The sequence below is a fragment of the Streptomyces sp. Tu6071 genome (genome assembly GCF_000213055.1).
GTDB lineage: Bacteria > Actinomycetota > Actinomycetes > Streptomycetales > Streptomycetaceae > Streptomyces > Streptomyces evansiae.
In genome coordinates this window covers 4,865,190-5,093,549 of sequence record NZ_CM001165.1, presented here as the reverse complement: position 1 = coordinate 5,093,549, position 228,360 = coordinate 4,865,190, and the positions used below count along the sequence as shown (strand labels likewise).

Below are 228,360 nucleotides of genomic sequence, written 5' to 3'. Positions count from 1 at the left end.
GCACCGCGCGGCGCTCGCGCGCGGGCAGTCGCGCGCTCGGCCCCGGGCGGCGGTCCCCGCCGGGCCGCAGGCGGCGCAGGACGTGGCGGGCGTGGGCGAGCCCGTCCCCGTAGAGGTTCCGGCAGCCGGTCAGGTCCTGGAGGACGAAGTACACGTCCGTGCGTGTGAAGACCATGAGCTGGAACGGGAGCGGCAGCAGCGCGAGGAGCAGCGCCGCCGCCAGGAAGCGGTGCGGCGCCGAGCCGGGCGCGGTCGTCGCGCGTGCGAGGAGCAGCGCCGAGGCGCAGGAGAGGTTGAGGGCGATGCCCGCGAGGTAGGCGGTCAGGCGGTGGCGGCGCGGGGCGAGTTCGATGCCGCTGATGTCGGTCTGCATGACGAGGAACTGAAGTCGCGTACCGAGCCGTACGTGGCCGGGCACCCCGGCCGCGCGGGCCGTGACGAGGTGGGCCAGCTCGTGCGCGAACAGCAGCGCCCACCCGGCGGCGGCCCCGGTGAGCAGGACCACGCTGCCGTGCGGGCTCCACAGCAGGTCGCGGTAGCCGGGCAGCAGTTCGGGCCGCCGGACGAGGACGACGAGCGCCGCCGCGAGCAGCACGCCGACCAGGACGGGGAGCGCCGGGTGGAGCGCGAGGCGGACGTGCGCGGGGCGCAGCCACGGCAGGCTCGCGCGCGGCGCCCCGGCGTCCGGCAGCTCGCGCTCGCCGACGCGCGCGACGAACCCGAGCGCGGCGAGGTCCGTGACGAAGTCGGCGACGTCGAAGTCCTCGCCGGTCTCCTCGCGCAGGATGCGCGCGGCCTCGTCCACGGGCGCGCCCGCGCGCAGCAGCGCGAGAGCGCGGACGCCCTCGCCCGGCATCGCGACGAAGGTACGGGTCGCCATGCGGCCCACGATCCACTCGCCCTCGCGGTCCTCCCGCACGGCGAGGTCGCGCAGGCCCACCCGGGTACCGGGAGGGGGCACCGGCACCTCGTCCCGCAGCGCCTCCGTCACCGGCCCGGCTCCCGTAACGCCGCCGCCCCCGCCTCTCCCTCCGGCTCCTCCGCCCCGTCCCCCGCCGTCTTTCCGCACGCGGGGCAGTCCGGGCGGCGGGAGGCGCGGTCGAGGAGGTTGTCTCCCGGGCGCATGAGGTTGAAGCCGAAGCGGGAGCCGGGGTCGAGGTGCGGGACGCCGCTGAGCAGGGCGAGTCCCGCGTGCGCGAGGAGGCTCCCGGAGAGCTGGGCGGTCACGGCGTTGACCGGGTTCCACGCCATGCGCGGGGAGGCGGTCTCCTCGTCCGCGCCCGGGGGCAGGCGCAGTTCGCGCCGCTCGGCCTCGGCGTCCCGCAGGCACACCCAGCACGCCCCCGTACCGGGCCGGAAGACCCCGACGCTCACGAGCGGCCCCCGGTAACCCGCCTCCGCCCACGGCGTGCCCGTCGCGAGGCACACCTCGTTGGCCCAGCGGCGGACGACCGGGGGCCGGTCGGCGGCGAGGAGGAGGGCGTCGTACGGGGCGGCGGCGAGCAGGTCCGCGAGGTCGCCGGGGCCGCGCACCTCTCGGCGCTCGCCGCTCAGCCCCACGTGCCGGTTGAGGGCGCGCAGTGCGCGCAGCGCGGTGTCGAGCTTGGGCGCGCCGATGTCGGCCTCGCCGTAGAGGGTCTGCCGGTTGAGGTTGGACAGCTCGACGGTGTCCGGCTCCACGCAGTGCAGGTGGCCCACGCCCGAGGCCACGAGGTCGCGGGCGGCGGCACCCCCCGTACCGCCGACCCCGACGAGCAGGACGCGGCCCGCGCGCAGGGCGAGTTGTGGCTCCCAGGGGCTGGAGCGGGGGGTGAGGTCCATCCAGCGCTGGAGCGTCATGCCGCGCCCGTAGCGCTCGCGTTCGGGGGCGGAGAGCGCGGCGGGCTCGGGGGCGCCCGCGTCCTCCACGAAGCCCGCTTCCGTGAGGTCGTCCACGGCCGCCGCGAGGTCCGCGGCGGTCAGTCCCGCCCCGGGGTGCCCGCGCAGCACCTCGGCCACGAGCCGCGCGGGGTCCCGGGTGCCGTCCATCGCCTCGACGAGGGTCCACACCCAGCCCTCCGGGTCGGCGATCTCGGAGCCGATGCCGTGCACGACGCTGCCGATCCTGACGTTCCCGTCCACCGTCCGGTAGGCCCGGTGCTCCGGTTTCACCCGCGGCCGTCGCATCACCCGCACCACACTCCCCTTCCGCCCCAACTGCCCTATGCGCAAGCGCCGTTGACAACGATGCCGGGCGTGCCGAAACATGACAAGGGCACCTTGCCCCACGACCGGGACAAGGGCAGCTTGCCCCACGACCGGCCGGAAGGAGACGACATGGCGAAGAAGATCGCGATCCGCCCGCTCGACAAGAAAGAGACGACGGGCGAGTCCGGCGGCAACGGCGGCGCCTGAGCCCCGATGCCGAACCGCTTGCTCACCGTCGCCGAGGTCTCGGTGGCGGCGCGGCGGCTGGTCTCCGCGCACGCGGGAACCAGCCGCCTGCGGCGGGCCGGTACCTCGCGCGAAGGCCGGCCCCTGCTCCTGCTCTCGGTGGGCCGCGGCGCCCGGCACGTACTCGTCGTGGCAGGGGCGCACGCGGACGAACCCACGGGACCGACGACGGCGCTCACACTCGCGCGCCGTCTCCTCCGCGGCGGCATCACCTCCCCCGCCGCCGATCTCACCCGCGTGACCTGGGACTTCCTCCTCTGCCTCGACCCCGACGCGGCGGCTCTCAGCCGCACGGCCGAGGCATGCGGCGGCGCCGTCCCCGCGCCTCCCGCGCACGCCCTCGCGGCGTACTACCGCGCCTCCTACCGCCCGCTCGCCGCCGAGCAGCCGGAGTGGGCGCCGATCGAGGGGCGGCATCTGCCCGAGACGGACGTGCTCCTCGGCCTGGTCGACACCCTGCGCCCCGTCGTGCAGTGCTCCCTGCACAACGTCGACGCGGGCGGCACCTTCCTCCAGCTCACGTCCGGACTCCCGGGCGTCGAGAAGCCGTTCGCGCGCGCGGCGGCGCACCACGGCATCCCGCTCCAGTACGGCACCTTCGACGCGCTGCACTGGGAGACCCCGGCCCCCGCCGTCCACGTCCTGCCCCCGCCCGCGTTCCGCCACCGCCTCGCCGCGGGCTCGTCGGGGATCGGCCGCGCGACGTGGTGCGCCCCGGAGGCGTACGGGGGGACGACGGCGATCATCGAGGTCCCGCTGTGGGCGAGCCGCGCCGCCGACGACGCCACGCCGCACCCCGATCCCCGCGCCGCCCTGCGCGCGCTCACCGGGCTGACCCTGAACGGAGGCCGCGCGATCACGGCCCTCGTCGCCGAAGCGCGGCCCCTGCTGCCCGCCGACGACCCGCGCCTCCGCGTCCTGACGTGGATGGGCGAGGGGCTCTACGAACTGGTGGCCTCCTCCTGGCAGTCCCTCGCCGCGAGCACGCGGCTCTCGGCGGCCGACATCGACGCCCTCGGCATCGCCGCCCGCCGCCAGCCCCTCCGCGCCGCCGGACTCCTGCACGACCTCCTCACCCGCACCACCGCACCCGGGGCGCCCGCCCTGCGCGCCCACGTGGACACGCTCCTGACCACGTGGTGCGGGGACTTCGCCCGGGAACTGGCCCTGCGGGCGATCCCGCCGCGCGACCAGGTCGGACACCAGGCGGCCACGGTGGTGGCGGCGGCGGAAGCGGCGCTGGGGGAAGGGGGTGGGGGCTGAGGGGGGCTGAACGCCGGGGGGCATTCGTCCCTCGCGCCCTCAGACCTCCTCCAGCACCTCCTCGGCGCGCTCCGGGCTCCCCTCCGCCAGGCCCTCGTCGATCGCCGCGCGCGATCCGAGCCACATCGCGAAGCCGATGAAGAGAACGATCACCTCCGTCGCCGTGAGCGACCAGATGACGCCGTCCAGGCCGAACCAGTGGTTGCCCAGGATCACGATCGGGATGAACAGCACGCCCGGCGCCGAGGCCATGACCAGGGCGGGGCGGGCGCGGCCCGTCGCCTGGAAGAGCGTGGTGAGCAGGCCCGTGAAGCCGTTGCCGACCATGCCGACCAACTGCGCGAGCAGCACCGTCGTACCGAAGGCGAGGACCGAGTCGTCCGAGGAGAAGATCTCGATGACCTGCTCACGGAAGCCGATGATCGCCGCGAAGAAGAACAGCCCGACGACGCCGACCGCCGCGGCGGAGGCCCGCAGCGAGGCGTTCAGGCGCGTGCGGTCGCCCTTCCCGTACGCGTAGGCGAGCAGCGGCAGCACCCCGATCGTCACGCCCATGAGCAGGAACTCCGGCACCTGCGCGATACGGACGGCGACCCCCATGGCCGCGAGCGGGCTGTCGCCGTAGTGCGCGGCGTAGTTGTTGAGCAGCAGGCTCGTGACGATCATGAAACCGGCCTGGAGGAGCTGCCCGCCGCCGACGCCGAAGACCGGCTTGAGCACCGAGGCGCGCAGAGTGAACCAGCGCGGCGCGAGGCTCATGTGCTCGCTGTTCCTGTGGAGCCAGAAGGCCCAGTAGGCGAGGCTGACGGCGTTCCCGAGCCCGACGGCCGCCGCGGCACCCGCCACGTTCCAGTCGAGCACGAGGATGAAGAGGACGTCGAAGACCAGGTTCGCGACGGTCGAGAGGATCAGCCCCGTCATCGCCTGGCGCGCGGCGCCCTCGGCCCGTACGAGGTTTTCGAGGCAGAGCGAGGCGGCGAGCACCGGCACGAAGGCCAGCATGACGGCGACGTAGTGCCGCGTCGGCCCCGCCGCCGCACCGTCCGCGCCGAGCGCCGACACGATCGGGTCCAGGAGCAGGAGCCCGACGCCCCCGATCACGGCCCCCGCGATCACCGAGCCCCACACGGCGAACGAGGACACGTGCCGGATCTCGCCCGCCTTCGCGGGCTCCCGCTCGGCCGCCCCGAGCAGGCGCGACACGAGCGCGCCGCCGCCGACGCCGAAGACCCCGCCGAAGGCGAGCACCAGCGCGAGCATCGGGGTGCCGAAGGTGATCGCGGCGAGCATCGCCGTGCTGTGCAGCGAGCCGACGAAACCGGAGTTGATCACGTTGTAGACGGCGCTGACAGCCGTCCCCGCCGCCATCGGCACACACAGGTGGACGAGGGCACGCAGGAGCGGCGCGCTGGAGAGGTACCAACGGTCGGTGTGGTCGGTGTGGTTGGTGCGGTTGGTGTGGTCCGCATCCGTGGGCGTCGCGGTCGTTTCCGGGGGTGGGGTGGTCATGGCGGTGCTCCTTTCGGGCAGCTTCGAGCGCGCGGCGGCGAACGCCGGGGCTGCTCGGGAGGGCGGGGCGCGGGAAACCGCCGCACGGGTACGGCGCGGACGGCACCGCACGGCGCACACGGCAGGTGGATGTCGAGCGCCCCACGTAGAAAGCTAACTGTTAGAGCCCTAACAGTCAAAGCTCAAACCGAACGCTCGCGATTAGGGTTCTCGTCATGGCGACACCGGACATCGGCCCCACGGGCAGCCTCGACCTCATGCGCTGGATCGTCTGGGCCCTGCGCAAGGGCGGCGAGGACTGGATGCGGGAGCGCGAACTGAGCCACGAGCAGGCGTTCACCCTCGGCTACCTGGTCCAGAACCCGGGCGCGATGCAACGCGACATCGCCGAGGTGAGCCGCACGAGCGCCGCAAGCGTCTCCAGCCTCCTCAAGGGCCTCGAACGCCGCGGCCTCGTCGAACGCCGCACCCAACCGGGCGACGACCGCAGCAAACGCGTCTACGCGACCCCGGAGGCAACCGAACACATCGCGGGCTTCGACACCACGATGCGCGCGGTGGCGGAAGACGTCCTGGCCCCCCTCGACAAACAGGAGCGCGCGACTCTCCACACCCTGCTCACAAAGATCACGGAACACCTCCCACCGCCGTCGCACTGAGCGGGGGGCGGGAGGCGTGGCGAGTTAGGGGGCGGCGGGACTGGGAGTGGCGACTCGGAGGGGCGCACCCGGCGGAGGCGCGGCAACCCAGCGGAGCGCGGCGCCCCGGCGAGAGAACGATGACCGCGCGAGAGGCCCGGAGAGGGGCGCGGCAACCCCAGCGGGCGGCACAGCGATTCATCGAGGGAGCGGAAGTTCGACGGAGGGCGCGACGATTCGTCGGGACAAGGAGACGAAGGCAGCAAAGCAGCTCCCGAGGGACACCCAGGCGGTCCCCCCAGGGCGAACCGTCACAGACCGCCTTGCAGAATCCCCTCGACCGCGCCAAGGAACGTCTCCGTGACCGCCTCCGGATCACCGAGACACCCGGCCGCCATGGCTCCGTCGCGCAACATCACCAGGTGCCGCCCCGCCCTATCAGCCGGCAGACACCCCGCTTCGGCCAGCAACTCCGTGACCGTCTCCAGGAACCACCGCCGGTGGGCCAGCACCGCCTGATGAATGGGATGAGCGGGGTCCGGATACTCGGCAACCGCGTTGAGAAACGCACACCCCCGGAAATTCGGCGACCGAATCCCCTCCGCAATCGACCCGGCAACGGCCCGCACCCGCTCGACCGCCGTATCCGCCCCGGCCCGCGCCCCCGCCACCTGCGCCCTGATCCCACTGTCCGCCCCGGCGAGATAAGCGAGAACAAGCTCGTCCTTGCCGGAAAAGTGCCGGTAGAGCGTCGCACGGGTCACCTGCGCCTCAGCAACGATCCGATCGACCCCTACGGAGTGAATGCCCTCCGCGTAGAAGATCTCCGTCGCCGTGCCGAGCAGCCGCGCTCGCGCATCCGACGCACCACCCGAGGCGCCGCCGCCTCCCGTACCGCCTGTGACCCGACTCATGCGGGCGATCGTACCAAAAGGGTGAGGGAGAACGTTCGGTCTTGACAGGTGGGTGCTCGAGGCCCTGAAATACGAAAGAGACCGAACGTTCTCCCTCGCGGCAGCGGCGGGAGCTCGCGTGTTCTCATGGCTGCGGGAGAGCGAAAGTCTCGTAGCGACGACGGGAGACCGCGCACCCTTGCCGCGCTGGCGCAAGAACGAACGTTCTTCCTCACCACCACCTCCGACAGCCGAACGCCTCCACGCTGACCGACGTCCACCGGTAGGCCGAACGTTCTCCCTCAAGCACCCACGAGCCGACCTCCCGCCCTTCTCGCCAGCGCGGTCCGCAGCCCCACGGAAGGTAGACCGAACGTTCTCCCCCGCACCACAGAGAGGCCAACGCCCCGCCTCAGCGCCGCACCCCATGCCCACGCCCTCGCCTCGCCCTCGCCCTCGCCTCCAAGGAGACCGAACGTTCTTCACCGCACGCCCCGCCGGAAGGCCGAAGGCCTCTCCCCGACCCCCAAACAACGAGACCGAACGCTCTCCCTCACCTCCACCCCACCGAGACGCCGCCTCCCGCACCCCACTCATCCCGCACCCACACAGCCCACACTCACCGACCCCCCACCCACCTGCCGACCGCCACCAGCCCCACCCAAACCCCACCCCCCAACCAACCCACCACCCCGAAAGGCAAACCCATGAACACCCCCGCCACCACTCCCACCACCCACACCGCCCCTCACACCCCCACCGCCCCCGCCTCCCTCCGCAAGCTCTACTTCACCCGCTTCGCCTTCGCCGCCGTATGGGCCGCCCTCCTCTTCGCGACGGCGGACAGCACGCTCGGCCCGCTGAGCGCGACACTGCTCGTCATCTATCCGCTCTTCGACGTGGCGTGCGCCGTCGTCGATGTCCGCTCGGCGCGGGCGGGTGAGGGGCCGGTGCGGGGGCTGTACGCGAACATCGCGCTGAGCACGCTCACCGCGATCGGTCTCGCGGTCGCCGCCGCGTCCGGTATTCCGGCGGTCCTGCGGGTGTGGGGCGCGTGGGCCGTGACGGCGGGACTGGTGCAGCTCGTCGTCGGGGTGCTCCGGCGCCGTATCGGCGGGCAGTGGGCCATGATCGCGAGCGGCGCGATCTCCACGCTCGCGGGCGCGTCCTTCTTCGCCATGGCCGGCCAGGACGGGGCGGAGCTCGGCAGTCTGGCCGGTTACGCCTTCCTCGGCGGCGTCTTCTTCCTCGTCTCGGCTCTCCGCATCAAGCGGCCTGCCGTACGCGCCTGACATAGGCGCGGCGGGCACCCTCGGTCAGCGGCCTCGCGGGCGCGGGTCCGCAGGCACCCCGGGCCCGGCGCACGCCACCCGCCTCCGACCCGGCACCGCGCCTGACACCGGCCCCCGCTCCCTCAGTACTTGTCCACCCACACCACGATCCCCGTCAGCCCGTGCAGCACCGCCGCGACTCCCGCCCGCACAGCCGCCGCGCTCCGTGCGGGCGTGAAGGAGGACGCGTCGTACGTCGAGGACATCCCGAGCCCCTCGCCCCGGAAGGAGGCCCCGCTCCAGTCGACCGCCGTCACGTTCTCGGTGGGCTCGGCCAACTCGGCGCCGACGACGAGGAAGTGGCGGTCGAGGTGGTGGGGCGTCACGGTGGCGAGTGGGTCGACGAGTGTGTTGCCGACCGCGAGGACGAGATCGGGGCCGAGGTCCATCGCGCGGTCGATCGCGGGGAGCAGGTCGGGCTCCCCCTCGGCGCGTACGGTGCGCAGCGCGACGTCCTCCGCGTCCGCCCACTCCCGGACCGCGCGCACGAGCGTCTTCGTGGGCCTGTCGTCCCCGGCCGTGAGCAGTACGACGCGGTAGCCGCGCGGCGGGTGGACGTTCTTCCACGAGCCCGGCTGCGGTGTGATGGTCGCCTCGGGTGTCGGCGTCGACGAGGGCCCGGCGAAGCCGGCGCCGAGGGCGCCGAGGGGCGTGGGCGCGGCGCGCGGGCCCGCCCAGTCGTCACCGGAGCCGCAACCCGTGGCGAGGAAGGCCAGTACGGCGAGCAGGGCGAACCCGGCGGCAGCCCGGGGTACGCGAAGTGGCGTGCGGCGCACGGCGATCGTCCTCCTGAGATACGTACGGGACGGGGCGGGACGGGGCGGGACGGGGCGAAACGGGGCGGGCCGCCGAGCGGAGCCAGGCAGGCCGGGGCAGGGCGAGAGCCACACCGGGCTCCTCCCGGCAACCCGGCACCAACAGGCCCGCACCAGCGCCCGGCACCAGCACCCAGGTCCCGGACCGGCCCCGGCCCCGGCCCCGGCCCCGGCGGCCAACCCCAACCCAACGGGCTCCCCCGGCCCCGCAGACTCCCCCCGCGCCACGCGGACTTCCCCCGTCCACCCCCGCAAGCACCCCCGGGGCCGCCCTCATCCTCGTACGCCCCCCGCACCTCGCGGGAGTCCCGAGGGCCCCGCTCGCATGCTTGTTCTTCCAAGGTTCTCCGTCGCGGCGGCACACGTTCACGCTTGGCCTGAAACGTGCGGTGACGACCCCGAAGGAGACCCATGTCCCCGCACATCCGCCGCGCCCTCACCGCACTCGCGGTCCTGGTGCTCGCCCTCCTCGCCACCGCGCGGCCCGCCCTCGCGCACGGCTTCAGCTCCACCGTCTTCCTGCATGTGAGCGGCGAGGCGGAGGGCCGGATACGTACCGATCTCGCCCTCGAATACGACCTGTTCGTCGTTTCCGCCGCCGACGCGGCCCACGACGACGCGCTCTTCCGCGCGGGCACCGCCGCCTTCGAGGACGGCGACGCGAAGGCGCAGGCCGAGGCGCTCGACGCGCACGCGAAGTCGGCGCTCGCGTACGTCGAGGACCGCTTCGCCGTCACCTCCGGCGGCAGCGCGTGCAGGCCCGCGCACGTGGGCGGCTTCACGATGGACCGCCGGGAGGGCGTCCCGTACACCCACCTCCTGCTCGACTGGGACTGCGCGGACCGCGAGAGCACGCTCGCGGTGCGCGGCACGCTCTTCCCCGACGCCGAGGGCTATGTGAAGGGCACGAAGACGATCGCGACCTACGACGTCGCGGGCCGCTCCGGCAGCGCGGCGCTCGACGCCGCGCACCCCTCGTTCTCCGTCGAACAGACCTGGTACGAGAGGTTCTGGGAGTTCTTCCGGCTCGGCGCGGAGCACCTGCTCGGCGGGATCGACCACATCCTCTTCCTGCTCGCCCTCATCGTGGGCTCCCGCCGCCCGCGCGAGATCGTCCTCGCGGCGACGAGCTTCACGATCGCCCACTCCGTGACCTTCCTCCTCGCGGCGCTCGGAGCGGTCGACGTGCCCGCGCGCGTGGTGGAACCGGTCATCGCGCTGTCCATCGCGGTCGTCGCGGGCGGCTGGCTGTGGCGGCTCGCGCGCGGGCGGGCGGAGGGCGAGGCGGCGTACGGGGACGGACCGCTCGGCCTCGACCGCACCGGCTGGACCCGGCTCGGCGTCGTCTTCTGTTTCGGCCTCGTCCACGGCCTCGGCTTCGCGGGCGCGCTCGGCATCGACGAGGCGTGGTCGTGGACGCTCCTGTGGTCGCTGCTCGTCTTCAACATCGGCATTGAGGCGGTCCAACTCGGCCTCATCGCCCTCGTCTTCCCGCTCCTCCTCCTGCTCCGCCGCCGCGCCCCGCGCACGGCGCTGTGGGTGACGGGCGCGATCTCGGCGGGCGTCGCGGCGATGGGCCTGGTCTGGTGCGTGCAGCGAGTGCTGGAGGGCTGAACGGCCCCGTACGAGACCGACCGTTCTCCCTCACCGCCTCGCGTACGAGACCGACCGTTCTCCCCCACCGCCTCGCGTACGAGACCGACCGTTCTCCCCCACCGCCCCGCACGCGACACCGAACGTTCCCCTCCGCCACCGCCCCCTCACGCCCGAGGCCGAACGTGCCCCTCCGCCCCAGCACGCGCGAGACCGAACGTTCCCCCTCGCCCCCGTCACGCACCAGACCGACCGTTCTCCCTCACGCCTCCGCCTGCCGGCCCCAGCCCACCACCTGTCCGAAAACCACCCCCATACAGCTGTACGGGGTTCAACCACCTCCGCCCCTCCGTTTGCACCTCATTTACCCGCCCCCGAGACGCTGTTGACCTTCACTCGTCCCACACGAGAAACGGACACCATGAACACCAGACCCTCCTCGCGGGCCGCCCGGCCCGCGCGGCGCCGCGTGGCCACCGGGACCGCCGCGGCGATCCTGGGCATGACGATGGCGCTCGGCGGCGCGCTCGCCTCGCCCGCCACCGCGGCCGATGCCGCGTCCGCCACCGGGATCATCCTCGGCGTCGGCGCCAACGAGACCCAGCGCACGGTCTCCTGGTACACCGCCGAGGACAGCGCCCAGCAGGTGCAGCTCGTCCCGACCGCGCGGCTCGCGAACGGCGAGTTCCCCGCCGACGCCGCCGTCTTCGACGCGAGCGGTTCCGCGAACATCGCGACGAGCGGCGGCTTCAACCGGCACGCGACGCTCACCGGGCTCCAGGAGCACACGGCGTACTCGTACCGGGTCGGCACCGCGGGCTCGTGGTCGCCCACGTACTCCTTCAAGACGCAGGACTTCGAGGGCGATTACGACTTCCTCTTCTACGGGGACCCCCAGATCGGCTCCTCGGGCGACACCGCCAAGGACCAGGCAGGCTGGGAGGACACCGTCAACGTGTCCCTCGCCGCCAACCCCGACGCGGAGCTGCTCGTCTCCGGCGGCGACCAGGTCGAGAGCGCGAACAACGAGTCGCAGTGGAACGCCTTCCTCGCCCCCGGCAAGCTGAAGCAGTACCCGTGGGCGGCGACGATCGGCAACCACGACGTCGGCGGCAAGGCGTACGAGCAGCACCTGTACACGCCGAACACCGACCGCTCGGCCCCGTACTACTCCAACGGGAACCCGTCCTCGAACACCTCGGGCGGCGACTACTGGTACATCTACAAGGACACGCTGTTCATCGACCTGAACAGCAACAGCTACGCCACCTCGCAGGGCGGCGGCGGTGACGCGGCGCACCTCTCGTACGTCAACGACATCATCAACAAGCACGGCTCCGAGGCGAAGTGGAAGGTGCTCGTCTACCACCACGCCATCTACTCCCCCGCCTCGCACGCCAAGGACAGCGACAACAAGGTCCGCAGGACCGACTTCCCGACGGCCTTCTCGAAACTCGGCGTGGACCTGGTCCTCCAGGGTCACGACCACAGCTACTCCCGCAGCTACCTGATCAAGAACGGTCAGAAGGCGGACCCGGAGGAGCAGCCGGGGCAGAACGAGGTCTACCCGGGTCCCGGCGGCGTCCTCTACGTGACCGCCAACTCGGCCTCGGGCTCGAAGTACTACGACATCACCGCGCCGGACAACAGCGGCACGAGCGGTGCGGGAAACGGCGCCGACCCGCTCAATCCCGGTAGCTACTGGTACAACTCCGTGCAGAACCAGGAGCACGTGCGCAGCTACGTCAAGGTCGGCGTGCGCAAGGACAAGCTCGTCGTCGAGAACCTGCGCAGCGGTACGTGCGCGGCGCCCAACGCGGCCGTCGAGCTGAAGCAGGACGACTGCGCGAACACGCCCGAGGGGCAGCCCGTCGGCTCGATCGTCGACAAGGTCACCGTGCACCCGCACCACGGCGGCGGCCAGGACCTCCAGGTCGACGTGCCCGAGGCGGCGCCCGGTGAGTTCGGCTGGACGATCGACGGCTACAACGGCCTCGTCGACCTCGGTACGGCCAAGGACAAGGACGGCGACCACTTCGAGGCGGCCGGGACGATCAACCCGATAGCCGTGACGGACAGCCGCCGCACCCTCGCGCCCTGGTCGGTCTCCGCGAGCGTCGGGGACTTCAAGGACGCGGACAAGACCTTCTCGGGCTCCAACCTCGGCTGGACGCCGAAGGTGCTCCAGGAGGGCGCGGGCGCGAAGGCCGGGGCGCCGATCGGCTCCGGCTTCGACACGCAGGGCAAGGGCCTGTCCGTCTCGCGCGGCCTCGGCTCCGCGGCGCAGGGCCACGCCAAGGGCAAGGCCAAGCTCGGCGCGGACCTGGACCTGAAGATCCCGGGTTCGGCCGCGAAGGGCTCGTACCGGGCCACCCTGACGATCACCGCGCTGAGCAGCTGAGCCGTACAGACCGCAGTCGTACCTGAGTCGCAGGTACCCGATGCGTACGTACCTCAGCGGTACGTACCTCAGCGATACGTACCTCAGCCGTACGTACCTGGGGCGGGCGCCCACCCGGCGCCCGCCCCTCCACCCGCTCCCGGTCTCCGCCCTCCACCCGCTCCCTCGCCCCTCCCCCGCTCCCCTCCCCTTCCAGGACCCGAGATGCCCACCGCCACCCGTGCCACCACCCGAACCCCCCTCCGCCTCCTCCTGCTCCTCCTCGCCGCGCTCCTCCTCACCGGCGGGTTCGCGTCGGCGCCCGCGCACGCGGCGGACGAGGACGTCACGTGGACGGTCCGTACGGCCCCGAACTCGTACGGCGCGGACCGCTCCAGCTACAGCTACGGCGTGAACCCCGGCGGCCACGTCGAGGACGCGATGGTCGTCGCCAACCGCGGCAGGAAGCCGCTGACGCTCACGGTGTACGCGGCCGACGGCTTCACGACGGACACGGGATCGCTCGACCTGCTCCCGGCGGACAAGAAGTCGGTGGGCGTCGGCGCCTGGCTCCGTACGGATGCCACGAAGATCACCGTCCGCCCGGGGAAGACGGCCGAGATCCCCTTCACCGTCGCGGTCCCGCGCAAGGCGACGCCGGGTGACTACGTGGGCGGGCTGCTCACCTCGCTCAAGCAGTCCGACGACGCCGAGGGCATCAACGTGGACCGGCGCCTGGGCATCAAGGTGAAGCTGCGCGTGAGCGGCACCCTGAAGCCGGCGCTCGCGGTCGAGGACGCGCACGTCTCGTACGACGGCACGGCCGACCCCTTCGCGAAGGGGAGCGCGACGCTGACGTACACGGTCCACAACACGGGCAACGCGGCCGTCGCCGCCCGCCAGGCGGCCGAACTGACCGGCCCCTTCGGCTGGTTCACCGCTCACGTGGCGCCCCCGAAGGACACCCCCGAACTCCTCCCCGGCGAACGCTGGAAGGTCACGGTCCCGGCGACGGGAGTGGCCCCGTCCTTCGCGCTGACGGCGAAGATCACCCTGACCCCGCTCCTCACCGACGCCTCGGGCTCGACGTCCCCGCTCTCCCCGGTGGAGGCGACGGCCCACGGCACGGCGATCCCCTGGACCCTGCTCGTCCTCGTCCTGGCACTCCTCGCCTGCGCGGTGGCAGCGCTCCGCCTCCGCCGCCGTCGCAAGCAGGGCGAGGAGGAGCGCGTACGGGAGGCGGTGGCGAGGGAGCTGCGGGAGCGGGAGGCGAAGGTGGGGTGATGGGCGGGCCCCGGCCCGTACCCGCGACCGGGCGACTGTACGACCGGGTGACCGTGAGGCCGAGCGCCCCCACAACCGAGTGACCGTGGGGCGGGCGACCGGCCCGCGGCTACGGGCGCTTGCGCGGCTTCCCGCGCTTGGCGGCACCCCTGGGCGCGCCCTTCGCGGCGCCCTTCGAAGACCCCTTCGGCGCCCCCTTGGACGTCCCCTTCGCGGCACCCTTCGCCGCCCCGGACCGCCCGCCCCCCGGCTTCCCGCCGCTCCGCCCGCCCGCGCCGGCGGCCCGCTTCCGGTCCCCGCCCGCTCCGCGCCCGCCGCCCTCGTTCCGCTCGGCGGTGGCCGGCTGCCGGCTGCGGCTGCTGTTGACCGTACGGCCGCGGACGATGCCGATGAACTGCTCGACCAGGTCCGTGGTCGCGTCCTCGGGCCAGGCGAGCGCGACGCGCGAGACGGGGGCGTCCGTGACCGTGCGGTAGGTGAGGTCGCGCCGGTGGTGGAGCCGGGCGAGGGACTGGGGTACGACGACTACACCGACCCCGGCGGCGACCAGCTCGACGGCGTCCGCGGTCGTGGCGGGCCGCTCGTTCGCGGGGCGGCCGGGCAGTTCCTCCCACTCCAGTACGTCGTCGAGCGGGTGCAGCAGGATCTCGTCGGCGAGGTCGGCGGTGGTGATCTCCTCGGCCACGGCGACGAGGTGGTCCTTCGGGATCACGACGACCGTGGCCTCGGTGTAGAGGGGGATGGCGCTCATGTCCGTACGGTCCACGGGCAGCCGCAGGAACCCCGCGTCGGCGCCCCGCGCGCGCAGCAGCCCCTCGGCCTCGTCCGTGGGGACGGCGGTGAGGGTCAGCGGGACACCGGGAAGCCGCTCGTTCCAGATCCGCACCCACTTCGTGGGGGTCACGCCGGGAACGTAGGCGAGCGTGAACGAAGGGGAAGCGTCCGAGCCAGTCACCGCTCCAGGCTACCGGCGACCGTGGCGTCACGAGCCCCGGGCACTCGTTACGCTGGACGCATGACGTCGCACAAGACCACCCAGACCATGAAGCCCGCGACCGCGGCGAAGAAGCTGGGTGTGTACCTGGAAGCCACCCCCGCCGAGTTCCGGGAGGGCCCCGTCTCACGCGACGAGCTGAACGCGCTCCAGGCCGACCCGCCCGAGTGGCTCCGCGAGCTGCGCCGCGACGGCCCCCACCCCCGCCCGGTGATCGCGGCCCGCCTGGAGATCTCCATCGCGGGCCTGGCACGCGGCGGCATCACGGACCCCCTCACCACGGCGCAGATCGAGGCCCTCAAGCAGGAGTGCCCCGACTGGCTCCGCCAGGAACGCGCCACCCAGGCCGAGACCCGCAAGGAAGCCGCCCGCATCAAGGCCCGCAACGAGGAACGCGCGGCGCGCACAGCCTGACACCCTCCCCGGCCGCGAAGCCGGGAAGGACACGCACACACGACACAGCGAAGGGCCCGGCTCCAGAAGCCGGGCCCTTCGTCCGTTCAGCGCCGCCGGACCACCAGGACGTCACACGTTGAACCTGAACTCCACCACGTCCCCGTCCCGCATCACGTAGTCCTTGCCCTCCATGCGGGCCTTGCCCGCCGCGCGGGCGTCGGCGATGGAGCCGGTGGTGACGAGGTCGTCGAAGGAGATGATCTCGGCCTTGATGAAGCCGCGTTCGAAGTCGGTGTGGATGACTCCGGCCGCCTGGGGGGCCGTAGCGCCCTTGTCGATGGTCCAGGCGCGGGTTTCCTTGGGGCCGGCGGTCAGGTAGGTCTGGAGGCCCAGGGTCTCGAAGCCGACGCGGGCCAGGGTCGCGAGGCCGGGTTCGTCCTGGCCGACGGACTGGAGGAGTTCGAGGGCCTCCTCGTCGTCCAGTTCGGCGAGGTCCGCCTCCAGCTTCGCGTTGAGGAAGATCGCCTCGGCCGGGGCGACGAGCGCGCGCTGCTCGGCCTTGAAGGTGTCGTCCGTCAGCTCGTCCTCGTCCACGTTGAAGACGTAGAGGAAGGGCTTGGTCGTGAGCAGGTGCAGGTCGTGGAGGGGGGCGGCCTTCTCCGTGCCCTGCGCGATGCCCTTGGAGAAGAGGGTGTCGCCCGCCTCCAGGATCGCCTTCGCCTCCTCGACCGCCGCCAGCTTGGGGGCCACGTCCTTCTTGATCCTGGCCTCCTTCGCGAGGCGCGGGAGGACCTTCTCGACCGTCTGGAGGTCGGCGAGGATCAACTCGGTGTTGATCGTCTCGATGTCGTCCTTCGGGGAGACCTTGCCGTCGACGTGCACGACGTTGTCGTCCTTGAAGGCGCGGATCACCTGGCAGATCGCGTCCGTCTCGCGGATGTTCGCGAGGAACTTGTTGCCCAGTCCCTCGCCCTCGCTCGCGCCGCGCACGATGCCGGCGATGTCGACGAAGTCCACCGTCGCGGGGAGGATACGGGCCGAACCGAACAACTCGGCGAGCTTCGGCAGCCGGGGGTCCGGCACGCCCACGACGCCCACGTTCGGCTCGATCGTCGCGAAGGGGTAGTTCGCGGCCAGCACGTCGTTCTTCGTGAGGGCGTTGAAGAGGGTGGACTTGCCGACATTGGGCAGGCCGACGATACCGATGCTTGTGCTCATGGCTCTCTAACTAAGTCCGCTCGCGAATCCGAAGGTGGCCCTTCACGGTACAGGGAGGCGGTACGGGGCCGACCCGGCACCGTACGGCAGCAGGGGCGCCGTGGGCAAAAGCGCGTGTCCCGGACCGCGGGGCACGGGGCGCGGCGCCTACGTTGGTGCGGTGGAGCAACCCAGTACGCGCCGACCGCCCGACAGGCCGTCCCCCCGTCCCCCCGCCGCCCGGCCCGCCCGCCGCCCGCTGCCGCCGCAGGGCGCGCAGGGGCGAGGGGGCCCTCCGCGTCCGCCGCGCCGCCCCCGTACCGCCTCGGGTGCGACCCGTACCCCCTCCCGCGTGCCCGGTCCCCGGCTCACCGGGCTCGGCACCGGGCTCTTCGCCGCGGCGGCGATGCTGCTCGCCTCCGGCCTCGCGCTCGCGGCGGGGTCCTCGGTGCTCGTGTACGGGCTGCTCTTCCTGCCCGTGAGCGTGCTCACCGCGCTGTGGGTGCGGCCCGCCGACCTCTTCGCGGCCCCCGTCGCCGTGCCCATCGCCTTCGCCGTGGGCCTCGCGCCGCTCGCCGAGAGCGAGGGCGGGCTCGCGGGGCACGCGGTGGGGGTGGTGACGGCGCTCGCGGTGCACGCGGGGTGGCTGTACGCCGGGACGGCCGTGGCGGTGGCGCTGGTGATGGCGCGCAAGGTGCGGATGGTGCGGAGGCGGGCCGCGGCCTCCGCACGGGGCAAGGGCCGGCCGCCGGGGTGAGGGGCGGCCGGTCCCGGCCGGCTCAGCCGCGTTCCGCCGCCCGCATCGCCGCGCCCACGATCCCCGCGTTGTTCTGGAGCTGCGCCGGGACGAGGTCGGCGCGGATGCCCTCGATGTGGGGGAGGAACTTCTCGGACTTGCGGCTCACTCCGCCGCCGATGACGAGGAGTTCCGGCGAGAAGAGCATCTCGACGTGGGCGAGGTACTTCTCGACCCGCTTCGCCCAGTGCGAGTAGCTCATGTCGTGGTCCTCCTTGACCTTCGACGAGGCACGCTTCTCGGCGTCGTGCCCGTCGAGTTCCAGGTGGCCCAGCTCGGTGTTCGGCACGAGCACGCCGTTCGTGAAGAGCCCGGAGCCGATGCCGGTGCCGAAGGTCAGGACGATCACCGTGCCGGTACGGCCCTTGCCCGCGCCGAAGCGCATCTCGGCGAGGCCCGCCGCGTCCGCGTCGTTGAGCGCGGTGACCGGGCAGGAGGCGCCGAGGCTCTCTTCGAGGAGGCCCTCGATGTGCGTACCGACCCAGCTCTTGTCCACGTTCGCGGCGGTACGTACCGTGCCGTCCGTGATGACGCCGGGGAAGGTGACCCCGACCGGGCCCTGCCAGCCGAAGTGGTCCACGACCTCCTTCACCTTCTCCGCGACGCCCTCGGGGGTCGCCGGGTGCGGGGTGAGGACCTTGTGGCGCGGCTGCGCCAGGTCGCCGAGGTCCAGGTCCACGGGCGCGCCCTTGATGCCCGAGCCGCCGATGTCCACGCCGAAGATCTGCATGGGGACCACCGTACGACGGACCCCCCGCGCCTGACCCGCGTTACGCGGCGGCCGGGGGGTCTCGTTGGCGGGACGCCTCCTTGACGGGACGCCTCGTTGACAGGGCGTCTCGGTGACGGGACGCCTCGGTGACGGGGCGTCAGTCCGGACGCGTGCGGAGGGTTCAGCCCGCGGCGCGCGTCCCGGCCGCGAGTGCCGCCGCCTCCGCGCGCAGGTCGCGGCGCAGTTCCTTCGGGAGCGAGAAGGTGATCGACTCCTCCGCCGCCTTGACGATCTCGACGTCCTCGTACCCGCGCGTCGCGAGGTCCGCGAGGACGCCGTCGACGAGGACCTCGGGGACCGAGGCGCCGGAGGTCACGCCGACCGTCTCGACGCCGTCGAACCAGGCCGGGTCGATCTCGGCGGCCTCGTCCACGAGGTGCGCGTCGCGTGCGCCCGCGCCCTTGGCGACCTCGACGAGGCGGACCGAGTTCGAGGAGTTCTTCGAGCCGACGACGATGACGAGGTCGGCGTCGGCGCCCATCTGCTTGACGGCGGTCTGGCGGTTCTGCGTGGCGTAGCAGATGTCGTCGCTGGGCGGCGAGACGAGGCCGGGGAACTTGGTCTTGAGCGCGTCGACCGTCTCCATCGTCTCGTCCACGGAGAGGGTCGTCTGCGAGAGCCACACGACCTTCTTCTCGTCGCGGACCTCGACGTTCGCGACGTCGTCGGGGCCGTCGACGAGCGTGATGTGGTCGGGGGCCTCGCCGGAGGTGCCGATGACCTCCTCGTGCCCCTCGTGGCCGATGAGGAGGATGTCGTAGTCCTCGTTCGCGTACCGCACGGCCTCGCGGTGCACCTTGGTGACGAGCGGGCAGGTCGCGTCGATCGTCGCGAGCCCGCGCGCGGCGGCCTCCTCGTGCACGGTCGGCGCGACGCCGTGGGCGGAGAACATGACGATGGAGCCCTCGGGGACCTCGTCGGTCTGCTCGACGAAGATCGCGCCCTTCTTCTCCAGGGTCTTCACGACGTACTTGTTGTGGACGATCTCGTGGCGGACGTAGACCGGGGCGCCGTACTGCTCCAGGGCCTTCTCCACGGCGATCACGGCACGGTCCACGCCGGCGCAGTAGCCGCGCGGCGCGGCGAGCAGCACGCGTTTGCCTGCGCGCGGCGCCGCCTGCGTTCCGGGGGTCCGGTCGGGCGTCGGGCTGGGCGTAGCAGTCATGCCGCCCATCGTACGGCCGTGTCGGGCAGGACCCGGGGGCGCACCTCGCCCAGACTGGCGGGTACGCGGCAGGAGCGTGCGCTCCGCGGCGTATGCAGGTGACGAGACGGCCGGGCGAGGCAGGAGGAGCACGGGTGAGCGACGAGCGCGCGAGGCACGAGGGTCCGGAGCCGGGCGAGGGGGCGAGTCCCGCCGTCGACCCGGGGGCGCCGCCGCCGGTGGCGGGTTCGGGGCGCCTCCACCGTGAGCTGGGTTTCCGCGACCTGGTCGTGTACGGACTCCTGTTCATCGCCCCCATGGCCCCGGTCGGGATCTTCGGGACGCTCGACGCGAAGTCGCACGGCGCGGTCGCGCTCGTCTACGTCGTCGCGACGATCGCGATGGCCTTCACGGCGTACAGCTACTCGCTCATGGTGCGGGTCGTGCCGCACGCGGGCTCGGTCTTCGCGTACGCGCGGGCGGGTCTCGGGCGGCACGTGGGCTTCATCGCGGGGTGGATGGTGATGCTCGACTACCTCCTGATCCCGGCCGTGGCGTACCTCTTCTCGGGCATCGCGATGAACTCGCTCGTGCCGGACGTGTCGCGCTGGGTGTGGACGGCGGCGGCGGTCGTCATCACGACGGCGCTCAACCTGTGGGGGGTGCGGGCCGCCGCGCGCGTGGGCTTCGCGGTGCTCGCGATGGAGATCGTGGTGCTGCTCGTCTTCTGCGTGTCGGCGATCGTGATCCTGGCACGGGACGGGGCGGTGCGGGACTGGTGGTCGCCGTTCACGGGCGACACGAGCACGTTCACGGTCTCGGCGGTCGTCGGCGCCGTGTCGGTCGCGGTGCTCTCGTACCTCGGCTTCGACGCGATCGCGACGTTCGCCGAGGAGACGACGGGCGGCTCGGCGAAGGTGGCGCGGGCGCTGCTGTTCTGCCTCGCGCTCGCGGGCGTGCTCTTCATCCTCCAGACGTACCTGGTGGCGCTCCTCGAACCGGTCTCGTCCGCGCACCTCGCCTCGCACCCCGAGGAGCAGGGCTCGGCCTTCTACGACGCGGTGGACACCTCGGTGGGGGGCTGGCTGCACGACCTCGTCGCGGTGAGCAAGGCGATCGGCGCCGCGTTCGCCGCGCTCGCGGGGCAGGCGGCGGCGGGGCGGCTGCTCTTCGCGATGGGCCGCGACCGGCGCCTGCCGCGCGTCCTGGCCCGTACGTGGGACGGCGTCCCGCGCGTGGCGCTGCTCCTCTCGGCGGTCGTCACGTGCGCGGCGGCCCTGTGGGCGGCGAACCGCGCGACGGGGCTGGACGACCTCAGCTCGGTCGTGAACGTGGGCGCCCTGAGCGCCTTCACGCTCCTCCACGCGAGCGTCGTCGGCTGGTTCGCCGTCCAGCGGGGGGGCGGACGGCCGAGCTGGTGGCGGCACGTGCTGATTCCGGTGGTGGGGGCCGCGATCACGGTGGCGGTCATCGTGGAGGCGACGCACTCGGCGCAGGTGGTGGGGGCGATCTGGCTGGCCGCCGGGCTGGTGGTGCTGGTGACGCAGTGGCGGGTGCTGCGTTAGGGGGTTTCCGCGGCGCGGGTGTTCTGGGGCTCCGCCCCGGACCCCGCTCCTCGAACCCCCCCGGCCTCCGGCCGGGAGGTGCCCCCAGAGGGGCTGGATCGATCGCTCGGCGTGTCAGTGAGGGCCGTTAGGCTCGTGGCATGCCTGTTCAGACCACCCCTGAAGCCGCCCTGCCCGTCCGGGAGGTCTCGCGGCTCATCGGGGACTGGGTCGCGCGGCTCGGCGAGGTGTGGGTCGAGGGACAGCTCACGCAGATCTCGCGGCGCCCCGGCGCCCGCGTCGTCTTCCTCACCTTCCGCGACTCCTCGCACGACGTCTCGATCTCGCTGACGTGCTTCCGGCCCGTCTTCGACGCGGTCGCCGATGTCGTCACGGAGGGCTCGCGGATCGTCGTCCGGGCGAAGCCGGAGTGGTACCAGGGCCGCGGCTCGCTCTCCCTGCGCGCCTCCGAGATCCGCCCGGTCGGCATCGGTGAGCTGCTCGTCAAGCTGGAGCGGCTCAAGAGGGAGCTGACGGCCGAGGGGCTCTTCGCCGCGGACCGCAAGCGCCCGCTGCCCTTCCTGCCGCGCCGCATCGGCCTCGTCACGGGCCGCGCCTCGGCGGCCGAGCGGGACGTCATCAAGAACGCCGAGGCGCGCTGGCCCGCCGTCCGCTTCGAGACCCGGGAGGTGGCCGTCCAGGGCGTCCACGCGGTCTCCCAGGTCGTCGGCGCCGTCAAGGAACTCGACGCGCACCCGGACGTGGACGTGATCGTCGTCGCGCGCGGCGGCGGCAGCGTGGAGGACCTGCTGCCCTTCTCGGACGCCGAGCTGATCCGTACGGTCGCGGCCTGCCGCACCCCGGTCGTCTCGGCCATCGGCCACGAGCCGGACACGCCGCTCCTCGACCTCGTCGCGGACCTGCGCGCCTCGACCCCGACCGACGCGGCCAAGCGCGTCGTCCCGGACGTCGGCGAGGAGCTGGAGCGGGTGCGCCAGACCCGCGACCGGGCGCGGCACGCGATCCGCGCGCTCGTCGACCGCGAGGCGCACGGCCTGGAGCAGGCGCTCGCGCACTCGGTGCTGCGCGATCCGTACCGGCTCGTGGCCGGGCGGGACGAGGAGATCGGTGCCGAGATCGACCGGGCCCGCCGCACGGTCGGCCACCTGCTCGACCGCGCCGACTCCGACCTGGCCCACACGCTCGCGCGCGTCGTCGCCCTCTCCCCTGCCGCGACCCTGCGGCGCGGGTACGCGGTGCTCCAGCGCGCGGACGGCGCCGTGGTGCGCGCCCCCGAGGAGATCGCGGCGGACGAGGAGCTGCGGGCGCGGGTCGCGGAGGGCGAGTTCACGGTACGGCGCACGGAGCGCCGCAAGGACGACGAAGGGTGAAGGACATGGGAGCGACGAAGGCCGCCGAGAGCCCCGCGCTCGGTTACGAGGAGGCGCGGGCCGAGCTGGTCGACGTCGTGCGCCGGCTCGAATCGGGCGGCGCGACGCTGGAGGAGTCGCTCGCGCTGTGGGAGCGCGGCGAGGAGCTGGCCGGTATCTGCCGTACGTGGCTGGAGGGCGCGAGGGCCCGGCTCGACGCGGCACTCGCGGAGCGCGAGGACGAGGCGGAGGGGGCCGGGGCGGGCGAGGAGGACTGAGAGCGGGCGGGAGCGGGCCGCGCGAGGTCCGGGGCGCGGGCAGGGAGTACGGGGCGCGGGCGTGTGGCCGTGCGGCACGTACGGGGCGTACGGGTCGTGCCGCGCGCGACGGCCCGCTCGCGCGGACTGCGAGAATCCGCCGGTGACCCCCGCACCCCCGCGTCCCGCGACGTCCTCCGACATCGCCGCCTTCCTCGCGCTCGCCGCCGAGGTCGAGCACTGGTTCGGCCCGATGGTCGCCGAACCCGGGTTCCACGCGGCTCTGCGCTCCCACATCGCCGAGGGGGCCGCACTGCTCGTGGAGGACGCCGACGGGCCGCTCGGCGGCATCCTGCTGGGGCCCGGCGGCGAGGGCACGCCGCACCACGTGCACTGGCTCGTCGTGGCCGCCCGCGCGCGGGGCACGGGGGTGGGCCGGGAACTCATGGCGGAGGCGCTGCGGCGGTTCGGGCCCGGGAGCGTCGAGGTCGTGACCTTCGGCGCGGACCACCCGGGGGCCGGGGAGAGCGGCGCGCGCGCCTTCTACCGGCGGCTCGGCTTCGTACCGGCCGAGGCGGCGGAACCCGGGCCCGAGGGCGGCTCGCGGCAGGTCTTCCGCAGGGAGTGAGCGCGCGCGGGCTGTTAGGCGGATCACGTCGTTCCCCTTTTTGTTGAAACTTCAACGTCGGGCGACGTAGCGTGGGGGCTGTCCAGGCCCCACCAGGGCTCCTTCCCCTTTACGAGGTACCACCGCATGTCGCTCGTTCTCGACGCAGCCACCCAGGACCTCCTCTTCCGCGAGGCCCGCACGGCGAACACCTTCACCGATGAGCCGGTGACCGACGAGCAGATCCAGGCCGTCTACGACCTGATCAAGTTCGGCCCCACCGCGTTCAACCAGTCGCCGCTGCGCATCACCCTGGTCCGCTCCCCCGAGGCCCGCGAGCGCCTCGTGCCGCTCATGGCCGAGGGCAACCAGGCGAAGACCGCCTCGGCGCCGCTCGTCGCGATCCTGTCGACGGACAACGAGTTCCACGCGGAGCTGCCCAAGCTCGTCCCGCACGCCCCCGGCATCGCCGAGGCGTACTTCTCGGCCCGCGCCGTCCGTGAGCAGGTCGCCTCGATCAACGCGACCCTCCAGGCCGGTTACTTCATCATCGGCATCCGCGCCGCCGGGCTCGCCGCGGGCCCGATGACCGGCTTCGACTTCCCGGGCGTCCAGAAGGAGTTCCTGGACGACGACCACACCCCGCTGATGATCATCAACATCGGCAAGCCGGGCACCGACGCCGCGCCCTTCCCGCGCCTGCCGCGCCTGGCCTTCGACGAGGTCGTCACCACCGTCTGAGCGGTGCGCCCGGCAACGGGCGCGAAACAGCGAGCCCCGGGAACAACGGCGTTCCCGGGGCTTTGTGCCGCGCGGACGGTTGCGTACGGGGTGGGACGGGCTCGCGGGGCCGGGCGGGCTCGCGGGCCGGTACCGGTCTCACGGCCCGGAACAGCCTCGCTGACCGGTACAGCTCTCGCGGCACGGGACGGCCCCGCCTAGGCGGCACAGGGCCCCGCGGGGCCGTCCCGGGCGGTGTCCCGTACCGGCGCGGCTCAGGCGCTCAGGCGCTGCGGGGGCTCGGGTCCGCCGACGCGGAGGCCGCGGCGGGGTCGGGGGTGCGCAGGGCCTCGGCGAACGCCTTGAGCTGCGCGAGGCCCGCCGAGCCGGTCACGACGGTCGTCGACCTGCCTTCGCGCAGCACGAGCGCGTCGTAGCGGTCGCCCTTGTACGGCTGCCAGTCGCGGCCGTTGATGCGCGTCGCGGCGCCCGAGCTGCGGGCCTCCTGCGTCACGTTCTCGATGAACTCGGCCGGGTCCTTCGTGGACTGCTCGACCGCGACGTACTTCTCGTGCGGGTCGAGGTACCCGAGGTGCCAGGAGTCGCCGTCCTGGGCGCGGTACCTGACCGAGGTCGCCTTCCACGTCTTCGGCAGGCCCTCGGGGGCCGCCACCGGATAGGCCGCCGCGCGCTGCGCGGTCGCCAGCTCGACGCGGTAGTCCACCCGCGCGACCGGGTCCTTGGAATCGTCGTGGGGGACGAGGATCCAGATGCCGGCCGCGATCGCGACGATCACGCCGAGCGACAGGATCATGTCCCGAACCGTCTGCTTGCCCCTCTTGCCTGCCACGCGCCCATCGTCCCAGACCGCCGCCGCGCCTCGTGCGCGGGCCCCGCACACGCGCCGCGCACGGACCCCGCGCGTGCCGCACACGCGCCCCGCAGGCGCCTCGCGCGCGCCACCGCCCTCGTCCAGGCCCCTCCGTGCGCTCATCCGTGGGGCCCGCTGCTCATTTTGTCGTACTGGCGGATAAAATCGATAACAACCCTCGATTCCGGCCCCGACCCGCGCCCCGCCTCCTCGGGCGCTCGCGCGGGGCCGCCGCTCGCATCAGGAAGGTGCAGCCCCGATGAGTTCTGAGCACCCCGAACACCACCTGCCTGCCCCCCTCGACGTCTCACCGGAGGCCCCGGACCGCAACCTCGCCCTCGAACTCGTCCGGGTCACCGAGGCCGCCGCGATGTCCGCCGGGCGCTGGGTCGGGCGCGGCGAGAAGAACGGGGCGGACGGTGCCGCCGTGCGGGCGATGCGTTCGCTCGTCTCGACCGTCTCCATGAGCGGTGTCGTCGTGATCGGCGAGGGCGAGAAGGACGAGGCGCCGATGCTCTTCAACGGGGAGCGGATCGGCGACGGGACCGGGCCCGAGTGCGATATCGCGGTCGACCCGATCGACGGCACGACCCTCTGTGCGAAGGGCATGCCGAACGCCATCGCGGTGCTCGCGGCGGCCGACCGGGGCACGATGTTCGACCCGTCCGCCGTCTTCTACATGGACAAGCTCGTGACGGGCCCCGAGGCCGCCGACTTCGTCGACATCAACGCGCCCGTCGCGGTGAACATCCGCCGGGTCGCCAAGGCGAAGAACTCGACGCCCGAGGACGTCACCGTCGTCGTGCTCGACCGGCCGCGGCACGAGGGCATCGTCCGTGAGATCCGCGAGACGGGCGCCCGGATCAAGTTCATCTCGGACGGGGACGTGGCCGGTTCGGTCATGGCGGTGCGCGAGGGCACGGGCGTGGACCTGCTCATGGGCATCGGCGGCACGCCCGAGGGCATCATCAGCGCCTGCGCGATCAAGTGCCTCGGCGGCGTGATCCAGGGCAAGCTGTGGCCGAAGGACGAGGCCGAGCGGCAGCGCGCGGTCGACGCGGGCCACGACCTCGACCGCGTCCTGTCCACGGACGACCTCGTCTCGGGCGAGAACGTCTTCTTCGTCGCGACCGGCATCACGGACGGCGAACTCCTGCGCGGCGTGCGCTACCGCGCCGCGACGGCGACGACGCAGTCCCTCGTGATGCGCTCGAAGTCGGGCACGATCCGCCAGATCGACTCGACGCACCGGCTCTCGAAGCTGCGCGCCTACGCGAGCGTGGACTTCGACCGGGCCAACTGAGGGCGCGGCAGCGGTAGTCGACACGGCGGGGGGACGGGGAACCAGGGCACCCCGTACCCCCGCCGCGCCTGCGGCAGGAGGCTCCGCGCGCCTCACCCCGTCCGGAAGCGGAAGGCGCCGTCCGGGCCGCCGAGGGAGAGCCAGGTGAAGGGGCCCTCGGTGGTGATGCGGAGGGCGATCGCCTCGCAGCCGGGGCAGCGCGCGGTGAGGCCCGGCTCGGGCCCGTAGACGCGCAGCCCCGCGAGGGGGCCCCGGACGCCGCAGTCCGGGCAGTGGCGCCAGGCGGTGGTGGGGTCGACCGCGAGGATCGGGGCGAGGGGGCCCGCGAGGGCGTTGCCGTCGAGGTATGCGTCGGTCATGGGGTCAACTCCTGCCGTTGGTCGGCGCGTTCAGCCGAAGCGTTCGGTGCGGATGCGCTCCGCGGGGTGGCCCGCGAGGAGGAGCAGGTCGGCCGCGTACTCGACGAAGCCGGTCGGGCCGCAGACGAAGACGTCGGGGACGCCGGGGGCGAAGGGGCCGTCGGCGTCGGGGAGGTCGGTGCTCGCGATCCGGCCCGGCGGGCGCGGGTCGCCGGGCGGCGCGGCCCTGGTGTGCAGGAGCCGTACGGACACGGGCGGGGCGAAGGCCGCCAGTTCGCTCCCGTACCAGAGCTGCGCCGGGTCGCGCACGGAGTAGACGAGGCGGGCCGGGACGCGGGCCCCCGAGGTGCGGTGGCCGCGCAGCATCGCCATCAGCGGGACGACGCCGGAGCCGCCCGCGAGGAGGAGGAGCGGGGCCGTGGCGCGCTCGGGGCGCCACACGAACCAGCCGCCGAGCGGTCCCCGTACCTCCACGTCGGCGCCGACCGGCAGGTCCTCGGCGAGGTAGGGCGAGACCTCGCCGTCGTCGACCGGCTGGACGCCCACCTCCAGGTGCTCGCCCCTGCCGGGCGCGGCGAGCGAGTAGCTGCGGGCGGCCCGGTAGCCGTCCTCGGCGGTGAGGCGGATGTCGATGTGCTGGCCGGGCAGGTGGCCCGGCCAGCCGGGGGCGCGGAGTACGAGGGTGCGCGCGGTGCCGGTCTCGGGGGTGCGGGCGAGCAGCGTCGCGCGGGCCCAGCGCTGGTACGGGGTACTGCCGCGGGCGGCGGGGGCGGCCATGTCAGTCGCTCCAGGTGCGCTCTTCGCGCCAGGGGTCGCCGTGGTTGTGGTAGCCCGCGTTCTCCCAGAAGCCGGGCTCGTCCTCGACCGTGAGGCGGATGCCCTTGAGCCACTTCGCGGACTTCCAGAAGTACAGACGCGGGACGAGCAGCCGCAGCGGGCCGCCGTGCTCGGGCGAGACGGGGAAGCCGTCGTACTCGTGGACGATCCAGGCGCGCCCGCCGGTGATCTCGGCGAGCGGGAGGTTCGTCGTGTAGCCGCCGTGGGACTCGGCGACGACGTACCGGGCGCGCGGGCCCGCGCCGCCCGCCGCTTCGAGCAGGGTGTCGAGGGCGACGCCCTTCCACCGCGTGCCGAACTTCGACCACCGCGTCACGCAGTGGATGTCGGTGGTGACCTCCTCCTGCGGCAGCGCGAGGAGACCGTCCCAGTCCCACGTGTGCCGCTCGCCCGTCTCGGAGGTGAGCGTGAAGGTGTACGCCTCGGTGCGCAGGCGGGGGGTGGGCCCGGCGGAGAGGACGGGGAACATCTCCGTCGGGTACTGGCCCGGGGGCAGCCGGTCGGTGAGCCGCCGGGGCTTTCCGTGGAAGCCGGGGGTGAGTGCGTTCACCCTTCCAGGCTCTTACGGGGTGCGGGGGGCGCAACTCGGGGCGGGGACGGGGGTGCGGAGACCGGGGTGCGAGGGGCGGTCCGGGCCGTGCGGCGGGTGGCTCCGCGTCAGCGGGCCGAAGTGACCGCGCGGCGTCGGCGGCGGGCGAGGAGGACGCGGCGCTCGGCCGCCGTGAGGCCGCCCCAGACCCCGTACGGCTCCGGCTGGACCAGCGCGTGCTCGCGGCACTCGACCCGTACCGGACAGTCGGCGCAGACGCGTTTGGCGGCGTCCTCGCGGGACAGACGCGCGGCGGTGGGCTCCTTGGAGGGGGCGAAGAAGAGGCCGGCCTCGTCGCGGCGGCAGACGGCCTCGGCGTGCCACGGGGTGTCCTTGTCGCGGGGTGGGGTGCTCGTACCGCGCTTGCGCTCCGGCTCGGGGGACCGCTGCTGGGGGATGGCGCTGATCGGGAGGGACTGACGCGGCGAGTACAGCACGGTCTACTCCTGACGACGGCTAACGGCTTCGCGAGCGACGAGCGACGTGTGACGAGCGATGGAGCAAGCTCTACCCGCTGTGCGCGCGCCTATGCACTGCGTGGGGACACGGCGTCGGGAGGGAGCGGCGCGCGGGGCAGGAGGGGAGGGATTCCCCGCGAGGTGGGTGAGCACTCACTCACCTACGGACAGGGTTTCTCGCCCCGCCCGTTCGGTGCGGGGCGTGGTGGCGCGTTGTCCTCGCTTCGGCCGTCCTCAGCCCAGGCGCTTCCGCAGGTGCCGGGACAGTTCCCGGATCAGGCGCCCCCGCTTCGGCTCCGCCTCCACGCTGCCGAGGACCGCGAAGCCCTCGACACGGACGGACGGGGCCTCGGGGTCGGCGGCCTGGAGGCCCTCGACCTGGAACTCGCCGAGGACTCCGCTGCCGCCGCCGTGCAGCGTCACGTTCTCCGGGACGCGGATCTCGACGCTGCCGAGGACCGAGAAGGCGCGGATGGTCACCTGGCGGTGCTCGAAGATCGCCTGGCTCAGGTCGATCTCGACGCTCCCGAGGATCGCGTACGCGTTGATGCGGGCCGCCGGGCGCCAGTGGCCCCGGCGCACCGCCTGCGAGAAGACCGCGTACAGGCTCTCCTCGGGGCCGGCCTGCGCGGGCGCGACCGGGGCGCTCCTCGCGCCGGGGCGCGGGAGGTCGGCGACGAGGGGTTCGAGGGCCGCGTGCGTACGGGCGGTGTAGACCGCCTCCACCCGCTCCGCGTGCTCCTCGGCGGTCAGGCGGCCCTCCGCGAGCGCCTCGCGCAGGATCGCCGCGTAGTGGTCGCGATCGGCGTCCGAGGCGCGCAGGGCGGGGCTGCCGCCCGCACCGTCCCCCGCGGTCGTCGTGGGGCGCTGGGCGGTCTGGGGGCGCTTGTCGAGGTCCACCGCCGCAGGGTACCGAAACGCGATAGATCGCGACACCCCACGCGACAGTCTCTTTCCGGCTTTCCCCGCGAGGCGGGTACGTGCGGTCGCCGGGGCCGCCCGCCCGTGCGCCCCTGCCCACTGAGCCCTACCTCACCACCGCCGTCCGCCCCCGAGGTTCTAACCTGAAGGGCGCCGCCCAGGAGCCAGGAAGCCGGGTCGCGGGCGGCCCGGGGCGACCCACACCGTCCGCCCCGCGCCACCCACACGAGGAAGCGTCACGATGCCGGAGTTCGCGTACACCGATCTGCTGCCCACCGGAGAGGACACCACGCCGTACCGGCTGGTGACCTCGGAGGGGGTCTCCACCTTCGAGGCGGACGGGCGGACCTTCCTCAAGGTCGATCCGGAGGCGCTGCGGACGCTCGCGGCCGAGGCGGTCCACGACATCCAGCACTACCTGCGCCCGGCCCACCTCGCGCAGCTCCGCCGCATCATCGACGACCCCGAGGCCAGCTCGAACGACAAGTTCGTCGCCCTCGACCTGCTGAAGAACGCGAACATCGCCGCCGCGGGCGTCCTGCCCATGTGCCAGGACACCGGCACCGCGATCGTCATGGGCAAGCGCGGCCAGCAGGTGCTCACCTCGGGCGAGGACGAGAAGGCGCTCGCGCACGGCATCTACGACGCGTACACGAAGCTCAACCTGCGCTACTCGCAGATGGCCCCGCTGACCATGTGGGAGGAGAAGAACACCGGCTCGAACCTGCCCGCCCAGATCGAGCTGTACGCGACCGACGGCGGCGCCTACAAGTTCCTTTTCATGGCCAAGGGCGGCGGCAGCGCCAACAAGTCTTTCCTCTACCAGGAGACGAAGGCCGTCCTCAACGAGTCCTCCATGATGAAGTTCCTGGAGCAGAAGATCCGTTCGCTCGGCACGGCCGCCTGCCCGCCGTACCACCTCGCGATCGTCGTCGGCGGCACGAGCGCCGAGTTCGCGCTCAAGACGGCGAAGTACGCCTCGGCGCACTACCTCGACGAGCTGCCCGAGGAGGGCTCCCCGCTCGGGCACGGCTTCCGGGACAAGGAGCTGGAGGAGAAGGTCTTCGAGCTGACGCAGAGGATCGGTATCGGCGCGCAGTTCGGCGGCAAGTACTTCTGCCACGACGTGCGGGTCGTGCGCCTGCCCCGGCACGGCGCCTCCTGCCCGGTCGCCATCGCCGTCTCGTGCTCCGCCGACCGCCAGGCCGTCGCGAAGATCACCGCCGAGGGCGTCTTCCTGGAGCAGCTGGAGACCGACCCGGCCCGCTTCCTGCCGGACACGACCGACGAGCACCTCTCCGAGGACGGCGCGGACGAGGTCGTGCGCATCGACCTCAACCAGCCCATGGACGACATCCTCGCCGAGCTGACGAAGTACCCCGTCAAGACCCGCCTCTCGCTCAGCGGCCCGCTCGTCGTCGCGCGCGACATCGCGCACGCCAAGCTCAAGGAGCGGCTGGACGCGGGCGAGGGCCTGCCGCAGTACCTCAAGGACCACCCGGTCTACTACGCGGGCCCCGCGAAGACCCCGGAGGGCTACGCCTCCGGTTCCTTCGGCCCGACGACGGCCGGGCGCATGGACTCCTACGTCGAGCAGTTCCAGGCCGCGGGCGGCTCCAAGGTCATGCTCGCCAAGGGCAACCGTTCGCAGCAGGTCACCGACGCCTGCGCCTCGCACGGCGGCTTCTACCTCGGCTCCATCGGCGGCCCGGCCGCGCGCCTCGCGCAGGACTGCATCAAGAAGGTCGAGGTCGTCGAGTACGAGGAGCTGGGCATGGAGGCCGTCTGGCGCATCGAGGTCGAGGACTTCCCGGCCTTCATCGTCGTCGACGACAAGGGCAACGACTTCTTCACCGAGCCCGCCCCGGCCCCGACCTTCACGAGCATCCCGGTACGGGGCCCGGGACTCGGCTGACCGGAGGTCCGGGCGGTACGGGGACACCACGCCCCGTGCCCGTACCGCCCGGCCCCGTACCGCCCGGCCGCGCGCCGCCTCGCGCGGAATATCCGCCCCCGCCCCGCCGCTGCCTCCATAGAGCCCCCGCGCCGTCCCGCGCGGGTCCCCGATGGAGAGGAGCGCCGTTCCATGTCCGCGACCCCCGAGTCCGCCGCCGCGCCCGAGTTCCGCACCGAGCACGACTCGATGGGCGAGGTGCGGGTGCCCGCGCACGCGAAGTACCGCGCCCAGACCCAGCGCGCCGTCGAGAACTTCCCGATCTCGGGCCAGCACCTGGAGCGCGCGCACATCCGCGCCCTCGCGCAGATCAAGGCGGCGGCGGCCAAGGTCAACGCCGAACTCGGGGTGCTCGACGCGGAGCGCGCCGGGGCCATCCGGGCGGCGGCCGACGAGGTCGCGGAGGGCCGCTGGGATGCGCACTTCCCCGTGGACGTCTTCCAGACCGGCTCGGGGACCTCCTCGAACATGAACACGAACGAGGTCCTGGCCACGCTCGCCACGGAGCGGCTCGGTGCCGACGTGCACCCGAACGACCACGTCAACGCCTCGCAGTCGTCCAACGACGTGTTCCCCTCCTCCCTTCACATCGCCGCGACCTCCGCCGTCACGCACGACCTGATCCCCGCGCTCGACCACCTCGCCGCCGCGCTCGCGCGCAAGAGCGAGGAGTTCGCCGACGTCGTGAAGTCGGGCCGCACCCACCTCATGGACGCCACACCCGTCACGCTCGGCCAGGAGTTCGGCGGCTACGCGGCGCAGGTGCGGTACGGGATCGAGCGGCTGCGCGCCTCGCTGCCCCGGCTCGCGGAGCTGCCCCTCGGCGGCACGGCGGTCGGTACGGGGATCAACACGCCGCCCGGCTTCTCCGCCGCCGTCATCGCCGAGGTCGCCCGCGTGACCGGGCTGCCGCTCACCGAGGCCCGCGACCACTTCGAGGCACAGGGGGCGCGCGACGGGCTCGTGGAGACCTCCGGGCAGCTCCGGACGATCGCGGGCTCGCTCACGAAGATCGCCAACGACCTGCGCTGGATGTCCTCCGGGCCGCGCACGGGCCTCGCGGAGATCAATCTGCCCGACCTCCAGCCGGGCTCCTCGATCATGCCGGGCAAGGTCAACCCCGTGCTGCCCGAGGCGGTGCTCCAGGTCGCCGTGCAGGTCGTCGGCAACGACGCGACCGTGGGCGCGGCGGGGGCGGCGGGGAACTTCGAGCTGAACGTCATGCTGCCGGTCATCGCGAAGAACGTGCTGGAGTCGGTGCGGCTGCTCGCGAACGTCTCGCGGCTCCTCGCGGACCGCACGATCGACGGGATCACGGCGAACGTGGAGCGGGCCCGCGAGTACGCGGAGTCCTCGCCGTCCGTCGTGACGCCGCTCAACAAGTACATCGGGTACGAGGAGGCGGCGAAGGTCGCGAAGAAGTCGCTCGCCGAGCGGAAGACGATCCGCGAGGTCGTGATCGAGTCCGGGTACGTGGAGCGCGGGGACCTGACGGAGGAGCAGCTCGACGCCGCGCTCGACGTGCTGCGGATGACCAGGCCGTAGGGCGGGGGCGGCCGGGGGCGGCGGGGGCGGGCGTAAAATCCGCGCATGCCTCACGAAACCGCCGTCCCCCGCTGGTCCCCAGGGACCCCCATCCTGTGGCGCTATCGCGCCAACGGGACCCGTGGCGACGAGGGCATCCACATCTGTCGCCCCATGACGGTCGTGGAGGACACCGGGGACCGCCTCGTGGCCTGGCTCGCGCCCGGTACGGAGTGCGTGCGGCCGGTCTTCGCGGACGGGACCCCGGTGCACGCCGAGCCGCTCGCGAGCCGGTACACGCGCCCCCGTACCACCGGGCGTGAGCCCTGGTGGGGGAACGGGGTCCTCAAGCTCGCCCGTGCCGGTGAACCGTGGTCGGTGTGGCTGTGGTGGGACGAGGACTGGACCTTCAGGAACTGGTACGTGAACCTGGAGCAGCCGCTGCGCCGGCACCCGGCGGGCGTCGACTCCGTCGACCACTTCCTCGACATCGACGTCCAGCGGGACCGCTCCTGGTCCTGGCGGGACGAGGACGAGTTCGCGCAGGCGTGCGCGGACGGGCTGATGAGCGCGGAGACGGCGGCCGGGGTGCGCGAGGCGGGCCGCGCGGCCGTCGCGCTCATCGCGGCCTGGGGCGCCCCGTTCAGCGAGCCGTGGGCCGAGTGGCGACCCGAGCCCTCCTGGCCCGTACCGTCGCTCCCCGCCGACTGGGACCGGCTACCGGCCGGGGTGACGGCATGAGACCGCGAGGCCGGGCTCATGAGACTCTTGCCGCCCCCCGGAGGGGCAAACGTAGGATCTAGCTCCGCGAGACGGCCCGAAGTGGGGGCGCAACCGCCGTGGCGTGCACGGAGGTTGACGGAGAGTCAACGAGGGGCGGACAGTACGTGAGCGTGGGGTACGAGGGATACGGGGCCGGTACACCGGACCGCGCCGGGCAGGCGGCGGCCTTCGACGCGATCGGGCAGCGCTACGACGAGGCGTTCCCGCACAAGGAGGGCCAGCTCGCGGCCGGCGAGTGGCTCGCGAAGGAACTGCCCGCCGGGGCGCGGGTCCTGGACGTGGGCAGCGGTACGGGGCTGCCGACCGCCAAGGGCCTCGTCGAGGCCGGGTTCGACGTCACCGGGGTGGATCTGTCGCCCGGCATGGTGGAACTGGCCACGACGCACGTGCCCGGGGCCCGGTTCCTCCGGCGCGACCTCGCCTCGCTGCGCGCCGAAGGCCCCGAGGGGCTCGGCCGCTTCGACGGCATCACGTGCTTCTTCACGCTGCTCATGCTGCCGCGCCCGGAGATCCCGCACGCCCTGCGCTCCCTGCGCTCCCTCCTCAACCCCGGTGGGCTGCTCGCGCTGTCGATGGTCGAGGCCGACCTGGACGACGCGGCGATTCCGTTCCTGGGGCACGAGATCCGGGTATCGGGCTACCTCCGCGAGGAGTTGCGCCGTACCGTGCGGGATGCCGGGTTCGAGATCGCCGGCGAGGACTCGTACTCGTACGCCCCCGCCAGCACCGACACCCCTCCCGAGTTCCAGCTCTTCCTGAACTGCCGGCGCGTCTGAGCGCGGGCCGCTCAGCCGGACGGACGGATTCGACACGCGTGACCGAGCAACCCACCCCCCACCCGCAGGCGCCGGGCGGCCTGCTGCACGCCGCGCACGGCGCGGCGGGGCAGCCCCTGCCCGCGCCGCAGGTCCCCGCCGCGCACGCGGCGCCGGCCGGCCAGGAGCGCGAGCGCGCCGAGGGCGGTGGCCACGCCCGGGACTCCAGGGACGGGGGCGCCCCCACCGCCGCCGAGCCGGTCCGGCCGCGCGCGGACGCCGCGCCCGCGGGCGGCACTTCGGCGCCGCGCGCCTTCAACGAGGAGACCTCAGCGCACCCGAGCGAACAGGAGCGCGAGCGCGCGGAAGGCGAGCGGCTGCGTTTCGTCGGCGCGGCGACGCGCCGGATCGCGCGCGGCATCGACCTCGACGAGATCGTCATGGGCCTGTGCCGGGCGAGCGTGCCGGTCTTCGCCGACGCGATCCTCGTCTACCTCCGCGACCCGCTGCCCGTCGGCGACGAACGCCCCACCGGGCCGCTCGTGCTGCGGCTGCGCCGCACCGACCGCATCCCCGATCCGGGGATGCTCACCGGGCAGTACACGCTCTCGGGAGCGCTCCTCCCGGCGACGCCCCTCCCGGACGGCTCGGTGCGCGGGGCGCAGACGTGCGAGGTCGAGCCGGGCGGTGCGCTCGCCGAGGTGCTGCGCGGCGTCAGGCCGCTCTTCGGCGGCTCGAAGGCGGCGCGGGCCGCGCTCCCCGAACTGCTCGGGGCCGACGCCGTACCGCCGCTCGCCGGGGTCGACGGGCGGCGCGCGATCCTCGCGCCGCTGCGCGGGCGCCGCCGCGTGATCGGCGCGGCCGTCTTCCTGCGCGCCCCCGAGCGCGTGCCCTTCGCGCCCGACGACCTCCTCGTCGCCGCGCAGCTCGCGACCCACTCCGCACTCGGCGTCGACAAGGCGGTGCTGTACGGGCGCGAGGCGTACATCGCCGACGAGTTGCAGCGCATGATGCTCCCCGAGACGCTGCCGAACGCGACCGGGGTGCGGCTCGCGAGCCGGTACCTCCCGGCCGCCGAGACGGCACGCGTGGGCGGCGACTGGTACGACGCGATCCCGCTGCCGGGCTCACGCGTCGCGCTCGTCGTGGGCGACGTGATGGGCCACTCGATGACCTCGGCGGCGATCATGGGCCAGTTGCGGACCACCGCGCAGACCCTCGCGGGGCTCGACCTGCCGCCGACCGAGGTCCTGCACCACCTCGACGAGCAGGCGCAGCGGCTCGGCAGCGACCGCATGGCGACGTGCGTGTACGTCGTCTACGACCCCGTCTCGCACCGCATCACGGTCGCCAACGCGGGCCACCCGCCGCCCCTGCTGCTCCACATGGACGGCCGCGCCGAGGTGCTCGACGTGCCGCCGGGGGCGCCGATCGGGGTGGGCGGGGTGGACTTCGAGGCCGTCGAGCTGGACGCGCCCTCGGGGGCGACGCTGCTGCTCTACACGGACGGGCTCGTCGAGTCGCGGCTGCGGGACGTGTGGACGGGGATCGAGCAGCTCACCGAGAAGCTCGCCGAGACCGCGCGGCTCACGGGCGCCGACCACGCGCCGCCGCTGGAGGCGCTGTGCGACTCGGTGCTCGACGTGCTCGGGCCGAGCGACCGCGACGACGACATCGCGCTGCTCGCCGCGCGCTTCGAGGGGATCGCGCCGCAGGACGTCGCCTTCTGGTTCCTCGACGCGGAGCCGCGCGCCGTCTCGCGGGCCCGGCGGCTGGCGCGCGAGGCGCTGGAGCGCTGGGGCCTGGAGCGGCACATCGACACGGTGCAGCTCCTGGTGAGCGAGGTCGTGACGAACGCGATCCGCTACGCGACGCGCCCCGTCACGCTGCGGCTGCTGCGGACGGACGTGCTCCGGGTGGAGGTCGGCGACGACGTGCCGCAGCTCCCCCGGGTGCGGAACGCGCGGACGACGGACGAGGGCGGGCGCGGGCTGTACCTGGTGAAGCGGCTCGCGCGCAGGTGGGACGCGACGCGGCTGGGCAACGGGAAGGTCGTGTGGTTCGAGCTGGACGCGTAGGCCGTACGTACGGGGCGTGCCGGGCTGTCGGGCCGGACGCGCGGGCCGTACGGACGAGGTGCCCCCGGCCGCGGACGCGCTCCGCGGCCGGGGGCACCTCGCTGTCAGAAGCCGTTGCCGTCCTGCCCCTGCCCCTGCCCCTGGTCCCCGTCGCCGGGGAGGGGCGGGAACGAGGGCCGGCCCTCGCCCGGGTCGCCGGGGTCCGGGGTGTTCGTGGGGAGGTCGCCGCCGCCTGTGTCCGTGGGGTCGGGGCTCGGCGGGGTCGGGTCCGTGCTCGGGGATTCCGTGCTCGGGTCCGGGGTCGGTTCCTCGGGGGCCGATGTGGACGGGGACGGGGTGTCCGAGGGGGTCGGCGTGTCCGAGGGGGTGGGGTCGGGGGTCGGGGTCGTGGCCGCGCCCATGTCCGTGTCGAGGTCGAACTTCTCGGGGGCGCCCGCGACCTCGAAGGTGTAGTCGGCCCAGATCTGCGCGGGGAAGCCGCCGCCGTTGACCCGGCCGCCGCCCGCGGCGCCGCTCAGCGAGACCTGCGCGCCCTTCTTGTACTTCGTGCCGTCGGCCGTCGTCCCGGGCTTGTCGGCCTCGCCGAAGACGCCGACCGAGGTGACGAGGTCCGGGGTGAAGCCGGTGAACCAGGCCGACTTGTTGTCGTCGGAGGTACCGGTCTTGCCCGCGACCGGCTGGAGGTTGTTGCGGACCGCGCTGCCCGTGCCGTCGTCGACGACGCCGGTGAGGACCGAGGTGACGGAGTCGGCGCTCTGGCGGCTGACGACCTGGTCGCCGATCGCGCTCGGCAGCTTGACGTCCGCGCCGCCGTACGTGACGGACTTGAGGATCTGCGGGGTGACCTTGCGGCCGTGGTGGTCGAGCGTGGCGTACACGCCGGCCATCTGGAGCGGGCTCGCGCCCATCGAGCCGAGGGTCTGCGCGGGCACGGCCTGCTCGTTCTCGACGTCCATGCCCAGCTTGCCGGCGGTCTTCATGACCTCGTCCATGCCGACGTCCACGCCCATCTGGGCGAAGACGGAGTTCACGGACTTGTTCATCGCGGTCTGGACGCTGATCCGCCCGTAGTCGACGCCGTCCTCGTTGGGCGGGGCGAAGGCGACGTCGCTGCCCTTGACGGGGCGCCTGCTCGTGCCGTCGTAGACCGTGGAGGCGGTGATGGGCTTGCCGTCCTGCGTCGTCGCCTTGTTCTCCAGGGCGGCGGTCAGGATGAGCGGCTTGAACGTGGAGGCGACCTGGTAGTCGGTGCGGGTCGCGTTGTCGGTGTAGTGCTCGGGCCAGCCCTGGCCGCCGTAGAGGGCGAGGACCTTGCCGTTCTTCGGGTCGACGGAGGCGGCGCCCGCCTGCACGTTCGCGTCGACGGTGCGGTTCTCGCGGTCGAGCTTCGAGGTCAGCCGGTTCTTGACCGACTTCTCCAGCTGGGTCTGCTTCTTCGGGTCGATGTTGAGCGTGACGGTGTAGCCGCCCGCGTCCACCTTGGCCTTCGCGTCGTCGGGCGAGAGGCCGTCGTTCTTGGCGACGGTGCGTATCAGCTCGCTCTCGGCCGCCTGCTGGAGGTAGCCCTTCTGCCCGGTGAGCCCGGCGTCCCGCTGTTCCTTGTGCGGGACGGGGAACTCCTGCTTCGCGCGTTCCCCGGCGCCGAGCCAGTGCTGGCCGACCATGTTGTCGAGCACGTAGTTCCAGCGCTTCTTGACGAGGGTCTTGCCGTGGGGCGTCGCGACGGCCCAGTCGTACTGGCTCGGGGCCTGGAGGAGGGCGGCGAGGTAGGCGCCCTGGGCGACGTCGAGCTGGTCGGCGTCGATGCCGTAGTACGCCTGCGCGGCGGCCTGGATGCCGTAGGCGCCGCGGCCGTAGTAGCTCGTGTTGATGTACCCGGCGAGGATGTCGTCCTTGGAGTACTTCTGATCGACCTTGAGCGAGATGACCAGTTCCTTGAGCTTGCGGCTCACGGTCTGGTCGGCGGTGAGGTAGTAGTTCTTCACGTACTGCTGGGTGATCGTCGAGCCGCCCTGCTTGCCCTTGCCGGTGACGGTGTTGAGCAGGCCGCGCGCGGTGCCCTTGAGGTCGACGCCCTTGTCCTTGTAGAAGCTCTTGTTCTCGGCGGCGACGAAGGTGTGCTGGACGTCCTTCGGGACGCGGTCGAGGCCGACGATCTCGCGGTTGCGCTGGCCGGTGCGGGCGAGGACGGTGCCGTCCTTGAGCTTGTAGACGTTGGCCTGCTGGGTCGCGTCGGGGTTGCCCTGGGGGACGTCGACGTACAGGTAGAGGCCGACGAACCCGGCTATCCCGAGCAGGCACAGGCCGAAGAAGGTGCCGAGCAGCTTCTTCCACGTGAACAGGCGGCGCACACGCCCGCGCGGGTCGCCGCCGCCGCGACGTGCCCGCCTCTCGTCCGCTCGCCCCATGTCGACGGCCGCTCCTTCTCAGTGGTGTGCACCGCGGTCCACGGTGGCTCGCGCCGTCGCGCGCTCCGTGGCTCGATCAGCTTTGAAAGCTAACATCGCGCTCTTGGACAAACAGCTCCCGATCCTGTCTTTTCCGGACGTGACAATCAGCACCGTCCCGCACTGAAACCGACTCCGCGGAGGTGTGGATGGTTGCCATCCCGGGTAATCTGATATCACTTTGAGAGCGCGGCAACGGCGGTACGGGAGCCTTCCGGTCCCCCGTGCGCGAGCGCGCCGCCCCAGGTCAGGGGCGATGCGCCCCAGCGGTCACGGCCGTCGCCGCCGCCTCAACCGCTACAGAACGGGGGAACCACCCATGTCCACCCACCCCACGCCCGAGACCCCGCACGGGGACGAACTCGCGCCCGGCCAGCTCGCCGAGATGCCGAAGCCGCGCGTGACGGAGTTCACCGCGAAGAGCATCGGCGGCGGGCTCGCCCTGCTCCTCGGACTGCTCGGCCTCGTCATCGGCATCGCGCTCGCGGTGCTCGCGAGCGCCGTCGACTCGAACGGCGCCAAGGCGGTGCTCATCGTCGTCGGCATCCTGCTCGCGATCGCCTCGATCTTCGCGATGTCCGGGCTCAACATGGTGGCGCCCGGCGAGGCCCGCGTGGTCCAGCTCTTCGGCCGCTACCGGGGCACGATCCGCGTCGACGGACTGCGCTGGGTCAACCCGCTCACGAGCCGTACGAAGATCTCCACCCGGGTGCGCAACCACGAGACGGCCGTCCTCAAGGTCAACGACGCCTACGGGAACCCGATCGAGCTGGCGGCCGTGGTCGTGTGGCGTGTCGAGGACACCGCGCAGGCGAGCTTCGAGGTCGACGACTTCCTGGAGTTCGTCGCGACGCAGACCGAGGCCGCCGTGCGGCACATCGCCATCGAGTACCCCTACGACGCCCACGAGGGCGAGGGCCTCTCGCTGCGCGGGAACGCCGAGGAGATCACCGAGAAGCTCGCGCTCGAACTGCACGCGCGCGTCGAGGCGGCGGGCGTCGAGATCGTCGAGTCCCGCTTCACGCACCTCGCGTATGCCCCCGAGATCGCCTCCGCGATGCTCCAGCGCCAGCAGGCGGGCGCGGTCGTGGACGCGCGCCGCCTCATCGTCGAGGGCGCGGTCGGCATGGTCGAGCAGGCGCTCGCCCGCATCCAGCAGCAGGACATCGTGGAGCTGGACGAGGAGCGCAAGGCGGCCATGGTGAGCAATCTGCTCGTCGTGCTGTGCGGGGACCGGGCGACCCAGCCGGTCGTGAACGCGGGCACCCTCTACTGACCGACACGGCCTGACAAGACAGCCTGATCCACACAGCCTGATCAACACAGCCGGACGGGCGCAGCCGGACGGCACGGTCGAGGGGCGAGGCGGCGATGAACGACAGCGCGGCGGACGAGGGGTCCGCCTCCGGAGAGCGGCCGGGTCCGCGGCGGGCGGGGCGTCCGGCCCGTAAACAGGTCCTCCTGCGGCTCGACCCGAAGGTGCACGACGCCCTCGCCCGCTGGGCGGCCGACGAGCTGCGCAGCAGCAACGCGCAGATCGAGTACCTGCTCCGCCGCGCCCTCGCCGAGGCGGGCCGGCTGCCTTCCTCGGCGGCCCCGATCCCGCGCAGGGGAAGGCCGCCGGGGCGGGCGGACGGTGCGCCGGAAGAGCGCGACTGAGGCAGAACCGCAGGTCACGGGCCGGGCCCCCGGGGTCCGGCCCTTCTTCCGGACGGCTATACACCCCGCGTATACCCCCCGTGTATAGTCCTCGCCATGTCCATCGGTCACACACTCCTCGGCCTCCTCGAAACGGGGCCACGCCACGGGTACGACCTCAAGCGCGCCTTCGACGAGAAGTTCGGGCACGACAAGCCGCTGCACTACGGTCAGGTCTACTCGACCATGTCCCGTCTCCTGAAGAACGGCCTCGTCGAGGTCGACGGGATAGAGGCGGGCGAAGGCCCCGAGCGCAAGCGGTACGCGATCACGGACGCCGGGATCACCGACGTCGCCCAGTGGCTCGCGACACCCGAGAAGCCCGAGCCGTACCTCCAGTCGACGCTGTACACGAAGGTCGTCCTCGCGCTGCTCACCCGGCGCGACGCGCACGACGTCATGGACGTGCAGCGCGCCGAGCACCTGCGCCTGATGCGCTCGCTCACCGAACGCAAACGGAAGGGCGACTTCGCCGACCAGCTCATCTGCGACCACGCCCTTTTCCACCTCGAAGCCGATCTGCGCTGGCTGGAGCTGGCGACCGCCAGGCTCGGCAAGCTCGCCAAGGAAGTGAACGGATGATCCCCTCGGGCTCCCTGCTCTCCGCCGAGGGACTGCGCAAGTCCTACGGCGCCACGAACGCGCTCGACGGAGCCGAGTTCTCCATCCACGCGGGCGAGGTCGTCGCCATCATGGGCCCCTCCGGCTCCGGCAAGTCCACGCTCCTGCACTGCCTCGCGGGAATCGTCCCGCCCGACGAGGGCGCGATCCACTACAACGGCACCGAGCTGAGCGCGCTCCCCGAGAGCCGCCGCAGCGCCCTGCGCCGCAGCGACTTCGGCTTCGTCTTCCAGTTCGGCCAGCTCGTGCCCGAGCTGAGCTGCGTCGAGAACGTGGCGCTGCCGCTGCGCCTCAACGGCGTCAAGCGCAAGGAGGCCGAGAAGGCCGCGTACGCCTGGATGGAGCGCCTGGAGGTCGAGGACCTCGCCGCGAAGCGGCCCGGGGAGGTCTCCGGCGGCCAGGGGCAGCGCGTCGCGGTGGCCCGCGCGCTCGTCACCGCGCCGCGCGTCGTCTTCGCCGACGAGCCGACGGGGGCGCTCGACTCGCTCAACGGCGAGCGCGTCATGGAACTGCTCACCGAGGCCGCGCGGGGGACCAACGCCGCCGTCGTCCTCGTCACGCACGAGGCCCGCGTCGCGGCGTACTCGGACCGCGAGGTCGTCGTACGGGACGGCCGCTCCCGGGACATGGAGCGTCTCGTATGAGCAGCTCCCTCGCGCTCGACAAGCACACGGGCGCCGCTCCCCCGCCCCCGCCCGCGCCCACCTCCACGGGCCGCCTCGCCACCTGGGCGCGCGACCTGCTGCTCGGCGTGCGCTTCGCCCTCTCGGGGGGCCGTGAGGGCTGGACGCGCACGACGCTCACGGCGGTCGGCATCGGCCTCGGCGTGCTGCTCCTCCTCGTCGCCGCCTCGGTGCCGACCTTCCTCGCCAACAAGGACCAGCGCCTCGACGACCGCCGCCCGACGAAGCTCTCGGCCGCCGCGGCGAAGAAGTCGCCGCGCGCCTTCCTGATCTCGGACGGCTCCAGCGAGTACCAGGACGTCACGATCGGCGGCTTCCTGGTCGCCGCGCAGGGCAAGGAGGCGAGCCTGCCGCCCGGACTCGACCGCTTCCCGAAGGCCGGCGAGATGTTCGTCTCGCCCGCGCTGCACGACCGGCTCCACGGCTCGGGGGACGCCGTCCTGAAGGCCCGCTTCGCCCCGTACAAGGAAGCCGGGACGATCGGCGGGAGCGGCCTCGACGAGCCGAGCGAGCTGTACTTCTACGGGAACCCGGGCGACCTCGCGACGAAGCCGCACAGCGACCTGGGGTACGGGAACGGCTGGGGCAAGCGGCTCAATCTGCACGACGAGGTGGACCCGCTGCTCGTCGCCCTGATCGTCATGATCTGCGTCGTGCTGCTCATCCCCGTCGTGCTCTTCATCGGGACCGCCGTGCGCTTCGGCGGCGAGCGGCGCGACCGCAGGCTCGCCGCGCTGCGCCTGGTCGGCTCGGACGCGGCCGGTACGCGCAGGATCGCGGCGGGCGAGGCGCTCGCCGCCGCGGTGCTCGGGCTCGTGCTGGGGGTGGTGTTCCTCCTCGTGGGGCGGCAGTTCGCCCCGTACGTGAGCATCACGCGCACCAGCGCCTTCCCCCACGACATCACGCCCGTGCCCGGGATCGCCGCGCTCGTCGCGCTCGCCGTGCCCGTGTGCGCGGTCGCCGTGACGCTCTTCTCGCTGCGCGCGGTGAGCATCGAACCGCTGGGCGTCTTCCGGGAGTCCGCGCCCCGCAGGCGCCGGGTGTGGTGGCGGCTGCTCCTCACGCTCGTGGGGCTCGCGCTGCTCCTGTCCGACGAGCGGCTGCGCGCGACGCCCGCCGAGCGCGAGGCGCAGAGCATCGACCCCTACCGTCTCGCGGGCGGTGCCTCGCTCACGCTCATCGGGCTCGCGACGCTGCTGCCCTGGCTCGTCGAGTTCGTCGTACGGCGGCTGCACGGCGGCTCGGTGCCCTGGCAGCTCGCCGTGCGCAGGCTCCAGCTCAGCGGCGGTACGGCGGCCCGCGCGGTCGGCGGGATCACGGTGGCCGTGGCGGGGGCGATCGCGCTCCAGATGATGGTCAGCTCGGTCGGCGACGACTTCGACAAGATGACCGGCCAGGACCCGACCCGTGCGACCCTCGGGGTGTCCAGCGACATCACCGACTGGAAGCTCGCCGAGCGCTTGCGCGCGGCGGCCGTGAAGGCGCCCGGCGTGAGCCGCGTCACGGCGGAGATCACCGGGTACGCACAGACCCCGCGTCCCGGGCGGAAGCTCGACAAGGACGGCGAGCCGCTCACGGTGTGGATCACGGTCGGCGACTGCGCGACGCTGCGCGAGAAGGCGAAGCTCCCCTCCTGCGAGGACGGCGACGTCTTCCGGGCCCGTCAGACGGTCCGCGAGGAGTGGGACAAGGACATCAACACCCAGACGTGGCAGGTGGCCCGCGACGGGCACGAGATCGACGTCGCCCCGGACACGAAGCGGGGCAGGCTGTGGCGGGTCCCGCAGGGCGTCAGGGACGTGAAGGGCATCCGCACCCCCGAGGGCGACGACGGCTCCGGCCTCCTCATCACCCCGGGCGCCATCGACGCGAACATCCTCGGCAAGGGCGGCGGTTCGACCAACCTGCGCGTCAAGACCGCCGCGGACGACCCGCTGGCGATCGACCAGGCGCGCAACGCGGTCATGGCCGTCGATCCGAGCCTGCGGATGTGGGCGTACACCAGCTCGCACCGCGACTCGACGTACACGAGCGTGCGGCACGGTCTCGCGGCCGGCGCGATCATGACGACGCTCCTCATCGGCGCCTCGCTCCTCGTCTCGCTGCTGGAACAACTGCGGGAGCGCAAGCGGCTGCTCGCGGCGCTCGCGGCCTTCGGCACGAGGCGCTCCTCGCTCGCCTGGTCCCTGCTGTGGCAGACGGCGATCCCGGTCGTGCTGGGGCTGTGCGTCGCGACGGCGGGCGGGCTCGCGCTCGGCTGGACGCTGGTGCGGCTCATCAACAAGCACGTCGTCGACTGGTTCGTCTTCCTGCCGCTCGTCGCGGCGGGCGCGGGCACGATGCTCCTCGTGACGCTCCTGACGCTCCCGGCGCTGCACCGCACGATGCGGGCGACGGGGCTGCGCACGGAGTAGCCGGAAGCCCCCTGGGGGGCGATTCCCGCCCGGACTGTTCCGGTACGCGGCCGTTCGCGCCCGTACCGGAACAGTCCTACCGTGGGACGTGCGGGCACACCCATGTCTCGTGCCCTGGGGTTGGTACTCATGACCGGACTCGTCATCGCCATCGTCCTGGTGGCGCTCCTCGTGGTGATCCTGCTGGGGCTGAGCGTGCGCAACGTGCAGCAGTACCAGCGCGGGGTCGTCTTCCGTTTCGGCCGCCTGCTGCCGCACATCAGACAGCCGGGGCTGCGCCTCATCCGGCCCGTCGGCGACCACATGGAACGGGTCTCCATCCAGACCGAGGTGCTCGGCGTCTCGCCGCAGGGCGCCATCACCAACGACAACGTGACCGTCACGGTCGACGCCGTGGTCTACTTCCGCGTCATCGACCCGGTCAAGGCGCTCGTCAACGTGAGCGACTATCCCTCCGCGGTCTCACAGATCGCGCAGACCTCCTTGCGCTCCGTCATCGGGCGTGCCGACCTCGACACGCTGCTCTCGGACCGCGACCGCATCAACGCCGAACTGCGCACCGTGATGGACGCGCCGACCGAGGACCCCTGGGGGGTACGGGTCGAGCGCGTCGAGATCAAGGACATCGCGCTGCCGCAGGACATGATGCGATCCATGTCGAAGCAGGCCGAGGCTGAGCGCGAGCGGCGTGCGCGGGTCATCGCGGCGGACGGCGAGGCCCAGGCGGCGCGCAAGCTCACCTCGGCGGCGCACACGATGGCCGACACACCGGGCGCGCTCCAGCTCAGGCTGTTGCAGACGGTGGTGGACGTGGCGGCGGAGAAGAACAGCACGCTCGTCATGCCGTTCCCCGTGGAGCTGCTGCGCTTCTTCCAGCAGGCCGCGGACAAGACGGGCGTCCCGGCGTCGGGCGGCGAGTCCGTCCCGGTGGACGCGGGGCCCTCGCGCGAGGCGTCCTCCTCGCGGACGGAACGTGCCCGTGCCCGTACCCGTACGGCCCGCGCCGTCCACGCGGCCCCGGCCCTGGACGGCAGCATGGCCGACCAGCAGGCGGCGACCCGCACCCGGGCGGAGCGCAGGCGCCTGGAGCGCGAGGTGTGGCCGGACATCCCGGTGACGAGCGGCTCGGTCGGGGCGTAGGGACCGGCCGGGGGGCGGTCGGGGCGCAGAGGCGGTCGGTATGCGGGCCGGTCGGGACGCAGGGCTGGTCAGGGCCTCAGCCCACCGCCCGTCCTGGCGACCGCCCTGGACCTCAGCCCGCCGCCCGTACCGGCAGTCCCTCGAAGGCGCGCCGCAGTTCCTCGCCCAGCTCCGCCATCTGACCGGCCCGCGCGGAGCCGTCCCGCAGGACGAGCCCGATGCGGCGGCAGGGCGCCGGTCCGGCGAAGTACCCCGTGTCGAGGCGGGGGTTGCGTCCGGTCTCCAGCGGCACGGCGGTCCTCGGCAGGAGCGTCACCCCGAGCCCTCCGGCCACGAGCTGGACGAGCGTCGACAGCCCCGCGGCCGTCGTCGTCACGGCCTTCGCGTCGCCGCGGCCCGCGTCCCTGCACACGTCGAGCGCCTGGTCGCGCAGGCAGTGCCCCTCCGCGAGCAGCAGGAGCGGCAGCTCGGTGAGCACCTCGCGCGGCAGCCCCTCCCGGCCGCCGAGCCAGTGCCCGAGCGGGGTGACGAGCACGAAGTCCTCGTCGAAGAGGGGGATCTCGGTGAAGCCGGGCGTCGAGAGCGGCAGCGCGAGGAGCAGCAGGTCGAGCCGCCCGGCGGCGAGTCCGTCGCTGAGCGCGGCGGTCTGCTCCTCGTGCACTTCGAGCGCGAGGTCCGGGTAGCGGCGCGCGCACACGTCGAGGACGGTGGGGAGCAGGTACGGGGCGACGGTCGGGATCACTCCGAGCCGCAGCGTGCCCGTGAAGGGCGCCCGCAGCGTCTCGGCCTCCTCCAGGAGCCCCGCGACCTCGGCGAGCACGCCTCTGGCCCGTACCGCGAGCCGTTCCCCGGCAGGCGAGAGCAGCACCTTGCGCGTGGTCCGCTCGACGAGCGTGACCCCGAGGACCTCCTCCAGGGCGGAGACCGCGCCGGAGAGGGCGGGCTGGCTCATGCCGAGGACGGCGGCGGCCTGCCGGAAGTGCAGGTGCTCGGCGACGGCGGCGAAGGCCCGCAACTGGGCGAGGGTGGGCTGGCGCGCGCGGCTGTCGGCGGCGAGGACATGTTCCGTACTCACGAAAGACTCACGTGGAAGAAGACCCGTACTGGCGGCTGTGGTGATTGATCGGCTCCCCCGATCACTGTCCCCCGATCCTAACGAGTCGGTGCGATCAACCGGAAAGCGTGACGAGAGACCCGTATCACCCCGAAGGGCCCCGCCCGCTCCCTCGCGCGGAGGGAGCGGGCGGGGCCCGGGTCGTGCCGGCCCGTGGGGGTCAGCGCTTGGCCGCCGCCTTCGTCGGGGCGCCGGTGATCGTGAACTGCGAGCCCGGCTCGACGAGTACGTCGCCGTCACGCGAGTTGGAGATCGTGACGTTCGAGAGGGTCGCGTCGCCGCGGGCGCCGCTCATCGCGAGGATGCCGGAGCCGTTGTTCGACTTGTCGATGCGGACGTTGGAGATCTTCACCCCGCTGTACGTGCCGCCACCCGTCTTGAACTGGATGCCGTCGTACGTCGAGTCGAGGATGTCCGTGTCCCTGATGGTGACGCCGGGGATGCTCGCGCCCTGGGCGAAGAGCGTGATGGCGCCGAACTCCTGGTCCTCGTTCCAGAAGGCCCCGCCCGTGCGGTGCAGCGTGTTGCCCGCGATGAGCGTCTGGCCGCTGAAGGGGATCGGGTCGTGGTCGGTGGCGAGCATGATGCCCGGGTAGTTCATCGTGTCGGAGACGACGTTGTTCTCGATGGTGTTCCCGTAACCGCCGTACACCGCGATGCCGTTGGCCCGCCAGGGGAGCTGGATCGTGTTGTTGCGGAAGTGGTTGTTCGCGCCGACGTCGGTCGCGGGGTCCTTGACGTACTTGCTCGACCAGACGGCGAGCGAGTCGTCGCCCGTGTTGCGGAAGGACGAGTTGTAGACGGTCGAGTTGTGCGTGCCGTTGGTGAAGTTGATGCCGTCCGCGTAGGTGTCGCGGATGCGCATCCCGCTGAACTCCAGGCCGTCGCCCGGGTTCCACAGCTCCGGGATGTTGGAGTAGTCGCGGCCGACCCAGACGCCGACGTTGGCGTGCTCGATCCACACGTTGGAGATCTTCGTGTTCTTGCCGAGGCGGCCGTTGATGCCGACGCCGCCCTCGTCGTTGCCGTCGCCGCCCCGGATGCGTCCCGAGCCGAAGATGGCGAGGTCGGAGATCTGCGTGTTGTCGTCGATGTCGAAGCCGAAGTTGCCCTCGTGCGGGTGGTTGATGCCGCCCGCGTCCTGCGGCTCGGTGAGCGTGTAGAGCTGCGAGTGCCACATCCCGGCGCCCACGATCTTCACGTTCTTGATGCCGACCTGGTTGTACTGGCCCCGGTGCTGCGGGTCGGGGGTGAGGATCTTCTGCTCCTGGCGCCACTGGCCCGCCGGAATCCAGACGCAGGGGATCTGCCCGTTCTGGTCGGCCATGACGGCGCGCTGGATGGCGTCGGTGTCGTCGATGCCGTCGTTGGGCACGGCACCGTACTCGGTGATGGAGGCGCACTCGGCGGGCTTGGACTTCGCCGGGGCGACCTGCTCCAGGTCGACGAGGTCGACGATGTAGAAGCTCGCGTTGTCGCCCGCGTCGCGCTGGAGGCGGAACGTGGTGCCCACCGGGTACGTCTGCGTGAGCAGCGCGTTCGCCTCGTCGAAGAGCCGGCGCGCGTCGCCGCCCGGGGTGTTGGTCAGGCCCTCGGGGTCGTCCGTGGAGCCGTAGAGCCAGGAGTGCTTCGAGCTGAGGTCGAGCTTGCGGACGAACTGGCCGTTCGCGTAGAGGCTCAGGGTCGCGTTCTGCCCGCCGCCGTTCGCGGCGTCCGGGATGGAGTTGCGCACGACGATCGAGTTGGTGGGCGTCGTGGAGGTGAACTCCACGTACTGGCCCGTGCTGTTGAGGCGGACCGACTTGCGGCCGCTGGACTCCGTCGCGAAGTTGGTGTGGCCGAAGGTGCGCTTCGCGTCGGCGGTCAGGAGCGTGCCGGTGTACTTGCCGTCCTCGGCCTCGTACTCGGTGTACGGGACGGCGGCGCCGCGCCCGACGACGATCGAGCGGGCGAAGGTGTTGTTGTTCTCGTCGGTCTCGGTGACGGTGTTGGTCGCGTCGGCGGTCGCGGTGAGCGTCGCGCCGCCGTCGGTGGCCTTCCACGTACCGGAGATCGCGACCTGCACGGTCTCGCCCGCGGGGACCGCGGGAGTCGTGCCGTTGAGGGTCGTCGTGCCCGCGGTGAGGCGGGTGACGGTCCCGGCGGCGACGGCGCTCGTGCCGCGGTTCTTGACGGCGACGGTGAAGCTGACGTTCGCACCGGCCGCGGGGCTGTCCGGGTTGGTCGCGATGCCGGTGACCTGGAGGTCGGGGCCGGGGCTCTGCGAGACGACGAGCTTGCTCGCGCCGGAGCGGCTGTTGTTGCTGTTGTCCTGCTCGACGACGGTGTCCTTCGGGTCGACGACGGCCGAGACCGTGTACGAGCCCTGCGGGCGCTTGCCGACGTCGACCGAGACGGTCTGCGAGGCACCGGCGGCGAGCGCGCCGACCGGGGCGCTGCCCGCGACGGTGCCGTCGAGGCTGACGTCCACGGTGGTGGCGGGCGAGGCCGCCGTACCGGCGTTGCGGACGGTGGCCCTGACGGTCACCGCGTCCTTCTCGGACGGCGTGGTGGGCGTCCAGGTCAGGTCGGTGAGGGTGAGGTCGGGGTTGGGCGCGGCGGTGCCGACGACCTCGATCTCGGCGATCTGGCCGCCGGGGGCACCGGAGTTGGCGGCGATGTTGAGCCGTACGTCGGCGGCGCGGCCGGTCACCGGGATGGTCACCGTGTTCTTGTTGCCCGCCGGGTTGAAGGCGTAGTCGGCGCGGGCCTTGAGGGTGGAGAAGCCGCTCGCGTTCTGGCCCCGGCCCTGCACCTCGATCGCCTGCGTGCGGGCGCCCCAGTCCGTCCCGGGGTTGAGCTTGACGACGATGCCGGAGATGTCCGCGTCGGCGCCGAGCTTCACGGTGAGCTGGCCCGGGAGCCCGGCGGACTCCCAGTAGGTGTTCGTGTCACCGTCGTTGGCGTTCGCGGGGAGGAAGGTGTGGACGTAGCCGTTGGCCTCGACGGGCTTGCCCTTGGCGAGGTTGGTCCCGGTGACGGGCGGGGTGCCGGGGTCGCCCGGGTCGGTGCCGCCGTCGTCGCCCTCGCCGCGGATCTCCAGCTCGCTGAGCTGGGCGGCCTGCCAGCCGGTGTTCGCGCTCACCTGCACGCGCACGTACCGGACGTCGGCGGCGCCGAAGCCGACCGTGACGGCGTTCGCGGAGTTCGGCGTGAAGGTGCGCTTCGCGGAGGCGGAGAGCGTGCTCCATGTACTGCCGTCCGTGCTGCCCTGGACGGTCAGCGTCTCGTCGCGCGCCTCCCACGTGGTCGGAAGCTTCAGCGTCACTTCGTCGACCGAGGTCGTGGCGCCGAGGTCGACGCGGACCCACTGCGGGAACGAGGCGCTGGGCCCCTCCCAGTACGAACTCTGGTTGCCGTCGGTCACGTTGCCCGCGCCGTACTGGCCGTTGGCGCCGCTCGCGGTCGCGGGGCGGCCGAGTGCGAGGTTGGGTCCCGGCGCGGCCTGCGCTGCGGCGTGCGCGGTCGCGGGGAGCAGTCCGAGGGGGATCAGGCAGGCCGCGAGGAGCCCGGTGATCGCCCGCCGGACGGATGGCTTCCGTCTCATGCTGTCCTCTGTTCGGTTTTCGGTGCGGGGAGAAGAGGGGGTGGGACGGCGCCGGTCCGGGCGGACCCGGGCAGGCGTGGGGGGCCTCTCGAACAGGGCCCGAGAGGAGTGCGGTTGGTGATTTTTTGAGCGAACTCGTCAATCTTTTGCGGCCACTTGGAAACAGATTTCTGACAAGTTAAAGATTTGTCAACGGCCGGGACAGAACTGCCACGGAGTGTGAGCGAGAGTGACGATGCGTCAGCGTGGGGCCCGGGGGGTGGGGTGGTCCCGGCGGGGTGCCCGGGAGCGGCCGGGGGGCGTGGGGCGGCCGGGAGGCGTGGGGCAGAGGGGCGGCACGGGGCGGCCGGGCGGCTTGGGACGGCCGGGAGTGTTGTGCGGCGGGCGAGCGCGCAGGTGGACCGGATGCCGGACGGGGCGGCGACCGGTCGTCAGGTCAGGCGTACGGGGCGGGGACTGAGCCTCGGGAGCGGGACGCCACGAGGGCCGGGTCAGGGAGTGGGAAGCCGGGGACGGGCGAACGGCGTGGGGCTGGGGGCCGGGAGACGGCGGGGGCGTCCGTCAGCCGCGCCACCAGTCCGCGAGGAGCCCGTACAGCACGTCGTCCGTCCATTCGCCCTTGAGCCAGGTGAAGGCCGGGCGGAGGCCCTCGCGGCGGAAGCCGACCCGTTCGAGGAGGCGGGCCGAGGCCGTGTTGCGGGCGTCGCACACCGCCGAGACGCGGTGCAGCCCGCGCCGCTCGAAGAGGTCGCCGAGCACGGCCCGCACCGCCTCGGTGGCGAATCCGCGTCCTTGGGCGGCCGGGGCGAGCGTGAACCCCAGGTCCGCCTGCATGCCGTTCTCGTCGAGCCGCACCCCGACGTCCCCGACGAGCGCCCCCGTCGCCCGCTCCTCGACCGCGTACTGGAACCAGCCGGGCGCCTCGGGGTCGACGGCCGCGAACTCACGTACGAGCAGGCGGGCTTCCTCCTCCCCCACCGGGGCACTCCACCCCTGGTACCGCGCCACCTCGGGCACGGAGCGGTACGCGGCGAGCACGGCGGCGTCCTCGGGGCGGAAGCGGCGCAGGTGGAGGCGGGGCGTGGCGAGGAGGGGCATGGGTCCAGTGTGGCGGACGGCGGGGGCGCGCCCCGGGGGCCGGGGTCGGCTGTGGCGGAGGGCGGCCGTGCGCGCCGGGAGGCCGGGACGGCTGTGGAGGCGGCGGTGCGACCCGAGGAGCCCTGGGCGGCCGTGACGGGCGGCTGCGGCGCGCCCCCGAGAGGCCCGGTCGGCTGCGGCGGTCGGCGGGTGCGCCCCCGGGTCAGGCCGCCGGTCCCGTGCGGCGGGCGTAGGCGCGGGCGGCGCGGGCGCGGAGGCCCGGGTCGGCTCCGGTGGTCGGCGGGTGCGCCCCCGGGTCAGGCCGCCGGTCCCGTGCGGCGGGCGTAGGCGCGGGCGGCGCGGGCGCGGAGGCCCGGGTCGGCTCCGGCGGTCGGCGGGTGCGCCCCCGAGTCAGGCCGCCGGTCCCGTGCGGCGGGCGTAGGCGCGGGCGGCGCGGGCGCGGAGGCCCGGGTCGGCTCCGGCGGTCGGCGGGTGCGCCCCCGAGTCAGGCCGCCGGTCCCGTGCGGCGGGCGTAGGCGCGGGCCGCGCGGGCGCGGAGGCCCGGGTCGGCTGCGGCGGTCGGCGGGTGCGCCCCGGGTCAGGCCGCCGGTCCCGTGCGGCGGGCGTAGGCGCGGGCCGCGCGGGCGCGGTCGCCGCAGCGTGTCGAGCACCAGTGGCGGCGGCGGCCGTGCTGGAGCAGGAAGCGGTTGCACGGCGGTGAGGCGCAGGCGGCCAAGCGGTCGGCGTCGGGGCCCGCGAGGAGGTCTGCGGCGTCCGTCGCGAGCGCGGCGAGGGCATGGTCGAGGGCCGCGTCCACGGGGTGCGGGGCCGCGCGGTGGAGGCCGCGCACGGGGTCCCAGTACAGGAGCGGCACGGCGGGCGCGCGGGTCATCGCGTCGTTAACGGCGGCGAGCGCGGAGCGGTGCGGGGGGAGCCCGTCGACGCGGGCGGCGAGGAGCGAGCGTACGTGCTCGCGCAGGGCGCGGAGCTGGGTCGCGCACTGCTCGCGCACGCCGATGCCCGCCGGGGCGAGGCCGTGCGCGGCGAGCCAGTCCTCGGCCTCGGCCGGGACGGCGAGGAGGTCGAGCGCACGGCCGCCGGGGAGGGTGATCGCGGTGTTGGCGAGGGCGAGGGCGGGGTGCGCGGACTCGCCGGGGGCGGGCGGGGGCGACTCACTCCGGGCGTGCTCCCGCCGCTCCTCGCCGTACCCCTCGTCCGCGCTCACGCCGGACAGTCTACGGCGGCAAACTCACGGATGTCATTGCGCGCATCCATGAGAAGGGTCTACCTTTCAGCTCGACACCACCTCACGGATGCGATGGTCCTTATCCGTGAGAACTCATTCCGAAAGGCGTCCCATGACCGCGTCCACTTCTGCCGGGCCCGTTGCCGAAGCCGGTTTTCCCGTCCGCGTCTTCGGCGGCCCCACCGCCTTCTTCACCTACGGCGGCATCCGCTTCCTCGTCGATCCGGCCTTCGACGAGCCGGGCGACTTCCCCGGCGAGGGCCCGCTGCTCACCAAGACCGCCCCGTCCCCCACGGCCCCCGGGGACCTCGGCCCGGTGGACGTCGTCCTGCTCTCGCACGACGAGCACGGCGACAACCTGGACGTCTCGGGCCGCGCGCTCCTGCCCTCCGCCGGTCTCGTCCTCACCACCCCCTCGGGGGCCGGGCGCCTCGGCGGCAACGCGCGCGGGCTCGCGGACTGGGAGTCGTACGACCTCGCCGGGGGCCGGGTCCGCGTCACGGGCGTGCCCGCGGTGCACGGCCCCGGGAGCCGCGAGGAGGTCGAGCCGCTGACGGGCCAGGTCGTCGGCTTCGTCCTCACGGGCGAGGGGCTGCCGACGGTCTACGTGAGCGGCGACAACGCCTCGCTCGACGCGGTCGCCGAGATCGCGGAGCGCGTCGGCCCGGTGGACACGGCCCTCCTCTTCGCGGGCGCCCCCTCCATCCCGGTGCGCTTCGACGGCGCCCCGCTGGTCCTGGACAGCGCGGGCGCGGCCGAGGCCACCCGCCTCCTGGACGCCCGCCGCGTCGTCCCCGTCCACTACGAGGGCTGGTCCCACTTCACGGAGGGCCGCCCGCACCTGGAGGCGGCTTTCACGAAGGCCGGTCTGGCGGACCGCCTGGACTGGGGCGTACGGGGCTGAGGCCCGGCCCCCACCGCGAGGCACCCGCCGCGTCCGGGGGGACGGCGGGTGCCTCGCGGGCCGGGAGGGCGGGTGCCTCGCGGGCCGGGGGGACGGCGGGTGCCTCGCGGGCCGGGAGGACGGGTGCCTCGCGGGCCGGGGACGGCGGCTGCCTCGCGCGCCAGGGGCGCCCCCCGGCGCTCTGCGCTACGCGGCGTGGATTCCGGACCAAGCGGCGGTCCGGCACTGCCCGTTCGCGTCGTTCCCGGCCGCCAGCACCGTGCCGTCGGCACGCAGGCCGAGGGTGTGCGTCGCACCTGCCGCCACGGCGACGACGTCCCGCCAGCCCCCGACGTCGCACTGCCCGTGGGTGTTGTCGCCCGCCGCGAGGACCCGTCCGCAGGCGGTGACCGCGACGGTGTGGTGACTGCCCGCGTCGAGCGCTGCCACGTCCTCCCACCCGCCGACCGCGCACGCCCCGGAACCGGGGTCCCCGGTCGCGACCGCGCGCCCGTCGGACCTCAGGCCGACGGTGTGGAGCGTCCCGGCGGAGACGGCGCGCAGGTCGCGCCACTCCCCGACGGCGCACTGCCCTCGCCGGTCGTTCCCCACCGCGAGCGCGGAACCGTCCGAGCGGACGCCGACCGAGTGCCAGTCACCGCACGCGAGAGCGACCACCTCGCGCCAGGACCGCACGTCGCACTGCCCCTCCGCGTCCCGGCCCACCGCGAGCACCCGGCCGTCGGCCAGCAGGCCGAGCGTGCGACGCCAGCCGGCGGCCACGACCGTGACGCCCTCCCACCCGGAGACCTCGCACTGCCCGTCCCCGTTCCAGCCGGTCGCGAGCACGGTGCCGTCCGCGCGGAGCCCCACGGTGTGGGACCGGCCCGTGTTCCGCGCGGCATGGACGTTCCCGGCCGCGACGGCGACGATCCCGCGCCACCGCCCGACACGGCATTCGCCGGTGGCGGAGGCGCCGACGGCGACCACGGTCCCGTCCCGGCGCCGCGCCACCGAATGACGCCTCCCGGCCGCCAGCGGCGACGCGTCGGCAGGCATTCCGCCTCCTCCTACGCGGCGAGCCGGGTGCTCTTCGCCATCGCGACGAGCCCGGCGAAGGCCGGGACACCGACCCGGAGTACGGGACCGGCGGGCCGCTTCGCGTCGCGCACGGGAACGACGCCGTGGGAGGCGACGAGACCGGGAGCGACCTCGACGCACTCGCCGCCCTGACCGCTGTAGGAGGACCTGAACCACTGGAGGGGATCTGACGTCATACCGCTCTCCTTCGCCTCGTGGAGCCCGAACGCCCGGCCGGTATCCGCCGGTGCGGCAGCAGCCCGCACCAGCGGGGAACCAGCCACGGCCCCGCATCCGTAAGAGCCCGTCGCTCCCCGCGAGGGAGACGACGGGCCCTCGTGGATGCGGAACTCCGGGGGATCAGCCCTGCCGAACGGCGCCGAGGAACGCGGTGAAGGCACCGCGACCGAAGGCGATCACGTCACCTTCGGGGCGCTTGCTGTCGCGGACGGGAACCGTGCCGGTGACGGAGACCAGATTGGTCGCCACCGCGACACACGAGCCGCCCTGCCCGCTGTAGGAGGACGTGAACCAGTGAGGGAGTCGTGCCGCCATGAGGTTTCTCCTCGCCTCGCGCATCGTGAACGCCACCGGCCTCGGCTGCGGGGAACGTGCCCCGCGCTCCTGACCGATGACTCCACGGCCATACCCGTCAGGCGGGACGACGAAGCCCGCCGCCGCCGACAGACCGCGACGGACCCCGAAGAACCGGCCAGCCCCTACGGCAGCAGGTCGGCCTGCCCCGCGCGCACGCTCGCCGTGAACAGCTCGTAGTCCTTGCGCGAGACGATCAGAACCTGAGCGGCCGGATCGCCCACGTCCACGGAATCCCGCGCTGCCTACCTGGCCGGGACAGGCCACGGCCCCTACAAGCAGAGCCCGTCGCTCCCCCCTGCCGGGGGGGGGACGACGGGCTCTCGCGACGGCGAACTCCAGGGGATCACCCTTGGCGAACCGCCCCGAGGAACGAGGTGAAGGCACCGCGGCCGAAGGCGATCACGTCACCTTCGGGGCGCTTGCTGTCACGGACGGGGACCGTGCCGGACAGGGGCGCCAAGTTGGCCGCGACCTCGACACAATCGCCGCCTTGCCCGCTGTAGGAGGACGTGAACCAGCGTGGGAGTCGTACCGCCATGAGGTTTCTCCTCGCCTCGCGCATCACTGAACGCGCCACCGGCATCCGCTGTGGGGGACGTGCCCCGCTCCCGACCGATGACTACACGGGAATACCCGTCACGCGAGACGACGAAGCCCGCCGCTGCCAGCAGACTGCGACGGACCCCGAAGAAGCGGCCGAACCCTACGGAAGCAGGTCGGCCTGCCCCGCGCGCACGCTTGCCGTGAACAGCTCGTAGTCCTTGCGCGAGACGATCAGAACCTGAGCAGCCGGGTCGCCCACGTCCACGGAATCCCGCAACGCGACGACGCCATCGACAAACGCGACCTCCAGACAGTTGTCACTGCCATTGGACAGTTCGCTCTTCGCCCACGCGGCGTTCGTGAGGTCGACCTTCTTGTTCATGTGTCGCTGTCCTTGATCAACTGGTGAATGAAACGGCGCGACGCCTTTTCATCGAGAGCCTGTGCCCGCAGGAGGTCCAAGGCTTCGATGTACCGGCTCACGTCCACGTCCTCTTCCAGGTAGACGGACGTCGCCAGCGTCTCCACGATGCAGACGGGCGCCCCCACTTCGAAGTGTAGGAGCTGGAAGGCTCCGTCGATCCCCGCGTGAGAGCCCGCACCGAACGGAAGTACCTGTATCGAGATCTTCGAGTTCTCCTTGGTGACGTCCAGGAGTCGCTGCCACTGCCCTCTCAGCACCTCAAGGCCACCGACTTGCCGGTGCAGTGCCGACTCGTCCAGGACGCACCAGAGGCTGAGCGCGTTTTCGCCCGAGAGGACCGCCTGCCGCGCCATGCGCAGGTCGACGAAGCGCCGCACTTCTGCCCTGGATGCGAACTTGTGGCCGCCCTCGACCACGGCCGTCGCGTACTCACGGGTCTGGAGCAGTCCCGGCACGACGTGCAGGTACGACTCCGCACGCGAGGCCAGCTCCTCCAAGTGGAGGTAGTCCTCGAACCCTGGACTGCGAATCGCCTCGCGGTACTCGTCAAGGAGATTCGTGCGCTTGCCCGATGCCGCCTGCGTCGCCATCGCCCTGACCTTGGTTCGCACGTCCTCCGAGTCCACCCCGTAGACGCTGAAGAAGGCCGTCAGGCCGAGGCCGGTGACGCGTTGCTTACCGTTCTCGATCTTGCTCAGCGCGGGCTTGCCCGGCAAGCCGAGCTGGTTGGCCGCCGCTTCCATCGTCAAACCGGCCTGCTGACGAAGCGATCGCATCATCGAGCCGAAACGGCGTCTGTGCACGTTCGGTCGTGCTTCCACTCGATCACCCTCCCTGGGCACGCAGAGTACCCGGAAGGCCACTTTTGGCATATGCCAGTTCCCTGATCGGCATCTGTTCTATTCGCTTTCGGTTGCGAGCAACGTTTCTCATAGGCCATGGTTGTGCGTGTAGTCGGACGGTCACGCACTGTCCAACTACGCCTTGCTGCGCGCCCGCTGACTTGCCTTCGGTTCCGTCCGGGCGGGCTCACCGGCAAACCCACATCCCCTTGAGCGAGGAGTGCCCCCCATGGCCGCCCCGACGCCGCATCCGATCGACCCTTCCGGCGATTGCCGCACCTGCGCGGAACTCAGCCGTGACGAACGCGAGGCCGTCGCGCGGGGGGATCACTCCCGTGCCACCGACTGCCGCGTGCTCATCGCCCGCCACCCGCACGAGGGAGCGGCGAGGTGAGCGGCGCGTTCCCCGGCACCGTCGCGGCGGCAGTCTCCGTCCACGACACCCCCTACACCGTGGTGTCGCGAGGTGGGGACGTGCGGAAGGCCGTGCTGCTCGGACGGGTGCCTGTGCTCGCGCACCACGAGGCGGCGGGGTGGTTGCGGAGTGAGGCGTTGCGGCTCGCGGTGCGGCTCGATCCCGGGCCTGTCGCGCGGTGGCTCGTGCCGGGGCTCGTACGGCCCGTCGCGGCCCGGTGGCCCGACGCCCCGGCCGCGCTGCGCGCGTGGGCCGAGGACGCGGAACGGCAGACACGCGTACGAGAACTGCTCGCCCTGGGCTGTCCGTTCACGTTGCGGTGCCCCGACGTCGGTGGCACCTGGTACGAGCTGGGCGCCCGTCCGATTCCCCCGGACGGGACCCACCCCGTACGGGCGAGCGACGCCCCCGCGCCGCTCCCTCCCGTCCGCTGCGACGCCGAGACCGACATCCCCGAGATCATGGGGATCTTCGCGAAGCGCGCGAGTTCCGGGGTCCCCGGCGGGGAGGTCGTGGCCCGTACCCGGTGCGGTCTCGCCGCGCATGACGGGGTCGAACACGTCGGTGTGGTACGGCCCTTGTGCGACGGGGCCGTCTGGGTCACGTTCACGCGCGAAGTGCCCCCGTACCAGGCCCGCCGCCTCCCGTTCTGCCCTCGCCCACAGCCCGGCCCCCACCCGTGCTGCCTCTACCCCGGCCACCCCGGCGGCTGTCTGCCGGGCGCGACGTACGCGTCCGCTTGAGGGGGCCCTTCGCTCAACAGCCGCAGACAGGATGCCGGTTCGCTGGTGTACGACCCCCCGTCAGGCCGGGACCGTACGCGCCGCCGTCCCGCCGTACGCCCCGGCCCGGCCGTTACCTCGTGCTCATGAACTCGGCCGCTCGTTCACCGATCATGACCGAGGGGGCGTGGATATGGGCGCGGGGCAGGGCGGGCATGACCGAGGCGTCGGCGACACGCAGGCCCTCGATGCCGTGGACGCGGAGCAGCGGGTCGACCACCGAGGCGTCGTCCGTGCCCGAACGGCAGGTACCGGCCGGGTGGTTGAACGAGACGGCGGACGTGCGCGCGGACTCCAGGAGCGCCGCGTCGTCGGTGGCCGCGGGGAAGGAGGCGGGGCCGACGAGGGCGCGCATGACGGGGCTGTCGCCGATGGCCAGCGTCCTGCGCAGACCTTCGACGACCAGTTCCCGGTCCTTCGCGTCCTCGTAGTAGCGGGGATCGATCAGCGGGGCGTCGGCCGGGCGCGCGGAGGCGAGGCGGACCGTGCCCCGGCTTCGCGGCTTCAGCACCGTGACGAGGCACGAGAGCCCGGGGGTGCTGTTGTCCAGGAAGTCGATCAGCATGGGCGTGATCTCGACGTCCGGGGCCGGGGCGTCGGCGCCGACGCGCAGGAAGGCGGCGGCCTGGCCGACCGAGGCCAGGGGGCCCCGGCGGCCCTCGGCGTAAAGGGCCTGGTTGCGCTCGCTCATCGCGTCCAGCCAGGTTTCGCCCCGGACGACCGGCCAGCTCACGACGGCGGCGGGGTGATCCTGCAGACCGCTGCCGACACCGGGAAGGTCCTGGACCACCTCGACACCCCGCTCCGCCAGGTGCCCGGCGGGCCCGATGCCGGAGAGCATCAGCAACTGCGGGGAGCGCACCGCTCCGGCGCAGAGCACCACGGAATCGGCGTGCGCACGCCGCACGGAGCCGTCCGTGACGTACTCGACTCCGGCCGCCCGCGTGCCGTCCAGCAGTACCCGGGTGACCTGCGCCCCCGTCCTGATGTCCAGGTTGAGCCGGCCGAGGGCCGGGGTCAGGTAGGCCCGGGACGCGCTGTGCCGTTCCCCGTCGCGCACATTGCCGTAGAGCAGCCCCGCGCCGTCCTGCTCGCCGCCGTCGAAGTCGCGGTTGAGGGGCAGACCGCTCTCCACCGCCGCCGTGACGAAGGCCAGGGACAGCGGGCTCACGTCCTTCGGCGTGGTGACCGGGACCGGGCCGCCCGTTCCGTGCCACGCCGAGGTTCCCCGCTCGTGGTCCTCGATGCGCCGGAACGCGGGCAGGACGTCGTCCCAGGCCCAGCCGGTCATGCCGCCCGCCGCCCACTCGTCGTAGTCGAGAGGGTTTCCCCGGGACCAGACCTGGTAGTTGATGGCGCCGCCCCCGCCCAGCACCCTGCCCGCGGAGACGGGGACCGTCCGGCCGCCGAGCTGTTCCTGCGGGACGGTGTCGTAGCTCCAGTCCAGGTCGCCCCGCAAGAGACCGGCGAACAGCCCGTGCGGCTGCGGAATCCGGGGATCGGTGTCCTCGGGCCCCGCTTCGAGCAGCAGTACGCGGCAGGCGGGGTCCTCGCTCAGGCGGGCGGCGAGCACGCTGCCCGCCGCTCCCCCGCCGACCACGATGTGGTCGAACGGACCCCCGGCCGTCCGGTCCGCCCCGGCTCCGGCAGCGTGTTGAGACATCGGCGCGCCCCTCTGTGTCGTCGGAGCCGGACACCCACGCGCCCCTGCGCAACGGCAGGTGGCGGTGCGGCCGGCCTCGCGGTTCACCCGCCGTGTGCCCTCCGCCACCCCGCCGAAACGATCCACCGCCACTACCCGCACCACGGCGAAGCGGCGGGCAACAGCGCAGGTGAGCAGTGGAGTTGACGCTTCGACTTCACGGGCGGGACGTGCCACGCGCGCTGTTGACGCGCCCGTGTCCCCGGACTACGCCCGCCCGGTCAGCAGCCGGAACGCGTTGCCGTCCGGGTCCGCGAGGACCGCGTGTCCGGCCTCCCGCGTGAGGACGCGGGCGCCGAGCGACGTGAGGCGGGCCGCCTCGGCCTCGTACGCGGCCGGGGCCTCCGGGACGAGGTCCGGGGCGAAGCGGTCAGCTTCGGTGCGGGGCATCAGCGGCGGGCCGCCCCACGTGAACTTCGTTCCGCCGTCCGGGGATTGGACCGCCGTCTCCTCGCCCTCGTCCCACACCAGGGGCCAGCCGAGCGCAGCGCTCCAGAAGACGCCCACGGCGTGGCTGCCGTCGCACGCCAGCGCGCCGATCCTGCCGCAGCCCGCGAGGAACCTGTTGCCCGGCTCGATCACGCAGAACTCGTTGCCCTCGGGGTCCGCGAGCACGCGATGGCCCTCCTCGGGGCGCTGCCCGACGTCCGTGTGCCGCGCGCCGAGCGCCAAGGCGCGGGCCACCGTGGCTTCCTGGTCCGCGGGCGACTCGCTCGTCAGGTCGAAGTGCTGACGGTTCCGGGACGTCTTGGGCGCGGCTCCCGGGCGGAAGCGGAGCGGGAGGCCGGGGTTCGTGGCCGGGGTGAACTCGTATTCCTCGTCCGCCCGTTCGCGTACGGCGTCGCCGCCCAGCAGGTCGTGCCAGAAGCGGGCGAGGCGTGCCGGGTCCTGTGCCCGGAGGCCGAGCGCGTCGAGTCGTACGGGCATGAGGGTTCCGATCTGTTCGGGGAGCGGGCAGGGGCGTGTGTGAGGGTCACAGGCGTGCGAGGAGCGCCGTCAGCGGGGGCGGGACGCGGTCCGCCGCGAGGGCTTCGGTCAGGAGGGTGCCGTAACGGATCTTGCGACCGCTCGCCGTGCCGAGGAAACGGCGGAGCTGGTCGTGGCGGGAACGGCCGAGTTGCGCGGGCTGTCGGCGGAAGGTCTGCCAGCGGCGCTCCTCACCGGCCGCCGCGACCACCTCCTCGGCGCGATCCGTGCCGAGCGCGCGCAGGAGTTCGTCCTCCAGGTCGGCCACACAGACGTGCAGGGAGGGGTGGCGGACCTCCGCCCGCGCGAATCCCCTGACGTAGAAGGGCTCTTCGTTCGCGTCGCACAGTCCGGTCAGGCGCAGGCCGAGTCCGTGCGGGCCGAGCGCCTCCGCGTATGCGGCGATGCTCATGGCGCCGCCCATCGGCACGACGGCGATCCCCTCGGCGGAAAGGTCGCGGCCCTCGCGCGCCGCGAGGGCTTCGACGGCGGCGAGATCACTGAGCCCCTCGACGAGGACGGCGCCGCGGAAACCGTGGCCCGCCGCGAGGGGAGCGCCACCGGCCACCCGGGCGGCCAGCGCGGCACGGAACGCCTCGATGCCGGACGGCACTCCGGAACCGGGCGGCCGGGAGGGACCTCTCACTTCGCCAGCACCGCCCGCACCGCCTCCTCCAAGGAGGTCGGAGGACGGCCGAGGAGGTCGGCGAGGTCGTCCGTCCAGTGTTCCAGCGCACCCGCGCGGATCTGCCCGTCGAGCCACCCCGCCGGTCCCGGCACGGGGCTGGTCCGCTCGGTGTACGCGACGGGCGCGCCGCTCACCCGCGTCAGGGTCTCGGCGAGCTGCCGGTACGTCCACGGGGCGCCCGTCAAGTCGTAGGCCGGGAGGGCGCGTTCACCGGTCAGGACGCGTACCGCCGCCTCCGCGAGGTCGGCGCGCGAGGCGGTGTTGAGGCCGCGCCCGCCCGTACCGTCCTCCAGGACCCCCGCCGCGACGGCCTCGCGCAGGCCCGTGTGGAGGAAGGCGTCGCTGTAGAACGGGTGCCGCAACAGCGTGTACGGGAGCCCGCTCGCCTCGATGTGCCGCTCGGTCGCGTGGTGCGCCGCCGTCATGCCCTCGGCCAGCGCCTCCGCGCCGAGGAAGCTCGTGTACGCGAGCAGCCCGACACCCGCCGCGCGCGCCGCGTCCACCGCCGTGGCGTGCTGCGCCACGCGCCGCCCGGTCTCCAGCTCGGGCGAGGAGACGAGCAGCAGCCGCTCGGCGCCGGTGAAGGCCGTGCGCAGCGAATCCGCGTCGTCGTAGTCCCCGTACCGCACCTCCGCGCCCGAGGCGGCGAGCCCGGCGGCCCGCTCGGGACGGCGCACGACAGCGGCGACGGGCACGCCGCGCGCGAGCAGCCCCTCGACGACGAGGCGCCCGTACTGCCCTGCGGCGGCGGTCACAACGATCACGGTGGCTCCCGAGGATGAGACGGCCCCCATCGTCGGCACCGCACGCCCGCCCCGCAAAGGGATTTCCGCGCGGACGCGGGGGCGGAGGGGAGTGCGAGGTCAGTCCGAGGTGTCGCGCGACGCGGCACGGCGGGCGACCGTTTCGGCCATGCCGGGGAGGAAATCCTTGAAGAGGTCGTGCACTTCGTTGACGAGGGGGCGCAGGAGGCGGAAGCGGGAGAGGCGGACACCGTGGGCGGTGAGGCGGGCGCCGCGCTCGGCGAGGCGGTACGTCTTCTCGTTGCCCTCGGAGCGGTCGAAGACCCAGTACAGGACCAGGCCCATCTGCGCGAGCCACATCAACTCGGGCACGGCGTCCGCGAGTTCCGGGGACACCTTCGCCCTGGAACCGGCAAGCACCTCGCGGTGGATGCCGAGCGAGACGCCCCGCGCCGACTCGGACTCGGGCGAGAAGGGGCTCAGCGGACTCTCCGGGTCCGCCGCGTTCTTGAAGAACTGGCTCGCGAACTCGTGGTACGGGGCCGCGACTTCGAGCCACGCCCGCAGAACGCCGAGGAAGCGCTTCTCGAAGTCCCGCTCCCCGTCGAGCACCGGGCGCACGGCCACCGCGTGCTCGGCGACGATGCGGTCGTAGAACCCCTGGATGAGGTGTTCCTTGCCGCCGAAGTAGTAGTACGCGTTCCCGACCGAGACCCCGGCCTCCTGCGCGATGGCCCGCATGGTCGTCTTGTCGTACCCGCGCTCACGGAAGAGGCGGAGGGCGGTCTCGATGATCAGGGCCCGGGTCTGCTCGCCCTTGGGAGGGTTCTTCGGCCGGGCGGGGCTCCCGTTCTTGCCGGGGGCGGGGGGCTTGTCCGGGGCGAGGGCCTTGTCCGGGGCGGGCGCCTTTCCGGAGGCGTCGCCCTTGCCGGACGCTTCGGCCTCCGCGGCCTCCGCGGCCTCCGCGGCCTTCCCGGCCACCCCCTCGGCCTTCCCGGCCGCCGCGTCGCCCTTCCCGGACCCCTCGCCCTTCCCCGTCTTCCCCGCCCTCCCGGTACGCGGCCCGGGGCCCGCGCCCTCCGGCTCCGGACCCCGCGCCTCTTCGCTGTTCATCTCGACCACGACACCCGACCCTAGGCCACCTCGCACCCTCCCCCGCAGTCCGGCCCCGCCCCCCTGTGCACCCAGCCCCGGTCCGGCAGGTACTCCCAGCCGTCCGCGCGGCGGTAGACCCCCGCGCCCCAGCCCTCGCGCTGCCGCCGCGACTCGCGCCACTTCGCCGCGCGCAGCACGGCGGACCGGGCGAGCCGCGCGCCCGCCGGGGTGCTCAGCCGGTGGGCCAGGGGCCTGTACTCGCCGAGCGCCCACAGGCACACGACCCAGGCGGCGGACCCCCGGTAGACCTGCCCGCCGTCCCCGACCACCGTGATCTCGGTGAGTGTCGCGGCCTGGTCGAGGCCGGGGAAGCGGGTCGCGGCCTCGGCGGAGCCCGCGGGGACGAAGGCGAGCGGGACGAGCTGCGGCTGGCGGCCGAGCCACTTCCGTACGTACGTGCACAGGGGGCACTCGGCGTCGTAGAGGACCGTGAGGCCCCGCACCTCGCCGCCCTCGCCCCCGGGGCGGGCCGGCCCCCCGACCGGCCCGCCCCCGGGGCCCGGGACCCCCGGGGCGTCCCCGGCCCCGGCGCCCCGCCCCCGCTCCCCCGTCACGCCCCGGCGCCCGGGGCGAGCCACTGCTGCGGGGGTACCGGCGGGCGCTGGTCGCGCTCCATGACGCCCCTGCGGCGGATCTTGTTGAGCACGTACACGTTGCCCAGATGCAGGACACCGAGCACGAGCAGGACGACACCGAGCTTGACGGAAAGCGCCTCGAAGACGCCCGACGCGTCCCGTACCGCCCTGTCCGAGCGCAGGTAGAGCGCCACGAACCCGAGGTTGACGAGGTAGAAGCCGACGACGAGCAGGCGGTTCACCGCGTCGGCGAGCGGCTCGTTCCCCTTGAGGACGTCCGCGAGGAAGACCCGCCCGTTGCTGCTGAGGGTCCGCGCGACCCAGACCGTGAGCCCGACGCTGATGGCCAGGTACACGACGTACGTGACAACCGTGAGGTCCATTGCCCCACCCTTCTTTCCCGAACCGGCTGAACACTTGAACGCGTTCAAAAGTGCCGTCGTCGATGACGGTAGACCCCTTCTTGAACATGTTCAAGTCGAAGTCGGCTTGGGTCGAAGGCCGCATTCGCAGGGGTTTGACGGTGCTTCGGGGGCTGTGTCCGCGCTCGCCGCGGGAGTCTCGCGCAGGCGTCCCGGCGCGAGGTCGCGCCGGGACGGCCCGGGGGACGGGGACAGGGGCATACGAGGCGGTGGTCCCGGTGTTCAGTCAAGGCGGGCGGTACGCGGCGGACCACGTCGCGGACGCTCGGGCACCCGCGCGTACGGCTCGGCGGGGCAGGGCCCCGGCGGTCCCTGGTGTGCGCGCTCGCGCGCGGGACGGCAAGGTAGGAGCCGCGGACGGTGTGCCGTGCGCGGACGGCAGGCTACGACTGAAGAGGGATGACGGCATGGCGCAGACGGAGAAGGCGGTCCTCGCGGGCGGCTGCTTCTGGGGGATGCAGGACCTGGTCCGCAAGCAGCCCGGGGTCGTCTCGACCCGGGTCGGCTACACGGGCGGCAAGGTCGCGAACGCGACGTACCGCAACCACGAGGGGCACGCCGAGGCGATCGAGATCCTCTACGACCCCGAGCGCACCAGCTACCGGAACCTCCTGGAGTTCTTCTTCCAGATCCACGACCCGTCCACGAAGGACCGGCAGGGCAACGACATCGGTTCGAGCTACCGCTCCGCGATCTTCTACACGGACGAGGAGCAGCGCGAGACCGCCGAGCGCACCATCAGGGACGTCGACGCGAGCGGACTGTGGCCGGGCAAGGTCGTGACCGAGGTCGAGCCCGAGGGCGACTTCTGGGAGGCCGAGCCGGAGCACCAGGACTACCTGGTGCGCTACCCGGACGGCTACACGTGCCACTTCCCGAGGCCGAACTGGAAGCTGCCGTCCGCCGACGCGTGACGCGCGGCCGGGGGCGGCGACGGGGCGGGGCGGGCGTTCACCGGGCGGTGGGCGCCCGCCCCTTTCCCGTACGGGACCGCCCCCTCCCGGACCCGTCGTCCCTCCCCCGTCCCGCCGTAGGCCCCTCGCCCCCACCCGGAAGGCCCGCGATGCACGACGACGACCCGCACGACGGCGACCCGCACAGCGGCGACCCGCAGGCCGACGCCCCCCGCGAGAGCGACCCGGGCGCCGCGGGCCCCCGCGAGGCCCCCCGTCCGGCCTCCGCCTCGCCCGCCCCGCCCTCCCACGACGGCGAGCGGCTGCTCCCCACCGACATGGACGTGGCCGCCCGGGACCGGCGGGCGAGCGTCCTCTCGCTCCTCCCGACCGTCGCCGTCGTCGCGCTCGGCGGCGCGCTCGGCGCGGCGGCCCGGTATGCCGTCGAGCGCGCCTGGGCCGCGCCGCCCGACGGCTTCCCGTGGGCCACCTTCACCGTGAACGTCGCCGGCTGCGCGGCCATGGGGGTCGTGGTCGTGCTCTTCATGGAGGTGTGGCAGGCGCCGCCGCTCGTGCGGCCCTTCCTCGCCACCGGCTTCCTCGGCGGCTTCACGACGCTCAGCACGTACGCGGCCGACACCGAACGGCTCGCGCGCCTCGACCGCGCGGGCATCGCGCTCGCCTACTACGCGGGCACGCTGTGCGCGGCGCTCGCGGCCGTGGCCCTCACCTCGGCCCTCACGCGGCGGTTCGCCCTCGCACGGCGAGGCGCCCCCACCCGGCGGGCGGTCCGGTGAACTGGCTGCTCGTCGTGCTCGGCGGCGCGCTCGGCGCGCCCACCCGCTTCCTCGTCGACCGCGCGGTGCAGCGCCGCCAGTCCACCGAGTTCCCGTGGGGCACCTTCACCGCGAACACCCTCGGCTGCCTCTTCCTCGGCGTGCTGACCGGCGCGCTCATGACGGGCGAGGGCGGGGCGCGGTACGAGGACTTCGTCGCCACGGGCCTGTGCGGGGCGCTCACCACGTACTCGACCTTCTCCTGGGAGACCGTCCACCTCGCCCGTACGGGGCAGATGGTCCGGGCGGCGGGCAGCGCGGCCTCCACGGTGCTCTCGGGGCTCGGCGCGGTGGCCGTGGGGCTGATGGTGGCGCGGGCGGTGTGGGGCTGAGCCGGGCCTGGCCCAGCCCCCGGTACCGCCTTCTCACTCCCCCGGCACGATCCCGTCGATCAGCAGGTCGAGGCGCGCGTCGCCGTGCTCCGCCGGGACCCTTCCCGTCGCGGACAGCACCGAGATGCCGTGCAGCGCCGCCCACAGCAGCTCCGCACGTCCCTCGCGCGTCTCCGTCTCCTCGGGCAGCGCCTCCACGAAGGCGTTGAAGGTGCTGCGCAGCACCTCCGGCGTCTCCTCGCTGGCGAACTTCAGCCCGGTCGGCATGACGAACATCGCCTGGTAGAGCGCCTCGTGCTCGACGGCGAAGTCCAGGTAGGCGCGGCTCACCGCCCGTACCCCGCTCCGCCGCCCCGGCCCCGCCTCCGCGCGCGCCCGCCGCAGCAGGTCGCCCAGCTCGGCGAAACCCTCTTCGGCGACCGCCTCGACGATCGCGTCCTTCCCCTTGAAATGGCTGTAGAGCACGGGCTGGCTGTACTCCACCCGTTCCGCGAGGCGGCGCGTGGTGACCGCCTCCCAGCCCTCGGTCTCGGCCAACTCCCTTGCCACGGCCAGGATCAGCCGGTGGCGCTCGGCTCGTTCACGTTCGCGACGGTTCGCTGTGATGGACATGCTCCGAAGTCTAGCGCCGCTAGACAAGCAGGCAATGCTATGTCTAGCATTGCTAGCGAATAGAGCGGCGCTCGACACGGGGTCGGCGCCGACCGAAGGGGGAACGTCCGCCATGCCCACCGCCCTCACCACCACCGCCACCGTCATCGTCTGGGTCATCGCCGTCGGGATCATGCTCATCGGGGCGCGCTTCCAGTTCACCCCGCGGGCCGCGACGGACTTCGGCATCCCCGGCACCCCCGCCGAGCTGCCCGCCTTCCGCGCCTGGGCCTCCGTCAAGGGGAACCGCGACATCACCCTCGGGCTCATGCTGCTGATCGCGCTGCTCGGCGCGAGCGACCACCTGACGGGCTGGATGACGCTGGCGGGCGCGCTCGCCGCCGGGGCCGACGCGCTCGCGGTCCGGTTCAGCGGCGGCCCCGCCGCGGCGTACCTCGGCGTGCACGGCGCCACGTCGGCCGTCTCGGTCGCGGCCGGAGTCGTCCTCCTGCTCTCCTGACCCCACGGTCCGCCCCGGGGGTCCGCGCGCGACGGGGGTGCGCGAGGGCACCGGGGTACGTGGCAGGGGCGCCCCGAGCCGGTTCCGTACGGCTCGGGGCGCCCCTGTTCCACGCGTGGCCGCGGTCGGCGGACGGGCTCAGCCCTCCGCGACCGCCTCGCGGCTCTCCACCCGCACGGCCCCGCTCGCGCGCGGCCCCTCCGCCTCCCGCCGGTACGGGATGGCCGCCGCGACGAGCCCCGCGAGCAGCGCGACCCCGCAGCCGACGAGCAGCCCGGTCCTGAACCCGTTCTCCGAGGTCAGCACATGGCCCCCGAAGTCCGTCGTGAGCTGCGCGAGGACGACCCCCACGACGGCCGCGCCGATCGACGTCCCGAGCGAGCGCATCAGCGCGTTGAAGCCGTTGGCCGCCGCCGACTCGGAGAGCGGCACGGCGCCCATGATGAGCGCCGGCATCGCGCCGTACGCGAGCCCGACGCCGCTGTTGATCACCATGAGCGCGACCATGACGCCCCACGCCGAGCCCATGAGCAGGAGCGAGAGCCCGTACCCGGCCGCGATCACGAGCACCCCGCTGACCAGCGTGAACTTCGGGCCGCGCGCGTTGGAGAGCTTCCCGCCGAGCGGCGAGACGAACATCATCATGATGCCGCCGGGCGCCATCCACAGCCCCGCCGCGAGCATCGACTGCCCGAGCCCGTACCCCGTCGCCTCCGGGAACTGGAGCAACTGCGGCAGCACGAGCATCGAGGCGTACATGCCGAAGCCGGTGAAGATCGAGGCGGCGTTGGTGAGCAGGACGCGGGGTCGCGCGGTCGTGCGCAGGTCGACGACGGGGTCCTTCGTGCGGGTCTCCCACACGCCCCACAGCAGGAGCACGACGACCGCGGCGCCGAGCAGCCCGAGCGTCGTGGCCGAGCCCCAGCCCCAGTCGGCGCCCTTGGAGATGCCGAGCAGCAGGCACACGAGCCCCGCGCCGAGACCGAGCGCTCCGGGCAGGTCGAAGCGCTGACCGCGCGCACCGGCCGGGACGTTCGGCACCAGGGCCCACAGGAGCGCGGTGACGGCGGCGGCGAGGACCGCCGAGCCCCAGAACAGGACGCGCCAGTTCGCGTACTGCGCGACGGCCGCGGCGATCGGCAGGCCGAGGCCGCCGCCGATCCCCATCGAGGCGCTGACCATCGCGATCGACGAGGACAGCCGCTCGGCCGGTACGACGTCCCGGAGCAGCGCGATGCCGAGCGGCACGACGCCCATGCCCATCCCCTGGAGCGCGCGCCCGACGATCATCGGCAGCACGGAGGAGGAGAGCGCGCAGACGACGGAACCTGCGATGAGCGGCGCACAGCAGATGAGCAGCATCGGCCGCTTGCCGACGAGGTCGCCGAGGCGCCCCACCACCGGGACGCAGACGGCGCCGGTGAGCAGGGTCACGGTGATGACCCACGCGGTGTTGCCGGGGGTGCTGTGCAGGATCTGCGGCAGGTCCGCGAGGAGCGGCGTGACGAGCGTCTGCATGATCGCGGCGACGATCCCGGCGAAGGCCAGAGTGGCGACGACGCCCTTGCTGTGGGGCGGGGGCTGGGCGGTGTCCACGGGGTCCACGGTGCTCATGGGAGAAGTCCTCGGGCTGGTGTTCGGAGTACGCAGGCTGTGCATCGTACATGCCGTATGTAACGTGCACATGCCGAAGCCGCGCGGACCCCCGCGTGGGAGGATGAAGGCCCAGTGACGTGCGGAGGTGACACGTGCGGCCGACGGCCGAGGTCGAGTACGAACAACTGCTGCTGAGCAGACACGGGTACCTGGGCCGGGGCGGAGGCCGCCGCCAGGACGGCCTCATGGACCGCAGTGCCTACGTCCTGCTGAGCCGCATCCACATCCAGGGCGCCCCGATGTCGATCGGCGAGCTGAGCGAGGCGTTCGGCCTCGACGCCTCGACCCTCAACCGCCAGACCGCCGCCGCGACGCGCGCGGGCCTGATCGAGCGCATCCCGGACCCGGCCGGCGGCATGGCCCGCAAGTTCCGCCTCACGGCGGAGGGCGAGCGCCAACTCTCCGAGGAACGCGAGGGCCTGATCACCTCGCTCGACCGCATCATGCGGGACTGGCCGGAGGAGGACATCGCCGCCTTCGCGTCCTACCTGCGCCGCTTCAACACGGACATCGAGAGGCTGAGCGGCAGATCCTGGCCGAGGCCGTAGCCGTTCGCGGGGCTCCCACCGGGCGTCCACCGCTTCCCACCGGGCCTCCACCCGCTTCCCGCGGGGCCTCTTCCCCGTCCGGAGGCGGGTCCGCGCCCGGCGCGTCATGCTGGGAGGACGGGGGGCACACCGGGGGACCGGACCGCCGCCACCGCCGGAAAGGGCCCGCTCCATGGAACCGCTCGGCACCTACCGTCACAAGCGGGACTTCACCCGCACCCGGGAACCGTCCGGCACGGGCTCGCTCGCGGCGGACGCCAAGGCGCACCCGCTCTTCGTCGTCCAGATCCACGACGCGCGCCGGATGCACTTCGACTTCCGCCTGGAGGTCGACGGGGTCCTGAAGTCGTGGGCGGTGCCGAAGGGCCCTTCGGACGACCCGAGCGACAAGCGCCTCGCGGTCCCCACGGAGGACCACCCCATGGAGTACCGCACCTTCGAGGGCGTGATCCCGAAGGGCGAGTACGGGGGCGGGACCGTCCTCGTCTGGGACCAGGGCACGTACGAGCCCCTGAGCCACGACAAGCGCGGGCACCCCCTCCCCTTCGACGAGGCGCTCGCCTCCGGCCACGCGACCTTCCGCCTGGAGGGCGACAAGCTCCGCGGGGAGTACGCGCTCACGCGCTTCCGCACGGGCGGCAAGGGCGAGGAGGCGTGGCTCCTGATCAAGGCCCGCGAGAAGGGCGTACGCCCCGGCGAGGGCCACGGCACCCCCGACCCGCACCGCGCCCGCTCGGCCCGTACGGGCCGCACGCTGGGGCAGGTGGCGGAAGAGGACTGAACGGAGAGGACTGAGACAAGTGACGCAAGCCGGCACCGCCGCGACCCTTCTCGACCGCCACGGCACGACCTACGCGGTCGAGGCGGACATCACCCTGCGCGACACCCCCCAACCGCTCTACCAACTCCTCGTCCTGAGCCTGTTGTTGTCCGCCCGCATCCGCGCGGACGTGGCGACGGCGGCGGCCCGCGCACTCTTCGCGCACGGCCTGCGCTCACCGAAGGCGATGGAGGGGGCGAGCTGGCAGGAGCGCGTGGACGCGCTGGGCGAGGGCCACTACCGCCGCTACGACGAACGCACCGCGACCCAACTGGGCGAGGGCGCGGGCCTGATCCGCGAGGAGTGGTCGGGAGACCTGCGCAAGGCCCGCGAGAAGGCGGACGGCGACGAGAAGGCGCTCGCCTCGGAACTCCGCGAGGTCCCGGGCATCGGCCCCACGGGCGTGGACATCTTCCTCCGTGAGGCCCAGTCCGTCTGGCCCGAATACGCCCCCCGCTTCGACCCGAAGGCCCTCCAGGGAGCCGCCCGCCTGGGCCTCCCCGAAGACCCCCACCGCCTCGCCCGCCTCACCGACGACCCGGCCACCTTCGCGGCGGCACTGGTCCGCGCGGCCCTGGACAAGAAGGTCGTGGAGGACGTGACGGAGCACGCGTCCTGACGTCCCGGGAGTGACCTCGCCCCCACCGATCCCTCTTTACCGCGACCGGCCCGGCTCACCCCGGGCCGAATTCGTCCGGGGCCGGGGGGAACGGCGCCCCCGGGAGCCCCCGGGCCGAAGCGTCGACGACCCGTACGGGCACACTCCCGAAACGCGGTCGCGCGCGGCAACTCCCCCGACGCGCCGTGTCGATGACGTCCCTACACGTGCACGTCCCTCTCGCGCCGCACCCGCGCCCGCGCCCCGGCGCAGGCCGTGCTTCGCGACCGCCCGAGCGGTTCAGCTCGACTCCCGGACCACCAGCCGCGTCGCCAGCACCGTCTGGCGGCCCGCTGTTCCCGCCGGGGTGCCGGCTCCGGCGGCTCGGGCGGCGATCTCGTCGAGGAGCATGCGGGTCATCACGCGGCCCATCTCCGCCGTCGGCTGGCTCACGCTGGTCAGGGGCGGGTCGAGGTGGCGGGCGATCGCGCTGTCGTCGAAGCCGATCAGGGCGACGTCCTCGGGGATGCGACGGCCCGCGGCGCGCAAGGTGTGGCGGGCGCCGGAGGCGAGGAGGTCGGAGGCGGCGAAGACGGCGTCCAGGCCCGGGGCGCGGTCGAGGAGTTCGGCCATCGCCCGACGGCCGCCCTCCTCCGTGAAGTCCGACTCGGCGACCAGGGGTTCGCCCTCGATCGAGGCGCGGTAGCCGGCGAGGCGGCGCTCGGCGCCGTAGACCTCCAGGCGCCCCGTGATGTGGGCGATGCGGCGGCGGCCCCGGCTCTGGAGGTGGCGGACGGCGGCGACGGCGCCGCCGTAGTTGTCGGAGTCGACCGAGGGGAGCGTCTCGGCGGCGGAGCGGGGGCCGCTGATGACGGCGGGCATGCCGAGTTCGGCGAGGCGGTCGGGGAGCGGGTCGTCGGCGTGGACCGCGACGAGGAGGACGCCGTCGACGCGGTGCGCGTCGAGGTAACCGGCGAGCCTGCCGCGCTCGCGCTCGCCGCCCGCGAAGGTGAGCAGGAGCTGAAGCGGCGTGTCGGCGAGCGCGCTGCCGATGCCGAGGACGATGTCGGAGAAGTACGGCTCGGCGAAGAAGCGGGTCTGCGGCTCGGGGACGACGAGCGCGATCGCGTCCGCGCGGTTCGCGGCGAGCGCGCGGGCGGCGGTGTTCGGCACGTAGCCGAGTTCGAGCACGGCGGCCTCGACGGCGGCGCGTGTGCGGGGGCTGACCTTCGGCGAGCCGTTGATGACCCGCGAGACCGTGCCGCGCCCCACGCCCGCGCGGCTCGCGACCTCCTCGAGGGTCGGCCGTCCCGCGCCCCGCTTCACCCGCGTCATCGCACTCTCCCACCACTCGCCCTGCCGTACGGGACGTCCCGACTCCGGTACCCGCGCGCGCCCATTGTGCGCATGGGGCGCGCCCGGCGGGAGGGGGGTCCGCCCGGTGAGCTGCGCCCACGCGGTGCGAACCGGGCCGACCACGGGCCCGCGCATCCGGTGGCCGCCGCCCCGGCGACCCCGTCGCCACCGCCCCCGCGCCCCGGCCGCTCCGCCCGCGTAAGACCCCGCACCCCCCACCCGTAGGCGCCCGAGGCCGCCCCGTGCCCGTACATCCTTCCGCCCCGCACGCCCCCCGCGCGCCCCCCGTCTCCCCCGAGCCGCGCTGCTAATTTCTCCCCTATGTCCGAATTCTCCTTCACCACCCCCGGCTGAGCGTATGGGGATCATCCGCGACCATCCCGAACTCGCCCTCTTCCTGTGCCTCGCCGTCGGCTACCTCGTCGGCAAGCTGCACGTCGGGCCGATCACGCTCGGCGGCATCTGCGGGACGCTCATCGTCTCGCTGCTGCTCGGCACGCGGCACGTCTCGGTCGGGGACGACGTGAAGACCATCTTCTTCGCGATCTTCATCTTCGCGCTCGGCTACATGGCGGGCCCGCAGTTCTTCGCCAACCTCAACCGGCGCGGGCTGCGCTACGGCGTGCTCTCGCTCATCGAGCTGGTCACGGTGCTCGTCATCGCGTACGTGCTGGCGAAGGCTTTCGACCTCGACATCGGGACCGCCTCCGGCATCCTCGCCGGGGCCGCGACCGAATCGGCCGTCGTCGGCACCGCGACCGAGGCGATCGGCAAGCTCTCGGGCCTGAGTGCGCACCAGATCAGCGAGTACCAGGGGCACGTGGCCACCGCGTACACCGTCTGCTACCTCTTCGGCCTCATCACGATCGTGCTCTTCACGAGCCAGATCCTGCCGCTCCTGATGCACATCAACCTCGCCGACGCCTCGCGCGAACTGTGGGCGAAGATGCGCGGCGACGCACCGGCCCTGGAGTCGGACGAGCGCGAGGCGCTGCCCTCCACGGTGGGCCGTACGTACCTCGTCACGCACGCGGACGGGAGGACGGTCGGCGAGATCGAGGCGGCGAGCGGGCAGCGGGTCACCGTGGAGCGGATCAAGCGCGGCGGCAAGATCCTCACGCCCGCCCCCGAACTGCGGCTCACCCTCTCCGACCTCCTCCTCGTCGTGGGCCGCCGCGGGGCGACCATCGAGGCGGGGCGGCACATCGGGCCCGAGACCGGTTCCGTGCCGGGGCTCGACTCGCCGCTCGCGACGCGGCAGATCTCGCTCACGGACAAGGCGACGACCGGCAGGACGGTCGACCAGCTCCAGCACGACCACCCGGAGTTCCTGCGAGACGGGGTGTACGTCACCGATGTCGTACGGGGTGATCAGGACCTGCCCGCCGCCCCGGAGACCGTGCTCAGACGCGGGGACGTGCTGACCCTCGTCGGGGCGCGCTCCGGGCTCGACAGGCTGACGAAGAAGCTCGGTTCGGTCGTCAAGAACTCGAGCGCCGACTTCATCTACATCGGCTTCGGCATCGCGCTCGGCTCGCTGCTCGGGCAGGTCGTGGTGCGGATCGGGGACATCCCGCTCTCCCTCGGCACCGGCGGCGGCTGCCTCGTCTCGGGGCTCGTCTTCGGCTGGTTCCGCAACCGCAGCCAGACCTTCGGCGCCTTCCCGCCGCAGGCCGCGAGCACGCTCAAGGACCTCGGCCTCGCGGTCTTCATCGCCTGCACGGGGCTCGACTCGGGCCCGCAGGCGTGGCCGCTCATCAAGCAGTACGGAGCGCTGCTGCCCTTCGCGGGGATCGGCATGGTCCTGATCCCGGCCTGCATCTCGCTCTTCGTCGGGCTCAAGCTGCTCAAGCTCGACAAGCCGCTGCTCATCGGGGCCATCGCGGGCCAGCAGTGCTCGACCCCGGCGATCACCGCGATCACACAGGTCTCGAAGAGTTCCGTACCGCTCATCGGCTACACGATCACCTACACCCTCTCGAACTTCCTCCTGCCCCTCACCGGGCCGATCCTCGTGGGAGTCCTGGGGTCCTGATGATCGACTTCCTCAACCGCGACATCTTCCGGCCCTACCCGGAACTGCTCGTCTTCCTCACGGTCGCCCTCGGCTTCCTCGTGGGCAAGCTGCGGTACAAGGCGATCGCGCTCGGCAGCGTCACCGGCTGCCTGATCGTCGGGCTGTTCCTCGGCGCCCAGTTCAAGGTGGGCATCGACCAGACGGTGAAGAACCTGTTCTTCACGATGTTCCTCTTCGCGCTCGGCTACCGCGTCGGGCCGCAGTTCTTCCGCGGCCTGAAGAAGGACGGGCTGCCGCAGGTGCTCAACGCGCTCGTCGTGTGCCTGACGGGGCTCGGCATCACGTGGGCCTTCGCGAAGATGCTCGGGTACGGGCCCGGTCTCGGCGCGGGCCTGCTCGGCGGGGCGCTCACGCAGTCCGCCGTCATCGGGGTCGCGCAGGACGCCATCTCGCACCTGCCCGGCCTCTCGCCGGGTCAGCTCAAGGAGCAGTCCAACCTCGTCCCGATCGCCTACGCGGTGACGTACCCGCTCGGCACGATCCTGTGCGCCGTCCTCCTCGCGAACGTCCTCCCCAGGATCTACCGCGTCGACATGCCGAAGGAGGCCGCCGCCCTCGCCCGCGCACTGGACGCGCCCGACGAGAACCCGGATCTCGGCGAGGGCTACCAGGAGATCGTCCTGCGCGCCTACCGCCTGGAGCGGCCCGATCTCGTCGGCCGCACGATCGAGGAGTTCGAGCGGCAGCAGGACCACCTCGGCCACCGGATCTACCTCACGAGGGTGAGACGCGAGGGGAAGGTCCTCCCGCACGACCAGGGACTCCGGCTCCGGCAGGGCGACACGCTCGCGGTGAGCGCGCTGCGCGGCTCGCTCGTCGCGTTCGACGCGCGCACGCACATCGGTCCCGAGACGGACGACTCCGACCTCCTCACGTACCAGACCGAATCGCTGCACGTCGTCGTCTCGGAGAAGACGCGGATCGGCGAGACGATCGGCGACCTGCGCGAGGAGCCGTTCATGGTCGGCGTGTACATCGACGAGATGTACCGCTCGGGCGCGCTGTACCCGTACCGCCTCGCGACGAAGCTGAGCCGGGGCGACACGCTGATCCTCAAGGGGCCCGAGCGGCTCGTGCCGGCCGCCGGGAGGGCGATCGGCAAGCCGGTCCCCACGAGCTTCGCGACGGACATGATCTGGGTCGGGCTCGGCATCGTGCTGGGCGGCTGCATCGGGATTCCCGCGCTGACCCTCGGCGGGGTGCCGATCTCGCTGTCGACCTCGGGCGGGGCGCTGATCATGGGGCTCGTCTTCGGCTGGATCAGGGGCCGTTACCCGACCTTCGGAAACGTGCCGCCCGGCGCGCAGTGGTTCATGGACACGCTCGGACTGTGTCTCTTCATCGCCGTCGTCGGCCTCAACGCGGGGCCGAGCTTCACGAGCGGTCTGGCGAAGGCCGGGTGGGGGCTCCTGCTCTTCGGCGCGATCGCGACGCTCGTGCCGCTGCTCGTCGGCTTCTTCTTCGGCCACTACGTGCAGCACCTGCGCTTCCCGCTCCTCATGGGCGTGCTCGCGGGCGGCCAGACCACGACGGCCGCGATCGGCGCCGTCAACGAGGCGGCGAAGAACCAGGTGCCGACGCTCGGTTACACCGTGCCGTACGCCTTCAGCAACGTGCTGCTGACGATCTGGGGCGCGGTCATCGTCCTGCTCAACCACTGAGATTCCGTACGGGTCCCTCTCAAGGAGTACGCCATGAACCAGCCCGCATCCCGCGCCGTCGACCACTCCTCCGGCTACAGCCGCGAGCAGATCAGGCGGTACGGGCAGCTCAGCCCGTTCGAGCTGAAGAACGTCTTCATCGACCTCGCCCAGCACAAGCAGGAGGACGAGCCGGGCCAGAAGGGCACCTCGCAGACGCAGATGCTCAACGCGGGCCGCGGCAACCCGAACTGGATCGCGACCGGGCCGCGCGAAGCCTTCCACGCACTCGGCTACTTCGCGCTGGAGGAGTCGAAGCGCGTGTGGACGGCCGACCACCTCGGCGGGATGCCGGAGGCGCGCGGCGCGGGCGGGCGCTTCGACTCCTTCCTGCGCCGCCACCCCGAACTCCCGGGCACGGAACTGCTCGAACGGTGCGTCGAGGAGGCGCGGCGGCGCTTCGGGCTCGACAAGGACACGCTCGTCCACGAACTCGCCGACGGCATCACGGGCGACAACTACCCCGTCCCGGACCGCATCCTGCCGTGCGCCGAGCAGATCATCCGCGGGTACCTCGGCGAGGAGATGTACGGGGGCACGCTGCCCGAAGGGAACGTGAGCCTCTTCGCGACCGAGGGCGGCACGGCCGCGATGTGCTACATCTTCGACTCGCTCCTGAAGAACGACGTCGTCAAGAAGGGCGACCGCATCGCGCTCATGGTGCCGGTCTTCACCCCGTACATCGAGATCCCCGCACTCGACACCTTCGACTTCGACGTCGTCCTCGTCCGCGCGAGCATGTTCGCGGAGGAGGGCGTCAGGGAGTGGCGCTACCCGGAGGAGGAGGTCGCGAAGCTCGCCGATCCCTCGATCAGGCTCGTGTGCCTCGTCAACCCGAGCAACCCGCCCTCGCTCGCGCTGAGCGAGCGGGTCAGGAACCAGCTCAAGGACATCGTCGCGGGGCCCAACCCGGACCTCGTCGTCGTGACGGACGACGTCTACGGGACCTTCGTCGAGGGCTTCACCTCGCTCGCCGCCGACCTCCCGCACAACACGCTGCTCGTGTACTCGTACTCGAAGCACTACGGGGCGACGGGCTGGCGGCTCGGTGTCATCGCGCTCCACGACGACAACGTGATCGACCGGCGGATCGCCGCGCTGCCCGAGGAGGCGAAGGACCGGCTCGCGAAGCGGTACGGGACGCTCACGCTCGAACCGGGGAAGATGCGCTTCATCGACCGCATGGTCGCCGACTCGCGGGACGTCGCGCTCAACCACACGGCGGGGCTCTCGACGCCGCAGCAGGTCCTCATGACGCTCTTCTCGCTCTTCGACCTGCTCGACGAGGGCCAGGCGTACAAGCACCGCATCCGCGGGATCGTCGCCGACCGGCTGCGGCTCCTCCTGGAGGGCGCCGAGATGAAGATCGCCGAGGACCCGCTGCGGGCCGGGTACTACATCGAGCTGGACCTGCTCGCCGAGGCCGAGCGCACGCGCGGCCCCGAGTTCGCGCGCTACCTCCAGGACACGTACGAGCCCATCGACCCGCTCTTCCGCCTCGCCGAGCAGACCGGCGTGGTCCTCCTCAACGGCGGGGGCTTCGACGGCCCGGAGTGGTCGGTACGGGTCTCGCTCGCGAACCTCGACGACCTCGACTACCTGCGGATCGGGCACTACGTGCGGGCCGTCTTCGACGAGTACGCCGAGGAGTGGCGGCGGGCGACCTCGGGCTGACCCGCGGGCGGGCGCACGAGAAGCGGGTGGTGGCCCCGGAAGAGTCTTCCGGGGCCACCACCCGCGATCACGGCACACCGAGGGCTCCGCGCTCCTTCCCCGGACGGGCCGGGGAGGGCGGATGCCCGGAGGGGCGTCAGTCCTTGGCGATGTCCTTCATCTTCTCCTTGGCCTGGCGGGTGTCGCCCTTGACCTGGTCGGCGCGGCCCTCGGCGGTGAGGCGCTCGTTGCCGACCGCGCGACCGGCCGTCTCCTTGACCTTGCCCTTGGCCTGCTCGGTCTTCGCCTGGGTCTTCTCGTCCGCGGCCATGTCGCGCTCCGTCCGTTTGGTCCAGTAAGTTCCGTCACGAACCGGGTGCCCCCCGCTCACCGGAGGAAACCTCCGACTCCACGAGAAGTGAGCGACCGGTCCGCGCCGCCGGGTGCGACCACCCGCCGCGCCGGGGCTCAGGCGCGGGGCGGGAGGGGCAGGACCGGGGGCGGCGCCGGGTCCCGCGGGGGCGGATCGAGTTCCCGCACGGAGGGGTCGAGACCGGGGGCGGCGTGGTCGGGTTCCGGGACGGCGAGGTCGAGTTCCCCGGCGGCGAGGTCGAGTTCCCGCACGGAGGGGTCGAGTTCCCGCAGGGGCGGGTCGAGCTTCACGCCGACCCCCCGCAGCGTGTGCAGGTAGCGCGGGGTCGCCGCCGTCTCGCCGAGCTTGCGCCGCAGCCAGGACAGGTGCACGTCGATGGTCTGGTTGTCGCCGTAGGACTGCTGCCACACTTCGGCGAGCAGTTCGCGGCGCGGGACGACCACCCCCGGACGGCCCGCGAGGAAGGCGAGGAGGTCGAACTCGCGGCGCGTCAGCTCCAGTACCGCGCCGTCGAGTTCGGCGCGGCGGCGTAAGGGGTCGATGCGCAGCCCTCCCACCGTGAGGACCCCGGCGGGCTCCTCGCGGCCCGGCCGGGAGCGGCGCAGCACCGCGGTCATCCGGGCCAGGAGGTGGGTGGTGGAGAAGGGCTTGACGAGGTAGTCGTCGGCGCCCTCGTTGAGGAGGCGGACGATCTCGGCCTCGTCCTCGCAGGCGGTCGCGACGATGACGGGCACGTTGGTGAGGCCGCGCAGCATCCGCAGCGCCTCGGCCCCGCCGAGGTCGGGCAGGCCCAGATCGAGTACGACGAGATCCACCTCGTGCTGGGCGACCTCCCGCAGCGCCTCCAGGGCCGTGCCCACGCTGCGCACCGCGTGCGCGGCCTCCGACAGGTGCCGGATCAGGGCCGAACGCACGAACGGGTCGTCCTCCACCACGAGCACACGCGCCATAGGCAGGGACGGTAGCCCATCCGGCGGGCAGGGGTCCCCCGGAAGGGCCCAAACGGCCCTGGCGGGCACGTGGTTGGCGCGATAGGGACGGGTGGGACCGCTGGTACGGGGCGGGCGTGACCCGGGGGCTTCGCGCGGCCCCCGTAAAATGTTCGGATGGCACGGAAGAGGAACGAGGCCGGGCGGCTCACTGCCGAGGTGGCCGGCGGGCGCGCGGAGCTGGTCCCCGAGCGCGGGCGTGCGCGGGCCTTCACGCTCACGCTGGACGGGGCCCCGCAGTCGTACGTGGACCTCGACGCGCCCCGGCACCTCGACTTCGCCTACCAGCGCCGCATCGGTCACCTCGCCGACCTCGTCGCCCCGGCCGGGCGCCCGCTGCGGGTGCTGCACCTCGGCGGCGGCGCGCTGTCGCTCGCGCGGTACGTCGCCGCGAGCCGCCCGCGCTCGACGCAGCAGGTCGCCGAGGTCGACGCGGCGCTGACCGCCTTCGTGCGCGAGCACCTCCCCCTCGATCCGCAGGCGCGGGTACGGGTACGGGCCGCCGACGCGCGCGACGTGCTCGCCAAGCTCCCCGAGGACTGGGCGGACCTCGTCATCGGGGACGTCTTCGCGGGCGCCCGCACGCCCGCGCACCTCACGAGCACCGAATACCTCGGCGAGATCCGCCGCGTGCTGGCCCCGGCGGGCACGTACGTCGCGAACCTGACCGACGGCCCGCCGCTCGCTTTCCTGCGCGGCCAGATCGCGACGGCTGCGGAGGTCTTCCCCGAGCTGGCCCTCGCCGCCGACCCCGCCGTCCTGCGCGGCAAGCACTTCGGCAACGCGGTCCTCGGCGCCTCGGCCGTCCCGCTCCCCCTCGCCCCCTACACCCGCGCGGTCGCCTCCGACCCCCACCCGGGCCGCGTCGAACACGGCCGCGCGCTGCGGGACTTCACGGGCGGGGCGACGGCGGTGCGGGACGACACGGCGAAACGGTCACCGGCGCCGCCGGAGGGCGTCTTCGCGCAGTAAGGGGGCTGGTCGGCGGGGACTTCGCGGGGCCGGGCACAAGGTGTGCTCCGGGCACAAGGGCGCGTCGGACGTAGGTGCGTGGGGCCTGCCGGGGTGCCGCGAGGGCGTGGACCGGGGCGGGACCGCGCCTCGGCCCGGGGCCCTCCGGGGGGTCAGCGCCTGCCGTCCGCCGCCTCGATCGTGCGGGCCGCCTCGCCCAGCGCGTGGCGCAGGATCGCCGGGTCCGTCGACTCGCCGCTCTCCTCGGGCGGCAGCAGCCACGTGCCCGTCGCGTTGCCCGTGTGCCCGCAGGCGTCCGGCGGGGTCGTGAGGCGCAGTCCGCGCCCGGCCGTCTCCGTACACGCGCTGCCCGGCACGTCCCAGCCGCGCGCGGTCCCCTCGGGGACGACGAACCCGAGCGTCTCGCACGGCCCGTCGTGCACGACGGGCCCGAGCAGCGGTGTGCTGCGGCGCAGGATGTCGACCGCTTCGAGGCCCTGGCGCACGGGGACCGTGACGAGGTCCCAGGCGGGCGGGGGGCCCACCGGCGGCTGGGCGGACATCGGATCGGTGGACGCAGTGGACTCCGGCACGGGAACCCCTCCTTGGTCGCTGCGAAGCCGGGGGGCACCTCCCGGCCGCCAGGCCGGGGGCGCGGCTCCTCGTTCCCCGCACCGTCCAACGCGCACACCCCGTCGGGGGCTACGGCACGACACCACCGGGAAGCATGGCATTTCATGGCGGATCATGGCCCGCTCCTCCCGCGTCAGCGAACTGCCTGTGTCGATCCGGTCACAGCGGGTATCTTTCTGCTCCGTCGGCACACGAGTGGCCCCGGCTCGACGGGCGCCACGTCCCGACCCCGTACCGCACGAAAGGCCGGTCATGACCTCGTCGGCACCGCAGCCGCTTTCGTCCCAGGAGCCCACCGGACAACGGGGCGCCGCCTCGCCCCCACAGCACCCGGACTCCCCGGGGCAGCGCGTTCCACGGCCCAACGCCGCCTTCCGCGCCCTGCGCGGGCGGCTCTCGCCGGGGGAGTTCGCGGCACGGGTGCGGCGGGCGGGACGGGAGATCGGCGAGGCGGTCTCGTGCGACGCGCGGTACATCGGGCGGGTCGAGGCCGGCGAGATCCGCTGCCCGAATTACGCCTACGAACGAGTGTTCCTGCACCTCTTTCCCGGGCACACACTCAGTGACCTCGGTTTCGCTCCGCGCGAGACGGTACGGGGACGCGGAGCGGCACGCCCCGCGCCCCCCGAGCAGCAACCGCCGTACGCGCCGCCGCGACCGGGCGCGCCGCGACCGGCCGGGCACCGGTACGCGCCCGACGACGGCGAGCCGTACCGACACGACGAGGAGAGCGACGTGCACCGTCGCGCGTTCATCGGTTCAGGGGCGGCAGCGGCCGGCGCACTCGCGACCGGTTTCCTCGGGACGGGCGGGACGGCGGCGGCCGCGCCGCGGACCCCGGTGATCCCGGGGCAGCGGGCGGGCGAGCGGGAGGTCGCCGCCGTCGAGGACGCGGTACGCGAGATCAGGCGCCTCGACGACAGGCACGGCGCGGGCCGGATCTTCGAGCAGGCGGCCGGAGTGCTGCGCAGCGCCCACGCGTTCCTCGACGCGGGCACCGCGCGGCAGTCCACGAGCGACAGGCTGCACGCGGCGGCGGGCGAGCTGTCCATCTCGGTGGGCTGGCTCGCCCACGACTCGGGCCGCCACGCCGAGGCCCGCTCGCACTACGGCGAAGCGCTCGCGGCGGCCCGCCTCGCGGACGACGCGGGCCTGGAGGCGCACGCCTTCTGCAACTCCGCCTTCCTCGCGCGCGACGCGGGACACCCGCGCGAGGCGGTGCGCGCGGCGCAGGCGGGGGCGCGGGCCGCGCGGCGGATCTCCGCGCCGCGCCTCCTCTCGCTGCTCGCGCTGCGCGAGGCGAGTGGACGCGCCGGACTCGCGGACCGGGCGGCCTGCGAGGAGGCGCTCGCGCGTGCCCACCGGCTGTACGCGAAGGGGCCGGGGCCCGACGACCCCGAGTGGCTGCTGTGCTTCTACAGCGAGGCGGAGCTGGACTGGCTCGAAGCGCAGTGCTGGAGCACGCTCGGCGACTGGCCCCGCGCCGTCACCCACGCCCGCCGCGCCGCGTCCCACGCCGCGAGCCGCACCCCGCACCTGACGCGCAACCAGGCCCTCTACACCGCCGAACTCGCCCAGAACCTCAGCGCGGCCGACCACCCGGAGGAAGCGGCGACGACAGGCCGCGCCGTCCTCCGCCTCCTCCACCGCGAGGTCCGCTCCTCCCGCGTCGACGCCATGCTCCGGGCAACGCGCGGACGCCTGGCCCGGTACGGGGCGAAGGGAGAGGTGGCGAGCTTCCTGGCGGCGGCCTGAGCTGCCCGAGGCCCGCAGGGCCGAGCAGCGTCGGCCGAGCCGAAGGGAGCGCGACGGTGTCGAGGCGCCCGTCGTGCGCAGGTCGCGAGGAACGAGCGACCGAGCACGTCGGGTGACTCGACACCGGCACCGGCGCTCCCGGAGGCGAAGCCGACGCCATCAAAAGAGGTGGGCGGAATCGTTCCAGACGTCGATCGCCGGGCGCCCGTACGCCCAGTCCAGCACCGACAGCGACGCGGGTGCCAGCCGGATGCGGGCTCCGAAGTCCAGCGGCTCGTCCAGCCACCGCGCGCACACCGCCCGCAGCACGTGCCCGTGCGCGAAGAGCACCACCGTGCCGCCCACCGCCCGCGCCCACTCCACGACCGAGTCCACGCGCTCCGTCATCTCCGCGACCGACTCGCCGCCGGGCGCGCCGTCACGCCACAGGAACCAGCCGGGCTCGCGCTCCTGGATCTCGGCCGGGGTCAGTCCCTCGTACTCCCCGTAGTCCCACTCCATGAGCGCGTTCCACGGCTCGGCGCGCCCGCCGAACCCGGCGACCTCGCACGTCTCGGCGGCCCGCGCGAGCGGTGAGGTCCGCACCACCGCGTCCGTGAGCCCGGCGAAGGGCTCCTCGCGCAGCCGCTTGCCGAGCAGCGCCGCGTCCCGCCGGCCGTCGTCGAGCAGCGGGATGTCGGTGCGCCCCGTGTGCTGCCCGGAGCGGGACCAGGCGGTCTGCCCGTGACGGACGAGCAGGACGCGGGCGGCGGGCGACGATGACATGGCGGGGTCTCTCCTGTACGGGTGCGGGACGGGGCGCGGGACGTACGGGTCGACGGCGCGCCGCCCCATCATCGCGCAGTCCCCGGCGCCCGCTCCGCGCGGGTTCGTCCCGCTTGGGCGGTGTGGCCGTGTTCTTCGCGGACGGCGTGACCTTTCCGGGGAAACCCCGGGAGAACCGCCCCGAAAGCCCACGTGACACGCGAGGATCGCACGAGGCGGGGGCCACCCCCGCCACAAGGCCGCATCCGTACGTAAAGTGGGCCGCCGCGCCGGAGCGAGGTCTGGGTGCGGCGGGCGCGGGCACCCGGCCTGGAAGCGGCGGAGCGAGGAGAACGTGCGGATGCAGCAGACCGAGGCCCAGGCCCCTCGCGGGCCCGGCCCTGTACGCAGGAAACCGGAAGGAGCGCCCGCCCCCACGGACCCCGCGATACCCACGGACCCCGCGATACCCGCCGTCCCGGCGGACCCCGCGGCACCCCCGGGCTCCCGCACCCCCGCCGGGCCCCCGCCGTCCGCCCCCGCGCGGCCCGTGCGGCTGCGCTGGTGGAGCGAGATATGCCTGCTCGCGCTTCTGTACGGGGTCTACTCGGCGGGCCGCCTCTTCGCCCGCGGCGACGTGCGGGACGCGATAGGCCACGGCCTCGCGATACTCCGCCTGGAGAAGTTCCTCCACATCAACCTCGAACACCCGCTCAACCGCCTCTTCACCCGCGAGCCCTGGCTCGGCATCCCGGCCGACTTCTGGTACGCCTCGCTGCACTACCTCGTCACCCCGCTCGTGCTGATCTGGCTCTTCCGCGCCCGGCACACCGTCTACCGCGCGGCCCGCACCTGGCTCATGACCTCGACGCTCATCGGCCTCATCGGCTTCACGTTCCTGCCCACCTGCCCGCCCCGGCTGCTCGCGGCGGGGCACGGCTTCGTCGACACCATGGCGCAGTTCAGCGACTGGGGCTGGTGGGGTGGCGAGGCGAGCGCGCCGCGCGGCCTCGGGGGCATGACGAACCAGTACGCGGCGATGCCGAGCCTGCACGTCGGCTGGGCCCTGTGGTGCGGATTCCTGCTGTGGCGCCACGCGCGCACGCGCTGGATGCGGGCCGCGGGGATCGCCTACCCGACGATCACGGCGCTCGTCGTGATGGGCACGGCGAACCACTACCTGCTCGACGCGCTCGCGGGCGCCGCCGTGATGGGCGCGGGCGCGCTCCTGACCCGCCCGGTGCTGCGCGGCGCGGCGCGGGTACGGGAGTGGCTGCGGCCCCGGCTGCCGCGGCGGCTGCGTCCCGTGCTGCTCGCGGGCGGGACCGCGTACACGGTGGCCGTGGGCGGCGGCGCGACCGGCGAAGGTGTCGGCGGTGAGGGTGTTGTCAGTGGGGGATGCGAGACTTCGCCGGGTGAGCGAATACCCCAGCAACGACCCCCGCGACAGCTCGCTGCCGAGCGCCCCGGCGGGGCTCCGGCGGCGGCTCGCTGAGCTGCGCGGGCCCGGGACGGCGCCACGCCCGCTCGACGCCCGCGCGCTCGCCGCGCTCGCCGCCAACCCGGGCTGCGACCGCCGCGCGCTGCTCGACGGCGCGGGCATCGACAAGAACGCCCTCGCCACCGCGCTCGGCGCGCCCTCCGACGCCGGGCAGTCCCAGTTCGCGTTCATGCGCGGCAACGCCTTCGAGGCGCGCGTCAAGGCGGACGGCGGTGCCGAACTCCTGCGCCTCACGCACGCGCTGCTCGGCGGCGGTCCCGCACCGGCCCCCGCTTCCCGACACGTACCGGATCTCGCCGCGCGGGGCCCCGAGGCGCGTACGCGGCGGACGGCCGAGGCGCTGCGCGAGGCGGCGGGGCGCGAGGCGTGGACGCTGCTCGACCACCCGATGCTCGCGCTCGACGTGGCCGGTTCGCCCGCGTACCTGGAGCCGGACGCGGTCGTCGTGGCCCCCGACGGCACGTGGACGGTCGTCGAGATCAAGTCCTTCCCGATGATCGACGGCGCGGCCGATCCGGCGAAGGTGGGCGCGGCGGCCCGGCAGTCGGCGGTGTACGTGCTGGCCCTCGAAGGGCTCGCGGAGGCGGTTCCCACGGCCCGCGTGCGGGACCGGGTGCTGCTCGTCTGCCCGCGCGACTTCTCCAACCTCCCCACCGCCGCCCCCGTCGACGTCCGCAAACAGCTCTCCGTCACGCGCCGCCAGCTCACGCGGCTCACGCGCGTCCCCGACCTGCTCGCCGCGCTCCCCGAGGGCACGGTCCTGGACCCGGCGCTGCCCGCCGAGGAGTTGCGTTCGGCGGTCGCCGCCGTGCCCGCCGCGTACGCCCCGGAGTGCCTCTCCGCGTGCGAACTCGCCTTCCACTGCCGCGCCTCGGCCCGCTCGGGCGACGAGGTGACGGCGCTCGGGCGGGCGGTACGGGGCGAGCTGGGCGGGCTCGCGACGGTCGGCGCGGTCCTCGCGGCGGCGCACGGCGAGACGGGCGACCCGGCGGACCCGGCGGTCGCCGCGCTGCGGCGGGCGCACCGGCTGCGCGGCGAGGCGCTGGGCGGTACGCGGACGGGCGGCGCGCTCCCGTGGGCGGCGCCCCGGGCCCGTACCGCGCCGGACGACGCCCGTGCCGGGGAGGCCGCCTGATGTCGCTCATCGCCACCCTGGCCCGGCTCGAAGCGGTGCGCGCGGGCCGCGCGCAGCCGCTCGCCACCCGGCTGCACCGGCATCTGTCGGAGCGTCCGCTCGTCCTCGTCCCGCTCACCACGGCGGGGGAGACCGGCGCCCCGCTCGGCGCGCTCGTCGGGACCGAGCGCGAGCGCCCCCGGCTGCTGTACGTGCCGCAGCCGCGCGACCGCGAGCTGCGCTTCGGCTTCCTCGCGGCGCTCGCGGCCGAAGTGCTCCCGTACGTCGAGTCGTTCGCGTCCGACGTCGAGACGGTCGAGCGCAAGGAGACCGATCCGGAGAGCGGCAAGAAGGTCACGGTCGAGGCCGAACTGTGCCGGGACGCACCGCAGTTGCTCGTACCGAGTGCGGCGGGCGTCGAGTTCGTGCGGCTGCTCGGGCGCTCGATGCGCTTCCGGCGGACTGCCGAGCAGGACCCGGACGAGCCGTACCCGGCGCCCGCGCGGGTCCCGCTGCTCGGGCGGTGGCTCACGCACTTCGGGGAGCGGGCGCGGGTGCCGGGCTCGGCGCTGCTGCTGCCGATGACGGGGCTGCTCGGGCGGCACTGGGCGACGGGGCAGAGCAGGATGGAGGAGCAGCACCTCGGCGCGCTCCTCGGCTGGCTCGACCCGCCGGAGGGCGGCGACGGGGCCGCCGCCGCGCTCGCCGCCGAGCTGGAGCGCGACGAACAGGGGCAGTTGCGGCACCCCCCGGCGGGCCCCGCGACCGACCCCGCCTTCGACAACAGGCTCCTCGCCCCCGCGATCGAGCGCTACGACGCGGCCCGGCTCCGCTTCGCCGCCGCCGAGGACCCCGAGCGCGCCGACGCGCTCCTCGCCGCCCTGCACGAGGCCGAGCACGCGGTCGGGCAGCTCGTCGTGCGCGCGACCCGGCCCACGTGGGACGCCGTGTGGCACGGTCTCGACCTGCTCCGCACGCTGCCCGAGGCCCCGTACGCGCGGGAGCGCTGGACGCGCGACCGGCTCTCGTACACGAGCCACCGCGACCGCCTCGCCGCGGGCGAGCCGCCGCAGCCGCGCCGCGACGACGCGGTGACGGCCGCGCGCAAACTCGCCGCGCGCGAGCGCGAGCAGGCGCGGCTCGACGCGCAGGAGGCGCTCGACGACCCGCTCGTCATGGCCGAACGGCGCCTCGCGGGCGAGGCGTTCCACGGGACCGTCGAGTCCGTCGAGCTGACGTACACCGAGGGCCGCAGGCCCCGCCCCCGCCCCGTGCTCACCGTCCGCACCGAGGACCTGCCGCAACTCGCCGAGCGGACACCGGTGTTCCGGGTGCTCGACGGCAAACCGCAGACCGCCGACTTCACCGGCCGCACGGAGGACGGGGCGCTGCTGCTCACCGTGCGGGACCGGATGGGGCGCGGCGCGGAGCCGGACGCGGGCTCGGTGCCGGAAGCCGGGGAGACGCTGTGCTTCACGCTCTTCCCGCACGATCAGCGGCCGGGGCCCGGCGTCCCGGACGCGGAGGCGACGCCGTGGACGCACGGGGGGCCGCCGGGCGAGGTGTCCGTGCCCGAGGCGCCGGACGCGGTGACCGAGGAGGACGTGCTGTGAGGGACGACGTGGCCTTCGACCCCGGGGCCGAGGCGGCGCGCGCGACGGAGGCGATCCTCGCGGACACGCTGCACGGGACGCACCGGGGTGTCGTCGTGGACTCGCCCCCGGGCGCGGGCAAGTCGACGCTCGTCGTGCGCGCCGCGCGCGAACTCGTCGCGGCCGGGCGGCGGCTGATGATCGTGGCGCAGACGAACGCCCAGGTCGACGACCTCGTGCTGCGGCTCGTCGCGAAGGACCCCGAACTGCCGGTGGGGCGCCTGCACAGCAGCGACCAGGACGCGTACGACGCCGCGCTCGACGCGTACCCGCAGGTCGTGAAGTCGAGCCGGGCCGGGGACCTCGCGGAGCTGCCCGTCGTCGTGTCGACGGCGGCGAAGTGGGCGCACGTGCGGGATGTGGAGCCCTGGCCGCACGCGATCGTCGACGAGGCGTACCAGATGCGCTCGGACGCGCTGCTCGCCGTCGCGGGCCTCTTCGAGCGCGCCCTCTTCGTCGGCGACCCGGGGCAGCTCGACCCCTTCGCGCTCGTCGGCGCGGACCAGTGGGCGGGACTCGCCCACGACCCCTCGGCCTCCGCCGTCGCGGCCCTCCTCGCCCACAACCCGGACCTCCCGCAGCACCGCCTCCCGGTCTCCTGGCGGCTGCCCGCCTCCGCCGCCCCGCTGGTCAGTGCCGCCTTCTACCCGTACACCCCCTTCCGCAGCGGTACGGGTCCGGGCGACCGGAGCCTCGGCTTCGCCGCGCCCGGCGACGGCTCCTCGTACGACGCCGTGATCGACGAGGCGGCGCGCGGCGGCTGGGGGCTGCTCGAACTGCCCGCGAAGCTGACGCCCCGTACCGACCCGGAGGCCGTGGGCGCGATCGCGCGCCTCGTGCGGCGGCTCCTGGACCGCGAGGGGACCTCGGTCTCGCCCGGTGAGGACGCGGTGCCGCTCACGGCGGCCCGCATCGCGGTCGGCACGGCGCACCGCAACCAGGCGGCGGCGGTGCGGGAGGCGCTCGCGGCGCTCGACGTCACGGACGTCACCGTGGACACGGCGAACCGGCTCCAGGGCCGCGAGTACGACGTGACCGTCGTCCTGCACCCGCTCTCGGGGCGTCCCGACGCGACGGACTTCCACCTGGAGACGGGCCGCCTGTGCGTGCTCGCCTCCCGGCACCGGCACGCGTGCCTCGTGGTGTGCCGGGCCGGGGTCGCCGAACTGCTCGACGCGCACCCTTCGACGGAGCCGGTGCGGCTGGGGGTCGAGCTGCGGTTTCCGGACGGGTGGGAGGCACATCACGCGGTGCTCGCGCGGTTGGAGGAACATCGGGTGGGGGTGTGACGGGGGCGGCTCGCCTCCGCGGGGGTGGGCTGCGAGCGGCTGTCGGGGAGGCGGGGGTGCGGGTGGTAGGCGGGCGTGGGGCTGCGGGCGGCTCGGCGGGCGTCGGGCTGTGGCGGCTCGGCGGCTCGGCGGGCCTGGGGTTCGGTGGGCGTGGGGCCGGTGGGCCTGGCGCTCGGCGGGCCTGGCGCTCGGCGGGCCTGGCGCTCGGCGGGCCTGGGGCCCGATGGGAGCTGGTTCCGGGCGGAGGCCAAAGGCCGGTCTTGCGGGGCCGGGGGACAATAGTGGGTGGTGCGGAGGTCGTCCGCGCCGCTCCCACGTGTGCGATGGAGGAAGTTTCTATGGCGGAGCCCGAACGGCGACCGCGGCTGCGTCCCGCGCCGCTGCTCCACGAGCCGAGGGAGGTGGCGGCCGATCCCGAGCACTTCTTCGACCTGGAGGCGATCGAGGACCCGCGCCGGCTGCTCGACCGGGCGACCGAGCTGAGCCACGCCTTCCGCGCCGCCACGGACCGCGCGGTCGAGTACCAGGCCATCGCCGCCGCGCAGCTCGCCGACCCCCGCCGTTTCGACCGTCTCACGGCCGCGTCGATCGGCGAGCGGGCGCAGTGGACCGAGGATTACGCGCGGAAGATGATCGAGTTCGGGCGGGATCTGCTCAAGGGGGAGCCGGAGGAGGACTGACGCCTCCGCGCGGCTCGGGTCACCGGGGCCCCGGTCGGCCATCGGCTCCGCCCGCGGGGGCACGGGTGCCGGGCATATGCCGAGTGACAGGGCACGGTACGCCCGTACAGCCGGTCTTGTCCCCGTTTCCGCGAACCTCGTCCGCCGCCGGGGCGGGCGGGGTGACCGTGGGGACATGACGAGCAGCGCACAGCAGGAGCGGCCCGGCATCACGGGCGAGGCGGTACGGGACCTGGGCGGGGCCCGCTGGCTCGCGGGCGCGACCCCCGACCCGGAGGCGACGCTCCGTACCTGGGCCGCCCGCCCGCACGCCCCGCTCCGCCTCCCCTGCGGCACGGTCTTCGACCTCGTCAGCGCACCCCTGCTCTTCGGGCGCCGCATGGTGGAGCGGTTGTGGGCCGAGGGCCCCGGCTGCGGCCCGCTCGCGGAGCGCGGCGACCGCCTCCTCCTGCTCGCCGCCCCGGGCACGGCCGACCGCCTCGCCGCGCTGCTGCGCTGGGAGCAGTGGGGCGGCAGCCCGCGCCATCCCCTCCCGCCCCTGCTCTGCCACGGCCGCGGCGACCTCGCGAGCCTGCCACCCCTGGAACGCCCGCTTCCCGGCGCGGCCCGGGACCGCTGGCTCGTCGCCCCCAAGGGCCCGCGCCCCTGGCTCCCGGGCCCGGAGGTCCTGCTGTGGGCAGCCCGGACAGGTGTGCGGATATCGATTTCGCACCCCGCCGACCAGGGTGCTAATGTCTACGACGTCAGCAGGCGCCGCTAGCTCAGTTGGTTAGAGCAGCTGACTCTTAATCAGCGGGTCCGGGGTTCGAGTCCCTGGCGGCGCACCGACGGAGAAGGCCCCCCGAGCGATCGGGGGGCCTTTCTCGTGCGGCGCGGCGGACGTCAGGACGGGCGGGCGTCACAGCGGGCGGACGTCAGGACGGGCGGACGCGGACGGTCCATTCGGCGTCCGGGTTCTTCGCCTCGACCGTGATTTTCACGTCGCGGCCCGGGACCGTGTACGTCTCGCCCACGCCGAGCGGGGCGTCCGCGAGGCCCGGCTGCACGGAGCGGCTCGCGCAGCCCTCGGTGGCCGGATGCGTGTCGTAGACCTTGACCGGGCCCTGCGCCGAGGCCGTGTCGGTGCGCACCTCGTAGACGAGCACCCCTTCGGCGCAGGTCGTGGCGTCGTTGCCGCGCGCCGTCCGCACCTCGATCGCGAGCGCCCGGTACGGGCCGGTACGGACCACGGCGAGCCGCGGCGCGCCCCGCATCCCCCGCGGCGGCGGGGCCGCGAGCGGGGCGAGGTCCACGCGGCTGTCGCCCCCCGCGGGCAGGCAGGCGACGCGCGCGCTGTCGAGCCAGCCCAGCTTCCACTTGTGCCAGCCGAAGAACTCCGGGGAGAGCGCGAACTGGCTGCCCATGAGGTCCCAGTCCCCGACGTGCGTGTCCCAGTCCCCCTTGCCGTCCGCCGGGCGGCGGTAGAGGTCGGGCAGGTCGAAGACGTGCCCCGTCTCGTGGGCGAGCACGTTGTGGTCCGGCGGGTGCTGCTCGAAGACGGTCACGAAGCGACGCAGATCGGTCCCGTCCGCGTGCAGCGGGGTGCCGAGATTGACGACCTTCGTCGCGTCCGAGTTCACCCCGGGCGCGTCCGGGTCGGCGACGAGGTACACGACGTCGTACTTGCTGAAGTCCGTCCCCGGGTCGGCGGCGGCGAGCGCGTCGCGCAGGTACGCCGAGCGCCCCCCGTCGCCCCAGTCCCGCTCTATCGCGTACGCGCTCGCGGGGCGCGGCATCCGCACCCAGCCCGGCCGGACGTGCGGCACGAGCCTGAGGCGCCCGTACGAGGCGCGCTCGTAGAAGTCGGTCGTCGCGGGGAAGTAGTCGCGGCTCAGCTCGTGCGGCGTCGCGTGCGGCGTCGCGCCGGGGAAGGAGAGGTAGACGAGGACCGCGTCGAGCCGCCCGGACGGGCGGGGGTAGGCGGTGTTCCACGTGTCCAGGCCCTCCGAGTGGTGCACCCCCGTGCGGGGCAGGACGCAGGGCCCGGAGCGGAGCCCGGCGAGCGCGGGCGCCGGGGCGAGGACGAGGGCCCCCGAGACGAGCGCGAGAAACGCGGTGGTGGCCGCCCCGAACCGCATGCGCCACGAGAGCCCCGTACCGCCACTCCGGCCGCCCGCGCACCACCACGCGCCGCTCGCGGCGGTCTGCGGGGCGCGGGGCCGGGGGACGCGGCGTTCTGGACGCGGTCGATGGCGAAACACGCCACTCACCTTGCGGCGTCATACGTACATATGCACTGTTTGTCTGATCTACGGGAGTGAAGGCCCACCCGCTCGGCCCTTCACCCCGCCGCCACCCGGGCGACGCGGGGGGAGCGGGAGCGGGCGCGGGTGCTGGGAGCCGGAGCCGGAGTGGGCGCGGGTGGCGGGCGCGGGCGCGGGCGGCGGGAGCCGGTGGCGGGCGCGGGGGCGCGGGTAGCGGGCGCGCTGGTAGCGGGCGCGCGGGTAAGCGGGGAGTGGTGCCCTGGGACACGACCAACGATGCGGTAAAAGTTCAAGCTTCACGCAGCGTCGTCTACGCGCCTTGAACGCACACTTCCGCCCCTCACCCCCACCAGAAGAAACGGGAGCGAAAGCAAAGCGCTCAACTCCGGTCGCCTGCCGCGCGGCACCCCCGAATGGCCGCTGCGACAGCCTCTGGCCTGCCTCTATGATCGGCACACTTTCCAGCACGGACACCCTGGCCAACGGCGGGAGCGAGCGGTGAACGGACCCCCCGAACAACCTCCAGCCCCCACCCCGGCGGGCACGTCGCACCCCGCCGCCCCGCCCACCCGCCACCACGCGGCCCACCACCCGCCCCGGGCAACCGAGGCCGAGCCGGGCCTCCTCCGCGAGACCACCGCGCGGCGCGAGGCCGGGGGGCGCGAGGCCGTGGGGCGTGAGGGCGGTGCGCGCGAGGCCGGGCAGAGCGGGGCGTCCCACCGGGAGGCGGCTTACGGCGAGGCGGCCTATGGCGAGGCGGCCTATGGCGAGGCGGCCCGGCGGGGGACGGCCCAGCGCGAGGCCGCGCACCGCGACGCCGGGCAGCGCGAGGCCCCGCACCACGAAGCCGCACACCGCGAGGTCGTCCACCACGAGGTCCCGCACCGCGAGGTCCCGCACCGCCCGGCGGAACCGGCCTGCGGGGCGGTACGTGGCTTCGGTCCGGAACCGGCCCGCGCCGAGGCCGTGCCCCCCTCTTGGTGGCCGCTCCCCGCCACGCAGCCCGCCGCCTCCCGCGCCCGCACCCCGGCTCCGCTCCAGGCGCCGCACTCCCACGAGCACGACGTCCCCGCCCGGCCCGGCGCCGAGCCGCCCCGCCGTGACCCGTCCCCGCACTCCGGGCACCGCCCCACCCGCGCCCGTCCCGCCTCCTCCGAACTGCCGTCGCCGTCCCGGGCACGCCACGCGGCCCCCCGCGAACACCTGGGCGCCGGCCGCCACCTCACCGTCCTCGCCGAGGGCCTCCCCATCCTCCCCGAGCACTCCCTCCCCCGCACCCAGGCCCGCCCCCACCCCGAGGACCGCACTCCTCTGCCGGGCACGCCGCAGCCCCCCGTGCCCACGACCGCGCACCCGGACTCGGCCGCCGCATCCCCGGGCACCCCGCACGCACCCGCCCCGTACCCGTATCCCTCGCTCGCCGCGCCCTCCACCTCCCTCGCGCAGGCCGCCCCCGCCTCCCGTCCCGGGTCTCTGGCCAGCACCACCGCCCGCCCCCGCGCCCCGACCCCCCGCACCCCCGAACACCGCGCACGAGACCGCCCCACCCCGGGCATCCACGCCCCCGGCCCCCACGCACCACTCCCCCGCACCCGCACCCGCACCCGCTGACCCGGACTCGGCCGCCGCACCTCCGGGCCCCCCGCACGCACCCGCCCCGCACCCCTCCCTCACCACGCCCTCCGCCCCCCTCGCGCAGGACGCCCCGGCCCCCGGCCCCGGTCTCTGGCCAGCACCACCGCCCGCCTCCGCGCCCCGACCCCCCGCACCTCCGAACACCGCGCACCAGACCGTCCCACCCCGGACATCCACCCCCCCGGCCCCCGCACCCACGGACCCCCCGCCCGACGCCCCCCACCGCGCCGCCTTCGACGCGGCCCCGCTGCCGATGGCCCTCGTCGACGAAGCGGGGACCATCACCACGGCCAATCCCGCCCTGCACGACTACCTCGCGCTTCCCGCCGCCTCGCTCCCGGGCCGTCCCCTCACCCACCTCACCGTCCTCGGCCTCACCCCGCACACGACCCCCGGGCTCCCCGAGGTCTTCACCGGTCGCCGTCACCACCTCGTCTGCACCCGGCGTATCGCGTCACCCCGGGGCGGCGAGACTTGGGCCGAGCTGCGCCTCGACTACCTCGCGTCCGTGCGCGGCGCCCTCCTCACGGTCCGCGACACGAGCCTCGGCCACGACCTCAGAGCCCGCCTGCGCACGGCCGAACGGGAGGATCCGCTCACCCGGCTCGCGGGCCGCGCCCATTTTCTCGACCGCCTCGCGGACACGCTGGAGGAGCACGGGCTGCGCGGCGGCCGGGGCCGCGTCGGCCTCTGCGTCCTCGGCCTCGACGGCTTCCGGCACGTCAACACCGCCCACGGCCACCTCGTCGGCGACCACCTGCTCCGCGCGGTGGCCGCCCGCCTCGCCCGCCTCGCCCCGCTCCTCGCGTCCGCGCACGGCGAGGCCCCCGTACTCGCCCGGCTCGGCGGCGACGAGTTCGCGCTCCTCGTCGGCGAGACGACGGGCCCCGGGCAGCTCACCGAGCTGGCCGCGACGGTGCTGCGCGAACTGCGCGAGCCGTACGACATCGCCGGGCGCCGCCTCGCCGTCTCCGCCTCCGCCGGAGTCGCCGAGCTGCGCGCCCGCGAGACGAGCCCCGCCGAGCTGCTGCGCGCCGTCACCACCGCGCTCGGCTGGGCCAAGGCCGAGGGCCGGGGCAGGTGGGCCCTGTTCGACTCCGCCCGCTGCGAGGACGGCGCGCACCAGGACCTGCTCGCCACCGCGCTGCGCCCCGCCGTGCGCGACGGCGAGTTCGAGCTGGAGTACCAGCCCCTCGTCGCCCTCGCGGACGGCACCCTGCACGGCGTCGAGGCCCTGGTGCGGTGGCGGCACCCCCGCTTCGGCCGGCTCGCCCCGAACCGTTTCATCGACGTCGCCGAGCGGGACGGCTCCATCGTCGAGCTGGGCCGCTGGGTGCTGCGCACCGCCTGCGCGCAGGCCCGTAGCTGGCAGCTCGCCCGCCCCGGAGCGCGGCCCCCCTACGTCAGCGTCAACGTCACGGTGCGGCAGTTGTGGGACTCCGACGTCGTGGCCGACGTCGCCGACGTGCTCGCCGAGACCCGGCTCCCGCCGTCCCTGCTGCAACTGGAGCTGACCGAGTCCGAGGTGGTCGGGCAGACCGGCCGCCCCCTGCGGGCCCTCCAGGAACTGAGCGACATGGGGGTGCGGATCGCCATCGACGATTTCGGCACCGGCTACTCCAATCTCTCCTACCTCAGTCGCCTCCCTGTCTCCGTCCTGAAGCTGGACGGTTCGTTCGTACGAGGGTTCCCTTTCACCGGCGCCGCGCAGGGAGCCGAGCCCCAGGAAGCCGAGCCCCCGGGAGCTAAGGCGCCGGGAGCCGAGACGCCGGAAGCCGAGCCCCCGGCCGCCATTGGAGCCCCCGCTCCCGGAGCCGCCACCGCCGCCCCCGTCCCCGGCCCGCTCACCGCCCCCGACCGCTCGGCAGCCCCCGGCTCCAGGGACCGGGAAGCGGCCACCGTGATCGCGGGCGGCCCCGCCCGGTCCACGACCGCCGAGGGGCGCCCGGCGGACGAGGTGATCGTGGAGGCCCTGGTCGGCCTCGCCCACCGGCTGGGCCTCACCGTGACCGCCGAGTGCGTCGAGACCAGGGGCCAGGCCGAACGACTGCGGGCGATGGGCTGCGACATGGGGCAGGGCTACCTCTACTCGCGCCCCGTGCCGCCCGAGCGGATCGGCCTGCTCCTGGAGACCACGGGCCGCTGCCCCGGCTGGCCCACCCCACCCCCTTCCTGAACCTCTCCTGAACCTCTCCGTGTCTTGTCCGGGGAACGGAGGCGGCCCCCGCCGAGATCCCGCAGGTGTCCGAACTCACCCGTACAGGTGAAATCCCTCCCCCATAGGTGGGAATCCAAGCCGTAGAGCTGCCGCCGCCCCGCAGAGCCACGGCCTCCACCGCCGGGCACGTACGAATGGAAGCCGTCGCTCGCGCGGGGCCGTCCCGCCCGGCCGTATACGTCATGCGGGCGGGTTAACACGGTCGTAAGGTGACCGGCATGCAGGTGATCCAGTCGGCGAAGCTCGCCAATGTCTGTTACGAAATCCGCGGCCCGGTGCTCGACGAGGCGATGCGACTGGAGGCGGCGGGCCACCGCATCCTCAAGCTCAACACCGGGAACCCGGCGGCCTTCGGTTTCGAGACGCCGCCCGAGATCCTGGAGGACATCCTCCGGAACGTCTCCTCGGCGCACGGCTACGGCGACGCGAAGGGCCTGCTCGCCGCCCGCCGCGCGGTCACGATGCACTACCAGACCCTCGGCGTCGAGTCCGACGTCGAGAACGTCTTCATCGGCAACGGCGTCTCCGAGCTGATCGTCATGGCCATGCAGGGCCTGCTCGACGACGGGGACGAGGTCCTGGTCCCCGCGCCCGACTACCCGCTGTGGACCGCCGCCGTCTCGCTCGCCGGGGGCACCCCCGTCCACTACCGCTGCGACGAGCAGTCCGACTGGATGCCGGACCTCGCCGACGTCGAGCGCAAGGTCACCGACCGGACCAAGGCGCTCGTCATCATCAACCCGAACAACCCCACGGGTGCCGTCTACGACGACGAGATGGTGCGCGGCCTCGCCGACATCGCCCGCCGCCACAACCTGCTCGTCTGCTCCGACGAGATCTACGACAAGATCCTCTACGACGGCGCCACGCACACCCCGACCGCCGCGCTCGCCCCCGACCTGCTGACGCTCACGTTCAACGGCATGTCGAAGGCGTACCGCGTGGCCGGTTACCGCGTGGGCTGGATGGTCGTCTCCGGGCCGCGCGCCCACGCCACCTCCTACCTGGAGGGGCTGAACATCCTGGCGAACATGCGGCTGTGCGCCAACATGCCGGGACAGCACGGCGTCGTCGCCGCGCTCACCGGGCGGCAGTCGATCGACGAGCTGGTCCTGCCGGGCGGGCGGCTGCGCGAGCAGCGCGACACCGCGTACGAACTCCTCACCCAGATCCCCGGCGTGACCTGCGTGAAGCCCCGGGGCGCGCTCTACCTCTTCCCGCGCCTCGACCCGAAGGTCTTCAAGATCAAGGACGACCGCGAGATGGTCCTCGATCTGCTCCGCAAGGAGAAGATCATGGTCGTCCAGGGAACGGGTTTCAACTGGCCCGAACCCGATCACTTCCGGATCGTCACGCTGCCGAGCGTGCAGGACCTGACAGAGGCCGTGGGCCGGATCGGCCACTTCCTGAGCGGGTACGGACAGAGCTGAGCGGATACGGCCGGGCCCGAGCGGACACCGCGCCCCCCCAGTCGCTACGAACTCCTTCTCTGGACGGATTCTAAGTTAGACGGATTCCAAGGTAGGATGCTCTCAGGCAACCCTGGAGGTCCTTCGTGTACGAGCCGATCCGCACCAAATCCATTCATTCCACCTCCGGCGAGCAGTCCCGTTTCCCCCGTCACTCGCGTGAGGAGGAACTGGACATCCAGCTCGCCGGGCACCTCGCGGCGCTGCTCGCGCTCACCGACGCGCTGCGTGCCCTCTCCCCCGCCGACGAGGCGGCCGAGCTGGGCGAAGCGGGCGGGGAACTGAGCGCCCACCTCCGCAGGCTGCGCGGTGGCAGCCCCGTACGCGCCGTCGCCGGAGCGGTCCGCGGGACCGACCTCGCGGCCCTGCACCGGCGCGCCCACGCCCTCGCCGGACGCGCCCTCGTCGTCGCGGCCTCGCGCGCCGACACGGGCGCGGCGATCCTGGCCGCCCGCCGCATGGAGGCCCACGCGGCGGCAGCCGGCTCCACCGGGTCCGTAGCACCCACGGCGCTCGCGGCCTGAGCCGTCCGTACGCGGAACCAGGGCCGACCAGCGCCGGTGACAAGAGACGGGGCCCCTCGCACGCCTTTGTGCGAGGGGCCCCGCCCCTTGGGGTTCATCTGCCGGCCAGCACCCCGGCCGACCGGCACCGGCGGACTGTCACCGGCCGACCGGACCGTCACCGGCCGACCGGAACCGGCGGACCGGCCGCGTCAGCCGAGGCGCCGCACCAGCGCCCGGTACTCCTCCCACAGCTCCTCCGGCGTGTGCTCGCCGAAGGTGTTGAGGTGCTCGGGGACGAGCGCGGCCTCCTCGCGCCACACGTCCTTGTCGACCGTGAGCAGGTGGTCGAGGTCGGAGGCGGAGAGGTCGAGGCCCTCGGTGTCCAGGGCGCCCTTCGCGGGCAGGACGCCGATGGGACTCTCGACGCCCTCGGCGCGCCCGTCGAGCCGGTCCACGATCCACTTCAGGACGCGGCTGTTCTCGCCGAAGCCGGGCCACACGAAGCGCCCGGTGCCGTCCTTGCGGAACCAGTTGACGTAGTAGATCCTCGGCAGCTTCTCCGGGTCCTTGCCCTTGGCGACGTCGATCCAGTGCCCCATGTAGTCGCCCATGTTGTAGCCGCAGAACGGCAGCATGGCGAAGGGGTCGCGGCGCAGTTCGCCGACCTTGCCCTCGGCGGCGGCGGTCTTCTCGCTCGCGACGTTGGCGCCGAGGAAGACGCCGTGGTTCCAGTCGAAGGACTCGGTGACGAGCGGTACGGCGCTGGCGCGGCGCCCGCCGAAGAGGATCGCCGAGATCGGCACGCCCTTCGGGTCCTCCCACTCGGGCGCGATGATCGGGCACTGCGCGGCGGGCACGGTGAAGCGCGCGTTGGGGTGCGCGGCGGGGGTGTCGCTCGCGGGCGTCCAGTCGTCGCCGCGCCAGTCGGTGAGGTGCGCGGGCGGCTCCTCGGTCATGCCCTCCCACCACACGTCGCCGTCGTCGGTGAGCGCGACGTTGGTGAAGACCGCGTTGCCCCACAGGGTCTTCATGGCGTTGGCGTTGGTGTGCTCACCCGTGCCGGGGGCGACGCCGAAGAAGCCCGCCTCGGGGTTGATCGCGTAGAGCCTGCCGTCCTCGCCGAAGCGCATCCAGGCGATGTCGTCGCCGATGGTCTCGACGGTCCAGCCCCTGACGGTCGGCTCCAGCATCGCGAGGTTCGTCTTGCCGCAGGCGCTCGGGAAGGCGGCGGCGACGTACTTCGCCTCACCGCGCGGCGGCGTGAGCTTGAGGATGAGCATGTGCTCGGCGAGCCAGCCCTCGTCGCGCGCCATGACGGAGGCGATGCGCAGCGCGTAGCACTTCTTGCCGAGCAGCGCGTTGCCGCCGTAGCCGGAGCCGTACGACCAGATCTCGCGGTCCTCGGGGAAGTGCGAGATGTACTTGGTGGGGTTGCAGGGCCACGGCACGTCCGCCTCGCCCGCGGCGAGCGGGGCGCCGACGCTGTGCACGGCCTTGACGAAGAAGCCGTCCTCGCCGAGTTCGTCGAGCACGGCCCGCCCCATGCGCGTCATGGTGCGCATCGACACGGCGACGTACGCGGAGTCGGTCAGCTCGACACCGATCGCGGAGAGCGGCGAGCCGAGCGGCCCCATGCAGAACGGCACGACGTACATCGTGCGCCCGCGCATCGAGCCGCGGAAGACACCGTTCCCGCCCTGGAACGTCTCGCGCATGACGGCCGGGTCCTGCCAGTGGTTCGTGGGGCCCGCGTCCGCCTCCTTCTCGGAGCAGATGAAGGTCCGGTCCTCGACGCGCGCGACGTCGGAGGGGTCCGAGGCGGCGTAGTACGAGTTCGGGCGGAGCGTCGGGTCGAGCTTGCGGAAGGTGCCCTTGCGCACGAGCTCGGTGGCGAGCCGGTCGTACTCCGCCTCCGAGCCGTCGCACCACACCACCCGGTCCGGCTCGGTGAGGGCGGCGATCTCCGCGACCCAGGCGCGCAGCTCGGCGTGCCTGGTCGGCGGGGTGTCGGCAGCGGTTCCGGGGTGGGGGATGCCGTTGGTCGTGCCGAGAGTGTCGGAGGACAGGGGAGCCGCGATGTCGCGCGCCACGAATTGCTCCTAAGCGAGGGTGAGAAGTCTGTCTGCCCCGTGGGGGCTGCGACCCGGACGCTCTCGTAGCCGCTCATCCGGTGCCGACCGCACTCATATGATCCTGCGCCTTTCCCGCGCATCTGTCCAGGGGGCCGCCCATGTGAGCGGAGTGACGCGGGACACGGCTGGGGCGGTGGCCCCGTACCGGCATGCGCGGGACGGTGTCGTACGGGCGTGAGGCGCGTGCCCCGTACGGCACACGGACGCCGTGCGTCCTTTGAGCAGGCGGGACGCCGGGCGTTCAACCGGCCTCGCTACGATGCCGACAGGACCGCGCCCGCTCCCGGGGCGACGCGGGCCGTTCCCGACCGGCCGGGCGGACCGCCCCGGCTCCCGCCCCGCTCCCTGTTCACCCCTCGGCCCCCGTCCCCGCCGATTCGCTCGTGCGGGACGGACACGCGCACACTTCTCCTCTCCCGGACACCGGCTCGAAGGACACGCGGCAGATGACCACGCAACACGACCCGACGCCCGCTCCCGACTCCTCCGGGGCGATGACGGAGACCGCCTCCGCGCCCCCGGCTCTCGCCCTTCCGGCCCTGGTCAAGCCGCGGATGCGCGGCTGGCTGCACGCGGTGATGTTCCCCGCGGTCGTGGTGGCGGGTCTCGTCCTGACCGCCTTCGCGGACTCGGGGAGGGGGCGCGTCGCCTGCGCGATCTACGTCCTGACGGCATGCCTGCTCTTCGGCGTGAGCGCGCTGTACCACCGGGGGAACTGGGGGCCACGCGCCGGGGCGGTGCTGCGCAGGCTGGACCACGCCAACATCTTCCTGATCATCGCGGGCACGTACACGCCGCTCACGCTGCTCCTGCTGCCGGACGGCAAGGGCACGTGGCTGCTGTGGGCGGTCTGGGCCGCGGCAGCCGCGGGCATCGCCTTCCGGGTCTTCTGGGTGGGCGCCCCGCGCTGGCTCTACACGCCCTGCTACATCGCGATGGGCTGGGCGGCGGTCTTCTTCCTGCCGGACTTCATGCGCGCGGGCGGCGTCGCGGTGCTCGTCCTCGTGATCGTCGGCGGGCTGCTCTACAGCGCGGGCGGCGTGATCTACGGGATCAAGCGGCCCAACCCGTCGCCGCGCTGGTTCGGGTTCCACGAGGTCTTCCACTCCCTCACGCTCGCGGCGTTCGTCGTGCACTACGTGGGGATCTCGCTGGTGGCGTACCAGCACGCGTGAGGGTGCGGGGCTCCGGCAGGTGATGTGACGAGCTGATGATCCACAGCTCCTGTGGACAACGTTCGGCAGTCTGTCCGGAGCCCGTGCAAGTCTGTGGGCGTGAACGGAACCGACCTCGTCCTCACCTTCGCGCCCGGCATGGAGACCTTCCTCCCCCAGGGGCGCCTGACCCTGACGTCGCGCGCGGACGGTGTCTCCACGCTGGGGCACCTCGTGGAGTCGCTCGGCGTGCCGCTCACCGAGGTGGGCGGTCTCACCCGCGACGGGAGAGCCGTGCCGGTCTCCCTCATACCAACGGGCGGTGAGCACATCGCCGTCGCCCCCGTCGACCGCCCCCAGCGAGCACCGGGCGCCCCGCTCCGCTTCCTCCTCGACGTCCACCTCGGCACGCTCGCGCGCCGCCTGCGCCTGCTCGGGGTGGACACCGCCTACCAGCGGGAGGACCCGGGCGACCCCGCCCTCGCCGCCCGCTCGGCGGCTGAACACCGCGTGCTGCTCAGCCGCGACCGGGGCCTGCTGCACCGCCGTGAGCTGTGGGCCGGGGCGTACGTGTACAGCCACCGCCCGGAGGAACAACTCCCCGACGTCCTGGACAGGTTCCGCCCCCGACTGCACCCGTGGACCCGCTGCACCGCCTGCAACGCCCCCTTGCGCCCGGCCACCCCGGCGGACGTGGCCGACCGCATCGCCGCCGGCACCCGCGACACGTACGACGTCTACGCGGAATGCCCCGCCTGCGAAAGGGTCTACTGGCGTGGCGCCCACCACGACGGCCTGGCCCGCATCGTCAGGGAGGCGCTGCGGACGGTCGGCCAGGACCCGGAGGCGGAGGCCCCCACATGACCCCGCTCGCCCTCGCGGCCCGCACCACCACAGAGTGGCGCGCGAGGATGTGCGCCGCCGCTCACGGCCTCACGGGCGTACGCACCCACGCGCGCCCTGCGGTCGATGCCGCGCCGCCCGCCGCCTTACTGCCCGGACGCGGTGACGCCGAGCCCGGACATCTCACCGGCCGCCGTACTCGCGGCGGCCGACACCTCCGCTCCCGGTGCCACGGGGAGCCGCCTGCTCCGGCCCGCGCTCCGCGCGGACGGAGCGGTCGGGGCCCCGCCCCACGACGAGACGCGGGCCCTCCGTGGCGGGGCGATCCTCCCCAGGGGAGCCCGAGCCGTCGGGGTCTCCCTTGTGTGGGCGCCCGCGCGGGAGGCAGCGGTCCGCGATACGGCGGTGGCGTACGCGGCCACGGTGGGACTCCCCCACGTGGGACGGGAGCGGGACCGGCCCTCGCCCTCGCCCTCGCGGGGAGCGCGGGGCTCGGCACGATCGGCGCGCTGCGGGTGGGGGCGCGGGGGCAAGGGAGGGATGAGGGGCGGGGGCAGGGGGCGGAGGAGAGGAGCTAACGCCTGACCAGGACCCGTCACGCACGGGCGCCTCTCGCGGCCGGGGGGCTCGCACTGCCGCCGGAAGCGAGCGCCCGTAGCGGCGATTCCCGCCCCGGCAGGGCACGTTGGGGCTCGTCCCGCGCCTGCGCACCGCGACCCGCGCGAGCCGGACCCGCCCCGAAGCGGCGCCTCCCCGCCCGCGTGCGGCGCGAGCCAGGCACCCTGCCCGGTCCGGAGCGCCCGCGCGCCGTCCGGAAAGCCCCGCGCGCCTGCCCCGTGCAGCTTCCGCGCGTCCGCCACTCCGCCGGGAACGACGCCCCGGCACGGTGGTACTACGCCTCGTGGCTGCCCAGTCGCCTCGCGACCTCGTCCGGGTCCGTTTCGGGGCGGTCGCAGACGAAGCCTCGGCAGAGGTAGGCGGCCGGGGTGCCGTCGACCAGGGGGCGGTCGGCGAGGAGCGGGAACTCGGGGTCCGGGGAAGGGGGGCCCGCGGCGACGACCGTGCCGGGCGAGGTGGCGAGGAGGGCGGTGCGGTGGAGGGCTCGCGTGCGCGGGTCCTCGGGGGCGCCGACCACGGCGACCTCGTAGGGGCCCGCGAGGAGGGCCTCGGCGACCGCGAGGCCGTGGCCGACGAAGCGGGGGGCACGGGGGGCCAGCGCGCGGACGACGGAGAGGGCCTGTTCGGCGGCGGCGCGGTGAGGGGTGGAGCCGGTGAGGGCGGCGTAGGTGAGCAGGGCGCCGGCGGCGGCGTTCCAGCCGGAGGGGGTGGCGTTGTCGGTGGGGTCCTGGGGGCGGTGGATGAGGGTTTCGGCGTCGGCGGCGGTGTCGTAGAGGGCTCCGCTGTCGTCACGGAAGCGGTCGAGGACGTGGTCGAGCAGCAGCCCCGCGAAGTCCGTCCACACGCCCTCGCCGGTGACGGAGGCGAGGGTGAGGAAGCCCTCGGCGACGTCGGCGTAGTCCTCCAGGACTCCGGTGTTGGAGCCGGTACGGCCGTCGCGGGACGTGCGGCTCAGGCGGCCGTGGGTGTCGAGGTGGACGCGGACGAGGAGGTCGGCGGCGCCGAGGGCGGCTTCGACGAGGTCGGGGCGGTCGAAGTAGGCGCCGGTCTCGGCGAGCGCGGCGATGGCGAGGCCGTTCCAGGCGGCGACGACCTTGTCGTCCCTGCCCGGGGCGGGGCGTTCGTCGCGCGCGGCGAGCAGGGCGCGCCGGATGCGGTCGAGGCGGGCGGCGTCGACGGGCGGACTGTCGAAGCCGTCCGTGCGGGGCAGCCTGAGCACGGAGCTGCCGTGCTCGAAGGTGCCCTCGGGGGTGACGCCGTAGTGGGCGGCGGCGAGGGCGGCGTCGTCCTCGCCGAGGACCTCGCGCAGTTGCTCCGGGGTCCACACGTAGGAGGCGCCTTCGACGTGGCGGCCCGTGCCGTCGTCGCTGTCGGCGTCGAGCGCGGAGGCGAAGCCGCCCTCGGGGGTGCGCAGTTCACGGACGAGGAAGTCGGCGGTCTCCAGGGCGACGCGCCGGGCGAGGGCAGAACCGGTGGCCCGCCACAGGTGGGCGTAGAAGCGGCACAGGAGGGCGTTGTCCGAGAGCATCTTCTCGAAGTGGGGCACGATCCACTCGCGGTCGACCGCGTAGCGGGCGAAGCCGCCGCCGAGCTGGTCGTAGATGCCGCCGCGCGCCATGTGCTCGGCGGTGTCGGCGGCCATCTGGAGGGCACCCTCGGCGCCGGTGCGGGCGTGGTGGCGGAGCAGGAACTCCAGGACCATGACCGGGGGGAACTTGGGCGCGCCGCCGAAACCCCCGTGGCGTGAGTCGTAGTCGCGCGTGAGGCCGAGCAGGGCCGCGCCGAGCGCGTCGGGGCCGGGCGGCGACGCGTCCGCGGGCAGCCCGAGCCCCCGGCCGGTGAGGTCGGCCGTGACCCGCGCGGCCACGTCGGCGACCTCCTCACGGCGGTCGGCCCAGGCGGCCCGCACCCCTTCGAGAACCTGCCGGAAGGCGGGCGTGCCGTGCAGCGGCCGGGGCGGGAAGTACGTACCGAAGTAGAAGGGCTCACCCCCGGGCGTCAGGAACACCGTCATGGGCCACCCCCCGTGCCCGGTGGCCGCCTGCACGGCCTCCATGTACACGGCGTCCACATCGGGCCGCTCCTCACGGTCCACCTTCACGCAGACGAAGTGCGCGTTCATGTACGCGGCGGTCTCCGCATCCTCGAAGGACTCCCGCGCCATGACATGACACCAGTAAATTATCAGAAGCATAAGTGGCAGGACGCATAGCCCACACTCAAGAGAATGGGCACGTCCCGCCGCTTAGCTTCCGTCATCGCCCCCTCTCCCCATGGCCACCAGTCCACTGGATTGGAGGCGTGCTGGAGTAGGTAGGGCGACTGTGCGTTAGCCAGTCTGTTCATACCGGCATCGTCGCACGGCCCAACCCGTGGCGGGCGCCCATCCGCGCTGCAGGCGCGGCACCGATGGCATCCCGTTTCCGCAGAGCGCTGCCAGGGCCGCGGCCTGCAGGGTCTCTTCCGGGACATACACCGCCCCCGGGCAGCCGGCGGGGGCTGGTGATCGGTCCCTTCGCATCGCCGGAACCGGTCATCAACACGCTCCGTCAGCTCGTTTCACGCAGACGCCTCAGGAAGCGCATGAGGGACGCCATCAGCTCCTTCGGGTTATCGACCACCTCGACCGGCAATCGGTCCACAAAGGCGAAGCCAGCGTCCCTCAAAAGGTGGTCGCGCGAGGTGTCGACAGCTCTGCGGACCCGATGATGAGGTCCATCGATCTCCAGAACGCCTGCACGACCTCTGTACGTGACCACCAGGTCCGGCTCCCACGTGTGTCCGGCGACCCGTCCGTACGGCAAAGGGAAGATCGAGATGGTCTCTTCGGCAGGCAGTTCGCTCTCCTGGATGTGTTTCAACGCGCGGTACACGCACAGCTCGCCAGCGTTCGTGAAGGCCAGACGATCCTCGACAAACGTAGGCTTCTCTGGCATCACCCGTCGTGCCTGATTTGCCGGTCGATCGCCGCTCATCATCGCTTCCAACCGCTCGCGCCAGTCAGGCCCGACACGCGGCATCGTCTCGCGAAAGCCAATCCAGTCCACGCCGTAATCAAGGCGCGCGGAGACCCGGCTGAACACCTGACGCAACGCCTCCTGAGCATCCTCGGCAAGACTGGCGTAGTCGGCCGGATCGAACTCCAACCAGAGATCGATGCTCCTGTTCTCGTAGTCGTCTTCGATCTCCGCACTGCGAACCTGGCGCAGCAGCTCCACGTGAGGCAGCTCCCCTCGCTGGAAGAGCAGAGCAGCCATGTGCCCCAACAGCGAATCCGCTTTCGCTCGCCGCCTGTCTTCCTCCGACGCTTGGCCGTCGTTGATGATCTCGTCGTACGTGCGTGCGACCGGCACCCACGCGCCGGACCTGATCGGCTGCTCCGCCACTGCCCCTCCCAACACTCGCCCGTCGGATCAACATACCGAGGGATGCTGACAGTCGAGGCGGCACCAGCCTACTGATGTCGTCTCCACCTGCACGAGCCTGGAAGGGGACGGATCGCCGAGCAGGTGTACGCACGATCCGCCACCAAACCGTAGAGTCCCCGCCATGGCGATAACCCTTTTACCACTTCACGAAGCCCGAGCACTGGCCCGCGATTGCCTCGTCTGCGATCCTTGAGCCTCGTTGGACGGCTGCCGGGCCGGACGTGGTGCCCACGGTCCATCTCATGGACGCGCCGAACCGCGAGCTCCTGCCGTGGGCCTTGCGCGAGGACTACACCGTGCGGATCCAGGTGAGCGTGCCCGAGGCGGAGGTCCACAACTGGCACACGTGGGGCAAGGACCATGTGCCCGCCAACGCCCACATCTCGTGGGGGATCCCAGTGTCGCGACCAGAGGGGACATATCTGTCCCATGACAACAAGAGCAGTGCTCACTGGCACGTGGTGGAGCGCTCCATTCCCCAATCTGAGTGGGTGAGGGTGGAAGACCTCGACACCAACCACGTCTTGTGGTTGCCAGCCGAAGCCTGATCGTTTTCCGGTGAATCCGATCCCCCGCCGGGGGCGAGTCGCCAGCCGACCGCCGCTGAACGGACTTGAACGGCCCTGGTGCGACTTTCAGACTTAACCACAACCCATCCATTCAGGCCCAAACGGACGCCAGTGAGGGATCTTCAGGGTTGCGGGAGAACCCTTTAAAACGGTCTGCCAGGCAGGCAGTGGGAGACTCTTGTCATGCCTATGCAGCCTTTCGCAACCGACTGGGACCGCGCGACCGTACACGAGGCCGAACAGTGGAACTGGCTCGCGGTTGAGATAACCGAGATCCGGCGATGCGCCGAGGCTGGCGACCAGGCACACAACCGTCTTGCTCTCATCCTCCTGGACCACCTGGTGGAGGTGGTCATCGGCCGCGAGGTCAACGCCCGGCTCGCGCTCCAGGTCGCTGACAGCATCATCGCGGAGATTCGTGAGTTCCGTGACGGTGGTGGGGAGCTCACCGAGGAGCTGAGCCAGTTGGTCGACGATCACGTGGGGCCTGAACGACGCAAGGCCATCGATGACCGCCTGCACGAGAAGACCAAGTTCCTTAAGCAGAAAGGCGTGCTGACAGCCCAGGAACGCGAAGTGCTCGACCGGCTGCACCAGTACCGCAACGCCGCATACCACCGAGACACACTGGAATCTGATTTGATCTCAGATCTGGTACTGGCCTACAGGGTTTTGGCTAATGAACTTATCGGCCGGCATCGCCCGATCATGTGGGTCATGGCGTCATCGAAATCTGACCGCGTCGTAACGCCGCAGCAGCTTCGGGGCCAGCTCATCGAAGGCGTCGATGTCGATGTCAAAGCGATGGCCCGCCGGTTCCATGGTCACGCGGTGAAGCGGATACATGCCGTTGTTGCGGCTGTGGCCACCGCGCGGCAACTGTTAGCCGTCGACAGCTCCGGGAAAGCGGATGCCTCCCTCCCAGATGACGACATGGCCAGAATGCTGACCGGCCTCACCGACGTGTCCAAGCACCTGCCGTCCTGGGCGAAGCAAGCGGAGGGACTGAAATCCAAGACGTCATCGCTCACCGGGCTGATGATTCCGTTCATCAACCTAGACCGGGCCCTCAACCGCATCGAGCCGTCCGTCAGGCGCCTCGAAACGATCCTGGACTACTGGGAACAACAGCGGATCGATGAACTCCGCGGCAAGTAGCAGTCTCCTAACGAAATCACATGCAGCCAGCCGTCACTTCAGGGTCACCCCCGTAACCCTGAAGAGGGCGCCAGAGAGCTCGCTAATCTCCGTGGTCTACCCCGCCACGTCCTCGTCAGATCCGATCCCGGGCTGGGACCCGTCGAGCCCGCCCTCGGCCGCGATGCGCTGGAGCCCCTCGCTCCAGGGCTGCCCCTTCATGAGGTGGCTGAAGGCGTCCATCGCCGTCCACATGAGCACGAAGGCGATGTAGGGCGAGCAGTCGGCAGGGTTGGCCGCGCCGTGGCGGAGGGTCGGCTCGCCATGGAGCACCACCTTGTCGTCGGCAGTGTCGTCGAAGAAGCACTGTGCGGCGGTGAGCGTCGGGTGGGCGAGCTGGGTCTCGCCGATCCACGCGGCGAGCAGCGGGGCGCCGAGCCGCTTGAGGAGCGGGTTCAGGTTGATGAACTGGTTGGCCGGGTTGGACGGGATTTCGGCGGCCTGGACGAGGTCGGGGATCGTGGGGTCGTACGGCAGGCCGGCGAGGTCGGCGGCGTCCCGGAGCTTTTTCTGGCTGTGCTTCAGGGCCAGGTTCATGGTGTCGACCGCGTCCGCGCCGTCTTCGGCGAGCCAACGGATCTGTGCCATGTGTTCTATGAGCGCGCGGCGGTTGGGGGCGGCCTCGTGGCCGAAGCCCTTCCGGTGCAGCAATACGACAGCGGCGGCTTGGCGGTGCATGGCCGCGAGGAGGCCCCATGCGACGTAGTAGCGGCGGTTGTCCTCGTCGGGGTTGAGCTTGCTCCCCACGGTCTCCATAAGCTCGGCGAGCGCGGTGAGTCCGGCGTACGCGAGCCGGTTGTCCTGTTCGACGTCCTCGTTCATGTCGGACATGATCGCGGGGCGGAGGAGGATCGCACCTCCTGTTTCCGCAGCAAATATCGCGGGATATCTGGCACTGCAGAGACTGGGGGAATCGTACAACTACAGCGGCCGGCAGTCCGGCTACTCCGCCACCGAGCAGCCCGCGATGGGAGTGATCTGACGGCGAGTACCGCCTCGGCCTCGGGACGCTTACGCTGGTCATGGACGATCACTCGGTCTCAGCTTCGTGCCTCACTCGGACGCCAGCCTGGCTCTGCACTCGTGTTGCCCCAGCAGCGACGACACCGAGGAGGGTCCTATGGGTCCCGAGAAGTACAGTCCCCTCGCTCCCGATCCGGACGTGCACGAAACGGGGGGCTCGACGCACCGAATCCGGCGGGACGTCTGATCAACGCCGACCAGTTCGGCCATGGGATGAGCCGCGTCTACAGCGACGCTCCGGGCTACCCGGTATCGCACGCGCGGATGCGGGCCATGCCGCACTGGAGCAGTACGGCGGAGGGGCCATGCCGACCCCAAGCCGCGAGGGCGAGGAAGCGGCATACCGCAAGCTCGACCGGCTCGCCGAATGCCTGGAGTCGGCGGCCCGGATGCATAACCCCGGAGCAGGGGCGGATACCGGAGGGGGACGTTCGGCCGTTCTCGCTGCCGGACCGCTATCTACCGGAGCCATGTCGGTTGGTGGAGCGTTCGTGGAGCCGATCGCGACGTCCGCTGAGTGCCAGACGGCGAGGTCCCCCGCTCGGTCCGGCAGCGGGGCGTGCCTACGGCCTGCTCACGTGCTGGGACGACTCCAGTAGAGCTGCTCAAGATCCGAGAAGAACCTGCGGATAAACGAGAGGTCGTCGCGAGCGTCGAGTATCTCCTTCCCGCCGAAGCGGAAGACCTCGTAGCCCTTGAGCCGGAGTGCACGGTCTTCCGCGGCCATCTCGGAGTAGAGGTCTGCCGCCGCCTCCCACTTGCCTGATCCAGGGGGAACCTCCCGCGCGTAGTGCTGCTTGCCGTCGACCTCGATCACGACCCGCACGCCAGCGGGCAGCAAGAGCAGGAAGTCCATGCGTTCTCGCGCGAGTCGGCGAGGCTTCTTCAGGAGCCGCCGCTGCCGCTCGGTGAGCGGGTCGAAGTGGAGGTAGACCTGGGGCAGGAGCGCGGGCTGCGACATGGCGTCGGGTTCGGCGTAGCGGCTGGCAAAGGCGTGGAAGAGGAAGCGCTCGGCCTCTGAGGCGAGTGATGCCTTCAGCCGTTCGTAGAGCGATCGGGCCACAGAGCTGTCGTCGGCGCCCTCCATGTCGTTCTGTGCACGCCACCAGTCGATGAGTTCGCCCCAGGTGAGACCGGCGTCGGTCAGCGGGCGGTTGTAGACGAGGCAGGTGTCCGCGTGCTCGACGATCTCGATCGCACCGTCCACGACCTGGTCGATTACGATCTCCGGCTTGAGGCCGGTGGAAGCGAAGATGATGTTCTTGAGTCCGCCGTCGATACCCCGCAGCCCGCTGTCTCCAGTGCAGCTGGCCTCAAACTCATCAAGCTGCACCCATACCGGGGCAAACAGCTCGTTCAGGTACCCGCGCCGCGCGGCCCAGCTTCCGCCCATGTCATTGCGGCTCCAGTAGCCGTGGAAGCTCCGAAAGTCCCGAAAGGGCGGGTTGAAGGCAATACCGAGCCGACGGAGCAAAGCCTTGAGGGTCCGAAGGCATTCGGCAATCTCATCCTCTTGAAGCCGGCACCCACCACCTGTGCCGTACTCCTCAAGTTCTGCGTGTGCAAGGCGCGTGAGGCCCTGGGCCGCGTCGAGGTCGGATATCCCCTCCGGCGCCTTGGTCCTGAGTTCAGTGATCAACCCAGCATCCAAGCGCGGCCCCCACGACGACCACGGGTCTCCGTTCATCGACCACCCGGGATCTTGCTCCACCTTGAAGAAGTCGTCCGGCTTCATAGCAGCAGGCTACTGACGCCCACCGACACCGAGGGCCCTATGTGCGGGTCCAGCCACCGGGTCAGGGCGGCTGTTCAACGCGTCGCCCGATCGCGATCAACTTTGGCGACCTCAACGCCGCCGGGAACGATGTCCTGCTCCGTACCACGGGGGCTTCGACGTACAGGTGGCCAGAGTGGACAGGAGCTTCGGCCGACCACTACTCCGAAGGAGGGACAAAAGCGCGCGCCTCCCCGACGTCCCTCCGGCCGGATGATCCGCGAGGCCCTGAGAGGCGAATGGCTTGGTACCACTGCCGGGAACGTCGCTGAGGCGCGAGTGGTAAGCGCCCTGGGGCCGGAGCCGAGCGGACGGGAATCCGCACTTGCTCGAACCACTGCCCCGAGTGGGCTTGAACTCCGCCTTGCCCTGCACCAGGCTCTCTGAGGAGCGCGAGCGATGACGGCCGCCCGACGGGTCCGGGCCGTGGAGGAACCGCTCCCCAAAGCCACGGCCGAAGAAGTGAGCATTTTCAGTGTGGCCACTGATCAGGTGACGGGCCGGTGTGAGGTCGGGGTGGGCAACGACAGGGCCCCCGTGCCGTTGAGGAGGTGTTCGACGTCTCAACTCAGCAGCACTGCAGCCCTGTTGGTTCCCTATCCTGTCGCACTCGACCTGCCTAATGCGCTGGTCGAGTGGGTCACGATGCTGGTGGCGGGGCCCATGCCCTCCGCACGACGCGCGGACGGACGGCGTGCCGGAGGATCTGAGACTGCGGGAACTGGTCCGTTGGACACCCCACAGCACTCTTCGCCGCGTGGGCCGCCCTGGCCCCCTCGCACCCGCCGGTCTGGTCGGCAGCCCCGTCGCGGCGGCCCTGGCCGCCCTATCAACGCCCAAGGGGGGTACCACATCACCCGCGAACTGCTCTGGTCAGTGGCGGGAGTCGTCCTGGTCATAAGCATCCTGATGCGCATGTGGGCAGTCACCGTCTCCACCCGTCAGGCCCAAGCATGGCGACCACGCGGCGACTAAGTCCGGCGCCCGCGATATTGGAGATGTCTGCGGACCCATGCATAAGGTTCTGATCACTGCCACCAGTGGCAGGAGGCGTAGCCGACTGACAGGAGGATGGGGGTGTCCCGGCGTTCGGCTTCTTCCTTGGCTTCCTGGCTCCATGGCCACCAGTCCACTGGGTTGGAGGCGTGCTGGAGGAGGTACGGCGACTGTTCGTGGGCCAGTCGGTTCATACCGGCATCGTGTCACGCTCCCACCCGTTCCGCCGACGGCGGGCGGGCTCGTTTGGCCGCGTTCGCCAAGGGCCCGGCCCCTGGGGCCCTACGGGGTATGAGACGCCCGTCCCAAGGGGGGCTCCACACCGGTCCGGCGGACCCTCGGCCGTGCTCGGGCTCCCGCCGAACGCGGCGTGGGCACGGCTGGAGTCCCGGCGGGTCTTCCGCAGGTCGCGACTCGGTGCCGACCGGGTCGGCGCGGGACTTCACTCCGCCCGGACGAACCGGCAACGTGCGGGAGGTCCAGAACCAGTCGGGCCAGACGGAGGAAATCTGCATTGGCGAGAGTAGACATTGGGGCTGTCGCGGGTTAGGTTCTTCCCGTAGCCGGAAGTCAGCAAGGCGCGGCAGAGGCGAACTGCCGTGCGAGCAGTCGAAGCAGGAGCGGAACGGCGGCGGAGCGTTGGAGCCGTGAGTGGAGGGTTCCCTCGCTGGCCGCCGGGCCGGGCGACCCCAGGGGTCGCACCGCAGTACCGTGTTCACCAGTCAGTACAGATCGACCGAAGAGGTAAGGAGCGGAACGCCATCAGGATCGCCCGGGGCCAGGACCCTGTCCGCCCGGGTACCGCAGACCCCGGATTGGAAGGTGGTCCCCGGTCACGCAACCGCGATCCCCGCAGACCCGTCCTGGCGGATGGGCCGGCGGAACAAGAAGGTCGGCGCAGTCAGCCGGCAGATGGTGTTGAAAGCTCGGGGTCCGGGCGCCGACAGGCGCCCGGACCCCTCGACGCGTTCCCGGAAGAAGAGGTCTATGCCCCCTCGCAGTACCCGCCTCGCCGACAAGTTCGACGACGACGACTATCCCGCCTACACCATGGGCCGGGCCGCCGAGATGCTCGGCGCCACACCGGCCTTCCTGCGCATGCTGGGTGAGCACCGGCTGATCACCCCGCTACGGTCCGAAGGCGGACACCGCCGCTACTCCCGCTACCAGTTGCGCATCGCCGGCCGGGCGCGCGAACTCGTCGACTCCGGTACGCCCGTCGAGGCCGCCTGCCGCATCATCATCCTTGAGGACCAACTGGCGGAGGCGCAGCGCATCAACGAGGAACTCCGCCGCCGTGACGAGTCCTCCGCCTGATCCGCACCCCGCCGCCGAAGGGGACGGAGCACCCGAAGGCGCGAGCCCGTCTCCCCCGGCGATTCCTGGAGCGCGATCCCGCACGGCAAGGCGTGCCGCGCGGCTCCCCACGGCAATGCGTGACGCCCGGTCTCCCACGGCGATTCGCGAGGCGCGGCTTCCCACGGCAATGCGTGAGGCGGCGTCACGGCTGCGGGAACGTGGCCGGGAACGGAAAGCCCCCGCTTCACCGCTGACGCGCGAGCCGCCGTCAACCGCGGCGGTCCGGCGCCCGGCCACATGACGGCGGCTTCGCCGCTCACCGGGGCGGACGGCGGCGGCAGGCGGCCGGTCTCCCGCCGCGTAGCGGCTCTGTTCGGTTTCCGCTCACCCCTGGCCGTGGTCGAGGGCGACGTGTCACGTGCCGGGCGTCGCGGGTGCCTTCCGGCCGAGGGGGGTCGCGGGAGCCGGTCCGCCCGTGGGGGGCGTCCGGCAGGTGAAGCCGAGGCGGGTCATGGCGCGCAGGATCTCGGCGGTGCTGAAGTCGCGGTGGTCCTGGCCGGTGATGACCTGTCCGACCTGTTTGGCGGGGTAGCGGCGGCGTCCGACGATGACGAGGTTGTCGGTGACCGGCTCGGGCTTGACGCCCCTCATCGATTCCAGCACGCCGTCTCTGGTCAGGTCGAACGGGAAGCGGGCGATGACGCAGCGCATGATGCCTCACGAGGGGGAGCGGACGAACGTGCGGAACGGGGGCGTTGTTCAGCGGGAGGCGGCGAGCGCGCCCCGTACACCGTCCTCGTCGGCGGCGGGAAGGCGGGGAGCGGGGAGCCGGGCGGCGGGAGGCCGGGCTTCGCGCGGCTGATGGCGCGCCGGGGGGCCGGCTTCGGCGGCCGCGTCGTCGTGGACGTCGCGCAGGCGCGTCCGGTCCGTGGAGCCGGGGCTGCCGGAGACGTGGGTGAGGCGGGCGAGGGTGACCTGTCCGGTGCGCCGCCCGTCCTCGTCGCAGATGACCAGGTGGCGCGTGCGGGCGGCGGTCATGAGGGAGAGCGCGACCTCGACCGTCATGGCGTCCCAGACCTGCGGCCCGGCCGCGGCCGTGGTCGTCCGACGCCCTGACGGTTGCGACGAGGGCGGGGCGCGGCTGCGACTGGACCGGTCTCGAAAGGTGTCTCCTGCGGTGTCGGGTCGGCTTGCCGAGTCCTCGGCCGTCGGGCCGGAGTCCTCGGGGCCGGATGTCCTAGGCCGTCGGGGCCGGATGTCCTAGGCCGCCAGGCCGGACGCGGGTGCCGGTCCGGGCGTCGAGGTGGGGCGGCGGCGTCCGCGTGCGGCGGTTCCGCGCCGGGGGCGGCGGGTGCTCGCCGGTGCGGTGATGACGACCGGGACGCCGGAGGGGGCCTGTGCGCCGGTGATGCGGTGCAGTGCCTCTTCTCCGGCGCGGACCTGGGTGGTCTGCGGGACGACTCCGACCGCCGCCATCAAGCGGGCCATGCTCCGCCGCTGGTTGGGGGTGACCAGGGTGGCGACCCTGCCGGACCGGCCCGCGCGGGCCGTACGGCCACCGCGGTGGAGGTAGTCCTTGTGGTCGGTCGGCGGGTCGACGTTGACGACGAGGTCGAGGTCGTCGACGTGGATTCCGCGCGCGGCGACATTGGTCGCCACCAGCACACTGACGTGCCCGGTTTTGAACTGTTCCAGCGTGCGGGTGCGCTGCGGCTGCGACTTCCCGCCGTGCAGGGCCGCGGCCCGCACCCCGCTGCGCAGGAGATGCTCCGTCAGGCGGTCGACGGCGTGCTTCGTGTCGAGGAAGAGGAGCACGCGGCCGTCGCGCGCGGCGATCTCCGTGGCGATCGCGTGCTTGTCGGCGCCGTGGACGTGGAGCACGTGGTGCTCCATCGTCGTGACCGCCCCGGCCGAGGGGTCGACGGAGTGCACCACGGGGTCGTTGAGGTAGCGGCGCACGAGCAGGTCGACGTTGCGGTCCAGGGTGGCGGAGAACAGCATGCGCTGCCCTCCGGGACGCACCTGGTCGAGGAGGGCGGTGACCTGCGGCATGAAGCCCATGTCGGTCATCTGGTCGGCTTCGTCGAGGACCGTGACGGCCACCTGGTCCAGGCGGCAGTGGCCCCGGTCGATCAGGTCCTTGAGGCGACCGGGTGTGGCGACGAGGACTTCGGCGCCCCGGCGCAGCGCGGTCGCCTGCCTGCCGATGGGCATCCCGCCCACGACCGTGGCGAGCCGCAGGCGCACGGAGCGGGCGTAGGGGGTGAGCGCGTCGGTGACCTGCTGGGCCAGCTCACGGGTCGGCACGAGGACCAGGGCGAGGGGTTGCCCGGCCTCGGCGCGCTTCCCGGCGGTACGGGCCAGCAGGGCCAGGCCGAAGGCCAGCGTCTTGCCCGAGCCGGTGCGCCCCCGGCCGAGCACATCGCGGCCCGCGAGGGAGTTCGGGAGCGTCGCGGCCTGGATCGGGAACGGCACCGTCACGCCTTGCGCGCCGAGTGCGGCCTCGAGCGCCTTGGGCATGTCGAGATCCGCGAACCTCTCGACCGCGGGAAGCGCGGGGCTGACCGTCCTGGGGAGGGCGAACTCCGCCGGCGGCCGGGCGGAGCGCACGCCGCCACCGGAACGGGACGGGCTGCCGGGGCGGCTCGCGCGCGGGTCGCCGAAGCGGCTGCTCCTCCCCGTGCCCGGGTTGCCGCCACGAGTGCGGGAAGAGTGATTGCTGGTGCCTGTGCGATTCATGCGGAGCCTTCCTTGCCGCGGCGCGCGTCGAGTGAGGTTCCGCGGTGATGAGCGGCGCGGAGAATCACAGGAATCGGCCGGATGGGACGCGAAAGAGAAGGTCGCGTCACGGTCCGCGCAGGCGCTCGCAGGGGAAGCGGCCACGCGAGGGGCGGCGCCACCGGAAGCTCCGAGGGCGGGCGCGGTGGGATTCCGCGCCCCTCTTCGGGCACTTCGGGTACGGCGAATGCCGCCTCGTCGGCGTCGCCCAGGACGGGGCCGACGCCGCGCACGCAGCTGGGGCCCGCACCCCGAGGGATGCGGGCCCCAGCTGCGTGTGTGTCAGTCGCGTCAGGCCGGAACGATGTTCTCGGCCGTCGGGCCCTTCTGGCCCTGCGCGATGTCGAAGTTCACCTTCTGGCCCTCGAGCAGCTCGCGGAAGCCCTGGGCGGAAATGTTCGAGTAGTGGGCGAACACGTCGGGGCCGCCACCGTCCTGCTCGATGAAGCCGAAGCCCTTTTCCGCGTTGAACCACTTCACGGTGCCTGAACTCATGTCATTCTCCTTCGGGGCAGTGCACCGGAATTCGCACTGTACGAATTCCGTGTCGCCGCTATGATTGCCCCGACCGGAAAAGACCGGAATTACCAGGGACATTTCAGCGGTGCGCACACCGGCCGAAATACCTGAAGCATTGGGAACCACGACTGCAACTGAGAAGGACACTAGCACGCCGAAACGGCCGCGCGAGTTGAAGGATGCATTTACGGCCCGCCGCGAGAACAAATACCTGCGCGACTCCGGTGCAAATTCTGTTTTCGCCGGAACAGTTTTTGAGGCGGCCAGGTCGCAGCATTCCGGGAGCAGCGGTACAGCGCCACGGGCCGCACGGAGCAATGACGAAGAAGCGCGAGCCCTCCGGACTCGGTACTGTACGGGCGCCCTCGGCTCGGGGAGGGCGGCTCCCTGCCCGCTCCAGCGGTTCCCGACCGCTGGGGTGGTCCTGCCGTGGCACACCGGAGGCTCCCGTGTCCGTCCAGCAGAAGTCATCGGCCGTTCCGCCCGTCACGCCGCTCCGCCCCGTTCGCTCGGTGCTCCGCTTCAACGCGCTGCTCGCCGTGGCCGTGTGGGTCCTGTGGCTCACGATCGGCGGGGTGCGGGCGCTGCATGCCGTGCGGGAGCACTGGCAGGTGTCGGTGACCATGGTGTTCGGCTCACTGGTCGGCGGCGGCACGAGCGAGGGCGGAGGGGCGGTCGCCTTCCCCGTCTTCACGAAGGTGCTGCACATCGCGGCCGACGACGCCCGCGTCTTCACGTACGCGATCCAGAGCGTGGGGATGAGCATGGCGACGCTGAGCATCCTCTATCTGCGGGTGCCCATCGAACGCCGGATCATCGCGTGGGCCTCGCCCGCCGGGGTGGCCGGTGTCGTGTGCGGGGCCGTGGTCGTCGCCCCGCACCTGCCCCTGCCCGAGGTCCGCGTCTACTTCACCGTGCTGCTCACCGCCCTCGCCATCGCGATGGTCGTCATGCGGCTGCGCCGCAAGGAACGCCGCAACGCGGCGATACCGGTCTTCGGGGCGCGCGAGGCCGCGGTCCTCGTAGTGGCGGGCTTCGTGGGCGGTCTGGTCAGCGGCCTCGTCGGCGTCGGGGAGAACACGGTGGCCTTCATCGTGCTGGTGATGCTCTTCCGCGTATCGGAGAAGGTCGCCACTCCCACCACCGTGATCCTCATGACCGTGGTCTCCCTCGCCGCCTTCCTCAGCCATGTGCTCGTCATCGACGACTTCTCCGCCGCGCGCGTGGACTACTGGCTGGCCGCCGTCCCCGTCGTCTGCGTCGGCGCCCCGCTGGGCGCCCTGATCTGCTCCGCGCTCAGCCGGAGCACGATCCGCAACGTGCTCGTCGCGCTGATCACCGTCGACCTCGTGAGCACCGTGGTGATCGTCCCCGTCCCGGCCACGACGCGCGTCGTCGCCGGAGTCCTTCTCGTCGCGATCACCGCGGGCTGCTTCCTGCTCACCAGGGTCGCGCGCTACGACCCCGCGGAGACGGGCGACCGCGCGCCCGCGTCCGAGATCCCGCCCCCGCGCCCGTCGGCCTGAGTCCGTGTGGGCAAGGCGCCTTGAGCCGGAGGCCCCGCGCCCCCACGGTGGTGTCCGGTCCGCCCCGGGGCGGACCGGACCCGTCCTCGTGCGCGCGGCTCAGTCCGTACCGGAGCCGCCTCCCGGGCCGCGCTCCGCCTGCCGCCGGGCGGTCCGCGCGTTGTAGTCGTCCAGCCGCCGCTGAGCCGCGACGGTCGCCTCGCCGAACCGCCGCACGGGGTCGGCGCCCCGCTCCAGCACGTCCCCCATCGCCCGGACCAGGTCCGCGTGCGTGTGCCAGAACTCGCCGAGCAGCGCGCCGGTCGCGGCGGGCGAGCCGTCGGAGTCGGCGAGTTGCCGGGGCGCCTCCAGGTGGTGGGGCCGCTCGGCGAACCAGCCCTCCGCCTCCAGCAGGCGGAGCGAGCCGTGCGTCGCGGGCATGAAGCCGCTCGCCTTGTGCCAGGCGGCGGCGCTCTCCGGCTGGAGCAGGAACTGCAGGAAGGCCAGCGCGCCGTCCTCCACCTCCGGCGACAGACCGGCGGCCAGGAACAGGGAGTCGCCTCCCAGGACGTGCCCGGCGTGCGGCACGGCGTCGCGGTGCGGCAGGCCGCGGGCGAGGACCTCGAAGCCCGCCTTCGCCCCGGCCGACACCACGGACTGGGCCATCACCGAGGAGTTGCAGAGAAACGCCACCCGGCCCTCGGTGAACGCCTCGAACGTGCCCACCCAGTCCTGGGGCGCGCCGGTGTACAGGTACAGGCCCTCCTCGTGCAGCCGCTGCCACCACGTGACCCAGGCCAGCATCTCCCCGGAGGCCAGGTCGGTCGTCCGGGCCCGGCCCGTACGGCCGTTGGCGGGCTCGGCCAGCACTCCGCCCTGCTGGCAGACGGCGTCCTGGAAGAACCAGCCGTCGACGGCCCACGTGACGCCGTGCGGAGGACCGCCGTCCGCGCGCACGAGGGCCCGGCAGGCGGCCTCCAGTTCCTCCCAGGTGCGCGGCACCTCGGTGATCCCTGCCGCCCGCAGCATCGTCATGTTCGCGTACAGCAGCCCCGCGGAGACGCTGAACGGCATGGACACCAGCTCGCCGTCCTGGCTGTAGTAGCGGCGCGCGGCGTCGATCAGGTCGTCGACAACCACCTTTTCTCCGAGGACCTCCCGGCGGCCCGCGAGCGCGCGCTCCACCGGCGTGAACAGCGGCCCGCCGGTCGCGGACACCGCGTCGCGGGCGGTCTGGGTCTCGATGAAGAAGACGTCCACGAGCGCCGGGACGCGGCCCTCGTCGAGGATGCGGACGAAGTCCTCGCGGCCGGTCGGGGTCCAGTAGCGGTACGTCGAGATGCGGATCTCGTACTCGGGATGCGCCGCGCCGAACGCCTCGGCCCGCCGTCGCACCGGGTCGAGGAATCCCTCGAACGGGTGGTCGGCGAGCAGGACGTCGACCACGACCGGGTCTGCGCCTCCCATGTCTCAGCCCTCCCGCTTCGCGGTGAGGAGCACGAAGGTGCCCGGCCCGGACTCCTCCACGACGCTCAGCCCGGCGGCGGCCAGCCAGGAGCGGATCTCCCGGGGCTCGAACAGCAGGTACCCCTCGGGCCGGGCCGGGAAGATGTGCGAGCGCTGGAAGTAGCGGTACACCTGGTCGTCGGCCCAGCGGAAGGTCATCAGGGTCAGGACGCCGCCCGGTTTCAGGCACCGGCCGATCTCCGCTATCGCCTGGGCCGCGTCCGGCATCGCCTGGAGGGCGTTCCAGCAGTTGACGGCGGTCACACTGGCGTCGCCGAGGGGCAGTTCGAGGGCGTCGGCCCGCACGGCGCTCACCTGCGGCAGCCGCCCGCGCAGCCAGTGGAGCATGGCGTCGTTGAGGTCGGCGGCGATGACGCGGTCGGCTCCGACGGCGTCGGCGACCACCCACGTCCAGCGGCCGGCCCCGGCGGCGAGGTCCAGGACGGGGCCCTCGGAGTGCGCGGCGGCCCTGCGCAGCCGGCCGTGGAGGTAGGCGTCCTCGATCGCCGGGGTGACGGCACCGTCCCAGTTCTGGCCCATGACCCGCAGGAAGGCCGGGCGCAGCCCGGCCTCGTAGTGCTCGCCGATGGTGCTCATGACGGCGGCGTTCTGCAGGACGTCCGCCTCGACGTCCTCGGCGGCGTCGCTCACGCCCGCGCCGGAGCGTTCGCGGCGGGAGAGGTCGAGGATGCCGCCGAGGGCGACGGGGTAGAACGTGGAGCAGTTACGGCAGCGGGCGCCCCTCTCCTCGAAGGCCAGCTCGCCCCGGCAGGAGGGGCAGCGGAGCGAGGACGCGTGCCCGGCGAAGTCGGTGCCGGGCCGGGGGCCCGCCGCGCGGTGCCCGGCACTCCAGTAGGGGTTCTCGTCGGTGACCGGGGTGGGCATGCCGTGGGCCAGCGACCACAGGGCCTTGGCACCGGCCGTGGCCCACAGGGTGCGGGTGTCGTCGTCCCAGGTCCCGGTGATCTGCTCCGGCGTCAGGGTCATGGTCCAGGCCCGGTCGAAGTCCCGTTCCTGCGCGTCGATGTCCCAGTCGTGCGGCGAGGGCCAGGCGCGGCCGAGGTCGGGGTCGTCGGGGTCGAGCCTGGTCAGCCCCCGGTCCAGGCGGGTCCGGTCGTCGGGGTCCAGGGGCACGTGCGCGAAGGCCGGGAGGACGCGGGCGCGCTCGTCCGGGAAGTGGGAGAGCAGGTACACGAGCGCCAGCGTGAGCGGAGAGACGGTGGTGTGGCCGCGCGCCTCGTCGAGGAAGCGGTCCAGGCCCTGGCGGACGGTGAGGGCGACGGGGCCGTCCAGCTCGGGGTACTCGGCCTCGGCGAACAGGCCGAGGCCGAGTGCCAGGTAGCCGCGGTGCGCGGCGTCGGCGCCGTCCCAGGAAGCGAGGAACCGGGGTACTGCCTCGCGCGCCGCGGCCGGATCGTTCAGCGCCCCGTCCGTCCAGAAGGCGGCGACCAGGCGGCCGAACTCCCCGGGCAGCGCTTCGGAGCCGGCCTCAAGGAAGGCGGTCAGCGGTTCGGCGGCGGTGGCCGGTCCGGCATGGGGAGCCATGGCGAGTCCTCTCGTCGACAGGTGTCCCCCCACGATCGTCCGCCCGGCGGTGGCCGACATCTTCGGGAATGCCCAACGCGCTTTCCGCTCCGCCGCGTTGAGCATTCAGGGAGAAGGGGCCGGGCGGGGGCCGCTGCTAGCGTCTCGAACCGAGCGAACCGCGCGACGTCGGTGAGATCCGCCGGTCCTCTCCGGAGACCGGGACGGCTCGGCCGACGGTGACCTGGGCGGGCCCTTGCCGGCTTCGGCTCGCCCCCGAACTCGGGAGCGAGCATGAAGACTGCGCTGCGGACATGTCCCCTGTGCGAGACATCCTGCGGGCTGCGGCTGACCCTGGACGACGACGACTCGGTGGTACGGGTCGAGGGCGACAAGGACGACCCGTTCAGCAAGGGCTTCCTGTGTCCCAAGGGGGCGGCGCTGGGACGGCTCGACGAGGACCCGGACCGGCTGACCCAACCCCTGGTGCGCGTCGACGGACAGTTGCGGCCCGCCAGTTGGGAGGAGGCGTTCGATGAGGTGCACCGTGGGCTCAACGCGACGATGGCGGCGCACGGCCGCGATGCGGTGGCGTTGTACTTCGGGAACCCGACGTTCCACACCATGGCCGGGTTCCTCTACCGGCAACCATTGACCCAGGTGCTCGGCAGCCGCAACGTGTACTCGGCGAGCACCGTGGACCAGATGCCCAAGCACGTGGCGAGCGGCCTCATGTTCGGCGATCCGATGGCCGTGGCGGTCCCGGACCTGGACCGGACCGACTACATGCTGATCCTCGGCGCGAATCCGGTGGAGTCCAACGGCTCGCTGTGCGTGGCGCCCGACTTCAAGGGCCGGCTGCGCGCCGTGCAGGAGCGCGGCGGGAAGGTCGTCGTCGTGGACCCGCGGCGCACCCGCACCGCGGAACTCGCCGACGAGCACCTGTTCATCCACCCCGGGACGGACGCCGGTCTGCTCTTCGGCATCGTGCACACGCTGTTCGCCGAGGACCTGGTCTCGGTGGACGTCGAGGTGTCCGGGCTCGACGAACTGAGGTCACTGGCGCGCGACTTCGCGCCGGAGACGGTGGAGCGGGCCTGTGGGGTGCCGGCCGCGACGATCGTACGGCTGGCGCGGGAACTCGCGGCGGCGCCGTCCGCCTCCGTCTACGCGCGCATCGGCACGTGCACCGCGGAGTTCGGCGCGACGGCGTCGTGGCTGGTCGACGTCATCAACGTCCTGACGGGGAACCTGGACCGTCCGGGCGGGGTCATGTTCGCCAAGACGGCGGGCCTGGAGATCTTCCGCAGCGGGCAGCCGTTCGCCACCGGCGCCTGGCGCAGCCGGGTACGCGGTCTGCCCGAAGTGCTCGGCGAGTTCCCGGTGGCCACGATGGCCGACGAGATGGAGACGCCCGGGGAGGGGCAGATCAGGGCGCTGCTCACGGTGGGCGGCAACCCCGCGCTGTCGGCGCCGGGTGCCCCGCGGCTGGCCCGCGCCCTGTCGGGGCTGGACTTCATGGTCTGCGTCGACCCCTACCTGAACGAGACGACCCGGCACGCGAACGTGATCCTGCCGCCGCCGCGCATCCTGCAGAGCCCGCACTTCGACTTCCTGGTGCAGATCATCATGGTCCGCAACTACGCGCGGTTCTCACCGCCTGTGCTGCCGCTGCGCGAGGACCAGTACTCCGAGGCCGCGATCCTGGCCAAGCTGCTGCTCGTCCTGGCCGGCCAGGGCCCCGACAGCGATCCCGCCGGGGGCGAGGAGATGCTGCTCGGGCAGTTGCTCGCGGCTGCCCCCGGGCTGCGGGAGATCCTGGACGGGGCGGACGGGACCGAGCGCATCCTCGACGCGTTGCTGAGGCTGGGCTCCTACGGCCTGTCGCTGGAAGCGATGCGGCAGGCCCCGCACGGCCTGGACCTCGGTCCGCTCCTGCCGCGCCTGCCGGAGATCCTGTGCACGGCCTCGGGCAAGGTCGACCTGGCACCGCCGACGCTGGCCGCCGACGTGCCGCGGCTGCTGCGCCGCCTGCGGGGGCCGGTGCCCGAGATGGTGCTGATCGGACGGCGGCACCTGCGCTCCAACAACAGCTGGATGCACAATGTCGCCCCGCTGGTCGGCGGGAGCAACCGGTGCACGCTGCACGTCCATCCGCGGGACGTGGCCCGCTTCGGCCTCGGGGAGCGGGCGCGGGTGCGGTCGGCGGCCGGGGAGCTGGAAGTGCCCGTGGAGGTCACCGAGACGGTCATGCCGGGCGTGGTCAGCCTGCCGCACGGCTGGGGGCACGAGGACACCGGGCAGACCGTGGCGCGGCGCCACGCGGGCGTCAACGCCAACGCCCTGACCGATGAGCTGGTCGTGGACCCGGTCTCGGGGAACGCGGTGTTCAACGGCGTACCGGTGCGCGTGCTGCCGGTGTGAGGACGGACGACGGCGGCGCCGTGCGCGAGGCACGGCGCCGCCGGTCCGGTGGGCGTCAGTACTGGCCGGCCTCCTCGGGCACGACGTTGACGTTCAGGTGGAAGATGTTGCCGGGGTCGTACTCGTGCTTGAGCGCCGCGAGCCGCTGGTACACCGGCTTCGGGTACACCGCCTCGATGTCCTCCGGCAGGACGTCGCTCAGGAAGCCGCTGTAGGCGCCGGACGTCCAGGGGGCCAGGGCGGTCCAGAACGCCTCGTAGGCGGGCAGCAGGGGCTCGTTGCCCTCGGGGGAACCGAGCAGCACGCCCATGATCATGGCCTCGGTGGAGCGGTGGGCGAACGCGGTCGCGTCGTTCGGCACCCGGTTCAGGGCCCCGCCGATGCTCCGGATCTCGACGTACAGGTTCTCCAGGTTGGCCTGTTCGGCGAGGATCGTCGCGGTCATGTCCGCCGTCAGCGCCGGGGCGAAGCGGTTGCGGACGCGGGGGCGCCAGCCCGGGGGGAGGTCGCCCGCGGGCTGGAGAGCCTCGCCGTAGGGCATCAGGCGGACCTGGTCGTCGACGACGGTGCCGAGCGCGCGGATCGGGTCGATGGCCCGGGCGGCGGCGGCCTCGTCGTCGCCGCCGTAGCAGACCACGAGGGCCAGCGGCGGCTTCTCGTCCTCGCCGAACGTCGGCCAGCACATGGCGGTGGCGGTGAGTTCCTCGGGGGCGGAGTCCATGTACGCCGCCCAGGCGCGCAGGACGTCGGCGGTCTCGTCGGGGGCGAAGGAGATCTGGCCGAAGAAGACGCGCGGGACCGGCTGTGCCACCACGGTGAAGGAGGTGACCACGCCGAAGTTGCCGCCGCCGCCGCGGATCGCCCAGAACAGGTCCGGGTTCTCGTCGGCGCTGACCGGCAGGATGCTGCCGTCGGCGGTCACGACCTCCGCGGCCACGAGGCTGTCGAGGGCCAGGCCGTACTTGCGGGCGAGCCAGCCGACGCCACCGCCGACGAGCAGGCCGCCGACGCCCACGCTCGTGGTGTCGCCGGAGGTGAAGGCCAGGCCGTGCGGCTCCAGCTCCGCCGCGACCTGGGACCACTCCGCGCCGGGGCCGAGGCGGACGAGCCGCTCGGCCTCGTTCACCACCTCGATGGTGTTCAGGTGCGCCAGGTCGATGACCATGCCGTCGACGTTGGTGCTGTACCCGGCGTTGCTGTGGCCGCCGCTGCGGGTGGAGATCTCCAGGTCGTGGGCGATCGCGAAGGCGAGACAGCGGGAGACGTCGTCGTTGTCGCGGACCTGGATGATCACGGCCGGGTGGCCCGTGTGCACGATCAGGTCGGTGAGTTCGTCGTACCCTTCGTCGCCCGGCACGTACACCTCGCCGGTGATGTCGGCCCGCAGGGACGCCACGGCCTCGGGATCCAGGACGCAGTCCATGGTGGTCACCCTCTACTTTCGTCGAGCAGCACCCGTCGGTGCTGTCCTCTTGCTGGTACGGGGGGGCGGAGCCGCGGCGCGGGTCCCCGCGGGAAGCCGCCGCGCCGGCGACGGTCGTCCGTCGTCGGCGCGGCTGCGGCGTGGTCTCAGCCCGCTTCGGGCATCTCGAAGAACGGCCGGACCTCGACGGCGGACCACTGCGCGTCGGGGATCATGGCGGCCAGCTCGATCGCGCGGGCCTTGTCGGCCACGTCGACGATGTAGTACCCGCAGAAGTACTCCTCGGACTCGACGAGCGGGCCCTCGGAGGTGATCGTTTTGCCGTCGCGCACCTTGACGACGGTGGTCTTGACGGGCTCGGCGAGGGCCTCCGCCGCGACCAGCTCGCCGGCCTCCTCGATGACCGACATCAGCTTCTCGTGCGCGGCGCCCACGGCGGCCTGTCCCTCCTCGTTGAGCGCCTCGTTGGTCCTCGGGTTGAGGTTCATCATCAGCATGTACTTCATCGCGGGTCTCCTCCGGTTCCGGCGCCCGGGGCGGACGCTCTCACCCGTAGGTCGGAGCCGCCCCGGGGAACAGGACACGGTGCGCGGAAGTTCTCGCCCGCGCACGCCGGAAAAGGGGGGACGGCGTCCGCCGCCCGTGTCTCAGGGCCGGTCGGCCCGGCTCCGGAGGTCGCTGAAGGACTCCAGGTCGGGGACCGTCCAGCCGTCCAGGTCGTACTCGCCCATGCACTGCTCGGCGAACTCCTCGAAGCGCGCGAGCCTGCCCGAGGCCAGCTCGCCCGCGTACAGCTCGACCCGGGTGTTCTCGTGGTTGCCCGAGTAGTTGCGCTCGTAGAGTTCGTGCCGGCCGCCGAACTCGCTGCCGACCGCGTCCCACAGGAGCTTCATGACCTTGACCCGCTCCTCGGCCGTGGCCCCGCCCGAGCCGCGGATGTACTTGTCCAGGTAGGGCCGCGTCTCCGGGTTGCGGAAGTCCTCGGCGCTGGACGGGACGTAGATCAGCCCGCTCGCCACGTCCTGCAGGATGATCTCCCGGATCCTCGGGTAGCCGACCTGCATGAACCAGCGGTAGGCCATCCCGTAGTCGCCGTTGGGCAGCACCGCCCCGTCCTTCCACGGCACGGGGTTGCGCGCGGCGGCGTCGGCCAGTCCCTGGAACAGGTTCCGCCAGGCCAGCACCTCCCCCAGCCGGCTCTGCACGCCGCGGAAGTCGCGGGTGCCGGTGAGCCGGAGGGCCTTGGAGAGCAGACCGGCCAGGAACTCCAGCTTCACGGCCAGCCGGACGCAGCCGTGGAAGGTGAAGCGTTCGGGGAAGCCGGAGCGGGCGGTGAACATCTGCACCTTCCCCAGGTCTCCGTAGATGAAGACGTTCTCCCAGGGGATCAGCACCTTGTCCATCACGAGGATGGTGTCGTTCTCGTCCAGCCGCGAGGACAAGGGGTAGTCGAAGGGGGTGCCGCGCACGGCCGCGGTCGCGCTGTAGGAGGGGCGGCAGATGAGCTTCACGCCGCGGGCCTCCATCGGCACGGTGGCGACCAGCGCGAACTCCCGCTTGCGGACCGGCAGGCCGTAGTGGGCGATGAAGTTGTAGTGGGTCAGCGCCGAGCCGGTGGCGACCACCTTGGCGCCGCTGACCACCAGTCCCGCGTCCGTCTCCCGCTCGACGTGCACGAAGACGTCGGCGACCTCGTCCGGCGGGCGGTTGCGGTCCACGGGCGGGTGCACGATGGCGTGGTTCCAGAAGAGGACCTTCTCCTGCGACTCCCGGTACCAGCGCCGGGCGTTGTCGCCGTAGGGCGCGTAGAAGTCGGCGTTGGCGCCGAGGGTGCCGAGGAACGACGCCTTGTAGTCGGGGCTGCGCCCCATCCAGCCGTAGCTCAGCCGGGCCCAGGTCGCGATCGCGCCCTGGGCGGCGACCAGGTCCTCGGCGCTGCGCGGGGTGGTGAAGAAGCGGTGGGTGTACCCCTCGCCGCCGCCGTCGACCGGGCAGGTCAGGACATCGCGGTAGCGCTCGTCGTGCAGGGCGTCGTAGAGCCGGGCGGTCATGCGGACCGGGTTGTGGAAGGCGGGGTGCGTCGTGACGTCCTTGACGCGTTCGCCGTCGAGGTAGACCTCGCGGGCGTCGCGGATGCTCTCCACGTACTCGTCGCCGGTCATCGGCCGTGTGGCCATGGGGGGTGTCAACCTTCCTGTCGCTCCGGGGGGTTCGGGTCTGCCGGGCGCGGCGGTCAGCGCAGTTCCACGCCGCGGTCCTCGACGGCGGCGACGAAGTCCCCCCGGGTCAGGGCGGCGGCGACGGTCTCGATGTCGTCGGCCATGTACCGGTCCTTGTTGAGCGGCGCCACGAGCGAGCGCACGGCGTCGTAGGTGGCGCGACCGGCGGGGCCCAGGCCGTCGTAGCGTCCCGAGACGTCCACCGCGGAGGCGGCGGCCAGGAACTCCACGGCGAGGATGTACTGGTTGTTGGACAGCACCCGCCGGGCGTTGCGCGCCCCGATGAGGCCCATGCTGACGATGTCCTGGTTGTCGCCGTTGGAGGGCACGCTCTGGGTGCTGGCGGGGCCGATCGTCCGGTTCTCGGCGACCAGCGCCGTGGCCGGGTACTGGGCTCCGGCGTATCCGCTGCTCAGCCCCGGGTCGCCGGCGACGAGGAACTCCGGGAGGCCGTAGCTCAGGTGGCGGTTCAGGACCCGGTTGAGCTGCCGCTCGGCCAGCACGCCGAGCTGCGTCAGGGCGATCGTGGTGAAGTCCATCGCGAAGGCCACCGGCTGGCCGTGGAAGTTCGCGCCGTGGAAGACCTCGCGGTCCTCGAAGAAGAGCGGGTTGTCGTTCGCGGAGTTGAGCTCCGTGTGGACGCGGGCGGTGACGTGCGTCAGGGTGTCCCGGACGCTGCCCAGCACCTGCGGCATCGCCCGCAGCGAGTACGCCTTCTGCAGGTAGATCTCGGTCCGGGTGACGTCGGCGTCCTCCTTGGCCGCGGCGACCTGACGGCGCAGGTCGGAGTGCTCCACGGTGAGTTCGCTGCCGCGCAGCAGGGCCCGCATGTTCGCGGCGGTGTCGATCTGGCCGGGGTGCGGGCGCGCGATGTCGTGGCCCTCCGGCTGGAAGGGGCCCATCGAGCCGCGCATCGCCTCCACCAGGAGCGCCGAGACGATCTCGGCGTGCCGCACCTGCTCCAGGGCCCGGCCCGCGACGAGCGCGCCGAGCCCGGTCATCGCCGACGTGCCGTTGATCAGCGCCAGCCCCTCCTTGAACTTCAGCTCCAGCGGGGTGATCCCGAGCGAGCGCAGCACCGGGCCGACGGGGCGCGGTCCGTCGGGGCCGAGGAAGTAGCCCTCGCCGATGACGGTGGAGGCGACGTGGGCGAGCGGCGCGAGGTCCCCGCTGGCGCCGAGCGAGCCGATCTCCGGGATCGCCGGGATCAGGTCGTTGTTGAGGTACAGGGCCAGGCGCTCCAGGATCTCCGGGCGGACCGCCGAGTAGCCCTTCGCGAGCGCGTTGAGGCGCGCGGAGAGGATCGCGCGTGCCTGGTCGTGGGGGAAGAACGGGCCGACCCCGGCGCTGTGGCTGCGGACGAGGTTCGTCTGCAGCTCGGTCTCCTGCGAGGGGTCGACGAGCATGTAGATCATCTCGCCGTAGCCGGTCGTGACGCCGTAGACGGGGGTTCCGGAGCGGACGACGTCCTCGAACACGGCACGGCTCTTGGCCGCCTTGGCCAGCGACTGGGGGGTCAGCGACACGTGGGCCCGCTGCTCGGCCACGCGGCGGACGGCGTCGATGTCGAGCGACTCGCCGTCGAGGACGACCGGGGTGCCGGCGGACGGTTCGCTGCTGGGGGTGTGGGACACGGGGTACTCCTTCATCGGATGCGGTCGACCAGGGCGGCCAGGGCGGCCAGGCTCTGGTGGGCGTAGAACTGCGGAGCGGTGACGTCGGCGGCGAAGTGCTGCCGTATCTGGTGGAGCAGGCGCGGGACCAGCAGCGAGGTGCCGCCGGCCGCGAAGAAGCCCTGGTCGGCGTGGCTCGGCGGGGTGCCCAGCACGTCGGTCCAGAGCGCGGCGAGTTCGGTCTCGGTGCCGGGGGCCGGGCGCCGGGCGACGGCGTCGCGCTCGGCGGCGGCGACCTCGCGGGCCAGCCGGGGACGGTCGACCTTGCCGGTGACGGTCCGCGGCAGGCGGTCCAGGGTGCGGTAGAGGGCGGGGAGCAGGGAGCGGCCGAAGCGGCGGCGCAGGTGGGCGCGCCATTCGCTCGGCGAGCCCTCCGGGGTGCCGTCGGGCCGGTGGCGCGGGACGACACAGATCACCAGGCGGGTGGCGAGGCCGTCGCGGTCGGCGTTGGCGAGGACGGCGCAATCGGCGACGGCGGGGTGCCCGCCGAGGGCCGCCTCGACGTCGGTCAGCTCCAGGCGGCTGCCGTAGAGCTTGACCTGGCTGTCCTTGCGGCCCCGGTATTCGAGGGTGCCGTCGGGGCGGCGGCGCGCGAGGTCCCCGGTGCGGTAGCAGGGCGCGTCGGTGTGCGGGAGCCGGGTGAAGGCGGCGTGGTCGTGGACGCCGAGGTAGCCGTCGGCGACGTACGGGCCGGTGACGACGAGTTCACCGGTGACGCCCGCGGGGCAGACGCGGCCGGACGGGTCGACGACCAGGACGCCGCGGCCGGGGATGGGGTGGCCTATGGGGATCTGGGCGGGCGGCGGGGGCGCGGTGGCCGCGCGGACGCCGCGCGGGGGGCGTCCGCGCCGTACCGGGTACCAGGTCGCGGCGACGGTCTCGGTCGGTCCGTAGAGGTTGGCGAGGCGGACCAGCGGCAGGGCGTTCAGCAGTCCCTCGGCGAGTTCGCCGGGCAGTGCCTCGCCCATCAGCAGCAGGACCCTGAGCGTGCCGAGGCCCTCGGCGGAACGGCGCTCGGTGAGGACGCGCAGCAGTTCGCGGGCGAAGCTCGGCACCGTCTGGAGCACGCCGACGCGTTCGGCGGCCAGCCAGTCCAGGAGGCGTTCGGGGTTGGCCCGGATCTTCGCCGGGACCGGGCAGAGCGTGGCCCCCGAGCCGAGCGCGGCGAACGTCTCGGCCAGGGCGGGGTCGTGCTCGGCGGCGACCCATTGGGCGACGCGCACGCCGGGGCCGATCTCGAACTCGGTGGCCATCCACGCGGCGAACTGCGCGAGGGTGCCGTGCTGGTGCGCGATGCCCTTCGGCACACCGGTGGTCCCGGAGGTGAAGGCGACATAGGCGCGGTCGGTGAGGCGGGGAGGAGCGGGGAGGGCGCTCCGGGCGGGGGCCGGGCCGGGCTCCGCGATCGTGACGACCCGGCCGCCGATGGTCGCCCGGTACCAGTCGACGAGTTCGTCGTGGCCGGACGCGTGGGCGCCCTCGGCGTGCGCGGGGGACGCCTCGGCGGCGTCCGGGGCGGCGGTGGTCCCGGCGGCCACGAGCATGGCCGCGGGCTTGAGCGCCTCCAGGACGGCCCGGCCCCGGTCCCCGCTGTCGGCGGTCCCCGACCAGGACACGTGCGCACCGGCCGCCAGTACCCCGAGGAGCGCGGCATACTGGCGCACTCCCACCGGCTGCCGCACCACGACCGCGTCACCGGCGCGCACCCCGGCGGCCCGCAGGTCCGCCGCGACATGTGACGCGGCGTCCTGGAGCGCGCGGTAGGTGAGCGTCCCGTCGGGGCCGTCGACTGCCACGGTGTCCGGGTCCCGCTCGGCCCGCCTCCGGATCGCCTCCACGCTCGTGTGCCGGGGGGTGCCGCCCTCGGCCCGCCGGTCGGCCCGGCCGAGGGCGCGCGCTGCCCTGCCGGGACTGTCGAGGGCCAGTTCGCCGACTGCTACCTCCGGCGACCGCACGGAGTGCCGCAGCAGCGTGCGGAACTGCCGCAGGATCATCCGCGCGGTCGCGGGCCGGTACTGGTCCGCGTCGTAGAGCAGGGTGAAGGCCGGTCCCCCGGCGCCGTCGTCGACGCGCAGCACCAGGTCGGCCGGGGCGGGGCCGCCGTGCTCCGGGCAGGGCTCCACCACGGCGCCGGGGAGGGACGGGACCGGTCGCGGCCGGTCGCGGTAGTCGAGGACGACCTCGCTCAACGGCACGCGGCGCGCGTCACGGACGACGGGCAGGGCCCCGAGGACGCGCGCCAGGGGGACGTCGCGCCGCGCCATCGCCTCGGCGGTCGTCGCGGTGCCGCGGTCGAGGACGTCCTCGAAGCGGTGTCCCGGCGCGATGTCCGCCGGGAGGATCAGCACATTCGCCCCGGCGCCCGGCGTCCCCGAGGACACGGGCACCGCGACGGCCACGCGGTCGCCCCCGGTGTAGCGGTGCAGGAGCACCTGGAAGGCCGTCAGCAGCACGGTGAACGGATCGCTGCCACGGGCCTCGGCGCAGTGGGCGACGGCGCGGCCGAGCCGCGCGTCGGCGGGGGCGTGGATCTCCCCCCACCGCCCCGAGGCCCGCTCCGGACGCGGGTGGTCGGCGGGGAGCGGCAGTTCGCTCGGCAAGGGGGTCAGCGTCTTGACCCACCAGGCGAGGGCCTCGGCAGCCTCGGGGGTGTCGGGGGCCTCGGGGGCCTCGGGGGTCCCAGGGATCTCAGGAGTCTCAAGGGTCTCGGGGTCCGTACCGGCCGCACCAGCATCCGCATCCGCACCCGCACCCGGTGCCCACGCCGGTAGGGGCTTCCCCGCGCACAGTTCGGACAGCTCCTCGACCAGCCTGTCGAGGAAGTCGTCGTCGGCGAACGCGCGGGGCACCGCCACGTGGACCCGGTGCTCCTTGGGCCCGAACGCCGTGACTGTCATCCGCGCGCCCGTCGGCACACCGACCAGGTCCGGTCCCCCGTCGGCGACCGGCCCCTGGTGGCCCTCGGCGGCCTTCCCGCGGCCCCCCTCGCGCAGCCGGAACGCCCGTTTCCCGGCGCGCTCCCAGACCCGTCGCACCGGCACGCCGTCGCGCGCCAGGAGGGCCGAGCGCAGTCCCTCGTGCCGGTCCACGAGCGAGCGCCAGGCGGCGGCCAGTGCCGCCACGTCCAGGTCGCCGACCACCCGGTACGTACGGCACCTCGGCGCCGGTTCCCGCCCGAGCGAGCGCAGCAGCCACAGCCCTTGCTGCGCCTCGCTCGCGGGGACGTCCCGGTATGCGGGATCGCTCATGGACAGCCTCCGTCAATCCGCGCGGGTTCATGGGAAGGGGACGGTGCGCACGCACCACCCGGGCCGGGTCGGTGCCGGCCGGCGTGCGGTCCCTCACTGCACAATGGCCGCCCGGTGTGGCGACGGCATCTCCTGGAATGCGCCTGTCCTCGCCGCCCGTGCGGGCCGGTTCCGGGCATGCCGCCGCAAGGGCGCGACCGATGCCGGGTCCCGGGCCCGGAACACCGTCAACTCCCTTGTCCCGCCTGGTCGGCGGCCACGAGGCGCGGGGCGCGGTCGGTGCCCGCCCCGCGAACCCGCGGTGGCTCAGGGGCGGTTGTTCCGCCGTGCGGTCTTCCGGGCGGCCCGGGCGACGGGCTGTCGGCGTGGGACCGCCGTCCGCTCAGGGCAGGCGGACGGACAGGGCGTGGCGGAACACGTCGCGCGGGTCGTAGGCGCGTTTCGCGCGTTGCAGCCGCGCGTAGTTGTCCTTGAAGTAGAGGGCGGTCCAGTCGGTCCCCGACGTGTTCCACCCGGGGTCGGCCAGGTCGGTGTCGGGGTAGCCGATGTAGGAGCCGTCGGTGCTCTCGTCGGGGACGGGCACGCCGCCGGAGTGCGCGTAGACGTCCCGGTAGTACGCGCGTACCCAGGCCAGGTGGCGTGCGTCGTCGGCGGGATCGGTCCAGGAGCCGGTGCTGTAGGACGCCTTGAGGATGCTGTCGCGCTGGGGGACCGCGGTGGCGTCCGGGGCGACGGCGTTGACCTGCCCGCCGAAACCGGTCACGACCAGGCAGCCCATGGGGTTGTCGTAGTCCGGCGAGGACAGGTGCCGGTGGATCGCGGTGATCTGCTCGTCGGAGAACCCGCGCCGCAGATAGGCCGCCTTGTTCTTGTAGCGGCCGTGCGGGTCGCTGGGCCAGCTGTACGAGGGCAGCCAGGTGTCCTTCCACGAGCAGGTCTCGGTGGCCGCCGACACCGGCTCCGCCCGGATCGCGCGGGTGACCGCCTCCGTGTGGGCGGCGAGGACCCCGGCCGCGTCGGGGGTGTCGTCATGGATCACGGAGGTCAGGGTGAGCATGGTGCCCGAGCGGTGGGTGATGATCAGGTTGCTCCACAGTGCCGCGGCCGGGGTCCCCGGCTCGCTGTTCTTCTCGTACCAGTCGCAGTAACCCCGCAGCAGGGCGCGGAAGTCGGCCTCGGAGAACCCGTCCCAGGACCACGTGGTGTCACGGCGCAGCACGGCGCGCGGCGCGCGGGGGAGCTGGGCGGCCGGGTCCCCGTCCGGCGTCCCGGGCGTGCGCAGCCAGTACTTCGTGACGACGCCGAAGCTGCCGCCCCCGCCTCCGGTGTGGGCCCACCACAGGTCGTGGTGCGGGTCGTCGGGCCGGTCGGTGCCCACGAGGAGGCGCGCGCGCCCGTCGGCGCCGACGACGACCGCCTCGACCGCCGTGACGTGGTCCACCACGAGGCCGTCGCGGCGGGACAGGGGGCCGTAGCCACCGGCCGCGAAGTGCCCCCCGGCGGCGACCTCGAAGCAGGTACCGGCCGGGATGGTCACGCCCCAGCCGTCGTACAGGGTCCGGTAGACGTGGTCGAGCCTGGCCCCGGGTTCCACCACGAAGGCGTCGCGCCCGGCGTCGTGGCCGACGTGCCGGAGCGCCGACAGGTCGAGGAGCACCTTGACGTCGCGGTGCGCGGTGAAGTCCTCGAAGCAGTGGCCGCCGCTGCGCACGGCGATCCTCCGGCCGGTGTCCACGGCCGCCTGGACCGCGGCCCGTACGTCCTCGGCGTCGGTGGCGAGCCGGACCTCGTCGGGGCGGCCCACGAAGCGGTGGTTGTAGCCCTCGACGAGGGCGGGGTAGCGGGGGTCGTCACGCGTGACGACGAGGGCGGTCGGGTCCGTCATGGGGGCCTTCCTCAGCGGTTCGCGGTCAGTGCCCCGACCGTGTCACCGGCGCCGGGCGGCGGGCATCTCGGCGCGTGCGCTCTTCCCCGGGGCGGACGGACACCCGGCATAGAATGGCCCGGTGCGTTCCGACCAACAGCTCGAAACCCTCCTCGCGGAGCTGCGGCCCTCGGTCCTCGGCGCCCTGGTCCGGCGGCACGGTCAGTTCGACGGCTGTGAGGACGCGGCGCAGGAAGCACTCGTGGCCGCCGCCACGCAGTGGCCGGTCGAGGGCATCCCGGAGAACGCGCGCGGCTGGCTCCTGACCGTCGCCGGGCGCCGCCTGACGGACTACTGGCGCAGCGACGCGGCCCGTCGGGCCCGGGAGGCCACCGTCGCGTCGATGGCGCTGCCCGAGGCGTCGCTGGCCCCGGCCCCGGACGACGAGGACGTGGTCTCCGCCGACGACGACACCCTGATCCTCCTGTTCATGTGCTGCCACCCGGTGCTGACGCAGTCCTCGCAGGTGGCGCTGACCCTGCGTGCGGTCGGCGGGCTGACGACGGAGGAGATCGCCCGCGCCTTCATGGTCCCGCAGGCGTCGATGAGCCGCCGCATCTCGCGCGCCAAGCAGCAGATCAAGAACGACGGCATGGACTTCCGGATGCCGCCGGAGGCGGAGCGCCCCGGCCGCACGCGTGCGGTGCTGCGCGTCCTGTACCTCATCTTCAACGAGGGGTACACCGCCACCGTCGGGCCGGACCTGCTGCGTCCGGACCTGACCGCCGAGGCGATACGGCTCACCCGGCAGGCCCACCGCGTCCTGCCGGACGACGCGGAGGTCACGGGCCTGCTGGCCCTCATGCTCCTCACGGAGGCACGGCGCCCCGCCCGTACCCTCGCGGACGGCGACCTCGTCCCGATGGCCGAGCAGGACCGCTCGCGGTGGAACGGGGCGCTCGCCGAGGAGGGGCTGGCGCTCGTCGTCGAGGCCCTGTCCCGGCCGGGCGCCGGCTTCTACCGGCTGCAGGCGGCCATCGCCGCCGTGCACGTCGAGACCCCGGAGGGCGGCGAGACGGACTGGCCGCAGATCCTGGCCCTGTACGACCTGCTGGAGCAGATCGCGCCGGGTGCGGCGGTGCGGCTGAACCGCGCGGTGGCGATGGCGATGGTCAAGGGCCCGCGCGAGGGGCTGCGGCTGCTGGAACCCCTGGAGCGGGACCGGTGGATGGCGGGCAGCCACCGGCTCAGCGCGGTGCGGGCGCACCTGCTGGAGATGGCCGGGGACACGGACGGGGCACGAGAGGCGTACCGGGCCGCCGCGCGCCAGGCGGGCACCGGCCCCGAGCAGCGGTTCCTCAGCGAGCGGGCGGAACGGGTGGGGGCGGCCGGGACGGAGAAGGCGGGCGGGGGGAGGGGCGGAACGGAGTCCGGCGGCCGGGAACTCGCGGCCGACGAGCGGGAATCCCGAACCGAGCAGCACGAACGCGCGGCCGGGGAAGGGGAGTCGGCACGCGAGGAGCCGCTGCGGCACGATCGTCCTCATGGTCCCGGCGACCGCGCCAAGCGGCTTCGGGCCCGTCGCTGAGCACTCTGGCGGATGCCCGTACGGCGGTCCGGCTCGCACCCTGGGACGCACACGTCCGGACTCAAGGGGATCAGCCATGCCCGACACCACCACCCCCCTCGCCTTTCCCGGCGACCCCGCCTACACCGCCGCCACCAGCGTCTACAACCTCGCCGGCCCCGCGCGGCCCGCCGCCGCGCTCACCGCGACCAGCGTCGCGGATATCCGGGCCGCGATCGGCTACGCCTCCGCGCGCGGCCACGGCGTCCGCGTCCACACCACGGGCCACTCGGCCGGTGCGGCCCCCTCGATGGCCGACGCGGTCCTGATCCGCCCCCGGCTGCCCGGCGGCGTCGCGATCGACGCCGACCGCCGAGTGGCCCGCGTCCTGGCCGGCACCCCGTGGAACGACGTCGTCGAGGCCGCCGCGCCGCACGGCCTCGCGGCCCCCCACGGCACCTCGGGCACCGTGGGCGCCATCGGCTACCTGCTCCACGGAGGCGTGAGCCTCTACGGCCGCAAACTCGGCCTCGCCGCCAACCACATCCGCTCCGTCGAACTCGTCACGGCGGACGGCGTCCTGCGCCGCGTCAGCGCCGCCGAGGACCCCGAACTCTTCTGGGCCCTGCGCGGCGGGGGCGGCGGTCTCGGCGTCGTCACCGCCGTCGAGGTCGGGCTGTTCCCCGCGCGCGACCTCGTCGCCGGGGCCGCCTTCTGGTCCTGGGAGCACGCCGAGGCCGTCGTCGGCGCCTGGTACGACTGGACGCTGCGCGCGCCCGAGGAGGTCTCCACCTCCCTGCGCGTGATGAACCTCCCGGACCTGCCGGAGATCCCGCCGATGCTGCGGAGCGGCCCGGTGGTGTGCGTCGCCGGAGTCGCCCTGACGGCAAGCGGCGCGGAGGAACTGCTCGACCCGCTGCGCGCGATCGGCGAACCGGTGCTCGACACCTGGCAGAAGTGCGGTCCCGAAGCGGTCCCGGACATCCACATGGACCCCGACGAGCCCGGCACCTTCATCGGCGACCACATGCTGCTCGCCGACCCGGGCCACGAAGGGATCGCCGCGCTCCTGCGGCTGACCGGCGAGGGATCCGGCTCGCCCCTCATCGCCGTCGAGCTGCGACAGCTCGGCGGGCGCATGGCCCTCGCCGACCCGGACGGCGGCGCGCTCGACCACCTGGACGCGCACCTGGCGTACATGGGTGCCGGTGTTCCCGAACTGCGCGGCACCCGCGCGGAGATCACCGGACACTGCGACAAGGTGCGGGCCGCTCTGGGCCCGTGGGACACCGGCCGCACGGCACCCGGCTTCGTGAAGGGCCTGGACCGGCCGCGCGCGCACCTGTCCGAGGCGGATATCCGGGCCGTCGAGCGGGTCCGGGCGCGCGTGGACCCCGGGGGCCTGTTCCGGGGCGACGCGATGCCGGAGACCGTCACCGCGTCCTGACCACGGCACGACGGAAGACGCCCCGGCGCCCGGGTTCTGCGATCGTCGAGGACATGACCCAGGTGATCGCTGACATCTCCGTCTCCCTGGACGGCTTCGTCGCCGGCCCCGACGACGGCCCCGGCCGCCACCCCCTGGGCATCGGCGGCGAACGCCTCCACCGGTGGCTCTTCGACCTCGCCACCTGGCGCGCGCGGGCCGGGCAGGAGGGCGGCGACCGCGGTGCGGGCGACGACATCATGGGCGAGTACTTCGCCCGCACGGGGGCCGCGGTGATCGGCCGCCGCATGTACGACCACGGGGAGAAGGCGTGGGGCGAGGAACCACCGTTCCACGTACCGGTCTTCGTGGTGACCCACCGGCCGAGGGCGTCGCGGCGGCTGTCCGACGGCACGAGCTTCGAGTTCGTCACCGCGGGCGTGGCCGCGGCCGTCGCACAGGCGGTCGCCGAGGCCAGGGCCCGGGGCGGGGACGTGGCGGTGATGGGCGGCGGACAGATCGTCTCCGCCGCCCTGGCCGCCGGTGTGCTGGACGAACTCCGCCTCCACGTCGTGCCCGTGCTCCTCGGTGGCGGCCGTCCGCTCTTCGCGCAACCCCTGCACCCCGCGCGCGTGCTGGAGACGACGCGCGCGGAGATGTCCTCCGGCGTGACCCACATGTTCCATCGCGTTCTCCCCTAGGAAAGAAGGCGAAGATGCTCTCCGACAAGGTGATGCTGGTGTCCGGCACCGGCCCCGGCCTCGGCCGCGAGATCGCGGTCCGCGGTGCCGCCGCGGGGGCCGACGTGGTCCTGGCGGCCCGTACCGAGAAGGTGCTGAGGTCGGTGGCGGCCGAGGTCGAGGCGCTCGGGCGCCGCGCGCTCGTGGTCCCCGCCGACATCCTCGACCCCGACGCCTGCCGCGGGCTGACCGATCGTGCCCTGGAGGCTTTCGGCCGGGTGGACGTGTTCGTCAGCAACGCCTTCGTGCCCCCGGCGATGGGCGACCTGGCGACGATGGACGTCGACGCCGTGCGCGCCTCGCTGGAGACGGACGCCCTGGCGGCGCTGCGGCTCGTCCAGCTCCTGACGCCCACCCTGACCGAGCACGCGGGCTCGGTGGTGATGGTCAGCTCGGCGGTGGTGCACCACTCCCGGCCCGGCTTCGGCGCCTACAAGGCGTCGAAATCGACGCTGCGCTCCCTGGCCGGCAGCCTGGCCACCGAGCTGGGTCCCCGCGGGGTCCGGGTCAACACCGTGGTGCCGAACTACATCTGGACCGAGGGGCTGAAGGGCTGGTTCGCGGTGCAGGCCGCCGAGCGGGGGGTGGCGGTGGAGGACGTGTACGCCGAGACGGCGGCCCCGTTCGACCTGCGGCGCCTGCCCGAGCCCGGCGATGTCGCGAACGCGGTGCTGTGGCTGGCCTCGGATCTCGCCAGGGCGGTCACCGGGCAGAGCCTCAACGTCGACGCGGGCGAGTTCCACAGCTGACCCGGCCCTCGCACTCCGGCCCCGAACGGCTCCCCCCTGATCCTCCGGGGGAGCCGTTCGGGGCCGCGCGGGTGCTGCCGGGACCGTGACGGCCCGATCACCTCGGTGGACAGCGTGACAAGGCGAGTTGCTTCCGCACGGACGGCACGCCACGCACCCGTGCCGGTGGCTCGCGGCCACCGGCACGGGTGCGGTCCTCGCGGGACGGGTCAGCGACGCGCGCTCAGCAGCCGGAGCTGGGCGAAGCCGCGGTTGGCCGCGGTAGTGAGCAGGATGGCGGAGCTGGCGTGCGTGCGCCCGGTGGACAGGTCCCGCCAGACGCGCTCCAAACGGGTCCCCTCCCGTACCGCGGGGCTGCCGGCGGTGGGCTGGAGGATCTCGTCCACGGCCTGCCAGGCCAGGTTCGTGGCCTCGCGGCACGTGAGCGCGATCCGCAGGTCCTCCTCGGCGGTGAACGCGCCGACCGGCAGCGCGGCCAGCTCCTGCCAGCGGCGCGAGGCCGCGAGGGCGAGGGTCTCGGCGGCGGCGATCATGCCGCTGGCCTTCCCGTACCAGAGCAGGAAGTCGGGGTCCTCCGCGCGGGGCGGGAACGGCGGGACGATCGTGGTGCGGGAGAACATCAGCTCCGTGTACGCGTCGAGCGCGCCCTGGCACATGCCGACGGCGATGTGCGCGCCCTCCAGGGCCATCGAGCTGGCCGGGGCTCCCCCGTACTGGGGGTGCGTGTGCAGCGCGCGCCCCGGGGTCCCCTCGGTCACCGAGATCTCCTCGAAGTCGACCTCGATGCCGAAGTGGCCGGGGATGTGCCCGCCGGAGATCCGGATGCTGTGCGAACCGCTGCCCTTGAGGCCCAGTTGCCCGCCCCAGTCGTCCAGCATCTCCCACTCCTCGCGCGGCGCGATGAACAGCAGCCGGCGGGGCGGGTCCGCGTCCTCCCCGGCGATCACCGTGTTGCCGATCAGGTGGGTCGCGTAGGGCGCGCCGGAGCAGTACTTCCAGACGCCGTCCAGAATCCAGCCGCCGTCCTCGGCGCGCCTCGCCGTCCCGTGCGGGGCGTTGACGAGGGGGGCGATGAAGTCGCCGCCGCTGAAGATCTCCGCCTGCGCCTTCTCGTCGAACATGCTGGCCGCGAAGAGCGAGTGCGCCGCTCCGAGGCAGAACATCCAGCCGGTGGAGGGGCAGGCGCGGCTCAGGGTCATCGCCACCTGGAGGAAGGTGTCGAAGCCCAGCTCGTAGCCGCCGTACCGCTTGGGCACCGCGATGCGGTAGAAACCGGCCTCCTGGAAGGCGCGGTGGGTGTCCTCGGCGTAGTAGGTGCGCCGCTCCGTCTCCTGCTGGCGCGCGACCAGTCCGGGCACCATGGCCTCGGCCCGCTCGATCAGCAGCGCCGGGGTGACGTCGGACCCGGTCGGCGCGGCCGTGCCGCGCGGGGCGTTCTCGGTGTCGGTCATGGCGCCGGCCTCAGATCGCCGCGTCGGGGTCGGCGACGAGCTCGCCGATCAGGGCGAGGAACTCCTCGGCCTGCTCGACGACGTCGGCGCGCTCGAAGAGGTGGCGGCTGAAGCTGAGCCCGCCGACCAGCTCGGTGCTGCCCAGGTGCATCGACCAGATCATGCCGTCCGGGGTGTCCGAGCCGAGCGGCTGCGGGATGACCCGCCGCCAGATCGCGGTGAACTCCAGGTCCCCGTACCGGTCGCCCTCCATCAGGTAGGGCGGCTGGACGGCCTGGAAGAGGGTCGGCACCGCTTCGGGGCCCGCCGACGACATCAGCTCGGGCGCCTCGGCGAGGAGGTGCAGCAGCGGCAGCTCGTGCGAGAACGCGCCGACGCAGGCGGTCCTCGTACGGGCGACCACGTCGCGGAAGGTCCGGCAGTCCTCCAGCCGCACGCGGAGCGGGGTGAAGTTGAAGAACGACCCGACCGTGGACTGGAAGCGGTGCTCACGCCCCGGCGTGAAGGTGGGGACCGTGATGTCGGTCGCCTCGGTGCGGCGGTTCGTGAAGACGGCGAACGCGGCGAGCAGCACCATGAACGGCGAGCTGCGCGTCGCCTTGGCCAGGCGGGACACCTCCTCGCTCACCCGCGCCTCGGTCGTGAAGCGGTGGTAACTCGTCGCCGGGCTCTGGTCGGTCGTCCGCACGGGCGCGACGAGAATCCGGGCGCCCCGCAGCGTGTCGCGCCAGTACGCGCGCGAGGCGGCCACGGCCGGCGAGTCGGCCTCCTCCTGCTGCGCGGTGACGTAGTCGCGGTACTGCGTCGCCTCGGGAAGCGCGGGTTCCTTCCCGGCCGCGCGGGCCGTGTAGCACTGCGCCAGGTCCTTCAGGACCACCTGGATCGACCAGACGTCGGCGGCGCTGTGGTGGGCGCACAGGACGAGGACGGAGTCCTCCTCGTCGAAGCGGCCCAGGACGGCCCGCAGCAACGGGACGTGGTCGGCCGGGAAGGGCCGGGTCTCCGTCTCGATCATGAGTTCCTCGGCACGCCGGTCCCGGTCCGCGCCCGGCGACGCGTCCAGGCCGACCACCTCCAGCTCGGGCGGCACGGCGGGCACGATGCTCTGCCCGCCGCCGTCCTCCAGGTGCACCACGGTGCGCAGCGCCTCGTGCCGCTCGACCACGTCGGCCAGCGCCAGCCGCAGAACGTCCTCGTCGACGCTTCCGCTGACGCGCCAGGCGAACGCCTCCGTGTAGTGCGGCCCGAACGGCCCGGCCTCGAAGCCCTGGGCGAACATGCGGAGGAACTGCTGCTGCAGCGAGAGCGCCGCGGTCGGCTGCTGGGTGTCCGAAGTCGTGGTCATGTCTCTCCTCAGAAAAGGCGGACGCTGCGGCTGCCGTCGGCATCGTTCAGCGTGTCGCGTGCGGGTGCGGTGTGGCCGGGCGTCGCTGATCCCGCGAGGGCGTCGCCGCCGGACGGGGGGTCCCGGGCCGGTCGTCCGGGCACGGCGGTCCGGGCGCTGCGGTCCGGGCGCTGCGGTCCGGGCGCTGCGGTCCGGGCGGTCGTGCGGCTTCTCGCCGCCGCGACGGCGGTGACGGGGGTGGGGACGCGGCCCAGGCCGCGCGAACAGGGCGTGAGGACAACGCAGTTCACGCCACGGGAGCCTCTGGCCGGGAAAGGCGGGGTTTCGGCGGCCGGTCCGGCCGGAGGGGGGCGGGTGCTCCGCCGGGGTCGTGTCTCGATTCTCCGGGCGACCGCCGTGCTCGCGCATCTTCGTACGTGCCGCCCCCACCGGCACCCCTGACCCGCGCGTTCCGGCGCGGGAGGGGCCCGGCCGCGCCCCGTCCGGGCGTCAGTCCCGGGGCTTGCGCGCGGTGATGATCGCGTAGCCGATCCGGCTCGCTCCCGGGGCGAAGAAGGTCTCCAGCGTCCCGCGGAGTTCGTCGACGGCGGCCCCGCCGAAGCGCGCGGCCAGCTCCTCGCGCCGGACGTCCACGGCGTGCAGGTACTTGGGGCCCATGCCGAAGACGCGCGGCCCGCACTGGAGGTACTCCATCGGCTCGAAGCCGGCCTCCCGCAGGGGACCCAGCCAGTCCTCCACCGACAGCAGCCACTTCGCGCCGAAGTCGGCGGCGAACCCGGCGGCGGCCACGACACCGAGGCCCTCCCGGGTGGGCTCGGCCAGGGACAGCCGCGCGCCGGGGCGCATCACCCGGCGCAGGCTGCCGAGGGTGTGCCCGAGATCGGCGACGTAGACGAGGGACTCCATCGCCACCACCGCGTCGAAGCTGTCGTCCGGGAGGTCGAGGGACCCGTAGTCGCCCAGGTGGAAGTCGACCTGGTCCGCCAGTCCGGCCTTGCGGGCGCGGGCGCGTGCCTCGGCCACCTGGCGGGGGCTGATGTTGACGCCGGTGACCCGCACCCCGTACTCGGTGGCGAGCTGGAGGGCCGGGGCCCCGAGGCCGCAGCCGACGTCGAGGACCCGGTCGCCCTCGCGCAGGCCCAGCGAGTCCGCCACCTTGCGGGTCAGCCGCTGCGCGGCCTCGATCAGGGGGGCTTCGTCCTCCTCGTCGTACCAGTAGGACAGATGCACCTGACCGTCGTTGAAGACCTCCGACATGTCGGAGGACTCGTCGAACATGTCGGCGATCGCGTCCGTCTCCTGGGGAGTCCCGTCCGTGGTCGTCGCGCTCTCCATGCCTTTTCCTCTCACCGTGGGACCGGATGGATGCACCGCGCTCTCGCCCCAGCGTCGCAAGGGCGGGGGCGGGGGGCATCTTCCTGGTTGCGCCCGTCCCGGCGGTGCGGCGCCGCCGCCCTCTCAGAGGTGGACCGGCAGCGCGAGGCGGCCGTTCATCACGAAGGTTCCCTGGCCGGGGAGTTGACCGGGCTCCGCGGCGAGCCGCAGGCCGGGGAATCGCGTGAACAGCTCCCGCACCGCGATGCTCACCTCCATACGGCTCAGTACCGGGCCGACACAGCGGTGCACGCCGTGGCCGAACGCGACGTGCCGCTTGTCCTCGTGCCGGGCGTCGAACTCCCCCGCCGCGGCCCCGTGCACCTGCGGGTCGCGGCCGGTCGCCGCGTACCCGACCACCACCGGGTCGCCCCGCGCGATGGTCACCCCGGCGATCGTGACGTCCTCCGTCGCGAACCGGAACGGCAGGTGCGCCACCGGCGCGTCGGTGCGCAGCGTCTCCTCCACCACGTCCTCCCAGCCCACCTCGCCGTCCTCGGCCAGGGCGCGCTGGCCGGGCCGGGTGAGGAGCGCGAGCGCGGTGTTCGTGATGAGGTTCCTGGCCGGTTCGGCCCCGGTGTTGAGCATCAGCTGTGCCAGGCCCACCACTTCGGCGTCGGAGCCCTCACCCGCGCCGGACACCGGGCAGCCGCCGGACCCGGCCGCGATCAGGTCGCTGATCAGGTCCTCGCCCGGTTCCCGGCGCTTGTGCGCGACCAGCGCCTCGATCTTGTCGCGCAGCGCGGCGAACTCCGCCGCCGCCTTCCGCGGGTTCGGTTCGACGTACCCCGCGCGGTCCAGGATGCCGTCCGGGTCGCCGTCGGGCACGCCGAGCAGTTCGCCGATCACCCGCGAGGCCACCGGGTGCGCGTAGCGCAGCTTGAGGTCGACGGGCTCGCCGGGCCGCTCGGCCGCGTACGCGGCGAGTTCGTCAAGCGCCCCCGCGACGACGCGCTCGACGCGCGGGCGCAGGAAGGCGATCCGCCGCGGGCTGAACGCGCCCGCGACGAGGTGGCGTTGGCGGGTGTGCCGCTCGCCGTCGGCGGTGGACATGTTGTCCATCCGGGCCCAGGCGATCAGCGGGAAGTCGGGGCCGAGGGTGCCCTCGATGTACGCGGGCCAGTGCTCCCTGGCGTTCTTGGCGAACCGGTCGTCCGCCAGGACCTGCCGGGCGGCGTCGTAGCCGGTCACCGACCAGGCCGCGAGGCCGCCGGGCAGCAGTACCCGGGTGACCGGTCCGCGGGCCCGGAGCCTGGCCCCCTCCCCGTGGATGTCGGTTCCGGCCGGATCGATGACGAAGAGCCCGTCGTCGTCCACGTCTACCTCCTGTGAGGACGGTTGGATACCGGTCCTCCCATGGTGTCGAGCGGGCGCCGCCGGAAGCGTCTTCCACGGTGCGGACTCGGACCGCCGCACCGCGCCACCTCCCACCGGCCCCCTCCGCGAGGCCCCGGGGTCCCGGCAGCGGATCTCGTACAGTGGCTGTTCACAGGGTGGGCGGTGTGATCCCGTCGATCGCTCGTACCAGACTTCACACATCGTTCGGTTCGCGCGCGCGACCGAGGAGGCCGAGGGCTGACATGAAGTACCTGCTCATGATCTACGGCAACAAGGAGAAGTGGGACTCGATCCCGGCGGAGCTCCTGGAGAAGAGGATCGCGGAGCAGGACGCCTGGAACGCCCGCTACCGGGCCTCCGGGGAACTGCTCGCGGCCTACGGCCTGCACGACGCCAAGGACGCCTCGCTGGTACGGAACCAGGACGGGGCCCCCATCTCGACGGACGGCCCCTACCTGGAGGCCAAGGAGTACCTCTGCAGCCTCTACCTGCTCGACGTGGAGTCGGCCGACCGCGCGCGCGAGATGGCGGCGCGGATGCCGTGGGCGCGCGAGGACCCGATCGAGTTGTGGCCCATCGAGCACGACGGATTCGCGCCGAAGCCCGGCGGCGGCGCCTGACCGGGACACCGCCGCGCCCCGGCTCGCGGCGCCGAGCGGGGCGCGGCTGAACCGGGGCCCCCGACGCGGGGAGCGGGTCGGGGCCCGTCACCTCGTCGCCGGGGCCCTCCGGTCGGTCGCCTTCTCCGCCGGGCCCTCCGGCCCGTCACCTTCTCGCCGGGTCCCCCCGGTCGGTCGCCTTCTCCCCGGAACTCCCAACTCCCCCGCACGGCACAGCGTTCCACGCGCGGACCACGAGGCCGGACCGGCCGCCCAGAGCACTCCGGAAGATGCGGGCGAGGACGGCGCCGGTCGAAGCTCGTCGGGCGGAAGGGCCGCTCCCGGCCCGGCGGGCCGGTCCCGCCGAGGCCGCCGCGCCGTCTGCTCGCGGGGCTCCACGTCGTCCGCGAGGACCGGCGGTTCCCCGGGGATCCGCGCGCGAGCGCCGGACCGTGTCAGCCCGCGGGGGCGGCAGGCCGCGCAGCCCTTCCCGTCCACCCGAAGCCGGAGGGTTCACGCGTATGAAGGCAGCCGTCATTCCCGAAGTCAACGCCCCCTGGGAGATCCGGGAGGTCGCGACCCCCCGGCCGGGGCCCGGACAAGTGCTCCTCAAGGTGCACGCCTGCGGGCTCTGCCACAACGACCTGTGGACCGCCCAGGGCGTCTTCCCCTTCCCGTCGTGCGACCCGGCGATCACCGGGCACGAGGCGGCGGGCGAGGTGGTCGAGGTGGGGCCCGGCACCACGAGCCGTCAGGTCGGCGACCGGGTCGGCACCACCTGGGTCCAGGCCACCTGCGGCCGGTGCTCCTCCTGCCGGGGCAACCCGCCCCTCACCGGCTCGTCCGGCATGACGTGCGCGGCGCCGGTGATGACCGGCCTGAACGTCCAGGGCGGCCACGCCGAATACCTCTGCGTGGCCGCCGCGAGCACCGTGCTCCTTCCCGACGGGCTCGACTACGTGACGGCCGCGCCCGTCCTGTGCGCCGGGTACACGGCCTGGAGCGCGCTGCGGGCGAGTGAGCCGCAGCCGCACGAGCGGATCGCGGTCCTCGGCATCGGGGGGCTGGGGCACATGGCCCTGCAGTACGCGCGGGCGAGCGGGTTCGAGACCGTCGCGCTCACCCGCTCGCCGGACAAGCACGCGCTCGCCGCGAAGCTCGGCGCCGACCTCGTCGTGCGCGACGGGGAGGAGCTGCGGGAGGCCGGTGGCGCCGACGTCGTCCTCGTGACCGGCACGTCGTACGAGGCCGCCACGGACGCGCTGCGCGGGCTGCGGGTCGGCGGCCGGGTCGTGCTGGCCACGATCGACCCGGTGGGCTCGTTCAGGATCGGGCCCAACGCGCCGACGTTCTGGGCGCGGGGCCAGCGGGTGCTGGGCGCCTCCCACGACGGGCTGGGGTATCTGACCGAGGCGCTGGACCTCGTCGCGCGGGGCGAGGTCACGCCGATGACCGAGGTCTTCCCCATGGAGAGGATCACGGACGCGGTCGACAAGGCGGCGCGGGGCGAGGTCCGCTTCCGCGCCGTCGTGACGTACTGAGCCACGCCCCGGGCGCGGGAATCCGCCCCGGCCGCCCGCCGGCGGCCGGGGCGGCCGTGCGTTCCCGGACCGGACACTCCGTCCCCACCGCGGCCCGTGCCGGCTCTCGCGTCGCCGGCGGGAAAAGCCGCAGCCGGTGCGTCCTCTCTCATGAGGGCGCACCGGCTGCTTCCGGCGGACGGGCGGCGCTACTTCAGCGGATTCGCCCCGCGGGGCCGGGTGGCCAGTTCCTCCTGCGTCCGCTCCAGCAGCAGGTGCGGGTCCTGCGTCTCGACCTGGCCGAGGCCGGGCGGGCAGCGGTCCCAGCCGAGCAGCCTCTGCACCTCCTCCGGAAGCGTCATCACGGTCTCCCGGGGGACGGCGAGGTACTGGTTCTCCTCCTGCCGCAGGTTGCCCAGGTCGAGCGCGACGGAAAGGCTGTACCGCGGGGAGTCGGTGGTGTTGGCGCCGCCCCCGTGGTACACCCCGCCCGGCCACAGGAGGGCGGACCCCGCGGGCATGACCGCCGGGACCGCCTCGGCGTACGTGGGCGCCCGTTCGTCGTCCCAGTGGTGGCTGCCGGGGATGACCAGGGTCGCGCCGTTGGCGCTGGTGAAGTCGTTCAGCGCCAGCATGAGCTGGAGCCGGCACGGCGGTCCCGGGTGCCGCCACAGGTGCATCGCGTCGTCCCGGTGCAGGGGCTGCCTGCCCTGGCCGGGGTCGATCCTGATCGCCTGGGTGAAGCTGACCTGGACGCTGGGGGTGACCTCCATCCGGATCTTGCCGATCCACATGTGCGTGGGCTGTTGCAGCAGGCGCCGGGCCGCGCCGAGGAACTGCGGCTGGAGGACCACCTCGGTCATGTGGCGCGGCGAGCGGTGGAAGAGGCTGGACAGGCGTTTGGTCTTCTTCCCGTCGTAGCCGCTCTCGCTGTAGCCGGCCGTCTCCAGGCCGAGGCCGAGGTCCTCCCGGAGCCCGGCGAGCGTCGCGGGATCGACGAACTCCTCGACGATCACCGCCCCTTGTCGTTCCAGGATTCCGACGACCTCGTCGAGCGGGGTGTCCGGGGTCACGTGGGTCAGTTCGGCCATCGCCTTCACCCCTCGATGCGGGCGAGTATGTCCCGGGTGAGCGTTTCCAGGTCCGGGTCCTCGAACAGGTCGCCGATGTCGAGCGTGATGCCGAGCTGCTCCTCGATCCCGGCGGCGATGCGCACGGCCGCGATGGACTGCCCGTTGAGCTCGACGAAGGTGGCGCCCGCGCGGTCGGAGCCCGGCCCGAGGACGTCCGTCCAGATGGCGGCGATCCGCTGCGCGATGTCCGCGGGGGCCGCCGGCTGCTGAGTGGTCATGTCACTGCTCCTCACAGTTTTTCGGGAAGTGCGGGGTCGTGGTTCGGGGCGTGCCCGCGGGCCGGACGCCCGGATGGCGCGAAGCTCTGCGTGGGAGGCGGGGGCCGCCGCCGCTCCCCCCGTAGCGGCGGCGGCGCGGTGGGGGACGGGCGTCCGGCCCGGTGTCGCCCGGAGGCGGGACGCCCGTCCCGGCCGGACCCGCGTCGGTTCCGGCACCACCGTGTCCGACTCTCGCAGCCCCGGTGATCGCGGCGCATCTCCTGAACTGCCGTCCCCCGCCCGCGGGAGCGACAGCGGGTCGCCGGGCACCGCGCGGGAGCGCGGGCGCGCGGGACCGGAGCCCGGTCAGCGGGCTCCCGAGCGGCTCGGGGCGGGGTCGGCGAGGGCCGGCGGGACGGCGGCGCGCCCGGCGGGGCCGCGCAGCGCGTTCAGCAGGACCCTGAGGATCATCGCGGGCCGCATCAGCTGCTCCGGCCGGTCGAGCATCCCGGCGGCGCGCATGTACCCGCGGGTGACCACGGGGTCGCGGGTCGCCGCCGTCTGCACCATCGCCAGGTAGCGCTGGCCCACCCGCACCTTGAGGTCCCGCTTGCCCTCGACCCCGTCGAAGCCGAGGTCGACGGTGCGGGTCATCTCCCAGGGCGGGTCGATGACGTCGTGGGCCAGGTCGCGGAAGTACTGCCGCCCGTCCGGCGTGGCCCCGGAGTGGAGGTGGCGGCGCAGGGTCAGGGCGGACATCGCCGCGACCGTCATGCCCTGCGCGTAGACCGGGTTGAAGCACGACACCGCGTCGCCGATGACCAGGAGGCCCGACGGGAAGCGGGGCATGTCCTCGTAGCGGCGGCGCTGTGTGGTGGGGAAGCGGAAGGCGACCGGCTCGTCGACCGGTTCCGCGTGCTGCAGCGCCTCGTGGATGTCGGGGACGGGCAGGCGCTTGACGAACTGGTAGAGCCCCTGCTGGTCGGTCGGCGGGTGGTCGCCGAGGATGCCGTAGACCGTCATCAGGGTCGTGTCGCCCTCGGTCTTGGTGAAGATGACGCCGCGGGGCACCTCGGGGTGGGCGACGGCGATGATGGCGAGGTCGCCGTGGTACGGGTCCGCCTTCATCCGGTAGTTCTGCGTGACGTAGCCCAGACCGATGTCGGTCCGCTCCTCCGCGACGCGCGGGTAGCCCATCTCCTCCAGCCACAGGGGGGTGCGCGAGCCGCGCCCGGTCGCGTCGACGACGAGGTCGGCGGCGATCGTCTCGGCGGTCTTGCCCCGGCGCTGGATCTTGACGCCGGTCACCCGCGCGTGGTCGGCGCTGGCGGCCAGGCCCAGGATGTCGCAGCCCTCGGCGAAGCGGACGTTGGCCAGCTCGGCGGTGCGTTCGCGGATGCGGCGCTCCATCAGCGGCGCCGTGGCGGGCACCGCGATGAAGCCGATGTCGGCGCGCTTGACGGGACGGCCGCGGAAGTACCAGCGGACGGAGCCGGAGAAGTCGCCGATCGGGACGCCGTCGGCGACGAGCTGGTCGGTGATGCCGGGGTACAGCTCCTCCATCACCACCCTGCCGCGCACGTGCATGGCGTTGATGTGCTTGCCCTGGGGACGGCCGCGGCGTGGACCGTCCACCCCGGTGACCGCGTCCCTGTCCACGACGACCACCTCGTCGTACGCCTCGGCGAGCACACGGGCCGCGAACAGCCCGGCGATGCTGCCGCCCAGCACGACGGCGCGGGTCGGGTCGCCGTCGGCCGTCGGCCGGGATGTTTCCTGGGGCATTCAGCCCACCTCCTGGGGGTCGTGCGGGGGATGTCGGGAAGTCGTGCGGGGCAGGTCGGGAATCCGCGGTTCCCGTGCTCGGGGTCGCGCGGACAGACCGGTGCTCCGGCCGTCCGGGGGTGCGAGGGGGCCGGGTGGAGGGCGACGGGGGACACGGCGTCGGAGCGGAGGAGCCGCCCGTCGCCCGCCCGGGGAGCGGTGGCAGCCGTCACAGCGGGATCGGCTGCCACCGTCACCACCCACGCGCTTCACCATGTGCTCTGCGGCCGGAGCCGGGCATCTCCTGGATTGCGGGCCGCTCACGAGCGGTGCGCGTGTCCCCGTACCGGGCGGTGGGCGCCGGGGCGCGGAGCGGCGGAATTCAGCCCCAGAGTCGGTGACTTGTCCTCAACTCGCCCTGGAAAGGCGGAACATGGCACGTACGAAGATGCCGTCGGGGGTTTCAGGCCCGATGCTCTACGTGCGCTTCAGCCCCGCCGCGAGAGAGCCGAGGACAGGCATGTCGCAGAACAGTCCACAGACGGGCCTCCAGGCCCCGCCCGACGCCCCCGGCACCGAGCAGCGACCCGCAGCCGGTGCGGATCGGCCCTGGTGGAAGAGGTACTACCCCTGGTACGGCGTGGTGGGCCTCGCCGTGCTCTTCAACGTTTTGTACGCGTTCCCGCACTACTTCACCACGGACGAGACCGCCTCCCGCAGCCAGCTCGACCCGGGCTTCCACCCGCACTTCGCGTTCCTGGTCGCCCACGTGGTCACGGGCAACCTGGCCCTGGTGACGATGATGCTCCAGGTCTGGCCCCACCTGCGCCGCACGCGCCCGAGGGTGCACCGCCTCGTCGGCCGGGTGTACGTGTTCGGCGCGGTGATCCCGACGTCGCTCATCGTGCTGTTCGTCCTGGTGCCGCACCGCGCCAACCAGGGCAGCACCGGCCTCGCCACCGGCGCGGTCCTGTGGCTGGGCACGACGCTGTACGCCTGGTACAAGGCGCGGGTGCACCGGTACGCCGAGCACCGCCGCTGGATGGTCTACAGCTTCTCGCTCGCGCTGTTCACGACCTACGGCCGCATCGTGGCCTGGATGATGCTGCACTGGGGTCTCCAGGTGAACATCCAGGTCCTCATCGAGGCCACCAGCTGGGGGGCGTGGATTCTCCACCTGCTGGGCGCGCAGGCGTACCTGGAGTTCACGGCCCGGCGACGCGGCCGGAAGGACCACGTCGGCCGCCTCGACCGGGCGACGGGGGCCGTACGCCAGTAGGCGCCCGCCCGGTCCACGACCACCGGAAGCGGGCCGTCCCCCTCGCCCCGCCCCCGGGGAGCGGCCCGCGAGGACACCGTCCCGGGCCGCTCGCCCGGCGGGCGCGCGTGTCGGAATCCCGGCGTCTGCTCCGACTACCGGGAAACGGCGCCGCGCGGCGCCGTCCTCGGCGGTGACGTGAGAAAGGATCGCCATGAGTGACACGACGCAGGAGGCTCCCCCACGGGCCGGGCGGCGGGAATGGCTGGGCCTGGCCGCACTGGCGCTGCCCACGCTGCTCGTCGCCTTCGACATCGGGGTCCTGTTCCTGGCACTGCCCCACCTGAGCGCCGACCTGGGCGCGAGCGGCACCGAACAGCTGTGGATCACCGACATCTACGGCTTCATGCTCGCCGGTTTCATGATCACCATGGGGACGCTCGGTGACCGGATCGGCCGCCGCAAGCTGCTGCTGATCGGCGCGAGCGCCTTCGCCGCGGCTTCGGTGCTCGCCGCGTTCTCGACCAGCCCGCTGATGCTGATCATCGCCCGCGCGCTCCTCGGCATCGCCGCGGCGACGCTGTCCCCCTCGACGCTGGCCCTGATCAGCAACATGTTCCGCAACCCGAAGCAGATGGGCACCGCGATCTCCCTGTGGGCCTTCTGCAACTTCGGCGGGGCCGCGCTCGGGCCGGTCATCGGCGGGGTCCTGCTCCAGCACTTCTGGTGGGGCTCGGTCTTCCTGATCAGCATCCCGGTCATGGTGCTCCTGCTGATCTTCGGGCCCATCCTGCTGCCCGAGTACCGCGACCGCGAGGCCAACCGCCTCGACCTGCTGAGCGTGGTCCTGTCGCTCGCCGCGATCCTGCCGATCATCTACGGCATCAAGCAGCTCGCGGCCGGCGGCGACGACAGCTCGCCCGCGGGGGCGATCGTCGCCATCGTCGTGGGTGTCGTGTTCGGGGTCGTGTTCACCCTGCGGCAGTTGCGGCTGAGCAACCCGCTGCTCGATCTGCGGCTGTTCCGCAACACGAAGTTCAGCAGCTCCCTGCTGGCGATGCTGCTCGCCTCCGGGACGCTCGCCGGTCTGGGCCTGCCGACCAGCCAGTTCATCCAGAGCGTGCTCGGGCTGGACCCGGAGCAGGCCGGGCTGTGGCAGGCGCCGACCGGGGTGGGCATCGCGATCGGCGTGGTGGTCACCCCGGTGCTGACCCGGCGCATCCAGTCGCGCACCGCGATCCTCGGCGGCCTCGTGCTGTGCTTCGTGGGCCTGATCCTGCTCACCACCGTGACCAGCGACAGCAGCGCCGCCCTGGTGTCGCTGAGCGTGGCGCTGGTGGCACTGGGCATCGCGCCGATGTTCGTGCTCGGCACCAGCCTGATCGTCGGGGCGGCCCCGCCCGAGAAGGCGGGCTCGGCGGCGTCGATGTCGGAGACGAGCAACCTCCTCGGCTCGACGCTCGGCCTGGCGCTGCTCGGCAGCATCTGCGGGGCGGTCTACCAGTCCGGCATGTCCTCCTCGCCGGTGCCCGAGGCCCGGCAGACACTGGCCGAGGCGGTCGCCGCCGCCGCCGACCTCCCGGCCGCCCAGGCCCGTTCGCTGCTGGCCTCTGCCCACAGCGCCTTCACCGACGGGCTCAACACCGTGGCCGTCGTCGGCATCGTGGTCATCGCGCTGGTCGTCGTCCTGGCCTGGATGACGCTGGGCCAGAAGAAGGAGGGGGCCCCCGAGACCGAGGGCCCCGCGTCCGAGGCCCCGGGGGCGGTGGCCGACGGCGCCGGGACGAGCGCGCCCTGAGCAGGGTTCCGCCCGGTACCCGTCGTGACGGGGTACCGGGCGGAGGGGGTACGGCGGTTCAGGCGCCGGTCGCGGGGGCCTTGACCTCGCCGGTGCCGCCCACCCGCGCGGAGGGGCGGGGGCGCGGCCTGGACCATCTCCGCATGGCCGGCATCTCGACGCACCGGTAGAGCAGCCAGGCCAGGACGATGCTGACGGCGAGGCAGCCGAGCAGGAACAGCACGGCAACCGGCGTGCTCCACGACGTCTTCTCGAACGCGCCGTACCCCATCCACTGCCCCTTGAACGCCGCCTGCGCCGAGTTCAGCACGTTGAGGTGGATCAGGAAGAACGCGTACGAGATCTCGCCCAGCCAGACCAGCGGGCGACGGGCGAGCAGGGTGTCCCTGCCCTCGATGTCCCGGGCGGCGACGGCCGCGACGAGCAGGCCGAGCGGGAAGGAGTAGGGCGCCGCGAAGGACCACAGCTGCGGCAGCCAGAGCGACACCACGTAGACCGCGACCACACTGAGCAGGGCCGGGGCCAGGCGGACGCGGCCCCACTGTTCGCTCAGGACGATGCGGGCGAAGAGGATGCCGACGACGAACTCCAGGCAGCGCACCAGCGGGAACTGGTAGGCGAACCACATCTGCGGCCAGGAGAACTCGTCGTAGCCGGGGAAGACCGGCGAGTCCGGCAGGAAGGTCTTCGACAGCAGCGGCACGGACAGCGCCAGCAGCGCGACACCCGCGGCCCAGTACCAGAGGTGGCGGGCCGGGATCTTCCTGATGCCGATGATCAGGAACGGGAAGAGCAGGTAGAAGGCTATCTCCGCCGACAACGACCACGTCACCCCGTTGACCGCGAAGATGAGGTTGTTCATCTCCGGCACCCAGGCGTTCACCAGGAACAGGTTGGCAATGGCGGGCCCGCTCTCGGTCGCGGTGCCCGAGACGAGCAGCATGGCCAGGATGACCAGCCAGACCACGAGGTGGCTGGGGTAGATCTTGAAGAACCGGCGCCGCCAGAACCCGCCCATGGTGTCGGTCGGCTTCGCCACCCAGGTCAGCACGAATCCGCTGAGCACGAAGAAGAACGAGACGCCGACCCCTCCGGCGCTGTTGGTGATGAAGTCGTAGTGCTTCTCGACCGAGGTGTTCCTGAAGACGCCCAGATAGTGCGAATGGAAGATGAAGACCAGGAGCGCGGCAACGAATCGTAAGGCGGTCAGGGAGGGAAGTCTGCCTGGACGGTGGGCTGTTGGCTCGGTCATGGGTGCACCTGTCTCCTCGTCGGGCGGAGTCGGCCGGAAGCCGCTACGCGGTTCGGGGTGCATCATCAGGGCTGACGACCCCTCAGGCGTCTTCCAGATTGCGGGTTCTGCGCAGAGATTCTTCCAGCGTGCGGAGTTGTCCGGCGGAAGCCGTTTCGCGAGGTGGCCGGAGGGGCGGGTGGGGTGGGGACGAGGGCGGCCCCGCGCGCGTTCGTGACGGGTTCGCCACTCCCCCGCAACCCAGGAGATGTCACCCGCACCGGTGCCTGCCACGGTGGTCCAGGGCTCCGGTCACCGGGAGCCCGCCTCCTGTCCACGCTTCCCGAGGAGAATCCATGGACACCACCGACCTTGCGGACTCGCCGACCCGTGCCGACCTCGTCGCCCGCGCGGCACGCCTCGTGCCGACGCTGCGGGAGAACGCGGCCTGGGGCGAGGAGAACCGCCAACTGCACGAGGGCACCGTCAAGGCGATGGCCGAGGCCGGCCTCCTGCGCACCCGGCTCCCCGCACGCCTCGGCGGCTACGAGTCCGACATGAGGACCCAGGTGGAGGTCCTCGCGGAGCTGGCCAGGGGCGACGGATCGGCTTCGTGGACCGCCGGGGTGTGGTCCATCAGCGCGTGGGTCGCGGGCCTCTTCCCCGACGCGGTCCAGGACGAGGTGTTCGCCTCGCCGGACGACCTGGTGAGCGGCATCATCAGCGCCACGGCCATGGCGGTGCCCGCCGAGGGCGGCATCGTGGTCAACGGCAGGTGGTCGTTCAACAGCGGGGCGAAGCAGAGCAGGTGGAACACCAACGCGGCGGTGCTGGCCATGCCGGACGGCAGCCACCAGCCGGTCATGACCCTCATCCCGCTCGCCTCGCTGGAGATCGTCGACGACTGGCACACCGCCGGGCTGCGCGGCTCGGGCAGTGTCAGCACGGTCGCCCACGACGTCTTCGTGCCGGAGGGCTGGTACATCCCGCTCGGCGGCATCCTCCAGGGACACAGCGGCCACGGCAGCAACGCCGACGCGCTCATCCACCGGGCGCCCATCATGCCGACGGCGTGCGCCACGGTCAGCGCCACCGCGCTGGGTCTGGCCAAGGGCGCCCGGGACGTCTTCTTCGAGCGGCTGCCCGGCCGGAAGATCACCTACACCGAGTACACCGACCAGAGCCAGGCCCCGCTGACCCACCTCCAGGTCGCCGAGGCGTCGGTCAAGATCGACGAGTCCGAGTTCCACGTGCACCGCATCGCCGACCTGGTGGACAGCAAGAACGCCTCGGGCGAGCCGTGGACGCTGGAGGAGCGGGCCCGCGTCCGCCTCGACACGGGGGCGGCGTCCCAGCGCTCGAAGGAGGCCGTCGACATCCTGAACACGGCGAGCGGCGCCTCCTCGGTGTACACGCACGTGCCCATCCAGCGCATCGAGCGCGACGTCCAGACGCTCAACCTCCACGCGATCATGCACCCGAACACCAACCTGGAGCTGTACGGCCGCATCCTGTGCGGCCTCGCCCCCAACACGCAGTACCTCTGAGGCCCCGCCCCCGCAGGCGTCCCGGCCCCCGCACGCGGTCCCCGTCCCCGCGCCTCCCGCGCGGCGCCGGGGGCCGCGCGCCGTCCTGCCGGGGGGCGTCCTCGGACCGCCGGGCCCCACGCTTCCGCCCGCGACGCACCCGCCCGCCCCCGCGTCGCCCCCCGCCGCTCAAGGCGCGCTCGCGGCCCGGGACGCACGGACCCCCGCCGCGAGCCCCCGGCCTCCCCTCCGCCGCCTGACAACGCCCCGCCCCCGGTCGCGAAGTGCCGTGCGGCGCCCAGGTGTTCGGTGCGGTCTCTACGCCCCGGCGGTCCACGTCGTGTGGAAGCCGTGCGGCACCCGCACGGGCAGTTCCACGACAGCGACGGGGCCCCCGGTGAAGTCGGCGGTGTCGACGATCCTCAGCTCGCTCCTGTCGGTGCGGCGGTCGTGCGTGAGGCTCAGCAGCCAGCCGTCGCCCTCGGGTGCGCACGGCTCGCGCGGGACGAACACCGGCTCGCCCGTCGTGCGGCCGGGCGGCAGGTGATGCGCCTCGGTCCGCCCGGCGGCGAAGTCGTGGCGCAGCAGGGACGGCCCGCCGAGCAGTTCCCCCGTGCCGGGGGCGAGCGCCGTGGTGAAGGCGAGGCGGTGCGCGCTGCCGCGGTAGCGGTCGTCGATGCGCGGAGCCTCCTGGACGCGGTCGCACAACTGCTCCTCCACGACGGTGCCCGAGGCCGGGTGGACCGTCCAGCGCCACAGCGTCGGGCACGTCTCGCCGGGGCGCAGCCGGTCGCTGTCGAAGACGCGGGGGTGGCGCACGACGTCGACGACGAGGCCCCGGTCCGTCTCGTAGGCGTTGACGGGGTGGAAGACGAAGCAGGGTGCCAGCTCCACCCACAGGATGTCGTCCGGCCCGCCCTCGCGGGGCAGCAGCCCGAGGCGCGCGCCGTGGCCGTCGTCCCAGGCGTACGGGGCTCGCGGGGCCGCCGCGGGGTCGAGGACGACGGGCAGGTCGTAGAGGAGCGCGTAGTGCTCCGTGAGGGAGAAGGCGTGCATCAGGGTGGGGCGCTTGAGCTGGATCGGCACCGTGCGCCGGACCCGGCCGTGGACGTCGACGACGACGTGGACGGCGTGCGGGGGCTCGTGGCTGGTGGCGATCGCGTGGAGTTCGCCGGTGAGCGGGTCGTGCTGGGGGTGCGCGGCGAAGCCCGCGGGCAGGGTGCCGTCGAAGTCGACGCGGGCGGCGGTGTTCAGCTCGCGGTCGAGTTCCAGCGGGAGCGGCCCCCCGTCGCCCAGGACCAGGGTGCGGCCGGCGTGCCGGATGATGTTGCCGTTCGCGTTGTCGCTGAAGCCGCGCCGGGGCCCGGGGGCGGGCAGTTCGCCGAGCAGGCGGGCGGCGCGGTCGGTGCGCAGCCAGCGGTTGCGGTACCACTCGGCGCGGCCGTCGCGCAGCCGCAGGCCGTGGACCATGCCGTCGCCCGCGAAGGGGTGCCGGCCGTCGGGCCCGCCCAGCGGGTTCGGGCCGACGGTGAGGAGGGTGCCGTCGAGTTGCGGGGGGATGGCGCCGAGGGCCGGAGGGGCGAGGACGGTTGACTCACGCGCGACCGGGGGAACGGCGGAGAGGGAGGCCGTTGCGGCTTTCGATGCGATCATGGATCCGCCCAACGTATCGTATCGATGTTACATAACAGCGTTTGACCACATGATGGCGGCACAACCGAAGGGACGTCAAGGGTGAGTCCACGTCAGGCGGACCCAGGTCTCGGCGCACGCCTCGTCGAGGAGGCGGCGGGGATTCTGGCCGAGGAAGGACCGCAGGCCCTGACGACGCGTCGGCTCGCCGCGGCCGTGGGGACCTCGACCACCGCGGTCTACACGCACTTCGGCAGCATGGACGACCTGGTCCGGGCGATCGTCCGCGAGGGCTTCGCGCGGCTGGACCAGCGCATGGGCGAGGTCGCCGCGACGGGCGACCCGGTCGCCGACGTCGCCGCGCTCGGCCTCGCCTACCGGGGCAACGCGCTCGACCACCACTACCTGTACGGGGTGATGTTCGGCGGCTCGGGGCCGGGCGGCTTCAGCCTCACCGACGAGGACCGGCAGCACGGCCGGTACACCCTCGAACCACTGGTCCGCGCGATCACGGCGGCCATGGAGGCCGGGCGGTTCCGCGCGGGGGACGCGCGGCTGGTGGCCCACCAGATGTGGATCGCCCTGCACGGGCTGGTCACGCTGGAACTGGGCGGCTTCCTCGTCCCGCCGTACGACGCGGAGCACTGCTTCGCCGCGCAGGTGCACGGCCTGCTCGTGGGGGCGGGCGCCGCGCCGGAGGCGGCCCGGAGCGCCCTGGAGCGGGCGGGCGTCCCGTCCCCCGTGGGCTGAGGAGGCGCGCGAAAGGGCCCCGGGTCCCGGATGTGCCGCATCCGGGGCCCGGGGCCCTCGTACCGTCGCGCTACACCTTCGTCGGCGAGAGGTGGTGGAAGGCTCCCCCGTGGAAGAGCAGGGCCGGGTCGTCACCGCCCCGCCCGGCGTCGAGCACCGAGCCGAGCAGGATGGAGTGGTCGCCGCCGTCGTGGACCGCGGTCAGGCCGCACTCCAGCCAGGCGAGCGCGCCCTTGAGGATCGGCGCCCCGGTGTGCCGGCCCGGCTCGACGTCGACCCCCTCGAACTCGCGGGCGCCGCGCGGACGCCGCCGGTCGGCGAACCTGCGCGCGGTCGGCTCCTGCTCGGCGGACAGGACGGAGACGGCGAACGCCTTCTCGGCGAGCAGGGTGTCGTGGAGCGCCGCGGAACGCAGCACGCAGATCAGCACCAGCGCCGGCTCCAGGGAGACGGACGCGAAGGAGTTGGCCGTCATGCCGCGCGGGTTCTCCCGGCCGGTGGTCACGAGCGTGACCCCGGTCGCGAACGAGCCGAGGACGCGGCGCAGTTCGCGTCGGCCGTCCGGTCCCGCCGGTGGATCGACCGCTGTCGGCGGCCGTGTTCCGGTCATGGTGTCACCCCGCTCGGTGAGCCGGCCGGCCGCCCGGACGAGGCGCCGGGCGCCCCGGGGCCGTAGGGCCCCAGAGCCCGGCGCAGCGCCTCGGGGACGCGGGTCGGCCTGGTGTCGGTGTTCGGTCCGCGCATGCAGGCGACCCGCTGCCGGCCGCGCGCGACGAGATCCTCGGCGTCGCCGCGCAGCCGGACGTAGTCGAAGGCGAAGCCCACCTGGGTCTGCGTGAGGTCCTCCAGGCGCATCCGGATCGAGAGGCGGTCGAAGGCGGTGATCTCGGCGAAGAAGTCGCACCCCACCGAGAGCGTGAAGAGCTTCAGGTCCCCCCGGATGTCCTCCAGTACCTCGGGGGCGTGCTCGTCCAGGAACATCTCGCGGCAACGGCCTTGCCATCGGACGTAGTTGACGTAGTAGACGTTTCCGACCAGGTTCGTCTCCTCGAAGCCGACCGTGTGGCGCAGCTCGTAGTAGGGGAGCATGTCAGCCGTTCCCTTCCGTCATGACCGCGAAGAGCGCGGGCCGCGGGGCGTCGCGCAGCAGCGCCGCGACGGTGGCGATCCGGGCACCGCCGGAGCGGAGGACCACCCACCGCTCCTCCGCCGGTGCCGCGTCGACGGTCAGCTCCACCCGCGCGTGCCCGTTCTTGCGCAGGCACTCGACCGCGCCCCAGACGCGCGAGGCGGCGAGCGACAGGTCCTCGCCCCGGTCGGCCACGAGCAGCCGGGCCAGCGCGAATCCCTCGGCCCCGAGCAGCCCCTCCCAGTCGGCGGCGGAGCGCTCGTCGACGCTCTGCACGTCGCAGGCCACGACCCGCTCCGCCGCGACCGCGAAGGTCACACCCGCGCCGTGCGAGGCGGAGACGGCGGGGCCGCCGTCGACCTCGGGACGACCGTCGGGGCGGTGGCGCAGCGTCACCGGGCGGGCCAGCGCCTGGCCGAGGGCGTGAGCGGTACGGGCCCGGCGGGCCTCGACGCCCTCGGCGGAGCCGGGCAGCACGGCGCACCGCACGGGGGCGGGCAGCACCGCTTCGAGGCGGCGCTCCAGGTAGGGGCCGAGCAGCGCCGGCTCCCAGGGCCCGTAGCCGTCCAGCTTGCGGACGGCGCGCAGCTCCAGGCCCTCCCAGCGTTCGACGAGGTCGCCGCCCTCGTCGCGGACGTCGAGGTCGTAGACGTAGGTGTCGCCGTCGCGCGAGCGCTCCCGGGCGTGCAGGACGACGCGGTCGGTGCGCGAGGCCGCCTCGGGGTCGGCGAGGTGCAGCCGGGCGACGCCGACCGGGAGCAGGGTCGCGTCCGGCACGCACGCCTGGATGGTGTGCATGAGGGCGTCCCGGGTGCCGGGGTCGGCCAGGACCAGGCCGGAGGGGAGGTACCCGGCGAACCACGGCAGGTCCGCCCGGGTGGTGATCTCCGCGACGCACTCCTTGGCGGCCAGGTGCCGGTAGCCCGCCAGCCGCTGGAACCGGGTCCCCTGGAAGAGGACCGGCCCGTACATGTCGCTGGCCGGGTCCAGCGCGGGCGCGACGCCCGGCGGGACCGGCGGGCCCTCCGGCAGCGGCTCGCGCGGTCCGTAGCGCAGGTCGGCGCGGAAGTGGTCGGCGCGGAAGTCCGTCTCGCCGCTGCGGATGACGGCGCGGACGGTACCGGGCCCGGTGGTGAGGACCGCGACGCGGATCGTCGTGGCGCCGTCGGGGGGCACGGCGACCGGGCGCAGGAACTCCGCCCGCTCCAGCACCGGCGGCGTGTCCCGCCCCGTGAGCGCGGCGGCGGCCTGGGCCATGGCCTCCATGCCGAGCACGGCCGGGAGCAGCAGCACACCGTCGAGGAGGTGGTCGGCGAGGTAGGGGTCGGTGGCGGCGGACAGCTCGGAGTCGGCGACGAGTTCGACGCCCGGTACGTGGACCCGCACGCGTTCGGTGAAGCGGCGCAGGGGCAGATCCGGCTGCCCGAGGGTGAGCGTCGGGAGGCCGCTCGTGCTGCCCATGACCACCAGGGTGTCCGGGGTGTCCGGGTCGGCGAGCACGTGGCGGAGCATGGCGATGCCGTCGTCGGCCGGGATCGGCGCGATGCCCTCGCGGATCAGCGACTCCAGCACACCGAGCCGCTCCCCCATCCCGGCGCCCGCCCACACCGACCACTCCAGTGCCACGCAGCGGCAGCCGGGGAGGTCCTCGCGCAGCCGGGCGACGAGGTCGGTCATCCAGTCGTTGGCGACGGCGTAGTCGGCCTCGCCCCGCAGTCCCGCGCGGCCGATGATGCTGCCGAAGGTGACGAGCAGCCGCAGTTCCGCCGGATCGACGGCCGCGAGCACCGCCTCCAGACCGGCGATCTTGACGGCCAGGGTGCGGCGGAAGCCCGCCTCGTCGAGGTCGGCGAGCGCGCGCGGCTCGTTGCGCCCCGCGCCGTGCAGGACGGCCGTCACGGGTCCCAGGTCCTCGCGGACCCGCTGGACGGCCGCCTTGACGTCGCCGGTCGAGGTGACGTCGGCGCGGACGTAGCGGAAGCGGACGCCCGCGGCGGCCATGCGCCCGAGGTTGGCGGCGAGTTCGCGGTCGGTCTCGGGGTCGGAGCGGCCCAGCAGGCCGATGGCGCACCCGCTGCCGCGGGCCAGGTCGAGGGCGCACTCCGCGGTGATGCCCTTGCCCCCGCCCGTCACGAGGAGGACGTCGTCGGGGGCGAGCGGCAGCGGCCCGGGTTCGGCGGCCTCCGGGGCCAGCGCGCGCAGTACCGGGACGCGGCGTACGCCCTCGGCGTCGTAGTGCACCTCGCTGAACCCGGTGGTCGCGGCGACGTCCGCGACGACGCGCGAAGCGAGGTGGCCGGTGTCGGGGACGTGCAAGGGAAGGGTGACCACCGTGGTGGCGACGGAAGGGGCCTCCAGGTGCAGGGTCTTCGCCAGCCCGGCGGCACCCCGGCGGTCGCCGACCGCGACGAAGCGCGCGGCCGGAGCGGAGGGCGCGAGCGCGGCCCGCGCGGCGGAGAGCATCAGCGCGACGTGCTCCTCGTCGCAGTCGGTCGGGAGGCAGAGCAGGACGCCACCGCCCAGCCCCGCGGCGCGGAGGCGTTCGGCCAGGGGTTCCGCCAGGGGATGGCCGTCCGTGGCGAGGACGGTCCACTCCCCGGGGGCCGTACGGGGCGCGGCGGCCCCGGACAGCGGCGGGGCCTCCGGGAGCGCGGCGCCGCGCGCGGGCTCCGCCGGGCTCGGTGCCGCCGGGGGTCCGGCGTCCACCAGGTCCACGGCGAAGGCGCGCACCCAAGGGGCGACGCCCGCCACGGCGTCGGGCCGACCGGTCTCGCGCGGCAGCTCCGTGTCCGACAGCTCGTCCAGCAGACCGGCCAGCTCCCGCAGGGTGGAGGTGGCGAACGCCGAGGTGGTGGCGGGCGCGTCGATCCCGAGTTCGCGGGCCGCCTCGTTCATGATCTGCCCGACGGTGATCGAGCTGAGGTGCAGCTCGTCCAGGGGGTTCGTCTCGGGCGTGAGGGCGGAGAGCGGCAGCTCGGCGCGCGCGGCCGAGAGGCGCAGCAGTACGCCGAGGGTGTCCGCGTCCTGTTCCGGCTCCCCCGTCCCGGCCGGGGAGGCGTCCGGTACGGGGGTCGCGGCCACCGCGGTGGCGCGGGCCTCCTGTGCGGGGAGGTCGCCCTCGGGGGCCGACTCGCAGGGGTTGGCGAGGAAGCGGAACTCCTTGTCCAGCGGGAGAGGCCGGGTGAACCGGTCGCGGAACAGCTCGTCGAGACGGACCCGCGCGCCGAGGGTCCAGGCGGCGGCCACCGCGTTCAGGAGCCCGGCGAGCGACGTGCCGTCCGTGTCCAGGGCGAGCACGGGAACGTCCGCGGTCTGCGCCGCGAGCCCGCTCAGGATGCGGCCCGGCCCGACCTCCAGCAGCAGATCGCTGCGGCGCGCCACCTCGGTGACGGCCTCGGCGAACCGGACCGGCGCGAGGACCTGCCGGGTGAGCAGCTCCGCCGTGTCGGCGTCCTCCGCGAGCGCGCCGCCCGTGACGGTGGAGACCACCTGGCGTGTGAGGGGCTGGAACTCCTCGTCCGCGAGCTCTTCGGCGAAGGCCCGCGCGGCGGGGGCGACGGCGGGCGAGTGGAAGGCGTGCGAGACGTTGATGCGCTGCGCCGTGATCCCCCGCTCGGTCGCGCGTGCGCACACGCGCTCGACGACGGCGGCGGGCCCCGAGACCACGGTCTGCTGGGGGCTGTTGTATCCGGCGATCACGACGGGTTCCCCGGCGAGGAGCGGTGCGACGTCGTCGGGCCCCGCGGCGATGCCCGCCATGGTGCCTCCCCCGTCGCTGGCGCGTGCCATGACGCGGCCCCGGGTCGCGGCCAGCCGCAGCAGCCCGGCCTCGTCCATCGCCCCGCCCCAGTGCAGCGCGGTCAGCTCGCCGAGGCTGTGCCCGGCGGCGGCGGTGGCCTCGATGCCGAGGGCGTCCAGGACCCGCAGGCCCGCGACGGACGCGGTGACGATACGGGGCTGGGCGACCTCCGTGGCCACCTGGTCGCCGTCGGCCGGGAGCCGGTGCTCGCGGTAGAGGTCGTCGACCTCGGCGAAGCGGCGGCGCAGTGCTCCGCCGTCGGCGCGGCGGCCCGCGCCCTGGCCCGGGAAGAGGAACCCGATGCGGGGCTCCCTCGCGGACCGGCCGCCGAGGAACAGCCCGGCGGCCGGTTCGAGGAGGGAGTCGGCACCGCCGTCGACGCGATGGAGCAGCCCGAGGAGACGCTCCTCCGCCTGCTCCGGGGAGGACGCGACGACGGCGGCGTGCAGGGGCCGGCCGGCGAGTTCGGCCTGGAGTGTGGCGGCCAGGTCGCCGAGTTCGGCGTAGGAGAGACGTCCGGCGAGCGCGGCGAGGCCGGCGAGGCGTTCGCGCAGCGCGTCGGTGTCGTCGGCGTCGACGAGCAGCAGTTCGCAGTCCTGCCGGGAGCGCACCAGGCGGACCACGGACCGGGGCAGCGCGGTGCGGCGCACGCCGTCGGCGTGCTCGACGACGACGTGGGCGTTGATGCCGCCGAAGCCCATCGAGGACACCCCGGCCCGTACGGGTGCGGCCTCGGGCCACGGCTCGGCCTCGGTGGGCACGCGCAGCGCGGGCCGCTCACCGGCGAGTTCGGGGTGCGGGTCGTAGTGGCCGGTCGCCGGGGGGATGATCTGGTGGCGGACGGTCAGCACGGCCTTGAGCAGTCCGGCGATGCCCGCCGCCGCCTTGGTGTGGCCGAGGTTGCCCTTGACGCTGGTCAGCGCCGCGGGCGGTGCCTCGGGGTCGGCGGCGCGGCGCGCCTCGGAGAAGGCGCGCAGCTCGGTGCTGTCGCCGACGGCGGTGCCGGTGCCGTGGCCTTCCAAGTAGGGGACGGTCTCCAGGCCGAACCCGGCCCTGTGGTAGGCGCGTTCGAGGGCGAGGCGGTGCCCGGCCGCCTCGGGACGGGTGATGCCGCCGCGACCGTCGGAGGAGTACCCCCAGCCGGCGATCGTCGCGTAGCGGAACCGCCCCTGCGCACGCGCGTCGGCGTCCCGCATGAGCACCACGGCGCCGCAGCCCTCCCCCGGCCAGAAGCCGTTGGAGCCGCGGTCGTAGACCCGCATCTCGCTCGTGGCCAGGGCGCCCGTCTTGGCGAAGCCGATCACCTCGAACGGGTCGATGCTCAGGTCCACGCCCCCGGCGATCGCGACGTCCAGATGTCCGGCGCCCAGCCCGTCGCACGCGGTGGCGACGGACAGCAGCGAGGAGGAGCAGGCGCCGTCGACGGTGAAGCCGCCGCCGCCCAGGTCGAAGTGGTTGCAGATGCGCCCGGCGATGGTGTTGGCGAGGCCCCCGGCGAGGCTGTCCTCGTCGATGGGCGGGAAGGGGGACTTGTAACGGTCCTCCAGGCTCCCCAGGAACGCGGCGAGTTGCTCGTCCTCCCAGCCCTGTTCGCGCAGCGCGGCGCCGACGGTACGGCGTACGTACGGCCAGCGGAGCCGCATGAGGTTGGCCCGGCTGAACTCGCCGGTGAGGCTGTTGCCGATGACGACCCCGGTGCCGGCGGAAGGCAGTCCCTTGCCGTCCGGATACCCCGCGTCGGCCAGGGCCCGGCCGACGGTGTCCAGGGCGAGCCAGTGCGTCATGTCCGTGGAGCGGAACGTGGAACCGGCGATCCGGTGCTTGACGCGGTCGAACTCGAAGCCCTCCAGGACGGCCGCCTTCTGCGCGTAGTGGCGGTCGGGCGCGGCCGGGTCGGGCGAGTAGTAGTCCTCGCGGCGCATCCGCTCGTCGGGGAGGCGGCGGAAGGCGCGCCGTCCGGCGAGGACGTTCTGCCACAGCTCCTCGGGGGAGTCGGCGTCGGGGTACCGGCAGGCGATACCGACGACAGCGATGCGTTCGGGTTCCGTGGTCATGCGGTCACCGCCTTCGCCTGCCCGGTGTCGGTGCCGGGGAGGCTTGCCGTGGCGGCGGCGCTCTCGCGGCGCCGTCGCATCAGATGCGCGACCCACCAGCCGATGCCGCGCAGCGCGCAGACGATCGACGTGGCGAAGAACAGCGTGTAGACGACGTTGAACACCATCAGCACGCCGTAGACCGTGGCCACTCCCGCGCCGAACATGAACTGGTTGCGGGGGCGGCCGGGCGTCGTGCCCGGGTCGCTGATCATGTAGTTGGTGAAGAGCACGAAGGCCACCCCGCTCATCGTGCCGACGGCCGAGTAGACCGCGACGTCCCACACGAAGTGGCGGATCACCGCCTGGATGACGAAGCCGCCGAGCCACCCCACGATGAGCGCCACGCGCTTGGTCAGCACGCCGTTGATCACGGTCCCCGCCGTCGCGATGATCAGCGGGATGCCCATGCGGAAGAAGTTGTTGGCGTTCTCGGTGAACTGGTAGGGCGGCGCGATGCTGAACCAGGAGCCGAAGCACAGCAGCGAGACGGTGATGCCGAGGTTGGAGGGGTTCATGAAGTGCCGCATCCGGCCGTTGATCGGGGCCTGGAGGACGTGCTTGCCGCCGACGCCGATGACCACGCCGAACAGCACCGGCCACAGCAGGTCGTTGCCGTAGGTGAGCATCGAGACGGCGAGCGCGGTGATGTGCGAGGGCAGCAGGAACTCGTACACGCCCCGGGCGCCGCGGCCCGTGAAGCGCGGCGCGTGCCCCCGGGACCAGGCGCTCACGAGTTCGAGGCCCATCTCGGTCGCGTAGCCGGTGAGGACGGCGAGGATCGGCCAGAGCCACGGCTGCTCGAAGCCGAGCAGGGTGTAGCCGAAGACGTTGAGGACGCTGATCGATATGGCGAAGTTGCGGAGCGCGATGTAGCGCGCGTCGGGTTTGGGGGCGGCGCCGGGGGCGCCGGCCTGGGCCGTGGGCCCCGTGGGCCCCGTGGGGCGCTGGGTGACCGTCGCGGTCATCGGTTCGGTACCTCCTGGACGTCGTCGGCGAGCATCAGGGTGTGGCTGCCGGGTTCGAGGCGGCGCTTCTCCTTGTGGAGGCCGCCGTGGGTGTCGAGCCACTGCAGTTCGAGCGTCACCGGGCCGTCGTAGGAGCCGAGCCCGAAACGGACGTCGAAGCTGCGGAAGCCGCCGTGGCCGCCGCCCCCGTCGAGCTGGGCGATCTGCTTGCCGGAGGGGGTGGTGGCGCGCACCGAGGCGCCGTAGGCGGGGGTGCCCGCGCCGTCGTCGGTGTTGCCGGTGGCCGGGCGCAGCAGGTCGAGGTTCAGGTAGTTGCCGCGGTCGGGCGCCGTGTTGGCGTAGAAGGCGGGCGGGCCCCACTGGCGGGCCACGGCGAAGTCGAGCGCGCCGGTGCCGGTGGTGTCGCCGGTGGCGACGGCGCGGGTGGGGGTCTTGACGGCGAGGCCGAGGTCCTCGCTGATGTTGGCGTACTTCCCGTTGGGCGTACGGGCGTAGAAGGCCAGCGCCTCGTGGCCGGCGATGTCGTCGCCGGGCTGGACGTTGGGCCACATCGCCGGGTTCTGGAGCAGCAGGTCGTTGGCCGTGGCCATCTCCTGGAGCCAGGGCCAGCGGTCGATCTTGCCCTTGACGAAGCCGTCGGTCTGGATGACCGCCTGCTTGCCCTCGTTGCGGAAGTCGCCCATCTTGACGTCCCAGCCCCAGCCGGTCCAGGCCATGCGGTACTCGCGGGCCTTCTGGGTGAACGGCGCCTCTCCGGCGGCCAGTTTGCGGCGCATCTCGGACTCGTCGGCGGCTTCGTTCTTCCAGACGAAGTTCGATTCCTCCAGGCCCCAGGCGACCGTGATGTTGCTGACGATCATGTCGAAGCGGCCGGTGCCGTCGAGGTCGGCGAAGTCGACGCCCATGCCCTTGAAGGAACCGTTGCCGAGCACGAACGACTTGGGGGTGCTCGGGGTGCGCTTCCCCTTCGTCTCGGTGAAGCGGATCGTGCCGGGCTCGGAGCGGTTGTACAGCAGGTGGTCGTGGCCGAAGTCGTTGGCGATGTACAGCTCGTGACGGCCGTCACCGGTGAGGTCGGCGCCGGAGATCGCGAGCGTCCAGCCGGTCGAGGAGTGGTACGGGATCGCCTTCCGCTCCTGGGTGTACGAGACGGTCGGGTCGTTCCCGGTCGTGGACCCGGTCCAGCGCAGCACGTGGTCGCCACCGGCGTTCCGGGAGTTGGAGAGCGTGTCGTTCATGACCACGTTCTTCAGCCCGTGCGGGTCGAGCACGTCGGAGTCCGGGAAGTAGTTGCCGATGACGATGTCGGGGTGGCCGTCGCCGTCGAGGTCGCCGACGTAGGCGGCGTCCGTGTTCCAGCGCGGTCCGTGGTACTTGCCGTCCTTCGACTCGGAGGGCACCAGCTCGCGGGGGGTGTAGGCGCGCGGCGAGGGCGTCTTCGCGTCGGCGCGGGCCAGGAACACGATCGGGGTGCGGCCCCAGTAGGTGGCGAGCATGTCCATGCGCCCGTCGCCGTTGAAGTCCCCGAAGGTGCAGCCGGTCGGCGCCATCGTGTTGTCCATGGGCAGCGGGGCGGCGTCGAGGCTGAACGGGGTGAAGCGGTCGGCGGCCGGGGCGGTGGGCGTGTACGTGACGACCATGCGGTTGGTGCGCGTGTCGACGATGCACATGCCGTTGGGCCGCCCGTGCCCGGTGACATCGTTGATCGCGATGGCCGCGCCGACCGACGAGATCCAGGAACGGATCTTCTCGTAGGCCGGGTTGACCGTGCGGACACTGTGCTTGGGCAGCCGGTCGTAGCCCGGCGGCATCGCGATGGGCATTTCCTTGAAGCCGTATTTCTTCGCGACCTCCTGCCCGTCCGGTGCGGCTACCGAGACACGAGTGGCGGTGAAAAGCAGCGCGGCGACAAGGATCATTACCAATCCCGGCACCATTCTGCGGATGCGGCGGGCTGGAGTCACGGGTTTCCCCTTTCTCGACGGACACGGGGGACGACGGGGCAATTCCGTTGCATTCTCGGATCACCATGCGGTCCGGGCCGCTTGCCGGGCATCTCTCTCCGTGCTGCCCGGCGGTCACGGAGAGGAGTCGCGGCCCGGGGCGTACGGGTGCTGTCCGGAGAGCCCGCGAGGAGCCGAATGCGCCGCGGACAAGAATCCGCGATGTATCGCCCGGGGCACGCGGACAGCGCCCGTCGCCGGCCTCTCGCGGCGCGGAAGCGCGGGCCGGGAATTCCGGCCGGGGGACCGGCCTTTCAAGGGACGAATACTCCGGGCTTTCCCCGGCCACGTCCTCGGACGCGGTCGCCACCCAGGCTAGGAAGCGGCGCCCGCGCGGGCATCTTCGACAGTGCGAGGCCGCCGGGTCCGCCGGTCACGAGGGTGCGGGCGCGTGCCGGTCACGACGGGGCGGGCGCGCGCACACGGCCCGCGCCCCGCCGCGCGGAGGGAAGGGGAGCGCCCCGGTGGTCAGGGCGGACGGAGATTCCCCTTCGTATGCGCGACACGGCAATCAGAGAGAAAGACGAGAGGTCACGCGGGAGTTGATTCCCAGCTTTCCTCTTCTTCGTGCGAGCACCTTTGGTCTTTGTCCGGGGTGCGCCGCCACGGCATCGTCAAAGTTGTCCGAGTGCGGAGAATCCTGCCACGCTGTCGCGGACCGCAAAAAAACGAGCCCAAAGGAGAAACGAATATGGCGACCACCACCGGCTCCGGCCGCGCCGATCAGGAAGGCGCTGCGGCCGTTCCGCAGCGCATTGTCGCGGCGTGGGCGAGCCAAGACGCGAAGAAGTTCGCCGCGGTATTCACCGAGAAAGGAACGATGATCCTTCCCGGGTCCTTCCAGAAGGGCCGCAAGGCCGTCGAAGGATTCATGGCCGAGGCGTTCGCCGGCCCCTACAAGGGGACGCGGGTGACCGGTGAGCCGATATCGGTCGAGTTCCTCAGCCCGGACTCCGCGGTCCTCGTCACCGAGGGCGGTGTACTGCTGCCCGGCGAGAAGAAGGTGTCGGCGGAGCGCGCCGTCCGGGCCACCTGGGTCGTCGTCAGGGAAGGCGCCGACTGGCGGCTGGCCGCGTACCAGAACACGCCCACCGGCTGAGGCCGCTACGCCACCGAACGGGCCGGGGGCCCGGGGCAGTTCGCCCCGGGCCCCCGGCCCGTTCCGCCGTCCTCGCCGCTCCGTGTGCTCAGGCCGGTGCGGCGAACTGCCCCGGGCGCCGGCCGGGCCCCGCCGGGCCCCGGTACGCCTGCGCCAGGTCGAGCCACCGGTCGGCCTCGGGGCCGGTGGCGGTCAGGGCGAGGTCCGCGCGGTGGCGGCGTCGCGTGGCGAGCAGGCACAGGTCGGCCGCCGGGCCCTCGACGCGCTCGGGGGCGTCCGCCGCCCCCAGCTCCCACACCTCGCCCGAGGGCGCCGTCAGGCGGAAGCCGAACCCGGTCGCCGGAGGCGTCAGTTCACGCGACTGGTACCCGAACTCCCACGTGGTGACCACGAACTGGGCGATGTGGAACACCCGGTCGGTGTACGTCCGCCGCACGCCCAGCGCGTCCGCGACGTCCTGACCGTGGGCGAACGTCTCCATCATCCCGGCGGCGGCGAGCACCGCCGCGGGGATGGGCCGCACCAGCCACGGCACGATGTGCCCCGGTTCGAGCGCGGACAGCGCCCGCTCGGTGGCGGCGCGCTGGCTTCGCCAGCGCTCCAGCAGCTTGTCGGGGCCGTCGGCGAGGTAGGGCAGCAACCCCCGCTGGACCGCCGCGTCGAACGACGGGCCGAGCCCGGAGACGTGGGCCTCGAAGGCCGGGGCGTCGGCGGCGGCCTTCTCCGCCAGCGCGAAGACCATCGTCAGGTGCGCGATCTGATGGGCGATCGTCCACCCCTCCGCGGGGGTGGCTTTCTCCCACCCGGCGGCGTCCAGCCCCGCGACCAGGTCATCGATCTCCTTGCCTTCGTCGGTCAAATCCGTCAGGACGTTCTTCTGCCTGAGCATGCGAATTCCTCCACTCTTTCCGGTAATTCCGCTGCGCTGCCCATTGTGTGGCGAGACGATCGCCCTCCTCTTCTCTTCCGGTGCTCACTCGAAACGGTCATGAAGCGGGCGAGGAATCAGGAGAAGAAGGCTTTCCGAAACGGCGAAAGCGTGAGGGCGTCGCTCAACGCCTTTTCCGCCCGCCGGTCGGTTCCGGGGGTGGCGGTCCGGGGTCGGGTGGGGTGCGGGGGTCGGGTGGGGTGCCGGGGGCGGGTGGGGTTCCGGAGTCGGGTGAGGCGCCGGGGCCGGGTGAGGTGCCGGTGTCGGGTGAGGCGCCCGTGTCGGGTGCCGGGCCGGGTTCGGGTGACGTGCGCGGGTGGACGGGGCACTGACCGGCCGGGGCGGGTTCGGGTGCCACCGCCGAGGGTGCCGTCCGGCCGGTGGCGTCTTCGGTGCCCGCCGCATCGGTACCGGTTTCACCGTCCGTGAGACGGGTCGCGGCGTGGCGGGCGGTGGTGAAGGCCGCCCAGGAGGTCAGCGCGAGAAGGTCGTCGGGGGTCCGTCCGAGGCGGAGGAAGGGGAGCACCGCCGGCTCCGCCACCCGGTAGGAGGCGAAGGCGGTGAGCAGGACGAGGCGTCCCGCGGGGCGGTCCTGGGGGGACAGCTCGGCGAGAGCGGTGTCGAGCCAGGTGGTGGCGAGCCCCGGTGGGGTCCCGTCCCAGACCGCGAGCCGCTCGTGGAGCAGGGCGCGGACCGACGGGGTGAGGGCGGGGGTGGCCGGGGCGTCGATGGCCGCCGCGGCGCGGGCGAAGGCACCGGCCACGGTGGGAGTGCGCCGCGCCCAGTGGAGGTCGGGCGGGAGGGGGGCCGAGGGGAGGAGGTCGAGCGAGCGGCCCGGTTCCTGGTGGCGGAGGGCGTGTTGCCGCAGGGTGCGCCCCATGAGGAGGGTGGCGACCCGGCGCACCGCGGCGGGCGCGTCGGCGGGGATGGGCGGGGGGCCGAGGAAGATGTTGACCATGCGGTTGAGGTAGTGGAAGGTCGCGGCCGTCCCGATGGCCTCCGGCAGGTGGCCGGGGTCGAGGGGAGCCGGTTCCCGGCCGGTGGCGGCCCAGCGGGCGAGGGCGCGCAGCCGCGGGTCGGCCACGGAGTCGGCGGCTCCCCCGGCGAGGGCGGCGGAGTCGGGGCCCGGGAGGAGCGCGTGCAGCGCCGTCCCGTGGACCTGGACGCAGTAGGGGCAGGAGTTGGCCTGCGAGACGGCGGAGGCGATCGCCTCCTTGTCGCCGCGTGTCATCCGCCCGGTGGCGAGGAGCGTCTCGCGGAGCATGATCCAGGTGGCGGCCAGGAGCGGGGGGCTGGGGGTGTGCAGGGCCACGGGAGGCGCGAGCATCCCGAAGTCGCGTTCGGTCTCCTCATGCACGACGGCCGCCAGTCCCCGGGCGTCGGCGGGTGCGAGAGGGGCGAAGTACCGGATCCGTGTCGACGACCGTCGCACGGCCTTACGCATGAGCAGGCGGTACATCAGGCGCCTTCTTCCTGTCGGGGCGTCGGTTGCCTGGCGCGGGCGCGGGCGTCAGTTGCCGGTCAGGTAGGGAAGCTGGCGGCGCGTCCCGGCGCGCGCGGCCGTGCCGCCGTCAGGGGTGGGGGCGCCGTAGGTGACGTCGATGCCCCGGTCGCGGGCCGCCTGGACGATGCCGGGCATCGCGCGTTCGGCGAGGGCCGAGATGGTGAGCGCGGGGTTCACGGTCAGGGCGCCGGGGACGGCTGAGCCGTCGGTGACGAAGATGCCGGGGTGCCCACGCAGTTCGTGGCGGTCGTCGAGGGCGGAGGTGTGGGGGTCGTCGCCGATGCGGCAGGACGCCAGGGGGTGGACGGTGTAGGCGCCCACGACGTCGTTCGTCCAGGGCATGACGCGGGAGAGCCCGTCGCGTTCGAGGATGTCCTTGACGGCCGCGTCCGATTCGGCCCAGGCGCGCTGGGTGTTGGCGGAGGGCCGGTACTGGAGGGAGCCGCGGCCGAGCATCTGCTGGGAGATGCGGACGGCGTTGCCGGTGGGCGGGGGCGGGCCGAACACGCCCTCGTTGTCGTCCTCGATCATGGTGAAGATGGTCAGCCAGGACTGCCACTGCTTGACCAGTTCCTTCTTCCGCGGGCCGAACCAGCTGGGGCCCTCGGCGTCGGGCACCTGGGCGAGGATGGTGCCGAACCCGGGCGGGAAGTAGAGCTGTTCGAGGGAGTAGCGGGAGTGCTCGGGCAGGTTCCCGTCGAGGTTGTCCCAGCTCGCCACGACCGGGCCCTTGCCGATCTGGTTGGCGAGGTAGGCGGTGTTGTCGCCGCGGTCCAGGCCGAGGAGGTCGCGGGCCTTCTCCTCGTCGATGACGGCCGTGTTGAGGCGCTCGCCGTTGCCGGAGAAGTAGCGGCCGACGGCGTGCGGCATGGTGCCGAGGTCGGCCTCGGAGCGCTGGAGGATCGTGGGCGTGGCCCCGGCCCCGGCGGCGAGGACGACGAGCTTCGCGTCGATGGTGCCGCTGCCGGTGTGCACCCGGTAGTCGCTCTCGTCGACGGTCGCGTAGTGGACGCGGTAGCCGCCGTCGTCGGTCCGGCTGAGTTTCTGCACCTCGTGCAGGGGGCGTATCTCGGCGCCGTACGCGCGGGCCGCGGGCAGGTAGTTGAGCAGCAGGGAGCGTTTGGCGTCGAACCGGCAGCCGGCCATCATCCAGTTGCAGTTGGTGCACTTGCTGTTGTCGACGGCGGTGGGGACGGGGTTCGCGGTCCGCCCGGCGTGGTCGCAGGCGGCGGCGAAGAGCCCGCCCGCGTAGGAGACGTCGTTCCAGTCCTGAGTGGTGACCGGCAGCGCCTCGCTGACCATGTCGTACCAGGGATCGAGGGTGTCCCGGGTGAGCGAGGAGGGCCACATGCGGCGGCCGATGGAACCGGTGCGTTCGAACACGAAGCGCGGGGCGCGGGGCATCGCGGCGAAGTAGACGACGCTGCCGCCGCCGACGCAGTTGCCGCCGAGCAGGCTCATGCCGTCGCCGACGACGAAGTCGAAGATGCGGGTGTACGAGGAGCCGAGGAGGAAGTCGTGCTCGAAGTCCTGCGACTCCAGCCAGGGCCCGCGTTCCAGCAGGGTCACCTTCGCGCCGCCGGCGGCGAGGTGGTAGGCGGCGATGGCGCCGCCGAATCCGCTGCCCACGACGAGGACATCGGTGCGTTCCGAGCTGTGAGGACTGTTCACGCCAGACTCCCGGAGGGTGCGGTGTCGGGGTGGAGACGGGCCAGGGGGCGGTTGTACGAGAAGGCGGGGAAGCGCCACAGGCCGTCCGGGTCGGGGGCGGAGAAGCCGATCGCGGAGAGGCCGGGGTGCCCGGCGGCGATCGCCTCGGCCGTGTGCAGGTGGGCTCCGGTGTCGAAGGCCATGTTGCAGAAGAGCGCGAGCAGGACCCACAGCTCCCGCTCGGGGTGCCCGGGGGCGACGAGGGCGGCGACGAGGGCGGTGCGCTCCTCGTGGGAGAGCGCGACGAAGGGCGGGACGTCGGTGTCCAGTCGCAGCCCGTACCGCTCGGCGTGCCCGGTGGCGTGCCCGTTCAGGGAGAGGACGTAGTCGTCCAGGGCGTCGACGAGCCCGGTGGCGGGCGTCTCCAGCAGTTCGAGGGCCCCGGCGGCGACCGCGCCGGGGCCGGGGGCGGCGCCGGCGACGGCACGGTCGTCGGCGGAGCGCTTCTCGCCCGGGACGATGGTGTCGGCGAACGCCTCCAGGGTGATGTTTCTGTCCGGACTTCCGCCGGGTTGGACTGATGTCATAGCCACTCCTTCTGGGCCGGGGATTAGTTGGCGAGCATTGTTCCGGTGAAAATTGACTCTGTCGATAGTCCAACACGTGAAGGCTCGCAACATCTCCGGTATTGCTGTTTCAGGAGGTGCGCCGGGGGGCCATATATTCCCCTGGTCTATGCCCTCGAAACATATAAAGGATGCTTGTTCGAGCCTGATCCGTACTGCTAATATCCATTTCCGCTGTGAGCGTTCCAGGTCGTACATCGTTCGGTGACCCCCATGGCGCCGAATTCAACAGACCTGATCGCTTTCTCACTGCCCTGGGAGGGTAAATGGAGAGCGGGAAGAGTGCGGCGCCAAATATCGTCGATGCTGTGAAGCGATCCATCGAAGTTATGCAGGAGAACCTCTCGGAGCCGCTGAGCATCGACGACATCGCCGGATTTGCCATGTACAGCAAATTCCACTTCTCCCGCGAGTTCCAGCGCGTCACAGGCGTCTCACCAGGCCGTTTCCTCTCGGCGATGCGCATCCGGGAGGCCAAGAGGCTCTTGCTGACGACGGACCTGACCGTCACAGCCATCAGCCACACCGTCGGGTACAACAGCGTGGGCACCTTCAGCTCTCGATTTTCCGCAAGCGTCGGAATTTCACCCTCTGACTACCGGCGATTCAACGGGTTCGTCCACTCGGTGAAACTCGCAAGAAAGACGGACAGCGGTCCGGGGAGTTCGGTATGCGGTTCCGTAACCGCACCGGAGGGGGCGGATCTGGGGCTGATATTCCTCGGCCTTTTCCCCACCAGGGTGCCCGAGGGAAAGCCGGTGAGTTGTACCGTGCTTCCTCTCCCCGGCCCTTTCGAAATCACGGGTGTTCCCGCGGGTACGTGGTTTCTTCTGGGGCATTCCGTTCCCGGGCACGCATGCGAGGCCCTGACGGAGGACCAAGCGGTTCATGTGGGTTCCCTCGGCCCGCTGGAGATACGGCGCGACGCACCGGTGAGCCCGACCGCGTTCCGGCTGCGCGAGATGCGCGTTCTCGATCCCCCCATCCTGGTGGCTCTGCAGCGCGTGCGGTCGAAGGCGTTCGAGACGGACATCGTCCGGGCTGCCGGATGACGTGGTGGTGCGGCGGGGCCGGCGGCCCCGCCGCGAGCGGTCACCGCACGGGGTGGACCGTCACGGGCAGCCCGTCCCTCATGCCCAGCGAGAGCATCGGCTGCGCCACCACCCGGTGACCCGGCACCTTCTCCAGGCGCAGCTCGCGGCAGAGCAGCGCCACCGTGAAGACCGCCTCCATGAGCCCCAGGCTGCTCCCCACGCAGACCCGCGGCCCGGCCCCGAAGGGGATGTGCGCGTACCGGGGGCGGTCGCCCCGGGCACCCGGCAGGAACCGCTCGGGGCGGAACTGCTCCGGCGCCTCCCAGAAGCGGGGGTGACGGTGCAGCGTGAACGGGGAGACCAGGACGTCGGCTCCGGCCGGGACGTGGAGCCCCCCGATCTCGTCGTCGGCCTGCGCCTGCCGCGGCAGAATCCACACCGGCGGGTACAGCCGCATGACCTCCTCCACCGTGGCCGTCGTGAACGGCAGCCGCTGCAGGTCCTCGTAGGAGGGCAGCCGGTCGCCGAGCACCTCCACGGCCTCCTCGTGCAGGCGCTCGCGGACCTCCGGGTGCCGGTCGATCAGGTAGCAGGTCCAGCCGAGCGTCGACGCGGTGGTCTCGTGCCCGGCCAGCAGCAGCGTGATCAGTTCGTCCCGCAGCCGTCGGCGCCCGGTCGAGGCGTCGGTCTCCTCGCCCACCGAGGCGATGAGCCGCGACAGCGCGTCCGTACCGTCCCCCGCGTCGGCGCCCTTCGGGTGCCCGGACTCCGTCAGCCGCTCCACGACGTGCTGGAGGCGGGCGCGCGCGTGCCGGAAGCGCAACTGGCCGGGCAGCGGCACCCAGGTGGGCACCGCGTTCATCGTCACCATCTCGAACATGGCCTGGTCCTGGACCGCCTCGAAGGCGTGGCCGAGGCCGTCGAACCCGCCGAGGTCGGAGGCGAGCAGCGTGCGGCCCAGCACGCCGAGGGTCAGGCCCGTCAGTTCCTGATCCAGCCGCACCGGTCCGTGCCCCGCGCGGGCGCGCAGCCGCGCGACCAGGGCGGCGGCCTCCTGCGCGACGGCATCGGCCTGCCCCGCGATCCGCTTGTGCTGGAAGGCCGGCTGGACGACCTTGCGCTGCCGTCGCCACAGCTCGCCCTCACTGGTCAGCAGCCCGTCCCCCAGCGCGCGTCGGGCCTGCACGAGCCCGATGCCCTTGTGGTAGTTGGCGGCGTTGTCGGCCAGGACGTGCTTGGCGTGGTCCGGGTGGTTGAAGAAGTAGAGCGTCTTCGGGCCCATCGGGAGCCGCACGGCATCGCCGTACCCGGCCGCCGCCGTCATCATCGCCAGCCGGTCGCCCGCGAGTTGCCGGAGCAGGGACGGAAGCGCCCGCACCGGCGGGGACGCGTAGCCGGTACGGGGACGGGCGGACCTGCGGCGTGTCGCGAGGCGCACCCCCGGGGCCCTCACCGCAGCCCCTCTTCGCCGCCGGTGATCCGGGCGGCGATCGCCCGGCGCCACTCCTCGTACGCCGGGAGCGGGCCCGTCGCCGCACCGCGCGGGCGCACGTCCTGGGTAATGGCCGCCGCCTCCTCGGGCTCCATGCCGCACAGCACACGGGTGGCCCGCGCGGTCTGCGGCATGAGCAGTCCGGCGCGCAGCCGGGCCTCCGCCGCGAAGGCGCTCCCCTGCGCGAGCGAACCCCGGTGTTCGCCCGCCCGCTTGACGAGCCCGGTCAGCTCCCGCTCGCCGGAGCCGGCCGCGTACGTGGCGGCCAGCCCGACACCCCCGTAGAGGTCGGACCGGCGGGCCTCGGGGAACGTGCCGATGGTGTCGGCGACGAGATCGGTGTCGGTACCGCAGACGAACCACAGCGCCCGGCCGATGCCCTGGTCGATCGCGTTGCCCGCGTACTCCGGGTGGTCGTGCGCGGGCCAGGGAAAGCGCGCCTCGCGGTAGCGCTGACGCACGTAGCGCTCCGTGCGGAAGTACGCCTGGTGGAAGCCGTAGCCGTCGAGCACCAGCCAGCGCAGCAGCGGGTCGAGGGCGTCGATGTCGGCCCACAGGGACTTCGGCAGCCGTCCCATGGACCAGCCGATGCCGACGTAGATCATGTACTCGTGGGCGGCGCCCTCCCCGGCCAGCAGCCGGCGCACATGGCCGCGGCCCAGGCCCGGTATGCCGTCGAGCATCGCGGCGCCCATGCCCGCGCCCTCGTAGGCGAAGCCGCGGAACTGGTCCGGCACCTGGCGCAGGCCCTCCTCGGCCTCGGCCGTCGAGGAGGCGGCCACCACGTGGCCGTACCCCTCCAGGAACCGTGCCCCGACCGTCTCCAGCAGGCGCTGGGACTCCGGGTCCTTGCGGTGGAATCCGCGTTTCTCCAGCAGCGTCTCGGAGACCTTCGGTGTCAGGACCCGTCGCCGGATCCGTCCTGTGATGTGCGGCATCTGCCTTCTCCTCCTCAGGTTCGGTCGTGGGTGCGCGGGCCGAGTCGGGTGCTGAGCGCGCCTCTCCAGCGCTCGTAGGCCGGGACCGGTCCCGGAGCCTCGTCCCGGACGGCGCAGTCGTCGGCCAGGGCGACCGCCGCCGGGACCGAGAGGTCGGTCAGGGCGCGGGCGGCGAGGGTGGTGTGCGCGGGCACGTGCCCGGCCAGGTCGCGGGCGCGGATCGCGAAGACCGCGCCCTGGGCCAGTTCGGGCCGGTGGCCGCCCGCCAGCCGGCGCAGGGCCGCGAAGCCGTCGGCGTCGCAGCCGCCCGCGAAGGCGGCGGCGAGCCCGACCCCGCTCCACAGGTCCGCCTGCCGGTGACCGGCGAAGGCACGTACGGCGGCATCGACCCGCTCAGGCCGGGCTCCGTGGATGAACCACAGCGCCCGGCCGATGCCCTGGTCCACGGCGCGCGGGAAGTACTCGGGCGCGCCCTGCCACGGGTAGGCCGCCGGGACCCGCTGCTCCTTCACCCAGCGGCGGGTGTGGAAGTAGGCGAGGTCGAAGCCGTAGCCGTCCACCGCCAGCCAGCTCATCACGGGGTGGTACGGCTGGCCGGGGAGGTCGGGGAGCACCTTCTTCCACAGCACGCGCGGCAGCCGCGCCATGGCGAAGCCGATGCCGATGTAGGCCAGCAGGACGTGCGGACGGCCGGGCCCCTGGAGCAGGGTCCGGGTGCGGTCGCCGCGACGCCCCATGGCGTCCAGCACGGTGCACGCCATCGTCGCGCCCTCGTAGGCGAAGCCGCGCTGCTCGACGTCGACCAGTTCCAGCCGGGGCGCCAGGTCGTCCAGCCCTTTGGCCTCGATGGCCCACTCGAAACCGCAGACCACGGCGCGGGGCACCGCCTGGAGCCCGGCCGCGGGGCTGTCGGCGGGTAGCGGGGGAAACCCGCGTCGCGCGAAGGAGACTTCCGCGAGCGGTGGGGCGAACAGTGTCCGCCGGAGCGATCCGATAGTTCTCGCCACATGCCCTCCACAGGTTCCGAAGCCGGAATCTCATCTTCGGGCCGGGGCAGCGGCACGACATCTCCCGCGTTGCCGACCGCCAACTCCGGGCGCGCCCCGCTGCCGTGACGCCCCCACATGTCATATGCCCCAAGCGCGCGGTCCCGTGGCACCGCGGCGGGAATTCCCCTCGGCGGGACCGCGCCCCGACGGGACCGCGCCCCGACGGGTTCGCGCCCCTCGACGCGACTACTCCCCGACGCGCCGGGGTGGTCGCGCCGCGCGCTGGCCGGGGTACCGGTCGGCCACCGCCCGGAGGACTTCGGCCCCCTCACCTCGGCGGGCCGTTGACCGTGCCCGTCCGGTGGCCTTGGATACCGTTCATGGCTGAACCATCGAGCGCGCAGGACCCGGTTCTCGGCTTCGCCACCCGGGCGGACTGGGAGGAGTGGCTGGAGCAGCACCACGCCGTGGCCCCGGGGGTGTGGCTGCGCATCCCGAAGAAGGGCTCCGGGCTGGTCGGTGTCGACTACGCCACGGCGCTGGAGTCGGCGCTGTGCTTCGGCTGGATCGACGGGCACAAGAAGAAGCTGGACGAGCGGCACTGGTTGCAGCGCTTCAGCCCGCGGCGACCCACCAGCAAGTGGTCCCAGGTGAACCGGGACAAGGTGGCCCGCCTCGTCGAGGAGGGCCGGATGCGGGCGTCCGGTCTCGCCGAGGTCGAGAGGGCCAAGGCGGACGGCCGCTGGGCGGCGGCGTACGCGAGCCCGAGCAAGGCCGTGGTGCCCGACGACCTCCGGGCCGCGCTCGACGCGGTGCCCGCCGCCGCCGCGTTCTTCGCCACGCTCGACAGCGGCAACCGCTACGCGATCCTCTACCGCGTCGAGGACGCCAAGAGGCCGCAGACCCGCGCCTCCCGGATCGAGAAGTTCGTCGCGATGCTCGCCGAGGGCAGGAAGCCCCGCCCCTGACGGACCGGGCACCGCGACGGCGAGGCGCGGCGGGCAGGGGCGCGGCGTCCCCGTACCCCCGCGCCTTCCACTCCCCCGGAAGCCGCGGACGGCCCCGCTCGGGCCGGTGGCATGATCCGTGGTGACCACACCGAGAAGGAGCGCGCGTATGAGTGACGTCGAGGAGTCCGGGGAGTTCGCGGAGTTCGGGGAGGTGCCGTCGACCACCCTGGCCGAGGTGCTGGGCGGGGCGCAGGTCATGGATGCCGGAATACGGCCGCTGTGGGGGCCCGGACCGCGGCTCGCGGGGCCCGCGTACACCGTGCGGTGCGTGCCGGGCGACAACCTCATGCTGCACGCGGCGATCTACCGGGCCGCGCCGGGCTCGGTCGTCGTCGTGGAGTCCGGGGACCTGGAGTACGCGCTCGCGGGCGGGAACGTGTGCGCCGTGGCGCAGCGGCGCGGGATCGCCGGTTTCGTCGTGGACGGCGTGATCCGCGACCTCGGCGAGGTGCGCGCGGCCGGATTCCCCGTGTACGCGCGGGGCATTGTGCCGGTGCCCGGTACGAAGAAGGGGCTCGGCTCGCTCGGCGAGGAGGTGCGCTGCGGGGGCGTGGGCGTACGCGCGGGGGACCTCGTCGTGGCGGACGAGGAGGGCGTCGTCGTGACCCCGGCCGCGCGGGCGGCCGAGGTGCTGCGCACGGCACGGGAGCGGCTGGCCGCGGAAGAGGCGCAGTCGCTCGACGACTGGGAGGCGCGGCACCGCGCGAAGGTCGAGGAGGCGCTGCGGGCCGTGGGGTACACGGACTGACGGCCCGCCGTTCCGTACGGGGCACGGCGCCCCGTACCGCCCCAAAGCCCCCTCCCCACCGACCGGGAAGTGCGATCACCCCGAGTTCCGGGAACCGTTCTCGCATCTGTGTGCGACGACCGTGGTAGAGGTCCCGGGGAGACACGGGGGACGGGAAGGGGCTGGCATGGCGCAGGAGTCGGCGGGGCGGGCGGGGCTGCGGGCCGAGCATCGGGCGGAGGCGGAGCGGCTGTTGACGCGTTCCGTGGACGAGGAGGTGCGGCGCGGCGGCGGGAAGCTCGACGCGACCGTGCTGCTCGGGCGGGCGAGGGCGGCAGTGGACGAGTGGACGGCTCCCGCGGCGGAGGAGTACGCGGCGTACACGGCGGCGCTCGACGAGGCGGCGGCGGGCGCGGTCAGCATCTCCACTGCCTTCTCGCCGCGCACCCTCGGCGGTCCGCTGCTCGTCACGGCGACGGCGACGGCCGCCGCCTTCGTCGCGGACGTCGTGCTGGGCACGGGGGTCGGGGCGGCCGTCGGGGCCGGTGCCACGGTCGCGGTGGCGGGCGCGGCGACGACCTTCGTGAAGGCGACGGCCGGGTACTGGCCGGCCGCGCACCACCGGGCCGGGGCCCTGGGCCAGCCCGGCGGGCTCGAACAGGCCCGCCTGCAGTGGCTCACGGCCCTGGAGGTCCGGGGCATCCGCCCGTACCTCGACCAACAGCGCCTGCTGGCCCGTAGCGTGGCGGCGGGCACGGGCGGCAGGAGCACGGGGCGGCGCTCCGGGCTCGTCCGGACGACGGACCGCGGGGCCGCGGCGCGGCGCCGCTCGGTGCTGGAGCAGTCCTTCGCGCACCTCCCGGAGGCGGACGGGGTGTTCGCGGGGCGGCGGGCCGAACTCGCGGAGATCGCGCGGCTCGTGGGCGCGGCGCGGGCGGCGACGCGGACGCGACCGGTCGTCGTGGTGCTGCACGGGGAGCCGGGCGCCGGCCGGACGACGCTCGCGGTACGGGCCGCGCACGCGCTGCGGGATCAGTTCAAGGGCGCCTGCGTCGTGGACCTGCGCGGCGGCAGCCCGGACACCCCGCCGCTCCCGACCCGCGACGCGCTCATGCACCTGCTCAACCGCCTCGGCGCCCCGCGCGAGCAACTGCTCTTCCGGGACCGCAGCTCTTCGGAGCAACAGGTGCGGAAGCTCACGGAGTTGTACCGCAAGCACCTGCACGGGCTGCCGGTCGCGGTGATCCTGGACGACGCCTCCGACGCGGCGCAGGTACGGGCCCTGCTGCCCGAGCACTCCGACAGCCTCGTCCTGGTGACGGCGCGCGCCCCGCTGGACCTGACCGATCCGGGTGCCGACTCGGCCGAGGAGGACGGCGCCTGGGTGCACCAGTTCCCGGTGGGGGCGCTCGAAGCGGCGGGCGCGGAGGAGGTCGTACGGGCGGGCGCGGGGCCGCTGACCGGCCCGTACGACGCCGAAGCGATGGACGGGATCGGGGAGTTGTGCGGCGGGCTGCCGCTCGCGCTGCGGATCGCGGGCTCGGCGCTCGGGGCGCGCACCCCGCGCGGCCTCGTCGCCGACCTCGCCGCCTACGGTCCCGTCGCCCCGGTGGAGCGGGCGCTGTGGCTGCGGTACACGGACCTCGCGCCCGAGGGGCAGCGGTTGTTGCGGCGGCTCGCGCTCGCGGGCCGGGCCTCGCTCGGCGCGGGCGCGGCGGCGGCGCTGCTCGACGTGCCGGAGCGGACGGCGACGGGGCTGCTCGCCGAACTGGCGGCGGCCGGGCTCGTCGACCACGTGCGCGGGGACAGGTACCGGCTCCACGACGTCGTCAGGGCGTTCGCGCGCACGCGACTCGCGGACGAGGAGGAGGCGGCGGAGCGGACCGCCGCGCTGGAGCGGTTGATCGTCGACTACGGCGAACTGGCGGACGCGGTGATCCGGCTCGTGGACGGCAAGACGTCCACGCGGGTCGGCGCCCCCGGCCCGCACGGATTCGCCTCGCTGGAGGCGGCCTTGGGGTGGCTGGACGAGGAATCCAGCTTCATCACGGCGGCGTTGCGGCAGGCGGAGGGGGTCGACCAGCGCGCGGTGCTCGATCTGCTCGGCGCGCTGTGCGACTACTGCCTGCTGCGCGGGGACCTCTACCGCCTGGGCGAGATCAGCGAGGTGACGGAGGCGGTGGACAAGGGGCTGCTCGGGCGCTCGGTGCAGTGGCGCAAGGGCATCGCGGCACGGCAGCTCGGCGAGCTGGACACGGCCCGTACGACGCTCGCCTCCGTCGTCGACCTGTACCGCGAGGCGCGCAACGAGCCCGGCACGGCGCGCGCGCTCGGCTCGCTCGGCATCACCCTGCACCACCAGGGGCGCCTGCCCGAGGCGGCCGAGAAGCTGCGCGAGGCGGTGGCGCTCCAGAGCGGGCCCGCGCTCGGCGGCGACCGGGGCTGGACGCTCCACGCGCTCGCCGCCGTGGAGCGCGACCGGGGATACCCGGGCGAGGCGCTCACGCTCCTGCGGGAATCGCTCGCCCTGCACCGCGACAACGAGTCCGTGCACGGACTCGCCTGGGCGCACTACCAGTTGGGCCAGGTGTGGCTGCGGCTCGACGAGGTCGCGCGGGCCTCGGACTCGCTCCAGGAGGCGCTGGAGCTGTACGGGCGCACGCGCGACGGGCGCGGCGAGGCGTGGGCACTGACCCAGCTCGCGCGCGCCGAGCTGGTCGCCGGGGACTCGGCGGCGGCCGTCGAGGGGCTGCGCGCCGCGCTGAGCCGCCACCGCGAGAACGAGGACGCGCGCGGCGAGGCGTGGACGCGGTACTACCTGGGGCAGGCGCTCGACGCGGAGGGCGTCGGGGACCCGGCGCTGCGCGAACTGGAGCGGGCGCGCACGATGTTCTCGCGGATGCGGGACGTGTACGGGCTCGCCTGCTCCCGGCACCACTCGGCGCGCCTCACGCGCGACCACCGCGCCGCCCGCACGGGCTCGCTGCGCAACAGCGGCTTCGCGCGCCAGCTCCTCGTCGACGCGCGCGCCGACTTCCGGCGCATGGCGCTCGCGCACGGCGAGGCGTGGACGTGCCTCGAACTGGCGGTGATCGACGCGGGCAACGCGCGGCTCGCGCAGGCGGTCGAGCTGGCCGAGGAGGCGGGCCGGCTCTTCGGCTCGTACGGGGACCGCAGGGGCGGGGACTGGGCGCGCTTCCTGCACGCCTCGCTGCTGCCGTACGCGTCGGCGGGCGGCTTCGAGGTGGGCGCGGCGGTGGCCGAGGAGGAACTGACCGCACTCGCGGCGGCGCCCCACCCGGCCCGCGACGAAGCCCTCGGCGGATACGTGGAGGGCTACCGGCTCCTGCTCGGCCGGGGCGCGGTCCCCGAGGACGGCTGGCAGGGCTGGCGCCTCGGCATGATCCCGGGCCGCCACGCACGGGAGGTCATGGGCGTGGAGGCGGACCGGGCGGGGTGGTGAGGGGGAGGCGCGTGCGGGGCGCGGGGGCGCGCACCCGCACCCCCGGGCCAAGACCCCGGGCCGCGCCCTCGCCGGGTACGCCGACGGCGCGGCGCGGCGCCCAGGCACGTACCGCCCGTCCCGCCGCGTACCGCCTCGCCGGAACCGCCGCCCGGACCGTCCGGCCGGGCGCACCCGGCCCCGCTGCCGACCCGGCCCCGCCGCCCGGCCCCCGGCCCGCCGCCCCGCGCTGCTCGCGTCGAGGCTCGGGTCCGGGGGCCGGGTCAGCCTCGGCCGGGCGTGCCGGCCTTCGTCGTGCTGGTCTCCGCCGTGTTGTTCTCCGTCGCCGACGGGTCCTCCGGCTCCTTGAAGTCGACCTTCCGCATGTGGCGGTTCATGGACTTCATCAGGGCCCAGACACCCGCCGCCATGACCGCGAAGACGACGAAGCCGAGGAGACCGGGGGTCACCTTGTCGGCGTCGACTTCGGCGAGGGGGACGAAGTGGATCATGGCCTGGCCTGCGCTCGCGCTTCCGCTCATTCAGCCATTGTCACGGATGCCCGCAAAGAGGTCGTCCTCGGGGAGGGACGTTTCGACCAGAGACTTCGCCAGCTCGAAGTCCTCGGTCGGCCAGACCTCCTTCTGGATCTCCATCGGGATGCGGAACCAGCCGCCGTCCGGGTCGATCTGCGTGGCGTGCGCGATGAGCGCCTTGTCGCGGATCTCGAAGTAGTCGGCGGCCGGGACGAAGGTGGTCAGCGTGCGCTCGGTGCGCTCCGACTCCTCCCAGCGCTTGAGCCAGTCGCCGTACGGGGACTCCAGGCCGCGCGCGAGCAGCGCCTCGTGCAGCGCCTCGGTGCGCTGGCGGTTGAAGCCCTGGTTGTAGTAGAGCTTCGCGGGCTGGAAGACGGGGCCGAACTCCGCCTCGGGGAAGCGCTCCGCGTCGGCCGCGCCGTCGAAGGCCGCCATGCTGATCCTGTGGGTCATGATGTGGTCGGGGTGCGGGTAGCCCCCGTTCTCGTCGTAGGTCGTGACGACCTGCGGGCGGAAGGAGCGGATCTCGCGCACGAGCCGCCCGGCCGCCTCCTCGACGTCCACGAGCCCGAAGCAGCCCTCCGGGAGCGGCGGCAGCGGGTCGCCCTCGGGGAGGCCGGAGTCGACGTAGCCGAGCCACGTCTGCTGGACGCCGAGGATCTCGCGGGCCTCGTCCATCTCCTTCCGGCGGACCTCGTGGATGTTCTCCTCGATGTAGGGGTCACCCTGGAGCTTCGGGTTGAGGATGGACCCGCGCTCGCCCCCGGTGCAGGTGACGACCAGCACGTCCACCCCCTCCGCGACGTACTTCGCCATCGTGGCGGCGCCCTTGCTGGACTCGTCGTCGGGGTGGGCGTGCACGGCCATCAGGCGCAGCTTCTCAGTCAAGACTCGTTCCTCAGGTGTTCGTCGCGACGACCGCGATCCTGCCGTTGATCCCGCCGCGCGCGGCCTGGGGGCGGGGTCCGGCCGGCCGGGCAGGGGCTTCTATAGTGACGGAACCGGCAAGCGGAAAATTCCGGCTTCCGCGCATCGGGAACACGCCGCGCGAGACGGCGCCCACCGGTGGCCACGGGCGACACGCACCGAGGACTCGGGCGAAGGGACGATCATGACGGCGACCGCACCCGGCACGGCCGAGGCCGACGCCGACGCCGCCCGCGCGTTCGCGAGCCGCTACGGGCGCGACAAGCGCACCGACAAGCAGCTCAAGACCGCCGGCGCCGTGCTCGGCGTCCTCTTCCTCGTGGTCGTGGGCTGGCTCGGCTGGAGCTACATCGCCGGGCAGAAGCTGAGCGCCGAGGTCATCTCCTTCGACGTCTCCTCGGACCAGCACGTCAAGGTGCACCTCGAAGTCCGCAAGGCGAAGGACGCGCACGGCACCTGCACCGTCCGCTCGCAGGCCGCCGACGGCGCCGAGGTCGGCCGCGCCGACTTCCGCTTCGCGCAGTCCGCCCAGCGCGTCGACAAGGTCGTGACCCTCCGCACCACCGCGCGCGGCACGACCGCCGAGCTGATCGGCTGCCACGCCGACTAGGCCGCGCGCCGCGCGGCCCCTCCACCAGCGGGCCCTTCCCCCGGGACAAGTCCCCCAGGAATGTCCTCCCGCTCTGGCGTCTGAATTGTTAGGCTCGTGGTTTCGCCCGTCCGTGAAGGAACATCCTTCTGGTAGGGCGTTGATTTGTATTCCCAGTACCTACGAGGAGCACCTGTGACCCAGACGAGCGAAAACGTCACCTGGCTGACCCAGGAGGCGTACAACCGGCTCAAGGAGGAGCTGGAGTACCTGTCTGGTCCGGCGCGCACCGAGATCGCGAAGAAGATCGAGGAAGCGCGTGAGGAGGGCGACCTGCGCGAGAACGGCGGGTACCACGCGGCCAAGGAGGAGCAGGGCAAGCAGGAGCTGCGCGTCCGCCAGCTCACGCAGCTGCTCCAGCACGCCAAGGTCGGGGAGGCCCCCGCCGACGACGGCATCGTCGAGCCGGGCATGGTCGTCACGATCGCCTTCGACGGCGACGAGGACGACACCCTCACCTTCCTCATGGCCTCGCGCGAGTACGCCAGCTCCGACATCGAGACCTACTCCCCGCAGTCGCCCCTCGGTACCGGCGTCAACGGCAAGAAGGTCGGCGACACCGCCGAGTACGAGCTGCCCAACGGCAAGAAGGCATCGGTGAAGATCCTCGACGCCAAGCCGTACAAGGGCTGACGCACCCACCCGCGCCCGGGGCCCGCCCCGCCGTCACCGCACGGCTCGGGGCGGGCCTTCGCGCGTGCGCGGTCGGGGACGGGCCACGAACGGGGACAGGCCCACGCACGTACGGGCTTCCACGCACGCCCGGCGCCCCGTGCGTACTCCCCCGCCTACGCCACCCGCCGGTACTTCCGCACCGCCAGCGCCCGGAACGCCACCGTGATCAGGACGGACCAGATCAGCGAGGCCCACACCGGGTGTTCCATCGGCCACGCGCCGGTCACGGACTTCGGGACGCCGTCGATCGTGTTGCCGAACAGCTCGCGGGCCGCGGCGACCGTCGCGCTGAAGGGGTTCCACTCGGCGACGTACTGGAGGACCTTCGGCATCCCGTTGACCGGGACGAAGGCGTTCGAGATGAACGTCAGCGGGAAGAGCCAGATGATCCCGCCCGACGTCGCCGCCTCCGGGGTCCGCACCGACAGCCCGATGAGCGCGCCGATCCACGTGAAGGCGTAGCCGAGGAGGAGCAGCAGGCCGAAGCCCGCGAGCACCTTGCCGATGTTCTCGTGCGTGCGCCAGCCGACGAGCAGGGCCACGGCGGCGAGCACCACCAGGGTCACGGCCGTCTGCACGAGGTCGGCGAGGGTACGGCCCGTGAGGACCGCGCCGCGCGCCATGGGCAGCGAGCGGAAGCGGTCGACGATGCCCTTGCTCATGTCCTCAGCGATCCCCGCGCTGGAGCTCGCGGTCGCGAAGGTGACGGTCTGCGCGAAGATGCCCGCCATCAGGAACTGCTTGTAGGCGTTCGCGCTGACGCCCGCGCCCGGGATGGCGATCGAGCCGCCGAAGACGTACGTGAACAGCACGACGAACATGACCGGCTGAATGATCCCGAAGAGGATGGTCTCGGGAATCCGGGTCATGCGGCGCAGGTTCCTGCGCGCGACGATCAGCGAGTCCCGGGCGGACTGGCCGACGCCGCCCGCGCGCGGGGAGCCGGTGAGGGCGCTCATGGGGTCCGCTCCTTGCCGTCCGTGCCGGCTTCGTCCGCTTCCGCGTCCCCGTCGCCGGGGTCCCCGTCCCCGTGGTCCCCGTCCTCCTCCACCGCGTCCCCCTCCGCCACGTGGCCCGTCAGGCTGATGAAGACGTCGTCGAGGGTCGGGCGGCGCAGGCCGATGTCGTCGATCTCGATGCCCCGCGTGTCGAGTTCGCGGATCACCTCGACGAGGAGCCGGGCCCCGCCCCGTACCGGCACCGTGAGCCCGCGCGTGTGCGCCTCGCGGGTCACCGCGTCCTCGCCCGCCTCGGGGACGGCGACGCGCGAGAGGACCTCGGCCGCCTCCTCCATGCGCGCCGGGTCGTGCACCACGAGTTCCACGCGCTCCCCGCCGATCTGCGCCTTCAGCTCGTCCGAGGTGCCGCGCGCGATCACGCGGCCGTGGTCGATGACGCAGATGTCGTGCGCGAGGTGGTCCGCCTCCTCCAGGTACTGCGTCGTGAGCAGCATCGTCGTGCCGCCCGCGACGAGGTCCTGGATGACGTCCCACAGCTCCTGCCGGTTGGTCGGGTCGAGCCCCGTCGTCGGTTCGTCCATGAACATGACGGGCGGCCTGACGACGAGCGCGGCGGCGAGGTCGAGGCGGCGGCGCATCCCGCCGCTGTAGGTCCTGGCGGTCCGGTCGGCCGCCCCGGCCAGGTGGAACTGGTCGAGGAGTTCGGCTGCCCGCGCCTTCGCCGGTTTCGCCCGGAGCTGGTAGAGCCTGCCGACCATCTCCAGGTTCTCGCGCCCCGTCAGGTACTCGTCGACGGCGGCGAACTGCCCGGAGAGCCCGATCACGCGGCGCACGTCGTTCGGCCGCTCGACGACGTCGAAGCCCGCGACGGTCGCCGTGCCCGCGTCGGGGCGCAGGAGCGTCGTCAGGCACTGGACCGCGGTGGTCTTCCCGGCTCCGTTCGGGCCGAGGAGACCGAGTACAGTCCCCTCGGGCACGTCGAGATCGACGCCGTCGAGCGCCTTCACCGAGCCGAAGGTCTTCACGAGCCCTTCGGCGTGCACGACTCCGCTCACCCGCTCCCCCGTCCGCTCCGTGCCGTCTTTCGCCCAGCATCACCGGGCAGCCGGGGGCGCGCACGACGGGTGCGGCGAACGGGGGCCGGAACGGTGCGCGAGCGGCCCCGGAGCGGGACCGACGGCGTTACGTGCTCTATGCACCGATTTGCCCGGCGAGGCCGTCGGGTCAAGGTCCCGTAAGCAAAAAATGACCTCTCTTTGGTTTACGCACCCCCGGTCAATGTGGCGGCGGAGCCGCGTACGCTGTCCCCCAACCAGCCACCAAGCGCGAAGTGAGCCCCGGCCATGCCCACATCTCCGGACATGACGACCGCGAGCGAATCCGGTCTGCTCGAAACCCTCCAGCACTCCGTCGCGGTCTTCGCGCGGCGTGCCGAACAGACCCGCCTCGGCGGGGTGGGGCAGGTGCGGAACTCGATGGACCGCGCCGCGTACCTCCTGCTCAACCGGCTCGACTCCGAAGGCCCCATGGGCGTCAAGGCGCTCGCCGCGAGCATGGGCATCGACTCCTCGACGGTGACCCGCCAGGTCGCCCCGCTCGTCGACACCGGCCTCGTCAAGCGCACCTCCCACCCCGAGGACGGGCGCGCCGTCGTGCTGCGGCTCTCGCCGCGCGGCGAGGCACGGCTCGCGGAGGTACGGGCCTCGCGGCGCGCGCTGATGGCGGAGCTGACGGCGGACTGGACCGCCGAGGACCGCGAGGCGTTCACCGAACTCCTCGGCCGCTTCAACGGCGCGCTCCTGCGCCGCCAGGCGGGGCAGCACGGAGCCGCGCCGCGCGAGGCGCGGACGGCGGACGAGGCGGCACCCGAGGGGGCCTGAGGCGCGGGCGGCCCCGGAATCCCGCGCGGGGACCCCGCACCCGGCTTCCCGCCCGTACGGACCCGCCCCTTGACCCCCGTCCCGCGTCTGGCCTGTGATGGACCGGACCGGGCGAAGGGGGAACGGGTGGCCTCGGGGGGAGCGCGCACGGCACGGCCTCGGCAGCCGGACGGCGCACACGAGTTCGCGGCATACGTCGGCGGGGCCGCGCCCAGGCTGCTGCGCACCGCGGCGCTCCTGACCGGCGAGGCGGGGCGGTCGGGCGCCGGGACGGAGCCGACGGGCGGCGCCGGGACGGTTCAGGGCGCCACCAGTACGGAGCCCGCCACGCCGCCCACCGGCACGGAGTCCCCCGGCACCGAGCCCCCCGGCGCCGGGTCCACCGCCCCCGAGCCCGCCGCCCCGCTCGCCCTCGCGCTCCTGCGGCGCGCCCTCGCCCGTACCTACGCGGACTGGGACCGGCTGGAGAGCGGCGACCCCTACGACCACACGCGCGCCGAACTCCTCGCGCTCTTCCTGCGCTCCTCCTGGTACCGCCGCCGCCCCGGTCGCGGTCCGCTCGCCGCGCTCCCCGCGCGGGTGCGGCTCGTCCTCGTGCTGCGGCTGTACGAGGCCGTCCCCGAGGAGCAGGTGGCCGCGCTGCTGGGGCTCTCCGTGGACCGGGTGCGGCTGCTGTGCGCGCGGGGGGTGCACCTCGTACTGCACCCGCCGGGCCCCGGGGCGGCGCCGTGAGTCTCGCGGACCGCGAGGAGGCGGAGGTACGGGACGTGCTCGCGGGGCTGGCCGTGCCCCTCGCTCCGGCGGGCCTGGCGGCCGAGGCGGTGCGCAAGGGGCGCGGCAGGCGGCGCCGCCGGGCGCGGCTGCGGCGGGCGGGGTGGGTCCTGCTGTGCTGCGCGGTCCTCGCCTTCGCCGTGTGGGCGGCCAGGACGCGGCCATGGACCGTGCCCGAGGAGGTGACCACTCCCTCGTACCCGCGCTGGTGAGGGAGTGGCCACCGGGGGGTGGCTAGCCCAGGGCCTGGCGCAGGTCGTCGAGGAGGTCGTCGGCGTTCTCGATGCCCACGGAGAGGCGCACGAGGTCGGCCGGGACCTCCAGCGGGGAGCCCGCGGCCGAGGCGTGGGTCATGCGCCCGGGGTGCTCCAGGAGCGATTCGACGCCGCCCAAAGACTCGCCGAGCGTGAAGAGCTTCGCGCGGTCGCACACCGCGACCGCCGCCTCCTCGCCGCCCGTGACCTGGAAGGACACCATGCCGCCGAAGGACCGCATCTGCTTCGCGGCGATCTCGTGCCCGGGGTGCTCGGCAAGGCCCGGGTAGAGGACGCGGGTCACCTTGGGGTGGCGCGTGAGCATCTCGGCGACGCGGGCGGCGTTCTCGCTGTGGCGGTCCATGCGCACCGCGAGGGTCTTGATGCCGCGCAGCACGAGCCAGGCGTCGAAGGGCCCGGCGACCGCGCCCATCGCGTTCTGGTGGTAGGCGAGCTCCTCGGCGAGGGTCTCGTCCGAGACGACGAGGGCGCCGCCGACGACGTCGGAGTGGCCGCCCATGTACTTCGTCATGGAGTGCACGACGACGTCGGCGCCGAGCGCGAGGGGCTGCTGGAGGTAGGGGCTCGCGAAGGTGTTGTCGACGACGAGCTTCGCCCCGGCCTCCTGCGCGACGGAGGCGACCGCCGCGATGTCGGTGATGCCGAGGAGCGGGTTCGACGGGGTCTCGACCCACACGGCCTTCGTCCGGTCGGTGAGCGCGGCGCGCACGGCGGCCGGGTCCGAGGTGTCGGCCACCGAGAAGTCGACGCCCCAGCGGCCCACGACCTTCGCGAAGAGGCGGAAGGTGCCGCCGTAGGCGTCGTCGGGGATGACGACGTGGTCGCCGGGGGCGAGGAGCGTGCGCAGGAGGCAGTCCTCGGCGGCGAGGCCCGAGGCGAAGGCGAGCCCGCGCCGGCCGCCCTCCAGGGCCGCGAGGTTCTCCTCCAGGGCGGTGCGGGTCGGGTTGGCGCTGCGGCTGTACTCGTAGCCGCCGCGCAGCCCGCCGACGCCGTCCTGCTTGTAGGTCGACACCTGGTAGATCGGCGGGACCACGGCCCCGGTGAGGGGATCGGCGGTGTTCCCCGCATGGATCGCCACGGTCTCGAAGTTGTTGTACCTGTCGGTCATGCGCACCGAGCGTAGTGCCCCCGCGACGGCGCGGGCGCCGGGCAGGGGCCCGGCAGCGTTTTCGAGAAGGCGGGCCGCTCCGGGCACTTGACGCCGCCTTGGCACGTTCTTGAGGTGAGGTTGGCCAATTCGTCTCGCGGTCTGGTTCGCTGGGGGTATGGAGATTCTCTGGTCCCTGTTCGGGGTCCTCTTGATCGGCGCCGTCGTGGCCTCCGTGCTGCGCAGGCGCGGTGCCACCGGGATACGCCTGGCGCAGCCCGGCGACCCGGACGCCGCCGACCCGGCCGCGTACGGCTTCGTGCGCCAGGAGGAGCTGGACGTACGCCTGCCGGGACCCGACGACGAGCTGCTGCGCACGCTGCGGGTCGTGCAGGGCGGCCAGGACTGGCAGGCGGGGGCCCGGCTGCTCGCGGGGACGGACAAGCACGGCGAGCTGCGCTGGCAGCGCGTACAGGCGTTCGCGGGGGCGGCCTCGCTGGAGCTGGCGCGCCACCCGGGCGAGGGCGGACGCTGGCTGCGGACCTGGCGCGCGGAGGCGCCGAAGGACGCGGGGGCGGCCGCGGTGCACGCGGAGTTCCTCGTGCAGCAGGCGTGGCGGACGTCGACGGTGGGCACGGACGAGTTCCGGATCATCCTGGAGGAGGCGCGCGCGGCCTGCGAGCAGGCGGCGCTCCTCGCGCCCGGCGACCCGGTGCCGCACATCACACGCCTCGCGGTGGCGCGCGGGCTCGGCGAGAGCCACGAGGAGTTCGAGCGGCTGTGGCTGAAGATCCTCGACGTCGCGCCCGCGCACCTGGGCGCACACCTCGCGGCGCTGTCGTACTGGAGCGCGAAGTGGCACGGCTCGGCCGACTTCGCCGACTCCTTCGCGCAGGCCGCCGCCGCGCGCGCCCCACGGGGTTCGCTGCTCGCTGCGCTGCCGCTGTTCTCGCTCTTCGACCACCTGGAGGACGTCGTCCTCGTCCAGGACTTCCACGACACGGCGGTGGTCAAGCGGGCGCTGCACGGCGCGCTCCACGCGGTCCGCTCGGCCCGCCGCGACGACCCGGCGGCCCCGCTCGTCCACCACCTCCTGCTGCACTTCCTCGTCCAGGGGAAGCGGTGGGGCGAGGCGATGGAGCAGGTCGTCCGCGTCGACGGCTACGTGGGCGCCCTCCCCTGGACGCTGAACGAGGACCCGGCCGCCGCGTACGCGGTCTACCGGGCCCTCGCGGTGGCGGGCTACGAGGCGAACGGCGGGAACCCGGCGACGCTGACGCGGTGAGGCCCCGGGGGCGGGCGGAACGGCGTGAGGGGCGGGTACGCGGCCTCCGGCCCGTCCCGCCCCTCCCCTCACCACGTCAGATCGTCGCCGTGTCGATCACGAAGCGGTAGCGGACGTCGCTCGCGAGGACGCGCTCGTACGCCTCGTTGATCTGGTCCGCGCGGATGACCTCGATGTCGGCGCCGAGGTGGTGCTCGGCGCAGAAGTCGAGCATCTCCTGCGTCTCGGGTATGCCGCCGATCGAGGAGCCCGCGAGGGTCTTGCGGCCCGCGATGAGCGAGAACATGTTGAGCGAGTTCGGCTCCTCGGGGGCGCCGACGTTGACGAAGGCGCCGTCCACGCGGAGCAGGCTCAGGTAGGAGTCGAGCGGCAGCGGGGCGCCGACCGTGCAGATGATCAGGTCGAAGCTGCCGCGCAGCTCCTTGAACGTCGCCTCGTCGCTCGTCGCGTGGTAGTGCGTGGCGCCGAGCCGCAGCCCGTCGTCCTTCTTGCGCAGCGACTGGCTCAGGACGGTCACCTCGGCGCCCATCGCGGCGGCGAGCTTGACGGCCATGTGCCCGAGGCCGCCGAGGCCGACGACGGCGACGCGCTTGCCGGGGCCCGCGTTCCAGTGCCGCAGCGGCGAGTACGTGGTGATGCCCGCGCACAGCAGCGGCGCGGCCTCGTCGAGCGCGATGCCCTCGGGGATGCGCAGGGCGTACTTCTCGTCGACGACGAGGTGGGTGGAGTAGCCGCCGTAGGTCGGCTCGCCGTTCTTCTCGCGGCCGTTGTACGTGGCGACGGTGCCCTGCACGCAGTACTGCTCCAGGCCCTGCTCGCAGTACTCGCACTCGCGGCAGGAGTCGACGAAGCAGCCGACGCCGACGCGGTCGCCGACCGCGTACCGCGTGACGGCGGAGCCCGTCTCGGTGACGACGCCGGCGATCTCGTGGCCGGGGACCATCGGGAAGATGCCCTTGCCCCAGCCCTCGCGGGCCTGGTGGATGTCGGAGTGGCAGATGCCCGCGAACTTGATCTCGATGAGGATGTCGTGCGCGCCGACCGTCCGGCGCGCGATGGTGGTGCGCTCCAGGGGCGCCTTGGGCGCGGGTGCGGCGTAGGCGGGGATGGCGGTCAGGCTGGTCATACGGGGGAAACACTCTCCGTGGTAGTTCGTCGCGGCCCGCGTGGGGGGCTCCCGTGTGGCGGGTGCGGGCCGTCGTCCAGTGTGCGGGTGCCCGGGGCGATGGCCCAGATCCCCCTTGGACGTACGCCTGCCGTGCGTACCACCAGCAAGGACAGGCTCACGGGAATGCTCCGCGGCGTCCGGCGGATACTGGAGGGATGAGCACTACTCCCCCTCCGGACGGCCGCGCGGTGCCCGGGGCCCTCGACCCCAAGGCGGAGCTGAGCGAGTTCCTGCGGCTGCGCCGGGCCGGGCTCAAGCCGCGCGACGTGGGGCTGCCCGAGCTGGGCAGGCAGCGCAGGGTGCCGGGGCTGCGGCGCGAGGAGCTGGCGCAGCTCGCGGGCGTCTCCGTGGCGTACTACACACGGCTCGAACAGGGCAACGCGGGCAATGTCTCGGCCGAGGTCCTCGACGCGGTCGCCCGCGCGCTGCGGCTGAGCGACGCCGAGCACGAGCACCTGCTCCACCTCGCGCGCGCCCGTCCGGGCCTCAAGAAGAAGCGCGGCTGCCCCACCACGCTGCGCCCCGCGCTCGGCACGCTCCTCGACTCGCTCGACGTGCCCGCGTACGTCCTCGACGGCCGCACCGACATCCTCGGCTGGAACCGGCTCGCCGCGGCGCTCCTGCACGACTTCGGCACCCTCCCGCCGCACCGCCGCAACTTCGCGCGCCTCGTCTTCCTCGAACCGGCGCTCCGCGACCGCTTCGTGGACTGGGAGGCGAAGGCCGCCGAGACGGTGCGGGCGCTGCGCGTCTACGCGGGGTACTGCTCCGAGGACACCGAGCTGACGGGCCTCATCGGCGAGCTGTCGCTGCACAGCGAGGACTTCCGGCGGCTGTGGGCGGCGCACGAGGTGCGGGACCTGGGCCACGGCACGAAGGTGTTCCGCCACCCGCTGGTCGGCGAGCTGACGCTCTCGTACGAGACGCTGCGGCTGCCCGACGACCCGGGGCAGAGCCTCTTCGTCTACCACGCGGAGCCGGGCTCGCCCTCGGCGGAGGCGCTGCGGCTCCTGGGGAGCTGGGGGAAGGACGCGGCGGCGGTCGTACGGGGGTAGGCCGTGCGGAGGGCCGGTCCCGGGCGGACCGCACCGGGCCCCCGGACACCACGTGCGCGTGTCCGGGGGCCCGGTGCGGTCGGCTCCGGTGGCTCAGACCGGCTTCGCCGTCTTCTCGTCGGCGATCCTGCCCTTGCGCAGGGTGATGAGCCGGGGTGCGCGGCGGGCGAGGGCGCTGTCGTGCGTGACCATGACGAACGTGAACTCCTGGTCCGCCCAGAGCCCTTCGAGCAGGTCCATGATCTCGTCGCGCGTCGTCTCGTCGAGGTTGCCCGTGGGCTCGTCGGCGAGGAGCACCTTGGGGGCCTTGACGAGCGCGCGGGCGATCGCCACGCGCTGCTGCTGGCCGCCGGACAGCTCGGACGGCAGGTGCTTGCCGCGTTCGCCGAGACCCACGGAGGCGAGCGCCGCGGCGGCCCGTTCGCGGCGCTCGGCGGTCTTCGTACCGAGCGGGACGAGCGCGGTCTCGACGTTCTCCTGCGCGGTGAGCGTCGGGATGAGGTTGAAGCTCTGGAAGACGAAGCCGATGCTGTCGCGGCGCAGCCGGGTGAGCTTCGCCTCGCCGAGGCGCGCGAAGTCCGTGCCGTCGAGCGAGACGCTGCCCGCGCTCGGCCGGTCGAGGCCGCCGAGGAGCTGGAGCAGCGTGGACTTGCCGCCGCCGGTGGGGCCCTGCACGACGAGGCGTTCGCCGTCGTCGAGATCGAGGTCGACACCGGCGAGGGCCCGCACGGTGTCCTTGCCTCTCCGGTACTGCTTGGTGACCTCGCGGAGCTGGTACATGGTTGCTGCTTTCCGGCACGCGGCACGCGGCCTGGGGAGGAGAGGGGCGGGGACGGGCGGGGCGGCGTGCGTCGGGGAGGCCGCCCCGCCCGCGCAGGGGGCTACTCGACGCGGCGCAGCGCGTCCGCCGGGCGCAGGCGGGTCGCCCGCCAGCCGCCGAAGGCTCCGGCGACGAGGCCGCCGCCGAGGGCCAGCACCACGGCGAGGACCACCGTCGTCGCCGAGACCGGCGCTTCGAGCGAGACCGTGAGGGCCTTCTGCGCCGCCTGCCGCGCGGGGCCGCCGAAGCCGCCGCCGGGACCGCCCGCGCCGCCCGCGCCGCGCGCCGCCGAGGAGCCGAGCTCGGCCGTGAGCGTCGGCCCCGCGAGGCTCACGATCCACGCGCCGAGGAGGCCGACGGCGATGCCGAGGACACCGCCGATGAGCCCGTTGACGACCGCCTCGCCGACGACCTGCCGGTTGACGCGGGCGCTGGACCAGCCGAGGGCCTTGAGGGTGCCGAACTCCCGCACCCGGCGGCCCACCGCGGAGACCGTGAGCAGCCCGGCGACGAGGAAGGCGGCGGCGAGGACGACGGCGGAGAGCCAGCGGCCGACGCCCGTCGCGAGCGAGGACGCGGTCGAGAGCGAGCCGGAGACGGTGTCGGCGAGGTCGGCCGAGGTCGTCACGGTGGTGCCGGGGACCTGCTTGAGCACGGCCGACTTGACCGCGTCGATCTTCTTCGAGTCGGCGGCCTTCACGTAGACCGTCGTGACCTTGTTCTTCGCGTCGGCGAGCGTCTGCGCCCGCTCAAGGGGCACGTAGACGTTCGCCGCCGCGTCGCCGCTGTCCGCGGTCGCGATACCGATGATCTCGAACTTCGTCCCGTGGACGGTGAGTTCGTCGCCCGTGGAGAGCTTCTTCTCCTTGGCGTAGGCGCTGTCGACGACGGCGAGCCTCGCGTTCGTCTCGCTCGTCGTGAAGGTGCGGCCCTTGGTGATCTTCGAGGAGGTGAGGGGGCCGAGCGACGGGTGCGCGACGTCGGTGCCGTACACGGAGTACGAGTCGACGTCGAACTGCGCGCCGCCGCCCCTGACCTCGCCGCTCGGGGGCTGGTCGCCCCCGCCGCTCCCGCCGAAGCCGCCCCGGCCGCCCGAGCCGCTGCTCTGGTCCTGCTTGAACTCGCCGCGCTTGAACTGGCCGTTGACCTTCATCACCTGGAGGCTGAGGCCGCCGACCGCCTGGGCCACCCCGCTCTGGTCCCCGACCTTGCCGACGGTCGAGGAGGCGAGGGTCTGGAAGCCCTGGACCATGACGCGGTCGCTGCTCTGCTCGCTGTCGTCGTCGCTGTCCTTCGCGTCGAAGTCGAAGCGCGGACGGCCCTCGGTGCTGCCCTCCTTCCGCGCCGCTGCGGCCTTGGTGACGGTGAGGTCGGTGCCGAGCCCGTACAGCGACTGGAGGACCTTGTCCTGGGCCTTGTTCATCCCGGCCGCGACCGAGTTGACGACGATGACGAGGGCGATGCCCAGAGCGAGCCCGGAGGCGACGACGAGGGCCGCTTTTCTGCGGCGGCGCAGCTCGCGCCTCAGACAGGTGAAGAACATGGGGCGACCGTAGGAGGCGGTTCTGACGGCCGGTTAAGGGTCGGATAAAAGGATCGTGAGAAGAAGCGCGGGACGCGACGAGGGCCCGCCCCCACTGCGGGGGCGGGCCCTCGTGCGGATGACCGCGGCGACGGTGCGGGGTGGGCTCAGACGGCGGAGCCCTGCTTCCACTGGTCCCAGCCCAGGTTCCAGCCGTTGAGGCCGTTGTCCGGCGGGATCGTCTTGTCGCCGGTGTTCTTGACCACGACGACGTCACCGATCATCGAATTGTTGTAGAACCAGGCGCCGTTGGTGTTCGGGTTGTTGGCGCCCTTGGCGTCCTGGAGGCCCACGCAGCCGTGGCTGGTGTTGACGCTCCCGAAGATCGAGGGCGCGCCCCAGTAGTTGCCGTGGATGAAGGTGCCGGAGCTGGAGAGCCGCATGGCGTGCGGCACGTCCTTGATGTCGTACTCGCCCTTGCCGTCGTCATCGGTGAAGCCGACGGTGGAGCCGTCCATCCGGGTCTGCTTGTACTTCTCCGAGATGACCATCTGGCCCTCGTAGGTCTTGTTGTCGGGCGAGCCCGCCGAGATCGGGATGGTCTTGATGACCTTCCCGTCGCGCTCGACCTTCATCGTCTTCGACTGGGCGTCGACGGTGGAGACCTGGTTGCGGCCGATCTTGAAGGTGACGGTCTTCTGCTGGACGCCGAAGACACCGTCCGCGCCCTCGACCCCGTCGAGGTCGAGCTTCAGGGTCACGGTCGAGCCGGCCTGCCAGTACTGCTCGGGCCGGAAGTCGAGGCGCTGGTTGCCGAACCAGTGGCCGACGACCTCCTGGTTGGAGCTGCTGGAGACCTTGATGCCCGCCTGGACGGCCTTCTTGTCCTTCTCGGTGATGGCCTTGTCGAAGTTGATCGACACGGGCATGCCGACGCCGACCGTCGAACCGTCCTCGGGCGTGAAGTTCCCGATGAAGCTGTTCTGCGGCGAGACGGTCGTGAAGCTGCCGTTCTCGTGCGCCACGCGCCCGTCGCTGTCCTGGGCCGTCGCGTTGACCTTGTACGTCGTCGCGCGCTCCAGCTGGGCCGAGGGCTTCCAGCTCGTCTTGTCGGCCGAGAAGGCGCCCGCGACCTTGGTGCCGTCCGACGCGGTCAGCGAGACCGCGGTGAGCGAGCCCTTGCTGACCGAGACCTGGCCCGCGTTGTTGATGCTGGCGGCGTTGGAGCCGTTCGCGGGGGCGATCTTTATTCGCGCGGCCGATGCCTTCTCGGCGGCGGACTTGTCGACCTGCGACGAGGAACCGCCGCCGCTCTTGCCGTCCGCCTTGTCGCCGCCGTCGTCGTCGCCACCGCCGCAGGCGGAGAGCACCAGCACTCCGCCCAGTACGGCGGAGGCGGCGGCAAGAGCCTTGCGCCGCTTGCTGACCGTCATCACTCGCTTCTCCATCGTCGCCGAATCCCGCAGGGCCCCCGGAACGTGCACAGGGCGCACGGCTGCCGAAGGCAACCACGCCTCATCCCTGTGTACAACAACCGTTCGACCGGTCCGATGGCGCTCCCCCGGGAATGTGGGCAATGCCACGTCCCGGTGGCCTCGGGGACCACTGTTTCCCCTTGAGACGAGGATCGGGGCCAAGCGGTTGCCGTCCTTCAGGGACGTTTTCCCCACGTCGGGGACCCGATGCGTACGACCTCGCGCACCGCGCGCCCCCACCGCCTCGGGCGAACGGCTTTCGCGGCCCGCCGTCCCTCACTAGCATCGCGCCCAGGGCCGCCCCGGCAAGCACCGGCCGCCCCCGTCCCCCGTCGTCCCCCACCGTCCCCGCGCGTCAAGGGAGATGCCCCTCATGTCCTCCGTCGCCCGCAGGTCCCTCCTGACCGCCACGGCCTCGGCGGCCGTGCTCTGCGCGCTGTCCTTCGTGCCCTCGGCCCAGGACGCGGCAGCGGCACCCGCGCACACCCAGGTCGCCGCCGCGACCACCGCCACGGCGGACGAGCACCGTCTCGCCGACACCGGTGGCGTCGACACGACCCCGTACCTCGTCGGCGGCCTCGCCTCGCTCGGCATCGGCGCGGCGTGCGTCACGGTCGCGGTCAGGCGCGGGCGCCACGAGCCCTTCGAGGACGCGGCGGCGCTCTAGTACAGAGGCGGGGCGGCCCCTCCCCGTAAGCGGACAGGTACCCCGCCCGTACGAGAACGGGGCGGCCCCCCGGCCGGTCGTACCCGCCGGGGAGCCGCCCCGGGCTCAGGCCAGCGGTCCCACGGCCGCCTCGACCGCGCGCACGAGGGAGCCGTCGCGGACGAAGGTCTCCGCCGCCGCGAGGTCGGGCGCGAGGAAGCGGTCGGGACCCGCGCCGAGCACCCCCGCCGCGCGCACCGCGTCGAGCGCCGCGCGGCCACCGTCCGAGGCGCGCGGGCCCCCGTCGGCCGTACGGATCTCCAGCGCGCGCGTCGCCGCGTACAGCTCGACGGCCACGACCCGCGTCAGGTTCGCCACGGCCGTACGGAGCTTGCGCGCCGCCGACCAGCCCATGGAGACGTGGTCCTCCTGCATCGCCGAGGACGGGATCGAGTCCACCGAGGCCGGGACGGCGAGCCGCTTCAGCTCGCTGACCAGCGCCGCCTGCGTGTACTGGGCGATCATGAGCCCGGAGTCCACGCCCGCGTCGTCGGCGAGGAAGGGCGGCAGCCCGTGCGAGCGGTTCTTGTCGAGGAGCCGGTCGGTGCGGCGCTCGGCGATCGAGGCGAGGTCGGCGGCGGTGATCGCGAGGAAGTCGAGCACGTACGCGACCGGGGCGCCGTGGAAGTTGCCGTTGGACTCGACGCGGCCGTCCTCCAGGACGACCGGGTTGTCGACGGCGGCGGCGAGTTCGCGCTCGGCGACCGTACGGGCGTGCGCGAGCGTGTCCCGGCCCGCGCCCGCGACCTGCGGGGCGCAGCGCACCGAGTAGGCGTCCTGGACGCGCGGGGCCTCGTCCTGGTGGTGCCCGGTGAGCCGGGAGTTCGCGAGGACCTTGAGCATGTTCGCGGCGCTCGCCGCCTGGCCCGGGTGCGGGCGGACGGCCTGGAGCTCCGGCGCGAGGACCTTCCGCGTGCCGAGCAGCGCCTCCAGCGAGAGCGCGGCGGTGATGTCGGCGGAGGTGTGGAGGCGCGCGAGGTCGTCGAGGGCCATGAGGAGCATGCCGAGCATGCCGTCGGTGCCGTTGAGGAGCGCGAGCCCCTCCTTCTCGCGCAGCTCGACCGGCTTGAGGCCGTGCGCGTCGAGCAGCTCGCCCGCGGGCCGTACGACACCGTCCGGGCCCTCCGCGTCGCCCTCCCCCATGAGGGTCAGGGCGCAGTGGCTGAGCGGGGCGAGGTCGCCCGAGCAGCCGAGCGAGCCGTACTCGTGGACGACGGGGGTGATCCCGACGTTGAGCAGGTCGGCCATCGACTGCGCCACCTCGGGGCGGACGCCCGTGTGCCCCGAGCACACCGTCTTCAGGCGCAGGAACATCAGCGCCCGCACCACCTCGCGCTCGACGCGCGGGCCCATCCCGGCCGCGTGCGAGCGGACGATGTTGCGCTGGAGCCTGGCGCGCAGGTCGGGGGCGATGTGCCGGCTCGCGAGCGCCCCGAAACCGGTCGAGACGCCGTAGACCGGCTCGGGCTTCTCGGCGAGCGCGTCGATCGTCGCGCGCGCCTTCGCGAGCGCCTCGCGCGCCTCGGCGCCCAGCTCGACCCGCGCGTCGGCGCGGGCCACGGCGAGGGTCTCGGCCGCGGTGACACCGCTCGACCCGAGCACCACAGTGTGCATATCCATATTCATGACCCTACGAAATGAATCGACGAGAAGACAGAGTGGGGATGCGGGTCATCGGCGGACGGGTCAGTCGCGGGGGGAGCCGGGGTCACCGGGGTGCTCGGCGCAAGGGCCGGGGCGGCGCCTGCCGCGGATGCGGCGGCGCTCGGTGGGGGGCGCGGGGGTGGTGCCGTACCCGGGTATCTCCTGACGGGCGTCGTCCGGGTCCGCGCGGACGGCGTCGGCGAGGCGGACCACCGGGTCGTCGCTCCCCTCGCGCCCCGCGACGACGGGGCGGCGCGCCGCGAGGCCCTTCGCCTCGTACTGCGCCGCGTCCGCGAGCCGGAAGAGGCGGCGGGCCGAGGCGACCGGGCCGATGGGGTCGCCCGTCGAGGCGACACCGCACGCGACGCCCTCGCCGACGTCGAGCGCGTACGCCGCCGCGCAGATCTCCTCCGCGACGGCGACGACCTCGTCCGCCCCGGGGCCGAGGGCGAGGAGGCAGAACTCGTCGCCGCCGAGGCGCGCGGCGAGCGTGCCCGTGCCGAGGCGGGCGGCGCCGCGCGAGAGGACGCACCCGAAGCGTTCGAGGAGGTGGTCGCCGACCGCGTGCCCCTGGGTGTCGTTGACCCGCTTGAGGCCGTTGAGGTCGCACACGACGAGGCTCAGGACGAGCCCTTCGTCCCGGTGCCGCTCCAGGGCCTCGTCGAGGCGCTGGTCGACGAGGCGGCGGTTGGCGAGCCCGGTGAGCGGGTCGGTGAAGGCGAGCCTGCGGGCCTCCTCCAGGCGGTGGAGCTGCGCGAGACCGGCGGCGACGACCGCGGCGAGGACGGTCGCGAGCCCCGCCTCCGCCTGCCCGAACACCGGCGCCCCCGCGCGGCGCGCCACGTACAGCTCGCCCCAGGCGCGCCCGTCGAGCACGAGCGGCGCGACGACGCAGGCGCCGCGCCCCCGGCGGCGCAGCGCGGCGACCCGCTGGTGGCAGTACCCGGCCTCGCCCCCGGCCGGGCCCTCGGCGGTCTCGGCCCAGGCGTGCGGGGCGCCGCCGCGCGCCCAGCGCTCGTGCAGGAACTCGGTGATCTCGGGAAACCGGTGCACGGGATACGTCTCGTCCTCGGGGAACTCCTCCTCGCCCGGCGCCCGCTCCCCCTCGTTGACGAGCACCCGCAGCCGCCCCGGCCCCCGCTCCCACACCGACAGCGCGGCGAAGCTCCCGCCGAGCGCCCGCCGCGCCCCCCGCGCCGCCGCCCGCCACGTCTCCCGAGCGGAGCGCGCCACGGCCATGGCCTGCGCCAGCTCCACGACTGCCCGCAACCGGGCGTCCTCCGCTCCGTCGCTCATTCGGCCACTTTAGGCAGGTGGCGGGGGGTTTGCCGGACGAGCGACTACGGAGAGTGAACGACCTGGGGAGCCTTGAGCCGGCGGGCGGGTCCCCTCACTCCCCCGGCCACTGCGGCTTCCGCTTCTCGTTGAAGGCCGCGACCCCCTCCGCGCGGTCCCCGGACGTGGCGACCGAGCGCCAGGCGGCGTCCTCGACCTCCAGGCCCGCGCGGAGGTCCAGCCCCTGCCCGAGGCGCAGGGCGCGCTTCGCGGCGCGGAGACCGAGCGGGGAGTGCGCCGCGATACGGGCGCCGAGCGCGAGCGCCTCCGTACGGTCCTCGCCCTCGCCCACCAGGATGTCGACGAGGCCCAGGTCCTTCGCCTCGGCGGCCGGGACGCGGCGCGCGGTGAAGACGAGTTCGGCGGCGCGGGCCGCGCCGACCCGGCGCGGGAGCAGTTGCGTGCCGCCGCCGCCCGGGATGACGCCCACGGAGACCTCGGGCAGGCCCACGACGGCGCTCGGGTCGGCCACGATCACGTCGCAGGCGAGCGCGATCTCGTAGCCGCCGCCGAGCGCGAAGCCGTGCACGGCGGCGACGGCGGGCACCGGCAGGTCGAGCACGGCGGTGTACGCGGCGCGGGTCACGGGGCGCTGGCGCATCAGCTCCGCGTCGCTGAAGGAGTTGCGCTCCTTGAGGTCGGCGCCGACGCAGAAGGCCCGCTCGGCGGACGAGGTGAGCACGACCGCCCGCACCTCGCGATCCGCGGCGAGATCCGCGCACGCCGCGCGGAGCGCCTCGGCGGTGGCGGTCGCGACGGCGTTGAGCGCGCGGGGCCGGTCGAGCACCAGCTCGGCGACGTGCCCGTGCCGCCGGACGAGGATGTCGGTGCCGTAGCGGCGCTCGGCGGAAACTTCGGGGTTCTCTGCGGGTACGGGCACGGCGGCCTCCGGTCTCGGTGGTTCTCCCGACTGCGGTCCCCGCCGATGTTAACGACCGTTATTCACGGGGAGCTTCGGCAGGACGGGCCCGGAGCAGCCGTACCGCCGCGCCGAGCGGGTCGCGAAGAAGGCGGGGAGGTCCGAGGTCTCGTCCACGGGGGTACCGGTGGCATCCGGCCCGCACCCTTCTCGGCCCGGGGGTGTCCCGAACGAGCCCTACGGCTCCGCGCGGGCGGGGCGAAGAGCCGGGTCCGCGACCGAGGAGCCGCCTCCGCCGCGTCAGTCCTCGTCCGCCTTCGGGGTCCGGCGGGTCAGCAGCCATGGTTCGACCACGCCGAGGCCGCGGACCGGGCGCTGCCACATGGGCTGGAGGGCGAAGCGGTAGGCGGGGGGCGGGTCGCCCTCCTTCGCCGCGCGGTCCGTCTCCTCGGCGGCGGCCGTCTCGGAGACGGGGGCCTCTCCGGTGCGGACGAGTTCCTCGGCGAAGGCGGAGTCGACGAGAACGGCGTCCCGGGGCGCTATCGAGGTGAGCCGGGACGCGAGGTTCACCGTGGTGCCGAAGACGTCGCCCATGCGGGTCGCGACGGTGCCGAAGGCGATGCCGACGCGGAGTTCGGGCATCGTCTCGTCGCCCGAGAGGGTTTCGATGAGGCGCAGCGCGATCTCGGCGGCCACCCCGGCGTCGTCGGCCGCGAAGAGCACCTCGTCGCCGAGGGTCTTCACGAGGCGCCCGCCGCGCGCGGCGACGAGATCGGCCGAGGTCGTCTCGAAGGCTTCGACGAGTTCACCGACCTCTTCCTCCTCCATGCGCCGCGTGAGGCGCGTGAAGCCCACGAGGTCGGCGAAGCCGATGGCAAGCCTGCGGTCGACCATCTCCTCGTCGTCGCTGACCTGCACGACCCGCCCGGTCGCCGCCGCGAGCTGGCGCCGCCACACGTAGACGAGGAACTCCTCCAGCTCGGGCAGGAGCAGCTCCATGAGGGGATACGTGACCTCGGTGCGGGTCATGCCGGGCTCGGGGGGCTCGGTGAGCCCTTCGAGGAAGGAGTCGATCTGCCACTCGGCGAGCCGTGCCGTGGTCTGCCCGGTGGAGCGGGCGACCTGCACCGCCATCGCCTCGCTGAGCAGCCCGGCCTCGACGAGCCCGGCGAGGCGGCGCAGCGCGAGGACGTCGGCCTCGGTGAGCGCCTTGGCCTGGTTTATGTCGGCGAAGCCCATGGCCCGCCAGAAGCGCGAGGCCAGCTCCATCGAGACACCGGCCGTGCGGGCGGCCTGGAAGGGGGTGTAGCGGCGCTCGGCGCCGAGGATGAGCGTTTCGAGGCGCAGCGCGAGGGGGTCGTCCTCGGGCGGCTCGTCGCGGGGGGCGCCGGGGACGGAGGGGGCGTGGTCGGCGCGCTCGGGCTCGCCCCGGTCGACCGCGCGGTCCTGCGTCCACTCGACGAGGTGCTCGCGCCCGGAGCCGTCGGAGCCCTCCGGGCCGTCGGGACCCTCCGGGCCACCGGGGTCCTCGGGACCGTCGTCGGAGTCTCCGGGGCCTTCGGAGCGGTCCTCGGGACGGCCGGGACGGCCGGGGCCGCCGGGGGCCGCCGCGCCCGGCCCCGGTGCGGGGTCGGGGTCGGCGTCGTTGGGTGCGGGAGGGGTGCCGGCGGGGTCGCCCGCCCCCTCGGGGGCGCGCCGTTCGCCGCCCGGTGAGGCCGAGCCACCCGCGCCCGAACCGGTGTCGTCGACGGTCACTGCCTGCGCCCTTCCCCTCTGCCGCGGGCCAACGCCACGACCGCGCTCCACGATACGGCAGGTGTGCCCTGGCTCACTCGTCGCCCGAGCCGCCCTGTCGTTCCTCCGGGTGCGGGACGGGGCGCAGATGGACGATGTCCCCCGCCCCCACGGCCTCCTGTGCGCCCCCCGGGGTCACGAGGACGAGCCTGCCGTCCCCGTCGAGCGCCACGGCCTCGCCGATCAGCTCGGCGTCCCCGGGCAGCTCCGCCCGCACCTGCCGCCCGAGCGTCGAGCACCCGGCGGCGTAGGCGGCCTGGAGCCCGCAGGCGACCGGGTCCCCGTCCGCCTCGCGCCAGCGCTCGTACCAGTCGGCGAGGGAGCGCAGGACCGCGCGGAGCAGCGGGTCGCGGTCGGTCGTGACGGCGTCGGCGAGGGCGAGGGAACCGGCGGTGGGGACGGGCAGTTCGTCGGCGCGCAGCGACACGTTGAGGCCGATACCGAGGACGACGGCGCCGTCCGGGGTGGCCTCGGCGAGGATGCCGGCCGCCTTGCGCTCCTCCCCTCCGACGGTCAGGAGGAGGTCGTTGGGCCATTTGAGGGCCGTGTCGACCCCGGCGGCGCGCGAGAGGGCGGTGGCGAGCGCGACTCCGGCGAGGAGCGGCAGCCAGCCGAGCCGCGCGGGCGGCACCTCGGGGCGGAGCAGGACCGAGAAGAAGAGCCCGGAGCGCGGCGGCGCGCTCCAGCGACGGTCGAGCCTGCCCCGGGCGCCGGTCTGCTCCTCGGCGACGAGGACCGTGCCCTCGGGAGCGCCCGCGGAGCGTTCGCGCAGGTCGGTGTTGGTGGAGCCGGTACGGGGCACGACATCGAGCGCGGTCCAGAGCCCGCCGGGCCGCACGAGCGCGCGGCGCAGCGCGGTGGCGTGCAGCGGGGGACGGTCGAGATCGGAGTACGGGTTGCTCATGCCCCTACCCCACCACGGTTCACGGGCCTCCCCGCCCGGCCCCACCCCCACCACGGTGCACGCCCCTCACTCCCACCCCACGCACCCCCGGCGCGCCCCGCTCGCCCGCGCGCCCCCGCGGTCCTCGCCGCGCGCCCCGTGCCCACGGCCCCATTAGGTACGCGTACTCAGGCGCGCGGCACCCCGCGGACGCAGCCTGGAACCCATGCTGTGGTCGGATCGGGATCAACAGGAGCCGCCCGAGGAGTGGCGGGCGGCGCAACGGAAGCTGCACCGCGCGGGCGTGCTCCTCGCCTGCGTCATGGTGCTCGCGATGCTCCTTCTGGGGCTGGGAGGATACGTGTGAGCGCGCCCGGCGCACGGCCTACGATCACTTCCATGCCCGCACTCGGTTCGCCCTCGCCCGCCCCCCGCCGCCGCCTCGTCCTCGCCTCGCAGTCCCCCGCGCGGCTCGGCCTGTTGCGGCAGGCCGGGCTCGATCCCGAGGTGATCCTGAGCGGCGTCGACGAGGAGGCGATCAGCGCGCCGACACCGGGCGAACTGGCGCTCGTGCTCGCCGAGGCGAAGGCAGCGGTGGTCGCCGCTCGCGAGGACGCGAAGGGCGCGCTCGTCGTCGGGTGCGACTCGGTGCTCGACCTCGACGGCGTCGCGTACGGGAAGCCCGCCGACGCCGAGGAGGCCGCGGCGCGGTGGAAGGCGATGCGCGGGCGCACCGGGGTGCTCCGTACCGGGCACTGCGTGATCGACACCGGCTCCGGCGCGCGCGCCTCGGTGACCGCCTCGACGGCGGTGCGTTTCGGGACGCCGGACGACGCGGAGATCGCCGCGTACGTGGCGAGCGGTGAACCGCTGTACGTCGCGGGGGCGTTCACGCTCGACGGGCGCTCGGCCCCGTTCGTGGACGGCATCGAGGGCGATCACGGCAACGTGCTCGGCCTCTCGCTGCCCACCCTGCGCACGCTCCTGCGCGAACTGGGCGTCGGCATCACGGAGCTGTGGAAGGACTGACCTCGCGGCGCGGCGCGCTCGCGGGCGCCTCGTCCGGGCTCACGAGGATGAGGACGAGCAGCGCGAGGACGAGGAGCAGGCCGAGGAAGACGGGGAGCCCGAGGAGCGCGAGGGAGACCGCCGCGAGCACCCCGTGCACGACGGCCGCGACGATCAGCAGGACGCGGCCCGTCCGGCCCGGTGCGTGGCGGCGCAGCGCGCAGCGCAGGGCGACGAAGGCGCAGGCGCAGAGGAAGAGCCCGGCGACGACGGCGAGGACGTACGAGCCGGTCACGACGGCGTCGGGGTCGGTGCCCGCGAGGGACATGGACTGGTTGTCGACGACGGCGCCGAGCGTGAGGCACAGCAGGACGATCCCGAAGGTCTCCAGCAACAGGACGAGGCCCGTCGCCCAGGCCGCCACGGTCCGCGTCATCGTCGGCACCCCGCTTCCGTTCCGCCCCCGCACCACTGTTACCGGGGGTACGCATGGTCCTGGAGCACGCTACTGGCGGGTAGGCGGCCCGGCAAGGGTTCGCGCGAGGCGCCCGGAAAGGCGCCGCGCAAAGAATCCCGGGCCCTTTCGTCGGGTCCCCACAAAGAAACCCCCCTCCTCGCGGCGCGGGCGGACAGAGACCCTGCCCGCCCCGCAGAGCTACGCTGAGGTGATTCAGGGCCCTGTACATGGACTTTCGTCCGGTCATGAGGGGTAGCGGGGCGGCCGGTGTGGGCAAACTCACCACCGGATCGCCTCCGGCGCCTCGTGTCGGCTGTCCCTAAACTCGGCGTGTTCGTACGCGTCCCGTGCTGGGGCCCGCCCACAGGGACGAAGAGCGAGAAAAGGGAGCCATCGTGCGCAAGGTGCTCATCGCCAACCGCGGTGAAATCGCCGTTCGTGTCGCCCGGGCCTGCCGGGACGCGGGCATCGGCAGCGTCGCGGTGTACGCGGAGCCGGACCGGGACGCGCCGCACGTGCGCGCGGCCGACGAGGCGTACGCGCTGGGCGGTGACACGCCCGCGACGAGCTACCTCGACATCGCGAAGGTGCTGCACGCCGCCGCCGAGTCCGGTGCCGACGCCGTGCACCCCGGGTACGGCTTCCTCTCCGAGAACGCCGAGTTCGCCCAGGCCGTCCTCGACGCCGGGCTCACCTGGATCGGCCCGCCCCCCGCCGCGATCCGCGACCTCGGCGACAAGGTCGCCGCGCGCCACATCGCCCAGCGCGCCGGTGCCCCGCTCGTCGCGGGCACGCCCGACCCGGTCTCGGGCGCCGAGGAGGTCGTGGCCTTCGCGCGGGAGCACGGGCTCCCCATCGCGATCAAGGCGGCCTTCGGCGGCGGCGGTCGCGGCCTCAAGGTCGCCCGCACGCTCGAAGAGGTCCCCGAGCTGTACGACTCGGCGGTGCGCGAGGCCGTCGTGTCCTTCGGGCGCGGCGAGTGCTTCGTCGAGCGCTACCTCGACCGCCCCCGGCACGTCGAGACGCAGTGCCTCGCCGACCAGCACGGCAACGTCGTCGTCGTCTCGACCCGCGACTGCTCGCTCCAGCGCCGCCACCAGAAGCTCGTCGAGGAGGCGCCCGCGCCGTTCCTCAGCGAGGCGCAGGTCGCCGAGCTCTACAGCGCCTCGAAGGCGATCCTCAAGGAGGCCGGCTACGTCGGCGCGGGGACCGTCGAGTTCCTCGTCGGCAACGACGGCACGATCTCCTTCCTGGAGGTCAACACACGCCTCCAGGTCGAGCACCCGGTGACCGAGGAGGTCTCGGGCATCGACCTGGTGCGCGAGATGTTCCGCATCGCCGACGGCGAGGAACTGGGCTACGACGACCCCGCGCTGCGCGGCCACTCCTTCGAGTTCCGGATCAACGGCGAGGACCCGGGACGCGGCTTCCTGCCCGCCCCCGGCACGGTCACGCTCTTCGCGCCGCCGAGCGGCCCCGGCGTGCGCCTGGACGCGGGCGTCGAGTCCGGCACGGTCATCGGCCCCGCGTGGGACTCGCTCCTCGCGAAGCTGATCGTCACGGGCCGCACCCGCAAGGAGGCCCTGGAGCGCGCCGCGCGCGCCCTCGCGGACTTCCGCGTCGAGGGCATGGCCACGGCGATCCCCTTCCACCGCGCCGTCGTCAAGGACCCGGCCTTCGCGCCCGAACTGACCGGCTCCACGGACCCGTTCACGATCCACACCCGCTGGATCGAGACCCAGTTCGTCAACGACATCAAGCCCTTCGCGGCCCCGGCCGACGGCTCCGCCGACGACGAGGACCGCGAGAACATCGTCGTCGAGGTCGGCGGCAAGCGCCTGGAGGTCTCCCTCCCGGCCCGCCTCGGCATGTCCCTCGCCCGTACGGGCCTCGCGGCCGGTGCCAAGCCGAAGCGCCGCGCGGCCCGCAAGAGCGGCCCGGCCGCCTCGGGCGACACGCTCGCCTCGCCGATGCAGGGCACGATCGTGAAGGTCGCCGTCGAGGAGGGCCAGGAGGTCAAGGAGGGCGACCTGATCGTGGTCCTGGAGGCCATGAAGATGGAGCAGCCCCTGACGGCCCACCGCTCGGGCACGGTCAAGGGCCTCGACGTCGCGGTCGGCGCCTCGCTCAGCTCGGGCACGGTCATCTGCGAGATCAAGGACTGATCCGGAGGCCGCGCGCCGCGGCCGGTACGGGAACGGGCGGGACCCCGCGTCGGGGTCCCGCCCGTTCCCGTACCGCCGTCCGCCCCGGGCTTGCGGCCGGGCTGCGCAACCCTCAGGCCCTGGTCCGGGCCTCCTGGTCGCGGGTCATCCGCAGGACGAGGACGATCGCGAGGACGGCGGCGGCGACGAGGAGGACGTCGGTGGCCAGCACGCTGCGGAAGGCGTCGTGGACCAGGTCGGCCTCGGGCTGCCCGTCGTCGCGCAGGTTCTCCGTGATGAGGAGCATCGCGGCGGCGGCCAGCAGGAGCAGCCACCACGCGTTGATCCACCACGGGGTGCGGCGCTCCGCCGGGTTCCCGCCGCGGGGGGCCGCCGCGCGCCAGATGTCCACGACGACGTCGCGCGGGAACCAGAAGGAGATCCCGGGGACGATCCACGAGAACCACAACCACGGGCGCGAGTGGCGCTGCGCCTCGGGGGCGAGGATGTCGGCGTTGTCCCGCATCGCCTGGAGCCAGTACATGAAGCCGGCGGCGCAGACGACGAGCGTCAGGATCGTGAGCAGGCCGAGGTAGTGGTACTGCTCCTCCAGGCCCGTGGGGACCCGGTGGTACCCCTCGTCCGCGTCGCCGGGCGGCGCGGGCGGACGCGGACCCGCGTGCAGGCGCAACTCCCAGACGAGGAGCACGAGCCGCGCGAGCACCACCGCCCCCAGAGCCCCGACCAGGAACCGCGCGGGGAGCGCCACCCGCGCGAAACGGGGGGCGGCGGCGCTGCCGGACAGGGCGAAGCTCATGGAGCGCTCCTCGGTGTGGGGGGACGACGACGGAACGACTGCCCCCGAAGACGCCCCCGGACACCGGGCGGTTCCGGAGGCGGTCCTTCCGGGGAGCGCCCGGCGCGGGGAGCCCGGCAGTGCTCCGGAGGGCCCCGGCAGTACCCCCGAGGGGCCTCGGCAGTGCCCCGACAAGGGCACGGTCGCGCCCGTACCGCCGTCCCGTCCCCGTTACCGCCGGTGCGCGTCCACCGCCCTGCCGCGCTCCCCCTGTCCCGCCCCGCCCTGCTCGCCCATGGCGCCCGCCGTGCCCGGGGGGCGGTGGGTGTGGGGGCGGGTCGGGGGCTGGGCGCGGCGCTGGCCCGGGAGGCCGACGTCGCGGGTGCGGGGACGGGGCGCGGGGGCGTGCGGGCCCGCGAGGGAGATGTGCACGCCCTGGTCGGCGAGGGCCTGCAACTCCGTCGCCGCGCGCTCCTCGCCGGGGGCCGGCTCGTCGGTGACGAGGCGGGTGATGAGGTCGGGCGCCACGGTCTGGAACATGGTGTCGGTGCCGAGCTTGGTGTGGTCGGCGAGGACGACGACCTCGGCGGCCGACTGGACGAGCGCCCGGTCGACGCTCGCCGAGAGCATGTTGGCGGTGGACAGGCCGCGGTCCGAGGTGAGACCGCTGCCCGAGAGGAACGCGCGCGAGACGCGCAGGCCCTGGAGGGACTGCTCGGCCCCGCTGCCGACGAGGGCGTAGTCGGTGCCGCGCAGGGTGCCCCCGGTCATGACGACCTCGACACGGTTGGCGTGCGCGAGGGCCTGGGCGACGAGGAGGGAGTTGGTCACGACGGTGAGACCGGCGACGCGCGCGAGGCGGCGGGCCAGCTCCTGCGTCGTGGTCCCGGCGCCGATCACGACGGCCTCGCCGGGCTCGACGAACTCGGCCGCGAGTTCGGCGATCGCGGCCTTCTCGGCCGACGCGAGATGGGTCTTCTGCGGGAAGCCGGTCTCGCGCGCGAAGCCACCGGGGAGCACGGCGCCCCCGTGCCTGCGATCGAGCAGTCCTTCCGCTTCGAGCGCCCGCACGTCCCGCCGTACGGTCACTTCAGAGGTCTGGACGACGCGGGCCAGTTCCCGGAGCGAGACGGCTCCGTTGGCGCGCACCATTTCAAGGATCATTTGACGACGTTCAGCAGCGAACACGGAACTGACAGTAACGCGGATGACTGTCCGCGTTCACCACTTTCCGCCGAGTTACGGAAGTTGTCCATGTCGGGGCCGGGAAAGTGGTATACGGGGTCGTACGCGGCGGCCGGAGGCGGTCACGGCAACGGGCCACCGCTTCGTCGCGATGGCCCGATGCCCCGTCCGATCAGGTGAGTTGGGAGCGTACGGCCTCCTCAGGCCAGCTCCTCCGCGCGCTTGACGGTGTGGAGCTGACGGGCCACCTCGGCGATCGAACCGGACAGCGACGGGTACACAGTGAACGCGTTAGCGATCTGTTCCACGGTCAGATTGTTGTCCACAGCGATCGAGATGGGGTGAATGAGTTCACTCGCGCGGGGGGCGACGACCGTACCGCCGACGACGACGCCGGTCCCCGGGCGGCAGAAGATCTTGACGAATCCGTCGCGGATGCCCTGCATCTTGGCGCGCGGGTTGCGCAGCAGCGGGAGCTTCACGACGCGCGCGTCGATACGGCCGCCGTCCACGTCGGCCTGGCTGTAGCCGACCGTGGCGATCTCGGGGTCCGTGAAGACGTTCGACGAGACGGCCTTGAGGTTGAGCGGGGTGACCGCGTCGCCGAGGAAGTGGTACATCGCGATGCGGCCCTGCATCGCGGCGACGGAGGCGAGCGCGAAGACGCCGGTGACGTCGCCGGCCGCGTAGACGCCGGGGGCGCTCGTGCGGGAGACCTTGTCGGTCTTGACGTGCCCGGAGTCCTTGAGCTTGACCCCGGCCTCCTCCAGCCCGATGTTCGCCGTGTTCGGGATCGCGCCGACCGCCATGAGGCAGTGCGAGCCCGTGATGACGCGGCCGTCCGCGAGCGTGACCTCGACGCGGTCGCCGACGCGCTTGACGGCCTGGGCGCGCGAGCGGGCCATGACGTTCATGCCGCGACGGCGGAAGACGTCCTCCAGGACGGCGGCGGCGTCGGGGTCCTCGCCGGGCAGCACGCGGTCGCGCGAGGAGACGAGGGTGACGCGCGAGCCGAGCGCCTGGTAGGCGCCCGCGAACTCGGCGCCCGTGACACCGGAGCCGACGACGATGAGTTCCTCGGGCAGCTCGTCGAGGTCGTAGACCTGCGTCCAGTTGAGGATGCGCTCCCCGTCGGGGCGCGCGTCGGGCAGTTCGCGCGGGTGCCCGCCGGTCGCGATGAGGACGGCGTCGGCGGTGAGGCGCTGCTCGGAGCCGTCGGCCGCGGTGACGACGACCGTGCGGGAGCCGTCGCTGTCCTGCTGGCCCTCCAGGCGGCCCCGGCCGCGCAGGACGCGGGCCCCGGCGCGCGTGACGGAGGCGGTGATGTCGTGCGACTGGGCGAGCGCGAGGCGCTTGACGCGGCGGTTGACCTTGCCGAGATCGACCCCGACGACGCGCGCCGGGCGGTCTATGTGGGGGGTGTCGTCGGCGACGAGGATGCCCAGCTCCTCGTACGAGGAGTCGAAGGTCGTCATCACCTCGGCGGTCGCGATGAGAGTCTTCGAAGGCACGCAGTCGGTGAGCACCGAGGCCCCGCCGAGGCCGTCGCAGTCGACGACGGTCACCTCCGCGCCGAGCTGGGCGCCCACGAGGGCCGCTTCGTATCCGCCGGGTCCGCCACCGATAATCACGATCCGAGTCACGTACTTCATTGTCCCGCACGCGCCAAATTGCTTCGCGCCCGGCCCCACCGTCCGGGGTGTGGAACGGGTCACCCCCTGGTCCGTCCCCTCCCGTACGCGTCCGCCTCCCGCGACTCCCCCGCCTCCCTCCGCCGTCTGCCGTACTCTCGACGTCATGTCGCTCTACGCTGCGTACGCAGGCAATCTCGACGCGCGGCTGATGACGCGCCGTGCCCCGCACTCCCCGCTGCGGGCCACCGGCTGGCTCGACGGCTGGCGGCTGACCTTCGGCGGCGAGCACATGGGCTGGGAGGGCGCGCTCGCCACGGTCGTCGAGGACCCGGCCTCGCAGGTCTTCGTGGCGCTGTACGACATCGCGCCGCCCGACGAGGAGGCGATGGACGGCTGGGAGGGCGTCGGCCTCGGCATCTACCGCCGCGCCCGCGTCCGCGTCCACACCCTGGAGGGCACGGAGTCCTCGTGGCTCTACGTGCTGAACGGGTACGAGGGCGGCCTGCCCTCCGCGCGCTACCTCGGCGAGATCGCCGACGCGGCGGAATCGGCGGGGGCACCGCACGACTACGTGATGGAACTGCGCAAGCGTCCCTGCTGAACGCGCGCCCGGGGCCGCGGGTGCCCGGGGCCGCGCGTGCCGGTCCGCACCGCGGAGGAACCGGCTCCGCGAGGGCCTGGTTCACGCCAAGGCCGCCGGGCCGCACGACGAGCGCCGCTCCCCCTCCCGCGACGCCCTGACCAGGCCGCTCCGCGTCCGAACGCGCTCGTTCCCGCCTACCGGCAAGTCAACATCAGGTCGTTATCAGCGACGTCTACGCGCGTAGGCTGTGAGCGGTTACGCTCATTCGCGTGAACGCATCAGTTATTCCGGACGACATCCAGGGCGACCCCTTCGCCGCCGCTCGGGCCGCCGCCGCGCGGCTCGGTGAGCTGACGGGGGCCGAGACGCACGACGTGGCCCTGGTGATGGGCTCGGGCTGGGTGCCCGCCGCGGAGGCGCTCGGCACGGCGGACCACGACCTGTCCTTCACGGACCTCCCCGGTTTCCCGCCGCCCGCCGTCGAGGGCCACGCGGGCCGCATCCGCTCGTACAGCGGGCTCGGCGGCAAGCGCGCCCTCGTCTTCCTCGGCCGCACGCACTACTACGAGGGCCGCGGCGTGGACGCGGTCGCGCACAACGTGCGCACCGCGGTGGCCGCCGGGTGCAAGACGATCGTCCTCACCAACGGCTGCGGCGGCCTGCGCGCCGGGATGCGGCCCGGACAGCCGGTGCTGATCAGCGACCACCTCAACCTCACGGCGACCTCGCCCATCCACGGCGCGAACTTCGTGGACCTCACCGACCTCTACTCGCCGCGCCTGCGCGCGCTGTGCAAGGAGATCGACCCCACGCTCGAAGAGGGCGTGTACGTGCAGTTCCGCGGTCCGCACTACGAGACGCCCGCCGAGATCGGCATGGTCCGCGCGATGGGCGGGGACCTCGTCGGCATGTCCACGGTCCTCGAGGCGATCGCCGCGCGCGAGGCGGGGGCCGAGGTGCTCGGCATCTCGCTCGTCACCAACCTCGCCGCCGGCCTCACGGGCGAGCCCCTCAACCACGAGGAGGTCCTCCAGGCGGGCCGCGACTCGGCCGCGCACATGGGGGCGCTGCTCGGTCAGGTCCTCGACCGCATCTGAGAGTCCCTCCCCCGTACGGGGTACGAGTCCCGTACGACCTCCGGAGGAGCGGGCGGCCGCGCGGAGGCCGCCCGCCGCCCCGCACCGAAGCCGAGCAGCCGCAGCGCACCGCACCGCACCGAGCAGCCGCACCGAAGCCGAGAAAGGCACGACCACCGTGGTGGACAAGGACGACGCGAAGGACCTCATCGACCGTGCCCGCCGCTGGCTGGCCGAGGACCCCGACCCGGACACGCGTGCCGAACTGGCCGCGCTGCTCGACGCGGAGGACCTCGATGCGCTGCGGGACCGCTTCGCGGGCCTGCTCCGCTTCGGCACGGCGGGGCTGCGCGGCGAGCTGGGGGCGGGTCCCTCACGGATGAACCGGGCCGTCGTGATCCGCGCCGCGGCCGGGCTCGCGGCCTTCCTGCGGGAGCACGGCAAGGGGGACGGGCTCGTCGTCGTCGGCTACGACGCGCGCCACAAGTCGGCGGACTTCGCGCGCGACACCGCCGCCGTGCTGACCGGCGCCGGACTGCGCGCCGCCGTCCTGCCCCGGCCCCTGCCCACGCCCGTCCTCGCCTTCGCGATCGGGCACCTCGGCGCGGTCGCCGGGGTCGAGGTCACCGCGAGCCACAACCCGCCGCGCGACAACGGCTACAAGGTCTACCTCGGCTTCGGCTACCCGGAGCCCGGCGAGGGCGCGGGCTCGCAGATCGTCGCTCCGGCGGACGCCGAGATCGCCGCCGGGATCGAGGCGGTCGACGCGCTGGCGGAGGTGCCGCGCGCCGAGGACGGGTGGACGGTACTCGGGGACGAGGTACTGGAGGCGTACGTGGAGCGCGCGGTCTCCGTGCTCGCGCCCGGCTCGCCCCGTACCGCCCGTGTCGTGCACACCGCGCTGCACGGCGTCGGCACGGAGACCGTCACGGCGGCCTTCGCGCGGGCCGGTTTCCCCGCGCCCGTGCCGGTCGCCGAACAGGCCGCGCCCGACCCGGACTTCCCGACCGTGGCCTTCCCCAACCCGGAGGAACCGGGCGCGATGGACCTCGCGTTCGCGACGGCGCGGGCGCACGAGGGCGCGGACCTGATCGTCGCGAACGACCCGGACGCGGACCGCTGCGCCGTCGCCGTGCCGGACGCCTCGGCCGACGCGGGCTGGCGGATGCTCACGGGCGACGAGGTCGGCGCGCTGCTCGCCACGCACCTGCTGCGGCGCGGCGAGCGCGGCGTCTTCGCCGAGTCGATCGTCTCCTCGACGCTCCTCGGCACCCTCGCCCGCGCGGCCGGGGTCCCGCACGCGGAGACGCTGACGGGCTTCAAGTGGATCTCGCGGGTCCCCGGGCTGCGGTACGGGTACGAGGAGGCGCTCGGCTACTGCGTGGACCCCGAGGGCGTGCGCGACAAGGACGGGATCACGGCGGCGCTCCTCGTCACGGAGTTCGCCTCCGTCCTCAAGGAGGAGGGCCGTACGCTCTCCGACGCGCTCGACGACCTCGCGCGCGAGCACGGCCTGCACGCGACGGCGCAGCTCTCCGCCCGCGTCGCCGACCTCTCCCTCATCCCCGCAGCGATGGACCGCCTGCGCCAGTCCCCGCCCGTGCGCCTCGCGGGCCTGACCGTCACCTCGGCGGACGACCTCAGCCTCCCGAAGGACGGCCTTCCCCCCACGGACGGACTGCGCTACACCCTGGGCACTCCCTCGCCGGAGGGAGCTGGTTCCTCGCCGGAGGGAGCCGGTTCCTCGCCGGAGGGCGTACGGGGCAGGGTCGTCGTCCGGCCGAGCGGCACCGAGCCGAAGCTCAAGTGCTACCTGGAGATCGTCCTCCCGGCCGGGCTGCCGGTGCCGGAGGCCCGGGAACGCGCGACGGCACTGCTCGCCGAGCTGAAGCGGGACGTGGGGGCGGCGGCGGGGGTGTAGACGGCGGGGCGGACGCGGGTGCCGGACGAGCGGCACCACAGGCGGGGTCCGGACGCCCGGCACCACAGGCGGGTCCGGACGCCCGGCGCCGCACGCGGGCGCGCGCCCCCGGTGTGCCCTGCGCGGGGCGAGAAGCCCGCGCCGCCCGCTCGCCGTGCCGCCTCCCGTCCTTCGTGGCAGCGTCGGACGTGGGGCCGCCCGTGTGCGGGGCCCGGAAGGCGAGCCGCCGTGCCCACGTTTTCGCTGACGCCGAAGGGGCCCTTCGCCCTGTCCGCCGCCCTCCGCTTCCTGGCGGACTTCACGCCCGCCGCGCATCCCGTCGAGGACGACGGCGTCCTGCGGCTCGCCTTCCCGGCGGACGACGGCCTCCACGTCGTCGGCTGCGCGGTGCGGCAGCCCGGGGACGCGGGAGCGGTACGGGTCTCCTGGACGTCTGACGGGGCCGCGCCCGCCGCCGTACGGGCCCAGGTGGCGCGCGTCCTGTCGCTCGACGTGGACGGGAGCGGGTTCCCGGCCGTGGGCGAGGCCGATCCCCTGGTGGGGCGGCTCCAGGCGGAGTTCCCGGGACTGCGCCCGGTGTGTTTCCACTCGCCGTACGAGGCCGCCGCGTGGGCCGTGGTCGACAACCGGCTGCGGATGACGCGCGCGGCGGCGGTGAAGGACGGACTGGCCCGTACGTACGGGGAGACCCTGACGGTCGCGGGCCGGGCGGCGCACGCGTTCCCGGTCCCCGGCGTGCTGCGCGGCCTCGATCCCGTACCGGGCCTGAGCGCGGTCAAGACGCAGCGGCTGCACGCGCTCGCCGAGGCGGCGCTGGACGGGCGTCTCGACGCGGCGGCGCTCCGCGCCCTGCCGCCCGGGGAGGCCCTCGCCCGCCTGCGCGAACTCCCCGGCATCGGCCCCTTCGGCGCGGAGCTGGTCCTCGTCAGGGGCGCGGGCCACCCGGACCTGTTCCCCCGCGCGGAGCCCCGGCTGCACGAGGTGATGGCGCGGGCGTACGGCCTGCCGGGGACGCCGGACGCGCTCGCCCCCGTCGCGGCGCGCTGGCACCCGTACCGGAGCTGGGCTGCCCTGCTCCTGCGCGCGGGGGAAGGACGGGTCAGACCAGCAGCAGGATGATCAGCAGGAGCGCGCCCGCGGCGGCCGGGGCGATGACGCTCCAGCACCAGCGCGCCTCGGTGAGGCCCTGGTGCGGGGAGTCCGTGTCACCCGCGAGTTCGCGCAGTTCGCCGAGGGCCACGTCGCCCTGCGGGTGGCGGACCTCGTGCACGGAGGTGGCGGTGTGGCCCGCCTTCCCCTCCCCCCTGCTCATCGCGCGCGCCTCGGCGCGCGCCGCGCGCTTGCGGCCGCGCAGCGAGACGGGGAGCGCCCACAGCTGGAAGACCTTGCCGTCCGCGTCGACGACCTCGTTCGAGTAGCCGGAGCGGAGCGTGGCGACGGCCTTCCAGGGCAGCACGATCGTGCGGAAGGGGTTGCGGACGCGCAGCCGCTCCGTGTTCGCGTACACGGCGGGCCGCAGCGTGAAGGCGGTGATCAGCGGGATCACGCACAGCAGCGCGGCGATCGCGATCCACGGGGTGCGGCCTTCGCCCAGGATGATGGCGTCGGCGCCCAGCCACCCGCTCAGGATCAGCAGGAAGACACCGGCGGCGATGCCGGCGGGCGAGCGGTAGATCCGGTCGGGAGCGGCCGGCGAGGGCTCGGGGGCGGCCGGCGAGGGCTCGGGGGCGGCCGGGTCGGGCTCGGGAGCGGCCGGGTCGGGGGTCGTCATACGCCGATTCTCCCCCACCGGGCGCACAAGGCTCCGGGCTCCCCGCCGGACACGGGCGCCACACCCCCGCGCGGGCGCCCCTTCGCGCCCGTCCCGGGCCCCCGCACCCCCCTGTACAGACCGCTACGCGCGTAGATATGCTCCCCTGGTGAGTATGCCCACGACTCCCCCCGCCCCCTCCCCCGCGCCACGGGCCGCCGCCGGGGCCGCGTTCGCCGAAGTGAGCGCCTCCGACGCCTCGTTGCGGCGCTTCCTGCACGGCCTGCCCGGTGTCGACCCGGTCGGCCTGGAGGCGCGTGCCGCCGCGCTCGGGACGCGGTCCGTGAAGACGGCCGCGAAGGTCCGCGCGATCGATCTGGCGATCTCGATGATCGACCTCACGACGCTCGAAGGCGCCGACACCCCCGGCAAGGTCCGTTCGCTCGCCGCCAAGGCGCTGCACCCGGACCCCACCGACCGCTCCGCGCCCCGCGTCGCCGCCGTCTGCGTCTACCCCGACATGGTCGCGACGGCGAAGGAGACGCTGGCGGGCAGTGAGGTCCGTATCGCGTCGGTGGCGACCGCGTTCCCGGCCGGGCGCGCCCCGCTCGCCGTGAAGCTCGCGGACGTCGAGTCCGCGCTCGCGGCGGGCGCCGACGAGATCGACATGGTCATCGACCGCGGCGCCTTCCTCGCGGGCCGGTACGCGAAGGTGTACGAGGAGATCGTCGCCGTGCGCGAGGCGATCGGGACCCGCGCCCGGCTCAAGGTCATCTTCGAGACCGGGGAGTTGTCCACGTACGACAACATCCTGCGCGCCTCGTGGCTCGGGATGCTCGGCGGCGCGGACTTCATCAAGACCTCGACGGGCAAGGTCGGCGTCAACGCGACCCCGGCGAACACGCTGCTCATGCTCCAGGCGGTACGGGACTTCCGCGCGGCGCACGGGGAACAGGTCGGGGTGAAGCCGGCCGGTGGCATCCGGACCACGAAGGACGCGATCAAGTTCCTCGTCCTCGTCGCCGAGACGGCGGGCGAGGACTGGCTGAGCAACGCCTGGTTCCGCTTCGGCGCCTCGGGGCTGCTCGGCGACCTGCTCATGCAGCGCCAGAAGCTGGCCACGGGCCGCTACTCCGGCCCCGATTACGTGACGGTGGACTGAACCCATGGCACACGAGACCCCTTCCGCCGGGCCCGCTCCGGCCTTCACCGACTACGCGCCCGCGCCCGAGTCACGCGCCGCCGTCGCCCTCGCCTCCTCCTACGGGCTGTTCATCGACGGCGAGTTCACCGATTCCGCCTCCGGCGAGGTCTTCAAGACCGTGTCCCCGGCGACCGAGGAGGTCCTCTCCGAGGTCGCGCGGGCGGGCGAGGAGGACGTCGCGCGCGCGGTCGCCGCCGCGCGCCGCGCCTTCCCCGGCTGGGCCGCGCTCCCCGGCGCCGAGCGCGCCAAGTACCTCTTCCGCATCGCGCGGATCGTGCAGGAGCGGGCGCGCGAACTCGCCGTCCTGGAAACGCTCGACAACGGCAAGCCCATCAAGGAGACGCGCGACACGGACATCCCGCTCGTCGCCGCGCACTTCTTCTACTACGCGGGCTGGGCCGACAAGCTGGAGCACGCGGGCTTCGGTCCCGCGCCGAAGCCGCTCGGGGTCGCGGGCCAGGTCATCCCGTGGAACTTCCCGCTGCTCATGCTCGCGTGGAAGATCGCGCCCGCGCTCGCGGCGGGCAACACGGTGGTCCTCAAGCCCGCCGAGACGACCCCGCTGAGTGCCCTGTTCTTCGCCGAGATCTGCCAACAGGCCGGTCTGCCCAGGGGCGTCGTGAACATCCTTCCCGGGTACGGGGACGCGGGCGCGGCCCTCGTCGCGCACCCGGACGTGAACAAGGTCGCGTTCACGGGCTCGACGGCGGTCGGCAAGCAGATCGCCCGGACGGTCGCGGGCTCGGAGAAGCGCGTGACGCTCGAACTCGGCGGCAAGGGCGCCAACATCGTCTTCGACGACGCGCCCGTCGAGCAGGCCGTCGAGGGCATCGTCACGGGGATCTTCTTCAACCAGGGCCAAGTGTGCTGCGCGGGCTCGCGGTTGCTCGTGCAGGAGTCGGTGCACGACGAGGTCGTGGACGCGCTCAAGCGGCGCCTCACCACCTTGCGCGTGGGCGACCCGCTCGACAAGAACACCGACCTCGGCGCCATCAACTCCGCCGAACAGCTCGACCGCATCACACGGTTGACCGGCCAGGGCGAGGCGGAGGGCGCCGAGCGCTGGAGCGCCCCGTGCGAACTCCCCGGCTCGGGCTACTGGTTCGCCCCGACCGTCTTCACGAACGTCACGCAGGCGCACACCGTCGCCCGCGAGGAGATCTTCGGCCCCGTCCTCTCCGTCCTCACCTTCCGCACCCCGGCGGAGGCCGTCGCCAAGGCGAACAACACGCCGTACGGGCTCTCGGCGGGCATCTGGACCGAGAAGGGCTCCCGCATCCTCGCCGTGGCCGAGAAGCTGCGTGCGGGCGTCGTGTGGGCCAACACCTTCAACAAGTTCGACCCGACCTCGCCCTTCGGCGGCTACAAGGAGTCGGGTTACGGCCGCGAGGGCGGCAGGCACGGTCTGGAGGCGTACCTCGATGTCTGAGAAGTCCACGTCCGAGAAGTCCACGTCCGGGAAGCGCCCGGCGCGGAAGTCCGCGGCCGGGAAGCAGCCGAAGGGCGGCGAGAAGGCCACCGCCCCGCAGGCGGGCGCCCCGCGGGCCACCGCCCCGCAGGCGGGTGCCGCGGCCCCGCGCCTCGGCGTCTTCAAGACCTACAAGCTGTACGTCGGCGGGAAGTTCCCCCGCAGTGAGGGCGGCAGGGTGTACGAGGTGAGCGACGCGCGCGGCGAGTGGCTGGCCAACGCCCCGCGCTCGACGCGCAAGGACGCCAGGGACGCGGTCGCCGCCGCGCGCAAGGCGTTCGCGGGCTGGTCCGGCGCGACCGCGTACAACAGGGGCCAGGTCCTCTACCGCGTCGCGGAGATGCTGGAGGGGCGCGCCGAGCAGTTCGCGCGCGAGGTCGCCGACGCGGAGGGCCTGGACCGGGACGCGGCGCGCGCCCAGGTGGACGCGGCCGTGGACCGCTGGGTCTGGTACGCGGGCTGGACCGACAAGCTCGCGCAGGTCGTGGGCGGCGCGAACCCGGTGGCGGGCCCGTACTTCAACCTGTCGACGCCGGAGCCGAGCGGAGTCGTCGCGGTGCTCGCGCCGCGCGAGTCCTCGCTGCTCGGCCTCGTCTCGGTGCTCGCGCCCGTGCTCGCGACGGGCTGCACGGCCGTCGTCGTGGCGAGCGAGGAGCGTCCGCTGCCCGCCCTGTCCTTCGGCGAGGTCCTCGCCACCTCGGACGTCCCCGGCGGCGCGGCGAACATCCTCAGCGGCCGTGTCGCCGACCTCGGCCCGACGCTCGCCTCCCACCAGGACGTCAACGCGATCGACCTCACGGGCGCCGACGGCCGGGAGGCCGTGGACCTGGAGATCGCGGCGGCGGACAACCTGAAGCGCGTCCTGCGCCCCGCGGCACCCGCCGAGGACTGGACCACGACACCCGGCCTGCGCCGCATGACCTCCGTCCTGGAGACGAAGACGGTGTGGCACCCGACGGGCTCCCTGGGCGTCGCGGGCTCCTCGTACTGAGCCGCCGCCCCCGGTACGTCCACGTGCGGGCCGCCCCCGACCTGGGGACGGCCCGCACGCGCATACGTCAACGGGGGGCTGCCAGGGGGCGGTGGCGAGCTGGACGCGCGCGGGGGCCGGGCGCCGTCGTCCGGCAGCGCCTCACCCGCACGGGCAACACCGAGGAGCGGCGCGCCTCAGCCGCCGATCCCCAGCATCCGCACCGCGTCGCCCGCCACCGGCAGTTCCGCCAGGCTCGCGCCGCTCGTGACCGGGCCCGTGACGTCCGTCGTGCCGACCGGCTTGAAGTCGGCGACCTGGGTGCCGACGCCGTTGGCGAGGGGGTCGGTGCCGGTGCCCGCGAGGGGGTCGAGCTGGAGGTTCGTGACGCCGCCGAGGCCGTACGTGGTGGCCGCCTGGAGGCCCTGGCTCGCGCCGCCCAGCGCGGCCTCCGTGTCGAGCTGCTTGCCGAGGCCGGGGGCGAGGGAGCCCAGGTCGGGCGCGACCGAGCCGAGGTCCGGGGTCGCGGCGCTCGCGCTCGCGGCGGCGCCGCCGAGCGCCGCCCCGGCGACGGCGATGCCGAGCCCGGCCCGCAGGAGGGCGCGCGAGGAGGGAGAGGTCTTTGCGTGTCGTGCTGCTGCCATGACTGCCACCTGCCGGTTCGGTACGTGAGCGTGTGCGCACGCAGCGTAGGCGAGGTGTCGGTCGGGTACCAAAGCGCGCCCCGGCGGGTCGGGCCGACAGGTGCATGCCGCACACTGGTTCCTCGTGAGTCCCCATCCCGCCGTACCGGTCCGGGTCGTCCTGCTCGCCGGGCCCTCCGGCTCGGGCAAGTCGTCCCTCGCCGCCGCCTCAGGTCTGCCCGTCCTGTCCCTGGACGACTTCTACAAGGACGCCGACGACCCGACCCTGCCGCTCGTCGCGGGCCAGGGCCCGCAGCGCGACATCGACTGGGACTCCCCGCTGTCCTGGGACCGCGCGCGGGCGCTCACCGCGATCGGTGAGCTGTGCCGGACCCGGTCGGCCGACGTCCCCGTCTACTCGATCGCCGAGAGCACCCGTACGGGTACGGAGACGCTCACCCTCGACCGCACCACGCCCCTCTTCATCGCCGAGGGCATCTTCGCCGCCGACATCGTGGAGAGCTGCCGCGAACTCGGCGTGCTCGCCGACGCGTTGTGCCTGCGCGGGCGGCCGAGCACGACGTTCCGGCGGCGGCTCCTGCGGGATCTGCGCGAGGGGCGCAAGTCCGTGCCGTTCCTGCTGCGCAGGGGCTTCCGGCTGATGCGCTCGGAGCGGGCGATCGTGCAGCGGCAGGCGGCGCTCGGCGCGTACCCCTGCGGGCGCGAGGAGGCCCTGGGCCGGCTGGCCGCCGCGGCGTGCGCGCGCGGGCCGGTGGGGGCGGCGGTACGGGAGCGGGGGAGCGAGCCCGCGGCGAGCTGAGCCGAACGCGGGCCCACCCTTCCCCGGCCTCCGGCCGGGACCCCCACGCGCCGCCGCCATGTCTCCGAGGGAGAAGACGGCGGCGGGACCGGAAGGCCCCCCAGCCCTCCGGTCCCGATGCGGCAACCACCCCCGTGGTCGCGACGCCACCCCCGTGGCGTCCCGTGTCTCCCCCGTGTCCGCCGCCCGTCCCGGACCCGTACTCCCCCGTACGTGCCCCGGCTCCCCCGTGCGGCGGACCCTCCCCCGGTTTCCCCCGTTTCCCCCTGTCCCCCCGCTCTCCCCCGTTCCCCCCGTCCTCAGGCGACCAGTTCGCCGAAGGACTCCTCGCGGTCACGGTCGCGGCTGAGCGCCTCGTCGTCGCGCAGGCGGCGCAGGCTGCGCCAGATGCTCGACTTGACCGTGCCGACACTGATGTCGAGGATCTTCGCGATCTCCGGGTCCGTGCGGCCCTCGTAATAACGGAGGACCAGCATCGTGCGCTGGAGTTCGGGCAGCCGGGCGAGCGCCTGCCACAGGACGGTGCGCAGCTCGGTGCCGCGCATCGCGTCCGTGTCGGTGGCCGTCTCCGGCAGTTCCTCGGTCGGGTACTCGTTGAGCTTGCGGCGCCGCCACGCGCTGATGTGCAGGTTGGTCATGGTGCGGCGCAGGTAGCCGCCGACGGCGGCCTTGTCGGTGATGCGGTCCCAGGCCCGGTACGTCGAGAAGAGGGCGCTCTGGAGCAGGTCCTCGGCCTCGAAGCGGTCCCCGGTCAGGTGGTAGGCGGTCGCGTACAGGGAGGCGCGGCGCTCCTGGACGTAGGCGGTGAACTCCGCCTCGTTCGCCCGGGATCGCTCCCCCGTGCCCCCCGTGCTCTCCCCGTACGCGACGCTCCGGTCCCCCTCATTTCCCCCGCGGGGAACCGGAGCCACGTCCACCGGCGTCCCCAGCAGAGGACGCGGTGCACGACCGGTCCCGCAGCCTCGTCCTCGTCCGCCCCCGGGCTCATGGCTCCGCTCGAACAAGGACACGGTCGCGGTACCGGAGGTCTCAGTCCGCGCGGCGTAGTCGTGCAGCCGGGTGATCACCGCACCGCCCGTGGTGCTGTGCCGAGTGCTCATCGCGCGCCTCCGTCCTGAGGTGTGAGTGGTTCTGCCGCGAAGCGTTCCGCCGCCCTTGCGGCCGGCCGGTGCGCCCCGTGTGCCAAGAAGACTGCCAACCCCAGTTCATGACCGTGTCCGCCGACTGTCACAGAGCTGTCACAGCGCCTCCTCGCGCGCGCGTCCAAGACGCTCGCGCGTACGCGCGTGCCGCTCGGGCCGTACGGAGGGGCAGGGACGCGCGGCCCCGTGGGCACGGGCCCCGCGTCCCGGCACCCGGAGGTCGAAGTCCGGGCGGCCGTGGGACAGAATGACCGGGTGCCTTCCCTGTTGCTGATCGAGGACGACGACGCCATCCGTACGGCTCTTGAGCTGTCCCTGTCCCGCCAGGGGCACCGCGTGGCCACCGCCGCCACGGGCGAGGACGGGCTGACGAAACTGCGCGAAGAACGACCGGACCTGATCGTTCTGGACGTCATGCTGCCCGGAATCGACGGCTTCGAGGTGTGCCGTCGCATCCGCCGCACCGATCAGCTTCCGATCATCCTGCTCACCGCGCGCAGCGACGACATCGACGTGGTGGTGGGCCTGGAGTCCGGGGCCGACGACTACGTGGTCAAGCCGGTGCAGGGGCGGGTGCTCGACGCGCGCATCCGCGCGGTGCTGCGGCGCGGGGAGCGCGAGTCGAGCGACTCGGCGGTCTTCGGGAATCTCGTCATCGACCGTTCGGCGATGACGGTCTCCAAGGACGGCACCGAACTCCAGCTCACCCCCACCGAGTTGCGGCTCCTGCTCGAACTGAGCCGACGCCCGGGGCAGGCGCTGTCCCGGCAGCAACTCCTGCGTCTGGTCTGGGAGCACGACTACCTCGGCGACTCGCGCCTCGTGGACGCGTGCGTGCAGCGGCTGCGGGCCAAGGTCGAGGACGTGCCGTCCTCGCCGAAGCTCATCCGCACGGTGCGCGGTGTCGGTTACCGGCTGGACGCGCCGCAGTGAGGCGAGGCGGCGACGCACGGCGGGACGGAGACGAGCGGCGGGACGGGAACGAGCGGCGGGGGGACAGCGGGGGCGGGGCGGCGGCGCCGAACGGCGGGCGGCTGCGGCGGTTCCTCGGCGCGGGCGTGCGGTTCACGAGTCTGCGGCTGCGGCTCGTCCTCGTCTTCGGCCTCGTCGCGCTGACCGCCGCCGTCTCGGCCTCGGGCATCGCGTACTGGCTCAACCGCGAGGCGGTCCTGACCCGTACGCAGGACAACACGCTCGACGACTTCAAGGAGCAACTGGCGAGCCCCGACCGGACGGTGCCGCCCGGCCCGACGCGCGAGGACCTGGCGCGCACGGCCCGCGCGATGTCCCGCTCGGGCCAGCACTACGACGTCGTACTCGTCGACCGCGATGCCAAGGGCCGTACGGTGACCGGCAGTTCGGCGCCCGGCTCGTTCTCGCTCGGTGACGTGCCGGCCACCCTGCGGGAGGCGGTCGCGCGCAAGCAGAGGATCACGGCGACCAACAAGGCTTCCTCGCACCTGTACTGGCAGCGGGTCGACGTGAAGGGCACGCCGTACCTGATCGCGGGCGCCGAGGTCGGCGACGGCGGCCCGACCGGTTACCTCCGCAAGTCGCTCAGCTCCGAGGCCGACGACCTGGAGTCGCTCGCCTGGTCGTTGGGGATCGCGACGACGCTCGCGCTGCTCGTCGCGGCGCTGCTCGCGCAGGCGGCGGCCACGACCGTGCTCAAGCCCGTGCACCGCCTCGGGATCGCCGCGAAGCGGCTCGGCGAGGGCAAGCTCAGCACACGGCTGCGGGTCTCGGGGACCGACGAACTCGCCGAGCTGTCCCGTACGTTCAACGACGCGGCGGCGGCCCTCGAGCGACGGGTCGCGGACATGAGCGCGCGCGAGGAGGCGAGCCGCCGCTTCGTCGCCGACATGTCCCACGAGCTGCGCACCCCGCTCACCGCGATCACCGCCGTGACCGAGGTCCTCGAGGAAGAGATCGACACGCTCGACCCGATGATCGAGCCCGCGGTGCGGCTCGTGGTGAGCGAGACGCGGCGGCTCAACACGCTGGTGGAGAACCTGATGGAGGTGACCCGCTTCGACGCGGGCACCGCCCGCCTCGTGTGCGACGACGTCGACATCGCCGACCAGATCACCGCGTGCATCGACGCACGCGCCTGGCTCGACGCGGTCGAACTCGACGCGGAGCGCGGCATCATGGCGCGCGTCGACCCGCGCCGCCTCGACGTGATACTCGCCAACCTCATCGGCAACGCGCTCAAGCACGGCGGCTCCCCGGTGCGGGTGTCGGTGCGGGTCGAGGGGCCCTCGCTGGTGATCCGGGTACGGGACCACGGCCCCGGGATCCCCGAGGACGTCCTGCCGCACGTCTTCGACCGCTTCTACAAGGCGAGCGCCTCGCGCCCCCGTTCGGAGGGCAGCGGCCTCGGCCTCTCGATCGCGCAGGCCAACGCGCACATCCACGGCGGCGGCATCACGGCGGCCAACTCCCCCGAGGGCGGCGCGGTGTTCACGCTGCGGCTGCCGCTGGACGGCGGCGAGGCGGGCCCGGAGGACGGGACGGGCGACGGCGGCCCCCCGGGCGGCGCGGACACGGGCGGCGCGGACACGGGCGGCGTGGACACGGACACAGGTACGGGCACGGGTGCGGAGTCGAGGAGCGGCGCGGCGGGTGCGGGGCACGAGGCGGACGACGACGGCGGGGCGGGCGGCGAGGGCGGCGGTGGCCGTGCGGCGGGGCGCTGACGGCGCGGGGTCCGCTCCGCGCCGGGCGCGGCGCCGGTCCCGTACCGCCGCCGTCCGTTCCTGCGGCGTGCTCGCCGGGCTCGGGCTGCTGCTCGCCGGGTGCGGGATCAGGCCGACCGAGGTGCCGACGGACGCCGGGCCCGCCCCCTCGCGGCTGCCCTGCGTGCTCGACGAGGACAGCGTCTCGCAGCCGCCGGGCACGACGCCCGCGAAGGTCTACCTCGTGTGCGGCGCACAGCTCGTCGTCGTCAACAGGTACCTCTCCGAACCGGCCGCCCCGGGGGCCGTCCCGGTGGCGCGGCAACTGCTCGACCAGTTGCTCCTCCAGCCCTCCGAGGCGGAGCGACTCGCCCACTTCACCTCCGCCGTGCCGAGCGGCACGGCCCTCGCCGGGCCCCGCCCCGGCGACCCCGCGCACACCCTGCGCCTCACCGTCGACCCCGCCGGGCTCACGGGCCCCGGGCTCGCCCAGCTCGTGTGCACGCTCGGCGAGAGCGCGGCGGCGACGGCGCGGGGGACGGTGCTGCTCGGCGGGCCGGGGGAGAGCCCGGTACGGGCGTACGAGTGCGACCGCGAGCTGCGCGGGAACCCGGGGCGCACGCCGGTGCCGACGGTATCGGTGGGGTAGCGGGGGCCGACTGGCGGGACGGGGGCCGGCTTGCGGGACGGGGGCCGGGTGGCGGGGGCTTGGTGCGCCGACCAGGCCGGGGGCCGGGTATCCCGGCGGCGGGGGCTCACGCGGCCCGGGAAGGGCGTGGCGGGCGCGTGGCGGGTCCGGTGCCGTTCGCGTCCCGCGCCGTTCGGTTCCCGTGGCGGGGCGGGTGCCGGGGTGAGGACGCCCACACGGCCGCCGGGGCGTGGGCCGGAACCGGGCGAGGCGGGGGGCGCGTCCTTGGGAACGTGCAGCAGCCAGGGCCAGACGGCGGGGCGCGGACCGTTTCCTACCGCGCGGCGGGAGTCGTACTCCTCGTCGCGCATCTGCTGTTCGTCGGCTGGTACGCGCTGAGGCCGCTCGACGTGCCGTGGGTGAGCGCGCCGAACACGACGCCGTTCGCGACGGTCCGCGCCGATCTGTCGCTCGGTTTCCCCGGCGCGGTACGGCCCCTGGCCGCCGGTCTCGGACTGCTCGCGCCGCTCGGGGTGCTGCTGCCGCTCGCCGGGGGCCGCGTCGCGGTCTCGGCCTTCGCATCACTGTGCCGCTCGACGCTGGCGGGCGGGGTGCTCGCGATGCTCCTGGAGATCGCGCAGACCGGGGTGCCGGGCCAGAGGGTGGACATCGACTCGGTACTGCTCGCGATCGTGGGGACGGCGGCGGCTCATCTCCTGGTCGTACCGGCGGTCCGCCGCAGGACCAGGAACCGGCGCGGGACTCCCTCCGAGGTATCCCCTCCCCTCCGCCCCGGGGAGGAGAACCCCGAGTTCTCCCCGGGGTGTCCCGGAGGGGTTTCTCAGGGTTCGACCCCGAGAATTCCCAGGGTCGGTACGGCACCTTAGGCGGATGCTCGTCCCGGTTCGTCCCCGTAGCGTGGAAGGTGTCGGGGGACGCGGAAGGCGCCCCCCGCCGGGGCCGGACGACGGCTCCGCACAGACATCGACGGAGGAGCCCACCATGAGCACCAGCACGTCCCTGGTCCGCCCCACGCACGGCCGCATGATCGCCGGCGTCTGCGCCGCCCTCGCCCACCGCTTCGGCATCTCCCCGACCACGATGCGCGTCATCTTCGTCGCGTCGTGCCTCCTCCCCGGCCCCCAGTTCCTCGTCTACCTGGCCCTCTGGCTCCTCCTCCCGAACGAGAAGAAGTCGAGCGGCTCGGCACACCCGGCGTGGTGAGGCGGGGCAGCGCGCCCCGGGCCGGGAGGGGATTGCCTCCGGCGGGACGCGGCCCCCCTGCGACAGGGGCGGCAGAACCGGCGCGGCGGCGGCACGTGACCGAGTGACGTCGGCACGGACGACCGCACATGATGCCGACGGCGCCCCGTGTCAGAGGCGGGCCACTGTCCGCCTCACCGGGTGCCCAGTGTCCTGAGTCGTGGGTCTGCTCGCTGTGACAGAGCGGGATGTTGCCTGGCCCGAAGCTGTCGCCGCTGGAGTGGTCCGATCACGAAGGCCGGGTGCCGCACGGCTGGTCGCGCGAGCAGTCCGCGTCGGGTCGTGCGAGCCGTCGGCGGCTCACGCACTGGTGCTGCGGCCGAAGATCATGTCGGCGTGCGCGGAGGGCCTGCCGAACGCGCGGGTCGCGGGGGATCCGGGCGTCTCGCGAGAGACGGTATGCGAGCGGCGGTCCCGGTTCGCCGCGAACCGGCTGGAGAACCGGGCGGACCGACCACGTTCGGGGTGACCGCGAAGGATCACCGACGAGCAGGTCGCAGCCCTGGTCGCGAGGGCACTCGGCCGGGCGCGACTGACGGGTGACGCGCACGGCCGACACGTTCGGTGGCCGAGGCGGAGGGCGTATCCCAGTCGGCCGTCTCGCGGATCTGGCGGGC

The 228,360-nt window shown here is 73.3% G+C and carries 195 protein-coding genes, 1 tRNA gene and 2 pseudogenes (2 of these 198 running past the window's edge); 97 read left to right on the top strand and 101 right to left on the bottom strand.

Annotated features, from left to right (window positions below):
- Together STTU_RS21455 and STTU_RS21450 are read right to left on the bottom strand one after the other, a co-directional pair.
- Nucleotides 1-991: the 5' portion of a hypothetical protein gene (locus STTU_RS21455; RefSeq protein WP_043255910.1), read on the bottom strand. It extends 242 nt beyond the left edge of the window; only the first 991 of its 1,233 coding nucleotides appear in the window; it begins with the start codon at nt 989-991; its stop codon lies beyond the left edge, outside the window.
- Complete coding sequence (locus STTU_RS21450) at nt 988-2,166, bottom strand: ThiF family adenylyltransferase (protein WP_063894648.1); 1,179 nt, start codon at nt 2,164-2,166, stop codon at nt 988-990. Before STTU_RS21450 ends, STTU_RS21455 begins: the two co-directional genes overlap by 4 nt.
- 69 nt (nt 2,167-2,235) lie before the next feature.
- Between STTU_RS21450 and STTU_RS35005 the strand changes: the two genes are divergently transcribed.
- Nucleotides 2,236-2,394, top strand: a complete 159-nt coding sequence (locus STTU_RS35005) for a hypothetical protein (RefSeq protein WP_162499621.1) — start codon at nt 2,236-2,238, stop codon at nt 2,392-2,394.
- A gap of 6 nt (nt 2,395-2,400) precedes the next feature.
- Nucleotides 2,401-3,696 carry a M14 family zinc carboxypeptidase gene (locus STTU_RS21445; RefSeq protein WP_043255908.1) on the top strand — a complete coding sequence of 432 codons (1,296 nt, stop codon included), beginning with the start codon at nt 2,401-2,403 and terminating at the stop codon, nt 3,694-3,696.
- A gap of 39 nt (nt 3,697-3,735) precedes the next feature.
- Here STTU_RS21445 and STTU_RS21440 read toward each other — a convergent pair whose 3' ends face one another.
- Nucleotides 3,736-5,205: an MATE family efflux transporter gene (locus tag STTU_RS21440; protein ID WP_043255907.1), complete on the bottom strand. Its 1,470-nt coding sequence runs from the start codon at nt 5,203-5,205 to the stop codon at nt 3,736-3,738.
- Between the two features lie 215 nt (nt 5,206-5,420).
- On the opposite strand from STTU_RS21440, the gene STTU_RS21435 reads away from it, so the two are divergent.
- Nucleotides 5,421-5,864 carry a MarR family winged helix-turn-helix transcriptional regulator gene (locus STTU_RS21435; protein WP_007826714.1) on the top strand — a complete coding sequence of 148 codons (444 nt, stop codon included), beginning with the start codon at nt 5,421-5,423 and terminating at the stop codon, nt 5,862-5,864.
- A 290-nt stretch (nt 5,865-6,154) separates the two neighbouring features.
- Here the strand turns inward: STTU_RS21435 and STTU_RS21430 are convergent, their stop codons facing one another.
- The gene (locus STTU_RS21430) at nt 6,155-6,757 is read right to left on the bottom strand and encodes a TetR/AcrR family transcriptional regulator (RefSeq protein ID WP_043255906.1); all 603 of its coding nucleotides are present in this window, start codon (nt 6,755-6,757) and stop codon (nt 6,155-6,157) included.
- A 686-nt stretch (nt 6,758-7,443) separates the two neighbouring features.
- Here STTU_RS21430 and STTU_RS21425 point away from each other — a divergent pair.
- Nucleotides 7,444-8,028: a hypothetical protein gene (locus STTU_RS21425; RefSeq protein WP_007826705.1), complete on the top strand. Its 585-nt coding sequence runs from the start codon at nt 7,444-7,446 to the stop codon at nt 8,026-8,028.
- Between the two features lie 122 nt (nt 8,029-8,150).
- Here STTU_RS21425 and STTU_RS21420 read toward each other — a convergent pair whose 3' ends face one another.
- Nucleotides 8,151-8,843: a hypothetical protein gene (locus tag STTU_RS21420; protein ID WP_043255905.1), complete on the bottom strand. Its 693-nt coding sequence runs from the start codon at nt 8,841-8,843 to the stop codon at nt 8,151-8,153.
- Nucleotides 8,844-9,293: 450 nt separating this feature from the next.
- On the opposite strand from STTU_RS21420, the gene STTU_RS21415 reads away from it, so the two are divergent.
- From STTU_RS21415 to STTU_RS21405, 3 genes are all read left to right on the top strand, one after another.
- Nucleotides 9,294-10,496, top strand: coding sequence for a HupE/UreJ family protein (locus tag STTU_RS21415; RefSeq protein WP_043255904.1), 1,203 nt, complete (start codon nt 9,294-9,296; stop codon nt 10,494-10,496).
- A 400-nt stretch (nt 10,497-10,896) separates the two neighbouring features.
- Nucleotides 10,897-12,876, top strand: a complete 1,980-nt coding sequence (locus STTU_RS21410; RefSeq protein ID WP_043255903.1) for a fibronectin type III domain-containing protein — start codon at nt 10,897-10,899, stop codon at nt 12,874-12,876.
- Between the two features lie 204 nt (nt 12,877-13,080).
- Entirely contained in the window at nt 13,081-14,139 is a 1,059-nt protein-coding gene (locus STTU_RS21405) for a WxL protein peptidoglycan domain-containing protein (RefSeq protein WP_007826697.1), read from the top strand.
- Between the two features lie 109 nt (nt 14,140-14,248).
- Here the strand turns inward: STTU_RS21405 and STTU_RS21400 are convergent, their stop codons facing one another.
- Nucleotides 14,249-15,094 carry a LysR family transcriptional regulator substrate-binding protein gene (locus tag STTU_RS21400; protein WP_043255902.1) on the bottom strand — a complete coding sequence of 282 codons (846 nt, stop codon included), beginning with the start codon at nt 15,092-15,094 and terminating at the stop codon, nt 14,249-14,251.
- 60 nt (nt 15,095-15,154) lie between these two features.
- On the opposite strand from STTU_RS21400, the gene STTU_RS21395 reads away from it, so the two are divergent.
- Nucleotides 15,155-15,547, top strand: a complete 393-nt coding sequence (locus STTU_RS21395; protein WP_007826695.1) for a DUF5997 family protein — start codon at nt 15,155-15,157, stop codon at nt 15,545-15,547.
- Nucleotides 15,548-15,658: 111 nt separating this feature from the next.
- Here the strand turns inward: STTU_RS21395 and ychF are convergent, their stop codons facing one another.
- On the bottom strand, nt 15,659-16,747 hold the full coding sequence (ychF, locus tag STTU_RS21390) for a redox-regulated ATPase YchF (RefSeq protein WP_010274321.1): 1,089 nt from the start codon (nt 16,745-16,747) through the stop codon (nt 15,659-15,661).
- Nucleotides 16,748-17,078: 331 nt separating this feature from the next.
- Here ychF and STTU_RS21385 point away from each other — a divergent pair, with 331 nt between their 5' ends.
- Nucleotides 17,079-17,483, top strand: a complete 405-nt coding sequence (locus STTU_RS21385) for a DUF6542 domain-containing protein (RefSeq protein WP_010274322.1) — start codon at nt 17,079-17,081, stop codon at nt 17,481-17,483.
- 22 nt (nt 17,484-17,505) lie between these two features.
- Here STTU_RS21385 and ppgK read toward each other — a convergent pair whose 3' ends face one another.
- Both ppgK and STTU_RS21375 read right to left on the bottom strand, forming a co-directional pair.
- Nucleotides 17,506-18,252: a polyphosphate--glucose phosphotransferase gene (gene ppgK / locus STTU_RS21380; RefSeq protein ID WP_043255901.1), complete on the bottom strand. Its 747-nt coding sequence runs from the start codon at nt 18,250-18,252 to the stop codon at nt 17,506-17,508.
- Between the two features lie 163 nt (nt 18,253-18,415).
- Nucleotides 18,416-19,459, bottom strand: a complete 1,044-nt coding sequence (locus STTU_RS21375) for a 4-hydroxy-3-methylbut-2-enyl diphosphate reductase (protein ID WP_009065623.1) — start codon at nt 19,457-19,459, stop codon at nt 18,416-18,418.
- A 134-nt stretch (nt 19,460-19,593) separates the two neighbouring features.
- Between STTU_RS21375 and STTU_RS21370 the strand changes: the two genes are divergently transcribed.
- The 5 genes from STTU_RS21370 (at nt 19,594) to STTU_RS21350 (ending at nt 23,957) form a co-directional block, all read left to right on the top strand.
- Nucleotides 19,594-21,003 carry an APC family permease gene (locus STTU_RS21370; RefSeq protein ID WP_043255900.1) on the top strand — a complete coding sequence of 470 codons (1,410 nt, stop codon included), beginning with the start codon at nt 19,594-19,596 and terminating at the stop codon, nt 21,001-21,003.
- Nucleotides 21,004-21,143: 140 nt separating this feature from the next.
- Complete coding sequence (gene xseA, locus STTU_RS21365) at nt 21,144-22,373, top strand: exodeoxyribonuclease VII large subunit (RefSeq protein ID WP_007826684.1); 1,230 nt, start codon at nt 21,144-21,146, stop codon at nt 22,371-22,373.
- Nucleotides 22,370-22,630: an exodeoxyribonuclease VII small subunit gene (locus tag STTU_RS21360; protein WP_043255898.1), complete on the top strand. Its 261-nt coding sequence runs from the start codon at nt 22,370-22,372 to the stop codon at nt 22,628-22,630. The genes xseA and STTU_RS21360 overlap by 4 nt, the downstream gene beginning before the upstream one ends.
- Nucleotides 22,631-22,772: 142 nt before the next feature.
- A complete protein-coding gene (locus tag STTU_RS21355) occupies nt 22,773-23,237 on the top strand; it encodes a GNAT family N-acetyltransferase (protein WP_043255896.1) in 465 nt (154 codons plus the stop codon).
- Nucleotides 23,238-23,363: 126 nt separating this feature from the next.
- Entirely contained in the window at nt 23,364-23,957 is a 594-nt protein-coding gene (locus STTU_RS21350) for a malonic semialdehyde reductase (protein WP_007826679.1), read from the top strand.
- Nucleotides 23,958-24,219: 262 nt separating this feature from the next.
- Here STTU_RS21350 and STTU_RS21345 read toward each other — a convergent pair whose 3' ends face one another.
- A complete protein-coding gene (locus STTU_RS21345) occupies nt 24,220-24,786 on the bottom strand; it encodes a DUF4245 domain-containing protein (protein ID WP_007826677.1) in 567 nt (188 codons plus the stop codon).
- Nucleotides 24,787-25,066: 280 nt separating this feature from the next.
- Between STTU_RS21345 and glpX the strand changes: the two genes are divergently transcribed.
- Entirely contained in the window at nt 25,067-26,110 is a 1,044-nt protein-coding gene (glpX, locus tag STTU_RS21340; protein WP_007826674.1) for a class II fructose-bisphosphatase, read from the top strand.
- A gap of 92 nt (nt 26,111-26,202) precedes the next feature.
- On the opposite strand, the gene STTU_RS21335 is transcribed toward glpX, so the two are convergent.
- From STTU_RS21335 to STTU_RS21315, 5 genes are all read right to left on the bottom strand, one after another.
- Nucleotides 26,203-26,469: a DUF6510 family protein gene (locus STTU_RS21335; RefSeq protein WP_007826672.1), complete on the bottom strand. Its 267-nt coding sequence runs from the start codon at nt 26,467-26,469 to the stop codon at nt 26,203-26,205.
- 30 nt (nt 26,470-26,499) lie between these two features.
- Nucleotides 26,500-27,246 carry an FAD-binding oxidoreductase gene (locus tag STTU_RS21330; RefSeq protein ID WP_007826670.1) on the bottom strand — a complete coding sequence of 249 codons (747 nt, stop codon included), beginning with the start codon at nt 27,244-27,246 and terminating at the stop codon, nt 26,500-26,502.
- Between the two features lies 1 nt (nt 27,247).
- Nucleotides 27,248-27,856: a molybdopterin-dependent oxidoreductase gene (locus STTU_RS21325; protein WP_007826668.1), complete on the bottom strand. Its 609-nt coding sequence runs from the start codon at nt 27,854-27,856 to the stop codon at nt 27,248-27,250.
- A gap of 107 nt (nt 27,857-27,963) precedes the next feature.
- The gene (locus tag STTU_RS21320; protein WP_007826666.1) at nt 27,964-28,332 is read right to left on the bottom strand and encodes a WhiB family transcriptional regulator; all 369 of its coding nucleotides are present in this window, start codon (nt 28,330-28,332) and stop codon (nt 27,964-27,966) included.
- 255 nt (nt 28,333-28,587) lie between these two features.
- Nucleotides 28,588-29,253 carry a DUF1707 SHOCT-like domain-containing protein gene (locus STTU_RS21315; RefSeq protein ID WP_007826664.1) on the bottom strand — a complete coding sequence of 222 codons (666 nt, stop codon included), beginning with the start codon at nt 29,251-29,253 and terminating at the stop codon, nt 28,588-28,590.
- Between the two features lie 262 nt (nt 29,254-29,515).
- On the opposite strand from STTU_RS21315, the gene STTU_RS21310 reads away from it, so the two are divergent.
- The 5 genes from STTU_RS21310 to STTU_RS21290 all read left to right on the top strand — a co-directional run bounded on the left by STTU_RS21310 (nt 29,516) and on the right by STTU_RS21290 (nt 36,368).
- Nucleotides 29,516-31,189: a fumarate hydratase gene (locus STTU_RS21310; RefSeq protein WP_007826662.1), complete on the top strand. Its 1,674-nt coding sequence runs from the start codon at nt 29,516-29,518 to the stop codon at nt 31,187-31,189.
- A gap of 171 nt (nt 31,190-31,360) precedes the next feature.
- Nucleotides 31,361-32,773, top strand: a complete 1,413-nt coding sequence (locus STTU_RS21305) for a class II fumarate hydratase (protein ID WP_007826660.1) — start codon at nt 31,361-31,363, stop codon at nt 32,771-32,773.
- A gap of 45 nt (nt 32,774-32,818) precedes the next feature.
- Nucleotides 32,819-33,493, top strand: coding sequence for a DUF402 domain-containing protein (locus tag STTU_RS21300; RefSeq protein ID WP_199785034.1), 675 nt, complete (start codon nt 32,819-32,821; stop codon nt 33,491-33,493).
- 146 nt (nt 33,494-33,639) lie between these two features.
- Nucleotides 33,640-34,311 carry a class I SAM-dependent methyltransferase gene (locus STTU_RS21295; RefSeq protein ID WP_043255892.1) on the top strand — a complete coding sequence of 224 codons (672 nt, stop codon included), beginning with the start codon at nt 33,640-33,642 and terminating at the stop codon, nt 34,309-34,311.
- A gap of 38 nt (nt 34,312-34,349) precedes the next feature.
- Nucleotides 34,350-36,368 carry an ATP-binding SpoIIE family protein phosphatase gene (locus STTU_RS21290; protein ID WP_007826653.1) on the top strand — a complete coding sequence of 673 codons (2,019 nt, stop codon included), beginning with the start codon at nt 34,350-34,352 and terminating at the stop codon, nt 36,366-36,368.
- A 104-nt stretch (nt 36,369-36,472) separates the two neighbouring features.
- Here the strand turns inward: STTU_RS21290 and STTU_RS21285 are convergent, their stop codons facing one another.
- A complete protein-coding gene (locus tag STTU_RS21285; RefSeq protein ID WP_007826652.1) occupies nt 36,473-38,776 on the bottom strand; it encodes a transglycosylase domain-containing protein in 2,304 nt (767 codons plus the stop codon).
- Nucleotides 38,777-39,134: 358 nt separating this feature from the next.
- On the opposite strand from STTU_RS21285, the gene STTU_RS21280 reads away from it, so the two are divergent.
- The 6 genes from STTU_RS21280 to STTU_RS21255 all read left to right on the top strand — a co-directional run bounded on the left by STTU_RS21280 (nt 39,135) and on the right by STTU_RS21255 (nt 45,371).
- Complete coding sequence (locus STTU_RS21280; RefSeq protein WP_007826651.1) at nt 39,135-40,091, top strand: SPFH domain-containing protein; 957 nt, start codon at nt 39,135-39,137, stop codon at nt 40,089-40,091.
- A gap of 95 nt (nt 40,092-40,186) precedes the next feature.
- Entirely contained in the window at nt 40,187-40,474 is a 288-nt protein-coding gene (locus STTU_RS21275; RefSeq protein WP_043255889.1) for a hypothetical protein, read from the top strand.
- A 96-nt stretch (nt 40,475-40,570) separates the two neighbouring features.
- Nucleotides 40,571-41,095, top strand: a complete 525-nt coding sequence (locus STTU_RS21270) for a PadR family transcriptional regulator (RefSeq protein WP_007826646.1) — start codon at nt 40,571-40,573, stop codon at nt 41,093-41,095.
- Nucleotides 41,092-41,778: an ABC transporter ATP-binding protein gene (locus STTU_RS21265; RefSeq protein WP_043255887.1), complete on the top strand. Its 687-nt coding sequence runs from the start codon at nt 41,092-41,094 to the stop codon at nt 41,776-41,778. Before STTU_RS21270 ends, STTU_RS21265 begins: the two co-directional genes overlap by 4 nt.
- Nucleotides 41,775-44,231: an FtsX-like permease family protein gene (locus tag STTU_RS21260; protein ID WP_043255885.1), complete on the top strand. Its 2,457-nt coding sequence runs from the start codon at nt 41,775-41,777 to the stop codon at nt 44,229-44,231. Before STTU_RS21265 ends, STTU_RS21260 begins: the two co-directional genes overlap by 4 nt.
- Nucleotides 44,232-44,360: 129 nt before the next feature.
- Entirely contained in the window at nt 44,361-45,371 is a 1,011-nt protein-coding gene (locus tag STTU_RS21255) for an SPFH domain-containing protein (protein ID WP_007826640.1), read from the top strand.
- Nucleotides 45,372-45,483: 112 nt separating this feature from the next.
- Here STTU_RS21255 and STTU_RS21250 read toward each other — a convergent pair whose 3' ends face one another.
- The 4 genes from STTU_RS21250 to STTU_RS21235 form a co-directional block, all read right to left on the bottom strand.
- A complete protein-coding gene (locus tag STTU_RS21250; RefSeq protein WP_078519018.1) occupies nt 45,484-46,446 on the bottom strand; it encodes a LysR substrate-binding domain-containing protein in 963 nt (320 codons plus the stop codon).
- Between the two features lie 199 nt (nt 46,447-46,645).
- Complete coding sequence (locus tag STTU_RS21245; protein ID WP_007826634.1) at nt 46,646-50,071, bottom strand: CARDB domain-containing protein; 3,426 nt, start codon at nt 50,069-50,071, stop codon at nt 46,646-46,648.
- A 561-nt stretch (nt 50,072-50,632) separates the two neighbouring features.
- On the bottom strand, nt 50,633-51,169 hold the full coding sequence (locus STTU_RS21240) for a GNAT family N-acetyltransferase (protein WP_007826632.1): 537 nt from the start codon (nt 51,167-51,169) through the stop codon (nt 50,633-50,635).
- Between the two features lie 577 nt (nt 51,170-51,746).
- The gene (locus STTU_RS21235; protein WP_007826630.1) at nt 51,747-52,373 is read right to left on the bottom strand and encodes a CGNR zinc finger domain-containing protein; all 627 of its coding nucleotides are present in this window, start codon (nt 52,371-52,373) and stop codon (nt 51,747-51,749) included.
- Nucleotides 52,374-52,506: 133 nt separating this feature from the next.
- Between STTU_RS21235 and STTU_RS21230 the strand changes: the two genes are divergently transcribed.
- Nucleotides 52,507-53,298, top strand: a complete 792-nt coding sequence (locus STTU_RS21230; protein WP_007826628.1) for an MBL fold metallo-hydrolase — start codon at nt 52,507-52,509, stop codon at nt 53,296-53,298.
- A gap of 186 nt (nt 53,299-53,484) precedes the next feature.
- Here STTU_RS21230 and STTU_RS21225 read toward each other — a convergent pair whose 3' ends face one another.
- The 6 genes from STTU_RS21225 to STTU_RS21195 all read right to left on the bottom strand — a co-directional run bounded on the left by STTU_RS21225 (nt 53,485) and on the right by STTU_RS21195 (nt 56,742).
- Nucleotides 53,485-54,336 carry an RCC1 domain-containing protein gene (locus STTU_RS21225; RefSeq protein WP_043255881.1) on the bottom strand — a complete coding sequence of 284 codons (852 nt, stop codon included), beginning with the start codon at nt 54,334-54,336 and terminating at the stop codon, nt 53,485-53,487.
- Nucleotides 54,337-54,347: 11 nt separating this feature from the next.
- A complete protein-coding gene (locus STTU_RS21220) occupies nt 54,348-54,554 on the bottom strand; it encodes a DUF397 domain-containing protein (RefSeq protein WP_043255879.1) in 207 nt (68 codons plus the stop codon).
- Between the two features lie 163 nt (nt 54,555-54,717).
- Nucleotides 54,718-54,912, bottom strand: a complete 195-nt coding sequence (locus STTU_RS21215; RefSeq protein ID WP_043255877.1) for a DUF397 domain-containing protein — start codon at nt 54,910-54,912, stop codon at nt 54,718-54,720.
- A 385-nt stretch (nt 54,913-55,297) separates the two neighbouring features.
- Nucleotides 55,298-55,492, bottom strand: a complete 195-nt coding sequence (locus STTU_RS21205; RefSeq protein ID WP_043255875.1) for a DUF397 domain-containing protein — start codon at nt 55,490-55,492, stop codon at nt 55,298-55,300.
- A gap of 165 nt (nt 55,493-55,657) precedes the next feature.
- On the bottom strand, nt 55,658-55,879 hold the full coding sequence (locus STTU_RS21200) for a DUF397 domain-containing protein (RefSeq protein WP_009065682.1): 222 nt from the start codon (nt 55,877-55,879) through the stop codon (nt 55,658-55,660).
- A complete protein-coding gene (locus STTU_RS21195; protein ID WP_234019285.1) occupies nt 55,876-56,742 on the bottom strand; it encodes a helix-turn-helix domain-containing protein in 867 nt (288 codons plus the stop codon). The genes STTU_RS21200 and STTU_RS21195 overlap by 4 nt, the downstream gene beginning before the upstream one ends.
- 411 nt (nt 56,743-57,153) lie before the next feature.
- Here STTU_RS21195 and STTU_RS21190 point away from each other — a divergent pair, with 411 nt between their 5' ends.
- The gene (locus tag STTU_RS21190; protein WP_007826613.1) at nt 57,154-57,921 is read left to right on the top strand and encodes a hypothetical protein; all 768 of its coding nucleotides are present in this window, start codon (nt 57,154-57,156) and stop codon (nt 57,919-57,921) included.
- A 112-nt stretch (nt 57,922-58,033) separates the two neighbouring features.
- Here STTU_RS21190 and STTU_RS21185 read toward each other — a convergent pair whose 3' ends face one another.
- The 7 genes from STTU_RS21185 to STTU_RS21155 form a co-directional block, all read right to left on the bottom strand.
- Nucleotides 58,034-59,623: a GMC family oxidoreductase gene (locus tag STTU_RS21185; RefSeq protein WP_063894615.1), complete on the bottom strand. Its 1,590-nt coding sequence runs from the start codon at nt 59,621-59,623 to the stop codon at nt 58,034-58,036.
- A gap of 246 nt (nt 59,624-59,869) precedes the next feature.
- Entirely contained in the window at nt 59,870-60,589 is a 720-nt protein-coding gene (locus STTU_RS21180) for a VOC family protein (RefSeq protein WP_007826607.1), read from the bottom strand.
- 46 nt (nt 60,590-60,635) lie between these two features.
- Nucleotides 60,636-61,241: a TOPRIM nucleotidyl transferase/hydrolase domain-containing protein gene (locus STTU_RS21175; RefSeq protein ID WP_007826605.1), complete on the bottom strand. Its 606-nt coding sequence runs from the start codon at nt 61,239-61,241 to the stop codon at nt 60,636-60,638.
- Between the two features lie 29 nt (nt 61,242-61,270).
- The gene (locus STTU_RS21170; RefSeq protein WP_007826603.1) at nt 61,271-62,071 is read right to left on the bottom strand and encodes an NAD(P)H-binding protein; all 801 of its coding nucleotides are present in this window, start codon (nt 62,069-62,071) and stop codon (nt 61,271-61,273) included.
- 108 nt (nt 62,072-62,179) lie between these two features.
- The gene (locus STTU_RS21165) at nt 62,180-63,172 is read right to left on the bottom strand and encodes a TetR/AcrR family transcriptional regulator (protein WP_199785083.1); all 993 of its coding nucleotides are present in this window, start codon (nt 63,170-63,172) and stop codon (nt 62,180-62,182) included.
- 20 nt (nt 63,173-63,192) lie between these two features.
- A complete protein-coding gene (locus tag STTU_RS21160) occupies nt 63,193-63,657 on the bottom strand; it encodes a thiol-disulfide oxidoreductase DCC family protein (RefSeq protein ID WP_007826599.1) in 465 nt (154 codons plus the stop codon).
- Between the two features lie 107 nt (nt 63,658-63,764).
- Nucleotides 63,765-64,172, bottom strand: a complete 408-nt coding sequence (locus STTU_RS21155; RefSeq protein ID WP_007826598.1) for a hypothetical protein — start codon at nt 64,170-64,172, stop codon at nt 63,765-63,767.
- 446 nt (nt 64,173-64,618) lie between these two features.
- Between STTU_RS21155 and msrA the strand changes: the two genes are divergently transcribed.
- From msrA to crcB (STTU_RS21140), 3 genes are all read left to right on the top strand, one after another.
- Entirely contained in the window at nt 64,619-65,125 is a 507-nt protein-coding gene (msrA, locus tag STTU_RS21150) for a peptide-methionine (S)-S-oxide reductase MsrA (protein WP_007826597.1), read from the top strand.
- Nucleotides 65,126-65,274: 149 nt separating this feature from the next.
- Nucleotides 65,275-65,901 (top strand): fluoride efflux transporter CrcB, encoded by a 627-nt coding sequence (gene crcB, locus STTU_RS21145; protein ID WP_007826596.1) that lies wholly within the window; start codon nt 65,275-65,277, stop codon nt 65,899-65,901.
- Nucleotides 65,898-66,272 (top strand): fluoride efflux transporter CrcB, encoded by a 375-nt coding sequence (gene crcB, locus STTU_RS21140; RefSeq protein ID WP_010271314.1) that lies wholly within the window; start codon nt 65,898-65,900, stop codon nt 66,270-66,272. Before crcB (STTU_RS21145) ends, crcB (STTU_RS21140) begins: the two co-directional genes overlap by 4 nt.
- 33 nt (nt 66,273-66,305) lie before the next feature.
- Here crcB (STTU_RS21140) and STTU_RS21135 read toward each other — a convergent pair whose 3' ends face one another.
- Nucleotides 66,306-66,884, bottom strand: coding sequence for a TetR/AcrR family transcriptional regulator (locus STTU_RS21135; RefSeq protein ID WP_007826594.1), 579 nt, complete (start codon nt 66,882-66,884; stop codon nt 66,306-66,308).
- A 112-nt stretch (nt 66,885-66,996) separates the two neighbouring features.
- On the opposite strand from STTU_RS21135, the gene STTU_RS21130 reads away from it, so the two are divergent.
- On the top strand, nt 66,997-67,383 hold the full coding sequence (locus tag STTU_RS21130) for a DUF4267 domain-containing protein (protein ID WP_007826593.1): 387 nt from the start codon (nt 66,997-66,999) through the stop codon (nt 67,381-67,383).
- Nucleotides 67,384-67,521: 138 nt separating this feature from the next.
- On the opposite strand, the gene STTU_RS21125 is transcribed toward STTU_RS21130, so the two are convergent.
- Nucleotides 67,522-68,997: an MFS transporter gene (locus tag STTU_RS21125; RefSeq protein ID WP_007826592.1), complete on the bottom strand. Its 1,476-nt coding sequence runs from the start codon at nt 68,995-68,997 to the stop codon at nt 67,522-67,524.
- A 134-nt stretch (nt 68,998-69,131) separates the two neighbouring features.
- Here STTU_RS21125 and STTU_RS21120 point away from each other — a divergent pair, with 134 nt between their 5' ends.
- The 3 genes from STTU_RS21120 to STTU_RS21110 all read left to right on the top strand — a co-directional run bounded on the left by STTU_RS21120 (nt 69,132) and on the right by STTU_RS21110 (nt 71,026).
- Complete coding sequence (locus tag STTU_RS21120; protein WP_007826591.1) at nt 69,132-69,587, top strand: MarR family winged helix-turn-helix transcriptional regulator; 456 nt, start codon at nt 69,132-69,134, stop codon at nt 69,585-69,587.
- Between the two features lie 172 nt (nt 69,588-69,759).
- Complete coding sequence (locus STTU_RS21115) at nt 69,760-70,368, top strand: DNA polymerase ligase N-terminal domain-containing protein (protein ID WP_007826590.1); 609 nt, start codon at nt 69,760-69,762, stop codon at nt 70,366-70,368.
- Between the two features lie 19 nt (nt 70,369-70,387).
- Nucleotides 70,388-71,026 (top strand): hypothetical protein, encoded by a 639-nt coding sequence (locus STTU_RS21110; protein ID WP_007826589.1) that lies wholly within the window; start codon nt 70,388-70,390, stop codon nt 71,024-71,026.
- Nucleotides 71,027-71,305: 279 nt separating this feature from the next.
- Here the strand turns inward: STTU_RS21110 and STTU_RS21105 are convergent, their stop codons facing one another.
- The gene (locus tag STTU_RS21105; RefSeq protein WP_007826588.1) at nt 71,306-72,340 is read right to left on the bottom strand and encodes a LacI family DNA-binding transcriptional regulator; all 1,035 of its coding nucleotides are present in this window, start codon (nt 72,338-72,340) and stop codon (nt 71,306-71,308) included.
- A 379-nt stretch (nt 72,341-72,719) separates the two neighbouring features.
- Here STTU_RS21105 and aspT (STTU_RS21100) point away from each other — a divergent pair, with 379 nt between their 5' ends.
- From aspT (STTU_RS21100) to STTU_RS21090, 3 genes are read left to right on the top strand one after another with little or no spacing between them, the layout of a single operon-like run.
- Nucleotides 72,720-74,396 (top strand): aspartate-alanine antiporter, encoded by a 1,677-nt coding sequence (aspT, locus tag STTU_RS21100; protein WP_007826586.1) that lies wholly within the window; start codon nt 72,720-72,722, stop codon nt 74,394-74,396.
- On the top strand, nt 74,396-76,099 hold the full coding sequence (aspT, locus tag STTU_RS21095; RefSeq protein ID WP_043255866.1) for an aspartate-alanine antiporter: 1,704 nt from the start codon (nt 74,396-74,398) through the stop codon (nt 76,097-76,099). The genes aspT (STTU_RS21100) and aspT (STTU_RS21095) overlap by 1 nt, the downstream gene beginning before the upstream one ends.
- Before the next feature lie 33 nt (nt 76,100-76,132).
- Complete coding sequence (locus STTU_RS21090; RefSeq protein ID WP_007826584.1) at nt 76,133-77,812, top strand: bifunctional aspartate transaminase/aspartate 4-decarboxylase; 1,680 nt, start codon at nt 76,133-76,135, stop codon at nt 77,810-77,812.
- A 136-nt stretch (nt 77,813-77,948) separates the two neighbouring features.
- Here the strand turns inward: STTU_RS21090 and STTU_RS33330 are convergent, their stop codons facing one another.
- Nucleotides 77,949-78,122, bottom strand: a complete 174-nt coding sequence (locus tag STTU_RS33330; protein WP_007826582.1) for a CsbD family protein — start codon at nt 78,120-78,122, stop codon at nt 77,949-77,951.
- Nucleotides 78,123-78,259: 137 nt separating this feature from the next.
- Nucleotides 78,260-79,114, bottom strand: coding sequence for a response regulator transcription factor (locus STTU_RS21085; RefSeq protein ID WP_007826577.1), 855 nt, complete (start codon nt 79,112-79,114; stop codon nt 78,260-78,262).
- A 156-nt stretch (nt 79,115-79,270) separates the two neighbouring features.
- Here STTU_RS21085 and STTU_RS21080 point away from each other — a divergent pair, with 156 nt between their 5' ends.
- Complete coding sequence (locus tag STTU_RS21080) at nt 79,271-80,125, top strand: spermidine synthase (protein WP_007826569.1); 855 nt, start codon at nt 79,271-79,273, stop codon at nt 80,123-80,125.
- Between the two features lie 152 nt (nt 80,126-80,277).
- Here STTU_RS21080 and STTU_RS21075 read toward each other — a convergent pair whose 3' ends face one another.
- Nucleotides 80,278-80,667: a hypothetical protein gene (locus STTU_RS21075; RefSeq protein ID WP_010284382.1), complete on the bottom strand. Its 390-nt coding sequence runs from the start codon at nt 80,665-80,667 to the stop codon at nt 80,278-80,280.
- Between the two features lie 184 nt (nt 80,668-80,851).
- On the opposite strand from STTU_RS21075, the gene STTU_RS34300 reads away from it, so the two are divergent.
- Nucleotides 80,852-82,492 carry a hypothetical protein gene (locus STTU_RS34300; protein WP_007826564.1) on the top strand — a complete coding sequence of 547 codons (1,641 nt, stop codon included), beginning with the start codon at nt 80,852-80,854 and terminating at the stop codon, nt 82,490-82,492.
- Nucleotides 82,493-82,651: 159 nt separating this feature from the next.
- On the opposite strand, the gene STTU_RS21065 is transcribed toward STTU_RS34300, so the two are convergent.
- Nucleotides 82,652-83,257 carry a histidine phosphatase family protein gene (locus STTU_RS21065; RefSeq protein ID WP_007826562.1) on the bottom strand — a complete coding sequence of 202 codons (606 nt, stop codon included), beginning with the start codon at nt 83,255-83,257 and terminating at the stop codon, nt 82,652-82,654.
- Between the two features lie 340 nt (nt 83,258-83,597).
- Between STTU_RS21065 and STTU_RS21060 the strand changes: the two genes are divergently transcribed.
- The 7 genes from STTU_RS21060 to STTU_RS21035 all read left to right on the top strand — a co-directional run bounded on the left by STTU_RS21060 (nt 83,598) and on the right by STTU_RS21035 (nt 90,296).
- Entirely contained in the window at nt 83,598-84,731 is a 1,134-nt protein-coding gene (locus STTU_RS21060) for a phosphatase PAP2 family protein (protein WP_234019283.1), read from the top strand.
- Nucleotides 84,652-85,872 (top strand): hypothetical protein, encoded by a 1,221-nt coding sequence (locus STTU_RS21055; protein WP_052862394.1) that lies wholly within the window; start codon nt 84,652-84,654, stop codon nt 85,870-85,872. Before STTU_RS21060 ends, STTU_RS21055 begins: the two co-directional genes overlap by 80 nt.
- A complete protein-coding gene (locus STTU_RS21050; RefSeq protein ID WP_007826555.1) occupies nt 85,872-87,464 on the top strand; it encodes a hypothetical protein in 1,593 nt (530 codons plus the stop codon). The genes STTU_RS21055 and STTU_RS21050 overlap by 1 nt, the downstream gene beginning before the upstream one ends.
- Nucleotides 87,461-88,792 carry an AAA domain-containing protein gene (locus STTU_RS21045; protein ID WP_043255864.1) on the top strand — a complete coding sequence of 444 codons (1,332 nt, stop codon included), beginning with the start codon at nt 87,461-87,463 and terminating at the stop codon, nt 88,790-88,792. Before STTU_RS21050 ends, STTU_RS21045 begins: the two co-directional genes overlap by 4 nt.
- Nucleotides 88,793-89,130: 338 nt before the next feature.
- Nucleotides 89,131-89,472 carry a hypothetical protein gene (locus STTU_RS21040; RefSeq protein ID WP_043255862.1) on the top strand — a complete coding sequence of 114 codons (342 nt, stop codon included), beginning with the start codon at nt 89,131-89,133 and terminating at the stop codon, nt 89,470-89,472.
- Between the two features lie 175 nt (nt 89,473-89,647).
- Nucleotides 89,648-90,232 (top strand): hypothetical protein, encoded by a 585-nt coding sequence (locus STTU_RS32490; protein WP_063894614.1) that lies wholly within the window; start codon nt 89,648-89,650, stop codon nt 90,230-90,232.
- Nucleotides 90,223-90,296: transfer RNA gene (locus tag STTU_RS21035), tRNA-Lys, on the top strand. The genes STTU_RS32490 and STTU_RS21035 overlap by 10 nt, the downstream gene beginning before the upstream one ends.
- A 90-nt stretch (nt 90,297-90,386) precedes the next feature.
- Here the strand turns inward: STTU_RS21035 and STTU_RS21030 are convergent.
- Nucleotides 90,387-91,589 carry a M6 family metalloprotease domain-containing protein gene (locus STTU_RS21030; protein ID WP_043255861.1) on the bottom strand — a complete coding sequence of 401 codons (1,203 nt, stop codon included), beginning with the start codon at nt 91,587-91,589 and terminating at the stop codon, nt 90,387-90,389.
- An 874-nt stretch (nt 91,590-92,463) separates the two neighbouring features.
- Between STTU_RS21030 and STTU_RS35930 the strand changes: the two genes are divergently transcribed.
- The 3 genes from STTU_RS35930 to STTU_RS21010 all read left to right on the top strand — a co-directional run bounded on the left by STTU_RS35930 (nt 92,464) and on the right by STTU_RS21010 (nt 97,561).
- Entirely contained in the window at nt 92,464-95,526 is a 3,063-nt protein-coding gene (locus STTU_RS35930; RefSeq protein ID WP_324607896.1) for a putative bifunctional diguanylate cyclase/phosphodiesterase, read from the top strand.
- Between the two features lie 260 nt (nt 95,527-95,786).
- On the top strand, nt 95,787-96,998 hold the full coding sequence (locus tag STTU_RS21015; RefSeq protein ID WP_009065780.1) for a pyridoxal phosphate-dependent aminotransferase: 1,212 nt from the start codon (nt 95,787-95,789) through the stop codon (nt 96,996-96,998).
- A gap of 125 nt (nt 96,999-97,123) precedes the next feature.
- Nucleotides 97,124-97,561: a hypothetical protein gene (locus STTU_RS21010; protein WP_007826537.1), complete on the top strand. Its 438-nt coding sequence runs from the start codon at nt 97,124-97,126 to the stop codon at nt 97,559-97,561.
- 191 nt (nt 97,562-97,752) lie between these two features.
- On the opposite strand, the gene STTU_RS21005 is transcribed toward STTU_RS21010, so the two are convergent.
- A complete protein-coding gene (locus STTU_RS21005; protein WP_007826535.1) occupies nt 97,753-99,633 on the bottom strand; it encodes a phosphoenolpyruvate carboxykinase (GTP) in 1,881 nt (626 codons plus the stop codon).
- Between the two features lie 536 nt (nt 99,634-100,169).
- Between STTU_RS21005 and trhA the strand changes: the two genes are divergently transcribed.
- Nucleotides 100,170-100,850 carry a PAQR family membrane homeostasis protein TrhA gene (gene trhA, locus STTU_RS21000; protein WP_043257593.1) on the top strand — a complete coding sequence of 227 codons (681 nt, stop codon included), beginning with the start codon at nt 100,170-100,172 and terminating at the stop codon, nt 100,848-100,850.
- A gap of 99 nt (nt 100,851-100,949) precedes the next feature.
- Nucleotides 100,950-101,693 (top strand): Mut7-C RNAse domain-containing protein, encoded by a 744-nt coding sequence (locus tag STTU_RS20995; protein WP_199785032.1) that lies wholly within the window; start codon nt 100,950-100,952, stop codon nt 101,691-101,693.
- A gap of 871 nt (nt 101,694-102,564) precedes the next feature.
- Here the strand turns inward: STTU_RS20995 and STTU_RS20985 are convergent.
- Nucleotides 102,565-104,636 (bottom strand): annotated as a pseudogene (locus STTU_RS20985) (thioredoxin domain-containing protein).
- 203 nt (nt 104,637-104,839) lie between these two features.
- The gene (locus STTU_RS20980) at nt 104,840-105,676 is read right to left on the bottom strand and encodes a hypothetical protein (RefSeq protein ID WP_007826525.1); all 837 of its coding nucleotides are present in this window, start codon (nt 105,674-105,676) and stop codon (nt 104,840-104,842) included.
- 284 nt (nt 105,677-105,960) lie between these two features.
- Between STTU_RS20980 and STTU_RS20975 the strand changes: the two genes are divergently transcribed.
- Both STTU_RS20975 and STTU_RS20970 read left to right on the top strand, forming a co-directional pair.
- Complete coding sequence (locus STTU_RS20975) at nt 105,961-106,266, top strand: hypothetical protein (RefSeq protein WP_007826523.1); 306 nt, start codon at nt 105,961-105,963, stop codon at nt 106,264-106,266.
- A gap of 204 nt (nt 106,267-106,470) precedes the next feature.
- Nucleotides 106,471-107,445 carry a hypothetical protein gene (locus STTU_RS20970; RefSeq protein WP_106432166.1) on the top strand — a complete coding sequence of 325 codons (975 nt, stop codon included), beginning with the start codon at nt 106,471-106,473 and terminating at the stop codon, nt 107,443-107,445.
- Between the two features lie 96 nt (nt 107,446-107,541).
- Here STTU_RS20970 and STTU_RS20965 read toward each other — a convergent pair whose 3' ends face one another.
- The 3 genes and pseudogenes from STTU_RS20965 to STTU_RS33325 form a co-directional block, all read right to left on the bottom strand.
- Entirely contained in the window at nt 107,542-108,306 is a 765-nt protein-coding gene (locus tag STTU_RS20965; RefSeq protein WP_106432233.1) for a DUF5677 domain-containing protein, read from the bottom strand.
- Between the two features lie 775 nt (nt 108,307-109,081).
- On the bottom strand, nt 109,082-110,242 hold the full coding sequence (locus STTU_RS20960) for a hypothetical protein (protein ID WP_007826515.1): 1,161 nt from the start codon (nt 110,240-110,242) through the stop codon (nt 109,082-109,084).
- Between the two features lie 1,076 nt (nt 110,243-111,318).
- Nucleotides 111,319-111,471 (bottom strand): annotated as a pseudogene (locus STTU_RS33325) (DUF255 domain-containing protein); the annotation flags it as partial.
- A gap of 793 nt (nt 111,472-112,264) precedes the next feature.
- Here STTU_RS33325 and STTU_RS20955 point away from each other — a divergent pair.
- Entirely contained in the window at nt 112,265-112,594 is a 330-nt protein-coding gene (locus STTU_RS20955) for a MerR family transcriptional regulator (RefSeq protein WP_007826505.1), read from the top strand.
- 396 nt (nt 112,595-112,990) lie between these two features.
- Here the strand turns inward: STTU_RS20955 and STTU_RS20950 are convergent, their stop codons facing one another.
- The 4 genes from STTU_RS20950 to STTU_RS20935 form a co-directional block, all read right to left on the bottom strand.
- Nucleotides 112,991-113,287: an SCO5918 family protein gene (locus tag STTU_RS20950; protein WP_043255859.1), complete on the bottom strand. Its 297-nt coding sequence runs from the start codon at nt 113,285-113,287 to the stop codon at nt 112,991-112,993.
- Between the two features lie 48 nt (nt 113,288-113,335).
- A complete protein-coding gene (locus STTU_RS20945; protein ID WP_043255858.1) occupies nt 113,336-113,641 on the bottom strand; it encodes a CBS domain-containing protein in 306 nt (101 codons plus the stop codon).
- Nucleotides 113,642-113,836: 195 nt separating this feature from the next.
- Nucleotides 113,837-115,315 (bottom strand): DEAD/DEAH box helicase, encoded by a 1,479-nt coding sequence (locus tag STTU_RS20940; protein ID WP_007826500.1) that lies wholly within the window; start codon nt 115,313-115,315, stop codon nt 113,837-113,839.
- A 330-nt stretch (nt 115,316-115,645) separates the two neighbouring features.
- Nucleotides 115,646-115,849, bottom strand: a complete 204-nt coding sequence (locus STTU_RS20935) for a cold-shock protein (protein ID WP_009065801.1) — start codon at nt 115,847-115,849, stop codon at nt 115,646-115,648.
- 473 nt (nt 115,850-116,322) lie between these two features.
- Between STTU_RS20935 and STTU_RS20930 the strand changes: the two genes are divergently transcribed.
- A complete protein-coding gene (locus STTU_RS20930) occupies nt 116,323-117,399 on the top strand; it encodes a sulfite exporter TauE/SafE family protein (protein ID WP_007826496.1) in 1,077 nt (358 codons plus the stop codon).
- 99 nt (nt 117,400-117,498) lie between these two features.
- On the opposite strand, the gene STTU_RS20925 is transcribed toward STTU_RS20930, so the two are convergent.
- Nucleotides 117,499-118,845, bottom strand: a complete 1,347-nt coding sequence (locus STTU_RS20925; RefSeq protein WP_007826494.1) for an extracellular solute-binding protein — start codon at nt 118,843-118,845, stop codon at nt 117,499-117,501.
- A 3-nt stretch (nt 118,846-118,848) separates the two neighbouring features.
- The gene (locus tag STTU_RS20920; RefSeq protein WP_007826492.1) at nt 118,849-120,429 is read right to left on the bottom strand and encodes a class I SAM-dependent methyltransferase; all 1,581 of its coding nucleotides are present in this window, start codon (nt 120,427-120,429) and stop codon (nt 118,849-118,851) included.
- A 273-nt stretch (nt 120,430-120,702) separates the two neighbouring features.
- On the opposite strand from STTU_RS20920, the gene STTU_RS20915 reads away from it, so the two are divergent.
- The gene (locus STTU_RS20915; protein ID WP_007826490.1) at nt 120,703-122,832 is read left to right on the top strand and encodes a molybdopterin oxidoreductase family protein; all 2,130 of its coding nucleotides are present in this window, start codon (nt 120,703-120,705) and stop codon (nt 122,830-122,832) included.
- 55 nt (nt 122,833-122,887) lie between these two features.
- Here the strand turns inward: STTU_RS20915 and STTU_RS20910 are convergent, their stop codons facing one another.
- The 6 genes from STTU_RS20910 to STTU_RS20885 form a co-directional block, all read right to left on the bottom strand.
- Nucleotides 122,888-124,255 carry an FAD-binding oxidoreductase gene (locus STTU_RS20910; RefSeq protein ID WP_234019281.1) on the bottom strand — a complete coding sequence of 456 codons (1,368 nt, stop codon included), beginning with the start codon at nt 124,253-124,255 and terminating at the stop codon, nt 122,888-122,890.
- Between the two features lie 146 nt (nt 124,256-124,401).
- Nucleotides 124,402-124,761 (bottom strand): YciI family protein, encoded by a 360-nt coding sequence (locus STTU_RS20905; RefSeq protein ID WP_007826488.1) that lies wholly within the window; start codon nt 124,759-124,761, stop codon nt 124,402-124,404.
- Between the two features lie 141 nt (nt 124,762-124,902).
- Nucleotides 124,903-126,432 carry a 4-hydroxyphenylacetate 3-hydroxylase family protein gene (locus STTU_RS20900; RefSeq protein ID WP_043255857.1) on the bottom strand — a complete coding sequence of 510 codons (1,530 nt, stop codon included), beginning with the start codon at nt 126,430-126,432 and terminating at the stop codon, nt 124,903-124,905.
- Between the two features lie 56 nt (nt 126,433-126,488).
- Nucleotides 126,489-128,123, bottom strand: coding sequence for a tyrosine 2,3-aminomutase (cmdF, locus tag STTU_RS20895; RefSeq protein ID WP_043255856.1), 1,635 nt, complete (start codon nt 128,121-128,123; stop codon nt 126,489-126,491).
- Entirely contained in the window at nt 128,120-131,395 is a 3,276-nt protein-coding gene (locus STTU_RS20890) for a non-ribosomal peptide synthetase (protein WP_007826483.1), read from the bottom strand. The genes cmdF and STTU_RS20890 overlap by 4 nt, the downstream gene beginning before the upstream one ends.
- A 382-nt stretch (nt 131,396-131,777) precedes the next feature.
- Nucleotides 131,778-133,280 (bottom strand): FAD-binding oxidoreductase, encoded by a 1,503-nt coding sequence (locus STTU_RS20885; RefSeq protein ID WP_007826481.1) that lies wholly within the window; start codon nt 133,278-133,280, stop codon nt 131,778-131,780.
- A gap of 121 nt (nt 133,281-133,401) precedes the next feature.
- Between STTU_RS20885 and STTU_RS20880 the strand changes: the two genes are divergently transcribed.
- From STTU_RS20880 to STTU_RS20865, 4 genes are all read left to right on the top strand, one after another.
- The gene (locus STTU_RS20880) at nt 133,402-134,847 is read left to right on the top strand and encodes an RNA polymerase sigma factor (protein WP_007826479.1); all 1,446 of its coding nucleotides are present in this window, start codon (nt 133,402-133,404) and stop codon (nt 134,845-134,847) included.
- Nucleotides 134,848-134,923: 76 nt separating this feature from the next.
- Entirely contained in the window at nt 134,924-136,273 is a 1,350-nt protein-coding gene (locus STTU_RS20875) for an FAD-binding oxidoreductase (RefSeq protein WP_007826477.1), read from the top strand.
- 53 nt (nt 136,274-136,326) lie between these two features.
- Nucleotides 136,327-136,953 (top strand): dihydrofolate reductase family protein, encoded by a 627-nt coding sequence (locus tag STTU_RS20870; protein ID WP_007826475.1) that lies wholly within the window; start codon nt 136,327-136,329, stop codon nt 136,951-136,953.
- Between the two features lie 14 nt (nt 136,954-136,967).
- Nucleotides 136,968-137,741, top strand: coding sequence for an SDR family oxidoreductase (locus tag STTU_RS20865; RefSeq protein WP_007826472.1), 774 nt, complete (start codon nt 136,968-136,970; stop codon nt 137,739-137,741).
- 209 nt (nt 137,742-137,950) lie between these two features.
- Here the strand turns inward: STTU_RS20865 and STTU_RS20860 are convergent, their stop codons facing one another.
- The 4 genes from STTU_RS20860 to STTU_RS20845 form a co-directional block, all read right to left on the bottom strand.
- Nucleotides 137,951-139,192: an acyl-CoA dehydrogenase family protein gene (locus STTU_RS20860; RefSeq protein ID WP_007826470.1), complete on the bottom strand. Its 1,242-nt coding sequence runs from the start codon at nt 139,190-139,192 to the stop codon at nt 137,951-137,953.
- 10 nt (nt 139,193-139,202) lie between these two features.
- Nucleotides 139,203-140,537, bottom strand: a complete 1,335-nt coding sequence (locus STTU_RS20855; RefSeq protein WP_007826468.1) for a condensation domain-containing protein — start codon at nt 140,535-140,537, stop codon at nt 139,203-139,205.
- A 489-nt stretch (nt 140,538-141,026) separates the two neighbouring features.
- Nucleotides 141,027-141,872, bottom strand: a complete 846-nt coding sequence (locus STTU_RS20850; protein ID WP_007826464.1) for an SAM-dependent methyltransferase — start codon at nt 141,870-141,872, stop codon at nt 141,027-141,029.
- 123 nt (nt 141,873-141,995) lie between these two features.
- Nucleotides 141,996-143,228: a cytochrome P450 family protein gene (locus tag STTU_RS20845; protein WP_043255855.1), complete on the bottom strand. Its 1,233-nt coding sequence runs from the start codon at nt 143,226-143,228 to the stop codon at nt 141,996-141,998.
- A 263-nt stretch (nt 143,229-143,491) separates the two neighbouring features.
- On the opposite strand from STTU_RS20845, the gene STTU_RS20840 reads away from it, so the two are divergent.
- Both STTU_RS20840 and STTU_RS20835 read left to right on the top strand, forming a co-directional pair.
- Complete coding sequence (locus STTU_RS20840) at nt 143,492-143,869, top strand: YciI family protein (protein ID WP_043255854.1); 378 nt, start codon at nt 143,492-143,494, stop codon at nt 143,867-143,869.
- Between the two features lie 500 nt (nt 143,870-144,369).
- A complete protein-coding gene (locus tag STTU_RS20835) occupies nt 144,370-145,389 on the top strand; it encodes an alcohol dehydrogenase catalytic domain-containing protein (protein WP_043255853.1) in 1,020 nt (339 codons plus the stop codon).
- A 188-nt stretch (nt 145,390-145,577) separates the two neighbouring features.
- On the opposite strand, the gene STTU_RS20830 is transcribed toward STTU_RS20835, so the two are convergent.
- The 3 genes from STTU_RS20830 to STTU_RS20820 all read right to left on the bottom strand — a co-directional run bounded on the left by STTU_RS20830 (nt 145,578) and on the right by STTU_RS20820 (nt 148,483).
- On the bottom strand, nt 145,578-146,459 hold the full coding sequence (locus STTU_RS20830; RefSeq protein ID WP_007826456.1) for a phytanoyl-CoA dioxygenase family protein: 882 nt from the start codon (nt 146,457-146,459) through the stop codon (nt 145,578-145,580).
- Nucleotides 146,460-146,464: 5 nt separating this feature from the next.
- On the bottom strand, nt 146,465-146,719 hold the full coding sequence (locus STTU_RS20825) for a phosphopantetheine-binding protein (protein ID WP_010261642.1): 255 nt from the start codon (nt 146,717-146,719) through the stop codon (nt 146,465-146,467).
- Nucleotides 146,720-147,064: 345 nt separating this feature from the next.
- Entirely contained in the window at nt 147,065-148,483 is a 1,419-nt protein-coding gene (locus STTU_RS20820; protein ID WP_007826447.1) for an FAD-dependent oxidoreductase, read from the bottom strand.
- Between the two features lie 412 nt (nt 148,484-148,895).
- On the opposite strand from STTU_RS20820, the gene STTU_RS20815 reads away from it, so the two are divergent.
- Both STTU_RS20815 and STTU_RS20810 read left to right on the top strand, forming a co-directional pair.
- A complete protein-coding gene (locus tag STTU_RS20815; protein WP_007826446.1) occupies nt 148,896-149,741 on the top strand; it encodes a DUF2306 domain-containing protein in 846 nt (281 codons plus the stop codon).
- A 193-nt stretch (nt 149,742-149,934) separates the two neighbouring features.
- Nucleotides 149,935-151,518: an MFS transporter gene (locus STTU_RS20810; RefSeq protein WP_007826445.1), complete on the top strand. Its 1,584-nt coding sequence runs from the start codon at nt 149,935-149,937 to the stop codon at nt 151,516-151,518.
- A 58-nt stretch (nt 151,519-151,576) separates the two neighbouring features.
- Here the strand turns inward: STTU_RS20810 and STTU_RS20805 are convergent, their stop codons facing one another.
- Nucleotides 151,577-152,770 carry an acyltransferase family protein gene (locus tag STTU_RS20805; RefSeq protein WP_007826444.1) on the bottom strand — a complete coding sequence of 398 codons (1,194 nt, stop codon included), beginning with the start codon at nt 152,768-152,770 and terminating at the stop codon, nt 151,577-151,579.
- A 335-nt stretch (nt 152,771-153,105) separates the two neighbouring features.
- Between STTU_RS20805 and STTU_RS20800 the strand changes: the two genes are divergently transcribed.
- A complete protein-coding gene (locus STTU_RS20800) occupies nt 153,106-154,296 on the top strand; it encodes an acyl-CoA dehydrogenase family protein (RefSeq protein WP_007826436.1) in 1,191 nt (396 codons plus the stop codon).
- Between the two features lie 297 nt (nt 154,297-154,593).
- Here STTU_RS20800 and STTU_RS20795 read toward each other — a convergent pair whose 3' ends face one another.
- A complete protein-coding gene (locus STTU_RS20795; RefSeq protein ID WP_007826434.1) occupies nt 154,594-155,928 on the bottom strand; it encodes a carotenoid oxygenase family protein in 1,335 nt (444 codons plus the stop codon).
- A gap of 81 nt (nt 155,929-156,009) precedes the next feature.
- Between STTU_RS20795 and STTU_RS20790 the strand changes: the two genes are divergently transcribed.
- On the top strand, nt 156,010-156,657 hold the full coding sequence (locus STTU_RS20790) for a TetR/AcrR family transcriptional regulator (RefSeq protein WP_007826432.1): 648 nt from the start codon (nt 156,010-156,012) through the stop codon (nt 156,655-156,657).
- Nucleotides 156,658-156,727: 70 nt separating this feature from the next.
- Here STTU_RS20790 and STTU_RS20785 read toward each other — a convergent pair whose 3' ends face one another.
- Genes STTU_RS20785 through STTU_RS20765 form a run of 5 tightly spaced genes read right to left on the bottom strand, consistent with a single transcriptional unit; the run spans nt 156,728 to nt 166,565 of the window.
- On the bottom strand, nt 156,728-157,267 hold the full coding sequence (locus STTU_RS20785; RefSeq protein ID WP_043255851.1) for a flavin reductase family protein: 540 nt from the start codon (nt 157,265-157,267) through the stop codon (nt 156,728-156,730).
- Nucleotides 157,264-157,746, bottom strand: coding sequence for an acyl-CoA thioesterase (locus STTU_RS20780; RefSeq protein ID WP_007826428.1), 483 nt, complete (start codon nt 157,744-157,746; stop codon nt 157,264-157,266). The genes STTU_RS20785 and STTU_RS20780 overlap by 4 nt, the downstream gene beginning before the upstream one ends.
- A 1-nt stretch (nt 157,747) precedes the next feature.
- A complete protein-coding gene (locus STTU_RS20775; protein WP_078519016.1) occupies nt 157,748-163,639 on the bottom strand; it encodes a type I polyketide synthase in 5,892 nt (1,963 codons plus the stop codon).
- Complete coding sequence (locus STTU_RS20770) at nt 163,636-164,646, bottom strand: hypothetical protein (RefSeq protein WP_043255850.1); 1,011 nt, start codon at nt 164,644-164,646, stop codon at nt 163,636-163,638. The genes STTU_RS20775 and STTU_RS20770 overlap by 4 nt, the downstream gene beginning before the upstream one ends.
- A complete protein-coding gene (locus tag STTU_RS20765; RefSeq protein ID WP_007826422.1) occupies nt 164,643-166,565 on the bottom strand; it encodes a CRTAC1 family protein in 1,923 nt (640 codons plus the stop codon). Before STTU_RS20765 ends, STTU_RS20770 begins: the two co-directional genes overlap by 4 nt.
- Nucleotides 166,566-167,340: 775 nt before the next feature.
- Here STTU_RS20765 and STTU_RS20760 point away from each other — a divergent pair.
- Nucleotides 167,341-167,748: an SgcJ/EcaC family oxidoreductase gene (locus tag STTU_RS20760; RefSeq protein WP_007826418.1), complete on the top strand. Its 408-nt coding sequence runs from the start codon at nt 167,341-167,343 to the stop codon at nt 167,746-167,748.
- An 88-nt stretch (nt 167,749-167,836) separates the two neighbouring features.
- Here the strand turns inward: STTU_RS20760 and STTU_RS20755 are convergent, their stop codons facing one another.
- The 4 genes from STTU_RS20755 to STTU_RS20740 all read right to left on the bottom strand — a co-directional run bounded on the left by STTU_RS20755 (nt 167,837) and on the right by STTU_RS20740 (nt 172,417).
- On the bottom strand, nt 167,837-168,637 hold the full coding sequence (locus tag STTU_RS20755; RefSeq protein WP_007826416.1) for a TIGR03084 family metal-binding protein: 801 nt from the start codon (nt 168,635-168,637) through the stop codon (nt 167,837-167,839).
- A gap of 163 nt (nt 168,638-168,800) precedes the next feature.
- A complete protein-coding gene (locus tag STTU_RS20750; protein WP_234019280.1) occupies nt 168,801-170,033 on the bottom strand; it encodes a carboxymuconolactone decarboxylase family protein in 1,233 nt (410 codons plus the stop codon).
- A gap of 153 nt (nt 170,034-170,186) precedes the next feature.
- Nucleotides 170,187-171,851 (bottom strand): FAD-dependent oxidoreductase, encoded by a 1,665-nt coding sequence (locus STTU_RS20745; RefSeq protein ID WP_043255847.1) that lies wholly within the window; start codon nt 171,849-171,851, stop codon nt 170,187-170,189.
- Nucleotides 171,848-172,417, bottom strand: coding sequence for a DUF5987 family protein (locus tag STTU_RS20740; RefSeq protein WP_007826410.1), 570 nt, complete (start codon nt 172,415-172,417; stop codon nt 171,848-171,850). The genes STTU_RS20745 and STTU_RS20740 overlap by 4 nt, the downstream gene beginning before the upstream one ends.
- 368 nt (nt 172,418-172,785) lie before the next feature.
- On the opposite strand from STTU_RS20740, the gene STTU_RS20735 reads away from it, so the two are divergent.
- Entirely contained in the window at nt 172,786-173,508 is a 723-nt protein-coding gene (locus tag STTU_RS20735) for a helix-turn-helix transcriptional regulator (RefSeq protein ID WP_007826407.1), read from the top strand.
- A 40-nt stretch (nt 173,509-173,548) separates the two neighbouring features.
- On the opposite strand, the gene STTU_RS20730 is transcribed toward STTU_RS20735, so the two are convergent.
- From STTU_RS20730 to STTU_RS20720, 3 genes are all read right to left on the bottom strand, one after another.
- The gene (locus tag STTU_RS20730) at nt 173,549-174,817 is read right to left on the bottom strand and encodes a cytochrome P450 (protein ID WP_043257585.1); all 1,269 of its coding nucleotides are present in this window, start codon (nt 174,815-174,817) and stop codon (nt 173,549-173,551) included.
- Between the two features lie 122 nt (nt 174,818-174,939).
- Nucleotides 174,940-175,920, bottom strand: coding sequence for a DUF1702 family protein (locus STTU_RS20725; protein WP_007826404.1), 981 nt, complete (start codon nt 175,918-175,920; stop codon nt 174,940-174,942).
- Between the two features lie 14 nt (nt 175,921-175,934).
- Nucleotides 175,935-176,927, bottom strand: a complete 993-nt coding sequence (locus STTU_RS20720) for a DUF1702 family protein (RefSeq protein WP_078519015.1) — start codon at nt 176,925-176,927, stop codon at nt 175,935-175,937.
- 362 nt (nt 176,928-177,289) lie between these two features.
- Between STTU_RS20720 and STTU_RS20715 the strand changes: the two genes are divergently transcribed.
- The 3 genes from STTU_RS20715 to STTU_RS20705 all read left to right on the top strand — a co-directional run bounded on the left by STTU_RS20715 (nt 177,290) and on the right by STTU_RS20705 (nt 182,109).
- Nucleotides 177,290-177,877, top strand: coding sequence for a YdeI/OmpD-associated family protein (locus STTU_RS20715; protein ID WP_007826401.1), 588 nt, complete (start codon nt 177,290-177,292; stop codon nt 177,875-177,877).
- A gap of 148 nt (nt 177,878-178,025) precedes the next feature.
- On the top strand, nt 178,026-178,667 hold the full coding sequence (locus STTU_RS20710; RefSeq protein WP_007826400.1) for an RraA family protein: 642 nt from the start codon (nt 178,026-178,028) through the stop codon (nt 178,665-178,667).
- 166 nt (nt 178,668-178,833) lie between these two features.
- Nucleotides 178,834-182,109, top strand: coding sequence for a tetratricopeptide repeat protein (locus STTU_RS20705; RefSeq protein WP_007826399.1), 3,276 nt, complete (start codon nt 178,834-178,836; stop codon nt 182,107-182,109).
- Between the two features lie 263 nt (nt 182,110-182,372).
- On the opposite strand, the gene STTU_RS20700 is transcribed toward STTU_RS20705, so the two are convergent.
- Nucleotides 182,373-182,630, bottom strand: coding sequence for a hypothetical protein (locus tag STTU_RS20700; protein WP_199785031.1), 258 nt, complete (start codon nt 182,628-182,630; stop codon nt 182,373-182,375).
- A complete protein-coding gene (mca, locus tag STTU_RS20695) occupies nt 182,631-183,512 on the bottom strand; it encodes a mycothiol conjugate amidase Mca (protein ID WP_009065874.1) in 882 nt (293 codons plus the stop codon). It abuts the gene before it with no gap.
- Nucleotides 183,513-183,735: 223 nt separating this feature from the next.
- On the opposite strand from mca, the gene STTU_RS20690 reads away from it, so the two are divergent.
- Nucleotides 183,736-184,161, top strand: a complete 426-nt coding sequence (locus STTU_RS20690) for a DUF4307 domain-containing protein (protein ID WP_007826396.1) — start codon at nt 183,736-183,738, stop codon at nt 184,159-184,161.
- Between the two features lie 174 nt (nt 184,162-184,335).
- Nucleotides 184,336-184,833 (top strand): transcription elongation factor GreA, encoded by a 498-nt coding sequence (gene greA / locus STTU_RS20685; RefSeq protein ID WP_007826394.1) that lies wholly within the window; start codon nt 184,336-184,338, stop codon nt 184,831-184,833.
- Nucleotides 184,834-184,988: 155 nt separating this feature from the next.
- On the opposite strand, the gene STTU_RS20680 is transcribed toward greA, so the two are convergent.
- A complete protein-coding gene (locus tag STTU_RS20680) occupies nt 184,989-185,834 on the bottom strand; it encodes an ABC transporter permease (RefSeq protein ID WP_010261714.1) in 846 nt (281 codons plus the stop codon).
- Nucleotides 185,831-186,889, bottom strand: coding sequence for a daunorubicin resistance protein DrrA family ABC transporter ATP-binding protein (locus STTU_RS20675; RefSeq protein WP_043255842.1), 1,059 nt, complete (start codon nt 186,887-186,889; stop codon nt 185,831-185,833). The genes STTU_RS20680 and STTU_RS20675 overlap by 4 nt, the downstream gene beginning before the upstream one ends.
- Before the next feature lie 288 nt (nt 186,890-187,177).
- Between STTU_RS20675 and STTU_RS20670 the strand changes: the two genes are divergently transcribed.
- The 3 genes from STTU_RS20670 (at nt 187,178) to STTU_RS20660 (ending at nt 188,697) form a co-directional block, all read left to right on the top strand.
- Nucleotides 187,178-187,714 carry a MarR family winged helix-turn-helix transcriptional regulator gene (locus tag STTU_RS20670; RefSeq protein ID WP_029396403.1) on the top strand — a complete coding sequence of 179 codons (537 nt, stop codon included), beginning with the start codon at nt 187,178-187,180 and terminating at the stop codon, nt 187,712-187,714.
- Between the two features lie 126 nt (nt 187,715-187,840).
- Nucleotides 187,841-188,446: a sigma factor-like helix-turn-helix DNA-binding protein gene (locus STTU_RS20665; RefSeq protein ID WP_007826387.1), complete on the top strand. Its 606-nt coding sequence runs from the start codon at nt 187,841-187,843 to the stop codon at nt 188,444-188,446.
- Complete coding sequence (locus tag STTU_RS20660) at nt 188,443-188,697, top strand: hypothetical protein (RefSeq protein WP_043255841.1); 255 nt, start codon at nt 188,443-188,445, stop codon at nt 188,695-188,697. The genes STTU_RS20665 and STTU_RS20660 overlap by 4 nt, the downstream gene beginning before the upstream one ends.
- Before the next feature lie 22 nt (nt 188,698-188,719).
- Here STTU_RS20660 and STTU_RS20655 read toward each other — a convergent pair whose 3' ends face one another.
- The gene (locus STTU_RS20655) at nt 188,720-189,868 is read right to left on the bottom strand and encodes a cystathionine gamma-synthase (RefSeq protein ID WP_043255839.1); all 1,149 of its coding nucleotides are present in this window, start codon (nt 189,866-189,868) and stop codon (nt 188,720-188,722) included.
- A gap of 157 nt (nt 189,869-190,025) precedes the next feature.
- On the opposite strand from STTU_RS20655, the gene STTU_RS20650 reads away from it, so the two are divergent.
- The gene (locus STTU_RS20650; protein WP_007826385.1) at nt 190,026-191,132 is read left to right on the top strand and encodes a hypothetical protein; all 1,107 of its coding nucleotides are present in this window, start codon (nt 190,026-190,028) and stop codon (nt 191,130-191,132) included.
- A 76-nt stretch (nt 191,133-191,208) separates the two neighbouring features.
- On the opposite strand, the gene STTU_RS20645 is transcribed toward STTU_RS20650, so the two are convergent.
- Nucleotides 191,209-192,258 carry an NAD(P)-dependent alcohol dehydrogenase gene (locus tag STTU_RS20645; protein WP_007826384.1) on the bottom strand — a complete coding sequence of 350 codons (1,050 nt, stop codon included), beginning with the start codon at nt 192,256-192,258 and terminating at the stop codon, nt 191,209-191,211.
- Between the two features lie 197 nt (nt 192,259-192,455).
- On the opposite strand from STTU_RS20645, the gene STTU_RS20640 reads away from it, so the two are divergent.
- Nucleotides 192,456-193,355 carry a helix-turn-helix domain-containing protein gene (locus STTU_RS20640; protein ID WP_007826382.1) on the top strand — a complete coding sequence of 300 codons (900 nt, stop codon included), beginning with the start codon at nt 192,456-192,458 and terminating at the stop codon, nt 193,353-193,355.
- A 93-nt stretch (nt 193,356-193,448) separates the two neighbouring features.
- Here STTU_RS20640 and STTU_RS20635 read toward each other — a convergent pair whose 3' ends face one another.
- The 3 genes from STTU_RS20635 to STTU_RS20625 form a co-directional block, all read right to left on the bottom strand.
- Entirely contained in the window at nt 193,449-194,135 is a 687-nt protein-coding gene (locus tag STTU_RS20635; protein ID WP_007826380.1) for an ABC transporter ATP-binding protein, read from the bottom strand.
- A gap of 101 nt (nt 194,136-194,236) precedes the next feature.
- Entirely contained in the window at nt 194,237-195,718 is a 1,482-nt protein-coding gene (locus STTU_RS20630) for an ABC transporter permease (protein WP_007826378.1), read from the bottom strand.
- A gap of 146 nt (nt 195,719-195,864) precedes the next feature.
- Nucleotides 195,865-197,130 carry a L,D-transpeptidase gene (locus tag STTU_RS20625; RefSeq protein WP_043255837.1) on the bottom strand — a complete coding sequence of 422 codons (1,266 nt, stop codon included), beginning with the start codon at nt 197,128-197,130 and terminating at the stop codon, nt 195,865-195,867.
- Between the two features lie 415 nt (nt 197,131-197,545).
- On the opposite strand from STTU_RS20625, the gene STTU_RS20620 reads away from it, so the two are divergent.
- The gene (locus STTU_RS20620) at nt 197,546-197,839 is read left to right on the top strand and encodes a hypothetical protein (protein ID WP_010261731.1); all 294 of its coding nucleotides are present in this window, start codon (nt 197,546-197,548) and stop codon (nt 197,837-197,839) included.
- Between the two features lie 105 nt (nt 197,840-197,944).
- Here STTU_RS20620 and hutH read toward each other — a convergent pair whose 3' ends face one another.
- From hutH to STTU_RS20595, 5 genes are all read right to left on the bottom strand, one after another.
- Complete coding sequence (gene hutH, locus STTU_RS20615) at nt 197,945-199,492, bottom strand: histidine ammonia-lyase (protein ID WP_007826373.1); 1,548 nt, start codon at nt 199,490-199,492, stop codon at nt 197,945-197,947.
- Nucleotides 199,493-199,564: 72 nt separating this feature from the next.
- Nucleotides 199,565-200,818: a GGDEF domain-containing protein gene (locus tag STTU_RS20610; RefSeq protein ID WP_007826372.1), complete on the bottom strand. Its 1,254-nt coding sequence runs from the start codon at nt 200,816-200,818 to the stop codon at nt 199,565-199,567.
- A 94-nt stretch (nt 200,819-200,912) separates the two neighbouring features.
- On the bottom strand, nt 200,913-201,737 hold the full coding sequence (locus STTU_RS20605) for an enoyl-CoA hydratase/isomerase family protein (RefSeq protein WP_007826371.1): 825 nt from the start codon (nt 201,735-201,737) through the stop codon (nt 200,913-200,915).
- Nucleotides 201,738-202,016: 279 nt separating this feature from the next.
- Entirely contained in the window at nt 202,017-203,471 is a 1,455-nt protein-coding gene (locus tag STTU_RS20600; protein WP_007826370.1) for an adenylate/guanylate cyclase domain-containing protein, read from the bottom strand.
- A gap of 73 nt (nt 203,472-203,544) precedes the next feature.
- Nucleotides 203,545-204,414 carry a biotin--[acetyl-CoA-carboxylase] ligase gene (locus STTU_RS20595; protein ID WP_007826368.1) on the bottom strand — a complete coding sequence of 290 codons (870 nt, stop codon included), beginning with the start codon at nt 204,412-204,414 and terminating at the stop codon, nt 203,545-203,547.
- Between the two features lie 205 nt (nt 204,415-204,619).
- Here STTU_RS20595 and mmpB point away from each other — a divergent pair, with 205 nt between their 5' ends.
- Both mmpB and STTU_RS20590 read left to right on the top strand, forming a co-directional pair.
- Complete coding sequence (mmpB, locus tag STTU_RS34995; RefSeq protein WP_007826366.1) at nt 204,620-204,760, top strand: morphogenic membrane protein MmpB; 141 nt, start codon at nt 204,620-204,622, stop codon at nt 204,758-204,760.
- 32 nt (nt 204,761-204,792) lie between these two features.
- Complete coding sequence (locus STTU_RS20590) at nt 204,793-205,422, top strand: Maf family protein (RefSeq protein WP_007826364.1); 630 nt, start codon at nt 204,793-204,795, stop codon at nt 205,420-205,422.
- Here STTU_RS20590 and STTU_RS20585 read toward each other — a convergent pair.
- Nucleotides 205,400-205,837, bottom strand: a complete 438-nt coding sequence (locus STTU_RS20585) for a hypothetical protein (RefSeq protein ID WP_202531590.1) — start codon at nt 205,835-205,837, stop codon at nt 205,400-205,402. The two genes, STTU_RS20590 and STTU_RS20585, sit on opposite strands and share 23 nt — an antisense overlap.
- 416 nt (nt 205,838-206,253) lie before the next feature.
- Here STTU_RS20585 and STTU_RS20580 point away from each other — a divergent pair, with 416 nt between their 5' ends.
- Nucleotides 206,254-208,023: an acetyl/propionyl/methylcrotonyl-CoA carboxylase subunit alpha gene (locus STTU_RS20580; RefSeq protein ID WP_007826361.1), complete on the top strand. Its 1,770-nt coding sequence runs from the start codon at nt 206,254-206,256 to the stop codon at nt 208,021-208,023.
- Between the two features lie 112 nt (nt 208,024-208,135).
- Here the strand turns inward: STTU_RS20580 and STTU_RS20575 are convergent, their stop codons facing one another.
- From STTU_RS20575 to STTU_RS20565, 3 genes are all read right to left on the bottom strand, one after another.
- Complete coding sequence (locus tag STTU_RS20575) at nt 208,136-208,819, bottom strand: DUF4328 domain-containing protein (RefSeq protein ID WP_007826360.1); 684 nt, start codon at nt 208,817-208,819, stop codon at nt 208,136-208,138.
- 210 nt (nt 208,820-209,029) lie between these two features.
- The gene (locus STTU_RS20570) at nt 209,030-209,962 is read right to left on the bottom strand and encodes a DeoR/GlpR family DNA-binding transcription regulator (protein WP_007826359.1); all 933 of its coding nucleotides are present in this window, start codon (nt 209,960-209,962) and stop codon (nt 209,030-209,032) included.
- A 221-nt stretch (nt 209,963-210,183) separates the two neighbouring features.
- Nucleotides 210,184-211,635, bottom strand: coding sequence for an NAD(P)H-quinone dehydrogenase (locus STTU_RS20565; protein ID WP_007826357.1), 1,452 nt, complete (start codon nt 211,633-211,635; stop codon nt 210,184-210,186).
- A gap of 145 nt (nt 211,636-211,780) precedes the next feature.
- On the opposite strand from STTU_RS20565, the gene STTU_RS20560 reads away from it, so the two are divergent.
- The 4 genes from STTU_RS20560 to STTU_RS20545 all read left to right on the top strand — a co-directional run bounded on the left by STTU_RS20560 (nt 211,781) and on the right by STTU_RS20545 (nt 216,316).
- Complete coding sequence (locus STTU_RS20560) at nt 211,781-212,218, top strand: gamma-glutamylcyclotransferase (RefSeq protein ID WP_009065914.1); 438 nt, start codon at nt 211,781-211,783, stop codon at nt 212,216-212,218.
- A 251-nt stretch (nt 212,219-212,469) separates the two neighbouring features.
- Nucleotides 212,470-213,297: a purine-nucleoside phosphorylase gene (locus STTU_RS20555; RefSeq protein ID WP_007826355.1), complete on the top strand. Its 828-nt coding sequence runs from the start codon at nt 212,470-212,472 to the stop codon at nt 213,295-213,297.
- 157 nt (nt 213,298-213,454) lie between these two features.
- The gene (locus STTU_RS20550) at nt 213,455-215,197 is read left to right on the top strand and encodes a phospho-sugar mutase (RefSeq protein WP_007826354.1); all 1,743 of its coding nucleotides are present in this window, start codon (nt 213,455-213,457) and stop codon (nt 215,195-215,197) included.
- Nucleotides 215,198-215,425: 228 nt separating this feature from the next.
- Nucleotides 215,426-216,316, top strand: a complete 891-nt coding sequence (locus STTU_RS20545) for a DNA-3-methyladenine glycosylase family protein (protein ID WP_007826353.1) — start codon at nt 215,426-215,428, stop codon at nt 216,314-216,316.
- On the opposite strand, the gene STTU_RS20540 is transcribed toward STTU_RS20545, so the two are convergent.
- Nucleotides 216,297-216,968 carry a PH domain-containing protein gene (locus tag STTU_RS20540; protein ID WP_043255828.1) on the bottom strand — a complete coding sequence of 224 codons (672 nt, stop codon included), beginning with the start codon at nt 216,966-216,968 and terminating at the stop codon, nt 216,297-216,299. The genes STTU_RS20545 and STTU_RS20540 overlap by 20 nt on opposite strands.
- Nucleotides 216,969-217,122: 154 nt before the next feature.
- Here STTU_RS20540 and deoC point away from each other — a divergent pair, with 154 nt between their 5' ends.
- From deoC to STTU_RS20525, 3 genes are read left to right on the top strand one after another with little or no spacing between them, the layout of a single operon-like run.
- Nucleotides 217,123-218,109, top strand: coding sequence for a deoxyribose-phosphate aldolase (deoC, locus tag STTU_RS20535; protein ID WP_007826351.1), 987 nt, complete (start codon nt 217,123-217,125; stop codon nt 218,107-218,109).
- Nucleotides 218,110-218,113: 4 nt separating this feature from the next.
- A complete protein-coding gene (locus STTU_RS20530; RefSeq protein ID WP_007826350.1) occupies nt 218,114-219,580 on the top strand; it encodes an aldehyde dehydrogenase family protein in 1,467 nt (488 codons plus the stop codon).
- Nucleotides 219,573-220,610, top strand: coding sequence for an aldehyde dehydrogenase family protein (locus tag STTU_RS20525; protein ID WP_043255826.1), 1,038 nt, complete (start codon nt 219,573-219,575; stop codon nt 220,608-220,610). The genes STTU_RS20530 and STTU_RS20525 overlap by 8 nt, the downstream gene beginning before the upstream one ends.
- A 176-nt stretch (nt 220,611-220,786) precedes the next feature.
- Here the strand turns inward: STTU_RS20525 and STTU_RS20520 are convergent, their stop codons facing one another.
- Nucleotides 220,787-221,233, bottom strand: a complete 447-nt coding sequence (locus tag STTU_RS20520; protein WP_007826348.1) for a hypothetical protein — start codon at nt 221,231-221,233, stop codon at nt 220,787-220,789.
- Between the two features lie 100 nt (nt 221,234-221,333).
- On the opposite strand from STTU_RS20520, the gene STTU_RS20515 reads away from it, so the two are divergent.
- On the top strand, nt 221,334-222,032 hold the full coding sequence (locus STTU_RS20515; RefSeq protein ID WP_007826347.1) for a uridine kinase family protein: 699 nt from the start codon (nt 221,334-221,336) through the stop codon (nt 222,030-222,032).
- Nucleotides 222,033-222,331: 299 nt separating this feature from the next.
- Here STTU_RS20515 and STTU_RS20510 read toward each other — a convergent pair whose 3' ends face one another.
- Entirely contained in the window at nt 222,332-223,132 is an 801-nt protein-coding gene (locus STTU_RS20510; protein ID WP_063894613.1) for a SigE family RNA polymerase sigma factor, read from the bottom strand.
- A 297-nt stretch (nt 223,133-223,429) separates the two neighbouring features.
- On the opposite strand from STTU_RS20510, the gene STTU_RS20505 reads away from it, so the two are divergent.
- The 6 genes from STTU_RS20505 to STTU_RS35575 all read left to right on the top strand — a co-directional run.
- Nucleotides 223,430-224,107, top strand: a complete 678-nt coding sequence (locus STTU_RS20505; RefSeq protein WP_007826344.1) for a response regulator transcription factor — start codon at nt 223,430-223,432, stop codon at nt 224,105-224,107.
- Nucleotides 224,104-225,873 carry a sensor histidine kinase gene (locus tag STTU_RS20500; protein WP_043255824.1) on the top strand — a complete coding sequence of 590 codons (1,770 nt, stop codon included), beginning with the start codon at nt 224,104-224,106 and terminating at the stop codon, nt 225,871-225,873. Before STTU_RS20505 ends, STTU_RS20500 begins: the two co-directional genes overlap by 4 nt.
- Nucleotides 225,800-226,501: a hypothetical protein gene (locus STTU_RS20495; protein WP_106432165.1), complete on the top strand. Its 702-nt coding sequence runs from the start codon at nt 225,800-225,802 to the stop codon at nt 226,499-226,501. Before STTU_RS20500 ends, STTU_RS20495 begins: the two co-directional genes overlap by 74 nt.
- Nucleotides 226,502-226,773: 272 nt before the next feature.
- The gene (locus STTU_RS20490) at nt 226,774-227,367 is read left to right on the top strand and encodes a VanZ family protein (protein ID WP_043255823.1); all 594 of its coding nucleotides are present in this window, start codon (nt 226,774-226,776) and stop codon (nt 227,365-227,367) included.
- Between the two features lie 115 nt (nt 227,368-227,482).
- Entirely contained in the window at nt 227,483-227,704 is a 222-nt protein-coding gene (locus tag STTU_RS20485) for a PspC domain-containing protein (RefSeq protein WP_010261780.1), read from the top strand.
- 603 nt (nt 227,705-228,307) lie between these two features.
- A protein-coding gene (locus STTU_RS35575; RefSeq protein ID WP_234019279.1) for a hypothetical protein crosses the window boundary here: on the top strand, nt 228,308-228,360 show its start. The gene runs 100 nt beyond the window's last position; only the first 53 of its 153 coding nucleotides appear in the window; its start codon is at nt 228,308-228,310; its stop codon lies beyond the right edge, outside the window.

Bases quoted from the DNA above. Each gene is read 5' to 3' on its own strand.
- STTU_RS20830 (WP_007826456.1), bottom strand. From the start codon at position 146,459: ATGGCCGAACTGACCCACGTGACCCCGGACACCCCGCTCGACGAGGTC.
- STTU_RS21425 (WP_007826705.1), top strand. From the start codon at position 7,444: ATGAACACCCCCGCCACCACTCCCACCACCCACACCGCCCCTCACACC.
- STTU_RS20785 (WP_043255851.1), bottom strand. From the start codon at position 157,267: ATGACCGGAACACGGCCGCCGACAGCGGTCGATCCACCGGCGGGACCG.
- STTU_RS21410 (WP_043255903.1), top strand. From the start codon at position 10,897: ATGAACACCAGACCCTCCTCGCGGGCCGCCCGGCCCGCGCGGCGCCGC.
- STTU_RS21310 (WP_007826662.1), top strand. From the start codon at position 29,516: ATGCCGGAGTTCGCGTACACCGATCTGCTGCCCACCGGAGAGGACACC.
- hutH (WP_007826373.1), bottom strand. From the start codon at position 199,492: ATGCACACTGTGGTGCTCGGGTCGAGCGGTGTCACCGCGGCCGAGACC.
- STTU_RS20755 (WP_007826416.1), bottom strand. From the start codon at position 168,637: ATGCTCAGGCAGAAGAACGTCCTGACGGATTTGACCGACGAAGGCAAG.
- STTU_RS21130 (WP_007826593.1), top strand. From the start codon at position 66,997: ATGCCCACCGCCCTCACCACCACCGCCACCGTCATCGTCTGGGTCATC.
- STTU_RS20585 (WP_202531590.1), bottom strand. From the start codon at position 205,837: ATGACGCGGACCGTGGCGGCCTGGGCGACGGGCCTCGTCCTGTTGCTG.
- STTU_RS21305 (WP_007826660.1), top strand. From the start codon at position 31,361: ATGTCCGCGACCCCCGAGTCCGCCGCCGCGCCCGAGTTCCGCACCGAG.
- STTU_RS21270 (WP_007826646.1), top strand. From the start codon at position 40,571: ATGTCCATCGGTCACACACTCCTCGGCCTCCTCGAAACGGGGCCACGC.
- STTU_RS20575 (WP_007826360.1), bottom strand. From the start codon at position 208,819: ATGAGCTTCGCCCTGTCCGGCAGCGCCGCCGCCCCCCGTTTCGCGCGG.
- STTU_RS21085 (WP_007826577.1), bottom strand. From the start codon at position 79,114: ATGGCGCGTGTGCTCGTGGTGGAGGACGACCCGTTCGTGCGTTCGGCC.
- trhA (WP_043257593.1), top strand. From the start codon at position 100,170: ATGACGGAGACCGCCTCCGCGCCCCCGGCTCTCGCCCTTCCGGCCCTG.
- deoC (WP_007826351.1), top strand. From the start codon at position 217,123: ATGCCCACGACTCCCCCCGCCCCCTCCCCCGCGCCACGGGCCGCCGCC.
- STTU_RS21220 (WP_043255879.1), bottom strand. From the start codon at position 54,554: ATGACGTCAGATCCCCTCCAGTGGTTCAGGTCCTCCTACAGCGGTCAG.
- STTU_RS21180 (WP_007826607.1), bottom strand. From the start codon at position 60,589: ATGCCCGTACGACTCGACGCGCTCGGCCTCCGGGCACAGGACCCGGCA.
- aspT (WP_007826586.1), top strand. From the start codon at position 72,720: ATGGGGATCATCCGCGACCATCCCGAACTCGCCCTCTTCCTGTGCCTC.
- STTU_RS35930 (WP_324607896.1), top strand. From the start codon at position 92,464: ATGGCGAGGCGGCCTATGGCGAGGCGGCCCGGCGGGGGACGGCCCAGC.
- STTU_RS20705 (WP_007826399.1), top strand. From the start codon at position 178,834: ATGGCGCAGGAGTCGGCGGGGCGGGCGGGGCTGCGGGCCGAGCATCGG.
- STTU_RS20730 (WP_043257585.1), bottom strand. From the start codon at position 174,817: ATGATGACGGCGGCGGCCGGGTACGGCGATGCCGTGCGGCTCCCGATG.
- STTU_RS20965 (WP_106432233.1), bottom strand. From the start codon at position 108,306: ATGAACGAGGACGTCGAACAGGACAACCGGCTCGCGTACGCCGGACTC.
- aspT (WP_043255866.1), top strand. From the start codon at position 74,396: ATGATCGACTTCCTCAACCGCGACATCTTCCGGCCCTACCCGGAACTG.
- STTU_RS21435 (WP_007826714.1), top strand. From the start codon at position 5,421: ATGGCGACACCGGACATCGGCCCCACGGGCAGCCTCGACCTCATGCGC.
- STTU_RS20770 (WP_043255850.1), bottom strand. From the start codon at position 164,646: ATGACCGCGACGGTCACCCAGCGCCCCACGGGGCCCACGGGGCCCACG.
- STTU_RS20530 (WP_007826350.1), top strand. From the start codon at position 218,114: ATGGCACACGAGACCCCTTCCGCCGGGCCCGCTCCGGCCTTCACCGAC.
- STTU_RS20760 (WP_007826418.1), top strand. From the start codon at position 167,341: ATGGCGACCACCACCGGCTCCGGCCGCGCCGATCAGGAAGGCGCTGCG.
- ychF (WP_010274321.1), bottom strand. From the start codon at position 16,747: ATGAGCACAAGCATCGGTATCGTCGGCCTGCCCAATGTCGGCAAGTCC.
- STTU_RS21240 (WP_007826632.1), bottom strand. From the start codon at position 51,169: ATGCCCCTCCTCGCCACGCCCCGCCTCCACCTGCGCCGCTTCCGCCCC.
- STTU_RS33330 (WP_007826582.1), bottom strand. From the start codon at position 78,122: ATGGCCGCGGACGAGAAGACCCAGGCGAAGACCGAGCAGGCCAAGGGC.
- cmdF (WP_043255856.1), bottom strand. From the start codon at position 128,123: ATGAAGGAGTACCCCGTGTCCCACACCCCCAGCAGCGAACCGTCCGCC.
- STTU_RS20740 (WP_007826410.1), bottom strand. From the start codon at position 172,417: ATGACATCAGTCCAACCCGGCGGAAGTCCGGACAGAAACATCACCCTG.
- STTU_RS20690 (WP_007826396.1), top strand. From the start codon at position 183,736: ATGACGGCGACCGCACCCGGCACGGCCGAGGCCGACGCCGACGCCGCC.
- STTU_RS21155 (WP_007826598.1), bottom strand. From the start codon at position 64,172: ATGGACCTCACGGTTGTCACGTACGTCGTGTACCTGGCCATCAGCGTC.
- STTU_RS20970 (WP_106432166.1), top strand. From the start codon at position 106,471: ATGCCTATGCAGCCTTTCGCAACCGACTGGGACCGCGCGACCGTACAC.
- STTU_RS20620 (WP_010261731.1), top strand. From the start codon at position 197,546: ATGTCCTCCGTCGCCCGCAGGTCCCTCCTGACCGCCACGGCCTCGGCG.
- STTU_RS20810 (WP_007826445.1), top strand. From the start codon at position 149,935: ATGAGTGACACGACGCAGGAGGCTCCCCCACGGGCCGGGCGGCGGGAA.
- STTU_RS20520 (WP_007826348.1), bottom strand. From the start codon at position 221,233: ATGGCAGCAGCACGACACGCAAAGACCTCTCCCTCCTCGCGCGCCCTC.
- STTU_RS20715 (WP_007826401.1), top strand. From the start codon at position 177,290: ATGGCTGAACCATCGAGCGCGCAGGACCCGGTTCTCGGCTTCGCCACC.
- STTU_RS20915 (WP_007826490.1), top strand. From the start codon at position 120,703: ATGAAGACTGCGCTGCGGACATGTCCCCTGTGCGAGACATCCTGCGGG.
- STTU_RS21040 (WP_043255862.1), top strand. From the start codon at position 89,131: ATGGCGGAGCCCGAACGGCGACCGCGGCTGCGTCCCGCGCCGCTGCTC.
- STTU_RS21200 (WP_009065682.1), bottom strand. From the start codon at position 55,879: ATGAACAAGAAGGTCGACCTCACGAACGCCGCGTGGGCGAAGAGCGAA.
- STTU_RS20950 (WP_043255859.1), bottom strand. From the start codon at position 113,287: ATGCGCTGCGTCATCGCCCGCTTCCCGTTCGACCTGACCAGAGACGGC.
- STTU_RS20570 (WP_007826359.1), bottom strand. From the start codon at position 209,962: ATGATCCTTGAAATGGTGCGCGCCAACGGAGCCGTCTCGCTCCGGGAA.
- STTU_RS20780 (WP_007826428.1), bottom strand. From the start codon at position 157,746: ATGCTCCCCTACTACGAGCTGCGCCACACGGTCGGCTTCGAGGAGACG.
- STTU_RS20635 (WP_007826380.1), bottom strand. From the start codon at position 194,135: ATGTACCAGCTCCGCGAGGTCACCAAGCAGTACCGGAGAGGCAAGGAC.
- STTU_RS20865 (WP_007826472.1), top strand. From the start codon at position 136,968: ATGCTCTCCGACAAGGTGATGCTGGTGTCCGGCACCGGCCCCGGCCTC.
- STTU_RS21430 (WP_043255906.1), bottom strand. From the start codon at position 6,757: ATGAGTCGGGTCACAGGCGGTACGGGAGGCGGCGGCGCCTCGGGTGGT.
- STTU_RS20835 (WP_043255853.1), top strand. From the start codon at position 144,370: ATGAAGGCAGCCGTCATTCCCGAAGTCAACGCCCCCTGGGAGATCCGG.
- STTU_RS21280 (WP_007826651.1), top strand. From the start codon at position 39,135: ATGTCCACCCACCCCACGCCCGAGACCCCGCACGGGGACGAACTCGCG.
- xseA (WP_007826684.1), top strand. From the start codon at position 21,144: ATGCCTGTTCAGACCACCCCTGAAGCCGCCCTGCCCGTCCGGGAGGTC.
- STTU_RS20645 (WP_007826384.1), bottom strand. From the start codon at position 192,258: ATGACCAGCCTGACCGCCATCCCCGCCTACGCCGCACCCGCGCCCAAG.
- STTU_RS20625 (WP_043255837.1), bottom strand. From the start codon at position 197,130: ATGACGGTCAGCAAGCGGCGCAAGGCTCTTGCCGCCGCCTCCGCCGTA.
- STTU_RS21185 (WP_063894615.1), bottom strand. From the start codon at position 59,623: ATGTCTCAACACGCTGCCGGAGCCGGGGCGGACCGGACGGCCGGGGGT.
- STTU_RS21350 (WP_007826679.1), top strand. From the start codon at position 23,364: ATGTCGCTCGTTCTCGACGCAGCCACCCAGGACCTCCTCTTCCGCGAG.
- ppgK (WP_043255901.1), bottom strand. From the start codon at position 18,252: ATGCAGATCTTCGGCGTGGACATCGGCGGCTCGGGCATCAAGGGCGCG.
- STTU_RS21255 (WP_007826640.1), top strand. From the start codon at position 44,361: ATGACCGGACTCGTCATCGCCATCGTCCTGGTGGCGCTCCTCGTGGTG.
- STTU_RS20960 (WP_007826515.1), bottom strand. From the start codon at position 110,242: ATGAAGCCGGACGACTTCTTCAAGGTGGAGCAAGATCCCGGGTGGTCG.
- mmpB (WP_007826366.1), top strand. From the start codon at position 204,620: ATGCTGTGGTCGGATCGGGATCAACAGGAGCCGCCCGAGGAGTGGCGG.
- STTU_RS20540 (WP_043255828.1), bottom strand. From the start codon at position 216,968: ATGACGACCCCCGACCCGGCCGCTCCCGAGCCCGACCCGGCCGCCCCC.
- STTU_RS21075 (WP_010284382.1), bottom strand. From the start codon at position 80,667: ATGTCCGCCCAGCCGCCGGTGGGCCCCCCGCCCGCCTGGGACCTCGTC.
- STTU_RS21415 (WP_043255904.1), top strand. From the start codon at position 9,294: ATGTCCCCGCACATCCGCCGCGCCCTCACCGCACTCGCGGTCCTGGTG.
- STTU_RS21375 (WP_009065623.1), bottom strand. From the start codon at position 19,459: ATGACTGCTACGCCCAGCCCGACGCCCGACCGGACCCCCGGAACGCAG.
- STTU_RS20905 (WP_007826488.1), bottom strand. From the start codon at position 124,761: ATGAAGTACATGCTGATGATGAACCTCAACCCGAGGACCAACGAGGCG.
- STTU_RS20710 (WP_007826400.1), top strand. From the start codon at position 178,026: ATGAGTGACGTCGAGGAGTCCGGGGAGTTCGCGGAGTTCGGGGAGGTG.
- STTU_RS21335 (WP_007826672.1), bottom strand. From the start codon at position 26,469: ATGACCGACGCATACCTCGACGGCAACGCCCTCGCGGGCCCCCTCGCC.
- STTU_RS20485 (WP_010261780.1), top strand. From the start codon at position 227,483: ATGAGCACCAGCACGTCCCTGGTCCGCCCCACGCACGGCCGCATGATC.
- STTU_RS20630 (WP_007826378.1), bottom strand. From the start codon at position 195,718: ATGTTCTTCACCTGTCTGAGGCGCGAGCTGCGCCGCCGCAGAAAAGCG.
- STTU_RS21125 (WP_007826592.1), bottom strand. From the start codon at position 68,997: ATGAGCACCGTGGACCCCGTGGACACCGCCCAGCCCCCGCCCCACAGC.
- STTU_RS21090 (WP_007826584.1), top strand. From the start codon at position 76,133: ATGAACCAGCCCGCATCCCGCGCCGTCGACCACTCCTCCGGCTACAGC.
- STTU_RS20805 (WP_007826444.1), bottom strand. From the start codon at position 152,770: ATGACCGAGCCAACAGCCCACCGTCCAGGCAGACTTCCCTCCCTGACC.
- STTU_RS21300 (WP_199785034.1), top strand. From the start codon at position 32,819: ATGCCTCACGAAACCGCCGTCCCCCGCTGGTCCCCAGGGACCCCCATC.
- STTU_RS21135 (WP_007826594.1), bottom strand. From the start codon at position 66,884: ATGTCCATCACAGCGAACCGTCGCGAACGTGAACGAGCCGAGCGCCAC.
- STTU_RS20595 (WP_007826368.1), bottom strand. From the start codon at position 204,414: ATGAGCAACCCGTACTCCGATCTCGACCGTCCCCCGCTGCACGCCACC.
- STTU_RS21205 (WP_043255875.1), bottom strand. From the start codon at position 55,492: ATGGCGGTACGACTCCCACGCTGGTTCACGTCCTCCTACAGCGGGCAA.
- STTU_RS20800 (WP_007826436.1), top strand. From the start codon at position 153,106: ATGGACACCACCGACCTTGCGGACTCGCCGACCCGTGCCGACCTCGTC.
- STTU_RS21065 (WP_007826562.1), bottom strand. From the start codon at position 83,257: ATGTCATCGTCGCCCGCCGCCCGCGTCCTGCTCGTCCGTCACGGGCAG.
- STTU_RS21445 (WP_043255908.1), top strand. From the start codon at position 2,401: ATGCCGAACCGCTTGCTCACCGTCGCCGAGGTCTCGGTGGCGGCGCGG.
- STTU_RS21165 (WP_199785083.1), bottom strand. From the start codon at position 63,172: ATGAACAGCGAAGAGGCGCGGGGTCCGGAGCCGGAGGGCGCGGGCCCC.
- STTU_RS20590 (WP_007826364.1), top strand. From the start codon at position 204,793: ATGCCCGCACTCGGTTCGCCCTCGCCCGCCCCCCGCCGCCGCCTCGTC.
- STTU_RS21115 (WP_007826590.1), top strand. From the start codon at position 69,760: ATGGAACCGCTCGGCACCTACCGTCACAAGCGGGACTTCACCCGCACC.
- STTU_RS21050 (WP_007826555.1), top strand. From the start codon at position 85,872: ATGTCGCTCATCGCCACCCTGGCCCGGCTCGAAGCGGTGCGCGCGGGC.
- STTU_RS21015 (WP_009065780.1), top strand. From the start codon at position 95,787: ATGCAGGTGATCCAGTCGGCGAAGCTCGCCAATGTCTGTTACGAAATC.
- msrA (WP_007826597.1), top strand. From the start codon at position 64,619: ATGGCGCAGACGGAGAAGGCGGTCCTCGCGGGCGGCTGCTTCTGGGGG.
- STTU_RS20875 (WP_007826477.1), top strand. From the start codon at position 134,924: ATGCCCGACACCACCACCCCCCTCGCCTTTCCCGGCGACCCCGCCTAC.
- STTU_RS20825 (WP_010261642.1), bottom strand. From the start codon at position 146,719: ATGACCACTCAGCAGCCGGCGGCCCCCGCGGACATCGCGCAGCGGATC.
- STTU_RS20975 (WP_007826523.1), top strand. From the start codon at position 105,961: ATGGACGCGCCGAACCGCGAGCTCCTGCCGTGGGCCTTGCGCGAGGAC.
- STTU_RS21405 (WP_007826697.1), top strand. From the start codon at position 13,081: ATGCCCACCGCCACCCGTGCCACCACCCGAACCCCCCTCCGCCTCCTC.
- STTU_RS20655 (WP_043255839.1), bottom strand. From the start codon at position 189,868: ATGACCGACAGGTACAACAACTTCGAGACCGTGGCGATCCATGCGGGG.
- STTU_RS20775 (WP_078519016.1), bottom strand. From the start codon at position 163,639: ATGACCACGGAACCCGAACGCATCGCTGTCGTCGGTATCGCCTGCCGG.
- STTU_RS20650 (WP_007826385.1), top strand. From the start codon at position 190,026: ATGGAGATTCTCTGGTCCCTGTTCGGGGTCCTCTTGATCGGCGCCGTC.
- STTU_RS20920 (WP_007826492.1), bottom strand. From the start codon at position 120,429: ATGGCTCCCCATGCCGGACCGGCCACCGCCGCCGAACCGCTGACCGCC.
- STTU_RS20925 (WP_007826494.1), bottom strand. From the start codon at position 118,845: ATGGGAGGCGCAGACCCGGTCGTGGTCGACGTCCTGCTCGCCGACCAC.
- STTU_RS21395 (WP_007826695.1), top strand. From the start codon at position 15,155: ATGACGTCGCACAAGACCACCCAGACCATGAAGCCCGCGACCGCGGCG.
- STTU_RS20850 (WP_007826464.1), bottom strand. From the start codon at position 141,872: ATGGAGAGCGCGACGACCACGGACGGGACTCCCCAGGAGACGGACGCG.
- crcB (WP_007826596.1), top strand. From the start codon at position 65,275: ATGCACGACGACGACCCGCACGACGGCGACCCGCACAGCGGCGACCCG.
- STTU_RS21245 (WP_007826634.1), bottom strand. From the start codon at position 50,071: ATGAGACGGAAGCCATCCGTCCGGCGGGCGATCACCGGGCTCCTCGCG.
- STTU_RS21260 (WP_043255885.1), top strand. From the start codon at position 41,775: ATGAGCAGCTCCCTCGCGCTCGACAAGCACACGGGCGCCGCTCCCCCG.
- STTU_RS21080 (WP_007826569.1), top strand. From the start codon at position 79,271: ATGGCACGGAAGAGGAACGAGGCCGGGCGGCTCACTGCCGAGGTGGCC.
- STTU_RS20935 (WP_009065801.1), bottom strand. From the start codon at position 115,849: ATGAGTTCAGGCACCGTGAAGTGGTTCAACGCGGAAAAGGGCTTCGGC.
- STTU_RS21440 (WP_043255907.1), bottom strand. From the start codon at position 5,205: ATGACCACCCCACCCCCGGAAACGACCGCGACGCCCACGGATGCGGAC.
- STTU_RS20640 (WP_007826382.1), top strand. From the start codon at position 192,456: ATGAGCACTACTCCCCCTCCGGACGGCCGCGCGGTGCCCGGGGCCCTC.
- STTU_RS20670 (WP_029396403.1), top strand. From the start codon at position 187,178: ATGCCCACATCTCCGGACATGACGACCGCGAGCGAATCCGGTCTGCTC.
- glpX (WP_007826674.1), top strand. From the start codon at position 25,067: ATGAGTTCTGAGCACCCCGAACACCACCTGCCTGCCCCCCTCGACGTC.
- STTU_RS21285 (WP_007826652.1), bottom strand. From the start codon at position 38,776: ATGGGGCGAGCGGACGAGAGGCGGGCACGTCGCGGCGGCGGCGACCCG.
- STTU_RS20890 (WP_007826483.1), bottom strand. From the start codon at position 131,395: ATGAGCGATCCCGCATACCGGGACGTCCCCGCGAGCGAGGCGCAGCAA.
- STTU_RS21225 (WP_043255881.1), bottom strand. From the start codon at position 54,336: ATGCCTGCCGACGCGTCGCCGCTGGCGGCCGGGAGGCGTCATTCGGTG.
- STTU_RS20820 (WP_007826447.1), bottom strand. From the start codon at position 148,483: ATGCCCCAGGAAACATCCCGGCCGACGGCCGACGGCGACCCGACCCGC.
- STTU_RS20560 (WP_009065914.1), top strand. From the start codon at position 211,781: ATGTCGCTCTACGCTGCGTACGCAGGCAATCTCGACGCGCGGCTGATG.
- STTU_RS21265 (WP_043255887.1), top strand. From the start codon at position 41,092: ATGATCCCCTCGGGCTCCCTGCTCTCCGCCGAGGGACTGCGCAAGTCC.
- STTU_RS20955 (WP_007826505.1), top strand. From the start codon at position 112,265: ATGCCCCCTCGCAGTACCCGCCTCGCCGACAAGTTCGACGACGACGAC.
- STTU_RS20945 (WP_043255858.1), bottom strand. From the start codon at position 113,641: ATGACGGTCGAGGTCGCGCTCTCCCTCATGACCGCCGCCCGCACGCGC.
- STTU_RS21215 (WP_043255877.1), bottom strand. From the start codon at position 54,912: ATGGCGGCACGACTCCCTCACTGGTTCACGTCCTCCTACAGCGGGCAG.
- STTU_RS20525 (WP_043255826.1), top strand. From the start codon at position 219,573: ATGTCTGAGAAGTCCACGTCCGAGAAGTCCACGTCCGGGAAGCGCCCG.
- STTU_RS20910 (WP_234019281.1), bottom strand. From the start codon at position 124,255: ATGGACTGCGTCCTGGATCCCGAGGCCGTGGCGTCCCTGCGGGCCGAC.
- STTU_RS20510 (WP_063894613.1), bottom strand. From the start codon at position 223,132: ATGAGCACTCGGCACAGCACCACGGGCGGTGCGGTGATCACCCGGCTG.
- STTU_RS20855 (WP_007826468.1), bottom strand. From the start codon at position 140,537: ATGACCACGACTTCGGACACCCAGCAGCCGACCGCGGCGCTCTCGCTG.
- STTU_RS21330 (WP_007826670.1), bottom strand. From the start codon at position 27,246: ATGGCCGCCCCCGCCGCCCGCGGCAGTACCCCGTACCAGCGCTGGGCC.
- STTU_RS20840 (WP_043255854.1), top strand. From the start codon at position 143,492: ATGAAGTACCTGCTCATGATCTACGGCAACAAGGAGAAGTGGGACTCG.
- STTU_RS34300 (WP_007826564.1), top strand. From the start codon at position 80,852: ATGGCCCGCTCCTCCCGCGTCAGCGAACTGCCTGTGTCGATCCGGTCA.
- STTU_RS20860 (WP_007826470.1), bottom strand. From the start codon at position 139,192: ATGACCGACACCGAGAACGCCCCGCGCGGCACGGCCGCGCCGACCGGG.
- STTU_RS21230 (WP_007826628.1), top strand. From the start codon at position 52,507: ATGACCGCGTCCACTTCTGCCGGGCCCGTTGCCGAAGCCGGTTTTCCC.
- STTU_RS20940 (WP_007826500.1), bottom strand. From the start codon at position 115,315: ATGAATCGCACAGGCACCAGCAATCACTCTTCCCGCACTCGTGGCGGC.
- STTU_RS20900 (WP_043255857.1), bottom strand. From the start codon at position 126,432: ATGGCCACACGGCCGATGACCGGCGACGAGTACGTGGAGAGCATCCGC.
- STTU_RS21060 (WP_234019283.1), top strand. From the start codon at position 83,598: ATGCAGCAGACCGAGGCCCAGGCCCCTCGCGGGCCCGGCCCTGTACGC.
- STTU_RS20610 (WP_007826372.1), bottom strand. From the start codon at position 200,818: ATGAGCGACGGAGCGGAGGACGCCCGGTTGCGGGCAGTCGTGGAGCTG.
- STTU_RS20815 (WP_007826446.1), top strand. From the start codon at position 148,896: ATGGCACGTACGAAGATGCCGTCGGGGGTTTCAGGCCCGATGCTCTAC.
- STTU_RS20680 (WP_010261714.1), bottom strand. From the start codon at position 185,834: ATGAGCGCCCTCACCGGCTCCCCGCGCGCGGGCGGCGTCGGCCAGTCC.
- STTU_RS21105 (WP_007826588.1), bottom strand. From the start codon at position 72,340: ATGACGCGGGTGAAGCGGGGCGCGGGACGGCCGACCCTCGAGGAGGTC.
- STTU_RS20870 (WP_007826475.1), top strand. From the start codon at position 136,327: ATGACCCAGGTGATCGCTGACATCTCCGTCTCCCTGGACGGCTTCGTC.
- STTU_RS20795 (WP_007826434.1), bottom strand. From the start codon at position 155,928: ATGATCGCATCGAAAGCCGCAACGGCCTCCCTCTCCGCCGTTCCCCCG.
- STTU_RS20765 (WP_007826422.1), bottom strand. From the start codon at position 166,565: ATGATCCTTGTCGCCGCGCTGCTTTTCACCGCCACTCGTGTCTCGGTA.
- STTU_RS20725 (WP_007826404.1), bottom strand. From the start codon at position 175,920: ATGCCGCACATCACAGGACGGATCCGGCGACGGGTCCTGACACCGAAG.
- STTU_RS21450 (WP_063894648.1), bottom strand. From the start codon at position 2,166: ATGCGACGGCCGCGGGTGAAACCGGAGCACCGGGCCTACCGGACGGTG.
- STTU_RS20700 (WP_199785031.1), bottom strand. From the start codon at position 182,630: ATGAGCGGAAGCGCGAGCGCAGGCCAGGCCATGATCCACTTCGTCCCC.
- STTU_RS21030 (WP_043255861.1), bottom strand. From the start codon at position 91,589: ATGCGGTTCGGGGCGGCCACCACCGCGTTTCTCGCGCTCGTCTCGGGG.
- STTU_RS20885 (WP_007826481.1), bottom strand. From the start codon at position 133,280: ATGACGGACCCGACCGCCCTCGTCGTCACGCGTGACGACCCCCGCTAC.
- STTU_RS32490 (WP_063894614.1), top strand. From the start codon at position 89,648: ATGACGAGCAGCGCACAGCAGGAGCGGCCCGGCATCACGGGCGAGGCG.
- STTU_RS20735 (WP_007826407.1), top strand. From the start codon at position 172,786: ATGCAGGAGAACCTCTCGGAGCCGCTGAGCATCGACGACATCGCCGGA.
- STTU_RS20565 (WP_007826357.1), bottom strand. From the start codon at position 211,635: ATGAAGTACGTGACTCGGATCGTGATTATCGGTGGCGGACCCGGCGGA.
- STTU_RS21275 (WP_043255889.1), top strand. From the start codon at position 40,187: ATGAACGACAGCGCGGCGGACGAGGGGTCCGCCTCCGGAGAGCGGCCG.